The following is a 185,965-nucleotide window of genomic DNA, read 5'->3' on the forward strand; positions in this document are numbered from 1 at the left end:
TGAACCGGATATTCACCGGACTGCTGGCCGGCGCGGTCGCGGGTATCGCGCTGCTGGTGGCGCTGTTCGGCCGCGATGTCGTGGTGCTCACCGACCGCGCGATCTACCGGCGCACCCCGTGGGCCGAATCGCGGCTGGAGTGGGATCGCGTGGTGGCCGGCCGGTTCGCCCTCGACGAGCGGGCCCGCTGGTCGCTCGCGCTGGATCTGACCGGCGGCGACGAACCGCACGACGAGCTGGTCCTGCTGAGCATTCCGCCGGTGCGGCATCCGGTGTCCAACGCCTACGAGCATCGCAAGCGCGAACAGGTCGCCGAGATTCGCCGGATCCTGCGCGAGCAGCGGGTACAGGTCACCGTGCTGCCCGAGATCGCCTCGGCCCTGCACGAACACTGGAAGCTCGCGCCCGCCGCCCGGTGAGCTCCGCACCCGCCCGTACCGACCGTATCGTGAAGGCTCCCTTTATGATTCGCACCGCCGCACTCGCGCACATCCGCGATCGCCGTCTGCTGCAGGCACGTTCCACCGGCAAAGAGGTGTTCTACATGGCGGGCGGGAAGATCGACCCCGGCGAATCACCGGTGCAGGCGCTGTACCGCGAGGTGCGCGAGGAACTGGGTGTCGACGTGGCGGCCCACGACGAGCTCGGCGTCTTCGAATGCGAGGCGTACGGGCACACTCCCGGTACCGCGCTGCACATGACCTGCTTCACCGCCGACCTCACCGGCGAACCGACGCCGACGAGTGAGATCGCCGAATTGCGCTATTTCACGGTGGGCGAGTACGCGGCCATGCCGCATGTCGCGCCCGGATCGATGCTGGTCTTCCGGCGCCTGCACGAACTCGGCCTGATCGACTGACCGCTGGATTCGCTACGTCGCCTCGCCGCGTTCGACCGGCTCGGCGCCCTCGTCATCGATGATCGGACGCGACTCCTCCGGCAGCTCGGCGGCCCGGTCGCGGGCCACCGGACCGGGCGGTTCGGCGTCGGACGGGATGCGCGTGGCCACCACGAAGGCCAGGAGCAGCACGACCGCGACACCGAGCAGCGCCACCCGGGTCGCGTCGGCGAATCCGTTGGCCAGCGCGTCGGTGACCGCGGCCGGCGCGTGCTGGGCCCGCAGTCCGACGATCGCGCCGCCCGCCGAATCGCGGGTGGCCGCCCCCACGGCACCGGCGGCCCGGGTGGTCAGGCCGGGGACGTAGCTCAGCCGATCGGGCAGGAAGTGGCCGAGACCGATCGAGAGGGTACTGCCGAGGACCGCCACACCGAGCGCGGCCCCGGCGGGCCGGGCCGCGGCCGCGGTGATCGATCCCGGATCCGATGCCATGGCCTCCGCGCCGGTGCGCCGAATACTCGCCGTCAACGGGGCGGAGGCCAGCCCGAGACCGATTCCGTAGCAGGCGAGTAGCACGGTCGGCACCCACGCCGGAATGGTCGATGTCAACGCCAGCGCGGTCACCGCCATCGCGAGCAACGCGATCGCCAAGCCGATTCGTATCAGCCACAGCGGAGGTACCGCGCGCAGTGGCCCGGCGGTCAGTACGGCCGAGATCAGAGCGCATCCGGTCAGCACCACGAGGATCGAACCCGTTCGCAGGGTGGACAAGCCGAGGCAGTTCACCAGGTACAGCGGCAGCACGAAGAGCAGTCCGAACTGCGCCGCCGCGATCAACAGGGCCGCGCCGTCACCCCAGTGCCGGGGATCGCGCAGCTGCGAGAAGTCCATCAGCGCGGCATGTTCCACCTTCACCCGATGTCTTTCCCAGAAGACGAACAGCACCAGCAGCAACACCCCCACAGCGAGTACGAACGGGATGGGCGAACTCGCCGATTGCGTCGACCAGGTCACACCGAACACGCTGAACTGCCGCCGCGGCCGCAACCAGCCGTAACGCTGCCCCTCGATGAGGGCGAAGATCACCAGCGCGAACCCGGCCGTACTGAGCAGCCATCCGTCCACATCCGGTCCGGTCGCCGCGGCGCCGATGCGGGTTTCGGGCACGAGAACGGCGCCGAGCAGGACGACCACCGCGATCGGCACGTTGATCAGGAAGATCCACGGCCAGGTGAAGGAATCGATGAACCACCCGCCCAGCGCCGCGCCGACGACCGCCGCGCCGGCCGGGGCGACCACCCACGCGGTGAACGCGATCACGCGCGCCCGGCCGTGGAACATCGCCGCTACCGTGCCCAGAGAGCCGGCCACGACCGCCGCACCGCCGATCCCCTGCACGATCCGGCCCCAGATGAGCGGGCTCGCCGAATCCGCGGAGGCGGACAACAGGCTGCCGCCGACGAAGATCAGCACCCCGAGCGCGAAGATCACGCGCCGGCCGAATCGGTCGGCGATCCGGCCGACGGCGATCAGCAGAACCGCGAGCACGACCGAGTACACGCAGAAGACCCACTGCGCCTGGGTGAAATCGAGTCCCAGGTCACCGATGATCGTCGGCAGCGACACGCCGACGACCGTGCCGTCCAGCGTCACCATCGCAAGGCCCAGCGCGAGGACCGCGAGTGCCCACCACCGTCTGGCACCGGTGGGTGGCGAACCGAGTTCAGCGTCTGTTCGAACGTGATCAGCCATGCGCCGCTCCCGTCGTCGACCGGTGTCGCTGGGAAGTAACTCGTATCGGTCGAGTCTACGAGCCGAACCGGGCGAATCTCGGCAATAGGGACCCGGCGATACCGGACCGTGTGGTGAACGCGAGCATTCGGCTATCCGGCACCGGACCGGTCGGCGGCTGATCGGTGGCTCGGGGCCGCGGTGTCACTCGGAGATCCGGCCCGCCTCCGGGAAGGTGGCGTCGCGGATGATCCGCAGGCCGCTGATCAGGGCCTCGCACTGCTCCGGGGTGAGCTGCCCGTAGAACCAGGTGTCGAGGATCTTCAGATATTCCGGCAGGACCTTGGCCAGCCGGGTCGCGCCGGCGGCGGTGAGGGCGGCATAGGAGCTGCGGCGGTCGTTGGGATCGGGCTGGCGACGGGCGAATCCGTTGCGCTCGAGCCGATCCACCAGGCGGGTGACACCGCTGGTCGACAGCTGTGCCTGATCGGCCAGATCGGTCATCCGCAGCCGGCGGCCGGGCGAGCGGCTCAGGCGCATGAGGGCGGTGAAGTCCAGCACCGACAGGCCGTTCGCCGACCAGGTCGGCTCGAGTTTGCGGCGGATCCCGCTCGTCGCCTCGAACAGCATTCCGATATCGGAGAGGCGCGGGTCGTCGAAGACGTCGGCGTCGTGCGTGTGCTCCATGCGGCCAGCCTAACCCACAGTTGTCACGCGGATAGTTGACACGAGGAATACTTTCCATATCATTGCCATGAGGATATTCCTCGCAGCAACTAAATGGAGATGTCATGACCAGCACCTGGCTCGCCGGATTCCGCTCCGCGATCATCAGCCCCTACGAGCAGTTCCAGTTGACCGAACCCCGGGGGTTCACCGATCGAACCGTGCGCCAGGTGCTGCACATGGCCGGCGGCGGTCGGCAGATTCGGGTGCGATTGAGCAATCGGTACGGCCGCGACGCTCTGGAGATCGGTGCGGCCCGAATCGCCCTGCGCAAGAACGGTTTCGCGACGATCGCCGAAACCGACACCGTGCTGCGCTTCGACGGGGCGGACACCGTGCGTATCCCGGCCGGAGGCGAAATGGTCAGCGACACCGTCGATCTCGCGGTGAACGGCGGTGACGATCTACTGCTGAGCCTGTACCTGCCCGGGTCGACCGGGCTCGCCACCTTTTCGCATCAGCCGATGGAGATCACCGCCGTGGTCGCCGGTGATCACACCGCCGATCCGGACCTCTCCGAGGTGGAAGAGGTCGCCTCGCGCTTCTACGTCACCGGCGTCGACGTGCTCGGTGACGCGGACACCCCGGTCGTGGTGGCGTTCGGTGACTCCTGGTTCGACGGCGCCGGAACCACGCCCGGCGCGAATCGCCGCTCCGTCGACGCGCTGAATTCGCTACTGACCCGCGGCTGGGTGGTCAACCAGGGCATCGGGGGCAACCAGTTGCTCACCGACGAGGTCGGGGAACACGCCCTGGCACGGTTCGACCGCGATGTGCTCGCCGTACCGGGCGTCACCCATGTGGTCGTCAATTTCGGCATCAACGATATCGGGCTGGGCGAGGTGGCCGCGGCCGGCGATCTGATCGCCGGCTACACCGAACTCGCCGCGCGGGCACACGCCGCCGGACTGCCGATCTACGCCAACACGATCGGGCCCTTCGCCGGGGTGATCTATCCGGAGGTGAATGTGGCTCCCGCCCTGCCGGTGCGCGTCGTCGTCAACGAATGGCTGCGGACCACAACAGTTTTCGACGCAGTCTTCGATGTGGCGGCCGCCGTGGCGGATCCGGAGCGGCCCGACTTCATCCGCCCGGATCTCGACAGCGGCGACGGCTTGCACCTCAACGACGAGGGCGCCCGCGTCATGGCGGAGACGATGCGGATTCCCGGGCTGCGCTGACGGCCGGCTCTGCCGCAACGGTGCCGAGGCCGGCCTCGGGGTAGTCCCGGCGATAGGCCTCGGGCGTGGTGGCGAAGCGGCGGACGAAGGCGCGGTGCAGAGTCTCGCCGTGGCGGTAGCCGACCACGCGGGCGATGGCGGTGACGGTGAGTTCGCTGGACTCCAGCAGGCGCCGGGCCGCTTCCAGGCGCAGTTCCGCGACGAAAGCGGCTGGGGTACTTCCGGTTTCGGCTCGAAAGGCGCGGGCGAAATGACGTTCGCTCATGCCCGCGCGCCGCGCCAGGGCGGACACCGCCAGATCGTCGCCGAGATGGTCGGGCAGCCATTGCTGGACGGCGCGGATCGCGGGCGTACGAGCCGGCTGCGTGCGCAATTGGGCGCTGAATTGCGTTTGGCCACCGGAGCGCCGGGTGAAGACGACGAAAGCGCGAGCGACCTGCTGAGCCATCTCACGGCCGTGGTCGTCCTCCACGAGGGCCAGCGCGAGGTCGATGCCGGCGGAGACACCCGCCGAGGTCCAGCGGTTGCGATCGTGGACGTAGATGCGGTCGGGTTCGACGACGACGCGAGGGTACGAGCGGGCCAGGAGATCGGCCGCACCCCAGTGGGTGGTGGCGCGGTAGCCGTCGAGCAGGCCGGCCGCGGCGAGCAGCAGCGCTCCGGAGCACACCGAGGTGACCCGGCGGGACTTCCGGGCGAGCGAGGGCAATTCGCGGACCACCTCCGCGGAAACCGGCCCGGAAATCCAGCCGCCGACGACCACCAGGGTGTCGATCTCCGTGGCGGAGCAGGCGAGGTCGTGCAGCGAATGCCGGACCCCGAGGGTCAGACCGCCGTCGGCCTCGATCGACCGGCCGTCCGGCGAGGCCGTGAGGAGTCGGTAGGCGGTGTCCGCGCCCATCGTGTTGACGGCTCCGAAAACATCCATCGGCCCGGCCAATTCGACCAGCTGCATGCCCTCGTAGACGACGAAGACGACGGTGCGCGGCGCGGGCATTTCGCCATCATCGCAGCCGGGACGAGCGGCCGCCACGGTCGACGGCCAACCGTGGCGGGGCACGCCCGGCGTCCCCGCGCATCCGGCAGGCCCGAACCGGGGTACGCACATCACCCGGCGCGCCGGACCTCGGTGCTCCCGTCCGGCGCCGCACACTGTCCGAGGAAGGAAATGATCGCTGCCGCAACATCATCCGGCGATTGTGCGTGCGGATAATGTCCCCCGTTCTCGATCATGACGACGCGGCCCGCACCGTGGGGCAGCGCGGCTACGATCGCATTCGCCTCGGCCTCGGGATCGGCGAAATCCGGATCGGCCGAACCCATGATCACCAGTGCGGGACAGCGGACGTCCCCCAATCGCGCATGGGCGTCGGCGGGAGTGGTCTGTCCGGTCTTCATGAATTCCGCCCACCGGCCGGGCCGCCGCAGCGTGCTCTCCACATCGGCGAGGTAGTGGTCGTAGTCGGCGGGCCTGGCCGGATACGCGACGTCCAGATAGCGCCGCCACCAGGGCAGCGATTTCAGCGACATGGTGAGGGCGAGGCGAACCATGCCGCGGCGGTATCGGCGGCTGCCGAGCAGAGCGCCGACGTGTAGCCGCTGTGTCCGGGTGAAGGGGCCGATCTCGACGATCCCGCGCACCAGCTCCGGAGCCTGGGCCGCGGCGATCGTCGCCGAACCGCCCGACAGCGAGTGCCCGACGATCACCGCCGGGCCGCCGAAGTGCCGGATCACTCCCAGCAGGTCCTCCGCCACATCGGTGCGGCTGATGGCGGCCTTGCCGGTCACCGAGGGCCACTCCGTACTGGATTCGCCGTGCCCTCGCATGTCGACGTTGACCACCCGATACCCCGCCGCGGCCAACGGCCCGAGCAGGAAGCGGAAGTCTTGGCGCAGGGTGCCCATGCCGTGCGACAGCACCACCAGCGGTCCGTCCCCGGCCACATCGCAGGCGAGCCGTCCGTGTTCGAGCGTCACGTACTCGGTCATCATCGTTCCTTCCAGCGGGAGCATCCGGTCGCACATGCGACCTGCTGAAATGGAACGCCGGAAACTCGGGGTGGTCGATGCCGACGGCCGGAAGGGTCAGGGGCGCGGCCGACATCGTCAGATTCCGGCGAATCTCCCGGAGGAGTTCAGCGCGGTTTCACCTCGGCCAGCAGTTCGGGCCCGCGGGCTTCGACGCGGCGGGTGACCACCTGTGCGCCGAGCAGTGCGGCGCCGACACCCAGGACGATTCCGACCGGCAGCGCCGACCATTGCACGAGCGCGTTGTGGAGATAGGCGCCCAGCGCGAGCAGGCCGAGCACCGGCAGGTTCACCACGAGCTGACCGAAGCCGACCGCCAGCTGGACCAGCGCCCGTGCGCACCCGGGATTCCCGGAATTGCCGGCGAAGGGGTTACCGCGTTGCTGCGGAAGCGGATACGCGGCGTAGACCGACAGGAACATCGACGCCGCCACGCCGACGCCCATGACAACCGGCAGCGTCGATACCGCCCACGGATACATCTGCGGGCGCCCGACCGCACCCGGAAGGACGAGCGTGAGGGCCACGGCGAGAGGGCCGACGACCAGGAGCCAGGCGATCATGCGGCCGCGGACGTCGGCGCGCACGGCACCCGGAATCACCAGGGTGTGCCAGAGCGCGGTGCCGTCGAAGGCGTACATGTTCGCGCCGGCCATCGCGGCCAGCCACACCACGAACACGCCCGCGAAAGGCACACTGGCGCCGCCGTTCTGCACGCCGAGGAAGATCGGCAGCACCACACCGATGAGCAGCAGCGGCAGCAGGGCCGCGCGCCGCCGGCCGTCGCGCCACCACGTGCGCAACTCCTTCAGTACCACCGCGCCGACGGGAGTCGGGCGGATCATCCGCTCCAGCCGGCCCGAACCCGCCTGTGCGCGAACCGGTCCGGCCGGAGCGGCGGTGGTGGTGAGGCGGCGGCGCAGCAGCACCGCCCATGCCTGCCACAGCAGCACCGACAGCGCGGCGAGTCCCGCCAGCGCCCCGACACCGAACCACCAATGACCTTCCTCGGCTGCCTGAACCGCATAGGGCGCCCATCCCGAGGGCAGGATCCGCAATGTCGCGCCCAGGCCGGGCGACACGTGCTCGAGGCGCGGCCCGAGATAGGACACCAGCAGTTGCAGCGGGTAGTAGGCGAGACCGGTCAGGCCCGCCAGCACGACCCCGAGATCGCGACCGCGGCGCGACCGCATCGCGGCGCCGATCCACGCGAGTACCGCGCGGGACAGCAGCACCACGAAGATCAGTTGCAGGCACATCCCGGCCACCGCGAACAGGGTCGGCACCACCCCCCATTGGGCTGCGAGCGCGACCAGTCCTGCGAAGGCGATCAGATTGACCGCACCGGCCGGCCCGGTGAACGCGACCGCCGCGAGACCGATCGCCAGTTGGCGATAGCTCAGCGGCAGCAGCCGGAAATGTTCGGGCTGCAGTGTTTCGTCGCTGCTGCCGGTGATGATCGGGCCGGCCAGCCAGCCGAGCGTCCACACCGCGTACAGCGTCGCCGCCACATTGATCGCCGCGCGGGTATCCCAGGCGTGGCCGGCCGATGCCGTCACCACCGCGGTGGTGACGGCGGCGAGTATCCCGAAGATCAGGCCGATCCAGAAGCCGACCGCCGCCCGTCCGTTGTTCATCGCGCGGACGGTCAGCCGCCAGCGCATCCGGATCAGGACGCCAACCACGACAGGCCCTCGTCTCCCCCGATGCGCCCACCCACCAGCCGGACGAACGCCTCCTCGAGGCTGCCCTCACCCCGCACCTGCGCGACCGAACCGGCGGCGACCACCCTCCCCTTGTCGATGACGGCGAGGTGATCGCACAGGTTTTCCACCAACGCCATCACATGACTCGACAGCACGACGGAGCCCCCGGCGGTGACGAACCGCTGCAGAATCGTGCGAATAGTGCTGGCGGACACCGGATCCACCGCCTCGAACGGTTCGTCGAGCACCAACAGCTTGGGTCCGTGCAACAGTGCGGTGGCGAGCCCGATCTTCTTGCGCATACCGGCCGAATAGTCCACGACCAGAGTGTTTTCCGCCTCGATCAGCTCCAGTACCGCGAGCAATTCCTGAGCGCGCTCGGCCACCGTGCCCGGCGGCAGACCGCGCAAAAGCCCGGTGTAGGTGAGCAATTCACGTCCGGTGAGCCGCTCCGGGAGCGCGAGACCGTCCGGCAGCACGCCGACGATCGTCTTGGCGCGCACCGGATCTACCCACACGTCGGCCCCGAAGATCCGCGCCTGCCCGGCATCGGGCCGCAACAATCCGACGGCCATCGACAACGTGGTCGTCTTCCCGGCGCCGTTGGGCCCCACCAGCCCGAAGAACGACCCCGGCGGCACCGCCAGGCTCACCCCGTCGACCACCCACGGCCCACCGAACCGCTTGTACAGCCCGCTCAACTCCAGCGCGGGCGTGACATCGGCTTCCATATCCCCTCCTCCGCGGGTGACGCACCCGCATCAATGTGCCGGAACCTCGGCAGCACGGCGGGATCAGGTACGTGAGAGGCCACGGAAATCACCTCCGCTCCTTCGGACCGGGCCGACGCTTCCTGGGATCGCCCGCGAGTCTATCGGGAGACGACGCCGAAAGCCGGTGCCGGAGAGCAGCCGCACCCCGTTCGGGCAGCCGCACTCCGTGCACCGGCCTCGTTCATTCCGCCTCGATCACTCGCACTTCGCCGTCGGCGGCGTCGGTCGCCACACCCGGCACGGTGAACCAGTGGCTGACCTCCCCCTCGGCCAGGTCACCCGCGATGTCACCGGTGGGCAGAACCGAGAGTGCGCCCGCGGTCGCGGAGGTCAGGAATTCCGCGAGCGCTGCCGGGCCCGCCGTCGCCGTGGTGTACGTGGTCGACTCGTAGTCGATCTCGTGTTCGGCGCGCAGGGTGCCGGCGTGCTCGAGGGCCTGCTCCTGGGTCAGGGTGCGCAGGATGCCGTCGGCCGCCCGCACCACGAAGGCCGGATGGTCGTCCTGCAGTGGCCGGACGCGGTCGGCGTAGGACACCGGATGCGCCTGTGCCGCATCGATTTCCGCGCGCACCTTCGGATCGGTCGGGACCAGCCAGCGCACCGACTTGGCCGCCGGCTCCAGGGCGATACCCCAGCCGGCGCCCGCGGCGACGATCTCCCCGAAGGACAGGCCGTCGGCGAACAGCGCCGCCGCGCCGGCCTTCTGGATCGCCCACAGCGCCACCACGGCATCCACCGAACGCGGCAGTGCGACCGCGACGATGTCACCCGGGCCGACACCGCGTCCGATCAGCACCCGGGCCAGCTTCGACGACCGCGAATCCACCTCGTGATAGGCGATTTCGGCGTCACCGGACAGCAGCGCCGGAGCCTGCGGATCTTCCTCGACCACATCACCGAGCGCCTTGGCGACCGTGCGGCTGCCGACCCGGCCGGGTTCGGCGACCGGTTCGGCGGTCACCGCCGCGCCGGCCAGGATCCGGGCCCGCTCGTCGGCGTCGAGGATGTCGATATCGCCTACCGCGGCCGCCGGATCGCCGGTCAGCGCGTCCAGCACGCGGTCCAGCCGCTCGGCCAGCGTGTGCACCTCCTCGGCGGTGAAGCGACTGGTCAGGTACTTCCAGGTCACCTCGATCGTCGATTCGGCGGTCACCAGCAGGGTCAGCGGGTAGTGGGTCGCGTCGTTGGTGCCGACACCGGTCACCGACATGCCGTCGATCGAACTCGCCGCGGCGATCGCGTCGGTATCCATGGGATACGACTCGAACACCAGCAGGGTGTCGAATTGTGCTCCGGCACCGGCGATCCGCTGGATATCGGTGAGGCCCACGTAGTGATGGTCGAGCAGATCGGCCTGATCGCGCTGCAGGCGCTGCAGCAGCTCCCCGACCGACGAGCGGTCGTCCACGCCGACCCGCACGGACAGCGTGTTGATGAACAGGCCGACCATGGATTCGACCCCGGTCAGCTCCGGCGGGCGGCCGGAGACCGTCGCACCGAACACCACGTCGTCGCGGCCGGTGAGCCGGCCGAGCAGAATGCCCCACGCGGCCTGCACCAGCGTATTCACCGTGACCCCGACCTCGGCGGCGTACTTGGTGATCCGGCGCGTGCGGGCCTCGTCGACCTCGGCGACGAATTTCTCGATCTCGTAGTGCTCGGGTCCGCGCGCCGCGGGCGCGAGCTGGGTCGGCTCGTCCGCACCGGCCAGTGCCCGTGCCCAGGTGCGCAGCGATTCCTCGCGGTCGCGCCCGGCCAGCCAGCTCAGGAAGTTCCGGTACGACGACACCCGCGGCAGCGCGGCGGTATCACCGCGCACCGCGTAGAGCACCAGCAGATCGCGCATCAGCAGCGGCATCGACCAGCCGTCCACCAGGATGTGGTGGGTCGTGATCGCCAGATGGAACGTCTGGGAATCGGTCCGGTAGAGCGTGAACCGCAGCAGCGGCGCCCGCGACATGTCGAAGTGCGTGGCCCGATCCTGTTCGAGCAGGCGCTTCAACTCCGGAAGCCGCTGCTGCTGCGGCAGATCCGTCAGATCGACGGTATGCCACGGCACCTCGACCCGATCCGAGATCAGCTGGACCGCCCGGCCGCCGGCATCGGTGACGAAGGCGGCGCGCAGGTTCGGGTAGCGGTCCAGGATGCCCTGGCCGGCCGCGCGCAGCCGGTCCTCGTCGACCGCGCCGCCGAGATCCACCACGGCCTGCATGGTGTAGACGTCCACGGTCTGCTGGGTCATCATCGCGTGGAACAGCAGACCCGACTGCAGCGGCGAGAGCGGCCAGACGTCCGAGAGCCCCGGATACTGCCGTTCCCACTCGTCGATCTCGGACTGCGCGACGTCGACCAGCGGTAGATCGGACGGCGTCAGGCCGCCCGCCTCCGGCTGCCGGACATGGTCGGCGAGCGCGGTCAGCGCAGCCACCCACAGATCCGCGAACTCCTGCACGCGCTGCTTGCCGAACAGCCCGGCCGGGAAGGCGAAGGACGCGGACAGCTGCGCACCCTCGGGCCCGTCGGTGACGATCGCGTTGATGTCGATCGCGGCGTTGGCGGGCATATCCGGATCCATGTCGGCATCCAGCTGCCCCAGGTCCGCCACCGGCGCCCAGTCGAAACCGACCGGCCCCGAGGAGGTTTCGCTCGTCTCGGCGCCCGCACCGGTATCCGCGCGTCCCAGGTAGTTGAAGCTGATCTGCGGCGCGGTACCGGCCGCCAGCTCCGCCCCGGTCTCCGGATTCAGGTAACGCAGCAGGCCGTATCCGATGCCCTTGTCCGGCACCGCGAGCAGCTGCTCCTTCACCGATTTCACGATGTCGCCCAGCGCTTTTCCGCCACGCAGGGCCGCCGCCACATCGGCGTGGCCCAGATCCAGCCGCACCGGATAGGCATTGGTGAACCAGCCCACCGTCCGCGACAGATCGGCGCCCGCGACGACACTCTCCTCGCGGCCGTGGCCCTCGAGCTTCACCAGCGCGGCGCCGCCCGCGGCCGCACCGCGCCACATGTTCACCGCCAGCGCGAGCGCCGACAGCAGGCCGTCGTCGACACCGGCCCGGTACTTGTCCGGCACACCGGTCAGCACCGCATCGGTCACCTCGGCCGGCAGCAGCACCTCGACCCGATCGACGGTGTCGAAGGTGTCGACCGCCGGGTCGAACGCCCGCTCGCCCAGCACCGGATCCTCGGCCGTCGCGACCTGCCGCCAGAACGGTAGTTCCGCGGCTCGCGCGCCCGCGGCGTCGACGAGGGCGTGGGCCCAGCGGCGCATGGAGGTGCCGTTCGCCGGCAGCGCCACGGCCTGATCGGCCTTCAGCTGCGACCAGGCCACCGCGAGGTCCGGGATGAGGATGCGCCACGACACACCGTCGACCACGAAGTGGTGGGCGACGATCACGAGCACATCGCGACGCCGCGGCGCGGAGTCGTCCTCGGCGCCGGTGAAGGCGAACCACAGGAACTGCGTCATCACGGCATTCGCCGGATCGAGGCGGCCCAGTGCGGCGTCGTATTCGGCGCTCGCCCGGCGCGACAGTTCCGCATCCGAGATGTCGCCGGGCAACTCGACCCGATGCACCAGGGCATCGACATCGATCGCGCCCTGCTCCAGCGCCTCGAACGTCCACCCGTCCGGGCTGTCCACGGCAGCGGATTCGTTGCGCCGCAATCGGGTTCGCAGCACATCGTGGTGATCGACGACCGCGGCGACGGTCGCGACCAGCATCTCCCGGTCGGTGTCGTGGGGCAGTCGCAGCGCCATGGCCTGCGAGAACCGCTGATACGACGAACCGGTGCCGAGGATCGAGGCCATGATCGGCGTCAGCGGGATCTCGCCGACACCGCCACCGGGCAGTTCGGCGAGCACCTGCTGCTCGGACTCACCCGCACGGGTGGCGATCTCCGCCAGCGCGGCGACGCTGCGCCGCTCGAAGACCTGGCGCGGCGTGAACAGCACACCGCGCGCCTTGGCCCGCGAGACCAGCTGGATCGACAGGATCGAGTCACCGCCGAGCGCGAAGAACGAATCGTCGAGTCCGACCTGATCGACGCCCAGCACCTCGGCGAACACCTCGGCGATGGTCGCCTCGAGCGCACTGGTCGGCGCCCGGAATTCGCGCGGCGCGAGCTGAGGTTCCGGCAGCGCCTTGCGGTCGAGTTTGCCGACCGGGGTCAGCGGGATCTCGTCGAGGACCACGATCGCCGAGGGCACCATATGCGGCGGAAGCACCGCGGCCACATGGTCGGTGACCGCCGCGGGGTCGACCGCTCGTCCCGGAACACCCAGCACGTAGGACACCAGAATCGTTGCACCGGCAGCGGTTTCGCGGCCGATGGTGATCGCGAATTCGACATCCGGGTGCCGGCCGAGCACCGCGTCGATCTCACCGAGTTCGATGCGGAAACCGCGGATCTTCACCTGGAAGTCGGTGCGACCGACGTAATCGAGCTCCCACGGCACCTCCGGGCGGGCGATATTGCCACCGCGCACATCCGGTTCGGCATACCACCGCACCACGTCACCGGTGCGGTACATCCGGGTTCCGGGCGCACCCCACGGGTTGGCGACGAACCGCTCCGCGGTCAGCCCCGGACGATGCTGGTAGCCGCGGGCCACCGCGCCACCGGAGAGGAACAGCTCACCGGCCACACCCGGCGGCACCGGGTTCATCCGGGCGTCGAGGACCAGCGCCGACATACCGTGCACCGGGGTGCCGATGGTGATGTGGTTACCCGGGAACAACCGCGCGTACGAGGAGATGATCGTCGTCTCGGTCGGACCGTAGGCGTTGAAGTACTTGCGCCCCGGCTGCCACTTCGCCAGCAGTTCCGGCGTGGTCACATCGCCACCGACCGAGGTCACCAGCAACTGCTCCTGGCCGGCCGGATCCATCGTGCCCAGCACCGCGGGCGTGATGATGGTGTGGGTGACCTGCTCGGTGCGCAGCAGTTCCGCCAGCTCCGGGCCGCCGATGATCTGCGGCGGCGTGATCACCAGCGTGGCGCCGATGTAGAACGCGCACACCCACTCCAGCACCGACGGGTCGAAGCTGGGCGAGCAGATGTGCAGGAACCGGTGCTGCGGCTCCAGGCCGTACAGGCTCGTTGCCACATCCGCCAGGCCGCCGAGACCGGCATGGGTCACGGTCACGCCCTTGGGCTTACCGGTCGAGCCCGAGGTGTAGATGACGTACGCGGGGTGCGCCATCTGCAGCGGGGCACGCCGGTCGGCATCGGTCACCGGCGCCGCCGACTGCGCGGCGCACAGCTCGTCGGTCGCGGGATCGTCGAGGACCAGCCATTCCACGTCGCCGGGCAGGTCGCCGACATACGCCGAACCGGTGATACCCAGCAGCGCGCCGGAATCGGTGAGCATATGCCGCACTCGATCCTCGGGGTAGTTCGGATCCACCGGCACGTGCGCGCCACCGGCCTTGGTGACGGCCAGCACGGCCAGCACCATCTCGTAGGACCGCGGGAAGGAGACCGCGACCAGCTGCTCGGGTCCGACACCGCGTTCGATCAGCACCCGCGCCAAGCGCGAGGACCGGTCGTCGAGTTCGCCGTAGGTGATCGATTCACCGTTGTAGCGCACCGCGATTCGATCGCGGCCGAGCCGGACGCCGTGGGTCATCAGATCCGGCAGCAGTCCGGTCGCCATCACCTCGTCGCCGTGGACGTGGGTGAGCAGCTCGTATTCCTCGGCGGCCAGCAGCGGCAGATCACCGACCGGGGTCTGCGGCTGCGCGACGATCGCCTCGAGCAGACGGGTGAACCGCTGCGCGAACACCTCCACCGTGGCCTCGTCGAAAAGGTCACGCGCATAGGAGAATTCGGCGTACATGCCGTTGCGGCCGTCGTCGGATTCGCGAACCGTCAGCGACAGGTCGAATTTCGCGGTGTCGACGTCGAAATCGAGTGCCGAGACGTGCAATCCGGGCAGTTCGAACGTGCTCTCGGGCAGGTTCTCGAACGACAGCGCCACCTGGAACAACGGATGCCGCGCGGTGGAGCGCTCCGGATTGAGCAGTTCCACCAGCCGCTCGAACGGGATGTCCGCGTGGGCGAAGGCCTGCAGGTCCGCGTCCTTGGCGTGGCTCAGCAGCTCACCGAAGGTCAGCTCGCCCCGCACGTGGGTGCGCAGCACCAGCGTGTTGACGAACATGCCGATCAGATCGTCGAGTTCGGCCTCGCCGCGGCCCGCGATCGGGGTGCCGATCGCGATGTCGTCGGTACCCGACATCCGCGCCAGGAACAGCGCGAGTGCGGTGTGCACGACCATGAACAGCGTCGCGTTCTGCTCGCGCGCGGTGCGCTGCAGGCTGTCGTACAGCTCGGTGCCGATCGGGAACAGCACCCGGCCGCCCTGGAACGACTGCACGGTCGGGCGCGGCCGGTCCGCGGGCAGGTTGAGCTCGTCCGGAATGCCGGCCAGCGCCTGCCGCCAGTAGTCGGCCTGGGCGCTGAGCAGGCTCTCCGGATCGTCCTCGGAGCCGAGCAGGTTGCGCTGCCAGATGCTGAAGTCGGCGTACTGCACCGGCATCGGCGCCCACGCCGGTGCCGCACCCTCGGCGCGCGAGGCATAGGCCACCATCAGATCCCGGGTCAGCGGGCCCATCGACCAGCCGTCGGCCGCGATGTGGTGCGCGACGAAGACCAGCACGAAGTCGGTGTCGGTGACCTGGAACAGACGGATGTGGAACGGAATCTGGGCGGTCACGTCGAAGCCGGTCGTCACCGCGGCGGTGACGGCCTCGACCACACCGGACTCCTCGATCCGCACCGGCTCGAGATCGATCGCGACCTCCGCCGGCGAGAGCACTCGCTGCACCGGACCGGTATCGGTCTCGGGGTAGACGGTGCGCAGGATCTCGTGGCGTGCGATCAGGTCGGCGACCGCCTCGCGCAGCGCGGACACGTCCAGCGCGCCGGAGAGCCGGATCGCCACCGGGATGTTGTCCACCGACGAGGTGGTGTCGAACTGGTTGAGGAACCACATGCGGTTCTGCGCCAGCGACAGCGGAATGTGCTCGGGGCGCGGTCCGGCCGTCAGCGGCGGGCGACCGCCGGCACCGGCCTGCTGTTCGACCTTGGCGGCCAGCCCGGCCACCGTCGAGGCTTCGAACAGTGCTCGCACCGGCACCCGGGTGTCGAGCAGCGCACCGAGGCGCGCGGCGACCTGAGTGGCCAGCAGCGAGTTACCGCCGAGGGCGAAGAAGTCGTCGTCGGCGCCGACCCGCTCGGCCGAGAGCACATCGGCGTACACCGAGGCGACCGCCTCTTCGATCGGTGTCGAGGGCGCCCGGAAGGCGGTGGTCTCGAATTCCGGCTCGGGCAGCGCGCGCCGGTCGAGTTTGCCGTTGATGTTCAGCGGCAACGCGTCCAGTTCGACGAACGCCGAGGGCACCATGTACGACGGCAGCGCCGCGTTCAGCGCCGACTTCACCGCGTCGATGTCGAGGCTCTCGCCGGCCGGGACCAGATAGGCGACCAGCCGGTCGCCGATGCGCGTGTCCGACTTCGCGAGCACGGCGACCTGCGCGACCTCGTCCAGGCCGAGCAATGCCGACTCGATCTCGCCGAGTTCGATGCGGAAGCCGCGGATCTTGACCTGGAAGTCGGTACGGCCCTGGTATTCCAGCTCGCCCCGGGCGTTCCAGCTCACCAGGTCACCGGTGCGGTACATCCGGGCACCCGGCTGGAAGGGGTTGGCCACGAACCGGTCCGCGGTCAGATCCGGCCGCGCGAAGTAGCCGCGGGCCAGCTGCGCACCGGCCAGATACAGCTCACCGGCGACGCCGTCGGGAACCGGGTGCAGGCGCGAATCCAGCACGTAGACCCGGCTGTTCCACTCCGGCGCACCGATCGACACCGACTGCTGTTCGTCCCCGGTGACGCGGTGGCTGGTGATCGAGACCGCGGCCTCGGTCGGGCCGTACAGATTGAACAGCTCGGCGGCGTTGTCGCGGCGGAACCGCTGCGCGGTCGCACCCGGCAGCGCCTCACCGATCGCCAGCACGCGACGCAGCGAATTCGGCAGCGTCCCATCGGATTCGGTGAGCAGCGCGTCCAGCATCGAGGGCACCACATGCAACGTGGTGACCGCTTCGCGGGCCATCAGCTCGTTGAGGTAGGCCGGATCGCGGTGGCCGTCCGGCGCCGCGATCACCAGGCGTCCGCCGGAGACGGCCGCGGACCAGAACTCCCAGACCGACAGGTCGAAGGTGGCCGCGGTCTTCAGCAGCACCGAATCCTCGGCGCCGATGCCGAATTCGGCGATCTTCCACAGCAACTGGTTGACCACCGCGGCGTGCGGGACCGCCACGCCCTTCGGCCGTCCGGTGGAACCGGAGGTGAAGATGACGTAGGCGGTGTGCTGCGGCAGCAGCGGCGCGACCCGCTCGGCATCCTCGATCGGCGAATCGTCACCGGCGGTGTCGAGGTCGTCGACGCGGACCACCGGTGCGACATCGGTCTCGAATCCGGCGTCGGCATCGGTGAGCACGCACACCACATCGGCGGTGTCGAGGATGTAGCCGGTGCGTTCGGCCGGCTGATCCGGATCCACCGGCACATAGGCGCCACCGGCGACGGTGACCGCGTACATCGCGAGCACCAGGTCGACCGAGCGGCGCATCGCCAGCGCGACCCGCGACTCCGGTCCGACACCGAGCGAAATCAGATGGCGTGCCAGCAGATTCACCCGGCGGTCGAGTTCGGCGTAGGTCACCCGGGTGCCGTCGGCGCCGACCAGCGCGTCGCGCTCGGCGTAGCTGTCGACCGTCGCGTCCAGCAGCGAGGCCAGCGTCGCCGAGCGGTCCACCGGGTGATCGGTGGCATTGCGGGTGGAGACCAGCGCACCGCGTTCGGCGGCGTCGAGCAGATCGATATCGCCGACCGCGGTATGCGGTGCGGCCACGATCGCGCCCAGCATTCGCACGAAACGATCCACGAAGCCCGCCACCGTGCCGTGGTCGAACAGGTCGGTCGCGTAGGTGAAGAATCCGGTGATGCCCTCGGGCGCACCGGTGTCGCTGTAGCGGTCGGTGGCGATCAGGTGCAGGTCGAACTGCGAGAGCTGGGTGTCGAAGTCCATCCCGCTGACCCGCAGGCCCGGCAGCTCCAGCGTGGCCTGGGCCAGGTTCTGGAACGACAGGCCCACCTGGAACAGCGGATGACGCGCGGTGGAGCGCACCGGGTTCAGCACCTCGACCAGCCGCTCGAACGGCACGTCCGCGTTGGCGAACGCCTGGATGTCGATATCGCGCTGCCGGCCCAGCAGTTCGGTGAAGCCGGCACCGGCGTCGACCTGGGTCCGGAACACCAGCGTGTTGACGAACATGCCGATCAGGTCGTCGAGCACGGCCTCACCGCGACCGGCCATCGGGGTGCCGATGGCGATGTCGTCGGAACCCGACAGCCGCGACAGCAGAACCGCCAGCGCGGTGTGCACGACCATGAACAGCGTCGCGCCCTCGGTGCGGGCCAGGTCGATCAGTGCCCGATGCAGGTCGGCATCGATGCGCATCTCGACCTTGCCGCCGGCGAAGCTCTGCACCGCCGGACGCGGGCGGTCCGACGGCAGATCGAGCTGATCGGGCAGCTCGGCCAGCGCCTGCTTCCAGTACGCGACCTGCTTGGAGGCCAACGAATCCGGATCGTCCTCACTGCCCAGCAGTTCGCGCTGCCAGATGCTGTAGTCGGCGTACTGGACCGCCAGCGGAGCCCAGTTCGGCGCCAGCCCGGCCGCGCGGGCGGCGTACGCGGTCATCAGATCGCGGGTCAGCGGGCCGACCGACGAACCGTCACCGGAGATGTGGTGCACGACCATCGCCAGTACGTATTCGCCCGTGCCGCTCGCGGTTTCGCCCTCGGGGCGAACCTCGAACAGCGCGACCCGCACCGGCACCTCGGTGGTGACGTCGAAGCTGGTGTTGATCAGCCCGACCACCTCGGACTCCACCGCGGCGGCGTCGACCACGCGCAGTTCGAGCTCCGGAATCGCCTGGGCCGCAGGCAGAATCACCTGCACCGGGCCCTGGTCGGTCTGCGGGTACACGGTCCGCAGAATCTCGTGACGCGCCACCAGATCCGCCATCGCGGCACGCAGTGCCGAGACGTCCAGCGCACCGCTGAGCCGCACCGCGATCGGCACGTTGTAGGCGGCCGAGGCGGTGTCGAAACGGTTGAGGAACCACATCCGCTGCTGCGCCAGCGACAGCGGGATCCGCGGCGGACGCGGTGCCGCGGTCAGCGCGCGGCGACCACCGGCGTCGGCGTGGTGCTCCACTCGGGTGGCGAGTGCGGCGACCGTGGAGGCCTCGAACAGCAGGCGCACCGGCACCCGGGTGTTCAGCGCCTCGCCCAGGCGCGCGGCAACCTGCGTGGCGAGCAGCGAGTTGCCGCCCCACGCGAAGAAGTCGTCGTCGCGGCCCATCGTGCCGGATTCCTTGCGCAGCACATCGGCGAAGGTGCTGGCCACGATCTGCTCGATCGGGGTCACCGGCGCGCGGAAGACGGCCTTCTCGAAGACCGGTTCGGGCAGTGCGGCGCGATCCAGTTTGCCGTTGGCGTTCAGCGGCAGCGCGTCCAGCTGCATGAACACCGACGGCACCATGTAGGACGGCAGCTGTTCGGCCAGCGCGGCCTGCAGCGCCTGCTTGTCCAGTTCGGCGGTGCCGACCACGTAGGCGACCAGGCGATCGCCCAGATTCGGATCCGCGTGGGCGACAACGGCGGTCGCGGTGACGACGGGCTGGCGCAGCAGCACCGCCTCGATCTCGCCGAGTTCGATGCGGAAACCGCGAATCTTCACCTGGAAGTCGGTACGGCCCCGGTAGTCCAGTTCACCCCGGTCGGTCCAGGCCACCAGGTCACCGGTGCGGTACATCCGCGTGCCCGGCGCTCCGAACGGATCGGCGACGAACCGGTCCGCGGTCAGATCCGCGCGGCCGAAGTAGCCGCGCGCGAGCTGCGCGCCGGCCAGGTACAGCTCACCCGGCACACCCACCGGAACCGGCCGCAGCCGCGAATCCAGCACGTACACCCGGTTGTTCCACTCCGGCGCGCCGATCGACACCGACTGGCGGTCGGCGGCGGTGACGCGATGGCTGGTGATCGAGACCGCGGCCTCGGTCGGGCCGTACAGGTTGAACAGCTCGGCCTCGGCGGTCTCCAGGAAACGCTGCGCGGTCGCGGCCGGCAGCGCCTCACCGATGGCGAGCACCCGCTTCAGCGACGAGCTGAGCATGCCTTCGCTCTCGGTGAGCAGGGCATCGAGCATCGACGGCACCACATGCAGCGTGGTGACGGCGGTGCCGAGCATCAGCTCGTTCAGGTAGGCCGGATCGCGATGCCCCTCGGGCGCGGCCACCACCAGGCGGCCACCGCAGGCGGCGGCGGTCCAGAACTCCCACACCGACAGGTCGAAGGTCGCCGCCGTCTTCAGCAGCACCGAATCCCCGGACCCGAGGCCGAATTCGGCGATCTCCCAGCGCAACTGGTTGACGATCGCGCCGTGCGAGACCACCACGCCCTTGGGGCGGCCGGTCGAGCCGGAGGTGAAGATCACGTACGCGGCGTTGGCCGCGGTGAGCTCACGCAGCCGCTCCCCCGCCGTGATCGGCGCCGCCGAATAGCCGGTCAGCTCGAGTCCGTCGAGTTCGATCACCGGACGCTGGGGGGTCCATCGCAGCGCGCTCTCCCCGTCCGGGTCGGCGGTGGCCGCGACGGTGGCCGAGGTGGTCAGCACACAGGCGGGGGCCGCCGTCTCCAGGATGTAGTCGATGCGCTCGGCGGGCTGGCCCGGGTCGATCGGCACGTAGGCGGCACCGGTCTTGGCCACCGCGTACATCGCGACGATCAGCTCCACCGAGCGGCCCAGTGCCAGCGCCACCCGGTCCTCGGTGCCGATTCCGCATTCGACGAGGTAGCGCGCCAGGCGGTTCACCCGGGCGTCGAGGTCGCCGTAGGTGAGCACCTGCTGCGCCGTTCCGGTGGCCTCGGTGTCGACCACCAGCGCGACCGCGGTCGGGTCGGCGGCGACCGTCGCATCGAGCAGCGACACCAGCGTCGCCTCGGTGTCGATCGGGTGGGCGGTCTCGTTCCACTGCCGCAGGATTCGATCGTTCTCGGCCGGATCCAGCAGGTCGATATCACCGACCGGGCCGGACGCGTCCGCGATCACCGCGTCGAGGACCCGGACGAACCGGTCCGCGAAGCCCTGCACCGTCGACTCGTCGAAAAGGTCGATGGCGTAACCGAATTCGGTGACGATCTCGGCCGGCGAACCGTCCTCGGCGTAGCGGTCGTAGAGCGTGACGTGCAGATCGGTCTTGGCCAGCTGGGAATCGAAATTCACCGCGCTCACCGAGAGACCGGGCAACTCCAGGGCGGTCTCGGCCAGGTTCTGGAACGACAGGCCCACCTGGAACAGCGGGTTGCGCGCCGTGGACCGCACCGGGTTGAGCACCTCGACCAGCCGCTCGAACGGCACGTCGGCGTTGGTGAACGCCTCGAGGTCGCGTTCGCGCACATCGGCGAGCAGTTCGGCGAAGCTCGCATTGCCGTCGATCCGGGTGCGGAACACCAGCGTGTTGACGAACATGCCGATCAGATCGTCGAGTTCGCGCTCACCACGCCCGGCGATCGGGGTGCCGACGGCGATGTCGTCGGTGCCCGAGAGCCGCGAGAGCAGGACGGCCAGCGCCGCGTGCACGACCATGAACAGCGAGGCGTTGTTCGCGCGCGCCAGCTCGTGCAGGCGGGCGTGGCGCTGCGGGTCGATCTCGAAGCGAATCGCCTTGCCCTGGAACGACTGAGCCGGCGGACGCGGACGGTCGGTCGGCAGCTCCAGCTGATCCGGCAGCCCGCCGAGAGCGGCGGTCCAGTAGGCGACCTGCTGGGCGGCCAGCGACTCCGGATCCTCCTCGGAGCCGAGCACCTCGCGCTGCCACAGCGCGTAATCGGCGTACTGCACCGGCAGCGGCGTCCACTGCGGCGCCTCACCCTGGACGCGTGCGGCGTAGGCCGCCATCAGATCCCGGGCCAGCGGTCCCATCGAGGAGCCGTCGGCCGCGACGTGATGGACGGTGAACGCGAGGACGTGCTCCTCGGCCGATTCGTCCCCACCGGTGATCCGGAACAGCGCGACCTTCAGCGGCACCTCGGCGGTGACGTCGAAGGTGGTCATCGCGAATTCGATGATGCGGTCCAGCAGTTCGTCCTCGGCCACCGCCACCGGCTCCAGCGCGGGCGCGGTATCGGTCGCGGGCAGGATCACCTGGTGCGGGCCGTCCGCCGAACGCGGGTAGGTGGTGCGCAGCACCTCGTGCCGGGCCAGGACGTCACCGAGCGCGCGTTCCATGGCCGCGACGTCGAGCGCGCCCGACAGCCGCACCGCGAGCGGAATGTTGTCCACCGCGGAGGTGGTGGTGTCGAACTGGTTCAGGAACCAGTAACGCTGCTGCGCCGGTGAGAGCGGAATCCGTTGCGGCCGTTGCCCGGCCACCAACTTCGGCCGCGTCCGGCCGGATCCGGCGCCCTGCTCCAGGCGCGCGGCCAGGGCGGCGACGGTCGACGCCTCGAACAGGTCGCGCACCGCCAACTGCGTGTCGAGCGCGGCGCCCAGGCGCGCGGTCACCTGGGTGGCGATCAGCGAGTTGCCGCCCAGCTCGAAGAAGTCGTCGTCGAGACCGACCCGGGGCACACCCAGCACATCGCTGAACGTGCCGGCCACGATCTCCTCGATCGGGGTGGCCGGGGCGCGGAACTGCCGGGCCTCGAACACCGGCGCCGGCAGCGCCTTGCGATCCAGCTTGCCGGAGGCGTTGAGCGGGAAGGCGTCCAGCACCACGAATGCCGAGGGCACCATGTAGCCGGGCAGCGCCTCGCCGAGTTCGGTACGCACGGCGTCGGGGTCGACGGTGGCACCGGTCGCGGGCACGACATAGGCGACCAGCTGATCGCCGAGGCGGTCGTCGGAGCGCACGACCACCACGGCCTGCGCGACGGCGTCGACCGCCACCAGTGCCGATTCGATCTCGCCGAGTTCGATGCGCAGACCGCGCAACTTCACCTGGAAGTCGGTGCGGCCCAGGTATTCCAGTTCACCGGCGGAGTTCCAGCGCACCAGGTCACCGGTGCGGTACATCCGCTCGCCAGCGCCGAAGGGGTTGGCCACGAACCGATCCGACGTCAGATCGGCGCGCGCGACATAGCCGCGGGCCAGCTGGTCACCGGCCAGGTACAGCTCACCCGCGACGCCGGTGGCGACCGGGTGCAACCGCGAATCCAGCACGTAGACACGGGTGTTCCACACCGGGCGGCCGATCGGCACCGCGACCGTGTCGTCCTCGGTCACCTCGTGATAGGTGACGTCGACCGCGGCCTCGGTCGGGCCGTAGAGGTTGTGCAGCCGGGCGCCGGTCAGCTCGATCAGGCGCTGGGCGGTGACCGCCGGCAGCGCCTCACCGGAGGCGAACACCCGGCGCAGCGTGGTGCAGTCGGCGCCGGAGGCGTCCAGCGCGGCGACGAAGACCGACAGCATCGACGGCACGAAGTGCACGGTGGTGATGCGCTCGGCGTCGATCAGTTCCGCAAGGTAGGCCGGATCGCGGTGGCCGTCGGGCTTGGCGACGACCAGGCGCGCGCCGACCTGCAGCGGCCAGAAGAACTCCCACACCGAGACGTCGAAGGTGGCGGGCGTCTTCTGCAGCACGACATCGTCGAGATAGAGGTCGTACTCGTCCTGCATCCAGGCCAGGCGGTTCACGATCGCGGCGTGGCTGACGGCCACACCCTTCGGCCGTCCGGTGGAACCGGAGGTGAAGATCACGTAAGCGGTGTGCGCGGGGCGCAGCGCGGCGATGCGGTCGGCGTCGGCCACCGGATCGTCGGCGTACTCCGACAACTCCAGGCCGTCGATCGCCACGACCGGTACATCCGGCCGCGCCGCGAGCGGGCTGTCCGCAGTGGTCAGCACGCAGACCGGATTCGCGGTCGCCAGCACGTATTCGGTGCGCTCGGCCGGGTGGTCGGGGTCCAGCGGAACGTAGCCACCACCGGCGACCGTCACCGCGTACATGCCGATGACCAGTTCCAGCGAACGCCGCATATGCAGCGCCACCAGCGAATCCGGGCCCACGCCCTGGTCGATCAGGTAGCGGGCGAGCCGGTTCACCCGGGCTGCCAGCTCTCCGTAGGACAGAGTTGTCCCCTCGAACGTCAGCGCCGGTTCGCCGGGATCGCGTTCGACCTGCCTGTCGAACATCGAGGCCAGTGTCAGCGCGACGGTACCGGCAGCCCGGCCGAGGACGACGCGGTCGACGTCGTAGGCGGTGGCGTTCCAGTTGTCGACGATGGTGCGGCGTTCGACGGTGTCGAGCAGGTCGATATCGCCGATCGCGGCGGCGGGATCCGCCGTCACCGCGTCCAGCATCCGGACCAGGCGATCGCCGAAGGCCGCGACGGTCCGAGCATCGAACATGTCGGTGGCGTAAGCCAATTCGGCCGACATGCCCTCGGCGGAACCGTCGGCGGCGAAGCGCTCGGTGAGGTTCAGGTGCAGATCGAATTTCGCGGTCAGCACATCCAGCGGCAGGCCGCCGACCTCGAGATCCGGCAGCGTGAACGAGGCCTCGCCGGTGTTCTGGAACGACAGCATCACCTGGAACAGCGGATGCCGCGCCTGCGAACGCGCCGGATTCAGAATCTCCACCAGCCGCTCGAACGGCAGATCCGCGTGCCCGAATGCCGCGAGGTCGGATTCCTTGGTGCGCGCGAGCAATTCGGTGAACGACATGGCCGGATCGACACTGCTGCGCAGCACCAGCGTGTTGACGAACATGCCGATCGCGTCGTCCAGCGCGGCCTCACCGCGGCCCGCGACCGCGGTGCCGATGGCCAGATCGTCACTGCCGGACAGCCGCGCCAGCAGCGCCGCGAAGGCGGCGTGCGTGACCATGAACAGGCTGGCGCCTTGGGCGCGGGCCAGCGCGTTGAGCCGGCGCACCAGCTCGGCGTCGAGCGAGAACTCGTGCACGCCACCGCGATACGAGGCGACCGCGGGCCGCGGACGGTCCGCGGGCAGATCCAGCTGCTCGGGCAGTCCGACCAGATGCTGCGACCAGTACGACACCTGCTGGGCGATCAGCGATTCCGGATTGTCCTCGGACCCCAGCGTTTCCCGTTGCCACAGGGCGTAATCGGCGTACTGCACCGGCAGCGGCGCCCACCCCGGCGCGGCGCCCTGCGAACGCGCCGCGTAGGCGAGCATCACATCGCGGGCCAGCGGCCGCACCGACCAGCCGTCCCCGGAGATGTGGTGGACGACGAAGACCAGCACGTAGTCCGGCGCCGATTCACCCGCGCCGTTGCCGCTCGCATGCTCGACGCGGAACAGCTTGGCGCGCACCGGAACAGCGGCGGTGACGTCGAAGCCGGTGAGGACCACTTCGCGGACCCGCTCCGGCAGTTGCGCCTCGGCCACCGGTTCGGCGTCGAGTTCCACCGCGTCGCGGTCGGCGGGCAGGATCACCTGCACGCCCTGGCCGTCGGAGGTTTCCGGGTAGACCGTGCGCAGCACCTCGTGGCGTTCGATCACATCCGCGACCGCCTCACGCAGTGCGTCGACGTCGAGCGCTCCGGTGAGCCGGACCGCCATCGGGATGTTGTTGACCGCGCTGGCGGTGTCGAAGCGGTTGAGGAACCACATTCGCTGCTGTGCCAGCGAGAGCGGGATCTCCTCCGGTCGCGGCCCCGCCACGAGGGCGCGGCGGCCACCGGAACCGGCGTGGGTCTCCAGCCGGGCGGCCAGCGCCGCCACGGTCGGCGCCTCGAACAGGGTCCGCACCGGGATGCGGGTGTTCAGCGCCTGGCCCAGGCGGGCGACCACCTGGGTGGCGATCAGCGAGTTGCCGCCCAGTTCGAAGAAGTCGTCGTCGAGACCGACCGGCCGTGCCTCGGTGTCGATGCCCAGCACCTCGGCGACGGTGGCGGCGACGATCTCCTCGACCGGTGTGGCCGGGGCGCGGAACTCGCGCGCCTCGAATTCCGGTGCGGGCAGCGCGCGCCGGTCCAGCTTGCCGTTCGCGCTCAGCGGCAGGGCGTCGAGCACGACGATCGCCGCCGGGACCATATAGGAGGGCAGCCGCGCCGCCAGGTGCGCGCGGACCGCGTCGAGATCGATCTCTCCGGCGCCGGCGGCGGGCACGACGTAGCCGACCAGCTGTTCACCGATCCGCTCGTCGGAGCGCACCACGGCCACCGCCTGGGCGACCGAATCCTGTGCGGTGAGGGCCCCTTCGATCTCGCCGAGCTCGATACGCAGACCGCGCAGCTTCACCTGGAAGTCGGTGCGGCCCAGGTATTCGATGGCCCCGTCGGCGCCGCGGCGCACCAGGTCACCCGTGCGGTACATGCGGGAACCGCTGCCGCCGAAGGGATTCGCGACGAAGCGGTCCGCGGTCAGGTCGGTGCGGCCGAAGTAGCCGCGTGCCAGCTGAGCGCCGGCCAGATACAGCTCACCCGCGACACCGGCCGGAACCGGATGCAGCCGCGCGTCCAGGATGTAGGCCTGCGCGTTCCACACCGGCAGGCCGATCGGCACCGCTCCGGCGATATCCGCGGCGACCGGCATGGCGGTGGCGTGCACGGTGAATTCGGTGGGGCCGTACAGGTTGTGCAGTTCGGCGGTGCCGATGCGGCGGTAGGCCTGCGCGGCGTCGGCGGTGAACGCCTCACCCGCGATGAGCAGGGTGCGCAGCGAGGACACCTCGGCGGCCGTCCCCGCGTACACGCTGTCGGAGAACACCGACAGCATCGACGGCACGAACGAGGTCATCGTGACCTGCTGGGCCGCGATCACCTCGGCGAGGTAGCCGGGATCGCGATGGCCGTCCGGCGCGGCGATCACCAGGCGCGCGCCGGTGGCGGTCGCGCCGAACAGCTCCCACACCGACACGTCGAAGGTCGGCGGCGTCTTGAACAGCACCACCTCACCCGCGCCGATGCCGTATTCGGCGGTGATCCAGCGGATCTGGTTCACCACCGCGGCCTGCGAGACCGCCACACCCTTCGGCCGTCCGGTGGAACCGGAGGTGAAGATCACGTAGGCGAGGTGTTCCGGCCGCAGCGGGGCACGCCGTTCGGTGTCGTCCAGTTCGCCGTCCGCGTAGCCGGACAGGTCCAGCTCGTCGATGCGCACGGCGGTCGCCGCGCCCTCGAGCGCGCGATCGATGTCGGCGCCGTCACGTGCGGTGGTGAGCACGGCGATCGGTGCGGCGGTGTCGACCACGTAGCGAATGCGCTCACCCGGCTGCTCCAGATCCAGCGGCACGTACGCGCCACCGGCCTCCAGCACCGCGTAGGCGGCCACCACGAGGTCGAGCGAACGCCGCATGCCCAGTGCCACCCGCGCATCCGGGCCCACGCCCGCCTCGACCAGATACCGCGCGAGTCGCTGGGCCCGCGCCGCGAATTCGGCGTAGGTCAGCGTGACGCCGGCCTCCGGGTCGATGACGGCGACCGCGTCCGGGATCTGTTCGACCTGGGCGTGGAAGTCGGCCAGCAGGGTGTTCGCGCCTTCGCGGCGCACCGGCAGATGGCGTGCCGTGTTGTTCCAGCCGCGCAGTTCGCGCGCCGCCTCGGCGGGGGCGAGCAGATCGATGTCGCCCACCCGGGCCGCCGGTTCGGCGACCACGGCGGTCAGCACCCGCACCAGGCGATCGGCGAAACCGGCGATCGTCTCGCCGTCGAAAAGATCGGTGGCGTAGACGAATTCGGCGGTGATACCGCCGGCCGCGGTGGCACCGTCGGCCGCCTCGGCGGTCTCCTCGGTGAGCACCAGCTGCAGATCGAACTTCGCGGTATCGATCGGCAGTTCCACACCGCTGACCGTCAGCCCCGGCAGTTCCAGGGCGTTCTGGCCGGTGTTCTGGAACGACAGCATCACCTGGAACAGCGGATGCCGCGCCTGCGAACGCGCCGGATTCAGAATCTCCACCAGCCGCTCGAACGGCAGATCCGCGTGCCCGAAGGCGGCGATGTCGGTACTGCGCACCGACTGCAGCAGATCGGTGAAGCTCGCACCGCCGTCGATCTCGGTCCGCAGCACCAGCGTGTTGACGAACATGCCGATCAGATCGTCGAGCGCGCGCTCACCACGGCCGGCCACCGGGGTGCCGATGGCGATATCGGCCTCCCCGCTCAGCCGCGACAGCACCAGCGCCAGCGCCGCGTGGGTGACCATGAACATGGTCGCGCCGCGGGTGCGAGCCAGTTCCGCCAGCCGGGCGTGCACGTCGGCGTCGATGTGGAAGGTGTGCGTCGCACCGCGGCCGGAGGCGACCGCCGGACGCGGCCGGTCGGCGGGCAGATCCAGCTGTTCGGGCACCCCGCGCAGCGCGTCGCGCCAGTAGTCGATCTGGTCGGCGATCACCGATTCCGGATCGTCCTCGCGGCCGAGCACCTCGCGCTGCCAGAGCGCGAAGTCGGCGTACTGCACCGGCAGCGGCGCCCAGGCCGGTTCGCCGCCCTCGACGCGCGCCCCGTAGGCGGTCATCACGTCGCGGGTCAGCGGGCCCATCGAGAAGCCGTCGGCGGAGATGTGGTGCACCACCAGGGCCAGCACATGTTCCGTCGGGCTCACCTCGAACAGCCGGGCCCGGAACGGCACCTCGACGGTGACATCGAAGCCGGTACCGACCAGCTCCGAAATCCGCTGCGGCAGTTCGGCTTCGGTGACGTCGATCGGCGTGAGATCGGGGATGACCTTCGAGGTCGGCACGATCTCCTGGTACGCGGTCCCGTCCACCTCGGGGTAGCGGGTGCGCAGCGATTCGTGGCGCGCCAGCACATCGGCGACCGCGATCTGCAGCGCCTGCCGGTCCAGCAGACCCGACAGCCGCACCGCGGCCGGGATGTTGTCCACCGCGGATTCGGGATCGAAGCGGTTGAGGAACCACATCCGCTGCTGCGCCAGCGACAGCGGCACCAGCTCGGGCCGATGCTGCGGCACCAGCGCCGCGCGGCCGCCCGCACCGGAGCGGGTTTCGGCCCGCGCCGCCAGCCCGGCGACGGTGGAAGCCTCGAAGATCTCGCGCACACCCAGCTGGGTGTCCAGGGCCGACGACAAGCGTGCGGCGACCTGGGTGGCGATCAGCGAGTTGCCGCCGAGGGCGAAGAAGTCGTCGTCCAGACCGACCCGATCCACGCCGAGGACCTCGGCGAAGGTGCCCGCGACGATCTGCTCCACCGGGGTGACCGGCGCGCGGAACACCGCCGCCTCGAACACCGGGGCGGGCAGCGCCTTGCGGTCCAGCTTGCCGGAGGCGTTGAGCGGGAATTCGTCGAGCACCATCACCAGCGCGGGCACCATGTAGCCGGGCAGCTGCCGGCCCAGTTCCTCGCGCACCGCTTCGGCGTCGACCGGAAGTCCCGGCGTGGCAACGACATACGCCACGAGCTGATCGCCGGTGTGCTGGTCGCCGCGGACCACCACGACCGCCCGGTCGATCTCGTCGAGCGCGGTCAGCGCCGTCTCGATCTCGCCGAGTTCGATACGCAGACCGCGCAACTTCACCTGGAAGTCCGTGCGGCCCAGGTAATCCAGTTCGCCCTGTTCGTTCCAGGCCACCAGGTCACCGGTGCGGTACATCCGCTCGCCCACCGAGAAGGGGTTGGCCACGAACCGGTCCGAACTCAGATCCGGACGGGTCACATAACCGTGCGCGAGCTGGGCGCCCGCCAGATACAGCTCACCCGCGACCCCCACCGGAACCGGTCGCAGGCGCGAATCCAGCACGTAGACACGGGTGTTGAAGACGGGGCGGCCGATCGGCACGGAATCGACATCGGCATCGGTCACCTCGTGATAGGTGACGTCGACCGCGGCCTCGGTCGGGCCGTACAGGTTGTGCAGCGCGGCGCCGGTGAGCTCACGCAGGCGCTGCGCCGACTTCGGGGCCAGCGCCTCACCGGAGGCGAACACCAGGCGCAGCGTGGTGCACTGCGCGGCCGCGGCCTCGGCGACGAAGACCGCCAGCATCGACGGCACGAAGTGCGTGACGGTGACGCCTTCGCCGACGATCACCTCGGCCAGATACGCCGGATCGCGGTGGCCGTCGGGCCGCGCCACCACCAGCCGCGCGCCGATCTGCAAGGGCCAGAAGAACTCCCACACCGACACGTCGAAGGTCGCGGGCGTCTTCTGCAGCACCACATCGGCGGGTGTGAGACCGTATTCGGCCTGCATCCACACCAGCCGGTTGACGATCGCCGCGTGCGGCACCGCGACGCCCTTGGGGCGGCCGGTGGAACCGGAGGTGAAGATCACGTACGCGGTGTTGGCCGGGCGCAGCGGGCTGCGGCGCTCCGCGTCGGCGATCGGCTCGATCGAGTAGCCGGAAAGGTCCAGCAGGTCGATGCGCACCTGCGCGGTGTCGATCTCGAGATCGTCACCGGAGGTCAGCACGCAGATCGGATCCGCGGTGGCGAGGATGTATTCGGTGCGCTCGGCCGGATGATCCGGATCCAGCGGCACATAGGCGCCACCGGCGGCGGCCACCGCGTACATGCCGACCACCAGATCGATCGACCGCCGCATACCGAGTGCCACGAAGGTGTCCGGCCCGACACCGCGCTCGATCAGCCAGCGGGCCAGCCCGTGCACCCGGGCCGCGAAGTCGGCATAGGACAGACCTGTCCCCTCGAAGCTCACCGCGGTGGCGTCGGGGGTGCGCTCCACCTGCTCCTCGAACAGCGAGACCAGGGTGGCGGTGCCGTCGACCTCGTGGTCGGTCGCATTCCATTGCGACACCACGAGTTCGCGTTCGGCGGGCTCGAGCAGTTCGATATCGCCGGCGCCGATCGCGGGCTCGCCCACGATGGTGGTGAGCACCCGCACCAGCCGGTCGGCGATGCGGCGCACCGCGTTCTCGTCGAACAGATCGCGCAGATACCCGGCCCGGATCCGCAGGGTGGAACCCAGCGAGGCGATCAGGCTCAGCGGATAGTGGGTGGCGTCGGTGGCCTCGAGTCCGGCCACCGCCATACCGTCGATATCGGCCGCCTGGCGCTGAATGCCCTCGGCATCCACCGGATAGGACTCGAACACCACCAGGGTGTCGAACAGTCCGCCGATGCCGATCGCGTCCTGGATATCGGCCAGGCCGAGGTAGTGGTGGTCGAGCAGATCCGCCTGCTCGCCCTGCACCCGGGTGAGCAGCTGCTCGGCGGATTCGGCGGCATCCAGGCGCACCCGCACCGGCACGGTGTTGATGAAGAGGCCGACCATGGATTCGACCCCGGCCAGCTCCGGCGGACGGCCGGAGACGGTGGTGCCGAACACCACGTCGTCGCGGCCGGTCATGCGGCCCAGCACGATCCCCCAGGCCGTCTGCAGCACCGTGTTGGCGGTGACGCCGACGCGCGCGGCGAATTCGGTCAGCCGGGCGGTCTGCGCGGTGTCGAGTTCGAAGACGTACTCGTCCGACAGCGCGGTGATCTCGCGACCGGCGTCGGGACGCGCCAGCAGGGTCGGCTCGGAGATTCCGGCCAGGGCATCGGTCCACGCCGCCAGCGAGGCCGAATGATCCTGCTGGGCAATCCATTCCAGGAAGTGCCGGTAGGAGCGCACCGCGGGCAGCGCGCCGGAGTCGGCGTGCGTGGCGTAGAGCACCAGCAGATCCCGCATGAGCAGCGGCATCGACCAGCCGTCGAGCAGGATGTGGTGGTTCGAGACGACCAGCGACCAGCGCTGCTCGGCCACCCGGATCAGGGTGAACCGGATCAGCGGCGGCGCGGCCAGGTCGAAGCGGCGGACCCGGTCGGCCTCGATCAGATCCGCGGCCTCGCCGGTGTCGCGGCGGTCGTGTTCGGCCCAGGTCGCCCGCACGCCGTCCAGCACGACCTGCACCGGATGGCCCTGCGCGTCGGTGACGAAGGCGGTGCGCAGCGTCTCGTACCGATCGATCAGAGCCTGTGCGGCGCTGCGCAACCGGGCCGGATCGACGCGGCCGGTGAGGTCGAGGACGGCCTGACCGGTGTAGACGTCGACCGAGGCGGCGGCCAGTTCGGCGTGGAACAGCAGACCGGCCTGCAGCGAGGACAGCGGCCACACCTGCGAGATCTCGCCGAAGCGCCGTTCCCAGCCGTCGATATCGCTCTGGCCGACGCGCACCAGCGGGAAGTCCGACGGGGTGTGCCCACCCGCACCGGCCGATTCCGCATGCCGCGCAACCGCTTCCAGCGCCCGCGTCCACAGCTCGCCGAATTCGCGCACGGCGTCGGCGTCGAGGAGCGTGGTCGGATAGCCGATCCGCGCGGTGAGCCGGTCGCCGACCACGATGGCGTTGATGTCCAGCGGCGCCATCGCCGGCATATCGGCGTCGTAGTCGCCGGCCAGCTCGCCGAGTTCCGGTGCCGGAATCCAGCCGAAACCGCGCAGCGCCTCGGGCACCGCGTTGTCGGAGACGCGGCCCAGGTAGTTGAAGCTGACCTGGCCCGGCATCTGTTCCGGCAGCCGGTCGGCCGTGCGCGGGTTCAGGTAGCGCAGCATGCCGTAGCCCAGGCCCTTGTCGGGCACGGCGAGCAGCTGCTCCTTGACCGCCTTGACGACCCGGCCCATCGCCGGGCCTCCGGTCAGCGCCGCGTCGATGTCGAGACCCGACAGGTCGAAGCGGACCGGGAAGATCGCGGTGAACCAGCCGACCGTGCGCGACAGATCCGCGCCCGGCACGACATCCTCTTCGCGGCCGTGGCCCTCGAGTCGCACGAGCGCACTGTCGGCCCGGTCGTCCGAACCGGCGCGCGCGGCCCGCCATTTCGCCACGGCGAGCACCAGCGCGGCCAGCAGGCCGTCGTTGATTCCACCGTGGTAGAGCGCCGGCACCGCGGTCAGCAGTGCCTTGGTCACTTCGGGCGAGACCTCGACCTCGACCTTGCCGGCGACCCCGGCCACGTCGACGGTGGGATCGAACGGCCGCTCGGTGAGCAGCGGATCCGGACCGTCGACGACCGCATGCCACCAGTCGAGTTCGTCGTCGCGCTCGGCGGCGGCACGCTCGAGCGCATGCGACCAGGTGCGCATGCTGGTCGGTGGCGCGGCCAGCTCCGGCGTCTGCCCGGCCGAGAGCTGGCCCCAGGCGGTGACGAAGTCGGGCACCAGGATGCGCCAGGACACACCGTCGATGACGAGGTGGTGGGCGACCACGATCAGGCGTCCGGTGCGGTCGGCGGCCGAAGGCTCCAGCCAGGCGAAGCGCACGACCACCCCGGCCTCCGGATCGAGCCGGTCCAGGCTCGCGTCCAGGGCCGCGGTCGCGATCTCGAACAGTTCCGAATCGGTTGCGGCGGCGTCGAATTCGGTGTGATCGAGCAGCGACTCGATATCGACGGTGCCCGGCGCGGCGGTCTCCACGATCCACTCCGCACCCGCGTGCCGGCGCAGCCGCGCGCGCAGCATGTCGTGGCGATCCACGACCGCGGCGACGGTGGCGAGCAATCCGGCCCGGTCGATGCCGATCGGCAGTTCCAGGGCCAGCGCCTGATGGAACCGGCCGAACGAACCCGACCGCTCCACCATGAACCGGGCCACCGGCGTCAGCGGCATGGTGCCGACGCCACCGCCCGGCAGCTCGGCCAGCACCGGCACCGAATCACTCTGTCCCGCAGCGGATTCGGCGACCGCGGCCAGACCGGACACGGTGCGCTGTTCGAAGACGTCGCGCGGGCTGAACACCACGCCGCGCGCCTTGGCGCGCGACACCAGCTGGATGGAGACGATCGAGTCACCGCCCAGCGCGAAGAACGAGTCGTCGATACCGACGCGCTCGATGCCCAGCACCTCGGCGAACACCTCGGCGATGGCCTGCTCCACCGGCGTGCGCGGTGCGCGGAAGGCGGTGTCGGTGGCGAACTCCGGCTCCGGCAACGCCCGGCGATCGAGCTTGCCGGCCGGGGTCAGCGGCACCCGGTCGATGACCATGATCGAGGACGGCACCATGTAGCCGGGCAGGCGCTGCTCCAGATGCGCCGTCACGTCCGCGACGTCGATCGACGCACCCGGGACCGCGACGACATACGACACCAGCGAGGTGGCGCCCGCGCCGCGGGTGTGGCCCACGGTCACCGCGAAATCGACGGCATCGTGCGCGGTGAGCGCGGCGTCGATCTCGCCCAGTTCGATGCGGAATCCGCGCACCTTGACCTGGAAGTCGGAGCGGCCGACGTATTCGACCTCACCGGTGTGGTTCCACCGCACCACGTCACCGGTGCGGTACATCCGCTGTCCGGGCTCGTAGGGGTTGGCCACGAAGCGTTCGGCGGTCAGGCTCGCCCGCGCGTGATAACCGCGGGCCAGCTGCACACCGGACAGATACAGCTCACCCGCGACACCCACCGGAACCGGCCGCAACCGGGCGTCCAGGACGAGCGACTGCATACCGCGGATCGGACCGCCGATGGTGACCGGATCGCCCGCGGCCAGCGGATCGCTGATGTTGGTGGCGATCGTCGCCTCGGTCGGGCCGTAGGCGTTGTGGAACCGGCGCGGCGACCCGTCCGGGGTCACCGACCACTTGGCGACCTGTTCCGCGGTGACGGCCTCACCACCGGCGATGACGACCCGCATCCCGGCCAGATCGGCGGGATCGAGGGTGGCCAGCACCGACGGGGTGATGAGGGCGTGGGTGACGCCCTCGCGGGCGATCAGCTCACCGAGTTCACTGCCGCCGTAGGTGCCCGGCGGCACCACGACCAGCGCACCGCTCGCACCGACGGCGAGCAGGAACTCCAGAATCGAGGCGTCGAAGCTGGGCGAGGCGAAATGCAGTGCGCGCGAATCGGAGTCGAGCCGGTAGCGCTCGTTCTGTTCGGCGCGGAAGTTCGCCAGACCGGCGTGGGTGACCACCACGCCCTTGGGCACACCGGTGGAACCGGAGGTGTAGATGACATACGCCGGATGTTCGACGCGCAGCGGGCGCACCCGGTCGGCGTCGGTGATCGCGGCGGCGTCGTAGCCGTCGAGTTCGATGTCGTCGAGAACCAGCCAGTCCACCGACTCCGGCAGATCGTCGCGCACCGAGGCCACGGTCAGGCCGATGGGTGAACCCGAATCGGTGACCATGTGATCGATGCGGTCGGCCGGGTACGCGGGGTCGATCGGCACGAACGCCGCACCCGACTTGGTCACCGCCCATTCGGCCAGGTAGCTCTCGGCCGAGCGCGGCACGGCCACCGCGACCAGGTCTTCGGTGCCGATACCGCGTTCGATCAGCAAGCGCGCCAAGCGGTTCGACCGCTCGTCGAGTTCGCGATAGGTGAGGGTGCGCCCGTCGGCGATCACCGCGGGAGCCTGCGGGTCGCGGGTCGCGGCCTCGGCCAGCAGCTGCGGCAGGGTCGACGCCGCGACCGCCGGGCCGCCGGTGCGCGCGAGCAGGTCCGCACGCTCGGACGCCTCGAGGATGTCGACCGCGCCGACCGCGATGCCCGGATCGGCGGCGACCGCGCGGAGCACCCGGATCCAGCGATCGGCGATTTCGGAGGCGGTCTGCTCGTCGAACAGATCGGTGGCGTAGACCAGGTTCAGCGCCATGCCGTTGGCGGCCGCACCGTCGGCGTCGCCGACCCGTTCCGACAGCGTGAACTGCAGGTCGAAGCGGGCGATGTTCTCCTCCCGCTCGACCGTGGAGACGGTCAGGCCCGGCAGCTCGAGGCTCGCGCGGTCGAGGTTCTGGAAGGCCAGCATCACCTGGAACAGCGGGTTGCGGGCCTGCGAGCGCTCCGGCGCCAGCAGTTCCACCAGCCGCTCGAACGGCACGTCGGCGTTGCCGAAGGCCTCGAGGTCGGTGTGGCGGACCCGCTCGAGCAGCCCGGTGAACGACTCGTCGGGGTCGATGCCGGTCCGCAGCACCAGGGTGTTGACGAACATGCCGACCAGATCGTCGAGCGCCGCCTCACCGCGACCGGCGATCGGGGTGCCGACGGCGATGTCGTCGGTGCCCGACAGGTGGCCCAGCAATACCGCCAGGGCCGCGTGCATCACCATGAACAGCGACGAACCCTGTTCGCGCGCAACAGCTTCCAGCGCGCCGATGAGTTCCGGGGTCAGGGTGCGATGCAGTTCGGCGCCGCGCAGCGAGGCGATCGCCGGGCGCGGGCGGTCGGCGGGCAGGGTGAGCTCGTCCGGAATTCCGGACAGCGAACGCTGCCAGTAGTCGACCTGGCGCGCCAGCAGCGACTGCGGATCGTCCTCCGAGCCCAGCACCTCGCGCTGCCAGATCGCGAAATCGGCGTACTGCACATCGAGCGGCGCCCAGCCGGGAGCGCTGCCCTGGGTGCGGGCGGTGTAGGCGGTCATCACGTCGCGGGCCAGCGGGGTCATCGAGAACCCGTCCGCGGCGATGTGGTGCACGACCACGACCAGCACGTGTTCGTCGCTGTGCACCTGGAACAGCCGGGCGCGCAGCGGAACCTGTTCGGCGACATCGAATCCCGCGGAGGCGAAATCGGTCACCGCGGTGGTCAGATCGGCATCCGAGACCGGATAGGCGCGCAGATCCAGCACGATCTGCTCGGCCGGCACCACCAGCTGCATCGGCGTGCCGCCGTGCTCCGGGTAACGGGTGCGCAGCGACTCGTGCCGGCGCACCACGTCGAAGACGGCCAATTCCAATGCGGCCGTGTCGAGTTCACCGGACAGCCGGACCACCAGCGGCAGGTTGTAAGCCGCCGAGGAGGTGTCGTACTGGTTCAGGAACCACATGCGCTGCTGCGCGAACGACAGCGGCACCGGTTCCGCGGCGACGCGCGGGCGCGCGATCAGGCGCGGGCGCGCCTCGCCGCCGGTATGCGTTTCCAGCCGTGCGGCCAGCGACTCCACGGTCGAGGCCTCGAACAGCGCGCGCACACCGACCGTCGTGCCCAGCGCCGCCCCGATGCGGGAGACGACACGGGTGGCGATGAGCGAGTTGCCGCCGAGCTCGAAGAAGTCGTCGTCGAGCCCGGCCCGTTCCACGTCGAGCACCTCGGCGAAGACCGCGGCCACGATCTCCTGCACCGGCGTCTCCGCGGCCCGGAAGGCACGCGACTGCACCGCGGGGGCGGGCAGGGCGCGGCGGTCCAGTTTGCCGTTGACGGTCAGCGGGATCCGGTCCAGCACCACGAACGCCGAGGGGACCATGTACGCGGGCAGCCGTTCGGCGGCACCGTCGCGCACGACGTCCAGCGCCGGTTCGGTCAGACCGGCCGGGGGCACCACATAGGCGACGATGCGCTGGTCGCCCGGCTGATCCTCGCGTACGACGACCGCGGCCTGCGCGATCCCCGGCTGCGCCAGCACCGCGGCCTCGATCTCGCCGAGTTCGATGCGGAATCCGCGCACCTTGACCTGATCGTCGGCGCGGCCCAGATATTCGAGCTCCCCGAAGCGGTTCCAGCGCGCCACGTCACCGGAGCGGTACAGCAGCGTTCCGGGCTCACCCAGCGGATCGGCGACGAAGCGGGCCGCGGTCAGATCCGGACGGCCCAGGTAGCCGCGTGCCAATTGCGGTCCCGCGACATACATTTCGCCGGCGACGCCGACCGGAACCGGATGCAGCCGGTCGTCGAGGACGTACACCCGCAGTCCGGCGATGGCCCGGCCGACCACCGAACCCGTTGCCGCCGCGATGGTTCCGGCATCGAGCACCCGGTGCGAGACGTGCACCGTGGTCTCGGTGATGCCGTACATGTTGACCAGTCGAGGCGCGGTGTCGCCGTGGCGGGCCACCCAGTCCGCGAGCCGGCGCAGCTCGAGCGCCTCACCGCCGAAGACCACGTAGCGCAGGGCCAGCGGCTGCCCACCGGCCAGGCGATCGGCCTCGGCCAGCTGATAGAACGCCGACGGGGTCTGATTGAGCACTGTCACCCGCTCGCGACGCAGCAGTTCCAGGAACTGCTCGGGCGAGCGCGAGGTGTAGTAGTCGACCACGACCAGGGTGCCGCCGAACAGCAGCGGGCCCCAGATCTCCCACACCGAGAAGTCGAAGGCGAAGGAGTGGAACATCGTCCACACGTCGTCGGCGCCGAAGCCGAATTCGCGATCGGTATTGGCGAACAGCCGCACGACGTTGCGGTGCGCGACCGCCACACCCTTGGGGCGGCCGGTCGAGCCGGAGGTGTAGATGACGTAGGCGATATTGCTCGCCGACAGGGGTGCGTTGCGATCGGCATCGGTGATCGGGCCCTCGCCCGCGTCCACCAATTCCGGTGTCTCCGCGCCGAATCCGTCCATCAGCACGGTCGGCAGGCCGGCCGGCAGCTCCACCTCGGTGCCGCCGTCCACGATCACCCCGGCCGGACGCGAATCCGCGAGCACGTAGGCGATGCGTTCGGCCGGATAGCTCGGATCGATCGGCACGTAACCCGCGCCGGACTTCACGACCGCCAGCAGGGCCACGACCAGATCCAGCGAGCGCGGCAGCACCACCGCGACCAGTGTCTCCGGGCCCGCGCCGTCGGCGATCAGCCTGCGCGCCAACTGGTTCGCGCGCCGATCCAGTTCCGCGTAGGTCAGCTGATCGGCGCCGAACTTCGCCGCCACCCGGTCGCCGTGCTCGGCGACCGCTGCGTCGAACAGATCCGACAGCGTCACGGCCCGGTCCGCGAACCGTCCGGTGCCACCGTCCGCACCGGCGGAGACCCAGCGCTGCGAGACGTCCAGGCGTTCGCCCTCACCGAGCAGATCGATATCGCCCACCACCGTGGTGGCGTCCTCGGCGACGCTGCCCTCGGTGACGCTGCGCAGGATCCGCAGCAGGCGGTCGGAGAAGGCGGCGACGGTCTCCGGATCGAACAGATCGGTGGCGTAGGTCCACGACAGCGCCAGCCCGGCGCCGTCGGCGGCATCGCCGACGGTCAGCTGGATGTCGAATTTCGCCATTCCCGGATCGGCGTCGACAACCTCGAGATCCAGGCCGGGCAGGGCGGCCGTGGTGGCGTCGCGCTGTCCGGTGGCCTCGAAGGTCAACGCCACCTGGAACAGCGGATGATGCGCCTGGGAACGCACCGGGCTGAGCACGTCCACCAGCCGCTCGAACGGCACGTCGGCGTTGGCGAAGGCCGCCAGGTCGGTCCGGCGCACCTCGGTGAGCAGTTCGGCGAACGTCGCATCCGGGCGCACCGGAGTGCGCAGTACCAGCGTGTTGACGAACATGCCGATCAGATCGTCGAGCGCGCGTTCACCGCGGCCCGCGATCGGCGTGCCGATGGCGATGTCGGTACTACCCGACAACCGCGCCGCCCAGGTGGCCAGGGCCGCGTGCATCAGCATGAACAGCGTCACGCCGTGGGCGCGCGCGTACTCGGTGAGCCGCGCGTGCAGGTCGGCGTCGATCGAGAATTCGTGTGTCGCACCGGCATTGGTGGCGATCTCCGGGCGCGGGCGATCGGCCGGCAGTTCGATCTGCTCGGGCAGATCGCGCAATTGCTCGGTCCAGTAGGCGATCTGGCGGGCGGCGACCGATTCCGGATCGTCCTCGGCGCCGAGCACCTCGCGCTGCCACAGCGCGTAGTCGGCGTACTGCACCGGCAGCGGCGCCCACTGCGGGGACTCCCCGCGCGAGCGCTCGGAGTAGGCGGCCACCACATCGCGCAGCAGCGGGCGCAGCGAGAAGCCGTCCCCGGCGATGTGGTGCATGACCAGCACGAGCACATGCTCGCGCGGACCGAGCTCGAGCAGGGTGGCCCGGAACGGGACCTCGGCGGTCACATCGAAGAAGACGTTGACCAATTCCGCGACGCGCGAGGGCAGTTCGCCGGCGTCCACCGATTCGGTGGCGAGTTCGACACCGGCGGCGTGCGGGGGCAGCACCCGCTGGAAGCCGTCACCGGCCACCTCCGGGTACACGGTGCGCAGCGATTCGTGCCGCGCGACCACGTCGCGCACGGCCGCGGCGAAGGCCTCGCGGTCCAGCGCACCGCTCAGCCGGATCGCGACCGGAATGTTGTTGACCGCGGTGCGGTTGTCGAACCGGTTGAGGAACCACATCCGCTGCTGGGCCGGCGAGAGCGGCACCAGCTGTGCGGTCTCACCGTCGGGCAGCGCGACGGGCTCGGGCCGCGGCTGCGCGGTCAGCGCGAGCCGGCCGCCTTGTCCCACTTGGGTTTCCAGGCGCGCGGCCAGGGCCGCCACCGTGGAGGCCTCGAACAGGGTGCGGACCCCGACCTCGGTGTCGAGCGCCGCGCCCAGCCGGGCCGCGACCTGGGTGGCCAGCAGCGAGTTGCCGCCCAGTTCGAAGAAGTCGTCGTCCAGGCCCACCCGGTCCAGGCCGAGGATCTCGGCGATCACATCGGCGACGGACTGCTCCACCGAGGTGCTGGGCGCGCGGAACACCTTGGCCGCGAACGTCGGCGCCGGCAGCGCCCTACGATCCAGCTTGCCGGAGGCGTTGAGCGGGAAGCTGTGGAGCACCACGAAGGCCGCGGGCACCATGTACGCCGGAAGTTGTTCCGCCAGCGCGGATTTCACGGCGTCCACCGCGATCTCGGCGCCCGGTGCGGCGATCAGGTACGCGACCAGCTGATCGCCGGTGCGATCGTCGGAGCGCACCACCACCACGGCCTGACCCACCGAAGCGACGGCGGTCAGCGCGGATTCGATCTCACCGAGCTCGATGCGCAGGCCGCGCACCTTCACCTGGAAGTCGGTGCGGCCCAGGTATTCGAGCTCACCGGCCTCGGTCCAGACCACCAGGTCGCCTGTGCGGTACATCCGCTCACCGTCGCCGAACGGGTTGGCCACGAAGCGGTCCGCGGACAGGTCCGGCCGGGCCACATATCCGCGGGCCAGCTGGGCGCCCGCCAGATACAGCTCACCCGCGACACCCACCGGAACCGGCTGCAGCCGCGCGTCCAGCACGTAGACCTGGGTGTTGAACACCGGCGCACCGATCGGCACCGACGCCACGTCCGCGTCGACGACCTCGTGATAGGTGACGTCGACCGCGGCCTCGGTCGGTCCGTACAGGTTGTGCAGGCGCGCGCCCGTCAGGCGGCGCAGCTGCTGCGCTGTGGTGCCGGGCAGCGCCTCACCCGAGGCGAAGACGTTGCGCAGACCGGTGCATCGGGCCGCGGCCGGCTCGCCGACGAAGACCGCGAGCATGGACGGCACGAAGTGGGTGACCGTCACCCCCTCGCGCACGATGACCTCGGCCAGATAGGCCGGATCGCGATGACCGTCCGGTCGTGCCACCACCAGGCGCGCGCCGACCTGCAGGGGCCAGAAGAACTCCCACACCGACACGTCGAAGGTGGCCGGGGTCTTCTGCAGCACCACATCGTCGGCGGCCAGGCCGTACTGGGCGTGCATCCACACCAGGCGGTTCACGATCGCGGTGTGCGGAACGGCCACACCCTTCGGGCGGCCGGTGGAACCCGAGGTGAAGATCACGTAGGCGGTGTTGCCCGGACGCAGCGGCGCGGTCCGGTCGGCATCGGTGAGCGGCGCGTCCGAATATCCGGACAGCTCGAGCCGATCGATACGCACCTCGGGCGCGATATCGCTTGCGGTGGAAACGTTTTCACGCAGACCGGCACCGGAGGTCAAGACGCAGACCGGGCGTGCGGTGTCGAGGATGTAGTCGGTGCGCTCGGCCGGATGATCCGGATCCAGCGGCACGTAGGCGCCACCGGCGGCGGCCACGGCGTACATGCCGACCACCAGATCGATCGACCGCCGCATCCCCAGGGCCACCAGCGACTCGGGTCCGACACCCTGGTCGACGAGCCAGCGGGCGAGCCGGCGCACACGGGCGGCGAACTCGGCGTAGGACAGACTCGTCCCCTCGAAGATCACCGCGGTCGCGTCCGGTGTCCGCGCGACCTGGGCCTCGAACAGCGAGACCAGCGTCGCGGCGGCATCGTCGGACACCGTCGGCAGCGCGGCGTCGATGGGGAATTCGGTGTCGTTCCAATGCCGCAGCACCAGAGCGTGTTCGGTGGCGTCGAGAATCGGCAGCGCGCCCACGGCGACCGACGGATCGGCGGCCACGGCCTGCAGCACGCGCAGGAAGCGTCGGGAGAACGATTCGGCGAACACCTCGTCGAACAGATCGGTCGCGAAGACCAGCTCGGCGTCCATCGCGGCGTCCGCACCGGTACCGCCGGCGCCGACCGGCCCCTCGCTCAAGGTCAGCTGCAGGTCGAATTTCGCCGTCTGCGCGTCGATGCCGAGTTCGGCGACGGTCAGTCCGGGCAGTTCCAGGGCAGTGCGGCCGAGATTCTGGAACGACAGCATCACCTGGAACAGCGGGTGCCGCGCCTGCGAGCGGGCCGGGTTGAGCACCTCGACCAGCCGCTCGAACGGCACGTCGGCATGGGCGAATGCCGACAGGTCGCGCTCACGGACCTGGGCCAGCAGTTCGGTGAACCGCGCGCCCGGGTCGACCTGCGCGCGCAGGACCAGGGTGTTGACGAACATGCCGACCAGGTCGTCGAGGGCTCGCTCACCGCGGCCGGCGACCGGAATACCCACGGCGATGTCGTCGGTGCCGCTCAACCGCGCCAGCAGCGCGGCGAAGGCGCCGTGCACCACCATGAACAGCGTGCTCTGCTGTCCCTGGGCGACCCGGCTCAGCCCGTCGACGAGTTCACCCGGCACCCGGAAGCGGTAGGTCCCGGCCTGGTAGGTGGCGACGGCCGGCCGGGGACGGGTCGACAGCCGCAGTTCGTCGGGCAGGCCGTTGAGCGCGTTGTGCCAGTACCCGAGTTGCTCGGAGATGACCGAGCGCGGATCGTCCTCCGAACCCAGCGATTCCCGTTGCCACAGTGCGTAATCCGCGTACTGCACGGGCAGCGGCGCCCAGCCGGGCTCCGATCCCGCGGTGCGGGACAGGTAGGCGGTCATCAGATCGCGTACCAGCGGCGTCATCGAGAATCCGTCGGTGGCGATGTGGTGGACCACCACGACCAGCACATGGTCGGCCTCGCCGAGGCGATACAGCCGCAACCGGGTCGGCGGGACCGCGGTCACATCGAAACCGCGGCCGACGAACTCGGTCAGCGCGTCGAGCAGATCCGCCTCGGTCGTATCGACCACGTCGAGGTCGGGCACGGCCCGCGTCGCGGGCAGGATCTGCTGGTAGGCCCGGCCCTCGTGCGAGGGATAGATGGTGCGCAGCGATTCGTGGCGGGCCACCACGTCCGCGATCGCGGTACGCAGCGCCTCGATATCGAGTTCGCCGGTCAGCCGCACCGCGGCCGGGATGTTGTTGGTCGCCGAATCGGTGTCGAAGCGGTTGAGGAACCACATCCGCTGCTGTGCCAGCGACAGCGGCGGGAACTCCGGTCGCGTGCGGGGCGTCAGCGCCTGGCGCACACCGGATCCCACCTGGGATTCGACCCGCGCGGCCAGTCCGGCCACGGTCGGCGCCTCGAAGACCGTGCGCACGCCGACCTCGGTGTCCAGCGCCGCGCTCAGCCGCGCCACCACCTGGGTGGCGATCAGCGAGTTGCCGCCCAGATCGAAGAAGTCGTCGTCCACACCGACCGGACGCTCGCCGGTGTCCAGGCCGAGTACGTCGGCGAAGGTCGCCGCGACGATCTCCTCGACCGGCGTGGACGGCGCCCGGAATTCGCGGGCCGCGAACACCGGCTCCGGCAGCGCGCGCCGGTCCAGTTTGCCGTTCGGATTCAGCGGCATCGCGTCCAGCGTGACGATCGCGCCCGGAATCATGTACGACGGCAGCAACTGCGCCAGATGTGCGCGCAGCACTTCCGGATCCACCACACCGGCGGCCGGCACCACATAGGCGACGAGCTGATCGCCCAGACGCGCGTCCGAACGCACCACCGCGACCGCCTGGGCCACGGATTCGTGTGCGACGAGGGCGGATTCGATCTCCCCGAGCTCGATGCGCAGACCGCGCACCTTCACCTGGAAGTCGGTGCGGCCCAGGTACACGATCGCGCCGTCGGCGCCGCGGCGCACCAGGTCACCGGTGCGGTACATCCGGGAACCATAGTCGGCGAACGGATTCGCGACGAAGCGGTCGGCGGTCAGGTCGGCCCGGCCGAGATAACCGCGCGCCAGCTGATCGCCGGCGAGATACAGCTCACCCGCGACACCCGGGGGCACCGGATGCAGCCGCGCGTCCAGCACATAGGCCTGCGCGTTCCACACCGGCAGACCGATCGGCACCGCGCCGCGGACGTCGTCGGCCACCGCGGCGTGGGTGGCGTGCACGGTGAATTCGGTGGGGCCGTACAGGTTGTACAGCCGTGCCGTGCCGACCCGGCGGAACGCCTCGACGGCATCGGAGGTGAAGGCCTCACCGGCGACGAACAGCGCCCGCAGCGACGCCAGTGCGGAACTGTCGACCGCACCGGAGAAGACGGTGAGCATCGAGGGCACGAACGAGGTCATGGTGACCTGCTCGGCGGCGATCACATCGGCGAGATAGCGCGGATCGCGATGCCCGTCGGGGGTGGCCACGACCATCCGGCCACCGACCGACAGCGGTGCGAACAATTCCCACACCGAGACGTCGAAAGTGGCGGGCGTCTTGAACAACACCACATCGTCGGCGCCGATGCCGTATTCGCCGGTGATCCAGCGAATCTGGTTCACCACCGCGGAATGCGGGACGGTCACGCCCTTCGGGCGGCCGGTCGACCCGGAGGTGAAGATCGTGTACGCCGGATGCGACGGACGCAGCGGGGCGAGACGATCCGCATCGGTCAGCGGCTCGCCGGAGTAGTTCGCGAGGTCCAGCTCGTCCAGGCACAGGACCGTGCGGTCACCGGCCTCGAGGTCGCCCGCGTTCGCCGAGGTGGTCAGCACGCAGACCGGTTCGGCGGTGCCGAGGACGTAGCCGATGCGGTCGGCGGGCTGATCGAGGTCCAGCGGCACATAGCTGCCACCTGCCTCGAGCACCGCGTACGTGGCGACCACCAGGTCCGTCGAGCGCCGCAGTCCCAGCGCCACCCGCGCCTCGGGGCCCACGCCCGCCTCGACCAGCCGCCGCGCCAACCGGCGCACGCGGGAAGCGAATTCGGCGTAGGTCAGGCTCTCGCCGGCCTCGCGATCCACCACCGCGACCGCATCCGCGTGGGTGCGGGCGGCCTCGGCGAACAGCTCGGGAAGCAGTGTCGCGGAACCGATCTCGCGCGAGGTGTAGTTCCACTCGCGCAGTTCCCGGTCGGCCTCGAGCGCGTCGATCAGCGGGATGTCGCCGATGGGGCGGTCCGGGTCGGCCACCACCGCGGCCAGCACCCGGTCCAGCCGCTTGGCGAATCCGGCGATCGTCGGCTCGTCGAAAAGGTCCAGCGCATAAGAGAATTCGGCGGACATACCCGCCGCCGCGCCCTCGGCGTCCGGCGCCTCCTGCAGAGTCAACTGGAGGTCGAATTTCGCCAGCCGGGCGTCGTAGTCGATGCCGTTGACCGACAGGCCCGGCAGCTCCAGGCTGGCGTGGCGGATGTTCTGGAAGGCCAGCATCACCTGGAACAGCGGATGCCGGGCCTGCGAACGGGCCGGGTTGAGCACCTCGACCAGCCGCTCGAAGGGCACGTCGGCATGCGCGAAGGCCTGCAGATCGGTATTGCGAGCCTGGGCCAGCAGTTCGGCGAAGGTCATGGCGCCGTCGACGTTCGTGCGCAACACCAGCGTGTTGACGAACATGCCGATCAGATCGTCGAGCGCGGCCTCACCGCGACCGGCGACCGGGGTGCCGATCGCGATATCGGAGGTTCCCGACAGCCGCGCCAGCAGGACCGCCAGCGCGCCGTGCACCACCATGAACGGCGAGGCGTTGTATCTGCGGCCGAGGTCGGCCAGTCGCCGCTGGGTCTCGGGCGAGATGACGAACGAATACGTGCCACCGCGATACGTCGCCACCGCCGGACGCGGCCGGTCGGCGGGCAGCACCAGTTCGTCGGGCAGATCGGCGAGTTCGCGGGTCCAGTACCGAATCTGGCTGGAGATCAACGAGTTCGGATCGTCCTCGGAGCCCAGCACCTCGCGCTGCCACAGCGCGTAGTCGGCGTACTGCACCGGGAGTTCGGTCCAGGCCGGCTGCTCCCAGTTGGTGCGCGCGGCGTAGGCGACCATCACGTCGCGGGCCAGCGGGTGCATCGACCAGCCGTCGGCGGAGATGTGGTGCACCACCATGCCGAGCACGTACTCGGTCTCGCTGATCTCGAAGAGCCGGGCGTGCAACGGCACTTCGTTGGTCACGTCGAACGACATGGAGGCCAGTTCGACCAGGTGGTCGATCAGGTTGTGCTCGGTCACCGGCACCGGGGTCAAGTCCGGCACGATCTGCGCGGCGTCGAGCACCACCTGCACCGGCGCACTGCCGGTCTCCGGGAACACCGTGCGCAGCGATTCGTGGCGGTCGATGACGTCGATGACGGCGACCTGCAGGGCGGCCACGTCCAATTCACCCGTCAGCCGCATGGCGACCGGGATGTTGTTGACCGCCGAGGAGGTGTCGTAGCGGTTGAGGAACCACAGCCGCTGCTGTGCGAGCGACAACGGCACCTGTTCGGGGCGTTCCCGAGCGACCAGCGACTTGCGCGCACCGTCGCCCGCATGCGATTCCACTCGCGCGGCCAGTGCGGCCACGGTGCTCGCCTCGAACAGCATGCGCACCGGGACGCGAGTGTCGAGCGCGTTGCCCAGGCGCGAGGCCACCTGGGTGGCGATCAGCGAATTGCCGCCGAGGTCGAAGAAGTCGTCGTCCGCGCCGACCCGGGCCACGCCCAGAACCTCGCCGAAGGTCTGGGCGACGATCTCCTCGATCGGCGTTGCCGGAGTGCGGAATTCGCGCACCTCGAACACCGGCGCGGGCAGCGCTTTGCGGTCCAGCTTGCCGGACGGGTTCAGCGGCAGCGCGTCGAGCACCACGATCGCCGAGGGCACCATGTACGCCGGCAGTCGCCGGTGCAGCGACGCCTTGATGTTGTCGATGTCGACCGGCCCGGCCGGGGTGACCGCGTAGCCGACGAGCTGATCACCGGCGACCGTGTCGAGCACGAGCACCACGGCCTGATTGACGGCCGGATGCTCGGTGAGCGCGGCCTCGATCTCCCCGAGTTCGATGCGCTGACCGCGGAACTTCACCTGGAAGTCGGTGCGGCCGATGTATTCCAGCACGCCCGCGCGGCCGACCTCGGGTGCGGCCGGTTCGGTCCAGCGGACCAGGTCACCGGTGCGGTACAGCCGTGATCCGGGCGGGCCGAACGGGTCGGCGACGAATCGATCGGCGGTCAGGTCGGGGCGGCCGTGATAACCGCGCGCGACCTGCACCCCGCCGAGGTACAGCTCACCGGGCACCCCGACCGGAACGGGAGACAGACCCTGGTCGAGGACGTAGGCACGGGTGTTCCACACCGGGCGGCCGATGGGCACCGTGGCGGGGGCGACGGTGTCCAGGTGCCAGGCGGTCGCGTGCACGGTGAATTCGGTCGGGCCGTACAGGTTGTGCAGCGCGGCGGTGGAGAACTGCCGGAACGCGGTCACCGTCGCCGGCGGCAGCGCCTCACCGGCGACCAGAACGGCACGCAGCGAGGCACATTCGGCCGCAACCGCGGCACCGACGAAGACCGACAGCATCGACGGCACGAACGACGTCATCGTGACGCGATGGCGGCCGATGATCTCCGACAGATACATCGGATCGCGATGCCCGTCCGGCGCCGCGATGAGCATCCGCGCACCGACCGCCAGCGTGCCGAACAACTCCCAGACCGACACGTCGAAGGTCACCGGGGTCTTCTGCAACACCACATCGGCCGGACCCATGCGGTATTGCGCGGTGATCCAGGCGATCTGGTTCACCACAGCGGCATGGGCGACCGCGACACCCTTGGGACGCCCCGTGGACCCGGAGGTGTAGAGCACGTAGGCGGTATTGCTCGGCCGCAGCGGGGCGAGCCGATCGGCATCGCCCACCGGGGCCGGCGAACAGTCGTCCAGATCGACGGTGTCGACCGCGATCACCGGAATGCCACTCGCGCCGACGCCGTCGTCGGTGGTCGTCAGCAGGCAGACCGGGTTCGAGGATGCCAGCACGTATTCCGTGCGTTCGGCCGGATGGTCGGGGTCGAGGGGGACATAGCCACCACCGGCGGTCATCACCGCGTAGATCGCGACGAGCATGTCCACCGAACGCCGGATACCGACGCCGACCAGTGATTCCGGTCCCACGCCGGCGTCGATCAGCTTGCGAGCCAGACGATTGACGCGCGCGTCGAATTCGGCGTAGGTGAGCTCGATCTGCTCCCCGCCGTCCTCGCGCATGCCGCCGTCGAACACCACCGCGAGCTCGTCCGGCCGCTGCCGGACCTGCGCGGCGAACAGATCGAGCACGGTCGGAGCGGAAACGTCGTGCGCGGTCTCGTTCCAGCCCGAGAGCACCGTGACACGTTCGGCCTCGTCGAGCAGCTCGATCTCGCGCACTGCCGTATCCGGCTGCGCGGCAACGGATTTCAGGATCCGCAGATACCGCTCGGTGAATTCGGCGACGGTCGGCGCATCGAACAGGTCGGTGGCGTAGGAGACCTCCGCCACCATCCCGGCGGGCGCACCGGAGCCGGAACGCTCCTCGGTGATGGTCCACTGCAGGTCGAATTTGGCGATGTCGACATCCAGTTCGTCGGCGGTCACCGACAATCCGGGCAGTTCCAGCGTGGCGTGCGACATCTCCTGGAACGACAGCATCACCTGGAACAATGGATGCCGCGCCTGCGAGCGGGTCGGGTTCAGCACCTCGACCAGACGTTCGAACGGCACGTTGACGTGCGCGAAACCGGCGAGGTCGACTTCCCGGGTTTGAGCCAGGAATTCGCTGAACGCCATGCTGCCCTCGACCTCGGAGCGCAGCACCAGCGTGTTGACGAACATGCCGATCAGGTCGTCGAGCGCCTGTTCACCGCGGCCCGCGACCGGCGTGCCGACAGCGATATCGCTGGTACCGGACAACCGGGCCAGGAGCACGGCCAACGAGGCGTGCATGACCATGAAGAGGCTGACACCGTGGGCACGTGCCAGTTCGACCAACTGCGCATGCAAGTCGGCATCGATGGCGAAATCGACCCGGCGGCCGCGGAAGCTCTGCACCGGCGGCCGCGGGCGATCGGCGGGCAATTCCAGCTGATCCGGCAGACCGGCCAGAGCCTGCCGCCAATACCCGATTTCGCGGGCCGCGATGGAATCCGGATCGGACTCCGAACCGAGCAGCTCCCGCTGCCAGAGGCTGTAGTCCTGGTACTGGACCGGCAGCGGTGACCAGGCGGGGGCCGAACCGGCCGCACGCGCCAGATAGGCGGCCGCGACGTCGCGGGCCAGTGGACCGAAGGAGAATCCGTCCGCGGCGATGTGGTGCACGACGAAGGCCACCGCGAAATCGCGCGTGCCATTGCCGCGGTCCCCGGTGATCTCGAAGATCCGCACCCGGATCGGCAGTTCCCGGGACACGTCGAATCCGGCGGACGCGAATGCCGCCAGCGCGTCGTGCAGATCCGCCGCGTCGATCGGCTCCACCGCGATACCCAGGTCGACCTGTTCGGCCGGGATGACGAACTGGTACCCGCCGGCGCCGGACTCGGGGAAGATGGTGCGCAGCGATTCCTGCCGCTCCACCACGTCACGCAGCGCGGTCTGCAGCGCGTCGATGTCGACGGTGCCGCGCAGCCGCACCACGAACGGCAGGTTGTAGGTGGGCGCCGCGGGATCGAACTGGTTGATGAACCACATCCGCTGCTGTGCCAGCGAGAGCGGCACCCGGTCCGGGCGATGCTGCGCTACCAGCGGCGGGCGCGCCGCGAATTCGCCGTCGGCACCGTGTTCGGCCGCGGCCTCGGCCCGGGCCGCGATACCCGCCACGGTGGGCGTCTCGAACAGTGCGCGCACACCCAGCTGCACGCCGAACGCGGCGGAGATCCGCGCGACGACCTGAGTCGCGACCAGCGAGTTACCGCCGAGGTCGAAGAAGTTGTCGTCCACGCCGACCCGGGGCTGGCTCAGTACGTCGGCGAAGACGCCGGCGACGATCTCCTCGGCCTGCGTGCGCGGGGCGCGGTACCCGGTCGCATCTGCGGCGAAGACCGGTTCGGGCAGCGCTTTTCGATCCAGCTTGCCGGAGGTGTTGAGCGGGAACGCGTCCAGCACCATGATCGCGGCGGGCACCATGTAGCTGGGCAGCTTCTCGGCCACGAACCGGGTGAGATCCGCCGAATCGATCGAATACCCCGGCGCCGGAACGACATACGCCACCAGCTGCTGACCGGTCGCGGTGTCGACCACCAGTACGACGGCCTGGCTGACCGCAGGATGGGCGAGCAGATCGGTTTCGATCTCGCCGAGTTCGATGCGCTGGCCGCGGAACTTGACCTGGAAGTCGGTGCGGCCGATGTACTCGAGCACACCGGTCCCGTCGGGGCGACGGCCCCAGCGCACCAGGTCACCGGTGCGGTACATCCGCTCGCCGGTGGTCCCGAACGGGTTGGCGACGAAGCGATCCGAGGTCAGATCGGGCCGGCCGCGGTAGCCGCGCGCCAGCTGCCGCCCACCCAGATACAGCTCACCCGGGGCGCCGATCGCGGCCGGACGCAACCGCGAATCCAGCACGTAGACATCGACGTTCCATTCCGGGATACCGATCGGGACCGTCGTGGTGTCGGCGGCGGTGGCCTTCCAGTAGGTCACCGAGACCGCGGCCTCGGTGGGACCGTAGAGGTTGTGCAGGCCGGCGTCCGGGTTGATCGCCCGGAACATCGCGGCCGTCTCCGGCGGCAGCGCCTCACCGATGACGAAAACCGCACGCAGCGAATCACATTGGCCCGCGGTGGCGTGCGAGGCGAAGACGGTCAGCATCGACGGCACGAAGTCGGTGACGGTCACCGCGTGCCGTTCGATCATCTGCGCGACGTAGACCGGATCACGATGCCCGTCCGGATCGGCGACCACCAGTTTCGCGCCGACCATCAGCGGCAGGAAGTAGCCCCACAGCGAGACGTCGAAGGTGGTGGCGGTCTTCTGCAGATAGACGTCGGCCTCGGTCAGGCCGTATTCGTGCAGCATCCACAGCTGCTGGTTGACGATGGCGTGGTGGGTGACCGCGACGCCCTTGGGCCGTCCGGTCGAACCGGAGGTGTAGATGACGTAGGCGGTGTTGTCCGAGCGCAGCGGCGCGAGCCGGTCGGCGTCGGTGATCGGCGCATCGGACACACCGGTGGTGTCGAGCGTGTCGATCTGCACCCGGCGCACCGAATCCGGCAGGTCCACCTCGTCGGCGGAGCTGGTCAGCACGCACACCGGGCCGGCGCTGTCGAGAATGTAGGCGGTGCGCTCGGCCGGATGATCCGGATCGATCGGCACGTACGCGCCACCGGCCTTCAGCACCGCGTGCATGCCGACGACCAGATCCAGCGACCGCCGCATGCCCAGGGCGACCAGCGATTCCGGGCCGACGCCATCGGCGATGAGCGTCCGCGCCAGGCGGTTGACCCGGGCGCCGAATTCGGCGTAGGTCAGCGTCTGCCCCTGGAAGTCGAGGGCGGTCCGCTCGGGCGTGCGCGCGATCGCGGCGTCCAGCAGGGCCGGCAGCGTGGTGGTCGGCACCTCGTGGGCGGAGCGATTCCAGCCGGTGACGGTGGCGGCCCGTTCGGCGGCCGTGGTGATCGGCAGACCCCACAGCCGCTCCTGCGCCTCCGCCTGCAGGAACCGGTCGAAGAACTCGAGGAAGCGCGAATGATGGTGGCGCGCTTCATCTTCGGTGTAGAGGTTCGGGTTGGTCTCGAAATCGATCCGGGACCGCGCGCCGCCCTCGGTCTGATAGAAGTTGACGCCGAGATCCTCGATGGAACCGGTGGAGAGCACATGCAAGCGGCCCGGCGTGCTGCCGAGTACCAGCTCGTCCTGGAACAACATGATGTTGACCCAGGGACCGAAGAACTCCTTGGTCACCACCCCGTCGCCGCTGCCGGATTCCAGGCTCGCGGCCGCACTGTCGCGGCGGATGTCCTCGTGCCGGTACCGCTGGTGACGCAGCGCACCCGACACCTCCACCTGCACCGACTTCAGCAGTTCGGTGACGGTGGTCTCGTGGCCGACGTGCAGGCGCAGCGGGACGATGTTCGAGGTGGCGCCGCCGGACCGCCGCATCACCGCGGTGGTGCGGGCGGTGACCGGAAGGCTCAGAATGACGTCCTCGGCGTCGGTCCACTGCGCCAGGTAGGCGGCGAAACCCGCGATGAGCAGGGCGGCCGGCGAGGAGTCGTGGCGGCGGACGGCTTCGGCGAGCAGGTCGTTGCGTTCGTCGGACAGAGCGGCGCCGACCACGTCGTTCAGCGGAGCCGGGGGGGCATTGCGGCCGGTGAGGCTCGTGCCCTCCTCCAGACCGGCCACGCGCTCGGCCCAGTACTGCTTATCGCTCTCGAAACGGGTGCTGTCGCGGTAGGCGAATTCGGATTCGACCAGGTCGCGCAGGTCGGAGGCCTTCAGCGCGGCGGGCTCGACACCGTTGCTGTAAGCGGTGTAGCGCTCGGCGATCCGGTTGACCTGGTTCACCGCGCCGAAGCCGTCGAGCACGATGTGATGGGCACGCGAGTACCAGAACCAGCGAGTGTCGGTGAGCTGCAGCGCGGCCGAGCGGACCAGGCGGTCGGTGATGATGTTCAGCGGGCGGCCGTAGTCGGCGCGCATCCACTCGTGCGCGGCGGCTTCCGGATCCGCGGCATCGCGCAGATCGACGTGCTCGACGCCGTCGGTGTCGCCGAGGGTGTGATCGACGTACTGCAGCGGCTCACCGTCACGTTCGACGATGCGCACGAAACCGGAACCCAGCTCGTGGGACGCATCCAGGCTGGCGCGCGAGAGCACCTCGACGTCGACGTCGCCGTCCAGGTCGACGTACTGGGCGATCGTGATCGGCACCTGAGGGTCCAGGTGCTGGGCATACCAGATTCCGAGTTGCGCCGGCGACAGCGGGAACAGGTGATCCCCCGAGACTGCCGCGGGCGTTACCTCGCCGCCAGCTTCGCCGTTTCCGCCGAAATCCAGCCGGTCCAACCCGTAACCTCGCTTCCGGAACGCCACGCAGCGCTCCCCGATGGCACACCGATGCCGACGCTCACCTCATCAGAGCGTGGCGTCCGGCATTCGGGGCTCACTTCGATTGCAATCAGACAAAAATGTTCATAGGACCTATCCGTCCGTCGGGCCGATCTTGTTACATGGGCCCGACCACACCCACCGGCCACGGATCGGCCTCGTTTCGAGATTCGCTGATGAACACCGAACCAATCTACCGCCAGGTACCGACAATGAGCCAAGAAGGGCGATAGCGCTCCGACATCACCACTGCACTGCGTTGTCCCCGCCACCTCGACGTTCGATCCCGCCCTGCGAAACTGCTGTGAATCACAGGTCCCGAGTGACCGAAATCGCGGTGCGAGAGGTGGTCACGCACCGGGCCCGGACGCCGGGTGCCGCTCCCGTCCGGGGTCGTACAGATGCGACTGCGCGCAGTCGAGCGCCGGAGCGAGGGCCCGCCCGACCAGGACCACCGCGGCCTGCCGCAGTCCGGCGGCCTCGACCTGGCCGGCGATATCGGCGAGAGTCCCGCGCAGGATTCGCTGCTGGGGCTGACTGGCCCGGTAGACCACCACGGCCGGACAGTCGGCGCCGTACTCCTGCGCCAGCTCCGCGGCCAGCTCCCGAATCCGCGTGATCGCCAGATGCAGCACCAGACTGGCCCGGGTCCGCGCGAAATTTCCCAGTGCCTCGGACTCGGGCATCGCGGTCGAGCGCGCCTGCGTCCGCGTCAGCACCACCGACTGCACCACCTCCGGCACGGTCAGCTCACTGCCCAGAGCCGCGGCCGCCGCCGCATACGCCGGCACTCCGGGCGTCACATCCCACGAGATGCCCAGCCCATCGAGCCGCCGGGTCTGCTCGGTCAGCGCCGAATAGATCGACGGATCCCCCGAACACAGCCGAGCCACATCCTTCCCGTCGGCGTCGGCCCGCGCACAGTGCGCGACGATCTCGTCCAGATCCAGCCCCTGGGTATCGATCAACTCCGCTTCCGGCGCGCACTGCGCCAGCACCTCGGGATCCAGATACGTCCCGGCATACAGGCACACCGGAGATTCCCGCAACAGCGCCACCGCCCGCAGCGTGAGTAGATCCGCCGCTCCGGGGCCCGCTCCGATGAAATGCACGGTCATGCCCGGAGTCTAGGTGCCCGGCCGATCCCGGAGAGTTCAGCCCGACCGCTCGAGCTCGACGGTGAGCGGGCAGGGCCACGTGGTCCGGAACGTTCCGGTCGCTTCCCCTTCGTCCACGTACCCGAGTTCTTCGGTGAGCCGGAATGACGGAAGCGGAGGATACGTTGCAGCGCAGTGCTTTTCATGCACAGCCGCACTGCCCGGCGGCGGTCCTCAGCAGCCCGGAAACGGCTCCGGCGACCCTCGTCCCGGCTCGGTTCACCGGCTCCGCCCGGTGCCGCGCGGCGTAAAATCATGCCCGGGGTCGTCCACAACTTCGAAGGTGACCACGATGACGAAATTCGTTCAGACCATCGAGTTCAAGACCTCGCAGCTCGACGAGTTCAATCGCACGCTGGACCGGTGGCTGACGGCTACCGAGGGATCGCGTTCGGCGACGCACAGCATGGAGACCAGGGACCGCGACCATCCGGACACCTATCTGCAGATCGTGGAATTCCCCTCCTACGAGCAGGCCATGGCGAATTCCGCGCTGCCCGAGACGACCGGCTTCGCCGAGACCCTCGCCGCGCTGTGCGACGAGCCGGCGGTCTTCCGCAATCTGGACCTGGTGCGTGAGGACGATATGGGGACGCCGGATACGTCCCTGTTGGTGAAGAACTTCGATACGGCCGACGAGACACGGGAATTCGAATCCGGCAGCGGGCGTCTCGAGGTCGTGCACGCACCCTCGGGCGCGGTCGGCCGGGCCGTCTTCGAGCCGGGCTGGCGCTGGTCCACGCACGTCAAACCGATCGCCGGAACCGACAGCTGCCAGGCCTCCCATATCGGCTACTGCATTTCGGGGCGGATGCACATCCGGATGGACGACGGCACCGAGTGCGAGGTCGGCCCGGGAGATTTCATGCAGTGCCCGCCCGGCCACGACGCCTGGACCGTGGGTGAGCAAGCCTGCGTCCTGGTCGACTGGGCCGCGGCCGCCGAGTATGCCCGGCGCCGCTGAGCTCTGCCCGACGGCTAGCCGGTCATATTCAGCCCACCGAGGATCTTGTCCGGGCGTACCCGCACGACCAGCTCGCCGGGGACGGCGTTGCGCTTGCCGAACTCCTCGGCGCGGTCCGGGCCCATGTACCGCGCGGCGATGGCGGTGGCGGTGCGCAGGAGTTCGGCGGGGTCCTCGGAGAGGGTGGCGACGCCCTGCACCTGGAAGTAGGCGTACGGCGGTTCGTCCAGGTCCACGCAGAGCGCGACGCGGGGGTCGCGAGCCAGTGCCTTGCCCTTGGCCGTGGTCTTGCCGGTGTTGAAGACCAGGTCGTCGCCGTCGAGGATGAACCACACCGGATTGACGATCGGGCGCCCGTCGGACGCGACGAGCGCCAATTTGCCGGTACGAGTTCCGGCGGCGAGGAATTCCCGCACTTCGGGATCGGTGATGGAAGCCATGAGCACACCCTAGGAAGAGGCGGGGCGAGCGCGGGCCCCGACACGCGCCGGGGAACGCGGCCGCGACCGACGCCACCGCGATCGGCGAGTTCTGCGCAGGTCAGATGGCCCCGCGCTCGCGGGCCCGGGCCACCGCCGATGTCCGGGATTTCACTCCCAGCTTCGAATAGATGTGCACCAGATGGGATTTCACCGTCGTCTCGCTGAGGAACAGGCGTTTGCCGATGTCCCGGTTGGAATGGCCGTCCGCGACCAGGCGCAGCACCTCGATCTCGCGCGCGCTCAGGGTGGTGTCGGGTTTGCGGACCCGGGTCATCAGCTTGGAGGCGACCGAGGGCGAGAGCACGCTCTCCCCCGCCGCCGCCGCGCGCACGGCCGCGAGAAGTTCGGGTGGCGGGGTGTCCTTGAGGATGTAGCCGCAGGCCCCCGCCTCGATGGCGCCGAGGATATCGGCGTCGGTGTCGTAGTTGGTCACGACCAGGACGTTCGGCGGATCGGGCAGGTCGCGCAGGGCCAGGGTCGCGTCCACCCCGGATCTGCCGGGACCGAAGCGCAGGTCCATCAGCACCAGATCGACGTGGGTCGTGGCGCAGAAGGCCACGGCCTCCTCGGCGGTGGCGGCCTCCCCGGCCACCGTGATGTCCTCGCCGGAATCCAGCAGGGCCCGCAATCCGGCGCGCACGATGGCGTGGTCGTCGGCCAGCAGCAAACGGATCACGGCAGGTCCTCCCGCGAGATGAGCTCGGCGGCAGCCGTTTCCGAGTCGTGCAGCGGAAACGACACGGTCACGGCGGTATGCCCCGGCTCGGATTCGACGTCCATGACACCGCCCTGCTGTTCGACGCGGCTGCGCATGGCATGGAGTCCGAAGGTGCCGCCACCGAAGACCGCCGGATCGATACCGACACCGTCGTCGACCACATCGAGATGGACGGCGTCGTCACCGTAGGTGAGCGTGATCCGCATCCGGTCGGCGCCAGCGTGCCGGACCACGTTCGACACCGCGCCCTGCGCCACCCGCACCAGCGCGGCCTCGACGGGCATCGGCAGCCGCATCGGCGTCCCCTCGACCACGGTGCGGGCGCTCAGCCCGGGGCCCTCGGCGCGCCGGGCGATCCGTTCGAGCGCCTCACTCAGCGACTGCCCCTCGAGCACCGCCGGAGTGAGGTCGCCGATCAACTGCCGGGTCTCGATCAGATTGTCCGCGGCGGTCTCGCGGGCGAGCCGGATCTGTTGTAGCGCGGGATGATCCGGGGCGTCACGTTCGGCGGCATGCAGCAGCATCTGGATGCTCGACAGTCCCTGGGCGACGGTGTCGTGGATCTCCTGTGCGAGCCGTTCCCGTTCGGCGAGTTTGCCGGCGGTGCGTTCCCGTTCGGCGAGAGTGGCTCGGGTGGAGAGCAATTCGTCGATCAACTGCTGACGGTCGGCCGCCTCCCGGAACAGCGCCCGATAGCCCAGGCCGATCGCGATCGCGACGATCGCCCCCAGGACCGGCCCGGCGATTCCGGGGACCGTCCATCCCTCGTGTAATCCCCAGCCGACCACCGAGACGATCGTGGCGGCGACGACCGCGGCCAGCCCCCACAGTCGCGGCAGCAGATGCAGATAGAGGAAGAACAGCCCGAACACCAGGTAGACGGCCTCCGGAACCAGCACGATCAACGCCAGCCACAGCACCGTGAGCCCGCCCAGCCACACCCGCGCCGCGACCGGACGCCCGCGCAGCAGCCCACCCGCGAAATAGAGGAGCAGGAACAGCGCCGCCAGCACGATCACCGCGACGGTGGGCCGGGGGCCGTCATCGCCGGGCACGGCCGCCCGCACCATCACCACGACCACCAGCGCCGTCATCAACACATGCAGTCCGACCTGCAGTGCGGCGAAGACAGGGGTGAGCGGAGAGCGGTGCACGCTGCCAGCTTATGCGCGGTTACCGCGGCGGCATCCATCGAAAGGTGGAATCGGCACCCCACCGTCGGGCGGGCGCGAAGTGTCCGCGCAGGCGATGTCCACCGGCGGATTCACCGCGAAGGTGGAGATATGTTCGTCGCACTGCGAGATCTGCGGGCCGCCCGCGGCCGATTCCTGCTCATCACCCTGGTGGTCACCATGGTGGCCCTGCTCGTGAGTTTTCTGAGCGGACTCACGGCCGGTCTGGCGCATCAGAATATTTCCGCTCTCGAGCGGTTGTCCGGCGGCAGCGTCGTGTTCGCCGATACCGGCGCCGACCCGTCGTTCGATTCCTCGGCGCTGACCGGCGACCAGGTCGGGCGCTGGCAGCGAGCCGGCGGCACCGTCGATCCGGTCGGCATCAGCCGCAGCCAAGCCGTCCGGGAGGGATCCGCACCGGCCCAGGTGGCGATATTCGGCGTCGACGGCATGTCGTTCGGCAACGAGATGGCTACCGTCCCCGGCACCGTTGTGCTGAGCAAGGCCGCGGCCGAGGACCTTTCGGCCGGCGCCGGTGATCGCGTGTCGATCGGCGCCCGCACCTTCACGGTCGCGGCGATCGGCGACGACGACTGGTACGCGCACACCCCGGTGGTCTGGACGACGCTGTCCGATTGGCAGCAGCTCGATCCGCGCGGCGGGGCGGCCACCATTCTGGTCACCTCCGGGGTGCCCGATACCGATGCGGTGAACAGCGCCGCGCACACCCGCACGACGAGCGTCGACGGCGCATTGCAGGCGATCGGGTCGTATCGAGCCGAGAACGGTTCGCTCACGCTGATGACCGTGATGCTGTTCGTGATCTCCGCCCTGGTGATCGGTGCCTTCTTCACCGTCTGGACCATCCAGCGCACACCCGATATCGCGACGCTGAAAGCGCTGGGCGCCACCACGACCGCGCTGGTGCGCGACGCCCTGGGGCAGGCGCTGATCGTGCTTCTTCTGGGCGTCGGGGTCGGTGTCGGGGTGACCGCACTGGCCGGGGCGTTCATCGGCGGGGCCGTGCCGTTCGTGCTCAGCGCGGCCACGACCGTGGTGCCCGCGCTCGCCCTCATCGGGCTCGGTCTGCTCGGCGCGGTGTTCGCCCTGCGCTTCCTCGCCACCACCGACCCGCTCACCGCACTCAACCAGTCTCGTTGATTCGATTACCGCACAGGAGCTTTCGATGACCACCACGCTGACCGTCTCCGACCTCACCCTCACCTTCCCCGACGGCGCCGGCCGCATCACCGCCCTCGACCGGGTGTCGCTGACCGTGCGCGGCGGCGAGATCGCGGCCATCACGGGCCCGTCGGGATCGGGCAAATCGAGTCTGCTGGCGACGGTTTCGACGCTGGTACGCCCGGATTCTGGCCGGATTCTGCTCGACACCGACGACGGCAGCGTCGATCTCGCCCGCGCGTCCCGGCGCGAGGCCACCACCCTGCGCCGGGAACGCATCGGGATCGTCTTCCAGCAGCCCAACCTCATTCCCGCTCTGACCGCGGTCGAGCAACTCGAGGTGATGCGCCACCTCGGTGGCCACGCCGTCGTCTCACCGCGCCTGCGACACCGGACCCGGGACAAGGCCATGGATCTTCTCGAGGCCGTCGGCCTGCGCGGTCACGAGAAGAAGCGCCCGGCACAGCTGTCCGGCGGTCAACGGCAGCGCGTGAACATCGCCCGCGCTCTCATGCACGACCCCGCGCTGCTGGTCGTCGACGAGCCCACCAGCGCCCTCGACCAGGAGCGCGGGGCGGCCGTCATCGACCTGATCCTCGAGGTCGTGCACACCCACGCCGCCGCCACCCTGCTGGTGACCCACGACCGCACCCACCTGCATCGCATGAACGCGGTGTACCGCATGGTCGACGGCCGGTTGTCGGTGGAGGGATCCTCGAGCTTGGCAGCGTGACCACCTCGCGGCTGCTACTTCCGTGCCGCCGGAACCTGCACCGCCGCGTACCAACCCAGCAGGTCCGGGTTGTCGACCGCACTGCGCTCGACGATCCGGTCCACCTCGGCGCCCTGGAACAGCTTCTTGATCGGCACCTCGAGCTTCTTGCCGGTGCGGGTGTGCGGAATGCCCGGGGCGGCGATGATCTCGTCGGGGACGTGGCGCGGCGAGACCTCGGTGCGGATCGTCGCGTTGATCCGCTGTTTCAGCTCGTCGGTCAGTTCGGCGCCCGGGGCGAGGGTGACGAACAGCGGCATCCAGTAACCGCCGTCGGGCTGTTCGGCGCCGATCACCAGGGCCTCGGCGATCTCCGGAAGTTGTTCCACCGCTTGGTAGATATCGGCCGAGCCCATCCGGATGCCGTGCCGGTTCAATGTCGAATCGGAGCGGCCGTGCACGACGATGCTGCCGTGGTCGGTGACGGTGATCCAGTCACCGTGCCGCCAGACACCGGGAAACATCTCGAAATACGCTGCGCGGTACCGGCTTCCATCGGGATCGTTCCAGAACGACACCGGCATCGAGGGCATCGGGGCGGTGATCACCAACTCCCCGACCTCGCCGCGCACCGGCCGGCCCGATTCGTCCCAGGCATCCACCGCGGCGCCGAGGAACGGCACCGACAGCTCGCCCGGCCACACCGGCACCGTGCGCGCCCCGCCGATGAAGGCGGACACCACATCGGTGCCGCCGCTGATCGAGTTCACCTGCACCCGCTCACCGACGTTGTCGCGCAACCACAGTGCCGACGACGGCGGCAGCGACGACCCGGTGATACCGACCGTGCGCAGCGCCGAGAGATCGTGGTCGCGTCGCGGCACCGCACCGGCCTTGATGCAGGCGAGGACGTAACCCGGGCTGGTGCCGAGCACGGTGGTGCCGGTGCGCGCGGCCAGGTCGAACAGCGAATCGGCGTGCGGATAGGTCGGACTGCCGTCGTAACAGACGATCGTCGCACCCACCAGCAGGCCGGCGACCTGGAAGTTCCACATCATCCAGCTGGGGCTGGTGTACCAGAAGAAGACGTCGCCGCGGCCGATATCCGATTGCAGCGCAGCGGCTTTCAGATGTTCGAGCAGGACGCCGCCGTGGCCGTGCACGATCCCCTTCGGCAGCCCCGTGGTACCGGAGGAGAACAGGATCCACAGCGGATGCGCGAAACCGACAGGCTCGGTGGACAATTCGGCGCCTTCGGGCGGGGCGACCGCATTCCAGTCCAGGGCGTCGGGCACCGCGCCGCCGAGACGCGGCACCACGACGGTGGCGCGAACGGTCGGCAGTCCGGCCCGCAGGGTGGCGATATCGTCACGTTTGTCGTGCTGTTTCCCGCCGAAGTAGTAACCGTCGGCGGTGACCAGCACGGACGGCTCCAACTGCCCCAGCCGATCGAGCGCCGCCCTGGCCGAATAGTCCTGCCCGCAGGCACTCCACACCGCGCCGATACTTGCCGCACCGAGGAAGGCGATCACGGCCTCGGGAATATTGGGCAGATAGCCGACGACCCGATCGCCGAGTCCCACTCCGAGTTCGCGCAGCGTCGCCGCGAAGGAGGCGGTGCGGCCCAGCAGTTCCGCCCAGGAGATTTCGGTCAGGCCGCCCTGTTCGCCCGCGTAGACGATCGCGGGCCGGTCGGTGCGGGCATGGCGGACTATCTGATCGACGTAGTTCAGCAGCTGCCCCGGAAACCATTGCGCGCCGGGCATTTCGGCACTCGCCAGCACCGTGGCCGGCGCGTCGCCGAGTTCGAAGTACTCCCACAGCGCGCCCCAGAACCCGGGCAGATCGGTGATCGACCATTCCCACAGCGAGCGATAGTCGTCGAATTCTCGTCCGGTCCGGGCCCCGACGAATCGGGCGAAGTCGGTGACCCGCGCCGTTTCCACGTCCCCGGCATCGGGCTCCCACTGTGGTTGCGTCATGACTCTCCTAGGTCTACCGGGCCCCGGCACGTTGCAGAATGCGCTCGGCGTGCCGGATCACCGGGCCGTCCACCATGCGTCCCTCGAAACTGAACACACCGCGATTGTCGGGCACCTCCGCCAGCAGCCGGCGGGCCCAGTCCACTTCCTCGTCCGCGGGCACGTAGGCGGCCCGGATCACCGGGAGTTGCTTCGGATGGATGGCGACCTTGACGTCGTAGCCGACCGCCACCGCCTCCTCGGATTCCGCGCGCAACCCGTCGAGGTCGGCGATGTCGAGATACACCGAGTCCAGCGCGATCTTGCCGTACGCCTTCGCCGCCAGCAAGGCGGTCGAGCGCAGCTGACGTGCCACATCGCGATAACCACCGTCGGCGCGGCGGCTGGAATTGCCGCCGAGCCCGGCGACCAGATCCTCCGCCCCGGCCATCGAGGCGATCGCATTCGGCGCGGCCATGACCTCTTCGGTACGCAGGGCGCCCAGCGGCGATTCGAACAGCGCGAGCACCTCGTAGTCCGACAGCAGCGAGAGTTGTTGCGCCGATTCACATTTCGGCAGCATGACGCGCCGATAGGAGGTCGAGGCCAGCGCGGTCAGGTCGGCGTCGAAATCGTGCGTGGCGGCCGCGTTGATCCGGACCACCGTGCGCTCCGGATCGAGCGGCGTGGCCATCAGCACCTCGCGCGCGGCCTCCTTGTCCCCGGCCGCGACGCCGTCTTCCAGATCGATGATCACGACATCGGCCGCGGCGGCGGCCTTCTGGTAGCGTTCGCCCCGGTCGGCGGGGCAGAACAGCCAGGCCGGCCCCGGGAGTTCCCAGTCCATCCGCTCTCCTACTCGCCGTCCGGACGCATCCGCATCAGGGTTTTGCGGACCGCGGTGGCCACCACATCGCCGTGCTGGTTGCGCCCGGTGTGCGCGAAGGTCGCGATCCCCTCGCCCGGACGGCTTTTCGACTCACGCTTGGCGGTCACCAGCGTTTCGGCGTAGAGGGTGTCACCGTGGAACATCGGCTTCGGGAAGGCGACCTCCGAGAAGCCCAGATTGCCCACGATGGTGCCCTGCGTCAGTTGCGCCACCGACAAGCCGACCAGCGTCGACAGCGTGAGCATGGAATTGACCAGGCGCTGGTTGAACGGCGGCAGACCGTCGGCGAAGGCCGCGTCCAGATGCAGCGCCTGGGTGTTCATCGTCTGCGTGGTGAACGCGACGTTGTCCGCTTCGGTGATGGTGCGCCCGGGCCGATGTTCGTACAGCACACCGACTTCCAGCTCCTCGAACCACAGCCCGCGCTGCACCACCCGGCGCACCGGCTCCATCGGCTCGCTCACAGTCCCAGCTCCCGTCCGATCAGCATCAACTGCACCTCGGTCGTGCCCTCGCCGATTTCCAGAATCTTGGAATCGCGGTAGTGCCGGGCCACAGCATATTCGTTCATGAAGCCGTAGCCGCCGAAGATCTGGGTGGCATCGCGGGCATTGTCCATCGCGGCCTCGCTGGCGACCAGCTTCGCGATCGCGGCCTGCTTCTTGAACGGCTTGCCCGCCAGCATCAAGGCCGCCGCGTCGTAGTACGCGGTGCGCGCGGCGTGCGCCCGCGCCTCCATCCGCGCGATCTTGAACGCCACCGCCTGATTGCGGCCGATGGTGCGGCCGAACGCCTCGCGCTCACCGGCGTAGCGCACGCTCTCGTCGACACAGCCCTGCGCCGCGCCCACCGACAGCGCGGCGATCGCGATCCGGCCCTCGTCCAGGATCCGCAGGAAGTTGGCATAGCCGCGGCCGAGTTCACCGAGCAGATTCGACTGCGGCACCCGCACGTCGGTGAAGCTCAGCGGATGGGTGTCCGAGGCGTGCCAGCCGACCTTGTTGTAGGCCGGTTCGGCGACGAAGCCCGGCGTGTCGGTGGGCACCAGGATGGTGGAGATCTCCTTCTTTCCCTCCGACTCCCCGGTCACCGCGGTCACGGTCACCAGCCGGGTGATATCGGTGCCCGAGTTGGTGATGAACTGCTTGCTGCCGTTGATGATCCAGTCGTCGCCGTCGCGCACGGCGGTGGTCCGGGTGCCGCCGGCATCGCTGCCCGCACCGGGTTCGGTGAGACCGAAACCCGCGAGCGCACGCCCGGAGGTCAACTGCGGCAACCACTCCTGCTTCTGCTCCTCGTTGCCGAACCGATAGATCGGCATGGCGCCCAGCGACACCCCGGCTTCGAGCGTGATCGCCACACTCTGGTCGATCTTGCCGAGCTCCTCGAGCGCCAGGCACAGCGCGAAGTAGTCGCCGCCCATGCCGCCGTACTCCTCCGGGAACGGCAGCCCGAACAGGCCCATATCCGCCATACCGGAGACGACCTCGTACGGAAAGGTATGGGCCGCATCGTGTTTCGCCGCCACGGGCGCGACGACCTGATTCGCGAAATCGCGGACGGTCAGCGCCAGGTCTCGGTACTCCTCCGGCAGTGTGCCGGTGGACAGGAAATCGCTCATGCCTGTGCCTCTTTCTGCTCGGTGTCCGATTCGTTGATGTCCGCAACGGGCTCGGCGGCGATCCGCGCCAGGACCTGTTCGACCTGCACCTGGTCGCCGGCGGCGACCAGCAGCTCCACCTTTCCGGCGACCGGCGCGGTCAGGGTGTGTTCCATCTTCATCGCCTCGACCACCACCACCGGGGTGCCGGCGGCCACCTCGTCGCCCGGCGCCACGTGCACCGCGATCACCGAACCCGGCATGGGGCTGAGGATTTCGGCATCGGTGAGCTGGTCGTCGCCACCGCGCAGACTCGGTTCGGCCACCTCGCGCACCGCCGCGACACCGTCGGCGCCGGCCACCCAGATCGGGCCGCCCCGTTCGGCGACCCGGTAGCGCAGCCGGATGCCGTCGAGGTCGATCGTCAGCACCGCCTCGTCGAGCGCGGCGGTCAGCGAGCGCGGCTGCCCGGCGTCGACGGCCACCCACGCGTCGGCCGGAGTGCCCGTGATCGCCACGTGCACGACGCGGTCGCCGCCTTCGAGCCGCAGCACCGTGGGCGCCGCGGTGCCGATGCGCCAGCCGTCCGGGATCTCCCACGGACCTCGCGGCGCGGCCGGCCACGCCCGCAGCCAGCGCGCCACCGCCGCCGCGACGAACTGCTCATCGGTGACCGGCGCGGGCCGAAAGTCTCCGGCGCGCCGGTCCAGCAGGCCGGTGTCGAGATCACCGCGCAGCACATCGGGATCGGCCAGCAGGAAGCGCAGGAAGTCGGTATTGGTCCGCACGCCGAGCACCTGGGTGTCGGCCAGTGCCTGATCGAGCCGGGCGATCGCGGTCGCGCGATCGGGGCCGTGCGCGATCACCTTCGACAGCATCGGGTCGTAGTCGCTGCCGATCACACTGCCGGTGCGCAGCCCGGAATCCACCCGCACGCCCGGACCCTGCGGTTCGGCCAGTGCCAGCACGGTTCCGCCGGTGGGCAGGAAATCGCGGCCGGGATCCTCGGCGTAGACGCGAGCCTCGACGGCGTGCCCGGTGAGCTGGATATCGTCCTGCTCGGCGACGATCTTCTGCCCGGCCGCCACGCGTACCTGGCATTCCACCAGATCCACCCCGGTCACCAGTTCGGTCACCGGATGTTCGACCTGCAGCCGGGTGTTCATCTCCATGAAGAAGAACTCGTCCGGCCGGTCGGCGGAGACGATGAATTCGACGGTGCCCGCCCCCACGTAGTCGACGCTGCGCGCGGTGTTGCAGGCGGCGGCGCCGATCCGGGCCCGCGTCTGCGGGTCCAGCAGCGGCGAGGGCGCCTCCTCGATGACCTTCTGATGCCGGCGTTGCAGGCTGCATTCCCGCTCGCCCAGGTGCAACACGTTACCGAACTGGTCGGCGAGGATCTGCACCTCGATATGCCGCGGTGTGGCGACGAAGCGCTCCAGGAACAGGGTGTCGTCGCCGAACGCCGCGGCGGCCTCCCGGCGCGCGCTGACCAACGCCGCGGGCAGATCGGCGGGATCGTCGACCCGGCGCATCCCCTTGCCGCCACCGCCGGCCGACGGCTTGACCAGCACGGGATAGCCGATTTCGGTTGCGGCCGAGATCAATTCGTCATCGGTGAGGCCGGGCCGGGCGATACCGGGCACGACCGGTACCCCGAAATCGGCGACCGCGGTCTTGGCCGCGATCTTGTCACCCATGATCTCGATCGCCCGCACGGGCGGACCGAGGAACACGATGCCGGCCTTCTCCAGCGCCGCGGCGAAGGCCGAATTCTCCGACAGGAAGCCGTAACCCGGATGTACGGCCTGCGCACCGGACCGCACGGCCGCATCGACCACCCGGTCGATGTCGAGGTAGCTCTGCCGCGCCGGGGCCGGGCCCAGCCGCACCGCGACATCCGCCTCGGCCACGTGCCGGGCGGCGACATCGGCGTCGCTGTAGACCGCCACCGAGCGAATGCCCATCGCGCGCAGGGTGCGGATCACGCGCACGGCGATCTCGCCGCGGTTGGCGACCAGAACGGTGTCGAAGGGCACCGGGTGAGATTTGTTCAGCATGGTGATCACATCCGGAATACGCCGTAGGAGACAGGTTCGAGGGGCGCCTGCGCGCAGACCGACAGGGCCAGGCCGAGCACGGTCCTGGTATCGGCGGGATCGATGACCCCGTCGTCCCACAGCCGGGCGGTCGAGTAGTACGGATTGCCCTGGCGCTCGTACTGGTCCCGGATCGGCGCCTTGAACTGTTCCTCCTGCTCGACGCTCCAGGCATCACCGAGCTGATCGCCACGCACGGTGGCCAGCACCGAGGCGGCCTGCTCACCGCCCATCACCGAGATGCGAGCGTTCGGCCACATCCACAGGAAGCGCGGCGAATAGGCCCGCCCGCACATCGAATAGTTACCGGCGCCGTACGAACCGCCGATCACGACCGTCAGCTTCGGCACCCGCGCGCAGGCGACCGCGGTCACCATCTTCGCGCCGTGTTTGGCGATACCGCTCGCCTCGTAGTCGCGCCCGACCATGAATCCGGTGATGTTCTGCAGGAACACCAGCGGAATGACGCGCTTGTCGCACAGTTCGATGAAATGCGCGCCTTTCTGGGCGGATTCACCGAACAGCACGCCGTTGTTGGCGACGATGCCCACCGGGTGGCCGTGGATGCGCGCGAAGCCGGTGATCAGGGTGCGGCCGTATTCGGCCTTGAATTCCTGGAATTCCCCGCCGTCCACGATCCGCTCGATCACCTCGTGCACGTCGTAGGGGGTGCGCAGGTCCACCGGAACCACGTCGTAGAGCTCAGATTGCGGGGCGATCGCGTCGACCGGCGCCGTGATCTCCCACGGACTCGGCGACTTCGGCGCGAAGGTGCCGACGATGCGGCGCACGATGCGCAGCGCGTCCTCGTCGCTGTCGGCCAGATGGTCGGTGACGCCCGATGTGCGCGAATGCAATTCGCCGCCGCCGAGTTCCTCCGCGGTGACCACCTCGCCGGTGGCGGCCTTCACCAGCGGCGGCCCGCCGAGGAAGATCGTGCCCTGATTGCGCACGATCACCGCCTCGTCGCTCATCGCGGGAACATAGGCGCCGCCCGCGGTGCAGGACCCGAGGACCGCCGCGATCTGCGGAATCCCCTTGGCGCTCATGGTCGCCTGGTTGTAGAAGATCCGGCCGAAGTGTTCGCGGTCGGGGAAGACCTCGTCCTGATGCGGCAGATGCGCGCCGCCGGAGTCCACGAGGTAGATGCACGGCAGATGGTTCTGCAGTGCCACCTCCTGGGCGCGCAGATGTTTCTTCACCGTCATCGGGTAATAGGTGCCGCCCTTGACCGTCGCGTCGTTGGCGACGATCACGCATTCCCGGCCGGACACTCGTCCGATACCACCGATCACGCCGGCGCCCGGACATTCGTCGCCGTACATTCCGTCGGCCGCCAGCGGCGACAGTTCCAGGAACGGACTGCCGGGATCCAGCAGCCGGTCCACCCGCTGGCGCGGCAGCAGTTTGCCGCGCGCCAGATGGCGCTCGCGGGCCCGTTCGGGTCCGCCCAGCGCACTGGCCGCCAGCTTCGCGCGCAGCTCGTCGAGCAGCGCCAGATGTGCGGCACGATTGCCGGCCTGCACGTCCTGCGTCAGGGTCATCACGCCATCCTGCCCATTCGGTTAGTGGCCAATAACTGGAAACTAAGATAATCTTCGTTAACTGAAATGTCCAGGCGTGCCGGAAACCGGACCTCCGAACGCCCCCGACCCGCGGAGAGGAGCCCGATGAGCAGTGAGGCCATCGCTCCCACACGCCGGGAGCAACTCAAGGCGCAGCGGCGGCAGCAATTACTGGAGGCCGGGGCGCGGCTCATCGCCGACCGCGGCTTCCCCGGGGTGCGGCTCGACGACCTCGGCGCGGCGGCCGGTATCAGCGGGCCGGCGGTCTACCGGCACTTCCCCAACAAGGAAGCCGTCCTGGTGGAATTGCTGGTCGGCATCAGCACCCGGCTGTTCGAGGGCGGGCAGGCGGTCGCCGAACAGGCCGAGTCCCCGCGCGCGGCACTGTCCGGATTGATCGAGTTCCATCTCGACTTCGCGCTCGGCGAGCCCGAACTCATTCGCATTCAGGACCGGGACCTGGAAAGCCTGCCCGAATCCGCACGGCGGCAGGTGCGCCGCCTGCAGCGCCAGTACGTGGAGACCTGGGTCGGGGTGCTGCGCGCCCTGCACCCGGAGCTGGACGAGACCGCCGCGCGGGTCAAGGCGCATGCCACCTTCGGCCTGATCAACTCGACACCGCACAGCGCCTCCCCCACGCTGGCCGGGCGTGCCCGGCCCATCCTGCGCGAGATGGCCTGGGCGGCGCTGAGCCGAGCCGAAGGACCGGCGGTCTAATCGCGGCGAAGTTCGGCTTCGGCGGTGGAGAGGACCATACTCACGCCCAGGTAGACGGCGGGGATCAGCGCGAGGGTCCACGCGGCGGCGAAAAGCGGTGTGGCGACCTCGAATTGGGAATGCCAGCGCACCCGTGTCCCCTCCGGGTGGTCATCGAAGGTCACGGTTCCGTCCTGGCGGCGCAGCGGCGGAAGCGATTTCAGCACGCGATAACGGAACAGTCGCGGCGGGTCGTAGTCGACGACCTCCTCGGTCAGCCGCAGCAGCGGTGTCACCAGCAGCCGCACCGCCCCGACCCCGTGTTCGGAGACATTGCCCGGACGGACCGGAGTGACCCGCCGGATCGCCGGAACACGCTGGTAGTTGGTGGCGTCGGTGATCCAGTCGAAGACGTCGGCGCGGGGTGCCCGGATGATCCGTTCCAGGTCCAGCGTGCGCATCGAGAGTCCCTTCACTACCGCGGTGTCGGATGAATTCCCGACCGGCGGGGATGCCGGATCGGTGCCGAGTGCCAGCGCAGCGTACGGCGCGGCGGGCACCCGCTGCCAGTGACGAGAGTCGAAACGATGCTATTTCGATACGAGCAAGCGATCTGGTCATTCGCCCAAGCTGCGGCAGCCCCGCGAAAAGATGAATCCGGTCGGTATTTCCTTGGGACATAGAGCTTTTCGCCCCGCCCGGTACACCCCGGTGACCGGCGATCCGGGGGCGATAGGACACAATTGCCGATATCCGATTCGCATCCGGTCTTCGCCATCGCATCGATACCCGGGAGGCCTCCCGGAACCGGCGGTAACACCGGGGAGCCGGAAATCATCCGGTGACTACCATGGCATTCATGAGTGCCGAGGAGTGCCGCCGCACCACAGACAGGCCGGAACCGTGAGCGTAGAGCGTGGCACCGCGAGCCCCGCAGAACAGCCGACAACAAAGCCGCAGGAGCGGGTGATTCGCCGGCGCCCGAAGAACCGGCGCGCCCAGATCGCCGCGACCTCGGCGGCGGCGTTCGGCTCGCTGGGCTACCACGGGGTCAGCATGGAGGATATCGCCTCCCGCCTCGGCATCTCCTCGGCGGCCCTGTACCGGCACTATCCGAGCAAGTACGCGCTGTTCCGGGAGGAACTGCTGCGCCTCGGCGCGCTGACGGTGGAATCGACCACGGTGGCTCCCGAGGCCGCGGACCTTCCGGTGCGGCAGCGGCTGGCGGGCGTGCTCGACGCCATGATCGGAGCGACCATCGCCAATCGCCCGACCGTGACGCTGGCCCGGTGGGAGGGCCGCTATCTCGACGACACCGATCGCGCGACGCTCGACGAACAGTTCAGCACCTCGATCCGCGCCCTCGCCGACCTGCTCGGCGAATTGCGCCCGGAACTGCCCCGGGGCGACCGGCCGGTGCGCGCGGTTGCCCTGCTCAGCATCGTCAGCAGCATCGGCGACCACCATGCCACGCTTCCGGTGAAATCGCTTACCGCCGTGCTCAATTCGGCCGCGTGGGCGATCGCCGACGCCGAACTTCCGGACGCCGAGCCGTCGGTGGGCACGCCGCGGCCGGTGGAGATACCGCAGTCGTTCAAACACGAACTGCTGCTGAAGAAATCGGTCGAGCTGTTTCACCAGCGCGGCTATCCGAATGTGAGCGTGGAGGATATCGCGACGGCCGCGGACCTGTCCGCGGCCTCGGCCGTCTACCGGTACTACCGCAGTAAGAGCGACCTGCTCGCGGCGGCGTTCCGGCGGGCGGCGGATCGGGTGTCGGGCGCGATCGGCCCGGCCACGGCCTCGTCGGCATCTCCCGCCGAGGCACTGTCGAAACTGATCGACCTGTATGTCACCGGGTCGTTCGAAGAACGCGAATTGACCTTCGTCTATTACGCCGAGTTCAGTCACGTTCCGCCCGAGGAACGCACGGTGCTGCGCAATATTCAGCGGTTGATCGTGGCCGAATGGGTGAAATTGCTGGTCGCGGTGCGGCCGGAACTGTCCGAGGCGCAGGCGCGCATTCTGGTGCAGGCCGGGTTCGGGCTGGTGGTCGATCTGGGACGTGTCTTCGGCGACGACGAAAACCTGTGCCCGCCGCGGCGAGTCATGGCCCTGATGGAGGTCGTGCTGTTCGGGGCGCCGCGCCGCGAGTGATCCGTCAGCTGTTCACGCGCGGCCACGGGTAGAGCGCGAGATGGATGAGCAGGATCGCCAGCAGTCCGAGGAGCAGCGCGGCGACGAATCCCGCGCGATGCTCGAGATAGCCGATGGTGCGAAACAGGGTGGGAAACGGCACTTCCCGCGCGAAGAACATCGACAGCACGCTCGGCAGGATCACCCACATCACCGCGATGGTCCCGTACAGCACGTAGGCGCCGGTGAAGGTCGCCGGATCGACCGCGCGGGCTCCCCCGGCGAACGCGACCGCGGCGGCCAGCGCCGCGCACGCCAGCACCAGATAGCCACCCATCCCCTCGGTGCGCACGGCATCCGGGTCGGGGGTGAGCCGGCCGTTGGCCGTGGTCTGCCGGCCCGCGACCACGGCCGGTTCTCGCGGCGGCATCGCCAGCTGCGGTAGCGAGTAGTAGGCGAGCACGACGATCACGAAGACGACCACGAGCCGCACCCACGAATGCCGGTCCTCGAGGTGGCCGATCGTCGCCGAAATCGTGGGCCAGTCGGCGAGAGCGAAAACCGCGGCCAACTCCGGAACCGCGATGACGATGCCCGCGAGCCCCCACATCAGATATCCCCAGAACTCCGCCGAGCGCCCGGCCACCGTCGGCGCGCTCGGGGTTGCGGTAGTGACCTCCGTCATACTCCCGGTGTACCACCGCGCGGGCACGCGGGGGCAACGACGCGGAATCAGCTGGGCCGCAACATCGGCGGGTGCAGCACCTGGGCGGGGCCGGCGCGGTAGAGCTTGGCGGGACGCCCGCCGTCGCGGGTGGTGGTGGCGCCGGTGGCCAGGACGAATCCCGGTGTGGTGGTGACCTTGCGGTGGAAATTGCGCGGATCGATATCGGTGCCCCACATGACCTCGTAGACCCGGCGCAGTTCGGCCACCGTGAATTCGGGAGCACAGAAGGCGGTGGCCAGCGGCGTGTACTCCAGTTTGGCGCGGGCCCGCTCGACGCCGTCGGTGAGAATGCGGCGATGGTCGAAGGCGATGCGCCCGCGCTCGGCGAGCAGTTGCTCCACCGACCAGATGCCGGCCGCCGTAGCCTGCGAACCCGCCTGCGGCGCAGGCAGATTCGGCGCCAGCGCCAGATAGGCGGTGCTGATGACCCGGCCGCGCGGATCACGGCCGGGTTCACCGTAGGTCGCCAGCTGCTCCAGATGCATGCGGTCGCCGCGAATTCCGGTTTCCTCGCGCAACTCCCGCACCGCGGCGGCGGAGAGGCTCTCCTCGGGGCGGACGAACCCGCCCGGCAACGCCCATCGTCCGCGATAGGGGGCGTAGAGGCGCTGGACCAGCAGCGCGCACAGCGTGTCGTTGGCAGTGTGGCGGGCGCCCAGGGTCAGAACCACCAAATCGACCGCGACCGCTGCATTGAGGCGAAAACCACTGCCCATGACGGGCATTGTAATCGTCAGACTGACGATAAAAACTCCGGCGGTGAATTCCTCAGCTCGCGGCGACGAAAGTGAACGGGCCGAATTCACCGACATGTCCGAGGATCCAGTCCCAATGCGAAACCGGGTCGACGACCACACCGGCCTGCAGCAGTAACCGCCAGCCGAGCTCGTCGTGCTCCCAGACGTCACCGTCGGCGTCGACATAGAGACCCCGGGTGACCGGCTCCGGTTCCGTGACGGAATTCTCGCCCGCATCCGCGAAGGCGCCGAGCGTCCCCTCATCCGGGCGGTCCGCGTGAATTCCGCCGCCGACCAGGGCATGATCGGCCAGTTGTGCGACAGCGCGGGCCATGGCCACGAATTGACCTGCCGGCACCGCGATCACCTCGTCGGTCCGCATGAACAGTTCTCCCGCCTGATCGTCGTCGTGAAAGAGGGCCACGATGTCCGGCACGGTGGGCCGGGGACGGATCCTGTTCTGACTCATGATTTCTCCTGCCCTGCGCCACCGAATTCCGTTACCGCTATCCGTGACGTTCGAACCATTCGAAACCTCCCCATCCATCAGGTTTGTGAACGTCAGCCTCGTCCATCCCACTTCTGGTTCACTTCCGGTCGAATCGGGCGGCAAGCAATTGGACCGATATCGAGAGCAATTCCGAAGTTGCGATGAAATGCACGGGCCGATGATGGTCATCCGACCGCGAAAGAGCAGTTCACGGAAAAAGTCACAATTGCATTACAAGCCGCTCACCTCGCCACTCAGGATCGAACCACGTGTGGCGCAACCTGGAGCGGCCGGAACGTGATGCACAACACACGGCCACCGGAACTACCACACGGAATGGATATAACGATTTGGCAACCATGAAGCTAACGACAGACAGCGTCGAAAATTTCTAGTAGAGATTCTGTTTTAAATCAGATGTCCAGCGTAATGGCCGTCCGTCGGCTGATGGACGGGACGGGCCATGGGGAAGGTGTCCGGGATGTCACGGTTGCAGGGGGCATGGCATGGCTGATCGGCGCATCCATGTCCTCGGGCCGATGCACATCGCACTCGACGGAACACCGATCCGCCTCGCGGGCCGGCTCACCCGTGCCCTGCTGGCGCGCTTGGTGATCGCGCAGGGCCGCGCGGTGTCGACCGATCGGCTGGTCGACGAGTTGTGGGATGGGGAGCCTCCGCCGAAGGCGACCTCGGTGCTGCAGGTGCACATCCACAACCTGCGGCGGGTGTTCGAACCCGACCGCCCCGCCCGCGCGCCGGCGACGGTGGTGGTGTCGGAGGGGCTCGGCTACGCGCTGCGGTTGCGCGACACCGAAGTCGACGCCTGGCAGTTCGAATCGCTCCTGCACGAATATCTGCGGGTGAGCAGCGGCGCCCATGCCCCCGAGGCGGCCACCCGCACCCGCATGCTGGACAACGCGCTGGCCTGCTGGAACGGACGTGCGCTGGAGAGCTTCGCCGATTGCGGCTGGGCGGCGGCCGAGGCGGCGCGGCTGACCGATCTCTATCTGACCGCCGGTGAATTGCGCGCGCAGGCCGCGCTGGAACTCGGCCGCACCACCGAGGTGATCAGCGGCTTGCGGCGCACCGTCGAGGACCGCCCCGACCGCGAGGAGAGCGTGCGACTGCTCGCCCTCGCGCAATATCGGCTGGGACAGCAGACCGAAGCGCTGGCCACGCTGCGGCGCACGGCGGAATTCCTCACCCGGGAAATGGGACTGGATCCGGGGCGTCGCATCCAGGAACTGGAGACCGCCATCCTCAACCAGGCGGTGCCGGTGCTCGAGTCCACCCTGCCGACCGCCCCCCTCGCCGTGCGTGCCGACCTGGTGCGCGACATCGCGCACTCGCCGGCCGAGCCCGGCGAGCGGGCCGAGGGTGCGCCGGCACCCGGATACCCGGTGCAGCGCAAGGTCGTCCTCGAGGCGGCCTGCGAGGCGGCCGAACACGGCGCCCGGGTGGTGTGGATCTGCGGCGGCGCGGGATTCGGCAAATCGGCGCTGGCCGAGTCGGTGGCCACCGAACTGCGCCGCCGCGACTGGGTGGTCGCGCCCGGGCGCTGCCCGGAGGTGGACGGGGCGCCGCAAGCGTGGGTCTGGGCCGAGGTCGCCGCGCGATTCGGGGCCGATCTGACCTCGCGGCCGGTTCTCGGTGGGGCGTTCGAGATCTCCCGGGTGATCGCCGACCGCTGCCGCAAGGCCGTCGCCGACGGCCCGGTCGCCCTGGTGCTCGAGGATCTGCACCGCGCCGACGAGGCCACCCTGCAGATCCTGCGCCAGGCCGTGGCCTGGCTACACGACCAGCCGCTGCTGATCATCGCCACTCTGCGGGAGGTGGAGGCACCGCCGCCGGTGCGGGCCGCGGTGGCCGCACTCGCCGATCCGACCGCCGCCCACATCGAGCTCACCGGTGTCGATCTGGACGGGACGTGTGCCATCGCGCGGGCCGCCGGGCTGTCCGGCCTGGATACCGATCTGCTCGCGCTGTTGCACGAGCGCACCGGCGGTAATCCGCTGTTCCTGCGTGAACTCACCGCCGCGATGGCCGTCGGTGGTGACGTCCACGATCTGCCGCCGAGTGTGCGGGGTGTGATCGAACTGCAACTGGCGCGGATGCCGGATGCGGTGCGCGAGGTGCTCGAGTACGCCGCCGTCTGCGGTGAGCGGGTGGAACCGGCGACCCTGGTGGCGCTGACCGGACGGACCGAGGACGAGATCGTGGAACTCGTCGGCGCCGCCGAACTGGCGCGGCTGGTGATCATCGATCCCGCGGGGCGGATCATGTTCGCGCACGCGCTGATCCGCGACACCGTCTACGCCGGGATTCCGCAGCTGCGACGGACTCGGATGCATCAGGGGGTACTGACCCTGCTGGGCGGCTGCCGGCCCGACGACGTCCGGGCGGTCGAGGTGCTGGCCCATCACGCGGTGCGGGCGGCCACCGCGAGTACCGCCGATTCCGCGGTCGACTACATCACGACGGCGGCGCGGCACTGTGTCGAGCGCGGTATGCGCGCGGACGCGGCGCCGCTGTGGCGCACGGTGATCGAACTGCGGCGGCTGGCCGGGCACGAGGATGCCGATGCCTCGCCCGCGGATCGGATCGCCTGCGTGGACGCCTATTGCGAACTGGTCACCGCCTCCGCGTACGCGGGGCGGATCAGCGCGGCCCGCGACGCCCGGGAGCAGGCGCTGCGGCTGGCCACCGAACTGGGCGACGGGGATCTGGTGGTCCGCGCGCTGACCAGCTGGCGCGCCCCGGTGGTGTGGGCGATGCGGGACTGGAGATGGTCCAATCCGCGGCTGCGCCGGGCACTGGCCGTGGCCTCCGCCCGCGACCAGCCGGTCGCGACCCAGGTTCGCCTGCTCATCACCGCGGTCTTCGAATCCAGCCCGGCCGCGCACCGGCTCGCCCACACCCGCGCCTACGCGGCGCTCAAACTGGCGCGCGGTACCGGCGACGCCGAATTGCAGTGCATGGCCCTGAATGCGCTGACTCACCTGGTGCTCGACGGTCATTCGGGTGACGACCTGGGACTCCACGCCGCCGAACTGGAGCGCCTCGCCACGTCGGCGGATCTGCCCCAATACCGCGCTCTCGCACACTACTTGCGCTTCCGCACCGCCTGCCAGAACGTCGACCTGACGGAGGCGGGGCGGCAAGCGGCACTCGCCCTGGAATTCGCGGCCACGGCACAGGTGCGGCCGTTGGCGACCATCCTCGGATACTTCCGCGCGGCCACCGAGATCCTGCGCGGCGACCTCGGCCGGGCGGCGCGCTATTTCGACGAATGCAGCTCGGCGGGAAAGGATTCCGGCTTCCCCGAGGGCGACGAGGCGGCACTGATCGCGCTGTTGCCCCTCGGCTGGGCGCGCCGCGATCTCTCGCTCGCCGTGGACTGCCTCGCCGAAATCGAGGCCGCACTGCCCGGCATGCTCACCCAGATCTACATCGTCGCGCTTCTCGACGCCGGCGAACGTGCCGAAGCCGCGGCCCTGTTCCACCACGGCCCCGAGATCGACGAGCATTTCTATCCGGTCATGATGCGCGCCCACCGCGCCCGCGCGGCGATCGCCCTCGGTTCCATCGCCGACTGCGCCGAACTCTATCGCCGGCTGCTGCCGGCTGCCGGGACGGTCGCGGGCCTCGAAACCGGTTTCACCCCATTGGATCCGGTGGACGAGATCCTCGCCGACTTGGCGACCGCCTGCGGGGACGGGGTCACCGCGGCCAAGCACCGCGCCGCCGCCACGCGCCTGCGCGAACGGATCCGCAGGCAGCTGGCGAAGAACAGCGGACTGTATTGTTAGCGAATCACCCTGCCGCGTAGCCGCTTTCGTGTCCACCCGGCGGAGCCGCGGAGTCTCCCGCGTGCCGCGCGCGCTTGCCGCGGGCGACCTCGGTGGCGAGGGCGTCGAGGGGATTCGCCAGCTGATACAGCGGGTCGAGCAAGGTGGTCAGCCAGGTTCTGGCGATCTCCACACCGTCCGGGTCGAGGCGATAGTACCGGCGGGTGCCTTCGGCGCGGACGGTGACCAATCCGGTGTCGCGCAGGGTTTTCAGGTGTTGCGACACCGCGGGCTGGGAGATCGTCGCGGTGGCGCGGACCGCCTCGACCAGCGCGCCGGCGGAGTGTTCGCCGGCGGCCAGCAGTTCGAGGATGTGGCGGCGCACGGGGTCGCCCAGCGCATCGAAGATGCGGGCGGGTGGAACGGTCATCGAGGTTCCGGGGTGTCCTCTGGTTCGGTGGTGTAGAAGGCGAAGGTCTGTTCGGCGGCGGTTCGTGCCGCGGCGGGGTCGTCGCCGTCGGCGATCGCGGCCTCACCCCACGCCGTGGCGGCGGTGCGGATGAATGTACGGCCTTCCGGGGTGGTGTGCAGCGTGAGCGCCACGGTCGGATCCACCGGCTCGCCGCTGTCCAGATGCATCCCCAGGCCCAGGAGAGCGAGGTCCCAGCCGACTCCGACCGCACCGGGGCCGAACTGCGTCCACATGGCCGGATCGATCGGCGCCTCGTGCTCGAGCTTCAGTTCGGTACCGTCGCCGGCCGGACCGAGGGTGACCTCCAGCCACGAGATCTGCGGGCCCATCTCCCAGGTGACGGCGAAGTGCTTCGGCGCGTCACAGCGTTCGACCACACCGTTGGCGTTGCCCTCGAGCTGATAGCGGCCGCCGACCTCCAGTGATCCGCTGATCGGCAGGAACCAGCGCGGAATGCGTTCGGCATTGGTGAGCGCGTCCCACAGATCGGCCTGATCGGTGGGATAGCTGCGGCGGGCGACGGCGATGCGGGTGGTCGCGCCGTCGCGAGAGCCGGTGCGGACCTCGCGGGTGACGAGACCGGCGAGGGCGGCGGGATCGGAGAGCAAGGGCATGACATACCTCCTTCTATAAGTTGCAACTTATATTAGCAGGCAGTGCGGTCCGACGTAAGGAGTTGCCGAGGCGAGACGGACGTGAACGCCGCGACGTGCCGGTGCAGGGGGTTCGGATGGCACGCCGCGGCGCGACGCATTCAGTTGGCTTGCAGGCGCATGGCCTCGATGAGCGACTTCGGGCGCATATCGGTCCAATGCGATTCGACGTAGTCGAGGCAGAGCTGACGCAGACAAGGGCCGTGAGCGATCGTCCATCCGCTCGGCACGGCCGCGAACACCGGCCACAACGAGTGCTCGCCTTCATCGTTGGTCAGGACGTAGAACTCGGCGTCGTCATCGTCGAACGGGTTGCTCATTGGATTACCTTTCGTGCGGAACTGTGTCCGGCGCGGCGACTGCGCCACCGCACCGGGGGATGGTGCGGGCCCGCGGGATTCGGGCCCGCACCGCGATCAAGCGCCCGGCTTCACCGACACCGCCGATCCGGTGGAGAGCAGGTTCGCGAGGGCGGTGAAGATGCTGCCGAGGCCGGAGCTTCCGGTATCCATCAGTCGATAGTCCTTTCCGGGCGATTCACTTCGGGGTGTAGGCGAGGCTGGAACCGGAGCTGAGGAAGCTCAGGATTTGGGTGAGGATCGCGGTGTAGTCGGTGCCTGTCATACTTTCTTCCTTCTTCCTTTCACGGTCGCGAGCCGCGGACGCCGGACCGGCGCCCGAGGGCCGCACGAAACCTCATCGGTTCCGGGCTGATGAGGCGAAACGTGCTGCGGGTCAGTCTGTTTCGCCGTTGTTCGAGTGTCCGCCCACTACCGCGCCGATGCGTCGCAGCGATTCCGCGGACGTCATGCTCCAGTGGGTGGCGGGCAGCCGGTGGCGCCACACCGTTCCGCTGACCGCCGGTATCCACTGCTCGGCGGCCGGCTCGCTCGAGGCGTCGTGGGCGGCGACGAAGTACGTCAGATCGCCTCGGTAGATCCGGGGCCGATAGGCGGCGGCCAGCTCGACCGATCCCAGCGCCGCGTCGAGAACCGCGGTGATCCGATCCCGACCCAGCGACGCGAACGGTTCGGGCAGCATGTCGAGCAGCGCGGCACGATCGTCCGGCAGGGCGTCGCCGAACTCCTCGATCCGCTCGCCCAGCAGCCCGCCCAGCAGTTCCGGCAGCGCGAGAGGCTCGGACTCGTCGGGATCGGCCTCGCCGAGCCGGCTGTCCATCACGGCCAGCAGCTCGACCCGCTCGCCCTCGTCCTGCAGCCGCACCGCGACGGCGTGGGCGAGCACACCGCCGAGCGACCAGCCCAGCAGATAGTACGGCCCTTCCGGCTGCACCGAGCGGATCGCCTCGACATAACGCCGCGCCCACTGCTCGACGGTGCCGGGGAGGTCCTCCCCGCTCAGCGCCGGCGATTGCAGACCGTAGAGCGGCCGCTCCACCGAGGCGGCCAGGCCGGCGAACGACCAGGCGACACCACCGACGGGGTGCACACAGAACAGCGGCTCGCCGATACCGTTGCGCCGCAACGGAAGCAGCACGTCGAAGGCGGCAGCGGGATCGATGCCGCCTGCGGCCCGGCCCAGTTCGGCCAGCACCGCCGCGGGCGTCGGCGCGGTGAACAGCGTCAGCACCGGAACCTGTTGTCCGAGTGCGGCACTCAGCCGCGCCGCGAGCACGGTCGCCGACAGCGAGGTGCCGCCGAATTCGAAGAAGTTGTCCTCCAGGCCGAACCGCCGCACACCCAGCACCTGCGCGAACGTCTCACACACCAGCGTCTCGGCCGCGGTCCGCGGAGGGCGGAATTCGCGCATCGCGCGCGGCGGCGCCGGCAGCGCACGGCGGTCGAGTTTGCCGGACGCGTTCACCGGAAGGTGGTCGAGCACGACCACGACCGCCGGAACCATATACCCGGGCAGCTGCCGCGCGAGTGCGGCACGCAGCCGATCGGTGTCGACGGTCTGCCCGGCCGCGGCGACCACATAGGCCACCAATTGCTGGTCCATGCCGTCGTCGCCGCGGACCAGGGCGACGGCCTGGGCGACCTCGGGCTGCGCGACCAGCGCCGCCTCGATCTCCCCGGGCTCGATCCGCAATCCGCGTAGCTTCACCTGGAAGTCGGAGCGGCCGCGGAACTCCAGTTCGCCGTCGGCATTCCACAGCACCAGATCACCGGTGCGGTACATGCGCTCGCCCGTCCGGAAGGGGTCGGCCACGAACCGGTCCGCGGTCAGATCGGGACGCGCGAGATATCCGCGCGCCAGCTGGGTTCCGGCCAGATACAGCTCGCCGGTGACACCCGCCGGCACCGGTCGCAGGCGCGAATCCAGCACGTAGACACGGGTATTGAAGACCGGACGGCCGATCGGCACCGTAGCGGTATCGGCATCGGCATCGGTGACCTCGTGGTAGGTCACGTCCACCGCGGCCTCGGTCGGCCCGTAGAGGTTGTGCAACCGGGCGCCGGTCAGCGCCCGCAACCGCTGCGCGACCGCGGGCGGCAGCGCCTCACCGGAGGCGAAGACCCGCCGCAGCGAGGTACCCGCACCGGCCCCCGACGCCGCGACGAACACCGCGAGCATCGACGGCACGAAGTGCACCGTGGTCACCGATTCGGCCGCCACCAGGCGGGCCAGATAGTCGGGATCGCGATGTCCCTGCGGTGCGGCCAGCACCAGCCGGGCGCCGATCTGCAACGGCCAGAACAACTCCCACACCGACACGTCGAAGGTGACGGGCGTCTTCTGCAGCACCACATCGTCGGCGCCGAGCCGGTATTCCGACTGCATCCATACCAACCGGTTCACGATCGCCCGGTGGCTGACCGCCACTCCCTTCGGGCGCCCGGTCGAGCCGGAGGTGAAGAGCACGTAGGCGATGCTGTCCGGCCGCAACGGGCGCACCCGGTCCGTGTCGGTGACGGCGGCGGCGCTGTAGCACGTGAGGTCCAGCCGATCCAGGTCGATCGCGCCGTCGATCGTCGAACCGTCCAGTGCCAGTACACATTCCGGCGCGGCGGTATCGAGAATGTGACCAATGCGCTCGTCCGGCTGGTCCGGATCGATCGGCACGTAGGCGGCGCCGGCCTTGATCACCGCGTAGACGGCGACCAGCAGTTCCACCGAGCGCGGCAGCGCCACCGCCACCCGCTGCTCCGGGCCGATGCCCCGGCCGATCAGGTACCGCGCCAGCCGGTTGCTCCGCGCATCGAATTCCGCATAGGTCAGCACCCGCTGTGCCACCGCGGTTCCCGCGCGGTCCTCGGCCAGCGCCACCGCCTCCGGATGCGTGGTGACCGCGGCCGCGAACCGGGCGGTCAGCGTGTGCGGATGGTCGCTGCCGAAGACCGGCGGCAGATCCCGGGCGGTGTCGTTGTAGCCGACCAGCATGCGGGTGCGCTCGGCGTCGTCCAACAGGTCGATATCGCCGATCGCGCCCTCGGCGTCGGCGGCGACCCGGTCGATCACCCGCAGGAACCGCTGCACGAACCGCCGCACCGTGGCCGCGTCGAACAGGTCGGTGGTGTAGGTGACGGCGGCGGAGATGCCCGCCGGGGCGCCCTGCTCGTCGTAGGTGTCGGTCAGATACCAGTGCAGATCGAATTGCGATGTGCGCGTGTCGATATCGAGTTCACTCACCGTCACGCCGGGTAGCCGCAGCTGTGCGCGATTCAGGTTCTGGAACGACAGGCCCACCTGGAACAGGGGATGGCGTGCCGTCGACCGGTCCGGATCGAGCAGTTCCACCAGCCGTTCGAACGGCACGTCGCTGTTGGCGAAGGCCGCCAGATCCGTCTCGCGCACCTGGTCCAGCAGCTCCGCGAACGATGCCTGCGGCGCGACCCGGGCGCGCAGAACCAGCGTGTTGACGAACATGCCGACCAGGTCGTCGAGTTCCGCCTCACCCCGGCCCGCGATCGGCGCACCGACCGCGACGTCGTCGGTGGCGGCGAGCCGGGCCAGCAGGATCGACAGCGCGGCGCGGACCACCATGAACAGCGAGGCGTGCCGGGTGCGAGCCAATCGATGCAGGGCCGCATGCCGCTCGGCGTCGATCTCGAACGTCAGTGCCCGGCCGCGCAGCGACTGCACCTTCGGGCGCGGCCGGTCCGTGGGCAGGGCCAGTTGTTCGGGCAGGTCCGCGAGGGCGGTCCGCCAGTGCGCGAGCTGACCCGCGACCAGGGAACGCGGACCGTCTTCCGCGCCGAGCACCTCGCGCTGCCACAGTGCGTAATCGGCGTACTGCACCGGCAGCGGGGACCACTGCGGCGCCGCACCGGCCGTGCGCGCGGCATAGGCGCTCAGCAGATCCCGGGCCAGCGGCGCGGCCGAGGCGCCGTCGGCGCAGATGTGGTGCATCGACAGCACCACGATGTGCTCGGACGTCTCCGTCACCCGCAGTAGCGCGGCTCGCACCGGAATGTCACAGGTGACATCGAACGGACGCGAAAGTACCTGCGCGACTTCGGCTTCCACCTCGGCAGCCGTCACCGATCCGATCGTGAACTCGGCGTCGGCGCCGGTCAGGATCTGCTGGAACGGACCGTCGTCGGCCTGCGGATAGACCGTCCGCAGCACCTCGTGTCGTTCGACCACATCGGCGAAGGCGAGCTCGAGCGCGGCGGCGTCCACCGCACCGGTCAGGCGCACCGCGAACGGCACGTTGTAGGCCGCGGAGGCGGGGTCCATGCGGTTGAGCAACCATATCCGCTGCTGTGCCGGCGACAACGGGATCCGTGGCGGCCGGGGCCGTGCGGTGAGCTCGACGCGCGCCGTACCGGCGTGGGCGGCGAGCCGTCCGGCCAGGGCGCGCACCGTCGGCGCCTCGAACACCGTGCGCACCGGGATCCGGGTCGCGGTCCGGGCACCCAGGCGCGCGACCACCTGGGTCGCGATGAGCGAATTGCCGCCGAGTTCGAAGAAGTCGTCGTCGGCGCCGACCCTGGGCACACCGAGCGCCTCGGCCAGAACCGCGGCGACCAGTCGCTGTTGCGGCGTGGCCGGTTCGCGATACGGGCGCGCCTGGAACCGCGGTTCCGGCAAGGCCTTCCGATCCAGCTTGCCCACCGGGGTGAGCGGCACCCGATCCAGGACGACGACCGCGGCCGGCACCATATGCGACGGCAGACTGCGCGCGGCATAGGCGGTCAGCTGCTGCGGATCGACCGAACGACCCTGCACCGCATGCACATACGACACCAGTGCGGTGGCACCGGCCGGAGTCTCGCGGCCCAGGGTGACCGCGAAATCGACATCGTCGTGGCCGGTGAGCACCGCGTCGATCTCCCCGAGTTCGATGCGGAAGCCGCGCACCTTGACCTGGAAGTCGGTGCGGCCCAGATATTCCAGCTCCCACTCGCCCGTGCCGCCGACGATCCAGCGGACCAGGTCGCCGGTGCGATACATCCGGGTGCCCGGCGTGCCCCACGGACAGGCGACGAAACGTTCGGCGCTCAGTCCCGCCCGGGCGTGGTACCCGCGGGCCAGGGCCTCACCCACCACGTACAGCTCACCCGCGACACCGGGCGGCACCGGTTGCATCCGCGCGTCGAGCACGAGCGTCGTCGTGCCCGGCACCGGGGTGCCGATGGTGATCGGCGCGCCCGCGACCAGAACCGCGTAGGCCGAGGAGATGGTGGCCTCGGTCGGGCCGTAACTGTTGACGAAGCGGCGGCCGGGCTGCCACTTGGCCAGCAGTTCCGGCGTGGTCGCGTCGCCGCCGGCGCCGACGACCTCGAGGTCCGGCAGTCCGGAGGGATCGACGGTGGCCAGCATGGCCGGGGTGATCATGGTGTGGGTGACCCGCTCGGCGCGCAGCAGCTCGGCGAGTTCCTGTCCGCCCAGCACCGACGGCGGCGCGATGACCAGTGTGGCTCCGCTGCCGAAGGTCAGCAGCCACTCCTCCAGCGACTGATCGAAACTCGGCGAGCAGACGTGCAGGAAGCGGTGCCGCGGCTGCACCCGGCACAGCCGGGTGGCATGGGCGGCGAGATTCGCGACCCGGCGGTGCGTGACCGTGACACCCTTGGGCAGACCGGTCGAACCCGAGGTGTAGATGGTGTAGGCGGCGTTGTCCGGGCGCAGCGGACGGATGCGGTCGGCATCGGTGATCGGATCGTGTGAGCGACCCGCGCAGGCCGCCGCGGTGGCCTCGTCGTCCAGCGACAGCCAGCTGGTGGCCGCCGGCAGGTCTGCGGCGAATTCCCTTGTGGTGATGCCGATGACGGCGGCGGAGTCGGCCACCATGTGCCGCACCCGATCCGGCGGATAGCTCGGATCGACGGGCACGTACGCGCCGCCGGCCTTCGCGACCGCCCAGACCGCGGCGATCATCTCGTAGGAGCGCGGCAGCGCGATCGCCACCGCCCGCTCCGGCCCGACGCCCGCGTCGATGAGCATCCGGGCCAGCTGCGAGGACTGCCGATCGAGCTCTCCGTAGGTCACCGATCGCCCGTCGATGCGCACCGCGACCCGATCGGCGCCGTGCCGCAGGCCGCGCGTGAAGATCTCCGGCAGCAGGCCGTCCGCGAGCACCGGGCCGCCGTCCATCCGGGTGAACTGCTCGTACTCCGGCGCCGACAGCAGCGGCAGGTCGCCGACGGCCCGCTCGGGGGTGGCGGCCACGGCCGCGAGCAGTCCGGTGAAGCGCCGGGCGAACGATTCGACCGTGGTGTGGTCGAACAGATCCCGCGCGTACGAGAGGTCGGCGAGCAGTCCCTCCCCGGTCTCCTGCACGGTCAGCGACAGATCGAATTGCTCGGCGTCGAAATCGAAATCGACGGCCTCGACCCGCAGGCCGGGCAGTTCGACATCACGCTGGGGCAGGTTCTGGAAGGTCAGCATCACCTGGAACAGCGGATGGCGTGCCGTGGAGCGTTCCGGGTTCACCAGCTCGACCAGTCGCTCGAAGGGCAGATCGGCGTGTCCGAACGCCTGCACATCGGTATCGCGTGCGCTGCGGAGCAATTCGATGAAGGACACGTCGCCCGGTACCCGGGTGCGCAGCACCAGGGTGTTGACGAACATGCCGACCACGTCGTCGAGTTCGGCCTCGCCGCGGCCCGCGATCGGGGTGCCGACGGCGACGTCGTCGGTGCCGGCCATGCGTGCCACGAACAGCGCCCACGCGGCGTGGACCACCATGAACAACGTCGCGTTGTGGGTCCGGCCCAGCTCGGCCAGATCCGCGCGCAGCTGCGCCGAGAGGGGGAACACCACCCGTCCGCCGCGGGCGGACTGCACGGCCGGCCGCGGGCGATCGGCGGGCAGATTCACCTCGTCCGGCAGGCCGGCCAGGCGTTCGCGCCAGTAGCGGGCCTGCGTGGAGATCAGGCTCCGCTCATCGTCTTCCGAGCCCAGCACCTGCCGCTGCCACAGCGCGTAATCCGCGTACTGCACCGGCAGTGGCGTCCAGCGCGGAGCCGCACCGGCGCTGCGGGCGGCGTAGGCCAGCATCACATCGCGCGTCAGGGGCCGCATCGACCAGCCGTCGGTGGCGATGTGATGCACCACGAACACCAGCACATGCTCGTCGGCCGAAATCCGCAGCAGCGCGAGCCGAATCGGCACCTCGGCGCTCACGTCGAACCCGGTCGAGGCCAGTTCGGCGATGCACGCCGCGACCTCCTCCGCGCCGACCGGGCGCGGGGTGAGGTCCGCACCCACCTGCGAGGCGGGCAGGATGTGCTGCACGACGCCGTGAGACGTCTGCGGGTAGACGGTGCGCAACACCTCGTGCCGGTCCAGCACGTCGAGCACCGCCTGCCGCAACGCGTCGACCCGCAGCTCACCGCGCAGTCGCACCGCGGCGGGCACGTTGTAGGCGGCGGATTCGGGTTCGAACTGGTTGAGGAACCACATCCGCTGCTGCGCCAGCGACAGCGGCAGCGCCTCGGGCCGTGGTCCGGCGGTCAGTGCCGTGCGGCCGCCGGAGCCGATGTGGCCGTCCACCCGGACCGCGAGCGCCGCCACGGTCGAGGCCTCGAACAGCAGCCGCACCGGAATCCGGGCGTCCAGGGCCGCGCCGAGGCGGGCGGAGACCTGGGTGGCCAGCAGCGAGTTGCCGCCGAGGGCGAAGAAGTCGTCGTCGGCGCCGACCCGGGGCGCGTCCAGCACGTCGGCGTAGATATCGGCGATCGTCTGTTCCACCGGAGTGGCGGGGGCCCGATAGGCCGTCGCCTCGAAGGCGGGCCGGGGCAGCGCGGCCCGGTCCAGTTTGCCGTTCACCGTCAGCGGCAGCGCGTCGAGGACGACGAACGCCTCGGGCACCATGTACGACGGAAGTGTCTGAGCCAAGGCGTTTTTCACGCCGGCGACATCGAGATCACCGGCGGCCGGGACGAGATAGGCGACCAGCCGATCGGCGGTGCGCGGATCGGATACCGCCAGCACGGCGGCCTGCGCGAGCGCCGGCAGCGCGAGCAGCGCCGCCTCGATCTCCCCGAGTTCGATGCGGAAGCCGCGCACCTTCACCTGGAAATCGGTGCGCCCGCGGTAGTCGAGTTCGCCGGCCGCGTTCCAGGCCACCACGTCGCCGGTGCGATACATGCGCGCTCCGGGTTCGAACGGGTCGGCCACGAACCGCTCCGCGGTCAGATCGGCGCGCCCGTCATAGCCGCGGGCCAGCTGCGCACCGGCCAGATACAGCTCACCGGGCACCCCCACCGGCACCGGCAGCAACCGCGAATCCAGCACGTACACCCGGCTGTTGGTCTCCGGGCGACCGATCGGAACCGCCACCGTATCGGTGTCGTCGACCGCGTGGACGGTGATGGAGACCGCGGCCTCGGTCGGGCCGTAGAGGTTGTACAGGCGGGCGGAACCGGCGCGGCGCACGCGCTGCGCGGTGGTGGCGGGCAAGGCCTCGCCGATGGCGAGGATGCGGCGCAGCGAGGGCGGCAGGCTGCCGGCGGAGGCGGTGAGCAGCGCGTCGAGCATCGACGGGACGACGTGCAGCGTGGTCACTCGCTCGCGCCGCATCAGCTCGTCGAGGTAGGCGGGATCGCGATGGCCGTCCGGGGCGGCGACCACCAGCCGTCCGCCACAGACGGCGGCGGACCAGAACTCCCAGACCGAGAGGTCGAAGGTGGCGGCGGTCTTCAACAACACCGTGTCGTCGGCACCCATACCGAATGTCGCTGTCTTCCAGCGCAATTGGTTGATGATCGCCTGGTGGGTGACGGTGACGCCCTTGGGCCGGCCCGTCGATCCGGAGGTGAAGATGACGTAGGCCGGATGTTGCGGCAGCAGCGGGGCGCGGCGGTCCCGATCGGTCACCGGGGCGGCGGACAGGTCCGGCACGTGGTCGAGGTCCACCACCCGCAACGTCCGGTCCCGCAGGGTCGGTGCGATATCCGAGGAGGTCAGCACACACAGCGGATCGGCGGTCGAGAGGATGTAGTCGACGCGTTCGGCCGGCTGGTCCGGGTCGATCGGCACATACGCGCCACCGGCGACGCCAACCGCGTACATGGCGACGATCAGCTCCCGGGATCGGCGCACGGCCAGTGCCACGCGGGTCTCCGGGCCGACGCCCAGCGCGATGAGATGCCGGGCGAGCCGGTTGACCTGCGCCGACAATTCGGCATAGCTCACCGGTTCACCGGCGCCGTCGCGATCGACGATCAGCGCGGGCGCGGTACCGGCGGCTTCCACCGACGCGTTCCACAGCGCGGGAAGCGTTGTCGCGCAGAGGGGTTCGGCGGTGTCGTTCCAGGTCCGCAGGATCCGCACCCGCTCCTGCGGCGCGAGCAGATCCACCGAGCCGACGGCCCGAGCCGGATCGGCACACACCGCCTCCAGCAGCCGCAGCAGCCGTTCACCGAAGCCCGCCACGGTGGGGGCGTCGAACAGCGCGGTGGCATAGGTGAGGGAGGCGGCCATGCCGAGCGGCGCACCGGATGCGTCGTAGCGGTCGGTGATCACCAGATGCAGGTCGAACTGCGAGACGGCGGTATCCACATCCGCCGCGCTCACCGTCAGGCCGTCCAGCGCGAATTCCGCGGCGGCCTGGTTGTGGAAGGAGAATCCGACCTGGAACAGCGGATGCCGGGCGGTCGACCGGACCGGGTTCAGCACCTCCACCAGCCGCTCGAACGGGATGTCGGCATGGGAGAAGGCGGCCAGATCGCCGTCGCGCACGACCGCGAGCAGTTCGGCGAAGCCGGCGCCCGGATCGACCTCGGTGCGCAGCACCAGGGTGTTGACGAACATGCCGACCAGCTCGTCGAGAGCCCGGTCACCACGGCCGGCGATGGGGGTGCCGATCGCGATATCCGTCGAGGCCGACAGCCGCGACAGCAGCGTCGCGAAGGCGGCGTGCATCACCATGAACAGCGTCGCGCCGTGGGTGCGCCCGATCGCGGCCAGCCGGGTGTGTGTCGCCGCGTCCACGGTGAAATCCACGACGCCACCGGCGGTGGAAACGGTTGCCGGACGCGGCCGGTCGGTCGGCAGCGCCAGCTGGTCGGGCAACCCCGCCAGCGCACGCGTCCAGTACCCGATCTGCCGGGCGGCCGCCGATTCCGGATCGTCCTCGGAGCCGAGCACCTCGCGCTGCCAGAGCGCGAAGTCGGCGTACTGGACCGGCAGCGGCGCCCAGTCCGGCGCGGTCCCGGTGCGGCGGGCGGCGTAGGCGGTCATCACGTCGCGGGCCAGTGGCACCAGCGACGACCCGTCGGCGGCGATGTGGTGGACGGCCACTACCAGCACGTACTCGCTGCCGGGTGCGTCGGTGACGACGAACAGCCGAGCCCGCAACGGCACCGCGGCCGTCACGTCGAACGGCTCGGTGACGAATTCGGAGACAGCGCCGAGCATGTCGGCGCCGCGCAGCGGCACGGGCGCCAATCGCGGCGCGGGGGCGTCGGCGACCGGGAGGATCACCTGCACCGGTCCGGCGTCGGTCTGCGGATACACCGTGCGCAGTACCTCGTGCCGGGCCACCACATCGGCGAACGCGGCAGTCAGCGCGGCCACGTCGAGTTCACCGCTCAACCGCATGGCCAGCGGGATCGTGTACGCGGCCGAGTGCTCGTCCATGCGGTTGAGCAGCCACATACGCTGCTGCGCCAGCGACAGCGGCACCGGCCCGTCGACTGCGCGCGGGGTGAGCGCCACTCGGGCCGGCGCACCCTCCGGCTCCGCCGCGGCGGCCGCCAGGGCGGCGACCGTGGGGTGTTCGAAGACGGCGCGCACCGGCACCGTCGTGTCGAATGCCGATCCCAGCCGCGCCGCCAAACGGGTTGCGGTGAGCGAATTTCCACCGAGTGCGAAGAAGTCGTCGTCGAGGCCGATGCGGCGGGATTCGCCGAGGCCGAGCACCCCGGCCACGATGTCGGCGACCGTGGCTTCGGCGGCCGTGCGCGGGGCGCGGAATTCCGCTACCCGGAAAACCGGCTCCGGCAACGCCTTCCGGTCCAGTTTGCCGGTCGGCGTCAGCGGAATCTCGTCGATGACCATGATCGCGGCCGGAACCATGTACGCGGTGAGGCTGCGCGAGGCGTGGGCCACCAGGTCGTCCACCTCGACGATGTGCCCGGGTGCGGCGACCACGTAGGCCACCAGTGAGGTCTCCCCCGCCGCATCGAGATGGCCGAGGGTGGCGGCGAATTCGACCGACTCGTGCGCGCTCAGCACCGCGTCGATCTCGCCCAGTTCGATGCGCAGGCCGCGCACCTTCACCTGATGGTCGGAGCGGCCCACGTATTCGACGACGTAGTCCTCGCCGCGTGCGACCCAGCGCACCAGATCGCCCGTGCGGTAGAGCCGCTCGCCCGGCGCACCGTGCGGATCGGCGACGAAACGCTCCGACGTCAGCGCCGGCCGCGCGTGGTAACCGCGCGCCAGGCCGGGCCCGCGCAGATACAGCTCACCGGTGACGCCGAGCGGCACCGGGCGCAGCCGCCCGTCGAGTACCACCGCCGACATTCCGGCGATCGGGGCGCCCATATCCAACGGGCCGCCCGGGCGCTTCACCGCGCTCACGGTCGCGAACACGGTGGTTTCGGTCGGGCCGTAGGTGTTGTGGAATTCGCGGTCCGCGGCCCAGCGGGCCATCAGGTCCGGTCCGTAGGCCTCGCCACCGACCGTCAACCGGCGCAGGCGCGGCAGGGCGGCGGGGTCGAGGGTCCGCAGCACGGCGGGCGTGATGAAGGCATGCGAAACCCGCTGCGCTGCCATCAATTCCGTCAGCTCGTCGCCGCCGTAGACGCCGACCGGCGCGATGACGGCGGTCGCCGACCCCGCGAAGGCCATCAGCAGTTCCAGCATCGAGGCGTCGAAGCTCGGGGAGGAGGCGTGTAGCACCCGCGCGCCGGAATCGACCCGGTAGTGCCGGCGATGCGCGGCCACGATCGCGCCGATACCGCCGTGGGTCACCACGACGCCCTTCGGCCTACCGGTCGTGCCGGAGGTGTAGATCATCCACGCCGGATTCTGCAACCGGACGGGGCGCAGCAGTTCGTGCGCCTCGATCGGCTCGGGCGAGGTATTCCGCAGGCGGGCAGCGAGTTCCGGCGCGTCGACGGTGAGCGTGCGCACCGTCGACGGGAGCGCGGCGGCGTCCGCGACGGTGGTGATGCCCACGGCCGCACCGGAATCGGTGAGCATATGGGCGATTCGCTCCGCCGGATAGTCGGGATCGACGGGCAGGAACGCCGCACCCGCCTTCGCCACCGCCCACCAGGCCACCACCCACCGCACGGAGCGCGTGATCGCGATCGCGACGAAATCCTCGGCGCCGACACCGGATTCGATCAGGACGCGCGCCAGCCGGCTCGATTCGGCATCCAATTCCGCGTAGGTCACATCCCGGCCGTCGCCACACAGCGCGATACCGGTGGGGTTGCGGCGGGCCGCCTCGGTGAGGAAATCGGCGAGTGTGCGCGCGGCGACGAACGGTGTGGGCCGAGCGCCGAGCAGGGCCTCGTGTTCGGCCGGAGACAGCAGGTCGATATCGCCGACGGCGCGCCGCGGTTCGGCGACGGCGGCGCCGATCACCCGGCCCAACCGCCGCAGCAGGCCCGCCGCGGTGGCCGGATCGTACAGATCGGTGGCATAGGTGAGTTCGAGCGGCAGATGCCCGTCGGCGTCGAGTTCGTCCGACACGGTGAACTGCAGATCGAATTTGGCCACGGGACTGTCGAATTCGACCGGTTCCAGGATCAGGCCCGGCACCGCGTGGGTCTGCGCACCGAGGTTGAGATAGCTCAGCGACACCGTGAACAGCGGGTTGCGGTCCGCCGTGCGCGCCACGCCCAGGGCGTCGACCACGCGATCGAACGGCAGCGCCGCATGGGCGAACGCGGCCAGATCGGCGGCGCGGGTGTGCTCGAGCACCGCATCGAAACTGTCGGTGGCCCGCGGCTGCGTCCGCAGCGTCAGGGTGTTGACGAACATGCCGATCAGCTCGTCCAGTGCGCTGGCGCCACGTCCGGCGACCGGGGTGCCGATGGCGATGTCGTCACCGCCGGACAGCCGGCCCAGCAGCACGGTCAGGGCGGCGTGCCAGACCATGAACGGGGTCGCGCCGTGCGCCTTGGCGAGGCGGTGGACCGCACCGGCGACGGCGCCGTCGATGCGTCCGCGCACGACCGCACCCCGGCGCGAGGCCACGGGCGGGCGCGGCCGGTCGGTGGGCAGGGCGAGTTCGCCGGGCAGATCCGCCAGCGTCCGGGTCCAGAAGTCCAGATGTTCGGTCTCGGCGGCGGCCAGCGACTGCCGTTGCCACAGTGCGTAATCCGCATACTGCACGGGCAGGTCCGGCCAGCTCGGCGCGGTCCGCGTGCGGCGGGCCAGATAGGCGGCGATCAGATCGCGCAGCAGCGGATTCAGCGAATAGCCGTCCGCGGCGATGTGATGGACGACCACCACGAAGACGTGGCTGGTGTCGGATTCGCGGATGAGCAGGGCCCGCACCGGTGGTGCGGCGGTCACGTCGAAACCGCGTCCGGCGAAGTTCGCGATCGACTCCGCCGCGGCGCCGGCCCGGCTCTCGAACTCGATGTGCGCCTGTTCGGGAGCCAGCACCGCCTGGCAGCCCTCGCCCTCGGCATCGAGCGGATAGTAGGTGCGCAGCGCCTCGTGGCGGGCGACCACATCGGTGAAGGCGCCGTACATGGTCGCCTCGTCGAGATCGCCGAGGATGCGGACCGCGACCGCGATATTGTCGGCCGCCGAATCCGGAGCCAGGCGGTTGAGGAACCACATGCCCTGCTGCACCGGCGCCAGCGGAACCACATCGGGCCGGGCGGTGGCGACGGGACCGGGCAGCTCCGGTGCGGCGCCGTCGATGTCGTCGATCATGGCGGCGGCCAGACCGGCGGCGGTCGGGTGTTCGAACAGCATGCGCACCGGGACCCGACGGCCGTGGCGCTCGCCGAGCCGCGCCAGCACCCGCGTCGCGACGAGCGAATTGCCACCGAGGGCGAAGAAGTCGTCGTCGGCGCCGACCCGTTCGATGCCGAGCACCCCTGCGAAGGTTTCGGCGACCAGCCGCTCAGCGGGTGTGCTCGGCTCGCGGTACTCGCCGGCGCCGAAGACCGCCGCGACCCGCGGATCACCGGCATCGGGCAATGCACTGCGGTCGAGCTTGCCGGAGGCGTTGAGCGGGAACGCGTCCAGGACCACCACGGCCGACGGGACCATGTACCCCGGTAGTTGCGCGACGGCGGCGTCGCGTGCCCGGTCGCCGAGGCCGGATGCGGCGGAGCCGTCGCCGGCCGGGGTGACGAAACCGATGAGGTGGTCGCCTCCCGGAGCCGCCACGATTCGCACGGCCGCCGCGGCGACCCCGGGCACCGCCGCGAGCACCGCCTCGATCTCGCCGAGTTCGATGCGCTGACCGCGGAACTTCACCTGGAAGTCGGTGCGGCCGAGGTAGATCAGCTCGGGTGTTTCGCCACTGACATCCCAGCGCACCAGATCACCGGTGCGGTACATGCGGGAGCCGTGCTCGGGAGTGTTCCCGTCGGAGACAGTGAACGGGTTGGCGACGAACCGGTCGGCGGTCAGGTCGGCGCGGCCGTAGTAGCCGCGCGCCAGCTGGGTGCCGGCCAGATACAGCTCGCCCGCCACACCCGGAGGGGTGGGCCGCAGCCGCGAATCCAGCACGTAGACGCGGCTGTTCCATTCGGGCCGGCCGATCGGCAGGGCCGGGCGGTCGGTCACCCCGGTGACATCCCGGTAGGTGATGGAGACCGCCGCCTCGGTGGGCCCGTACAGGTTGTGCAGCCGCGCCGAGCTGATCGCGCCGAACGCCCGCGCCGTCTCGGCGGGCAGCGCCTCACCGATCACGAACACCTGCCGCAGCGACCGCACCTGCGCCGAACCGACCTGCGCGGCGAACACGCTGAGCATCGAGGGCACGAAATCGGTGACGGTGACGCCGTATTCGGCGATGGTCTCGGCCAGATAGCCCGGATCGCGGTGGCCGTCCGGAGCGGCCAGCACCAGGGTGGCGCCGATCCGCAACGGCAGGAAATAGCCCCACAGCGAGACGTCGAAGGTGGTCGCGGTCTTCTGCAGGTACACATCGGCGGCGGTGAGCCGGTATTCGGCCTGCATCCACGTCATCTGATTGACGATCGCGGCATGGGTGACGGTGACGCCCTTGGGTTTTCCGGTCGAGCCCGAGGTGAAGATCACGTAGGCCGGATGGTCCGCGTACATCGGGCTGTGGCGTTCGTTCACCGCGATCGGGTCGTCGCGGTAGGTGTCGAGGGCGACGGTGTCGACCGCGACGGTCGGGCCCTCGAAGTCCACCTCGGCATCCGCGGTGGTCAGCAGGACCGCGGGCCGGGCCGTCTCCAGGATGTGGGCGATGCGCTGGGCCGGATGGTCGGGATCGATCGGGACGTACGCGCCGCCGGCCTTGAGCACCGCGTACATCGCCACCACCAACGCCGGTGAGCGCCGAATCGACAGCGCGACCGTTGATTCCGGGCCCACCCCGGCGGCGATGAGGTGGCGGGCGAGCCGGTTGCTGCGGCTGTCGAGTTCGCCGTAGGTCAGAACCGTCGGCGCCGACCCGTCGTCGGGGATGTAGCGGATCGCGGGCAGTTGCGGCGCGGTCGCGGCCTGCGCTTCGAATTCGTCGAGCAGCAGTTCCGCGCCGAATCCGAGGTGCGCCGAATCGTTCCACTCGGTGAGGACGCGCTCGCGCTCACCGGCGGCGAACAGGTCGATATCCCCGACGACGCGATGCGGATCGTCGACGACCGACTCGATGACCCGCAGGAACCGCGCGGCCAGACCCTCGATCGTCGCGGCGTCGAAAAGTTCTGTCGCATAGGTGAACCCGATCTCGCGATCGGTGACGGTCACCTGCAGGTCGAACGGATTCACCGCGGTGTCGAGGCGTAGCTCGCCGACGGTCAGCCCACCCAGTTCCACCGTCACCGGATTCAGGTTCTGGTAGAACAGCGCCACCTGGAACAGCGGGTGGTGAGCTTGCGACCGAGGCGGGTCGAGCACCTCGACCAGCCGCTCGAACGGGATGTCGGCATGGGCGAAAGCGGCGAGATCGTCCTCGCGCACCTGCCGCAGCACGGCCGAGAACGGCTGCGCCGCCTGGATATCGGAGCGCAGCACGAGGGTGTTGACGAACATGCCGACGAGGTCGTCGAGCACCGCCGCGCCACGTCCGGCGACCGGTGCGCCGATGGCGATATCCGCGGTACCCGACATCCGGGCGAGCAGTACCGCGAGCGCGGCGTGCACCACCATGAACGGCGTGCTCTCGTAGCGTCCGGCCAGGTCGTCCAGGCCGGCTCGCAGCCGCGCGTCGAGGTCGACGGTGACTGTGGCCGCCGCGTGACCGGCAACCGCCGGGCGCGGCCGGTCGGTGGGCAGTTCCAGCCGGGTCGGGAGTCCGCGCAACCGGTCGCGCCAGAAGTCCAGTTGGCGCGCTGCCGGGGACTCGGGATCGGATTCCGCGCCGAGCACCTCGCGCTGCCACAGCGCGTAGTCGGCGTACTGGATCGCCAGCTCGTGCCACCGCGGGGCGGTCCCGGCACTGCGGGCCGCGTACGCCGTGGCGATATCGCGCGCGAGCGGCGCCATCGAGAAGCCGTCCGCGGCGATGTGGTGGACGACGAGGACCAGAATATGGTCGGGCGCAACGCTTTCCGCGCTCGAGGGCATGAGCGCCACGCGCAGCGGAACCTCGGTGGTCACGTCGAAGGGTTCGGCGATGAAGGCGCCGATGACCGCGGCGATGTCGTCGCCGTGCAGCCGCGACACCACCGGTACGTGGTCGGCGGGCCGAATCTGCTGATAGCCGATGCCGCCGATATCCGGGTACACGGTGCGCAGCGTTTCGTGCCGCGCGACGATATCGGCGAGCGCGGATTCCAGGGCCGCCGTATCCAGCGCACCGGTGAGGCGCAGCGCGACGGGAATGTTGTGCACACTCTGCCCGGGGTCGAATCGGTTGAGGAACCACATGCGCTGCTGCGCCGGCGAGAGCGGGACCAGATCCGGGCGCGGACGCGCGATCAGTGGCACCGCGGCGCCGCGGCCCGCGAATTCGGCCGCGCGAGCGGCCAATTCGCCGACTGTCGGAGCGTCGAAGATCAGGCGCACCGGCAGTTCGGCGTCGAGTTCGGCGCCCAGCCGGGCGGCGACGCGGGTGGCGGTCAGCGAATTGCCGCCGAGGGCGAAGAAATCGTCGTCGAGTCCGACCCGGTCCAGCCCGAGCAGTTCCGCGTAGACCGCGGCGACGGCGAGTTCGGCCCGGGTACCGGGAGCACGGAAGGCGCGCGTCCGGAAACCGGGCTCCGGCAAGGCCTTCCGGTCCAGTTTGCCCGACGCGTTGAGGGGCAGGGCGTCCAGGGTCACGATCATCGCGGGGACCATGTATTCGGGGAGCCGCCGGGCGCAGTCGGCGCGCAGCCGCTCGGCATCGAGGTCACTGCCCGAGGCGGCGACCACGTAGGCGACGATCCGATCGCCGGTGTCGCGGTCGTCGCGCACGACGGCCACGGCCTGCGCGACGCCCTCGGATTCGCGCAGGGCGGCCTCGATTTCACCGAGTTCGATGCGCAGGCCACGCACCTTCACCTGGAAATCGGCGCGGCCCACGTAGTTCAGTTCGCCCGTGGCCTGCCAGCGCACGATATCGCCGGTGCGGTACATGCGTTCGCCGGCGCGGAACGGATCGGCCACGAACCGGTCCGCGGTCAGGTCGGGCCGGGCGATATACCCCTCGGCCAATTGGGCACCGGCCAGGTACAACTCGCCCGCCACGCCGACGGGAACGGGACGCAGTGCCGAATCGAGTACGTAGACACGGGTATTGGCCACCGGGCGGCCGATCGGCACGGTCACGGTGTCCGCCTCGGTCACCTCGTGGAAGGTGACGTCGACCGCAGCCTCGGTCGGGCCGTACAAATTGTGCAGCGGCGCACCACCGAGCCCACGCCAGCGCGCGGCCGTATCCGCGGCCAGCGCCTCACCCGAGGTGAACACCCGGCGCAGGGTCGCGGGAACCATCGCGGCGTCATCGGCCAGTGCGTCGACGAAAACCGACAGCATCGAGGGCACGAAGTGCGCGGTCGTGATCGCCTCTTCGTCCATCACCCGGGCGAGGTAGGCCGGATCGCGGTGCCCATCCGGACGAGCCACCACCAACCGCGCACCCACCTGCAACGGCCAGAAGAACTCCCACACCGACACATCGAACGTCGCCGGAGTCTTCTGCAACACAACATCATCCGAGCTCAACCCGTACTCGGCCTGCATCCACACCAGACGATTCACGATCGCCCCGTGACTCACCGCCACACCCTTGGGACGACCCGTCGAACCCGACGTGAAAATCACATACGCCACATGCTCCGGCCGCAGTTTGCCGAGCCGGTCCACATCCGTCAGCGGCCCGTCGGCATAACCGGACACGTCCAGCCGGTCGATGTCGAGCACCGGTGGCGCCGACTCCGCGCGCACCGGCGTATCCGTCGTGGCCAGTACACAATCCGGCCGCGCGGTGTCGAGCACGTACCGGATGCGTTCGGCGGGATGGCCGGGGTCCAGCGGCACATAGCCGGCTCCCGCGGCGACGGTCGCGTACATGCCGACCACGAGTTCCAGCGAACGGGGCATATGCAGCGCCACCAGCGATCCGGGTCCCACTCCCCGCGCGATCAGGTGACGGGCGAGCCGGTTCACGCGGGCGCCGAATTCGGCATAGGTCAGCGTCGTCTCCGCGTAGGTGAGCGCGGGCGCCTTGGGCGTGCGCGCGGCCTGCACGTCGAACAGGACGGGAAGCGTTGCGGTGCGGTCGATGTCGGCCGCGGTCGCGTTCCAGTTGTCGAGAACCTGCCGCCGTTCGGACGGTTCCAGCAGGTCGATGTCGCGGAGGCGGACGTCGGGGTCCGCGGTCACCGCGGTGAGCACCCGCAGCAGCCGGCGGCCGAGGGCGGTCACCGTCGGCGCGTCGAACAGATCGGTGGCATACCGCAGCACCGCCTGGAGTTCGCGACCCCGCGCACCGTCGACCTCGGCCAGCGACAGTGCGAGATCGAATTGCGCCACGGGGTTGGCGAGCGGGTAATCGCTCACCTCCAGCCCGGGCAGCCGCAGGCCGGTAGCGGAGCGCTGCTCGAACGACAGCAGCACCTGCACGATCGGCGCATAGGCCTGGGAGCGTTCGGGATTCACCTCTTCGACCAGCCGGTCGAACGGCAGGTCGGCATGCGCGAAGGCCCGCACGTCGGCGTCGCGGACCTGGCCGAGCAGCTCACCGAACCGTTCGTGTACGCCGATCCGGGTGCGCAGCACCAACGTGTTGACGAACATGCCGACCAGATCGTCCAGCGCCTGCGCCGAACGGCCCGCGACCGGTGTGCCGACGGCGAGGTCGTCCGTGCCGGACAGCGAGGCGAGCAGGGTGGCGTAGGCCGCGTGCAGCACCATGAAGGTCGATACGCCCGCCCGCCGGGCCAGCGTCTCGACGGCGGCGGTCAGCTCGGCCGGAATGCGGAATTCGATCGCCGCGCCCGCACCCGACGCCACCGCCGGCCGTGGCCGGTCGCCGGGCAGGTCGACGACGGCGGGCAGGCCGGCCAGCTCGGCGCGCCAGAAGTCGATCTGGCGAGCCAGGCGGGATTCGGGATCGTCGGCGCGTCCCAGGACCGCGTGCTGCCAGAGCGCGAAATCCGCGTACTGCACCGGCAACGGCTGCCAGTCGGGAGCCGCCGCGACCTTGCGTGCGGCGTAGGCGGTCATCAGATCGCGGGCCAGCGGCGCGGTGGACACGCCGTCGGCCGCGATGTGGTGCACGACCACCAGCAGAATGTGTTCGTCGGGCGCGACCCGGAAAGCGCTGATACGCAACGGGATGTCGTGCCGCAGATCGAATCCGCGCGCCGCCGCGGCGGCGAGTTCGCCATCCACCTCGCCGGCAGTCACGGTATGGAGCGTGAGCACCGTGGCGGCGCAGTCCTCGACGTCGCGAATGTCCTGGCGCGGGCCCTCGGCGTCCTCGGGGAAGACCGTGCGCAGCGACTCGTGCCGGGCCAGCACATCGGTGACCGCCTCGGAGAGGGCGAATTCGTCCAGATCGCCGCGCAGGCGCAGCGCGAACGGGATGTTGTACATCGCCGAATCCGGCTCGATGCGGTTCAGCAGCCAGATGCGGGTCTGCGCGAGCGACAACGGAATTCGGTCCGGACGCGGCCCGGCGGTCAGCGGCGGGATGGTCGCGCCGGGTGCGTCGTCGACGAGGCGGGCGAGCAGAGCGGCGGTGGGTGCGCCGAAGATCTCGGCGACGTTGAGATCGCAGCCGAGCGCGGCGTTGACCCGGGCGACCACACGCATGGCGAGCAGGGAGTTACCGCCCGCGGCGAAGAAGTCGTCGTCGGCACCGAAGCGGTCGGCGCCGGCCGGGTCGAGGCCCAGCAGTTCGGCCATCACGGCGGCGACCACGGCCTCGGCGCCTTCGGCCGGGGCGCGGTAGACGGACTTCTCCCCCGGATCCACGGCCGGCAGTGCGGCGCGGTCGAGCTTTCCGGAGCTGTTCACCGGAAGCTGCGCCAGCACCGTGACACCGGACGGGACCATATAGGCGGGCAGCGCGCGGCCCGCGGCGGCCAGGACGGCGGCGGAATCGACGGACGCGTCCGCCGCCGGCACCACATAGGCGTGCAGCCGGGCCCGCTCGCCCGCTCCGGCCACCACCACGGCCGCCTGGGCGACGCCGGCCCGGCCGGTCAGGGCGGCCTCGATCTCGCCGAGTTCGATGCGCAGTCCGCGCAGCTTCACCTGGAAGTCGTTGCGGCCCAGATATTCCAGTTCACCGGCCCGGTTCCAGCGCACCAGATCGCCGGTGCGGTACATCCGGGCTCCGGCCGGGGCACGACCGGCGGGCCCGGAGGCGGTAGCGGAGCGTGACCCCGCAGGGCCCTCGGGAGTGCCCCTGTCGGACACAGCGAACGGGTCCGCGACGAAGCGGTCGGAGGTCGATTCGGGACGGCCGACGTACCCGCGCGCGAGCTGATCGCCCGCCAGATAGAGCTCACCGGTGACCCCGACGGGCACCGGGCGTAGCGTCGAATCGAGTACGTAGACACGGGTATTGGCCACCGGGCGGCCGATCGGCACGGTCACGGTGTCCGCCTCGGTCACCTCGTGGAAGGTGACGTCGACCGCGGCCTCGGTCGGGCCGTACAAATTGTGCAGCGGCGCACCACCGAGCTCGCGCCAGCGCGCGGCCGTATCCGCCGTCAACGCCTCACCCGAGGTGAACACGCGACGCAACGACTCCGGTGCCGCCGCGACCGAGCCGACGAAGACGGCCAGCATCGACGGGACGAAGTGCGCCGTGGTCACCGCCTCTTCGTCCATCACCCGGGCGAGGTAGGCCGGATCGCGGTGCCCATCCGGACGAGCCACCACCAACCGCGCACCCACCTGCAACGGCCAGAAGAACTCCCACACCGACACATCGAACGTCGCCGGAGTCTTCTGCAACACAACATCATCCGAGCTCAACCCGTACTCGGCCTGCATCCACACCAGACGATTCACGATCGCCCCGTGACTCACCGCCACACCCTTGGGACGACCCGTCGAACCCGACGTGAAAATCACATACGCCACATGCTCCGGCCGCAGCGGCGACACCCGGTCGGCGTCGGTCACCGCGTCGTCGGCATAACCCGACAGCTCCAGCCGGTCCAGCCGCACCGCGTCCACACCGGCCGGTAATCCGGGCACGTCGGTCGTGGTCAGCACGCAGTCGGGCCGCGCGGTGTCGAGCACGTAGCGCACCCGGTCGGCGGGATGGTCGGGATCCAGCGGGACATACGCGGCCCCGGCCGCGACGATCGCGTGGATGGCGACCACCAGCTCCAGCGACCGCGGAACGCTCACGGCCACAGCGGTATCCGGCCCCACGCCACGGCCGATCAGATAGCGCGCGAGCCGGTGCACGCGCCGGTCGAATTCGCGATAGGACAGACTGGTGCCCTCGAAGGTCACCGCCTGCGCGGCCGGACGCTGCGGCCGGGCCGCGAGAAGTTCGGGCAGGGTGCGCGGGCCGACCGGGTAGCCGGTGGCATTGTGCCCGCCGATCAGCCGGTCGCGTTCGGCCGGCGACATCAGCTCGACGTCGGCGACCCGGATGTTCCCGTCGGCCGTCATCGCCGCCACGATGCGTTCGAAGCCGTCGAGCAGCGCCGCGACGGTCTCCGGCTCGAACAGGTCGGCGGCGTAGTGCACATGCAGGTCGATGCCCGCCGCCGTGCCGTCCGCGGCGTAGGTCTCGTTCGCGGTCCAGTGCTGGTCCACCTGGATCGGCGCCGCCGCCGGTTCGACCGCGGCGATCTCCAGCCCGTCGAGCCGCAGCTGCGCGCGGGTCTGGTTCTGCAGCGTCAACGACACCTGATACAGCGGCGAATACGCCCGGGAGCGAGCCGGATTGAGGACTTCGACGAGCTGTTCGAACGGCACGGCGGCATGATCGAAGGCCGCGAGGTCGACGGCCCGCACATGGTTCAGATGTTCGGCGAGACTGTCCTCGCCGTGCACCGGTGTGCGCAGCACCAGGGTGTTGACGAACATGCCGACCAGATCGTCGAGCGCCTGATCACCGCGCCCGGCGACCGGGGCGCCGATCACGATGTCGTCGCTGCCGCCGAAGCGGGCCAGCAGCACCGACAGCGCGGCGTGTAGCACCATGAACGGTGTCACCCGATGGGCGGCAGCCAGGTCGTGAATGCGCTGGTGCAACGCGGCGCTCAGCCGCGCGGTGCGCGCGCCGCCGCGCTGGGAGGCGATCGCCGGGCGCGGGCGGTCGGTCGGCAGCGCCGACAGCTCCGGCGCCCCGGACAATTGCGTACGCCAGAATTCCAGCTGCCGAGCGGATTCCGAATGGGGATCGGCGGCCGATCCGAGTGTGCGTTGCTGCCACAGGGCGTAATCGGCGTACTGGATCGGCAGCGGCGACCACTGCGGCGCCGCACCCTCGGTACGGGCCTGGTACGCGACGGCGAGGTCCTTGGTCAGGGGGGCGAAGGACCAGCCGTCGGCCGCGATGTGATGGACGACGAACAGCAGAACGTGGGTCTGGGCGGCGCGATCGGCGTCGGGGGCGCGGCGCACCCGCAACAGCCGGATCCGCACCGGAACCTCGTCCGCCACGTCGAAACGACTGTGCGCCACGGTTTCCGCCATGGCGGCGACCTCGGCGGCGTCGACATCGGTGACCGCGAGATCCGGTACGGCGGCGGGGAGGACGAATTGGGTCGCCGCCCCGTCGCGTTCGGGGTAGCGGGTGCGCAGGGTTTCGTGCCGCTCGATCACATCGGCGATCGCGGCGCGCAGCGCGGCGACGTGCAGATTTCCGGTGAGCCGCAGCGCGAACGCGATGTTGTAGCTGCCGCCGCCGGTGTCCAGGCGGTTGAGCATCCACATGCGCTGCTGCGCGATCGACAGCGGGACGATCTCGGGACGCGGGACCACCGCCGTCGGACCGGCATCGCGTGAACCGTTGTCCGACAGCGTGATCCGGGTCGCCAGCGCCCGTACGGTCGGCGCGTCGAAGACCGCGCGCACCGGCACCGTGCCGCCGGTGGCCTTGTTCAGGCGTGCCGCGAGCTGGGTGGCGATGAGCGAGTTGCCGCCCAGGGCGAAGAAGTCGTCGTCCGCACCCACCTGCTCGACGCCGAGCAGGGCCGCGAAGGTGTTCGCGACCAGCACCTCGGCGGCGCCGACCGGCGCCCGGAACCGCGCGGGCGCCAGCACCGGTTCGGGGAGCGCCTTGCGGTCCAGCTTGCCCACCGGGGTCAGCGGAATCTTGTCCAGGACGACCAGTGCGGCGGGCACCATGTGCGAGGGCAACCGGCGGGCCGCGAAATCGGTGAGATCGACGGGGTCGATCGCGCGTCCCGGCTTCGGCAGGACGTAGGACACCAGCATGGTGCCGCGGGTGTCGTGGTCGCGGCCCAGGGTGGTCGCGTAATCGACGTCGGGGTGGGCGCCGAGCACCGCGTCGATCTCGCCGAGTTCGACCCGGAAGCCGCGGATCTTCACCTGGAAATCCGAGCGCCCGACGTACTCCAGCTCCCATTCCGGCTGCGTCTGCCGCACGGTCGGCGCGATCGCCCGCCAGCGCACGACGTCGCCGGTGCGATACATCCGGCTGCCCGGCGTACCCCAGGGGTTGGGCACGAATCGCTCGGCGGTGCCTCCCGAGCGGTTCCGATATCCCCGCGCCAGGCCACCGCCCGCCAGGTACAGCTCACCGGCCACCCCGGGCGCCACGGGCCGCAGCCGCGCGTCCAGCACCAGCGCCGACATGCCGTGCACCGGGGTACCGATGGTGACCGGATGCCCGGCGCTCAGCCGCGCGTACGAGGAGATGATGGTGGTTTCGGTGGGACCGTAGCCGTTGAAGTAGCGGCGGCCGGGTTCCCAGGCCGCCAGCAGCTCGTCGGTGGTCACATCGCCGCCGACCGAAAGGACCTGCAGCTGCGGCTGTTCCGCGGCGTCCAGGGTGCCCAGCACGGCGGGGGTGATGATCGCGTGCGTCACCCGTTCCGTGCGCAGCAGCGCACCCAGCTCGGGCCCGCCGATGACGCGCGCCGGCACGATCACCAGTGTCGCGCCGGTGGCGAAGGCGCAGATCCATTCCAGGACCGAGGGGTCGAAGCTCGGCGAGCAGACGTGCAGCATGCGGTGTTCGGGCCGCAACCCGTACCGCTCGATCGCGTACTGGGCCAGTCCGCCCAGGCCCGCGTGCGTCACGGTGACACCCTTGGGCATCCCCGTCGAGCCCGACGTGTAGATCACATACGCCGGATGTGACATCCGCAGCGTGGCGAGCCGCTCGGCGTCGCCGACCGGCCCGGCGGGCAGCGCGGCGAGTTCGGCCTCCGTCGCCGGCGCGTCGAGGACCAGCCAGCGCACGCCCTCGGGCAGGGCGTCGGCGTACGCGGCGACCGTGATGCCGACCCGCGCCGCCGAGTCGGTGACCATGTACCGCACCCGTTCCGCGGGATAGGTCGGGTCGACCGGCACGTGTGCGCCGCCGGCCTTGGCCACCGCCATCGCCGCGGCGACCATCTCGAAGGATCGCGGAAGTGCCACGGCCACCAGCTGTTCCGGGCCGACGCCGGCCGCGATCAAGCGACGGGCCAGCCGGGAGGAGTAGTCGTCGAGGTCGCCGTAGGTGATCGAACGGCCCTCGTAGCGCACCGCGATCCGGTCGCGCCCCAGACCGAGTCCGGCCGTGAGCAGTTCCGGCAGCAGCGCGGTGGCCATCACCTCGTCGGGCCGCACCCGGGTCAACCGGACGTATTCGTCGGCGCTGAGCAGTGACATGTCACCGACCGCGGCCTCGGGGTCGGCGACCAGCTGCCGGAGCAGGCCCAGGAAGCGGTTCGCGAAGCCCTCGATCGTGACGTGGTCGAAAAGGTCTCGGGCATAGGCGAATTCGGCGGACATCCCATCGGCCGTCTCGCGGATGTTCAGGGCCAGATCGAATTTCGCGGTGCCGGCGTCCGGATCGACGGTGCCGACCCGCAGTCCCGGCAGCTCCAGCGCACCGGTGGGCAGATTCTCGAAGGCCAGCGCCACCTGGAACAGCGGATGCCGCGCGGTCGAGCGTTCCGGGTCGAGCAGTTCCACCAGACGCTCGAACGGCAGGTCGGCGTGCGCGAAGGCACGCAGGTCGGCGTCGCGGGTGCGGTCCAGCAGTTCGGTGAAACTCGCGCCGCCGGAGACCGCGGTCCGCAACACCACGGTGTTGACGAACATGCCGATCAGATCATCGAGTTCGCGCTCGCCGCGCCCGGCGATCGGCGAGCCGATCGCCACGTCGTCGGTGCCGGCCATGCGCGCCAGGAAGATCGCCAGCGCGGTGTGCACGGCCATGAAGGTGGTGGCGTGGCGCCGCTGCGCGAGTTCGCGCAGACCGTCGCGAATATCGCCGCCGATCTCGAATCGCACCCGGCCGCCGGCGTGGGAGGGGCGCATCGGACGCGGCCGGTCGGTGGGCAGATTCAGCTCGTCGGCGAGCCCGGCGAGCGCCGCCCGCCAGTAGGCCGCCTGGGCGCCGAGGACGCTGTCCGGATCCGACTCCGAACCCAGCACCGCGTGCTGCCAGATGCTGAAATCCGCGTACTGCACGGGCAGCGGTTCCCACTGCGGTGCGGTCCCGGCCGCGCGGTGAGCGTAGGCGGTCATGAGGTCACGGGTCAGCGGCGCGATCGACCAGCCGTCGGCCGCGATGTGATGCGCGACGAAGACGAGGACGTGCTCGGGCTCGGCGCTCTCCGATCGAGCGGCGCTTCCGTCGTCGAAGAGACTGCGCAGCAACGCGATTCGCAGTGGTGGTGCCGCGGTGACATCGAAGCCCTGCGCCGTGAGCGCGGCGATCCGGCCCGCGATCTGCGACGCCGGGACACCGACCGGTGTCAGGTCCACGCGCACATCGGCGGCGGGCAGCACGTCCTGGGCGGGGCCGTCCTCGTATTCGGGATAGCGCGTGCGCAGCGTCTCGTGGCGTTCCACCACGTCCGCGACGGCGGCGGCCAGCGCCGCGACGTCCAGCGCACCGCTCAGCCGGACCGCGACCGGAATGTTGTGGACGCCCGACTCGGGATCGAACCGGTTGAGGAACCACATCCGCTGCTGCGCCGGTGAGAGCGGAATGCGCTGCGGTCGCCGCTGTTTCACCAGCGCCGGGCGCGCCCGCTCGGCCACGTCACCGCCGACGGCGGCCGCGAACGCGGCGACGGTCGAGGCCTCGAACAGGGTGCGCACCGGCACCCGGGCATCCACGATCCGGCCGACGCGGGCACTGACCTGGGTGGCGTCGAGCGAACTGCCGCCGAGGGCGAAGAAGTCGTCGTCACGGCCGACCCGCTCCAGCCCGAGCACATCGGCGAACACCGCGGCCACCCGCTCCTCCAGCGGAGTGCGCGGGGCGTGGAATTCGGCGGCCGCCAGCACCGGTAGCGGTAGCGCCGCGCGATCCAATTTGCCGCTGCTGTTGAGCGGGAATTCCGTCAGTTCGACGACGGCGGTGGGAATCATGTAGGCGGGCAGCACGGCGCCGAGACCTTCCCGCACGGCCTGCACATCGAGTTCGGCGCCCGGCGTGCGGATCACGTATCCGGCGAGGTAGTCACCACTCTCGCCGGTGATCAGGCGCACCGCGGCCTGGCCGACACCCGGCGCGGCCAGCAGGGCGGTTTCGATCTCGGGCAGTTCGATGCGCTGGCCGCGGAACTTCACCTGGAAGTCGATGCGGCCCAGATAGTCGAGCTCGCCCTCGGGGGTCCAGCGCACCAGATCACCGGTGCGATACATCCGTTCGCCGCCGGCCGGGGCACGACCGGCGGGCCCGGAGGCGGTAGCGGAGCGTGACCCCGCAGGGCCCTCGGGAGTGCCCCTGTTGGACACAGCGAAGGGGTTGGCGACGAACCGGTCCGCGGTCAGATCGGCGCGTCCGCAGTACCCACGCGCGAGCTGGGCACCGGCCAGGTACAACTCCCCCGGCACCCCGATCGGCGCCGGATGCAACCGGGCGTCCAGCACGAAGACCTGCGAATTCCATTCCGGCTCACCGATCGGCACGCTGCGCACGTCGTCGGGGGTGACCTCGTGGCAGGTGATCGAGACCGCCGCCTCGGTCGGGCCGTACAGATTGTGCAGGGCGCCGTCGCACTTCTCGGCGAACAGCGCCGCGGTTTCCGCGGGCAGCGCCTCCCCGACGACGAAGGCAGCCCGCAGGGTGGTCAGTTCGTCCGCCTCGGCGTGGTTGAGGAAGACGGTGAGCATCGACGGCACGAAGTCGGTCAGCGTGACCCGCTGCGCGGCAATGGTTTCGGCGAGGTAGCGGGCGTCGCGGTGGCCGTCGGGGGCGGCCAGGATCAGGGTGGCGCCGGCGCGCAGCGGAAGGAAATAGCCCCACAGCGAGACGTCGAAGGTGGTCGCGGTCTTCTGCAGGTAGATGTCGGCGGCGCGCACCCCGTACTCGGCGTGCATCCACTCGAGCTGATTGGCGATGGCGCGATGGCTGACCGCGACCCCTTTGGGCCGTCCGGTCGAGCCGGAGGTGAACAGCACATAGGCCGGGTGGTCCGGATGCAGCGTGCCGCGGCGCTCCCGGTCGCCGATCGCGGCGGCGGAGTAATCGGCGAGGTCCAGTTCGTCGAGGTGAACCACCGCCGTATCGGAGGCCGTCGGCGGCAGCTCGAAGCCGGCGGCCCGCGTGGTCAGCACCGTATGCGGCCGCGCGGTGGCGAGGATGTGGCCGATGCGCTCGATCGGATGGGACGGGTCGACCGGGACGTAGGCGCCGCCCGCGTGCAGCACCGCGTACATGCCGAGCACCAGTTCGATCGACCTCGGCATGGCCAGCACGACCAGCGTCTCCGGTCCGACACCGGATTCGATCAGCTTGCGGGCGAGGCGGTTCACCCGGTCCGACATCTCACCGTAGGTCAGTTCGGCGCCCTCGAAGACGAGCGCGCGGTTGTTCGGCGTGCGGCGCGACTGCCGGTCGAATCCCTCGTGCAGGAAGTGGTCGAACACCTTGTGGCCGCTGGCATTCCAGCTGGAGGTCACATAGTCCAGTTCGCCGGCGTCGAGCAGTTCCAGATCGCCGACCGGCAGGTGCGGGTGGGCGGTGGCGCCGCCGAGCAGACGCAGGAACTTGGCGGCGAATTCCTCGACCGTGGGGGCGTCGAAAAGGTCGGTGGCATAGGTGAATTCGGCGCGGTATCCGCCGTCGGCGGCGGGCGGTGCGGAGATGGTGAGCTGCAGGTCGAACTTCGCGAAGCCGGGATCGAAATCCACGAGCTCGGTCTCGAGGCCCGGCAGTTCCGGCGCCCCGACTCCGATGTTCTGCATGAACAGGCCGACCTGGAACAGCGGATGCCGCGCCTGCGACCGCGCCGGGTTCAGCACCTCCACCAGGCGTTCGAACGGAATCTCGGCATGGGCGAAGGCGTCGAGGTCGACGGCGCGGGTGCGGCGGACCAGTTCGGCGAAATCGGCGTCGCCCGCCACCCTGGTGCGAAGGACGAGCGTGTTGACGAACATGCCGACCAGATCGTCGAGTGCGCGCTCGCCGCGGCCCGCGACGGGTGTGCCGATCGCGATATCGCTCGTCCCGGACAACCGGGCGAGCAGCAGCGACAGCGTCGCGTGCAGCACCATGAACGGCGTGGCGCGCAGCTGATCGGCCAGTTCGTCGATCGCGGCGCGCAGGCCGGCGTCGATGGCGAACTCGACGGTCGCGCCCCGATACGAGGCGGCGGCCGGGCGCGGCCGATCCGCGGGCAGATCCAATTGCGCGGGCAGATCGGCCAATTCGCGCTGCCAGAAGGCGAGCTGGCGGGCCGCCTCGGAGTCCGGATCGGTGTCGTCGCCGAGCACTCGCCGCTGCCACAGCGTGTAGTCGGCATAGTGCAGCGGCAGCGGCGTCCAGCCGGGAGCGGTGCCGCGGCTGCGCGCGGTGTAGGCCTGGATCAGGTCGCGCAGCAGCGGCCCCATCGATACGCCGTCGGCCGCGATGTGGTGGACCACCAGCACCAGGGTGTGATCGTCGGCGCCCGTACGCAGCAATCGGACCCGCACCGGAATCTCGGCGGCGACGTCGAAACCGGTGGCGGCGGCCTCGCGCACCGCGGCGACCAGATCGGCCTCGGCGACCTCGACCGGCGCCAGCTCCGGCTCGGCGACGGGCCGGACGACCTGCACGGCGCCCGCGGCGGTCTGCGGGTACACCGTGCGCAGCACCTCGTGGCGCGCGGTCACATCGGCGACGGCCGCACGCAATGCCGCGGTGTCGAGCCGGCCCCGCAGGCGCAGGGCGACCGGAATGTTGTCCACCGCGGCCGCGGAGTTCCCGGTGGCGTCGCTGTTGGCCAGGCGGTTCAGGAACCACATGCGGCGCTGCGCCGCCGACAGCGGGACCGTCTCCGGGCGCGGGCCGGCGACCAGGGGCGGCCGCACGCGGGCAGGGGTGGCCAGGGCGGCGAGTCCGGCCGGGGTGGGGCGATCGAAGAAGTCCCGCACATCGACCGCGATGTCGAGAGCGGCCGAGATGCGCGCGATCGCGCGGGTGGCCAGCAGCGAATTGCCACCGCGGGCGAAGAAGTCGTCGTCGGCGCCCACGGTGTCGATGCCGAGCAGGTCGGCGAAGATCTCCGCCACCGCCTGCTCACCCGCCGTCTCCGGCGCGCGGAATTCGCCTGCGGTGCTGCCGAATTCGGGCTCCGGCAGCGCCTTGCGGTCCAACTTGCCGTTGGCGTTGACCGGCATGCGGTCCATGGCGACGAGCAGCGACGGCACCATGTATTCCGGCAGCCGCCCCGCGGCGTCGCCGAGAATCGAGCCGGAATCGAGTTCGCACCCGCCGGCCGCCACGACGTAGCCGATCAGGTGGTCGCCGGCGCTGTGCCGGTACAGCACCACCGCGGCCTGTGCGACGGATTCGTGCGCCAGCAGCGCCGCCTCGACCTCTCCCAGTTCGATCCGCAGACCGCGCAGCTTCACCTGGAAATCGCTGCGGCCCAGATATTCCAGTTCGCGCGGGCCGCCGTCGATGCCGCTGTTCCAGCGCACCAGGTCGCCGGTGCGGTACATCCGATCACCGGGCGCGCCGTGCGGATTGGCGACGAACCTCTCGGCGGTCAGCGCCGCGCGGCCGAGGTAGCCGCGGGCCAGTTGCACACCGGACAGATACAGTTCGCCCACCACACCGTCCGGGACGGGTTGCAGGTTGTCGTCCAGGACGTGCAGATCGGTGTCGTCGGCCGCCGCGCCGATCGGAACCGAGACCGTATCGGCCGCGGTCACCTCGTGGGCGGTCACGTCCACCGCGGCCTCGGTCGGCCCGTACAGATTGTGCAGGCTCGCCCCGCTCACATCGCGGAAGGCGGCACCGGTCGCGGCGGGCAGCGCCTCGCCGGAGGCGAATACCGCACGCAGCGAATCGATATCGCTCATCGCCTGCGCATCCGCCACCGCGGCGGCGAACACCGCCAGCATGGACGGCACGAAATGCGCGATGGTGACGTGCTTGGCGGCGATGGTCCGGATCAGATACGCCGGATCGCGATGGCCGTCCGGCGCCGCGAGCACCAGGCGGGCACCGACCTGCAAGGGCCAGAAGAACTCCCACACCGACACGTCGAAGGTGAACGGCGTCTTCTGCAGCACCACATCCGCGGCGTGCATGCGGTAGCACCGCTGCCGCCAGCGCAGATTCGCCACGATGGCGCGGTGCGAGACCGCGACGCCCTTGGGCCGGCCGGTCGAACCCGAGGTGAAGATGACGTAGGCGATGTTGTCCGGACGAGCCGGCACCACCTCCTCGGCCTCCAGCACCGACGCCGGCTCACCGGTCTCCCAGTCGAATTCGTCCACCCGCAGCACGGGCACACCGTCGAACGACGGACTCGCGGCGTGGGTGAGAACCACGACGGGCGCGGCGATCTCCAGCACGTAGGCGATGCGATCGGCCGGATGCTCCGGGTCGATCGGCACATAGGCGCCGCCGGCCTTGTGGATGGCGTACATGCCGATCACCAGTTCCAGCGAGCGGTGCATGGACACGCCCACCCGCGTATCCGGGCCCACGCCGAGCCGGACGAGCTGCCATGCCAGTGCGTTCGCTCGGGCGTCGAGTTCGGCGTAGGTCAGGGTCCGGCCGTCGAATTCCACCGCGACCAGACCGGGCGTGCGCCGCACCTGCTCGGCGAACAGTGTGGCGAGCGTGTCGGCCGGAGCCAGGCCGGGGTCGAGCACATCCGCGGCCGCGGTGAGCGCGTCGTCGAGCAGATCGGAGACGGCGGCCGCCAGCGCGCCCTCCCCCGATTCCAGCAGTTCCGGCAGCCGGCCCGACACGACCACCTGCACGAGCGCATCGGGGGTCAGCGCATCACCCATCGCCTCGGCCAGCGTGGACAGCTCCGCGCTCAACTCGGCATAGGTGATCGCGGCGTCCTCGTGCCGGACCGCGACGCGCTGCGGTTCCAGCTCGGCGACGACCTCGATCAGATACGGCAGATCCGCGATGCCGTAGGCGCCGCGCAGCGCGGGGTGCTCGGTGGACCGGACGGGTGTAACCGACTCTGCATGCGTCATCAGTGGGTTCCTTCCGTGGTGAGCACGCCCTGTGCGCGCAGCTGCAGGGCCTCGAGCATGGTGGTGAGTCCGCCGGCGCCGACGGCGAGAACGCCCGGCAGCAGTCCGGCCAGCGCCACATTGATCAGCGCGTCGGGAGTGGCGCTCGCGCCCATGGCCCGGCCGACGGTGACCAGCTTGCGGTGTAGTTCCGCGAATCCGATTCCGCGGCCGCCGAATTCGACGGCCAGCGAATCCGGCGCGGTTCCGGCTGCGGCGGCGATGAGATCGACCAGATCGCCGGGCAGCCGGGTGGATGCCGCGCGGCCGGTGCGGCGGTCGCGTTCCTCGGCGGTGCGAATGTCGATCGCGCGCACGGTGATCGACGGATCCGCCGCCACCGCCCGCACGATCAGCTGGAGTCGTTCGGCGAACAATCGCACCGTGCGCTCGTCGAAGATGTCGGTGGGATAGCAGAATTGCATCCGCAGCCGCTGCAGCGCACCGTCCGCGCCGAATTCCTCCAGCGCGGTCAGCTGCAGGTCGAATTTCGCCTCCGGCAGTGCCGGTTCGAGCGTCTCGACCCGCAGACCCGGCAGCGTGACCGCCGTGGCCGGCAGGTTCTGGAAGGTGAACAGCACCTGGAAGATCGGCGTATACGCGCTGGTGCGGGTGCGGCCCAGCGCCTCCACCACCCGTTCGAACGGCACCTCGGTGCGGCCGAGCGCCGCCAGGTCGGCCTCCCGCACACTCCGCAGCAGGTCGGCGAAGCTCGTCCGGGCGTCGATCTCGGTGCGCAACGCCACGGTGTTGACGAACATGCCGACCAGATCGTCGAGTTCCCGCTCCCCACGGCCCGCCACCGGTGCGCCGACGACGATGTCGGACTGTCCGGACAGCTTCGCCAGCAGCACCGCGAAGGCGGCGTGCACCGTGGAGAACAGCGTCGTACCGTGTGCTCGCGCGACCCCGGCCAGCTGTGCGATCAGCGGCTGATCGAAAGCGAAATCTACCGTCGCACCGCGCATCTCGCGACGGGCGGGACGCGGACGGTCGGTGGGCAGCGCCAGCTGCTCGGGCGCGCCGGCCAGCCGCTCGCGCCAGTAGCCGAGCTGTTCGGACAGCACGCTGCCCGGGTCGGTGTCGGCACCCAGGACGGTCCGCATCCATTCGCTGTAGTCGGCGTACTGGACCGGCAGCGGACTCCACTGGGGCGCGGTTCCGGCCAGCCTGCTGGTGTAGGCCGCGATCAGGTCGCGGGTCAGCGGCGCCATCGAATAGCCGTCGGCACTGATGTGGTGGACCACCACGACGAGGACGTGCTCGTCCTCGGCCACCCGCAGCAGACGCACCCGCACCGGCGGGGCGGCCGTGACGTCGAAGCCGACGGCCACGATCTCGGCGATCCGCTCGTCCAGCTCGTCGCGTCGCACCGGCATCGGCTCGAGGTCGACCGGCGCGGCGGGCAGCACCTCCTGCACCGGTTCCGGTTCGGTCGAGGTGGTGCGCATTTCCGGGTACCGGGTGCGCAGAATGTCGTGCCGCTGAACCAGATCCGCGAGCGCGGCCCGCAGGGCGTCGAGTTCGAGCGCCCCGGTCAGGCGCAGAGCGACCGGCACGTGATAGGCCGCCGAATCCGGGGCGAGCCGGTTCAGCACCCACATCCGCTGCTGGGCGAGCGACAGCGGCACCGCCGCGCCGCTGGTCCGGGGCCGCAGTGGCGGGCGGACATCGCGCTCGGCCGCATCGATCCAGGCGGCCAGTGCCGCGACGGTCGGCGCGGTGAAGACCGCGGCGACCGGCACCCGCACACCCGAGGCCGCACCCAGGCGCGCGGCCAGCCGGGCGGCCGCGAGCGAGTTGCCGCCGAGATCGAAGAAGTCGGTGTCGGCGCCGATCCGCGCGTCATCGCCGGCGGCCGGCCCGACGATATCGGCGAATTCCGCCGCCACCAGGCGTTCGGTCTCGGTGTCGGGTGCCCGGAATGCGGCCTCGGACAGCACCGGGGCGGGCAGCCGGTCGCGGTCGACCTTGCCGTTGGCGTTGAGCGGGAGCGCGTCCAGCACCACCACGGCCGCCGGCACCATGTACGTCGGCAGTTCACTGCCGAGCGCGGCGCGCAGCGTGGCCGCGTCGACATCGGCGTCGGGCACCGCCGCATAGGCGATCAGGCGCGGTCCCGCACTGCCGTCGGTGCGGGCCACCGCGACCGCGGCCTCGACGCCGGGCCGGCGCAGCAGGGCCGCCTCCACGTCGCCGAGTTCGATCCGGAAACCGCCGATCTTGACCTGGAAATCGGCCCGCTCCAGATACTCGAGCAGCCCGTCGGCCCGGCGGCGCACGATATCGCCCGTGCGGTACATGCGGCCACCGTGGAACGGATCGGCGACGAAGCGTGCCGCGGTGAGCGCCGGTTGTCGCGCATAGCCGCGGGCCAGCTGATCACCGGCCAGATACAGCTCGCCCGGCACACCGGGCGGGACCGGCCGCAGCCGCCGATCGAGCACATAGGCCCGGCTGTTCCACACCGGCGCGCCGATCGGCACCACCGGCTCCGGATCGGCGCCGACCCGATACGAGGTGATCGAGACGGCCGTTTCGGTGGGGCCGTAGAGATTGAACAGCGTTGCGTCGCTGCAGATTCCGAACTGCCGCGCCGTCGACTGCGGCAGCGCCTCGCCGATCGCGAGGACGGCCCGCAGCGTCGGTGGCAGGGCGGTCTCGTCGGCCAGCAGCATGCCCAGCAGCGAGGGCACGGTGAACAGCATGCTCACCCGGTGCCGATGCATGAGCTCGCGCAGGTGGTCGGGGTCGCGTTCGCTGCCCGGCTCGCTGATCACCAGCGACCCGCCGCTGACCAGCAGCGCCCAGAACTCCCACACCGACAGGTCGAAGGTCGCGGGCGTCTTGAGCAGCGTTCGATCGGCGCTGTCGATACCGAATTCGGCACGCAGCCAGTGCAATTGGTTGACGATCGCACCGTGCGAGACCGCCACGCCCTTGGGGCGTCCGGTGGAGCCGGAGGTGAACACGACGTACGCGGTATTCGACGGCCGCAGCGGCGCGAGCCGATCGGCGGCGGTGATCGGCGTCGCCGGATGGTCCGGCAGTTCCGCACCGGGATCCACCATCGCGATGGCGTCACCCACACCCGGCACCGCACCGCTGCCCAGGACGCACACCGGCCGCGCGGTCTCGACGATCTGCGCGATCCGGTCGGCCGGATGGTCGGGATCGATCGGCACATAGGCGCCGCCGGCCTTGGCCACCGCGAACATGGCGACCACCAGATCGACCGAACGGCGCAGCGCCAGTACCACATTCGTCTCCGGGCGCACGCCGAGTCCGATGAGGTGACGGGCCAGCCGGTTGACCCGGGCGTCGAATTCGCGATAGCTCAGTTGGCTGCCGGCCGTGTCGATCAGCGCCACCGCCGCGGGGTTCGCGGCGACCCGGGCGTCGACCAGATCCACCAGCGTCGCCTCGGGAATCTCCCGCGCGGTCCGGTTGCAGTCCTCGATCACGAACCGGTACTGCTGCGCACCGAGCAGATCCAGATCGCGGATCCGGGTCGCGGGTGCGGCGGCCACCGCGTGCAGGACGCGGTTCACCTGCGCGGCGATTCGCTCGGCGGTCTCCGCGGTGAACAGATCGGTCGCATAGCCGAGCGCCAGCTCGATGCCGGCCGGGGCCCCGGTCTCGGTGTGGTGGTCGACGGCGAACAGGTGCAGATCGAATTGCGCGATCTCGCTGTCGGATTCGACCTCGGTGACGGTCAGGCCCGGTAGTCGCAGGGTGGCGCGATCGTGGTTCTGGAACGACAGGCCCACCTGCACCAGCGGATGCCGGGCGGTCGAGCGGCGCGGATTCAATACCTCGACAAGGCGTTCGAACGGCACATCGGTATGCGAGAGGGCGGCGATATCGGCGGCGCGCACGGTGTCGAGCAGCGTGTCGAAGCGCGCGTCCACGTCGACCGCGGTCCGCAGCACCACGGTATTGACGAACATGCCGATGACCTCGTCCAGCGCGGCGTCGTTGCGCCCGGCGACGGGCGTGCCGACCGCGATGTCGCCGGTGTCGCAGAGCCGGGCCAGCACCGCCGCGAACGCCGCGTGCACGACCATGAACACCGTGGCGCCGGCAGTGCGGCCCACTCCGGCCAGCCGGCGGTGCAATTCGGCGTCGACGGCGAATGCGACGCGGCGGCCGTGCAGGCTCTGGCGGGCCGGCCGGGGCCGGTCGGTCGGCAGGTCGAGCTGATCCGGCAGGCCGGCCAGCGTCTCGCGCCAGAACTCGATCTGCCGGGCGGCCACCGATTCGGCGTCGTCCTCGGCGCCCAGCAGGCGCTTCTGCCACAGTGCGTAGTCGGCGTACTGCACCGGCAGCGGCGACCAGTCGGGCCGGCCGGACCGGACCCGGGTCTCGTAGGCGCGCATCAGATCGGCGACGAACGGCACGATCGAGGATCCGTCGGCGCAGATGTGATGCAGCACGGCCGCCAGCACATGATCGCCCGGGGCGAGTTCGAATACCCGCACCCGCACGGGCACGTCGGCGGTGACGTCGAAGCCGGTGCCGAACAACTCCCGGAACCGTTGCGGCAGTGTGTCTTCGGTGATCGGCTCGGCCGTCGTGTCGAGGTGGACCCGCTCGGCCGGCAGGATCACCTGCGCCGGTTCACCGCCGATCTCGGGGTAGACGGTACGCAGCGATTCGTGCCGTGCCACGACATCGCGCAGTGCCGCGCCGAGGGCCTGCCGGTCCAGATCGCCGGACAGGCGCAGCGCCAGCGGGATGTTGTAGGCGGCCGAGGTGCGGTCGAACCGGTTGAGGAACCACATCCGCTGCTGCGCCGGCGAGAGCGGCAGCCGGGCCGGACGCGCACCCGCGACCAGGGCGGGCCGGTCACCGCCGGACAGCGCCGCCACGGCGAGGTCGGCGACCCGCGGATTCTCGAACAGCGTGCGCACCGGGACGCTCACGCCGAACGCCGCGCCGATGCGGGCGACGGCCTTGGCCGCCGACAGCGAGCTGCCGCCGAGGGCGAAGAAGTCGTCGTCGGCGCCCACCGCGCGCTCGTCGCCGATATCGCCGAGCACCTCGGCGAACACATCGGCCACGATCTGCTCGGCCGCGGTCGCCGGCCGACGATAACCGACCGTCTCGAACACCGGCGCCGGAAGGGCGCGGATGTCGAGTTTGCCGTTGACGGTCAACGGAATTCGGTCCACCGCGACCACGGCGGCGGGAACCATGTGCTCGGGCAACCGCTCGGCGGCCCCGCGGCGCACCGACGGCCCGTCGATGCCGGCTCCGACCACATATCCGACGATCCGGGCTTCGGCTCCGTCGTCCGCGCGGACCACGACCGCGGCCTGTGTCACCGATTCCACGGCCAGGAGCGCGGCCTCGATCTCGCCGAGTTCCACCCGGAAGCCGCGCAGGTTCACCTGGTGGTCGGCGCGCCCCAGATATTCGAGGTCACCGGTCGCCGTCCACCGCGCCAGGTCGCCGGAGCGGTAGGCGAGCGAACCCGCCGTCCCGTAGGGGTCGGCCACGAATCGCCCGGCGGTCAGGCCCGGCCGCCGCAGATATCCGCGGGCGAGCTGTCCACCGGAGACGTAGATCTCACCCGGCACCCCCACCGGCACCGGCCGCAGCCGCGAATCCAGCAGTCGCACAATCAGGCCGGGCAACGCGCCGCCGATCACGCCGGCCGCGCCGGTGCGCGCGTCGATCGGCCGGAACGACACGTGCACCGTGGTCTCGGTGATGCCGTACATGTTGATCAGTCGCGGTGCGTGCGGATACCGCGCGAACCAGTCCCGCAGCCGCGCCGGTTCCAGCGCTTCGCCGCCGAAGATCACACAGCGCAGCCGGTAGTCGGCCGGAGCGTCGGCCAGATCCGCGCTCATCAGCTGGTAGAACGCCGACGGAGTCTGGTTGAGGACCGTCACGCCCTCGTCGATCAGCAGCTCCCGGAACTGCTGTGGCGACCGGGAGGTGAAGTAGTCGACGACGACGATCCGGCCGCCGTGCAGCAGCGCACCCCACAGCTCCCACACCGAGAAGTCGAAGGCATAGGAGTGGAACAGCGTCCATACATCGGAGCGGTCGAAGGCGAATTGCGCGCGGGTATTGTCCAGCAGCCGAATCACATTGGCGTGCGGCACCTGCACGCCCTTGGGCCGGCCGGTGGAACCGGAGGTGTAGATGACGTAGGCGGTGTTGTCCGGGCGCAGCGGCGCTCGGCGCTCGGCATCGGTGATCGGCGCGGTGTCCAGCTCCTGCCAGGACACGGTGTCCAGGTCGATCACCGGGCCGTCGAATCGGTCCCGGGCCGTGCCGTCCGCGCTGGTGATCGCGCACACCGGCCGAGCGTCGGCGAGGACGTACTCGATCCGGTCGGCGGGGTAATCCGGATCGATCGGCAGATAGCCGGCGCCGGATTGCACGACCGCGAGCAGTGCCACGATCAGTTCCGCCGAGCGCGGTAGCGACACGGCCACCAGGGTTTCCGGACCGGCACCGGCCGCGATCAGGCGCCGGGCGAGGCCGTTGGCCCGGTCCTCGAGTTCGCCGTAGGTGAGGGTCGCCTCGCCTGCCCGCACCGCGACCGCCGTCCGATCCGCGCGCGCGGTGGCCGCGAAACGTGCTGCGATGGTGGTCGTTTCGGCACCGTCGGCGCCGCTGACCGACCATTCGTACAGCGCGCGATGTTGTTCCTCGGCGCTGAGCAACTGGATATCGCCGACCACGACGGTGTGATCGTGGCTGACCGCGGCCAGCACCTGTTCGAAGCGCCGGGCCAGCTCCGCGATCGTCTCCGCGTCGAAAAGATCGGCGGCATAGGTGATCTCGACCGACATCCCGCCCGCGCGGCCGTCTTCGTCGATGGACTCGACGAGGGTGAACTGCAGGTCGAACGCGACCGCGGCCGCGTCGACCGCCTCGGGGGTGACGTGCAGCCCCGCCAGCTCGACCTCGGGCAGGGCGAAGTTCTGGAAGGTCAGCGCCACCTGGAACAGGGGATGGCGGCTCGCGGTGCGGGCCGGCGCCAGCATCTCCACCACCTGCTCGAACGGCACGTCGACCTGCGACAGCGCCGAAATGTCCTGGGCGCGAACGGTGTCGAGCACGGTGTGGAAGTGCTCGCGACTGTCGATCTCGGTCCGCAACACGATGGTGTTGACGAACATCCCGACCATCGGGTCCAGCGCGGCCTCGCCGCGACCGGCCACCGGCGTGCCGATCGCGATATCGGAGCTGCCCGACATGCGCGACAGCAGCACCGCCAGCGCCGCATGCACCGTGCTGAACAGCGTGGTCTCGTGTTTGCGCGCGAGTTCGCCCAGTTCGCTGTGCAGATCGGAGTCGATCTGGAAGCGGTGGCTGCCGCCGCGGTACGACGGTGTCGCGGGACGCGGGCGGTCGGTGGGCAGTTCCAGCTGTTCCGGCAGCCCGGCCAGCCGGGTGCGCCAGAATTCGCGCTGGCGGAAGAGTTCGGATTCCGGATCGGCCGGGTCGCCGAGGACTTCCGCCTGCCACAGCGTGTAGTCGCGGTAGCGCACCGGCAGGTCCTGCCAGTCGGGGGCGTGCCCGTCGCGGCGTGCGGCGTACGCGGTCGTCACATCCGCGGCCAAGGGGCCCAGGGAAAGGCCGTCGGCGCAGATGTGGTGCAGGACCAGCAGCAGGACGTGATGATCGCGGGACAGCTCGAAAAGCTCTGCGCGCAAGCCGGTCTCGGCGGTGAGGTCGAATTCGGTGGCGCAGATCCCGGCGATGCGCTCGGCCAGCGTCTGCTCGCTCACCGCGGCCACGCGCAACGCCGGGATATGCGCCGCGGCGGGCTCGACGACCTGCACCGGCCCGTCCGCGGTCTCGGGGTAGCGGGTGCGCAACGTCTCGTGCCGCTCCACGACATCGGCCAGGGCCGCGCGCAGGGCGTCGATATCCAGATCTCCGCGCAACCGCAATGCCAGCGGGATGACGTCGACCGCCGCGGCCGCCCGCTCGTCGGCGCGGTAGCGGTTGAGGAACCAGATCCGCTGCTGCGCCGCCGAGAGCGGCACCTGCTCCGGCAGTGCGCGCGCGGTCAGTGGCGCGCGCGCACCGGTACCGGCCAGCAGCTCGGCGCGCGCCGCCAGCTCGGCCACCGTGGTGGCCTCGAACAGCAGGCGCACCGGCAGCCGGGTGTCCAGGGCGGCGCCGATGCGGGCCAGCACCTGGGTGGCGAGCAGCGAATTGCCGCCGAGATCGAAGAAGTCGTCGTCGCGTCCCACGCGCTCGGCGCCGAGCACCTCCGCGAAGACGTCGGCGACCACGGCTTCGGCCGCCGTCGCCGGCGCGTGGTATTCGCGCGCCTGCCAGACCGGATCGGGCAGGGCGCCACGGTCCAGCTTGCCGGAGCCGTTGAGCGGGAACGCGTCGAGGACAACGTAGGCCGCGGGGAGCATATAGGCCGGTAGTCGCCGCGCCAGTGCGGCTTTCACCGCGTCGACATCGATACCGGCGCCGTCGGCGGGCAGCAGATACGCGACCAGCCGATCACCGGTCTGCGGATCGTGGCGGACGACCACCACGGCCTGCGCGATCTCGGGTACGGCGGCGAGCGCCGCTTCGATCTCACCCAATTCGATGCGCAGGCCGCGCACCTTGACCTGAAAGTCGGTGCGGCCCAGATACTCCAGTTCACCGCGCGCGTTCCACGCGACCAGGTCGCCGGTGCGATAGAGCCGTTCTCCGGTACCGAAGGGATCGGCCACGAAACGTTCGGCGGTGATGCCTGGGCGGCCGACGTACCCTTCCGCCAGCTGCGTGCCCGCCAGATACAGCTCACCGGCGACGCCCACCGGCACCGGCCGCAGCCGCGCGTCCAGCACGTACAGCCGGGTGTTGAACACCGGGCGGCCGATCGGCACGGTCGCGGTGTCGGTGTCGACGACCTCGTGGTGAGTGACATCGACCGCGGCCTCGGTCGGCCCGTAGAGGTTGTGCAGTCGCGCGCCGGTCGCCGCCCGCAGGCGCTGCGCGACCTCGGCCGGCAGCGCCTCACCGGAGGCGAACACCATCCGCAGCGAACCCGCCCGCGCGTCCGCGAGGAACACCGCGAGCATCGAGGGCACGAAATGCGCCACCGAAACATGTTCGGCGCGAATCACTTCGGCGAGGTAGGCGCGGTCGCGATGGCCGTCGGGCCGGGCGACCACCAGCCGGGCGCCGACCTGTAACGGCCAGAAGAACTCCCACACCGACACGTCGAAGGTCGCCGGAGTCTTCTGCAGGACGACATCGCAGGCGGTCAGTTCGTATTCCGACTGCATCCACACCAGCCGGTTCACGATCGCCCGGTGACTGACCGCCACGCCCTTGGGCCGGCCCGTCGAGCCCGAGGTGAACAGGACATAGGCGGGATGGCCCGGACGCAGCGGTCGCAGCCGGTCGGCGTCGGTGAGCGGCGCGGACGAGTAGTCACCGGTGTCGAACAGGTCGACATCCAATACCGCGCAGTGACCGACCAGGCCGCTCGTCTCGAGATCGAGTCCGTCGGTGGAGCGGGTCAGGACGCACACCGGCCGCGCGGTGCGCAGGACGTCACCGATGCGCCGTGCGGGATGGTCGGGATCGAGCGGTACGTAGGCAGCGCCCGCGGCCACCACCGCGTACATGGCGACCACCAGGTCGTCGCTGCGGCGGATGCCCAGGGCCACCGTGCGCCCGGGGCCGACGCCGATCGAGACCAGCAGCCGCGCCAGTCGATTCACCCGCGCCGAAATGGCGGCATAGGTCCATTCGGCACCCTCGAAGCGCAGGGCGACGGCATGCGGGCTGCGGCGCGCCTGCTCGGCGAACAGGTCGGCCAGCGTGGTCGCCGGCACTTCGTGAGCGGTGTCGTTCCATGCCACGAGGATCTGTTCGCGTTCGGCGGCCGACATCGGTTCGATATCGCCGATCGGCCGCTCCGGCTGTGCGACGAGGGCCTCCAGTACCAGGCGGAACCGGTGCGCGAATCCCGCGACGGTCGGCTCGTCGAACAGGTCCGTCGCATATTCGAAGAACGCCGCCAGGCTGCCGTCGGCCTGTTCCTCGGCAGTCAGGTGCAGGTCGAATTTGGCGGTGCCGGAATCGAGTTCGAGTGTGGTGGCACGCAGACCCGGCAGCCGCGGTTCACCGGCGGCGGGCTGGCGCAGATCCAGCATCACCTGGAACAGCGGGTGCCGGGCCGCCGAGCGGATCGGATTCAGCACCTCGACCAGGCGCTCGAACGGAACGTCGCGATGGGCGAAGGCGCGCAGGTCGCCCTCGCGCACGGCGTCGAGCAGGGCGGTGAACGAGGACTCGGGCGCGACGTCGGCGCGCAGCACCAGCGTATTGACGAACATGCCGACCAGATCGTCGAGCGCGGCCTCACCCCGGCCGGCGATCGGCGTGCCGATCGCGATATCGCGCTGTCCGGACAGTTTCGCCAGCACCACCGCGAAGGCGGCGTGCAGCGCCATGAAGAAGGTGGCGCCGGTCCGCTCGGCATGGACGCGCAGCGCGGAGACGGTCTCGGCGGGCAGCGCGAAGCGGTACCGGGCGCCGCGGCCCGTCGCTGTCGCCGGCCGCGGTCGATCGCCCGGCAGGGCCAGCACATCCGGCAGCCCCGCCAGTTCGCCTGCCCAGAACCGGATCTGTTCGGCGACGGGCGAATTCGGATCGTCCTCGGAGCCGAGCACGGCCCGCTGCCAGAGCGCGTAGTCGGCGTATTGCACCGGCAGCGGCAGCCACTGCGGCGCCCGGCCGGCCGTGCGCGCGGCGTACGCCTGCATCAGGTCCCGCGTCAGCGGCGCGATCGACCAGCCATCCGCGGCGATGTGGTGGATCGAGACGACGAGCACGTGCACATCGGCGGCGCGGCGCAGCAGCGCCGTCCGGATCGGTGCCTGCTCGCGCACCGCGAAGGCGACGGCCGCCTCGGCCCGCAGGCGCTGCGGCAACTCGTCCTCGCGCACCGGCTGCGGCGCCAGGTCGACAACCACGTCCGCCGGATCGAGTACCTGCTGGAAGGGCACTCCGTCGACGGCGGGATAGCGGGTGCGCAGGGCCTCGTGCCGCGCCAGCACATCGCGCACCGCCGCGTCGAGGGCGGCGATGTCCAGCGCCCCGCGCAGCCGGATGGCGGTGGTCAGATTGTCGACCGCCGATTCGGTGTCGAACTGGTTACGGAACCACATCCGCTGCTGCGCATAGGACAGCGGCAGTCGTTCCGGCCGCGGCCCGGCGGTCAGCGCGCGGTGGCGGCGGGGAGCCGAATCCCGCAGTCGCCGGGCAAGATTCGCGACGGCGGGGTTCTCGAACAGCAGGCGCACCGGGACCTCGCGGTCCAGCGCCTCGGCCAGCCGTGCCGCAACCTGCGTAGCCACCAGCGAATTGCCGCCGAGAGCGAAGAAGTCGTCGTCGAGCCCGACCTGTTCGACACCCAGCACTCCGGCGAAAACCGCGGCCACGGCCTTCTCTTCGGCGCTCTGCGGCGCACGGAACCGTTCGGCGGCCAGCACCGGATCGGGGAGGGCGGCGCGGTCGAGTTTGCCGGAGGCGGTCAGCGGCATGGCCGCCAGCGCGACGTAGGCGCTCGGCACCATATACGACGGCAGCCGATCCCGCAGCCGGCTCTCGGCGAGGGTCCGCGGATCGCCGTCGCACACCACATAGGCCACCAGCAGATCGCCGGCCCGATGCCGGTACACCCGCACCGCCGCGGCGTCGATGCCCGGCGTGGCCAGCAAGGCCGCCTCGATCTCGCCCAGTTCGATGCGCTGGCCCCGCACCTTCACCTGGAAGTCGCTGCGCCCCAGATATTCCAGATCCCCGTTGCGGAGACGGCGCACGAGGTCACCGGTGCGGTACATGCGGGCACCCGCAGGCCCGAACGGATCGGCCACGAACCGCTGCGCGGTCGCGCCGGTCCGGCGCTGGTAACCCCGGGCGACCTGCGCGCCGGACAGGTACAGCTCGCCGACCACCAGATCGGGGACCGGCCGCAGCTGCCGGTCGAGCACCAGAACGCGACTGTCGCGCACCGGCTTACCGATCGGCGCGGGTCCGGTGCGGTCCGGCGCAACCGGTGCGTGGGTGGCGTGCACGGTGAATTCCGTGGGCCCGTACAGATTGTGCACGGCGGCATCGCTCACCGCGGCGAACGCGCGCGCCGCCTCCCCGTTGAGGGCCTCGCCGGCGACGAGAACACAACGCAGCGTCCGGATAGCGTCCGGCGCCACGGTATTCGCGAACATCGCGAGCAGCGACGGGACGAACGAGGTCATGGTCACGGCGTGGCGGGCGATGGTCGCGGCCAGATACGCGGTGTCGCGATGCCCGTCGGGTGTGGCGACCACCAGCCGCGCTCCGCTGCTCAGCGGCGCGAACAGCTCCCACACCGACACGTCGAAGGTGGCCGGGGTCTTGAACAGCACCACGTCCCGCTCACCGATCTCGTACTCGCCGGCGATCCAGGCGATCTGGTTGGCGAGCGAACCGCGTTGGACGGCAACACCTTTGGGCGTCCCAGTGGAGCCCGAGGTGAAGATGACATAGGCGCTGTTGGCCGACCGCAGCGGGGCGAGCCGGTCGGCGTCGGTGAGCGGGGCGCCGGACAGGCCGTCTAGTTCGAGCGCATCGATCGCGATCCGCGCGACGTCCAGGTCGGGTGCGTCCCCGGCGGTCAGCATGCACACCGGCGCGGCGGTCTCGGCCATCTGCCGCAGCCGGGCCGTCGGCTGATCCGGGTCGACCGGCACGTAGGCACCGCCGGCGGCCAGCACGGCGTAGGCGGCGATCACCAGCTCCGCGGACCGCCGCATCCCCAGTACGACCAGCGATTCCGGGCCGACGCCCGCGCCCACGAGATGGCGGGCCAGTCGATTGATCCGGGCCGACAGCTCGGCATAGGTGTAGTGCCGCTCGCCGTCGACCACGGCCACCGCATCGGGCCGCAGGAGTGCCTGCCGTTCGAATGCGGCGAGGACATCGGGAGCCGCTCCCTCGGCGCCGCGGCGGCCGGACTCGATCGTGCGCCGCAGCTCGGCCGCATCGAGCAGCGGCAACCGACCCACCGCACGAGTGGGCTCGGCGACCACATGGACGAGCAGTTGCCGCCACCACCGCGCATAGCTCGCGATGGTGTCCGGCTCGAAAAGATCTGTGGCGTAGGTGAACTCCGCCGTGATCCCCGCCGGTGCCGGACCTTCCCCGGGACCGGCACCGGCGAAGCTTTCGGTGACCGTCAGTTGAAGGTCGAACTTGGTCACCGCCGTGTCCAGGGTACTCGTCCGCACGGACAATTCCGGTAACTCGACGGTGATGTCCCGAGTGTCGGCCGCCCCCAGCATCACCTGGAACAGCGGGTGCCGGGCCTGCGATCGGACCGGGTTCAGCGCCTCCACCAACTGTTCGAAGGGCAGATCGGCGTGGGCGAAGGCGCCCAGGTCGACCGCCCGGACCCGTTGCAGCAGAGCGGTGAACGGTTCGTCGGCCGCCACTTGGGTGCGCAACACCAGCGTGTTGACGAACATGCCGATCAGATCGTCGAGCTCGCGGTGGCCGCGACCGGCGACCGGCGTGCCGATCACGATATCGTCGCCACCCGAGATCCGCGCGAGCAGCGCGGCCAGCGCGCCGTGCAACACCATGAAGGTCGAAACCCCTTGGGCACGGGCGAGTTCGGAAATCGCCGCGTGCAGGTCCGCCGGTAGGTCGAAGCGATAGCCGGCGCCCCGGCCGGTGGCCACCGCGGGCCGCGGCCGGTCGGCGGGCAGGTCGAGCTGGTCGGGAATTCCCGCCAGCGTGTGCGACCAGTAGCCGAGCTGCTGGGCGGCCAGGGAATCGGGGTCCTCGGCGACACCGAGCCGATCCCGTTGCCACAGCGCGTAATCGGCGTACTGCACCGCCAGTGGGGCCTCGGCGGCGCCGGTGCCCGTCCGGCGCCGGGTGTAGGCCGCGGCCACATCCCGCGCGAGCACCGGCAGCGACAGTCCGTCCGCGGCGATGTGGTGCAGCACGATCGCCAGCGCGACATCGTCGGCCGCCAATTCGAAAATCAGTGCCCGGAAGGGTATTTCGGCGGTCAGATCGAAGCCGCGGGCCGCCAGCCGAGTCAACTCGGCGTCGAGGCCCTCCGCGGCAACGGTTTCCACCGCGAAGGACTCCGGCCCCACCTGCTCGGCGGGAAGAATACGCTGTCGCGCCACGAGGTCGTCGTCGGCCGGGAAGACGGTGCGCAGCACCTCGTGCCGGGCCACCACATCGGCGAGGGCCGAGCGCAGGGCCTCGGTGTCGACCACGCCGGTCATCCGGACCACGAACGGCATGTTGTAGCCGGCGCTGTCCTCCTCGAACCGGTTGAGGAACCAGATGCGCTGCTGGGCGGGCGAGAGCGGCAACGCCCGCGGGCGCGGCCCGGCGACCGGACCCGCGCTCTCGTCCATGTCCTCGGTTTCGAAGGCACGGTCGATCAGCTCGGCCAGCGCCTCGACCGTGGTGGCCTCGAACAGTTCGCGCACGGTCAGCGCGCAGCCGAGGTCGGCGTTCAATCGCGCCGCCACCTGCGTCGCGACCAGCGAATTGCCGCCCAGCGCGAAGAAGTCGTCGTCGAGTCCGATGCGCTCACGGCCCAGCACCTCACCGAACACCGCGGCAACCGCCCGCTCCGAGACCGACTGGGGCCAGCGATACTGTCCGGCGGTCCGCTCGGGCGCGGGAAGCGCGCCCCGATCGAGTTTGCCGGAGGCGTTGACCGGCAGCGACGCGAGCATCACATACGCCGCCGGCACCATATAACCGGGCAACTCCCGCGCGGCCGCGCCGCGCACCCGCGCCACATCGACCGCGCCGGCGGTGGTTTCGACCAGATAGGCGACCAGCTGGGCACCCGCGCCGGCATCGTCGCGCACCACGACCACCGCGCGCGCGACCCCGGGCACCGCGCCGAGCACCGCTTCGATCTCGCCGAGCTCGATCCGCAGGCCACGCAGTTTCACCTGGAAATCGGTGCGGCCCAGATACTCGAGCTCGCCGTCGGCGGTCCAGCGGACCAGATCCCCGGTGCGATACATCCGCGCCCCGGGGCCGGCCTCCGACTCACTGTCCGCGAACGGATCGGCGACGAACCGTTCGGCGGTCAGCTCCGGCCTCCCGACGTAGCCCCGGGCGAGCTGAACCCCCGACAGATACAGCTCACCCGGAACGCCGACGGGCACCGGCCGCAATCGTGCGTCGAGCACGTACAGCCGGGTGTTGAAGACCGGTGCGCCGATCGGCACACCGGTGGTATCGAGCGGACCCACCTGATGCGCGGTGACATCGACCGCCGCCTCGGTGGGACCGTACAGATTGTGCAGCTGCGCGCGCGGCGCGGCGGCGAGCAGTCGCTGCGCCAGCGGTCCCGGCAACGCCTCACCGGACGCGAACACCGCACGCAGCGAACTCGTTTCGGAGCCGTCGAGCACGCCACCGAGGAAGGCGGCCAGCATCGAGGGCACGAAATGCGCGATGGTGACGCCGAATTCGGCGATCACGGCGCGCAGGTAAGCCGGGTCGCGATGCCCGTCGGGCGTGGCCAGCACCAGGCTCGCGCCGACCTGCAGGGGCCAGAAGAACTCCCATACCGAGACGTCGAACGTGGCGGGGGTCTTCTGCAGGACGACGTCGGCGGCGGTGAGGTGGTAGGCGCTCTGCATCCAGACCAGCCGGTTGACGATCGCGGCATGGGTGACCGCGACTCCCTTGGGCCGCCCGGTGGACCCCGAGGTGAAGATCACGTACGCGGGATGCTGCGGCCGCAGCGGCGATATCCGCTCGGCATCGGTCACCGGCCGATCGGACAGTGCCGACAGGTCCAGCTCGTCGATATCGATCCACCGGCTGTCACCCTCGCCGTGATCGCAGGCGGTGGTCAGCACGCAGATCGGCTTCGCGGTCTCGAGCACGTAACCGATGCGCTCGGCGGGGTGGTCGGGGTCCAGCGGCACATAGGCGGCACCGGTCGCCAGCACCGCGTACATCGCGACCACGAGCTCCGGTGAACGCCGAATATGCAGTGCCACCGTGGTTTCCGGTCCGGCGCCGCGCGCGATCAGAGCGCGCGCGAGCCGGTTGACCTCGGCCGCGAACTCGGCGTAGCCGAGCGTCCGCGAGCCGCGCAGCGCGACGGCCTCCGGGGTTCGCGCGGCCTGGCGCTCGAACATCGACACCAGCGTCGCGTCCGCACCCGCCAGTGCGGCGATATCCACCTCGGTCGCATTCCAGATCCGGAGGCTGACCTCGCGCTCCAGATCGGTGGTGACCGCCACCGACGACAGCGGCCGGTCGGGATCGAGGTCGACCAACCGCTCCAGGAACCGCACGAAGCGGGCGTGATGGCGGGCGATGTCGTCGGCGCGGTACAGGTTCGGGTTGGCCTCGATGTCGACGTGCACCCGGTCGCTGTCGCCGTAGTAGACGTTGAGGCTCATATCCTCGACCGGCCCGGTCGAGAGCACGTGGTAGCGGCCGACGGTATCGCCGAGGGTGAGATCGCTGCGGAACAGCATGATGTTGGCCAGCGGCCCGAACAGCGCGCGTCGGGTGGCCAGTCCTTCCATGCCGGCGTCGCGGCGAATGTCCTCGTGCCGGTAGCGCTGATGCCGCAGGGCCCCGGCGACCTCGACCCGGGTCTGCCGCAACAGCTGCGCCCAGGTGGCCTGCCCTGCCTGCAACCGCAGCGGGACGATATTGGAGAGCATGCCGGCCGAGCGTCGCATCACGGCCGTCGTGCGGGCGGTGACCGGCAGGCTCAGCACCGCCTCGTCACGTCCGGTCAGCCGCGCCAGATAGGCCGCGAAGGCGGCGAGCAACACCACGGCTGCACTCGAATCATGTGCTGTCGCAATGTCGTTCATCCGGTTGACGATCTTGTCCGGCAGCCGGCGGCCGTAGACCAGGTTCCCGGCCGAGCGAGGTGCGCTGCGGCCGTTGAGTGTGGTCGCGCCGTCCAGATCGCGGACGCGCTCGCCCCAGTACCCTCGATCGGCGGCGAATCGGGTGCTGTCGCGGTAGCCCCGCTCCCCGTCCACCAGTGATTCGAGGCTGCCCGCCTTGGCCGGTTCGGGGTCGATGCCGCGCAGCTCGGCGGTGTAACGCTCGGCGACGCGCATGGTGTTGGTCAGGGCGCCGAACCCGTCGAGAACGATGTGGTGGGCGCGCAGATACCAGAACCAGCGCCGGTCACCGACCCGCAGCACGGCGCCGGCGAACAGCCGATCCGCCAGCAGATCCACCGGTCGCGTGTAGTCCGCGCGCATCCAGTCGTGGGCGGCCGCGACCGGATCGGCAGCATCGCGCAGATCGACCGGCACGATGTCGACGGGAAGCCGCGGGTCCACGCACTGATACGGCTCGCCGTCGATTTCGCCGAGCCGCACCACCGTGGACCCGAACTCCCGGGCCGCGTCGACCGAGACCCGTTGCAGCACTTCGACATCGAGGTCGCCGTGCACGTCGACGTACTGGGCGATATTGATCGGAGTCTGCGGATCGAGCAGCTGGGCGTACCAGACACCCAGCTGCGCCGGTGTCAACGGGAACGGCGACGGATCCGACGTGATCTCGGCGCCGTGGCCTTCACCCGGACCGAACCCGCTCAACTCCGAACCCTGCACCAGAGCCTCCTCGATTGACGAAATACCCAGCGACCGAACGCTTTTCGGGCAGCACGAAATAAGCCCCGGGCACCGCGCGACGACGCGGACCCTGGCTTTGCCACGGATGGTTCGGCGAATACACCTCACGCGATCGCGAAGGTGTGAAAGAGCGAAATGGTTTGTGTCTCAGTAATTTCGGTGAACCGGTGCGGTCACCAACTCATCCTCGAACTCGACTTCCTCCAACATCGCGGCCCCGAGCTCCCGCGGCCTCATCTCCTGCATCGGCCGGTGGCGACTCGCGCCACCGTTCATGCAGCGAACACTAGGCCGAAGACCAATAAAAAGGAACGAGATCCTTCAAAAAAACTCGGACTAGCGTCCAATTGGGTCGATATCGGGGCAGAGATGTGCCCGAAACCACACTGTGACCTGTTTGTGTGAGTCAGGACACTTTCAGACGCGGAGCCTACGAGCCGAAACGTTGCATCTGCGTTGCATCGGCGCCCATCCTCCGGTCGAGCACCCGGATTTTGGCCTCGATCTGGGCATACAGGGCGGAATCGCGATCGGCGGTGGCTCGATAGGCCACCCATGCGGCGGCATCGTCACGTCCCTCGGCACCCGAGGTCCACCGGCTCAGCACGGCCGCGTCACCGGAACGTAACACCGCGGTCCGCAGCCGCACCCGCAATTCATCGCGGATGTCTATAACTCCGGGAGCGGTCGAACGGGGCAGTACCGGTCCGGTGTAATGGCGGACCGCACTGTGCACGTCGCCCGAATCCAGCGCCGCGCGCAGAGCCTCCACATCCGTGGACACCGGCACCCGCAACCGATACGGCCGCGAGCCGAAGACGTCCGGGCCGACCACCGAGCGCAGCCGCGACATGGCGGCCCGGATGGTGGCGTTGTCGAGGTCGGTGTCGTCGAGCAGCAGTGCCAGGTGATCGGCGGACAGACCTTCGGCGTGTTCGGCCAGCAACAGCAGGATCTCGGCATGCCGCTGCGACAACGCGATGCGCTCGCCGTCGACCGACAACTGTGGCTGGCCCAGACCCAGTACCTCCAGCGCCAGCCGGCCGGCGGTCCGCGGTGGCGCCGAATGCCCCACGGGCGCACGACGATCCGCGCCGCGCTGTTCGGTGCGCACGGCCGCCAGCACCAAGTCCATTTCCGCCGCGGTCGCGGCGGCCTTGACCAGCGCGAGTATCTCCGGGCGCGCGACGCGCACGCCGCCGGCGATCATCAGCACGCCGACCAACCGGCCGTCCGGATCGTGGACGGGCGCGGCCGCCCCGGTGAGCTGATGCATCCGATGCAGGAAGTGTTCCGGTCCGTGGATCCAGGTGGCGCGGCCGGTGCGGACCACCAGTCCTACCGCGTTGGTGCCGATGCGGCGTTCGGACAGATCGTCGCCCTCACGCAGGCCGACCTCGGCGGCGGCCTCGACCCGGTCGGGATTGCCGTGCACCGACAGCACCCGGCCGAACTGGTCGGCGACGACCACGATCAGCCCGATGCCGGTGGCATCCTGCAGCAGCAGCTTGTCGACCAGTGGCATCACCGTGGCAATCGGATGGTTGTCGCGGTAGCGCTGCAGATCGGCGCCGCGCAGACCGCGGCCGTCGAGTACGTCCATGGGATCGACCCCGCCGCGCACACTGCGCAGCCAGGACTCCAGAACCAGCGGACGCAGCAATCCGGGCAGCTGATTGAGCTGATCGCCCCCGACGCTGAGGTAACCGTGGGCCTGAGCGGCATAGGCTTCCAGCGCACCGAGCTGTGTCCCGGGCTCGACCCTGCCCTCGGGACGGTTATCGCCTGTGAGATTGCTGACCATTTGCCTTTCTTTCCCGTCCCACACTGTACCGGCGGGTCAGGAAGGGCATGGTCGAAGCATACGGTTTGTCCGACAGGTCACACCGGCGCCGGATCGCGGCGAAGTGTGAGGTAGACGGCATATCGGGGTCACATGTGACCCCGGCCATCAATGCCGCGGAACCGCCGGGCGCAGCGCGGCCACGTTGCGGGCACGCAGCGCGCCCGACCAGAGACCGGTCCCGTAGGCGAGGTCGTCGAGCCGCTTGCACATCAGATACCGCACCGGATCCAGGCCGCCGGCATCGCGGTGGGTGAACCAGTCGGCCAGTCCGTCGGCGATCGCCAGGGTGACCGCCAGCCGGCGGATGCGCCGGGAGGCGATCATCGCCAGCACGGTCACCGGCCAGTAGTGCCGGCACAGCGCCGAGACGATCCGCCACACCCCGGCGGAGAAGCCGCGGGCCAGATGAATGGCCGCCACCCGCGTCGGATTGTCGAGTTCGGCGAACACCCGCCGCAGCCGGAGCAGCGCGGCGAGCAGCGTCGCGAGCCCGCCCAGGATTCCGGCCCGCGACGCGGTGGCCAGCAGCGCGGTGGCGGCGACGGTCCAGAACGGCACCGACAGCGGGGCGACCATCCCGGCGTGGCGCCGGGCCAGCGGCGCCGCCGCGGCGCCGTGAGAGACCTTGCGGCCGAACCACTTACCGAACGAGGCCGGCTGATCGCAGGCGACGTGCGCGGCGGGCTCGTAACGCAACCGCCAGCCGGCGCGCTCGAGTCGCCAGCACAGATCGATATCGGCGGCCGAGCGCATCTGCTCGTCGAATCCCCCCTCGGCCAGCAGTGCGTGCCGCCGCACCAGCAGGGCCGCGCCCGGCGCGTACGACACCGAGCCGCGCGAACTGACCGCGGTTTCCCGGCGGCCGAAATCCAGGGACGACCGCGCGCTCTCGTAGCGGCCCAGCACACTGGCATCCGGCTCGCGCGCCACGATGCGCGGTGCGACCAAGGCGACCTCGGGATCGCTGAAGTGCCCGAGCATGACCTCCAGCCAGCCCGCGCGGGGAACCACATCGGAATCCAGGAACGCGACGAATTCCGTTGTCGCCGCCCGCAGTCCGGCATTGCGCGCGGCGACCACGCCCTGGCGGGAATCGTGGCGCAGCACGGTGACGCGGCATCGGCCACCGGTACGCGGGATCCGGACCGGCCGGTCGGAACCGTCGTCCACGACCACCACGCTGTGCCCGCGCAGGGCCGAGAGCAGCCGCTGCAATCCGGCGGCGTCGTTGCAGTGCGGCACCACGACCGTGACTTCCTCGGGCGAGGGCAGCAGGCGCGGACGCGGGTTCGCCACCCCGGAGTCGAGCAGCCGTCTGGCAACCACCGCGGACTGGGGATCCGTCACTTCGAGATACCCGTCACCGATCAGGGCGGCCGCTTCCGGAGCAAGTTTCAGCAACCTCGTCGGCGAGCCGCCGACCAAGAGCCGTCCACCGGAATAGGTGCGCACCCGAGGATCGATTCGCACCCCGAACCCGTTGGGCAGTCGATCATGGCGCATTCCAAGAATGCTATGCGCTAACCGCCCGCCGGGCATCCCGTGTCGAAAAAAACGGATCGAATTCGATACGAATCCGGCGGCAAGCCACCGGCTCCGGCGGCACGCAGGTGTCAATGACCATCGACGCTATCCAGCTATCACACGGCAACATTCACTTCATGATCAACGAGATTCCGCCTGGGAAGCGGTAGTTCATCTCCGGCTACTACCGCGCGAGATGCGGCGCCGCCGCCTGCGCCGATCTCGTCCACGTACCGGGCCGCGACCACGAACGCGCACTCTAGACTGCGGAAGGCAAGCACGTTGAACAGCAGATGACGGGTGGCCGTCGGGCGGGCTGCGCAGGTCTAGAGGTGGCATGGGAGTCGGACGGATGCAGACGAGCGGGGGCGGCAACACACTCTCGGAAGCCGAGATAGTCGAGGCCGCATTGCGTGTAGTGCGCGCCGACGGCGTGGAGAAGCTGTCGATGCGCCGGCTCTCCCGCGAACTCGGCGTCTCGCCGATGGCGCCCTACTACTACGTCGCCGACAAGCGCGAACTGCTCGATCTGGTGGCCAGCGCCGCCCTCACCGGAGTGCGGACCCCACCGCCGGAATTCGGCACCTGGCAGCAGCGCCTGCGCGCGCTCATCGATCAGATCGACGAGAAGCTGCGCAAACATCCGGGCCTCGGCGATGTGCTGATCGAACAGACGCTGGGCAAACAGCTCGACCTGATCGCGGCTGTGATGGAAATCCTGTCCGATGCGGGGTTCGACGATCGCAATGTGCTCGCCGCCTATGCCACGATTCATACGTATCTGTTCGGCCGCGCCCGGGTCAATCCACGGGACCGATCGGCGCTGGTCGACATGCCGCTCCCCGAAGCCGTCGAGCGGGCCGTCAAGCACATGGGCGATCTGCGCGGCAAATACTCCTACGACTTCGGCATGGATGTGCTGATCGCGGGGCTCGAGGCCCAGCTTGTCCGGCAGCGGGACGGCCACGTATCATAAATTAGAACACGTTCTAGTTTGCCTGCTCCAGTGCCCGGCCCCGAGAGGACACCATGACCACCGCCGATCCCGTCGTACCGCACAGCTCACGATCGGCCGTGCTGCGGGTCGCCGCTGTCGTCAACGAGACGGCCGACGCCTGTTCGCTGGTCTTCGACGTGCCCGAAGAACTGCGCGAGCGCTTCGCCTACCAGCCCGGCCAGTTCCTGACGTTGCGCATCCCGAGCGAGCGCACCGGTTCGGTCGCGCGCTGCTATTCGCTGGCCAGCTCACCGCACACCGATGTACAGCCGAAGGTCACCGTGAAGCGCACGGTCGACGGATACGCGTCGAACTGGGTGTGCGACAACGTCAAAGCCGGCGACGAGATCGAGGTGCTGCCGCCCTCCGGCGTCTTCACGCCGAAGGATCTGGACGAGGATCTGCTGCTGTTCGCCGCCGGCAGCGGTGTCACCCCGGTGATGTCGATCCTGAAATCGGCACTCGCCCGCGGCAACGGCAGGATCGTGCTGGTCTACGCCAACCGCGATCCGGAATCGGTCATCTTCGCCGACGAACTGCGCGAACTCACCGACAAGAATCCGCAGCGGCTCGTGGTCGTGCACTGGCTGGAGACGCTGCAGGGCCTGCCCACCGCCGACGGGCTGGCCGCGCTGTGCACGCCGTACACCGCTTTCCGCGCCTTCATGTGCGGGCCGAAGGCGTTCATGGACCGGGTGCACGACGCCCTGGCCCAGCTGGAGGTGCCGCGCAACCGCACCCACGCCGAGGTCTTCAATTCGCTGTCCGGCGACCCGTTCGCCGCCGGCGCCCCGGTCGAGGTCAGCGAGGAGGACGCCGCCGACGCGGCCACCGTCGAGGTCGAACTCGACGGCGAGACCCATTCCATGCAGTGGCCGCGCCGTCAGACCCTGGTCGACATCATGCTCGCCAAGGGCCTGGACGTGCCGTACTCCTGCCAGGAGGGCGAATGCGGATCCTGCGCCTGCACGGTGCTGGAAGGCAAAGTGGAGATGGACAATTCGGAGATTCTCGATCCGGAGGACATCGAAGCCGGGTACATCCTCGGATGCCAGGCGCATCCGGTCACCGATCATCTGAAGATCCAGTTCTGAGTGCCGCCGCTGCCCTGGCGGGCCGACAGGCCTTGCGCGGCCGGTGAATCCGCAATCGTCCGCCGCGGTGACGCCGTATCGGCACCGCGGCGGGCGAGCCGGCCTACGACGCCTGTCGTTGCGCCCGATACGCCGCGCGCGCCTCGGGTTCCAGATGTTCGGTGGCGTAACTCAGCGCCGTGCGGCCCATATCGTGGGCACGGCGGTCCAGGAATTCGATGAGCAGAGCGCGATCCACCCGTTTGCCGACTTCCCGCAGCATCCAGCCGACCGCCTTCTGAATCAGGTCGCGCCGATCGTCGAGCAACTGTTCGCACAGTGCGAACGTGGTCGAGGCGTCGCCGGCCTTGATGAAGGCGAAGGTCGTCAGCAGCGCGACCCGGCGTTCCCACAGCGAATCCGACCGGGCCAGTTCGTCGAGCAGATCGCGCGGCCGTTCCAGTAACCACGGGCCCAGGATGTTCTCGGCCGACACATCGACCAGATCCCAATTGTTCACGCGCCCACCGCGCACCGCCGCCAGATACATGTCGACGATTTTCTGTTGCGCGGCAACGTCGTACGTGCGCCGTTTCCCCGCCTTCGCCATGGCATTGTTCGCGATCACCAACGCCGCGAGCCGATGTTCGTGCACGGGACTCCGCAAAAGTTCAGCTATCTCCGAAATGGGCAGTGCGGAAAATCGTTTCGCGACCTTGCGGGTCTGCGGCACGGGGACTCCGATGAAGACATCGCCCTCGCCGTACTCCCCCGGCCCGGTTTTGAAGAACCGCCGCAACTCGAGGGCCCGCGCGGGATCGCCCAGCTCGTCCATGGCGCGCGCGACATCGGCGGCAACCGGCGCGGACGTCACGCCCGCACTCCGCCGACACGGCCCGACGCCGGGTGCTGCTGCTCCGGAAAAGACACCACGCTCATGTACGGCAGTATCACTCACACTTCACCCGATTCCCGGCGACAACGCGTCCGGCCGGGGCCGGACACGTGCCGTCACGGTCCTAATTGGCGAAGCTGCGCTCCGCTCGCGCCGGAGCGTGCGCGGACACCGCTCCCGCGGGGATGACGATGCGCCAGCTCGGTTGCTTCCGCACCGGGAAGGGCGGGAGTTCGGCGGTGCTCGGCGCGGGCTCGTGCCGCTCGGCGGTGATATCCGCGAATTCGACCACGGGAGCCGGGGGTGTTGCCGATGCGGCCGGCGCCGGGTGGGGTGCGGCCGGCGCAACGTGAGGTGCGGTCGGCGCCGCGTGAGGTGCGGTCGGCGCCGCGTGAGGTGCGGTCGCTGCCGACAGCGGTGCGGTCGCTGCGGTCGGCGCCGGTTGCGATGTTGCCGGCACCAGCCGCGGCGCGGTCGGTGCCGACGGGTGTGCGGCTTCGGCCGATATCGTCGTCGGCCGGGCAGCGGTGCGGGCAATGGGATTGTCGCGCAGATGATTCGTCAGCACACATGCCGCGGCGCCGAAGGCGGTGATTCCGGCCAGCATCGCGGCGAAGTCGAGGTGGGCGCCCGCCAGTTGATGGGCGGCGTGCGCCCCGCCGAAGAGACCGCGGAGGACGCCGGAGAGGCTGCTGTCGTCGGCGACCGCCGCGCGCATCTCGGATTCCTTGTTGTCGAGGTACAACACCTCCGCGAGCACGAACAGCGCCATGCCGGTGCTCGCCACCGCGGCCGCGGTGGCGAAGATCGCCACGCGGGTTCGCAGATACGCCGCCGCGGCGAAGATCGTCGCGAGCACCGCGACACAGGTCAGCACCGCCCACGTGCCGCTGATATCGGTGGTGCGCAGACCGGCCCCTTCCCAGTCCTGCTGGGTTTCGGTAGTGCCGGTCAGCCTGCCGAAGGCATCGGACCGGATCGCGCCGCCGGGTCCGGAGGCCGACAACCAGGGCTGGAACAACAGCACGAGAGTCGTGGCGCTCAACGCGGCACCGCACAGGTATCCCCGGATCGGACGGCGACCACCCGGTGGCGTCGGTAGTGAGCCGTACGACGATTCGGGGTCGCCGGTTCCGGGATGAACATCGCTCCAAGGCGTTCGGGTAGCCATAACTCCGGGTCTGTCTGTTACCGATGCGCCGGCCTCGTGGCGGCCGGGCCCGGCAGGGGTGGGTGCGGAAATGCGTCGACGACCGCGCTGTACGTCTGCGAGAAATCACCGTAGAACCGCGCCCGGTCACGGGCCACCGAACCTCCCACGGGTGGCTGGGGCGCAGGTCACAGCCCCTTTTTCGAGGTTACGAAGGGGGTGCCGAAAGAAGTTGCACCGGAACGGGTTTCGAACGCCGGCACCGACTCCGATACTGCGCGGGCGGCGGGAAGCGAGGACGCGACCGTGACCGGTTCAACACCGCCTACGCCCAGTGCCCGCGAATTACGCGGTGGGGCAGGCAGTGTCGACCGCCCCGAGTACCCGGCCCGATTCGAATGCCGCCGCACTCGCGGGCAGTTCACCGGCGCGGCCGCTGTTGTACACCGTCACCGTGCCGGCGCCGGCGGTCGGCCGGCCCAGGGCGTCGATGCGCCGAAGGGTCTGGCCCGCAACGGCTTCCGCGCTGTCGAACAGCCGCACGCCCGAGGGCAGCGCGGCCACGATGGAATCGAGGACCAAGGGGTAGTGGGTGCAGCCGAGTACGACCGCCTCGGTGCCGGCGGGAGTCTGCTCGGCGGCGCGGGCGATGGCGTGCTCGACGGCCGGGAGATCCCCGCGGTCGATGGCGTCGGCGAGGCCGTGGCACGCCACACCGGTCACATCGGCGTCACCGCCGAAGCGGGCGATCAGGTCGGCCTGGTAACGGCTCGCGGTCGTGGCCGCGGTCGCCCACACCGCGACCGAGGCACAGGCGGCGGCGGCCGGTTTGATCGCCGGGACGGTGCCGATCACCGGCACCTCGGGCCCGACCTCGGCCCGCACCTGTTCGAGTGCGGTGACGCTGGCGGTATTGCACGGCAGCACAATGGCCTCAGCGCCGAGCCGCAACGATCGGCGGGCCGCATCCAGCACCCGATCGATCACCCACTGCTCGGGTTTCGGCCCCCACGGCGCACCGTCGGGATCCAGTTGCAGCAGCAGATCGAGGTCGGGACGCAACTTGCGCAGCCACGCCCCCGTCGGCAACAACCCCAGTCCCGAATCGATGAGCGCAACGATCACCCGGCCACTGTATTAGCGTCGCCACGAACCCTCGCGCCCGACCGGGGTATCGGCCGGACATGTGTCGCATGTCGATGGCGGACCGCCCGCACCGGGAGCGACGACCGAGCCGAGCGAGCGCCGGACGGCCCGCCGACGTGGGCGTTCAGCTCAGCGGGGCGGCAGACCGGGCGTTGGCGGCGAGTTCGGCGCGCATCTTCATCACCTGCGCGGTGCGCCCGCCGCCGACCACGGCGGTCAGGACGCCGCCGTCGAAGTAGTGCGCCAGGAATTTGCGGCCGTCGTCCTCGATGATCCGGATCTCGTCGGCGCCCGCCGGGGTGCCGAGAACCTGGATCTTCAGGTCGTACTGGTCACTCCACACGTACGGCACCCGGGCGGCCGCGGGAACGTCGCCGCCGAGCAGCGCGGTCGTCAGCAGCCGGGCCTGCTCACCGGCGTTGGTCCAGTGCTCGACACGCTTGTGCCGGCCGTTGTCGTGGCGCCAGGCGGCGACATCGCCGACCGCCCACACCCCCTCGACCGAGGTGCGGCCCACCTCGTCGGCGAGGACGCCTCCGCCCGCCTGCGGTTCCGCCAACGGGATGCCGGATCCGGCCAGCCATTCGGTGATCGGCGCGGAGCCGACACCGATGACCACCAGGTCCGCGGCGACCGTACTGCCGTCGGCGAGCGTGGCCCCGGTGACCGCGCCGTCGTCGACCTGCAGCGAGCTCAGGCCGACGCCGCAGCGCAGGTCCACCCCCTCGTCCCGGTGCATCCGCCCGACCAGGCGGCCGACCGCCTCGCCCAGCGCGGCGGCCAGCGGGGTGGGCTGCGGTTCCACCAGCACGACGTCGACACCGCGGGAACGGAAACTCGCCGCCAGCTCGCAGCCGATGAATCCCGCGCCGACCACCAGCGCCCGCCGCGCGGTGGCCAATGCGTCGCGCAGTGCGGCCGCATCCTCGTGCCGGCGCAGGACGTGGACGCCGGCAGCCTCGGGCAGGCCCGGAATTCGCTTGGGGCGCAAGCCCGTTGCGATGATCAACTGTCCGTACTCGAGCACGGAACCGTCGTCGAAGGTCACCGTGCGCGCCGCGGTGTCGACTCCGGTCGCGGCCAGTCCCAATCGCAGCTCGATGTTCTTCTCGGCGAAGAATTCGGCGGGGCGCAGCGTCGTATCCTCGGTCTCGCCGCGCACGAACTGCTTGGACAGTGGCGGCCGATCGTAGGGCAGGCGCTGTTCGTCACCGACGAGGATCAGTCCGCCCTCGTATCCGGCGCGGCGCAATTCCTCCGCGGTGCGCAGGCCGGCCAGACCGGCGCCGACGATCACGATCGGGCCTGTCATCGCTGCGCTCCCGGCTCGGTTCCCACTGCTGGCACGTATTGCTGCACCAAACCACCATAAACTAGAACACGTTCTAGACTACCGTGACGGGCGCCATATCCGACATTGGTGCAGGAATTTTCCGGGCCACGTATTGATCGGGCGGTCAATCAGAGTTATACCGAGATCAGAACACAATCCGCCCCCGAGGAGGCTCCCATGCTCACCGAAAACCGCACGCTGAGTTTCGTGGCCGTGGCACTGGGCGTCTACACCGCCCTGTCGCCCATCTGGACCGACCACAGCAACCGCGCCATGTGGACCCTGATCGTGCTCGGCGTGCTGATCGCCCTGACCGGCCTACTCCAGTTCACCCGCCCGGGAATCGCCACCACCGATTACGCCATGGGCCTGTTCGGTGTCCTGCTGTTCATCTCCCCCTGGGTGATGAACTACAGCTCCTTCAGCGCGGCGTCGTGGACCGCGTGGATCGTCGGCGTACTGACCGTCGCGGTCGCCCTGGCCGCGCTCCCGCAGGTATCGGCACGGATGCATACTGCTCACTGATGCAGATGCCCACACCCCATCGAGCCGGGCGTCGCCGTAGCAGGAAGGTCGACGGCGACGCCCGCGCCCTGATTCTGGATGCCGCCGAAAGCCTGTTCGCGGCACACGGATTCGACGCGACCGCGACGGCTGCCATAGCCGCCGCGGCCGGCGTTCCGAAGGGGCTGGTCTTCTACTACTTCCCCACCAAGGACTCCATCCTCTCGGCGCTGATGGCCGAGCGAGTTCCCGCCCATCCGATCGACGACATCGCCACGGTGGTCAGCCCCGGGGATCCGGCGACCAGCCTGGTGAACCTCGACGCGGCGCTGAATCTGCGCGACCACCACTCCTCGGTGCTGCGCGTGATCATGTGGCGCGAGGCCGATACGCACCCGGATGTGCGAAAACAGGTGCGCCGCATGCGCGATCAGCTGCTCGACATCACGGCCCGGGTCCTGCAGGCGAGTGCACCCGGGCAGGTGCAGCCCGGGACCCTGCGTGCCTGCGCGGCCGCCTGGGTGTCGGCCATGCTCACCATCGCGAGCACCGATCGGTTGCACGCACTCGACGGATTGACACTCGCGGGCGCCGAGGAGATCACGAATCTGTCCCGGGTCGTCGCGGCCGGCATGACCAGCCTGGGCTGAGCCGCCGCCGGTTCAGCGGGCCCGCAGCAGACCGTCGACCAGCGCGCGTAACCCCTGCTCATAGGTGTCGGCCGCGGTGAGCGCGCCCCACCGGTCGGCCACGGCCGCCAGGCGCGGCAGCTCGCCGGCATCGATATCGGCGAAGACGCGCTCCCGGAACACGGGCCGGTCGTCGTCGCGGCGCCGGCGAGCCGCGGCGCGAATCAGAATTTCCCCGGCGGTGTAGTACCAGACGGTCCGGTAGGCGTGCACCGCCCGCTCGGCATCCAGGCCGGCCTCCATCGCCGCGTCCAGAATCGTTTCGGGATACCAGAGTGCGGCCGGCGAGAGCAGGTCGTCGGCGGTGAGCACCTCGGTGATCCACGGAACCGGGGCCAGGATGTCGTGCATCGCGCGAGCCGCGACGATCAGGCGTTCCCGCGGGTCGTCCGGCAGATGCGGGCGCACCGCACCCGTCGCCACATCGTCGAGCAGGAGCAGCAGCAGCGCGTCCTTGTCCGGTACGTGGTGATAGAGCGCCATCGGCGTCGCCCCGAGTTCGGTGGCCAGGCGCCGCATCGTCAGTGCCTGCACGCCGTGGGTCTCGATCAACTCGCGCGCGACGGCCACGATCTGCGCACGCGACAACCGCGGCGGACGTCCGGTTCGAGTGCTCACCCGGCCATCTTGACATGAGCTCTCGACAGCGAGCATGACGGTCGGTTACTTTTTATACATGTATAGAAAGTATTCGCCGCGCGTCGCTCTGGCGGCGATCGCGGTGGCGCAGTTGATGATCGCGCTGGATATGGCGGTGGTGAACGTGGCCCTGCCCGCCGTTCGCCGCGATCTGGGCTTCACACCGATCGATCTGTCGTGGGTGGTGCACGTGTATGCGCTGACCTTCGGCGGATTTCTGCTGCTGGGCGGAAGGGCCGGCGATCTGTTCGGCCGACGGCGGCTGTTCGTGCTCGGGCTGTTCGGATTCGCCCTCGCCTCACTCGCCGGTGGGCTGGCCCAGCAACCGTGGCAACTGATCGCCGCGCGCGCTGTCCAAGGTGTGGCGGCCGCGACCGTCGCACCGGCCACCCTGGCGATGCTGACCGTCCTGTTTCCGCACGGCCCGGCGCGCGTGCGTGCCTTCGGACTGTGGAGTGCGGCGAACGGAGCCGGTGGCGCGCTGGGCGTGCTGCTGGGCGGCGTGCTCACCGAGTACGCCGGATGGCGGTGGGTGATGCTGATCAATCTGCCGATCGCCGCGTTGGCGCTGGGACTCGGTCTCTTCGGCATCCCGGCCGATCGCCGCGACGGGATGCGCCCGCCGCTCGACATCGCCGGGGCCCTCACCGCGACCGGCGGCGCCGGATTGCTCGTTCTCGCCGTCGTCCGCACCGATCGCTACGGCTGGCTCTCGCCGGTGACCGGGGGGACGGTACTGGCCGCGCTGCTGCTCCTGGCGGCCTTCGTGTGGTTCGAACGACGAGCCGCGGTGCCACTGGTGCGCCTGTCGCTGCTGCGCAACCGGTGGGTCGCCGGGGCGGATCTCGTCATCGCTCTGGCCGCGGCGGGACAGTTCTCGGCCTTCTACTTCGTCTCGCTCTATATGCAACAGTCGCTCGGAATGTCCGCCGCGGCAACGGGACTGGCTTTCGTTCCATTCTCCGCCGGGGTCGTCGCCGGTACCGTGATCGCGACTCGATTCGGGGACGGACGCTCGCCACGAGCACTGCTGATCCCGGGATCGCTACTGGCCGCCGCCGGACTCGGGTGGTTCGCGTTGCTGGACGCGGGCGGCGGCTTCGCCGCCGACGTCCTGGGGCCCTCGCTGGTCACCAGCATCGGATTCGGACTGTGCCTCGCGCCGCTCGCGGCCGCCGCCACCACCGGCGTCGCCCCGACGGAGGCCGGCATGGCATCCGGGCTGATGAACAGCGCCCGCCAGGTCGGCGGAGCGATCGGATTGGCCGCCCTCGCCACGATCGCCGCCCAGCGCACCGGATCGGCCGAAACGCCGCAAGCCGTCACCGCGGGCTATGCGACCGGACTGGCGATCGGGGCGGCCCTGCTCCTCGGCGCCGCGGTCGTCGCGGCGGTGGTCCTGCCGCGCCGGGCCGCGATCGAATCCACACGGCTGCCCGCACCGGCTCCGGTCGCGGCCGAATGAAGGGAAAAACCATGCAACTCGCACCTGTCGACCTGTTCGCACGCGGCATCCGGATGCTGCCGGACGGCCGGGTTTTCGATGAACAACGCCGCATGTCCGGAGATATGGCGGGGTGGACGCTGGCGACCTTCCGGGTGGCCACCGACGCCGACGTCCACGGTGACCACTGGGAAATGCATCCGAGCGGAGAGGAGTTGGTGGCGGTGCTCTCGGGCGGAATCCGGATGTATCTGCGCGAGGCCGGCGACGGGGCGGACCCCGTATCACTGCGCGCCGGACAGGCGTTCATCGTGCCGCGGGGACGATGGCATCGAATCGAGGTGGACGAGCCGAGCGAACTGATGTCACTCACACTGCGACGCGGCACCGAACTCGAGAAACGGACGGATTGATCTGCGGCGCAACGGCGGCGGGAGCCGTCGCGCACCCCCGCGAACTCGCACCCCGAAAGGGGAGCGATAAGAATGGAGTGTATGACGGATCCCGCCAATGCCCGTTTCGGAGAACCCCATCCTGCACGAGAGGGGCACCGACTGACCCGCTCCGAGGAGGAGCCGGCTCAGCAGACGGGTAGCGGCGGTCCCGCGCACGGCGGTGCCGAGAAGTTCGGGCTGCGCTGGGACAGCGCCGAATTCGGTGACTCCGGATCGGGGGAGAGCGTCTTCGGCACGCCCCCGGTCGCCTCGCCCACCGATGTCCCGTCCTATTCACCCGACTACCTCACCGGCACCGCGGTTCCGGCCCCTCCTGCCGCACCGCCACTGCCGGTCCGCGACACCTCGGCCCGCACCAGCATCCCGCCGCTCGCCACCCGAGAACCAGCGCAGCGCAGCATGTTCGCGTCCCCGTTCGATGCGGATTACGAGCAGGGTGCGGGGCAGCCGCAGCCGCATCCCACGTCGGCCGACGACGAGTCCGCTCCCACCTCCAGCTTCGCGGTCAGCGCGGCGGAGACGCCTCCCGTCGATCCGAGATCGGGGGTCCTGGGAGCGCCCACGGCTCCCGCCGAGACCGAGACGCCGGAAAAGGCGGGCTGGGCAACCGAACTCGACGCCGAATCCCAGGATCCGGAGGACACCGTCCGCCGCATCGCGGAGAGCCTGGGCATCGACCCCGGGCGGCAGAGCCGCTCCCGTGCCGTCGAGACCGAGCCCGCCGAACCCCGGCCAGCCGAGGCGTCTCCTGCCGAGCCGGCGGAGCCGCCTCGGGCCGATTCCGCCGAATCGGATGCCTCGTCCGCCGCATCCGTCCCGGCCCCGCCGAAACTTCCGATGCGGCTGCCCACCCCCGCCCACGGCATCGCCCGGACCGAACCGGCCGGTACCGGAACGGAATCCGCGGCGGCGGCGAGCACGGAGACCCGCCCGGAGCCCACCCGCCGCCCCATCCCCCGGGCGGCCCGGCGGGCACGCGACAAGGAGCAGCCCGCAGCGAGTACCGCCACGTCCCGGCTGTCCGCTGACATCACCGCAACCCCGGCAGCAGAAGCCCCGAGCGAGGGGCAGCACGGCACCGCGGGCACCGAGCCGGCCGCCGCCACCACCACGGCGTCGGCCAACGACGCCGAGACCCATCGGATTACGGCGGGCACCGACGAATCGGCGACCGGACGCGCGGCAACAACCGATGCCGATCCCGCGCCGTCTGCGGCGACACCGCCGACCAGGCAGTCGGGCGACCACGCCCGTCGATCCACCACGGCTACCGCACCATCGGCCGACGGCGACCACAGCACCCGCGCCGCCTCGGTCACCGACAATGCGCGGATCGCCGCCGAACATACTGTCGCCGAAGCGAATACGACGGACACCACGACCGAGGAGGGCGAAACGTCGTCCCCCGCGGCACGGCTTGCGCATCGGCATTCGAACGAACCGGCCTCTTCCGACCACGCGGAAACAACCGGCCCGGCTCACTCCGGCGCGGCAGACGGTACGGACCGAGCCGACTCCGCAGACTCGCAATCCTGGCAGAACACCGACACGCTTCCTGCCATCCGCAGCCGTGCGGAGAGCGCCGACGCCACTTCCCGGCCGTTCCCCACCCGCAACGGGGTGACGGTAGGGCTGCGTTCCGCCCCGACGAGCACCCTCGTCGAACAGTCCGATACCGACGTCCTTCGACGACGTGCAGCGGAAGCCCCTGCGGCGGAATACGTTCCGACCAGCCGGCACCGGTCGCCCATCGACGACACCAGAGTCGACGACCACGCGGCGACGGAATCGGCGGAAACGTTCGGCCTATCGCACGATTCGGTATTCGACACCGCACCCGACGAATCGCCGGCGGGGGCCGTAGGTACCGGTGGCCGCCGAAATCGCCGCGCCACAAGCGATCACCACTTCGGCGACACCCCGACCGACATCGCGTCCCGCACCGGCTTGCCCTCGACCTCGCGGCGCGCGGCCCGCCGTCGCGCCGAAACCACCGGCGAACCCCCCGCCATCGACGTCGGCCTGGTGATGCAGCTACTGCTGGCCAGCCACACCCTGGAAAATGTGGCCCGCAATGCCGAAGCCGGCGACGTCGACCTCAACGGCCTCATCACCGCCGCCCACCGAACCCGCACGGCCGCAGTCGAACTCGTCACCACCTGGTTCGGCGGCGCCGACCAGATGCGCGAATTCGCCGAAGCCCTCCTGGCCGCCACCGAGAACTGAGAAGTCGGAGGCACCAACGCGAAAAGGGCCGCTCCCCAAGGGGAACGGCCCTTTTCATGCTGTCACATGTCGTGACGGCGTTGTCTCACAAAGTCACTTGATGACCTTGGTGACGCGGCCGGCGCCGACGGTGCGGCCACCCTCGCGGATCGCGAAGCGCAGGCCCTCTTCCATGGCGACCGGCTGGATCAGCTTGACGCTCATCTCGGTGTTGTCGCCCGGCATGACCATCTCGGTGCCCTCGGGGAGGGTCACGACGCCGGTCACGTCGGTGGTGCGGAAGTAGAACTGCGGGCGGTAGTTGTTGAAGAACGGGGTGTGGCGGCCACCCTCGTCCTTCGACAGGATGTACGCCTGGCCCTCGAACTCCGTGTGCGGAGTGGTGGTGCCCGGCTTGATGACGACCTGACCACGCTCGACGTCGTCACGCTTCAGACCACGAACCAGCAGACCGACGTTGTCGCCCGCCTGGCCCTGGTCCAGCAGCTTGCGGAACATCTCGATGCCGGTGATGGTGGTCTTCTGGGTCTTCTCGCGGATACCCACGATCTCGACCTCTTCGTTGACGTTGATCACGCCACGCTCGACACGACCGGTGACCACGGTGCCACGACCGGTGATGGTGAAAACATCCTCGATCGGCATCAGGAACGGCTTGTCGGTCTCACGAACCGGGTCCGGGATGGACTCGTCGACAGCGTTCATCAGCTCGACGACCGACTCGACCCACTTCTCGTCACCCTCGAGGGCCTTCAGGCCGGAGACGCGGACGACGGGGGCGTCCTCGTCGAACTCCTGGGCGGCCAGCAGCTCGCGGACCTCCATCTCGACGAGCTCGAGGATTTCCTCGTCGTCGACCATGTCCGACTTGTTCAGCGCGACCAGGATGTAGGGCACGCCGACCTGACGGGCGAGCAGCACGTGCTCACGGGTCTGCGGCATCGGGCCGTCGGTGGCGGCCACGACCAGGATGGCGCCGTCCATCTGGGCCGCACCGGTGATCATGTTCTTGATGTAGTCGGCGTGGCCGGGGGCGTCGACGTGCGCGTAGTGACGCTTCTCGGTCTGGTACTCGACGTGGGAGATGTTGATCGTGATACCACGAGCCTTCTCCTCCGGAGCCTTGTCGATCTGGTCGAACGCAAAGCTCTGGTTCAGGTCCGGGTACTTGTCAGCCAGCACCTTGGTGATCGCCGCGGTCAGCGTGGTCTTGCCGTGGTCGACGTGACCGATGGTGCCGATGTTGACGTGGGGCTTCGTCCGCTCGAACTTCGCCTTCGCCACTGTTGTCCTCCTGGACTAGTTAGTGCGTGCTTTTGTGCAGCAGTGCGGTTTGTACTTACAGGGGGTCGTGCGCGACCGATACGGGGCGGATTCTCGCAAACCCGCCCCGACTGCGATTACTCGCCGGTCGCCTTGGCGATGATCTCCTTCGCCACGTTGGCCGGAACCTCCGCGTACGAATCGAACACCATGGAGTAGTTCGCCCGGCCCTGGGTCTTCGACCGCAGGTCACCGATGTAGCCGAACATCTCCGAGAGCGGAACCAGCGCCTTGACGACACGGGCACCACTGCGTTCCTCCATGGCCTGGATCTGGCCACGGCGGGAGTTCAGGTCGCCGATCACATCGCCCATGTAGTCCTCGGGCGTGATGACCTCGACGGCCATGAGCGGCTCGAGGATCACCGGACCGGCCTTACGGGCCGCTTCCTTCAGGGCCATCGCACCCGCGATCTTGAACGCCATTTCCGAGGAGTCGACCTCGTGGTAGGCGCCGTCGAGCAGGGTGGCCTTCAGGTTGACCAGCGGGTAACCGGCGAGGACACCGTACTGCATGGCGTCCTGGATGCCGGCGTCCACCGACGGGATGTACTCGCGCGGAACGCGGCCACCGGTGACCTTGTTCTCGAACTCGTAGGTCGCGCCGTCCTCGCCGGTGAAGGGCTCCAGGCCGATGATGACGCGGGCGAACTGGCCCGAACCACCGGTCTGCTTCTTGTGCGTGTACTCGAGCTTCTCGACCGGCTTGGTGATCGTCTCGCGGTACGCGACCTGCGGCTTACCGACGTTCGCCTCGACCTTGAACTCGCGCTTCATCCGGTCGACGAGGATGTCGAGGTGAAGCTCGCCCATACCGCCGATGACGGTCTGGCCGGTTTCGGCATCCAGCTTCACGGAGAAGGTCGGGTCCTCTTCGGCCAGCTTCTGGATCGCGGTGCCCAGCTTCTCCTGGTCGGACTTGGTCTTGGGCTCGATCGAGACCTCGATGACCGGGTCCGGGAAGGTCATGGACTCCAGCACGATCTGGTTCTGCGGATCGCACAGGGTGTCACCCGTGGTGGTGTCCTTCAGGCCGATGACCGCGTAGATGTGGCCGGCGGAAACCTGCGGGACCGGGTTCTCCTTGTTGGAGTGCATCTGGAACAGCTTGCCCAGACGCTCCTTCTTGCCCTTGGTCGCGTTGATGACCTGGGCGCCGGAGTCGACCTTGCCCGAGTAGACGCGGACGTAGGTCAGCTTGCCGAAGAACGGGTGCACGGCGATCTTGAACGCCAGCGCGGCGAACGGCTCGTCGGCGCTCGGCTTACGAGTGATGATCTCGTCTTCCTTGCCGGGCACGTGACCCTGCACGTTCTCGACGTCCAGCGGCGAGGGCAGGTAGTCCACGACGGCGTCGAGCATGGGCTGCACGCCCTTGTTCTTGAACGCCGAACCACACAGCACGGGGTACAGCTCCGAGGCGACGGTCAGCTTCCGGATGGCGCCCTTGATCTCGTCGATCGTGAGCTCCTCGCCGCCGAAGAACTTCTCCAGCAGCGCCTCGTCCGACTCGGCGACGGTCTCGAGCAGCTCCTGGCGGTACTGCTCTGCCTTCTCCTTCAGGTCGGCCGGGATCTCGGTGACCTCGTACTTCTCACCGAGCTTGGTCTCGCCGGTCCACACCTTGGCGTTCATCTCGACCAGGTCGACGATGCCCTCGAAGGTGTCCTCCGCGCCGATCGGCAGCTGGATGACCAGCGGCTTCGCACCGAGACGGTCCTTGATGGTCTGGACGGTGAAGTAGAAGTCCGCGCCCAGCTTGTCCATCTTGTTGACGAAGCAGATACGCGGCACGTCGTACTTGTCGGCCTGACGCCACACCTGCTCGGACTGCGGCTCGACGCCCTCTTTACCGTCGAACACCGCGACGGCGCCGTCGAGCACACGCAGCGAACGCTCCACCTCGACGGTGAAGTCGACGTGGCCGGGGGTGTCGATGATGTTGATCTGGTTCTGGTTCCAGAAGCACGTCACCGCCGCCGAGGTGATGGTGATGCCGCGTTCCTGTTCCTGCTCCATCCAGTCGGTGGTCGACGCACCGTCGTGGGTCTCACCGATCTTGTAGTTCACACCGGTGTAGAACAGGATTCGTTCGGTAGTGGTCGTCTTGCCGGCATCGATGTGCGCCATGATGCCGATATTGCGGACCTTGTTGAGGTCGGTGAGCACGTCCTGTGCCACGGAAATCTTCCCCGCTCTGCTCTGTTAGCGATCAGCTAGTCGGTATTTTCGGGAACGGCCCGGGCGGTTCCGCCGCGATGCGGGCCCCTGGCCTTCACTATGTCAACGTCGGGTGCGGCTGATAAGTGCCCTGCTGAGAGCACGTGCCGCACCCGACTGTGACTCGCCTCCCGGCGCCGTTCCTTCACCGGCGGACCGGGTGACCAATCACCAGCGGTAGTGCGCGAACGCCCGGTTGGACTCGGCCATCTTGTGGGTGTCCTCGCGACGCTTCACCGAAGCGCCCAGACCGTTGCTCGCATCCAGCAGCTCGTTGGCCAGACGCTCGATCATGGTCTTCTCACGACGCGCGCGCGAGTAGTTGACCAGCCAGCGCAGCGCCAGGGTGTTGGCGCGACCCGGACGAACCTCGACCGGGACCTGGTAGGTGGCGCCACCGACACGACGCGGCTTCACCTCGAGGGCGGGCTTCACGTTGTCGAGCGCACGCTTGAGGGTCACGACCGGATCGGTACCGGTCTTCTCGCGCGCCTGCTCGAGGGCACCGTAGACGATGCGCTCGGCGGTCGACTTCTTGCCGTCCAGCAGGATCTTGTTGACCAGCTGAGTGACCAGCGGCGATCCGTAGACCGGATCGTTGATCAGCGGACGCTTGGGTGCGGGGCCCTTGCGTGGCATATCAGCTCTTCTCCTTCTTGGCGCCGTAGCGGCTGCGGGCCTGCTTGCGGTTCTTCACACCCTGGGTGTCGAGCGAGCCGCGGATGATCTTGTAGCGCACACCGGGGAGGTCCTTCACACGACCACCGCGAACGAGCACCATCGAGTGCTCCTGCAGGTTGTGACCCTCGCCCGGGATGTAAGCCGTGACCTCGACCGCGCTGGTCAGGCGAACACGCGCGACCTTACGCAGCGCGGAGTTCGGCTTCTTCGGGGTCGTGGTGTACACGCGGGTGCACACGCCACGACGCTGCGGGCTCCCCTTCAGGGCCGCAGTCTTGGTCTTGGCGACCTTGTCGCGACGACCCTTGCGGACCAGCTGGTTGATGGTTGGCATATACCGGCTTTCCTTATTCAGTAACCAGGTGTCTGGAACTCTTCGATGTCTGTTTGTCGGCGGCGCTCCTCCGATTCCCCGGAGTTCACGCCGCCGTCATAGAGCTGTCACCACTTGCCCGAGTCGCGTTTCCACGCGCCCCGAGGTCGGGCGTGTCGCGCGCAGTACATGCCTACGTTTCCGGGCACGCTGAAACGGTCGGCCGCTCTCGCTGGCTTACGTTCTACGCACAAACCTGCCCGCACGCTTCCGGGCACAGCGATCCACGATACCCGTCGGCGCGGCGGGGAGCAAAAGTGGGGTCCGCAGGCCCCGGCCCACCACCGACTATGCGATTTCACTATCTCTCGAGGTCCGCCGACCGGCGCATCCGGGGTGGCGCTCGCCTCAGCGAGCCAGATTCAGAGTCAACTCGGCCAGTTTCTTGGCCCCGGCGCACGGATCCGGATGCCCACCCGGCCGGTAGTTCACCCACCAGCCGATGATCCCGGTGTCCGCGGCCGGCGCCATCACGCCGCACGAATCCGGATCGCCCGGCCGCTGGACCTGCAGCGAGCGCCGGCCCTGCACATTCACATCCGTGGTGGTGTAGCCGAGCCGATCGTTGTTGGCCTTCTCGGTCGGCAGCGACCCCATCTCGTACCAGTTCAGCGTGGCCATACCGTTGCCGCCGGACGTCCCCGACAGATCCCACATGCACACCGCGCCGTTGAACGACCCCTGCGCGTCCTGAGCGCCGGTCGCCTTGGCGATGTCCTCCTGCTTGACGACCTCGCATTCGCGCAGCAACTTGTCGAAGTTCATGTTCACTCCGCCGCCGCTACCCGCCGGCAACGCGGTCCCCGAGACCGTGCGGCCGCAGCCGCCGACCGTCACCCCGACCGCGAGTGCGAGGACGGCGATCCCGCCCGCCCGCACACCGCGCCGGACGCGGCCCCGATCACGCATGCCGTTGCTCATTTCAGCCGCCCTCACTTCAGACGCTGTACGGTCAGTTCGGCCAGTTTGCGGTTCTTGTCGCACGGAGTCGCCGAGGGCGGCCCGAACGCGCCCGCCGAGGTCGACCATTCGAAGAAGTCGTCGCCCAGCTGCACCGCGAAGTCACAGATGGTGCCGTCCGGGCTCGCGTCCTGGAAGCCCTGATGCCCGCCGACCTCGATCGTCTCCGGATTGCGGCCCTGCGCGGTCACCCAGGCCTTCTCCCGCCCGAGCGGACTGCCGCGATACGACGCGAACGTCACGCTCGGCCCGCCGATTCCACCGGCCTGCCAATTGCAGCCGACCGAATTCTTGAACACCTGCGAGATCTGGCCGAGCCCGCCCAGATTCCGGACCTCGTCGTCGGTGACATGCCCGCACTCCCCCACGAACGGGCCCAGCGCCGCGACCTTGGCGGGCGGGCGAACCGACGGAGAATCGCTGCCCGAACCATCCCCCGACCCACAGCCCGCCAGCAGCGCCGCGAGAGCCGTCCCGGTGACAATCGCCGCCGTCAATCGCATGAAAGGCACTCTATGTTATCGGCGGCGCGGGTGCTGTCCGCTGCGCCGACCCCACTACTCGGCAGTCGGGTCGGCCAGGCCGTGGCGGTAGCCGTAGCGGACCGCGTCGGCGCGGTTGCGGGCGCCGATCTCGGCGAAGGCGTTGGTGATGTGCGTTTTCACCGTGGCCGGCGAGACGAACAGATGGGCGGCTAAGCCGGTCACAGATTTCCGCGCGCGTGCTGTTCCCTCTCGATCGCCTGGAACAGGGCCTTGAAGTTGCCTTTCCCGAAGCCCAGCGAGCCGTGCCGCTCGATCAATTCGAAGAACACGGTGGGGCGGTCGGTGAGGGGTTTGCAGAAGATCTGCAGCAGATAGCCGTCCTCGTCGCGGTCGACCAGGATGCCGCGCGATCGCAAGTGCCGCACCGGAACGCGGACGTGGCCGATGCGGGCGCGCAATTCGGGATCGTCGTAATAGGTGTCCGGGGTGTCGAGGAATTCGATGCCCTCTCGGCGCAGGGCGTCGACGGCGCTCAGGATGTCGCCGGTGGCCAGCGCGATGTGCTGGACGCCGGGGCCGCCGTAGAACTCCAGATATTCGTCGATCTGTGAGCGTTTGCGCCCGGCCGCCGGTTCGTTCAGCGGGAATTTCACCCGGTGGTTGCCGTTGGCCACGACCTTGCTCATCAGCGCCGAGTATTCGGTGGCGATATCGTCGCCGACGAATTCGGCCATATCGGTGAAGCCCATGACGCGCCGATAGAACTCCACCCACTCGTCCATCCGCCCGAGCTCCACATTGCCCACGACATGGTCCACGGCCTGGAACAGTCGATGCGGCACTCGCGGCTGGTAATTCGAACGGCGCGCGACATAGCCCGGCAGATACGGACCGTGATAGCGCGACCGGTCGACGAGGGTGTGGCGGGTGTCGCCGTAGGTGGCCAGGGCGGCCGTGCGGACCGTGCCGAATTCGTCGGATTCGTCGTGCGGTGCGGCCAGGATTCGCGCGCCGTGGCGCCGGGCGTGGGCGATGCAGCGGTCCACATCGGGCACCTCGAGCGCGATGTCGACGATGCCGTCGCCGTGCCGCTCGTGGTGGGCGACCAGCGAACTGGCCGGATCCACCGCCCCGCAGACCACGAATCGCGCACTGCCGCTGCGCAATACGTAGGACTTGTGATCGCGATTGCCGGTCTCCGGACCGGAATATGCCTCCAGCACCATCCCGAAGGCCTGCAGATAGTGCGCGAACTGGGTCGCGTTGCCGACCACCCACACCAGCGCGTCCCATCCGAGAACGGGAAACGGATCGGCACCGGGATCGTGGTCGACCAGACCGACCAGACGGCGCAGCTCCGCATCACTCGCCACCGCGGGCCGGGTCTCGCGGGAGATGTCCTCGATCGTCATGCCTTCAGATAATCTCCGAGACCTGGTTCTGGGCAATATCGCGAATTTCGGATAGACACCCTGGCGCAATTGGTCACCAAATGCTGCCGGGTGCTGGACAATTTGAATAGCTGCACCCGGCCTAGCCCGATGGCGCGGCGCCGGACCGGATACAGGAGACGACGATGACGCGCACCCCCGCCAAACTGGACGAACTGGATCTGGCGATCCTCACCGCGATGCACGAGTACCAGAAGGCGGGCGTCCTCGAGCTGTCGCGACGCACCCGGGTGGCGCGCGCGACCGTGCAGTCGCGCATCGCGCGCATGGAGGAGGCCGGGGTCATCGCCTCCTACGATCCGCGGGTCGACGTCACCGCCGCCGGATTCGACGTGCAGGCCTTCGTGAGTCTGGAGATCGCCCAGGGCGCACTGGACGCGGTGACCGGTGATCTGGAGGCCATCCCCGGCGTGCTCGAGGCCTACGCGACCACCGGTTCCAGCGATGTGCTGTGCCGCATCGGCGCCGATTCGCATTCGGGCCTGCAGGCGGTGCTGCTGAGTATCGACCGCAGTGCCGCGGTGGTGCGATCGCACAGCGTGATCGTGCTGTCCACGGTGGTCGCGCATCGCACGCTACCGCTGCTGCGCACGCTCACTCCGGCGGGGACGAGCAAGGCTCCGGCATACCGGAATTCGACGCCGTGAGCGCGCACCGGCGCCGCGACGCTACTTTCCGGTTGTGAGATTCGCTCCCGGCGAGAGGATGTCGACTTCCGGTCGCAGGCTCGGTTCCAGAAAGCCCAGCAGATTCCGGGCCTCCGCTTCGACCTCGGCCGCTTCCCGCGCCGACCATTCCCGGCTCGGGGCGATGCGCAACCGCGCCGCCGACTTGTCGGCGAAGACTTTGTAGATGCCGGCCAGAAATCCGTCGATGAGCACAGGACACACCTGAGCGGCCATATGCTGCAGCGGCAGCGGGGCATTCCCCGGAATGATCCGGCTGCGATCCCGGTGCGACAGCAGCACATTGTCGTACCAGCCCAGCAGCCGGACGGGTGCGGGCAGATCGGGATCGGCGAGTTCGGCGTCGGCGGCGTCGTAGAGAACGCGGCCGCGCTCGTCGGTGTAGGTGCGCACGCGGTCGCCCAGCCCGTCCAGTATTTCCTTGATACCGAGCAGCCGCGACCAGGTCTGCACATCCGTCGTTGTCGCCGGGCCGAAGGCGCGCAGATAGCGAATGACCAACTCCTGCACCGGATATGCGTCATCGAGCGGCGCGCCCAGCCAGGATTCGATGCGCGACCACACCGGTCGGCTGTTGTTCCGCCACAAGCCGCGCGGCGGGGTCTGCAGCACCGGGAGCTGGTAGAGCCAGGTCTGGGTGACGGCCGTGGTGTCGCGATCGGGATAGTTCTCGACGGCACGGGCCCGCAGGTCCGCCGACGACATCGGCTGCGCCCCCATCACCTTCTCGCCCCGGGCGCGTACCTCTTCCGGATCCAGCCCGACCATCGCGCCGTAGAAGAAGCCCTTGCGGAACGGGATCTTCTCCAGTTCCGGCTGAATGTGCGGCGCGATGCGCACCGCATCCGCCGCCGTCACCAGGTGAATAGTGGCGCGCATCAAGGTGATTCGCACCAGCGAACGGTTCTCGAGTCCGGCCGAGACCGCCGCCGGGTCGAAATCACTGATCCGGCTCCACAATCCGACGTACGGCGGCGTCACATCCTGAGCCTGGAGCCCGACCAGATGTTCACACAGCTGCGGGACCGGCACCGACGACCGCCGCAGCAGGTGCTGCCGGGCCAGCAGGGTGCGATTCAGAATCCGGTCGGACAGTTTCATGATGCGCTCACCCTACGGCCCGGCACCGACATCCAGCGCGTGCCGGACGAGGCCCCGCTCAGCGGACGGTGACGACGACTTTGCCCTTCGCCGAACGGTTGTCGAGCGCGGCCACCGCGGCCGCCGTCTCCGTCAGCGGGTACAGCACGGGCTGCGGCGCCGCGATCCTGCCCGATTCCAGCAGCGGCGCCACCTCGTCCCACTGCTCCTGCAGATAGCCCGGATGGGTCATCACCCATTCGCCCCAGGCGGCGCCGACCACCTCGACGTTCTTGAGCAGCAGGCGATTCACCTTCACGGTGGGGATTTCGCCGGCGGTGAAGCCGACCACGAGCAACCGCCCGGCCGGAGCCAGCGCGCGAATACTGTCGGTGAACCGGTCGCCGCCGACCGGATCCAGCACGATGTCGACGCCACGCCCGCCGGTCAATTCCTTCACCGCGGCCAGCCAGCCGTCGGTGAGCACCACATCGGATGCGCCGTTGGCCCGCGCGACCTCGGCCTTCTCCTCGGTACTCACCACGGCGATCACCCGGCTCGCGCCCAGCGCCTTCGCCATGCGCAGAGTGGAGGTGCCGATGCCACCGGCCGCACCGTGCACGAGCACGGTCTCGCCCTCGGCCAGCCGGCCCCGGTTGCGCAGGCAGAAATGCACGGTCAGATCGTTGAAGAGAATTCCCGCACCCGCTTCGAGGGGAATGTTGTCCGGCAGCCGGAACACCATCTCCTTGGCGGTCACCGCCGTTTCGGCGACGGCATTGCCCAGCATGGTCAGCGCCACCACCCGGTCGCCCGGCCGGACCCGCGCGTCCTCGGGCGCCGAGCGCACGATCCCGGCCACCTCGCCGCCGACCACGAACGGCAGTTCGGGTTTCATCTGGTAGAGCCCCCGGGTCATCAGCACATCCGGGAACGCCACCCCCGCGGCATGGACGTCGATCACCACTCCACCGGGGAATTCCGCCGGTTCGGGGATGTCCACGACCTCGATGGATTCGGGCCCCTCGAGCTTGCTCACCTGGGCTGCGCGCATGAAACGACCTCTCTGTCCGCGGCTGCTTTCCAACAAGTTAACCGGTCTTCGCACCCCCCTGTCCACAGGTCCCCGATTTGCTACGCTTGGGCCCGCTGAACTGAGCGAAGAGGGGGATTTCTCATGGCCGGTCCCAACGATCCACCCGCGAACGCGATGAAGATCGATCCCGCGGCCCTGCAAAGTTTCGCGAAGACCCTGCGCGACGAGTCCGACGCCATCGGCAAACTCGACTCCGGACTGGCCGGCGCCGCCGGTGCGCTCCCGGGCACCGGCTGGGACGCTGCCTGCAACGGCGCCAAGGATTCGGTCGAGAACGCGTTGAAGCGAATCGGTTCGCGCGTAACGCATATCGCCGACACCGTCGAGCAGGCCGGCAAGGTCATCATCGATACCGACCAGCAGTTGCGCGACGATTTGAACAAGATCGGCATCCGCGCATGACCGGTCCTGGTGTGGCGCTGACGATTCCGGATGTCGAACAGTGGGATCCGGACAAACTGGGAACCGCGGCCACTGCGGTCGGCAAACTGTCGGGCGATCTGGATCAAGCTGTACTCGGCGCCGTGAACAGCACCCAGAGTCTCGGGCACGACCAGAAGTGGGGCGGCGGGGCAGCCCAAGCTGCCGAGGGGCGAATGCAGTTGGAGAAGGGGCGAGCCTCTGCCGTCAGTCAAGCGATTCTCGGGTTGCAGACAGCACTGAACCAACAGGTGGAGAATCTGAAGCACGCCAAGGATGCTGTTCTCCAGATGCGTAACCAGGCGACGTACGTCCCCGCGCCGAGTCTCGCGCCACCATTCGAGGTGAATCCGGATGGCACGGTCAACCCGCAGAAACGCCTGGATTGGCTGAGCGAGCATCGCGACAAACTCAACGACATCGAGTACACCAACCAGACCGCCGAAATCCATACCGAAGCCACCACACACGAGCAAGCGATACTTCGCGCCCTGCAACAAGCAGAATTGGTCGCGGAGGCGGCTGTCGCCGCTGTCAACGGCGCCAAGATTCCGATCGATGCCGCGTTCGCCGGACTCGGCGATCCGGTCACCGGCGCCGGCGCCGCGCCACCGGCGCCACCTGCTCCGACCGCACCGGCTGCGGCCGCACCGCCCGCCACACCGCACGCCACCCCGGTTTCGAGCCATTCGGGCACCCCGGCGTCCTCCAGCCTGATGGGCAACTCCCATCACGGCGGCGGCACCAGTTCCTACAGCGGCGGCAGCTACGGCGGCGGTGGATCCAACGGCCCGACCAGCGGTCCGCCGCCGACCGCACATCCCTCCGGTGATGTGCAACAGTGGATCGCCCAGGCCAAGCAGATCCTCATCGAGATGGGCTATCCCCCGGAGTCGATCGACGAGAACGCCATCGCGCTCATCATCGAGCACGAATCCGGCGGCGACCCCAACGCGATCAACAACTGGGACAGCAATGCGGCGGCCGGTCACCCGTCGAAGGGCCTGATGCAGTGCATCGACAGCACCTTCAACGCCCACGCGGCGCCGGGCCACACCGACATCTGGAACCCGGTCGACAACATCGTGGCCGCCACGCGCTACTCGATCGATCGCTACGGCTCGCTCGACAATGTGCCGGGAGTGTCCGCGGTCTCCGGTGGTGGCGGCTACGTCGGCTACTGACTCACACGTGAAGAATCCATCGGCGCCGAGATCCGATGACTGCTATCGCGGCAACTTGGCCGCTATCCCGGCGAGGACACGCTCAGCAGCAGTACATGCGCCGGTGCCGGAGGTGTGGTCGACCCGTGCGGTCACCAGGTCGGCTCGGTTTTCGTCGATCACCCGATACTGGTACGTACGAAGACAGTACTGTTCGGAATCCGACGTAGTTCCTGCGTACGCAACCATGCCGTTTTCCAGGTCTATCCGGCGAGCGTTCGGCCCGTCGGCTCGGGCGCCACGCCCGCTCGAAACATCCAGCGAAAGGGTGTTGTCGCCCCAGCGGCACGTATGCGGAGTCAGTGTTGTTCCCGTCCCGGTCGCACCTATGGCATTCGTGAGTAGATCAGTACTGACCAGGCTGCAGGGGTCAGCCACCACGAGATAGTCGTCGGAACGCGCCAACCGCGGTGGCTCAGTACGTAATTGGCCGATGATCGAAGTCAGCATCTGCTGAACGACCGGACACCCACCGCCGTTGTCGATGCTGACAACAATCCCGCTTTGCGGCATCAGTGCGGTCGGTTGAATCGCCATCGCACAGCTGAGATCCGACGGAGCCGCCGTGTCGAGGAGCGGCATACCTTCCGCAGTCCTATCGGTGCGATGAAATCGGCTGGTCTCAGCGAAGCGAACTGTGACGGTGTGCTCGCTGTTTTTCCCCGTGCATCCCGAGACCTCCGCTGTTTCAGTCAAAACACCGATCGAAGCAGGCGCCACGGCGCCGAGAAGCGCACACGTGTCGACCGTCCGCATATCCACCAAGGACATATGCGCAAGCGGGTCGGTGACGCCCTCGCCGGCAGATGGCCGATGCAATACGAAAAGAACAACCAACGCCACGACGACGCCGGCTATGAGTAGAGCAGGCAAGACCCGACGCCTGCTGCTCGGCGGTCCGGCGTCGCCCGTGTCAGTCGGTGGAGCCACCGACGCAACGACGGGTTCTTGCCTAATTCGCGTAGCGTCGGGATCCGTCAGCAGGTCACGCAGATTGCGTTCCTGCACGACGATCGCCTCGTGAATCTGCGGCGGCCAGGGCAGCGCACGGGGTCTCATCCGGGATAGGTGAGCGAGTATCTGCGCCGGAGTCGGCCTTGCGGCGGGGTCAGGATGCAGACATGGGCCGACCAACTGTCGCATCTCCGGAGAAAGCAGGGACAAATCCGGCTCGGTATGCACGATCTTGTAGAGAGTGAGCGGCATGGACGTACTTGCAAACGGGCTGCGCCCAGTCATGGACATCACCAGGACAGCCCCCAGCGCGAAAACATCGCTCGCCGGCGTAAGGGGCATCGATTGAGCCTGCTCAGGCGACATATATGCGGGCGATCCGATGACCGACCCGGTGTGTGTCAGTGCGGATCGCCCTTCAGCCGCTCGCGCGATACCGAAGTCGATGACCCGGGGCCCGTCCGCTGAAAGAATCACATTCGCGGGCTTGAGATCACGATGAATCAAGCCGACCTGGTGGATCGTTATCAACGCCGAGGCCAATCCTGCTGCCAGCGAACACACCGAATCGTCGGGCAATGGCCCGTATGAGTTGACAGCCTCTTCCAGCGGCAGCCCCGTGACGAAAACCGAAGCCAGCCACGGCGTTTCACACTCGACATCGGCGTCTATGACGGCTGCGGTATAAGCGCCGGACACCAGGGACGATGCGTGCACCTCACGACGAAATCGAGCACGAAAGTCGTTGTCGGCGAGAAGATGTGAGTGGATCTGCTTGATGGCGACCGCCCGCCCATCCGGCCCGACGGCCAGAAGTACCCGCCCCATCCCGCCCGACCCCAGAACACCCAGTACCTTGTAGCGACCGATGACTGGCGACTCATCGATCGAAAGCGATTCAAGCTTCATGATCCCTTTACCCTCGCCGCGGCAGCAAGAAGTACGGCAGCTGCACGATCACATGCAACCTGGTAATCGATGGTGGACGACCCGGCCAGCACACCCACGACCAACGTCTCGTAACGGTTGGGCGCTTTCTGGCTGAGCGGTAGATACAGCAGACAGCCAATCCCCGGATTGCCACCCTGGTATGCGGTGTAGTCGCCGATCCGGACCGGCGCGAAAATGTCGGATGACCCCGTCTCGTCGGCTTCGATGCTGAGCCCGGTTCCGGATTCGCCGGACCATAGGCAGCTGTGCGGATTCGTGAGGGATTTGCTCACCGGTTTGCCGATCGCAGTAACGACCTCGTTGTCCTTGACCACCCCACATGGATCCACGCCGAGCACAGAATTCGGTGTAACGCTTCGCAGAGGCGGGTTGACGGCCAGCCGGAACACGATCGACCTCAGTACCGAGGCAGCCACACCGCAACTGTCACCAAATTTCCGTACCTTCACCGTGATGCCTAGTTGCGCTGAGTCCGGCAATACCGCCGTAATGGCGCAGTTGTCACTTCCGCTGCTACCGCCGCCGAAAACGCGCATACCTCCCATCGAGTTCCCGTTGTCCTGACCTGCCAGCACAAGGGAGGATGCCGATCCACCCACAGTTACGTCGACCGTCGAGTACGTGCTGCCGGATGTGTCGATCGAAATGGAACATTCGTTGGACTGAGTGATGCTCGGATTCGGCTGGCCCCTTCGTTTTCCGACGGGCCCGATGATGCGTTCATCGAGAAGGGCGCACGCATCTACCAATCGCAGTTGTTCGGAAGACAGAGACAGCGGAGGATCGGAGACTTTCGTAGCTGTGCCCGAGATCGACGTCCGAGGTAGCAGAACCCCCATTCCAACGCCTGAAGCTGCCGCGATCACAAACGCCACAACGGCTGCGGCGCTGCGGCGCGGTACCCGCGATCGCCGCTGGTGTGTCCCACCCTCGTCCGGGCGCGAAGCCCAGTACGCCACTTCCCGGGTCTTATGATCGATCTGCCGCTGGACAGCGGCCGGCCATAAGGGTTCCGCTCGGATAGAACCGGCGAAATCCAACAGTTCGTCGACGCTGGGACGGTCGCCCGGATTTTTCTGCAAACACGCACCGACGATGGATTGCAGAACCGGATCGACACGACTGAGATCGGCGACAGAATGCACTACGTTATACAAGGTCTGCGGTGTCGACGCCCCAAGGAAAGGGCTCACCCCGGTCGAAGCCATGAAGACGACAGCTCCGACGGAGAACACATCGCTCGCCGCCGTGAGATTTCGGCCCTCCGCCTGCTCGGGCGACATGAAAGAGGGCGACCCTATGACGGCCCCCGCGCTCGTCAACTGAAATTCGCCATCGACGGCGCGAGCGATGCCGAAGTCGATCACTCGGGGCCCGTCCTGCGCGAGTAGTACGTTGCTCGGCTTGAGATCGCGATGCACCATGCCGGCCCGGTGGATCTCCGACAATGCGGCCGCCAAGCCGCCGATCAGCAGCCGCAGGCCACCCATATTGAGTGGACCTGCCCCCGTGATCGCTTCTTCCAGAGTCGGTCCGGTCACGAACACCGATGACAACCACGGCACCGGGCCTTGGGGATCCGCGTCGACGATTGCCGCAGTGTAAGCACCTGTAACCCGCCGTGACGCCTCCACTTCACGAGCGAACCTTGCTCTGAATTCCTGGTCGTGTGCGAAGTGCCGATGAACCTGTTTGATCGCGACCAGTCGCCCGTCGGGTGCACGCCCCAGCAACACCCGCCCCATCGCACCCTGTCCGATAACAGCGAGAATCTTGTTTCCACCCACCAGCTCCGGGTCGGTTCGACCGAGAGGCTCCACTGTGCTCCCCCTTCTTCCAAGGCGGGGAGTCTACCGATGATCGTTTGTGCTTGTGCCACGCCGACGACGCCGTTCTGGCTGGCGAGGCAAGTACTGGACATTTGCTACGTGTGAGTAGAGCCATCTCGGCGTAACAGTGTGACCTGCGCCCCGTAAAGTCATGTCACAAGAAGCACCGCATGAAGTACGCGGCACACCGTGCAGCGCGAGGAGCACCAGTGTCACTCGATCAGCCACTCGCCCCGCTTCCCCAGGAGGGCATGGGCTTCGCCTCGGCGTGGCCCATCCGGGCTGGCGATGTAGATCCCTACAGCCGGCTGCGGCTCGATGCCGTGGCTCGATATTTGCAAGACATCGCGTGGGAAGAGTTGCACAGCACGTTCTTCCACCGCACCGACCCGGCGTGGATCGTGCGCCGCACCGTCATCGACGTGGTGCGTCCGATCGTCTGGCCGGATCGTGTGCAGTTGCGGCGCTGGTGTTCGGCGATGTCGACGCGGTGGACCAATATGCGGGTGCGGATCACCAGCGACAGCGGCGGCCTGATCGAGACCGAGGGCTTCTGGATCAATATCAACGAGTCGACGAATATGCCGACCCGCATCAGCGACCAGGGATTGGCGCATCTGGCCCGGACCACCGACGAACATCGGCTGCGCTGGCGGCCGTGGCTGACCGACGCCGTGCCGCCGGAATCGGATACCGATCTGACGTTCCCGGTGCGCGCGACCGATATCGACCAGTTCAACCACGTCAACAACGCCATGTACTGGCAGGCGGTGGAGCACTTCCTGGTGGATTACCCGAAGCTGGTGGCCGGACCGCACCGCGCGGTGATCGAATATGTCGCGCCGGTGCTGGCCCGTCAGCACATCAGCGTGCGCAGCCGCTACGAGCCCGGCGACCGCAACGGCCAGCCGGTGCTGCGGCTGTGGTTCATGGTCGGCGGCACCATCACCACCACCGTGCGGATCGGCGCGTTACCGACCTGAGCGCGGATAACGGAGAGTTCGCGAAGGACCCCCGGCGACTTCCGGACCCTCCCGAGCGGGACGGTCCGGAAGTACCGGCGATCAGCCGCGTGCGGCTTTGAGCAGATCCTCGATGGTGGTGAATTTGACCCGCGGACGTCCGCCGGACTTGCCGGCGTTCTTCTCCGCGGCGTCGATGGCCTTCCAGCCCTCGCGGCCGACCGCGTCGGGCTGACGCTGTGCGAGCAGGGCTTCGAGCGCGGCCCGATCTCCTTGCGGCGCAGCCAGTTTGCCGGAGGTGAAATCCTCGAGCAGCTGTTCCACGGTTTCGGTGGCATCGACCCGGTTGGAACCGATCACGCCCCGCGGACCACGCTTGATCCACCCCGAAACGTAGACCCCGGTGACGTGCGCGCCGTCGGCGACCACGCGACCGTGCTCGTTGGGCACGATCCCGGCCCGCTCGTCGAACGGCAGATCCGCGATCGGAACACCGCGATAGCCGATGGACCGCAATACCATCGACGCCGGCAGCGTCTCGCGGCGATCCGAGGCCCGCGCCACCACGCGCCCGTTCTCGGAGACCAGTTCGTTGTGCACGAACTCGAGCTCCTCGACGTGACCCTCACCGCGGATCTCGGTCGGCGAGGCCAGGTAGCGGAACACGATGCGCTTGTTGTCCGGATTCGGGGCCTTGGCCGCGTACTCCTGGGCGAGTTCGTACTTCAGGCGCAGCGAGGGCTCGATTTCGGGGTCGTCGAGCAGCGCCTGGCCGGCCGGATCGAGTTCCAGCTCGGCCGGGTCGATGATCACATCGACGCCCTTCAGATGTCCCAGCGCCAGGAATTCCGCCGAGGTGTAGGCGGCTTGGAGCGGGCCACGCCGGCCCAGCACCACGACCTCACGGATAGTGCTCGACCGCAGCGCGTCCAGGGCGTGGTCGGCGATATCGGTCTTGGCCAGCTCGTCGGGCGACAGCGTCAGCACGCGGGCGACATCGAGGGCGACGTTGCCGTTACCCACGATCACCACGCGCTCACCGGACAGGTCGAAGCTGCGCTCGGCATAGTCGGGGTGGCCGTTGTACCAGGCCACGAACTCGGTCGCCGAGTGACTGCCCGGCAGATCCTCACCCGGCACGTCGAGGCGGCGGTCGGCGGAGGCGCCCACGGCGTAGATCACCGCGTGGTGATGGGCCAGCAGTTCCTCGTGCGAAATGTGTTTACCCACCTCGACATTCAGGCGGTACTGCAGAGTGTCGCGACGGAACGCGCTCTCGAACATGCTCGACACCGACTTGGTCCCCGGATGATCCGGAGCCACACCGGCGCGCACCAGACCCCACGGGGTGGGCAGCCGGTCGAACATCTCCACCTCGACATCGGCGCGGCGCAACAACTCGTCGGCGGCGTAGCAGGCCGCCGGCCCGGCGCCCACGATCGCCACCCGCAGCGTGCCCAGCTCCTTCGGCGGGCGCGCCGGGGTCACCAGCGGGTCGAAATTCGACTCCAGCGGATGGCGCTGGAAGTAGGCGGCGTTGATATCGCGGAAACGAGCCAGCGACGCCGTCAGATCGTCCTCGGAGAAGATGGCCTCCACCGGGCAGGCATCCACACACGCACCACAGTCGATACAGGTGTCGGGGTCGATGTACAGCTGCTCGGTCGTCGCGAACTCTGGTTGCTCCGGAGTGGGACGAATGCAATCGACCGGGCACTCGGGAACGCAGCTGGCGTCGTTGCAACAACGCTGCGTGATCACGTAGGCCATATCTCGCAGATCCTCGAAACATCATGGGACGTCCCCACCCGGGTTTGGACAGGGCGTGCGTCGCACCGGTTGCCGGTCGGCCCCCGCTGTGACACTACCTTCAGTGTGCCTCGAGAGTGAGTTACATCTCTCATCAGGTAGCGATTTAGATAACACCGTTTACTTTCTACGGCGCTACGGTATTGCTCATGGCGCGGACGCTGATCCTGATGCGACACGGTAAATCCGCATATCCGCCGGGTGTCGACGACCACGATCGGCCGCTGGCGCCCCGGGGCCGGCGCGAGGCGGCGCTGGCCGGCACCTGGTTGCGCGAGACTCAACCGGCGATCGACGCGGTGTGCTGTTCGGACGCGGTCCGGACCCGCGAAACGCTGGCCGCGACGGGCATCGACGCGCCGGTCGTCTACGACCATTCGATCTACGAGGCCACGCCGCACACCCTGATCGAATTGATCCAGCTGACCGGCGACGAGGTGGAGACGCTGCTGCTGATCGGCCATTCGCCGGGTATGCCGTGGACGGCGTGGGAACTGGCGGCCAATCGCGCCTCGCTGCCGGCCGAAGAGCTCAGCCGCAAATTCCCGACCTCCGCACTGGCGGTGCTGGAATTCGACCGGCCGTGGTCACGCGCGGACCCCGGCACCGGTGAATTGGTCCGGTTCCACGTCCCACGCTGACGCGCTGTTCGCGAAAAGGCTTGTCAGCGTAGGAATTTGCCGCGCACGACGACGACCGCGCCGAGCAGCACGAGCACCAGCAATGCGACGAACCAGTTCGTCAGCGCCCAGACGACGCCCAGTACGACGATCACCGGAACCGCCGCGACGACGGCGATGAACGGGCTTTCCTTGACCGTCTCCAGCGCCGACCGCGCCCGGACCCGATCGATTTCCTTGGCCATGTACTCAGAGTAGGTGCTCGGCGCGGGTTGCGCCCGAATTGTCCGGCAACCCGAATTGTCGGTGGTCGGTGGGATGCTCCTCACATGGATTGGAAAATCGAACTCGTCGCCATCCCGGTCACCGACGTCGACCGGGCGAAGGACTTCTACACGAGCATCGGATTCAACGCCGATCACGACGCCAGCCCGACCGAGGACATCCGGTTCGTGCAGCTGACGCCGCCGGGTTCGGGTTGTTCGATCTGTATCGGCAAGGGCATCACCGACGCCGCGCCGGGCAGTGTGGTCGGCATGCAGATGGTGGTATCCAGCGCCGAGCAGGCGTATCGACAGCTGGTGGCCGCCGGCGTGGAGGCCACCCCGGTCAAGGACGAGGGCTGGGGCCTGTTCACCCATTTTGCCGATCCGGACGGCAACAGGTGGGCCGTGCAGGAACTGCCACAGCGGGGTTGAGCGACACCGGGTCGAGCCCGAGCGGTGCGCACGATGCGTGCTCGGGCTTGCATGGAGTGCACTCCAGGTGGGTAGTGTCGAGGCGCGGATCCGGCGTAGGCAGTGCGGGTCGGGAAGCGGTTCAGGAAGGTGAGTGGGGATGACGGCAACCACGGCGAATCCGCTCGAGCACACCGAGGATTACGAGCGCCCCAAGTACTCGATCGGCGATGTCGCGGAGAGGTCCGGCCTCACCCGCGACACGCTGCGCTGGTACGAGCGAATCGGCCTGATGGACTACATCGGCCGCGATTCCAGCGGCAAGCGCCGCTTCAGCGATCGGGATCTGAGCTGGCTGCACCTGATCGGCTGTCTGCGCACCACCGGAATGTCGGTCGCCGATATGGTCCACTACGCCGAACTCGTGCGAGCCGGCGACGACACGACCCCGGAGCGGCTGGAGATGTTCCGGAAAACCCGCGAAGGCGTGCTCGCCCAGATCGAGGACCTGCACAACACACTCGCCGTCCTCGACCGCAAGATCGGCCTCTACGAGGGCAGAGTGGCTGCCATGCAACACATCTGAACCCGCGTGACGTCGCATACATCGCGCGCATGGTGACGCAGCGCACGGTTAGGATGCCTCCGCTATGCAAACCCCCGCCGCCGATGCCCGCATCTGGATCGACAAACAGAGTCCCGAGCCCTTCCGTGCGCTCAGCAACGTCGCACTGGCCGTCCGCACCGCGGCCGCGGCCGCCGGTCTCGACCGCTCACTGGTCGAGCTGGTCAACGTGCGCGTCTCGCAGATCAACGGCTGCGCGTACTGCCTGGATCTGCACTCCCAGGCAGCGCTGAAGGCCGGCGTGACCCGACAGCAACTCGACGTGTTGCCGGCCTGGCGGCGTACCGAGTTGTTCACCCCGTCCGAATGCGCCGCCCTCGCACTCGCCGAGACGACCACGACGTTGCCCGATGAGGACACCCTGCAACGCGTGTACGCCCATGCGCGGAAACAGCTGTCGGACGAACAGGTTTCGGTGATCGTCTGGGTCGCGACGACCATCGGCGCGTTCAATCGCGTGTCGATCATGAGCAGGCATCCGGTGCGGGAACGGAAGGAGTAACCCGATGATCGATCAGGCCGCGACCGCAGCAGTCGTCCGCAACGACGCGCAGCACCGGTACGAGGTGTGGTACGGCGACAAACTCGCCGGCTTCGCCGAATATCGCGACAACGGCGAGGACACCACCTTCATCCACACCGAGGTGGATTCGGAGTTCAGCGGCAAGGGCCTGGCCGGCACGCTGGCGCAGCACGCGATCGTGGACGCTATCGACCGCGGCCGTGCGATCGTGCCCCGCTGTTCGTTCATCAAGAGCTGGCTCGACAAGCACCCCGACTACGATGCTCACGTAGTGGGCAAAGGCATTCAGCGGTAACCGCGCCCGGTATCAGCGGTGACCCCGGACCGGAGGTGGCCGATGAGCGATCTCGAGGCGAATCCCGCCGAGGCGCTGTGCGAATCGTCGCCGGCGCCCGGCCCGCGGGCGGATTTCTATCCGGCGCGGGAGGTGCCGCTGGGCGGCGTGCGCGGCGTGACCGTGATGCGGGTACTGCCCCAGCGTGACCTGCCGACGGTCGGTGCCTGGTGTTTCCTCGACCACTTCGGTTCGACCGAGACCTCGCATCGGCTGCCGCCGGATATCGATCCTCATCCACATATCGGATTGCAGACGGTGACCTGGCCGTTCGATGGCCGGATCCGTCATCGCGACAGCGTCGGATCCGATGTGGAGATCGAGCCCGGCCAGCTGAATCTGATGACCTCCGGGCGCGGTATCGCGCATTCGGAGTACACGGTGCCCGGCGCGCCCGCCGGGCAGGGGCTGCAGTTCTGGATCGCCCTGCCGGACGCGCACCGCGATATCGCACCGCATTTCGAGCAGCATCGCGAGCTGCCGGTGCTGGCCCGGCCGGGACTGCGCGCGACCGTGCTCATCGGCTCGCTAGGGGAGGTGCGCTCACCGGCGATCAGCTACTCCCCGATCGTCGGCGCGGACATCACCGTCGGCCCGGGTGCGGAGGCACATCTGCCGCTGGCGCCCGAATTCGAGCATGCGGTGCTGGTGATGTCGGGTGAGGTGCGCATCGACGACGTGCTCGCCGAACCCGGCCCGCTGCTGTATCTGGGCAGCGACCGCACCGAACTGCGGCTGCGCAGCGAATCCGGTGCACGGGTGGTGCTGATCGGCGGCGAGCCCTTCGGCGAGGATCTGGTGATGTGGTGGAATTTCGTCGGCCGCAGCCACGACGAGATCGACGCCGCCCGCACCGCGTGGGAGAAGCACGACACCGAGCGCTTCGGCGATGTGGCGGGACATACTCCGCAGCAACGCATTCCGGCGCCGCCGCTGCCGAACCTGCGGCTGCGTCCGCGCACCCGCCGAGCGTTCCCGCCCCGCTGATCAGCTCCGGTCGAAAACCGTACTGCCCGAATCGGTGTCGTCGGTCATGGACTGGGTTCCGATGACGCGCAACAGTTCCAGCCGCTCCTTGGCGTCGGTGCCGGGACGCGGATAGTAGACCAGCAGATGCTGGGCCGCATTCGGCGTGACCAGCGTTTCGCAGACCAGGTCGAGTAGCCCGACCTGCGGGTGCCGGATCCGCTTGGCATCGCTGATCCGGACCGCGACCTCGTGCGCGGACCACAGCCGTTCGAATTCGGGACTGACCGCGCGCAGCTTCGTCACCAGTTCGGTGACGTCGGCGTCGCCCGCCCGCCGCGCCGCGGTGGCGCGCAGATCGGCGACGTGCCGGCGGGTCAGCCGGTCCCAGTCGGCGTCGGGAAACGTCCTCCGGCCGATCGGATCGGTGAACCAGCGCCACAGCAGGTAGCGGTCCATGCCGGTGAAGCGAGTGTGGTCACCCACCATGTTGATGTGCATGCGGTTCTGCGCGAGGATCTCGCCGAGATCCGACACCACGCAGGCGGGCGTGTCCTCCAGCTTGTCCAGGAGGTAGAGCAGCCCGGGTCCGACATGCCGGTCGCCGCCGCCGCGATGCGGCGCCGCGTGCCCGCACAGGTGGTAGAGATGGTCGCGCTCGTCGTCGCTGAGCCGCAGCGCGCGGGCGAGCGCGCCGAGAACCTGCACGGAGGGCCGCGGGCCCCGCGACTGTTCGAGGCGGGTGTAGTAATCGGTGGACATCCCGGCGAGCAGGGCGACCTCGTCGCGACGCAGGCCGGGAGTCCGGCGGCGGGTGCCGGGCAGCAGGCCCACATCGGCGGGCTGGAGTTGCTCGCGCCGCCGCCGCAGGAAATCGGCCAGTTCCTCGCGATTCATCACTCCACTGTGCCCCGCGCGAGCTGCCGCAGCCAGGGATCGCCGATCCCCCGATAAACGATCTCTGCCGCGGGCAGCGGATCGAGGCGCAGGATTCGACCATGGCTATCGAGCAGACACAACTGGGCAAGACGGGCCCGAAGGTCGGACGCATCGGTCTCGGCGCGATGGGTATGTCGGGCGCCTACGGGAAATCCGACGAGACCGAATCCATCGCCACCATCCACGCCGCCCTCGATTCCGGCGCCACCCTCATCGACACCGGCGATTTCTACGGCGCCGGTCACAACGAAATGCTGATCCATCGGGCCCTCGCCCAGCGTCCGCGCGAGGACTACCAGCTGAGCGTGAAGTTCGGTGCGCTGCGCGGTCCGGACGGCAGCTTCGGCGGCGTCGACACCCGCCCCGAGGCGATGCGCAACTTCCTGCACTATTCGCTGCAGCGGCTGGGAGTGGACTACGTCGACATCTACCGTCCCGCACGGCTGGATCCGGCGGTGCCGATCGAGGACACCGTGGGTGCGATCGCGGAGATGGTGCAGGCCGGCTATGTGCGCCACATCGGACTGTCCGAGGTCGGCGCGCAGACCCTGCGGCGAGCCGCGGCAGTGGCGCCGATCGTCGATCTGCAGATCGAGTACGCCCTCATCACCCGCGGCATCGAACGCGAAATCCTGCCCACGGCACGGGAACTCGGCATCGGGATCACCGCCTACGGCGTGCTCTCGCGCGGCTTGCTCAGCGACTCCCTGCGCGCGAACCAAACCTTCGCCCCCGACGATTTCCGCGCCCACAGCCCGCGCTTCCAGGGCGAGAACCTCACCGCCAATGTCCGGCTGGTGTCGGCGCTGGCGGAGATCGCCGACCGGCACGGCGTGAGTGTGGCACAGCTGGCGATCGCGTGGGTGCTGACCCGTGGTGCCGATATCGTGCCGCTGATCGGCGCGCGCCGGGTGGACCGCTGGACCGAAGCCGTTGCCGCACTCGATATTCGGCTCTCCGAGCCGGAACCGGCCGCGATCGAGGCGGCGGCGCCGGCCGAGGCGGTCGCCGGTGATCGCTACGCCGCCCCGCAGATGGCCATGCTGGACAGCGAGCGCTGAATACCGTTCGCCGCCCGCCTATGTGCGGCGCGGCCGGATCACCGCGGTGAACGTGGCCGCGGCGACCGATTTGCCGGTGCTGTCGGTGATGTCGACCGGCATCGCCAGTTCCACGGGCTGCTGCGCGGCGATATCGGCGCGGGCCTGTTCCAGTTCCGCCTCGGTCAATTCCGAGGTGGCGCGGAACGGGCCCGCCTCCCCCTTGGCCCGGGCCAGATATTCGATCCGGCCGTCGCGCGCGACGATGAACGTCTCGCCCATCAGGTCGACGATGCCGGAGATGGAGGCGCCCATCGCGGCCGTCTCCGCGAGGCCGAACAGGATCGCGGCATGCACGTCGCCGTTGTGATTGAGGTGTTCCGGCTTCGGCGCCATGCTCACCACGTTGCGGCCGGGCAGATATTCCACCCCTTCCACCCCCGCGAACTGGATGAATCCCAGCTTCTGAAATCCGGCCATCACCAGTTCGCCCATGGCAGCGTGGTCCATTGCGTCTCCCGTCGCACACAGAATTGAAACGTGTTCTACTTTCTTACTCTGTACGAGGAAACCTGTCCACAGCACGCCGCCACACCCCCTCGGCAGGAGTGTCCGAAAAATCCGAAAAGAAGGTTGTTCAGATTTGCCGGATTTTGGTTAAGCTTCATTCCACTGCGCTGAGCACGGCAGGACAACCAACCGGGTCCGCGGACCCATGATGCACGAGGAAGCAGTTCATGAACGCCTTTATCGCCCTGATCGACTCCAACTCCGCCGGCACAGTGAACTCGAACAGCGTCTTCACCAACATCATGAACCTGTTCGTGACGGGGTCGGCCGGGTCCGCCACCCAGGGCGGCGGCATCTTCCACTGAGCCGCGCTCCGCACCCGACGGCCCGCCCCCGACCCCATGCACGGAGGCGGGCCGTCGGCATTGCGGCGGACAGCCGGGATATTCAGGCGCGCAGCTGACCCGGGGTGGCGTCGAAACGGCGGCGGAATGCCTTGGTGAAACTGCTGGCCGAACCGAATCCCAGACCCGCGCCGATATCGGCGACGCTGCGCTGCCGGTAGGCCGGATTGCGCAGGCGGTCGCGGGCGATCTGCAGCCGCTGCTCCCGGATGACCTCGCTCGGCGTGGTGCCGGCCTGTCTGAAAGCGAGTTGCAGCTGACGCAGCGACCAGCCGAGGGCCGCCGCGACGCGCGCGCCGGTGAGCTCCGGATCGCTCGCATGCGTGCGGATGTAGCGCCGGGCACTCGCCTCCACCTGCGCCAGCTGGGCGGGCGCACTCGGCGGCTCGCCGAGAATCTGCATACACAGCAGATCCACCAATTGTTCTGCGACGGTGTCGAATTGGTGGTCGGTGAGCGCGGCGCGCTCGGTGTACAGGGTGCCGGCCACCGCTCCGGCGACGCCGCCGATTCCGGTGCTGAAATTCAGCGGCAGCGGTGGCGGCTCCCGGCGGTTGAGGCGATGCCGGATGTCCTCGCGCGCGATGGTGACGATGAGCCCGTGCGAACCCTCGCACATCGACAGCTCGAACGGTTCGTCGGTCGAGACCAGGCACGCGCTGCCGGGCGGCAGGGAACCGGTGTCGTCACCGTGGCGGAAGGCCAGGCTCCCGATGATCGGCACGAGCAGCCGATAGTCGGGGTCGGGGTCGGCGCGGATGAGCCGCGGACTCCGGAAATAGGTGACGGCATCGGATTCCCAGCCGACGAGTTGATACGAGTCGGTGCGCCGCAGCGAGGTCCGTCCGTGGAAATCCACGGAAGTCGGAAACCGGTAGCCCAGGGTGCACTGGTACGAGCTGATCAGATGAGCCCAATAATCGACCCGCTCATGCGGCTCGATCGCACTCGTCGTCTCCGATTCGGCAGTGGTCATCGCGGATATCATCGTCGGTTTTCAATTTCTGCGCACCTGAACAATGTCCGTGCGTTTCAGGACATGTGGGCATGCCCCGGCGCTCGCTACCGTGCCGGAGAGCCGGTATCCGGAAACGGGCTGTACAACGGCGGAATACGAGTCCGGATCGGCGCGAATCGGATGAGGATCAGGAGGTTTCCATGCGCAGGATCGTGGTCGGGGACGACGGCGCCGGACAGGGCAGCGTACTTTCCGACGAGAACGTCGAGCCGCTGACGCTGGCGCTGCTGCCGGGAGCGCAACTTCATCGAATGTGGGAAGTCGACGAATTGCCCACGCTTCCCGTCGACCGGATGCCCGCCGACGTCGACACCAGCTACTTCCCCGGCCCCGGCGGCGTGCGCTTCGGATTCATCTCCGTCCCGCCGGGACTGAGTTACGAGCCCCCCGCCGAGCTGTCCGAGGCGGAAATGGCGGCGGTGGCGGCCGAGGCGGAGCAGAAGCTCCCGGGCATGATGGCGGCTTTCGACCCGGCTCGTCCCGGTGTGCACGCCACCGAGAGCGTCGACTTCGTGGTGGTGCTCAGCGGAGAGGGCCGCCTGCGGATCGGCGACGGCGAGGATGTGGCACTGCGGCCGGGCGATTGCGTGGTGCAGCACGGCGCCCCGCACGCATGGTTCAACGACGGCACCGAACCATTCGTGTTCTGCTACACGCTCTGCGGCGTCGAGCGGAATACGCCGGTCGAACCGTGAGGCGAGCGCGGCGATGAGAATTTTCGGAAGTCGTTGGCGCAGCTTCGAATACACGCCCGTCGATGCCGGTCCGTGCGCGGTCGAACTGCCGTCCGCCGCCGTGGGCGTACCGCGGCGATTCTTCGATTGCCTGCTGGTGCGGATCGTCGTCGAACCCGGCGACTGCCCCATCAGTGCCGACGCGGTGCGCGCGGTCCGGCGACTGTGCACCGACAGCGACGCATCCTTCGTCGTACTCGCGGGCAGTCCGCTCTGCGTGGCGGGCGGCAGCCCTTCCACCCTCGCCTCCGATCGGGCCGACGTGCTGACCCACCTCGCCGACACCCTGGACGTACTGGCCGAGTTCACCGATCGCCTGGAAGAACACGGCGAACGCGCCCATGCGATTCCGTTCGGCTGGAACGTCGCGTGCCGGATGGAGATGCCGGCGCGGCCGTGGACGTCGACGCTGACGCTGCGCGCACCGGCCCCGCCGGCGCGCTTCGACGGATTCGCACCTCCACCCCGCGCCCGGCCGCATTGTCCGCACGCACTCGTGTCGGCGCATTCGCGCACCTTTCACCGATGAGGCCGAGCCACCGCTGGTGATCTTCGGCGCTCTTGACCTTCAGGTCGGCTGAAGCTTCATGATGGGGCGGTGGCGGAATCCGGAATGGTGACGATCGGAGCGTTCGCGCGGGCCAGCGGGCTCACCGCGAGCGCCCTGCGGTTCTACGCCGACTCCGGACTGCTACCGCCCGCGATCGTGGATCCGCTGTCGGGATATCGGTACTACGCCGACGACCAACTGGAACGGGCGGTGGCGATTCGCGGACTGCGCGAGATCGGCATGCCGCTGGACACGATCGCGGCGGTGCTGGCGGCCGAGGGCGAGAGCGCGGGACAGCTCATCGACGAGCACGTCGCCGGGCTGGAACAGCACGTGCGGCGGGCTCGGGAGCGGGCGGCCGAGATCAAGGCGGCGCTCGGCACCGGGCGCGGGTGGGCGGTCGCGACGGTCAGCGGTCCCGTCTTCGCGACGGCGGTCGAGCAGATACTCGCCGCGACCGTGCACGAACCGGAGCATCCCGTCCTGAGCGGCGTCCACGTCGAGGTCTCGACCGAGGCGCTGACGCTGACAGCCACCGACCGCTACCGGCTCGCCACCCGCACCCTCGTGCCCGAACGGCCGAGTTCGACCGAGTGGGCCGCGACCGTCGACGGTGACGATCTGCGGCTGGCCGTGCCGCGGATCCGCCGCCACCACACGGTCCGCCTGGATGCCGGAGCGCATTCGGTCCGATTCCGGGCCGGTGAGTCCGCGGCCGGGACGTGCCGCATCCTGCCGGGGCCGTTTCCCGACCACCGCATGCTGCTCGGTTCCCTCGACACCGCCCGCACGCGCGTCGTGACGCCGAGGGACGCACTCCTCCGGGCGGTGGAAACGCTGCGCACACGCCATATCCGGGTGTGCGTCCGCGCCGGGGCGGTCGAGCTCGCCGGGACCCGACACGCTGCGAGCGAACGGGTTTCGGCCACGGTCACCGGACCGGATGCCGAGCTCACCTTCGACATCACCACCCTCTACCCGGCGATCGGCGCGGCCATCGGACCGGACGTGATGATCGACATCGCCGGTCCGAACCAACCCGTCGTCATCCGATCCGCGGACGACGGCGACCTCACCACCGTGGCGATGCCCGTCGCCCCTGCCCACTTCGAGGAATCATGACCGACACCGTCGCCCACGACCCCACCATGGCGGCCGTCGCCGCGGCCGTGGAACGCGGCCGCCACGGCGAAACCGACTCGGCCCGAACGCAACTCGCCGAACTGTGGAAGACGATCGGACCGGTGGGTGATCCGCTGCACCGATGCACCCTCGCCCACTACCTGGCCGATCTCCACACCGATCCGGCCCAGGCATTGGTGTGGGACGTCCGGGCGCTCGACGCGGCCGACGCCCTCACCGAGGCGCGGGTGCAGAGCCATCACGCGAGTCTGCACATCGCCGGGTTCTATCCCTCACTGCATCTGAACCTCGCGGACAACTACCGGCTGCTCGGATCGTTCGCGGCCGCCGCCGAGCACATCGAGGCCGCGCGGCGGCATATCGGCGCACTCGCCGACGATGGTTACGGACGGCTCATCCGACGGGCGATCGAAGAGGTCGCCGCGGCGATCGACGGCCGATCGACCCGGCGGCGGGACTCGGCACCCGGTACGTCCGGGGCGTGATCGGGCACTCTCGCACGCCGGACGGTTCAGCGCGACGCGATGAGCGGGACGAACTGTTCGTCGGCGGTCCGGGCACCGTGATGGCCGAGCATCGCCGATTCCAGCGGTTCGCGGGCGGGGCAGACCAGCACGGCGTGATCCTCCGCCACCGCGATGACGTCTCCGATCCGCGCGCTGACGACCGGGTCGGGTGGCGTCGGGCCGAACCAGTGCTCGTCCACGGCCTGTTCGCGAGTGAGAACCGTTGCGGCCGTGGACAATTCCTCGGTCCAGGCGGCGAACACATCGGACCGCGCCGACGCGTTCTCGAGATAGATGTGGCGCACCCGGGCCTCGCCGGCGATCGTCCGCACGCCGCGATGCAGAGGCGGGCGGGCGTCGAGGTCGACGACGGTATCGGCGCGGATCATGCCGTGATCGCCGGTGACCAGCAGGGTGCATTCGGCCGGGAGGTCGGTCAGCAGATCCGCCACCGCGCTGTCGATTTCGGCCAGTACCCGCAGCCATTCCGGAGATTCCGGGCCGTGCAGGTGGCCGGCGACGTCCAGGTCGGCGAAGTAGGCGTACGCGAAGCGCCGGCCGGTGCCGGAATGGTCTGCGACGGCACGGATTCCGGCCCGCACCTGATCGAGATCGGCGGCCGGATGCACCGTGCCCGCGGCCCGGAAGGCCGCACGGGTCAGTCCCGAATCGCGCTGATAGCCGGGGATCACGTAGTGCACATCGACACCGTGGGCGGCGAGGTCCTGGATCCGGCTCCTTCTGCGCTGCAAGTCTTCCGGTGGTAATTCGGTGAGAGCGTCGGGTCCGGTCGCGGAGTCGAGCCGCCAGCGCAGCGCGTTGAAAACCCGCGACGTCCCGGCGTGCGGTACGGCGAAGCTGTAGCCGATGATTCCGTGCGTCGCGCAGGGGGCGCCGAGGGCCAGGCTGGTGATGCTGACCGCGGTCGTGGCCGGGAAACCGGCGTCGAGCGTGGTGGTGACGTGCGCGGACAGTGTCGGTGCGATATCTCGATGCCGGGCCAGCAGTTCGGCGCCCAGCCCGTCGATCAGCAGCACCACGACATCGCGGTTCGGCCTCAGCCCCAGCGGATTGTGCACATCCATCCCCAGGGCGGCGGCCACCGAGGGCAGGACGTCGGCCAGTGAGTAGCGCATGATCGACCATGCTGCCGCATCGATTTCGCTGCGACGAGCCCATTTCCGAGACGTGGCGTCCGTGACCCGGGTTTCCCGCTCAGATGAGAGGTTCGCGTAGTTCCCGGACGACGATGGCGTTGCCACCCCGTTGTTTCGCCCGATACATGGCGGTGTCCGCGAAACCGAGTAGCAGTTCGGGCGAGAGACGGTCATCGGCTTCGTCGCTGTCGTCGAAGACCGCCACGCCGATGCTGGCGGTCACCAGAGCGCCGTTGCCCGAACTCTCGATCGCACGCCGGAGCCGCTCGGCCAGTGCCCGAGCGGCTCCGGCGTCCAGACGTCCGACGATCGTGAACTCCTCCCCGCCGGTGCGCGCGATGGTGGCGGCGGGGTCGGTGGTGTCGCGCAGCCGTGCCGCGGTTCTGGCCAACACCCTGTCGCCCTCCTGATGACCGAAGGTGTCGTTGACCTCTTTGAATCGATCCAGGTCGATGATCATCGCGCAGATCGGCGCACCGGGGGCGAACAATCTGGGTAGGTGGTAGTCGAGTCCGCGCCGATTCAACAGGGTGGTCAGTGGATCCGACATCGCGTTCGTGCGCAGCACCCAATAGAAGAACTGCAGCGTGGGCAGTACGAGGACGACGGCGAGCACCATGATCAGCGTCGTGGCGATCGCGAGCGGGACGTCGCGATCGGAGTCGGAGGTGCCCAGTCGTACCGTGACCAGCAGCACGGAGAACAGCGACCATCCCGCGTGCGCGGCGAGCGCCTTGGCGCTGTGGAAGAGCGCCAGATAGCCGCCGGTCAGGATGAGGGCGGTGTTGTTGATCATCGCCACGCGGCTCGAGACCAGCAGACCGTTGATCGTGATGCCGAGGTCTGCGAGCGCGATGAACGCCAGTGATGCCGAGGCACTCGGCCACGGCAGCAGGTACCAGCGCAGGCCCACCAACAAAGCCAGGACGGCGAACAGCCCGATCACCGCCCGGCCGGCCGCGTTCTGCGGGCCTTCGGACGACAGCAGGAGCATGAGGACGACGAAACTCAGGCCCAAGGCGGATGTGCCGATCGAGAATTTCAGCAGGCCGAGTGCCGCCTGGTTGCGCAGCGTGCTCAGCAGCCAGCGATAGTCGGCGGGTTCTCGCCACCACATCCGCACGGCAGCCAGCCCGCCGTAGCTCAGCGCATCGGCGACACGTGCCCGTGCGAACAGGCCCCTGCCGCGGCGATGCTGGGCGCCGGCCGGCTCGGGTGCAGCCATCCGACAACGCTAGGACAACGTCCGGCGATCTGTGAAGTGCCCCGGTTCTGCCGCGTCCGCCGGGCAGTTCCGCCGAGCCCTCCCAGGGTGATCCGCCGGTCCTCGCCGGGCGGTGTCCTCCTCCGATACCGTGGATATCCAGCGTCGCGGATGTCGATGAAGGTGGTGAGATCGCAATGTTCGACCCGTTGGCCGATATCGACCGGGCCCTCGCCGACCGGGCCGGATGGACGTGGTTCGACGACCACCTGCTGTACACCTGCGGGGTGCTCGATCTGCTGCGCCGCGAGGAGTTGGCGCGGATGCCCGTCAAGTCGACCCGGATCCGGATCGATCCGGGCGAGGTCTGTATCGCGGAGGGCCCGGCGACCTGGTCGTTCTGGCGTGCGCCCGGGGACGGCAGGTGGACCCGCAACAACGTCTACGTCGCGGGCAGCGCCTCCTTCGTCGCGGCGGCGCAACTGGGGAACGCGCTGGTGAATCAGGCCCGGCGCCAGCGGGCGGAGGCCGCGTCCCAACCGCGCTGGATCGCCGAACGCCCGGGTTCGGTGATGATCTCCGACCGCCGCATCCACCTCACCAACCCCGACTACTCCTTCCGGATCCGCTGGGCGTCACTGGAGACGATCGACCTGACGGCCGCCGATCACGTGGTCGCGCGCTACGTCGACCGCAACCACACCTTCCATCAATGGCAGGTCCGAACGCCATGGGCCGTACTGATATTCGCCGTCGCCGCCCATCTGCACTTCCCGAATCACCCGCTGCTGCTGTCCGGGAATTGGCTACCCGCCGGTTTCGAGGACAAATGCCATCTCGCGGGAAAGAAATGCCCACCGGTCCGAGAGCGCTGACCTCGCCTGTGGCAACCCTCGTCCCGCCCGTGGTGGGGATTGCTGGGCAATGTCGGCCCCGCGTGGGACCATCGCGTTGTGAGCAGCACATCTGCCCCCGACCCGCGCCTGCGCGATCTCGCGCGGCTGCGCAGAGTCCGCGACCGCATCGACCGGGAATATGCGAAGCCCCTGGATGTGGAGGCCCTCGCGCGCGATGTGCACATGTCCGCGGGGCATCTGAGCCGGCAGTTCCGCCTCGCCTACGGGGAGTCGCCGTACGGCTACCTCATGACGCGCCGAATCGAACGCGCGATGGCGCTGCTGCGCCGGGGCGATCTCAGCGTGACGGAGGTGTGCTTCGAGGTCGGCTGCCAATCGCTGGGCACGTTCAGTACCCGCTTCACCGAACTGGTCGGAGTGCCGCCGAGTGTGTACCGGCGCGAGGCCGCCGACGCCACCCTGGGCATGCCGTCGTGTGTCGCGAAACAGGTGACCAGACCGATCAGGAATCGAGAAGCGCAGGTTACCGAGTAGGAATTAGCGTGAGCGACATGGACATCACCATTCACGACACCTTCCTCCCGCAAGACGATCCGGAGGCCGCGCTGGCCTTCTACCGCGACACCCTCGGCTTCGAGGTGCGCAACGACGTCGGCTTCAAGGGCATGCACTGGATCACGGTCGGTCCCGCCGGACAGCCGGACATCTCGATCGTGCTCTACCCGCCGAACGCCACCCCCGGCGTCACCGAAGAAGAGCAGCGCACCATCTCCGAGATGATGGCCAAGGGCACCTTCGCCAGCCTCAACCTCGCCGCCAAGAACGTCGACGAGGTGTTCGAGCGGCTGCAGGCCAAGGGGGCCGAGGTCGTGCAGGAGCCGACCGATCAGCCCTACGGACTGCGCGACTGCGCGTTCCGCGACCCCTCGGGCAATCTGCTGCGGATTCAACAGGCCTCCTGAGCCTTTCCCGACAACCGAGCCGGCCGGCGGACCAGGCCGCCCATCCGAAATTGGAGAAACCATGAGCAAGGCCCCGACGCCGGACCGGCACGTTGCCGACACCCACGACCTGATCCGCGTACACGGTGCGCGGGTCAACAACCTCAAGGACATCAGTGTCGAAATCCCCAAGCGTCGCCTGACCGTCTTCACCGGCGTCTCGGGATCGGGGAAGAGTTCGCTGGTCTTCGGCACCATCGCCGCGGAATCGCAGCGGATGATCAACGAGACCTACAGCGCCTTCGTCCAGGGCTTCATGCCGACGCTGTCGCGGCCCGAGGTCGACTTCCTGGACGGCCTCACCACCGCGATCTCGGTCGACCAGGAGCGGATGGGCGCCAACCCCCGCTCCACGGTCGGCACCGCCACCGACGCCAACGCGATGTTGCGCATCCTGTTCAGCCGCCTCGCCCGGCCGCAGATCGGCTCGCCGAACGCGTATTCGTTCAATGTGCCCTCGGTGACCGCCAGCGGTGCGATCACGGTCGAGCGCGGCGGCAAGACCAAGGCCGAGAAGGCGACCTTCCACCGCCTCGGCGGTATGTGCCCGCGCTGTGAGGGCATGGGCTCGGTCACCGATTTCGACCTGACCGCCCTCTACGACGACAGCCTGTCGCTCAACCAAGGTGCGCTCACCATCCCCGGGTACAGCATGGACGGCTGGTTCGGCCGCATCTACCGCGGCTGCGGGCTGTTCGACCCGGACAAGCCGATCCGCAAGTACAACAAGCGCGAACTGCACGATCTGCTCTACAAGGAGCCGACCAAGATCAAGGTCGAGGGCATCAACCTCACCTACGAGGGTCTGGTCCCGAAGATCCAGAAGTCGATGTTGTCCAAGGATGTCGATTCGCTGCAGCCGCATATCCGCGCGTTCGTCGAGCGCGCGGTGACCTTCACGACCTGCCCGGAATGTGAGGGCACCCGGCTCAGCGCCGAAGCCCGGTCCTCGAAGATCGGCGACAAGAGCATCGCCGACGTCTGCCGGATGCAGATCAGCGACCTCGCCGAATGGGTGCGCGAACTCGACGAGCCGTCGGTCGCGCCGCTGCTGAAGGGGCTGCAGCATCTGCTCGACTCGTTCACCGAGATCGGCCTCGGCTATCTGTCGCTGGATCGGCCGGCGGGCACGCTCTCGGGCGGTGAAGCGCAGCGCACCAAGATGATTCGCCACCTCGGCTCGTCGCTGACCGATGTCACCTACGTCTTCGACGAACCCACCATCGGCCTGCATCCGCACGACATCGAGCGGATGAACAATCTGCTGTTGCAGTTGCGCGACAAGGGCAACACGGTGCTGGTGGTGGAACACAAACCGGAAGCGATCGCGATCGCCGACCACATCGTCGATCTGGGTCCTGGCGCCGGAAGTCAGGGCGGCACAGTCTGTTTCGAGGGCGATATCGAGGGGCTGCGAGCCAGTGACACGATCACCGGCCGCCATCTCGACGATCGGGCGAAACTCAAGGACGCACCCCGGAAGTCGTCCGGCGCGTTGGAGATTCGCGGCGCCTCCACCCACAACCTGAAGGATGTGGACGTCGACATCCCGCTCGGGGTGCTGTGTGTGATCACCGGCGTGGCCGGATCCGGTAAGAGTTCGCTCATCCACGGGTCGGTCGCCGACCGCGACGACGTCGTGGTGGTCGATCAGGGCGCGATCCGCGGCTCCCGACGCAGTAATCCGGCCACCTACACCGGACTGCTCGAACCGATCCGCAAGGCGTTCGCCAAGGCCAACGGCGTGAAGCCGGCGCTGTTCAGCGCCAACTCCGAAGGCGCGTGCCCCACCTGCAACGGCGCCGGCGTGATCTACACCGATCTGGCGATGATGGCCGGCGTCGCGACCACCTGCGAGGAATGCGACGGGAAACGCTTCCAGGCGGCGGTCCTGGACTACCACCTCGGCGGCCGCAACATCAGCGAGGTGCTGGAGATGTCGGTGGCCGAAGCCGAGGAGTTCTTCGGCGCGGGTGAGGCGAAACTTCCGGCGGCACACAAGATCCTGCAGCGCCTCGGCGATGTCGGGCTCGGCTACCTGAAACTGGGCCAACCCCTCACCACGCTGTCGGGCGGTGAACGCCAGCGCATCAAACTCGCCACCCACATGGGCGAGAAGGGCGGGATCTACGTCCTCGACGAGCCGACGACGGGCCTGCATCTCGCCGATGTGGAGAACCTGCTCGGCCTGCTCGACCGCCTCGTGGACTCGGGCAAGTCGGTGATCGTCATCGAGCACCACCAGGCGGTCATGGCGCATGCCGACTGGATCATCGACCTCGGGCCCGGCGCCGGCCACGACGGCGGGCGCATCGTTTTCGAGGGAACGCCGGCCGATCTGGTCGCCGACAGTTCGACGCTCACGGGCGAACACCTCGCCGCGTACATCGGCGGATAGTCCGCGATCCCCTGCGGCGGCCGGCGAGCAGTCCGGTTCGCCGAGCGCCTGCCGGTTCCGGTCGACCGGAACCGGCAGGCCGGGTGCGTCGGCGCGGGCGGCTCAATGCTGCGCCGACGCGGTCTGTGGCCGCTACGGCACGGTCGGATCGGCGAGGCCGCGTTCGTAGGCGGCACGGGCGGTGGAACCGCGGGTCGCGGCGACCTGGTCCGGAACCATGCGCCGGAAGGTCAGGTCGCGCAGGCGCTGCGGAAGCAGTTCGGCGAGCCGGACGAGCGGTCCGATGTACCGCGGCACGGTGACCTCGAACCGAGGATGTTCGATCGTCCGCAGCACCGCTCGCGCCACATCGGCGGGCTCCAGCAGTGTCGCGGCGCCGGTGTCGGTACCCGCGGCCAGTTCGGTCGCGACGACCCCCGGCATGATCACCGAGATCCGCACGCCGCTGCCGCGCAGTTCCTCGCGCACGCCGGTCAGGTAGCCGAGCACCCCGTGTTTGGTTGCGGCGTAGGTCGATTCGCCGGGCGGGGACAACCGGGCGGCGGCCGAGGCGATGGTGACGATGTGGCCCTTCCCGCGCGCCCGCATGCCCGGTGCGATCAGCCGCACGCCCCGAATCACGCCGTGCAGATTGACCTCCAGCATGCGCGTGGTCGCCACCTCCGGCTCGGCGGCGAACGGACCCACCCACATCACACCGGCGTTGTTGACCAGCACGTCGATCGGCCCCCACAACGATTCCACCGCGGCGAGGAAGCCGCGGAAGGAGTCCGTGTCGGTCACGTCGAGCGCGAAACCGCGGACGGCACCGGATAATTCGGCCGCGGTGGCGACCGCGGCCGGCTCGTCCCGGTCGCCGATGGCCACCCGGGCACCGGCCTCGGCGAGCACACGCGCGATCTCCCGGCCTATGCCCCGTGCTCCGCCTGTCACGGCGACGACACGACCGGCAATCGGTGAGGACATGGACGGTTCTCCATTCTGACATGCCTGCGTGTCAGCAACGATGCTCTAGTGTGCCATAGGCCGGGAGGTAAGGACAGGGGCATGCCAGGACGGAAGTATCAGGGACTGATGCCGGACGAGCGCCGCCTGCAGCGGCGCGCGGCGATCCTGGACGCCGCACTGGAGGTTTTCGGCACCAGCGGTTATGCGGGCAGTTCGGTCAAACAGATCTGCCGCGTCGCGCGCCTCACCGAACGCTATTTCTACGAGTCCTTCACCGACCGCGAAAGTTGCCTGGCCGCCCTGTATTCCGAGATCGTGGACCGGGTGCGCGCCGCGACCATGGCCGCGATGATGTCGGCGGGCGACGACATCGACGACCGCACCCGTGCCGGAATCCGGACGTTCATCGACTATCTGACCGAGGATCGGCGGCTTGCCAGGGTGGCCCTGATCGAGGCCGTCGGCGTGTCCTCCGCCATGGAGGAACGCCGCCACCAGGTACTGCGCGAATTCGCGGAGATCGTCACCACCACCTGGGCCGCCGCCCGCTCCGAACCCCTGTCGGCCAAACAACATTCGGCCGCGGTCGCCCTCGTCGGCGGCGTCAACCACCTGCTGGTCGACTGGCTGATGAGCGGCACTCCCCAGACCCCCGCCGCGCTCACCGACGTCTGCACCACCCTGTTCATCTCCGCCCGCCACACCCTCGAAGCGGAGGCCCCGACCACGGAGACACCATGGCCGACGATCCCCTGATCGACTTCACCCGTGAATCGTTCACTCACGCGGGCATCAGCCACCCGATCTTCCGGTCCGGAACGGGTCCGGCGGTCATCGTGATGACCGAGGTCCCCGGTATCACGCCGAAGGTGGCCGAATTCGCCCGGCGCGTCCGCGATCTCGGCCTGACCGCGGTACTACCGGATATGTTCGGCACGGCCGGGCGCGACCCCGGGCCCGCCGGTCACGGCCTGTTGCGCAGCGCGACCTACCAGGTCGGCACCATCGCCCGGCTCTGCATCGGGCAGGAGTTCAGCATGCTGGCAGGCCCGCGTAACTCACCCATCACCACCTGGTTGCGCGCACTGGGCGCCGCCGAACACCGGCGCTGCGGCGGACCGGGCATCGGTGCCGTCGGAATGTGTCTGACCGGCGGATTCGCTCTCGCCATGGCCGCCGACGACCGTCTGCTCGCGCCGGTGCTGTCGCAGCCGGCCACGCCGGTGCCGCTGACCCGCCGTCACCGCCGCGGAATCGGCATCGAGACAGCGGATCTCGCGCGCATCCGACAGCGATGCGCGCAGGGCCTCGGCGTCGTCGGCCTCCGCTTTCGCGGCGACCGACTGGTCCCGGAAGAGCGATTCGCCTCCCTGCGCAGACAACTGGGCCCAGCCTTCGTGGCAGTGGAGCTGGACCCCGAGTCCGCGAATCCGGACGCGCCGATGCGGCCGCATTCGGTACTGACCGAACACCTCGTCGACACGCCCGGACATCCCACGCGGCAGGCGCTCGACCTGGTTCTCGAGCACCTTCGAACCCGACTGCTCGATCCCCACGCCGACCGGCCCGCACTCCACGAGTCCTAGGGCACCCCTTACCCGATCGATACGACAACGCCCCGCCTCGGATGACCGAGGCGGGGCGAAGTGCCTTACTACGCGGTGTTACCGGTAGTCGCTGAAACCGTAGTCGTCCAGCGGGACCGCGGCACCGGTGGTGGTGCCGAAGCCCTCCGGGCTGTAGTAGGTGTCGTCGTAGGACGGCACCGCGTACGCCGCGGCACGGGCCTCTTCGGTCGGCTGCACCTGGATGTTGCGGTAGCGGTTGATACCGGTACCGGCCGGGATCAGCTTACCGATGATCACGTTCTCCTTCAGGCCGATCAGCTTGTCGGAGCGGCAGTTGATCGCCGCGTCCGTCAAGACACGAGTCGTCTCCTGGAAGGAGGCCGCCGACAGCCACGAATCGGTGGCCAGCGACGCCTTGGTGATACCCATCAGCACCGGGCGACCCGAGGCGGGCTCGCCACCCTCGGCGACGACGCGGCGGTTGGCCGCCTCGAACTCCGAGCGCTCCACCAGCGAACCGGGCAGGAACTCCGTCGCACCCGAGTCGATGATGGTGACGCGGCGCAGCATCTGGCGGACGATGACCTCGATGTGCTTGTCGTGGATGGACACACCCTGCGACCGGTACACCTCCTGGACCTCGTGGACCAGGTGGACCTGCACCTGACGCGGACCCATCACGCGCAGCACCTCGTGCGGATCGGCCGAGCCCTCCAGCAGCTGCTGGCCGACCTCGACGTGGTCGCCGTCGGCGAGCAGGCGCTCGGAGCCGTCGTCGTGCTTGAACACCCGCAGCCGCTGACGCTTCGACAGCTTGTCGTAGACCACCTCGTCCGAACCGTCGTCCGGAATGATCGTGATCTTGTAGAAGCGGTCGTCGTCCTCGAGCCGCACCCGGCCCGAGACCTCCGCGATCGGCGCCTTGCCCTTGGGCACACGAGCCTCGAACAGCTCCTGCACGCGGGGCAGACCGCCGGTGATGTCGTCACCCGCGACACCACCCTGGTGGAAGGTACGCATGGTCAGCTGGGTACCGGGCTCACCGATGGACTGGGCGGCGACGATACCGACGGCCTCACCGATGTCGACCAGCTTGCCGGTCGCCATCGAGCGGCCGTAGCAGGTCGCACACACGCCGGTGCCGGTGGTGCAGGTGAGCACCGAGCGGACCTTGACGTCGGTGATGCCGGCCTCGAGCAGCGCCTCGATGGCCGGGTCGCCGAGGTCGTGACCCTTCTCCACGATGACGTTGCCGTTGGCGTCGACCGCGTCGGCGGCCAGCGTCCGGGCGTAGGTGCTGGTCTCCACGTGCGGATCGCGGATGAGCAGTCCGTCGGGCTGCTTCTCGGCGATCGCGACGGTGATGCCGCGCTCGGTGCCACAGTCGGTCTCGCGCACGATGACGTCCTGCGACACGTCCACCAGACGACGGGTCAGGTAACCCGAGTCGGCGGTACGAAGCGCGGTGTCGGCCAGACCCTTTCGCGCACCGTGGGTGTTGATGAAGTACTCCAGCACGGTCAGGCCCTCACGGAAGGAGGACTTGATCGGTCGCGGAATGAACTCACCCTTCGGGTTGGTCACCAGACCCTTCATGCCCGCGAGGGTACGAGTCTGGGTGAAGTTACCCGTGGCGCCCGAATCGACGATCGTGATGATCGGGTTGTCGGCCGGGTAGTGCGCGCGCAGCGCCTTACCGACCTCTTCGGTCGCTTCCTGCCAGATCTTGACCAGGGCGTTGTTGCGCTCCTGGTGGTCGAGAGCACCACGCTGGTACTTCTTCTCGATCTGGTCGGACTGCGCCTCGTAGCGCTCCATGATCTCGGCCTTCTCCGGCGGAACGAGAACGTCCGACATGGAGACGGTGACACCCGAACGCGTGGCCCAGTAGAAGCCGGCGTCCTTGAGCTTGTCGACGGTCTGCGCGACCACGATCATCGGGTAACGCTCGGCGAGATCGTTGATGATCGTCGCCTGCCGCTTCTTCGGCATCTGCTCGTTGATGAACGCGTAGTCCGCGGGCAGCAGCTCGTTGAAGATGACGCGGCCCAGGGTGGTCTCACACAGCCACGCGTCGCCGCGCTGCCAGCCCTCGGGGAACAGCTCCGCCTCGACGTCCTTCGGCGGGCGCTGATCGGTCAGGCGCACCTTGATCAGCGAGCGAACCGTCAGCTCGCCGCGGTCGACGGCCATCTGAGCCTCGGCCGGCGACGCGTAGACGCCCTGCTCGGGAGCATCCGCGGTGGCGGGCCGGTACTCACCCTTGGCGCCCTCTTCCAGGCGGGTCAGGTAGTACAGGCCGGTCACCATGTCCAGACGCGGCATGGCCAGCGGGCGGCCGGACGCCGGGGACAGGATGTTGTTCGACGACAGCATCAGGATGCGGGCCTCGGCCTGCGCCTCCGCCGACAGCGGCAGGTGCACGGCCATCTGGTCACCGTCGAAGTCGGCGTTGAAGGCCTCACAGACCAGCGGGTGCAGCTGGATGGCCTTACCTTCGACCAGCAGCGGCTCGAAGGCCTGGATACCCAGGCGGTGCAGCGTGGGCGCACGGTTCAGCATGACCGGGTGCTCGGCGATGACCTCTTCGAGGACGTCCCACACCTGGGCACGCTGCCGCTCGACCATCCGCTTGGCGGACTTGATGTTCTGCGCGTGGTTCAGGTCGACCAGACGCTTCATCACGAACGGCTTGAACAGCTCCAGCGCCATCAGCTTGGGCAGACCACACTGGTGCAGCTTCAGCTGCGGACCGACGACGATGACCGAACGGCCCGAGTAGTCGACGCGCTTACCGAGCAGGTTCTGCCGGAAACGACCCTGCTTGCCCTTGAGCAGATCGCTCAGGGACTTCAGCGGGCGGTTACCGGGGCCGGTCACCGGGCGACCGCGACGGCCGTTGTCGAACAGCGCGTCGACGGACTCCTGCAGCATCCGCTTCTCGTTGTTGACGATGATCTCGGGGGCACCGAGGTCGATCAGTCGCTTGAGGCGGTTGTTGCGGTTGATCACGCGGCGGTACAGGTCGTTCAGGTCCGAGGTGGCGAAGCGGCCACCGTCGAGCTGAACCATCGGGCGCAGCTCCGGCGGGATCACCGGAACGGCGTCGAGGACCATGCCCATCGGCGAGTTGCCGTTGGCCTGGAAGGCCGCGACGACCTTCAGCCGCTTGAGCGCGCGCAGCTTCTTCTGGCCCTTACCGGTGCGAATGGTTTCGCGCAGGTTCTCGGCCTCGGCGTCGATGTCGAAGTTCTCCATCAGCTTCTGGATGGCTTCGGCACCCATCGCGCCGGTGAAGTACTCGCCGTAGCGGTCCTGCAGCTCGCGGTAGAGGACCTCGTCCACGATCAGCTGCTTGGGAGCCAGCTTGGTGAAGGTGGTCCAGATCTCGTCGAGCCGGTCCAGCTCACGCTGGGCACGGTCGCGCAGCTGGCGCATCTCGCGCTCGCCGCCGTCCTTGACCTTGCGGCGGACGTCGGACTTGGCACCCTCGGCCTCGAGCTCGGCCAGGTCGGCCTCGAGCTTCTGGGCGCGAGCCTCCAGGTCGGCATCGCGCTGGTCGGCGATCGCCTTCTTCTCGACCTCCATCTCCGCCTCGAGCGTGGACAGCTCGTTGTGGCGCAGATCCTCGTCGACGGTGGTGATGACGTAGGCGGCGAAGTAGATGATCTTTTCGAGATCCTTCGGCGCCAGGTCCAGCAGGTAACCGAGGCGGCTCGGCACACCCTTGAAGTACCAGATGTGGGTGACGGGCGCGGCCAGCTCGATGTGGCCCATCCGCTCACGACGCACCTTGGCGCGAGTCACCTCGACACCACAGCGCTCACAGATGATGCCCTTGAAGCGGACACGCTTGTACTTGCCGCAGTAGCACTCCCAGTCCCGGGTGGGACCGAAGATCTTCTCGCAGAACAAGCCGTCCTTCTCCGGCTTGAGCGTGCGGTAGTTGATGGTCTCCGGCTTCTTGACCTCACCGAAAGACCAGTTGCGAATGTCTTCGGCGGTAGCCAGGCCGATCCGGAGTTCATCGAAGAAGTTGACGTCTAGCACGTAACTTCCTTTCCCCTGTTCGGGTTCAGTATCGAGCAAAGTTCGCTAGTTCGTCCGCCGTGGCGGACCACTTCCGCGGAGCGGGAAACTATGCCCCGGCGCCCAATGCGGGCGCCGGGACCGATCGGCTACTGCGCGAGGTCGTCGACCGTCGCAGCCTCGTTGCGGGACAGGTTGATGCCGAGGTTCGCCGCGGCACGCTCGAGGTCCTCGTCGTCGCCGTCGCGCATCTCGATCGCGGCGCCGTCGGAGGACAGC

General features: G+C 69.2%; 92 protein-coding genes (1 of these 92 running past the window's edge). 38 read left to right on the top strand and 54 right to left on the bottom strand.

Annotation, left to right across the window (positions count from 1 at the left end; genetic code table 11):
• Together NA3_RS18610 and NA3_RS18615 are read left to right on the top strand one after the other, a co-directional pair.
• Positions 1-419 carry the 3' portion of a hypothetical protein gene (locus NA3_RS18610; protein ID WP_227995570.1) on the top strand. 172 nt of this gene lie to the left of the window's left edge, so only the last 419 of its 591 coding nucleotides appear in the window; its start codon lies beyond the left edge, outside the window; the stop codon is at positions 417-419.
• A gap of 44 nt (positions 420-463) precedes the next feature.
• On the top strand, positions 464-859 hold the full coding sequence (locus tag NA3_RS18615; protein ID WP_062964879.1) for an NUDIX hydrolase: 396 nt from the start codon (positions 464-466) through the stop codon (positions 857-859).
• Positions 860-871: 12 nt separating this feature from the next.
• Here NA3_RS18615 and NA3_RS18620 read toward each other — a convergent pair whose 3' ends face one another.
• Positions 872-2,590 (bottom strand): MFS transporter, encoded by a 1,719-nt coding sequence (locus NA3_RS18620; protein WP_062964880.1) that lies wholly within the window; start codon positions 2,588-2,590, stop codon positions 872-874.
• Between the two features lie 183 nt (positions 2,591-2,773).
• Entirely contained in the window at positions 2,774-3,256 is a 483-nt protein-coding gene (locus NA3_RS18625) for a MarR family winged helix-turn-helix transcriptional regulator (protein WP_062964881.1), read from the bottom strand.
• Between the two features lie 104 nt (positions 3,257-3,360).
• On the opposite strand from NA3_RS18625, the gene NA3_RS18630 reads away from it, so the two are divergent.
• Positions 3,361-4,476, top strand: a complete 1,116-nt coding sequence (locus NA3_RS18630) for a GDSL-type esterase/lipase family protein (protein WP_062964882.1) — start codon at positions 3,361-3,363, stop codon at positions 4,474-4,476.
• On the opposite strand, the gene NA3_RS18635 is transcribed toward NA3_RS18630, so the two are convergent.
• The 6 genes from NA3_RS18635 to cobM form a co-directional block, all read right to left on the bottom strand.
• The gene (locus NA3_RS18635; protein WP_084491664.1) at positions 4,439-5,473 is read right to left on the bottom strand and encodes a GlxA family transcriptional regulator; all 1,035 of its coding nucleotides are present in this window, start codon (positions 5,471-5,473) and stop codon (positions 4,439-4,441) included. The genes NA3_RS18630 and NA3_RS18635 overlap by 38 nt on opposite strands.
• 110 nt (positions 5,474-5,583) lie before the next feature.
• The gene (locus NA3_RS18640; protein ID WP_218021846.1) at positions 5,584-6,468 is read right to left on the bottom strand and encodes an alpha/beta fold hydrolase; all 885 of its coding nucleotides are present in this window, start codon (positions 6,466-6,468) and stop codon (positions 5,584-5,586) included.
• Between the two features lie 143 nt (positions 6,469-6,611).
• A complete protein-coding gene (locus NA3_RS18645; RefSeq protein WP_062964883.1) occupies positions 6,612-8,189 on the bottom strand; it encodes a hypothetical protein in 1,578 nt (525 codons plus the stop codon).
• Complete coding sequence (locus NA3_RS18650) at positions 8,174-8,941, bottom strand: ABC transporter ATP-binding protein (protein WP_062964884.1); 768 nt, start codon at positions 8,939-8,941, stop codon at positions 8,174-8,176. The genes NA3_RS18645 and NA3_RS18650 overlap by 16 nt, the downstream gene beginning before the upstream one ends.
• Positions 8,942-9,164: 223 nt before the next feature.
• The gene (locus NA3_RS18655) at positions 9,165-53,033 is read right to left on the bottom strand and encodes a non-ribosomal peptide synthetase (RefSeq protein ID WP_062964994.1); all 43,869 of its coding nucleotides are present in this window, start codon (positions 53,031-53,033) and stop codon (positions 9,165-9,167) included.
• Positions 53,034-53,425: 392 nt separating this feature from the next.
• A complete protein-coding gene (gene cobM, locus NA3_RS18660; protein WP_062964885.1) occupies positions 53,426-54,193 on the bottom strand; it encodes a precorrin-4 C(11)-methyltransferase in 768 nt (255 codons plus the stop codon).
• Positions 54,194-54,524: 331 nt separating this feature from the next.
• Here cobM and NA3_RS38680 point away from each other — a divergent pair, with 331 nt between their 5' ends.
• The gene (locus NA3_RS38680; protein WP_227995572.1) at positions 54,525-55,196 is read left to right on the top strand and encodes a cupin domain-containing protein; all 672 of its coding nucleotides are present in this window, start codon (positions 54,525-54,527) and stop codon (positions 55,194-55,196) included.
• 14 nt (positions 55,197-55,210) lie between these two features.
• Here NA3_RS38680 and NA3_RS18670 read toward each other — a convergent pair whose 3' ends face one another.
• The 3 genes from NA3_RS18670 to NA3_RS18680 all read right to left on the bottom strand — a co-directional run bounded on the left by NA3_RS18670 (position 55,211) and on the right by NA3_RS18680 (position 57,550).
• On the bottom strand, positions 55,211-55,636 hold the full coding sequence (locus tag NA3_RS18670; RefSeq protein ID WP_062964996.1) for a PPOX class F420-dependent oxidoreductase: 426 nt from the start codon (positions 55,634-55,636) through the stop codon (positions 55,211-55,213).
• A gap of 100 nt (positions 55,637-55,736) precedes the next feature.
• Entirely contained in the window at positions 55,737-56,354 is a 618-nt protein-coding gene (locus NA3_RS18675; RefSeq protein WP_062964886.1) for a response regulator transcription factor, read from the bottom strand.
• Complete coding sequence (locus tag NA3_RS18680; protein WP_062964887.1) at positions 56,351-57,550, bottom strand: sensor histidine kinase; 1,200 nt, start codon at positions 57,548-57,550, stop codon at positions 56,351-56,353. The genes NA3_RS18675 and NA3_RS18680 overlap by 4 nt, the downstream gene beginning before the upstream one ends.
• Before the next feature lie 129 nt (positions 57,551-57,679).
• Between NA3_RS18680 and NA3_RS18685 the strand changes: the two genes are divergently transcribed.
• Both NA3_RS18685 and NA3_RS18690 read left to right on the top strand, forming a co-directional pair.
• Entirely contained in the window at positions 57,680-58,729 is a 1,050-nt protein-coding gene (locus NA3_RS18685; RefSeq protein ID WP_062964888.1) for an ABC transporter permease, read from the top strand.
• A 25-nt stretch (positions 58,730-58,754) separates the two neighbouring features.
• Positions 58,755-59,483, top strand: coding sequence for an ABC transporter ATP-binding protein (locus NA3_RS18690; protein WP_062964889.1), 729 nt, complete (start codon positions 58,755-58,757; stop codon positions 59,481-59,483).
• Positions 59,484-59,497: 14 nt separating this feature from the next.
• Here NA3_RS18690 and NA3_RS18695 read toward each other — a convergent pair whose 3' ends face one another.
• The 6 genes from NA3_RS18695 to NA3_RS18720 are packed head-to-tail and all read right to left on the bottom strand — an operon-like array spanning position 59,498 to position 67,555.
• Entirely contained in the window at positions 59,498-61,444 is a 1,947-nt protein-coding gene (locus tag NA3_RS18695; RefSeq protein ID WP_062964890.1) for an acetoacetate--CoA ligase, read from the bottom strand.
• A 13-nt stretch (positions 61,445-61,457) separates the two neighbouring features.
• Positions 61,458-62,270 carry an HpcH/HpaI aldolase/citrate lyase family protein gene (locus NA3_RS18700; protein ID WP_062964891.1) on the bottom strand — a complete coding sequence of 271 codons (813 nt, stop codon included), beginning with the start codon at positions 62,268-62,270 and terminating at the stop codon, positions 61,458-61,460.
• Positions 62,271-62,278: 8 nt separating this feature from the next.
• Entirely contained in the window at positions 62,279-62,764 is a 486-nt protein-coding gene (locus NA3_RS18705) for a MaoC family dehydratase (protein WP_062964998.1), read from the bottom strand.
• 8 nt (positions 62,765-62,772) lie between these two features.
• Positions 62,773-63,933: an acyl-CoA dehydrogenase family protein gene (locus NA3_RS18710; protein ID WP_062964892.1), complete on the bottom strand. Its 1,161-nt coding sequence runs from the start codon at positions 63,931-63,933 to the stop codon at positions 62,773-62,775.
• The gene (locus NA3_RS18715; protein WP_062964997.1) at positions 63,930-65,972 is read right to left on the bottom strand and encodes an acetyl-CoA carboxylase biotin carboxylase subunit; all 2,043 of its coding nucleotides are present in this window, start codon (positions 65,970-65,972) and stop codon (positions 63,930-63,932) included. Before NA3_RS18715 ends, NA3_RS18710 begins: the two co-directional genes overlap by 4 nt.
• A gap of 5 nt (positions 65,973-65,977) precedes the next feature.
• Positions 65,978-67,555, bottom strand: coding sequence for a carboxyl transferase domain-containing protein (locus NA3_RS18720; protein WP_062964893.1), 1,578 nt, complete (start codon positions 67,553-67,555; stop codon positions 65,978-65,980).
• A gap of 126 nt (positions 67,556-67,681) precedes the next feature.
• Here NA3_RS18720 and NA3_RS18725 point away from each other — a divergent pair, with 126 nt between their 5' ends.
• The gene (locus tag NA3_RS18725; protein ID WP_062964894.1) at positions 67,682-68,293 is read left to right on the top strand and encodes an SACE_7040 family transcriptional regulator; all 612 of its coding nucleotides are present in this window, start codon (positions 67,682-67,684) and stop codon (positions 68,291-68,293) included.
• Here NA3_RS18725 and NA3_RS18730 read toward each other — a convergent pair.
• Positions 68,290-68,733, bottom strand: coding sequence for an SRPBCC family protein (locus NA3_RS18730; RefSeq protein WP_039780979.1), 444 nt, complete (start codon positions 68,731-68,733; stop codon positions 68,290-68,292). The two genes, NA3_RS18725 and NA3_RS18730, sit on opposite strands and share 4 nt — an antisense overlap.
• Before the next feature lie 442 nt (positions 68,734-69,175).
• Between NA3_RS18730 and NA3_RS18735 the strand changes: the two genes are divergently transcribed.
• Positions 69,176-70,429 (top strand): TetR/AcrR family transcriptional regulator, encoded by a 1,254-nt coding sequence (locus NA3_RS18735; protein WP_062964999.1) that lies wholly within the window; start codon positions 69,176-69,178, stop codon positions 70,427-70,429.
• Between the two features lie 4 nt (positions 70,430-70,433).
• On the opposite strand, the gene NA3_RS18740 is transcribed toward NA3_RS18735, so the two are convergent.
• Genes NA3_RS18740 through NA3_RS18750 form a run of 3 tightly spaced genes read right to left on the bottom strand, consistent with a single transcriptional unit; the run spans position 70,434 to position 72,341 of the window.
• On the bottom strand, positions 70,434-71,093 hold the full coding sequence (locus NA3_RS18740) for a hypothetical protein (protein ID WP_128145590.1): 660 nt from the start codon (positions 71,091-71,093) through the stop codon (positions 70,434-70,436).
• Between the two features lie 47 nt (positions 71,094-71,140).
• Complete coding sequence (locus tag NA3_RS18745) at positions 71,141-71,851, bottom strand: NUDIX hydrolase (protein ID WP_062965000.1); 711 nt, start codon at positions 71,849-71,851, stop codon at positions 71,141-71,143.
• A 52-nt stretch (positions 71,852-71,903) separates the two neighbouring features.
• Positions 71,904-72,341: a hypothetical protein gene (locus NA3_RS18750; protein ID WP_062964896.1), complete on the bottom strand. Its 438-nt coding sequence runs from the start codon at positions 72,339-72,341 to the stop codon at positions 71,904-71,906.
• A 527-nt stretch (positions 72,342-72,868) separates the two neighbouring features.
• On the opposite strand from NA3_RS18750, the gene NA3_RS18755 reads away from it, so the two are divergent.
• The gene (locus tag NA3_RS18755) at positions 72,869-76,174 is read left to right on the top strand and encodes an ATP-binding protein (protein WP_063917574.1); all 3,306 of its coding nucleotides are present in this window, start codon (positions 72,869-72,871) and stop codon (positions 76,172-76,174) included.
• 4 nt (positions 76,175-76,178) lie between these two features.
• Here NA3_RS18755 and NA3_RS18760 read toward each other — a convergent pair whose 3' ends face one another.
• The 7 genes from NA3_RS18760 to mftF form a co-directional block, all read right to left on the bottom strand.
• Positions 76,179-76,583, bottom strand: coding sequence for an ArsR/SmtB family transcription factor (locus NA3_RS18760; protein WP_062964898.1), 405 nt, complete (start codon positions 76,581-76,583; stop codon positions 76,179-76,181).
• Positions 76,580-77,239: an SRPBCC family protein gene (locus NA3_RS18765; RefSeq protein ID WP_062964899.1), complete on the bottom strand. Its 660-nt coding sequence runs from the start codon at positions 77,237-77,239 to the stop codon at positions 76,580-76,582. The genes NA3_RS18760 and NA3_RS18765 overlap by 4 nt, the downstream gene beginning before the upstream one ends.
• Before the next feature lie 140 nt (positions 77,240-77,379).
• A complete protein-coding gene (locus NA3_RS18770; protein ID WP_030517136.1) occupies positions 77,380-77,598 on the bottom strand; it encodes an MbtH family protein in 219 nt (72 codons plus the stop codon).
• A 415-nt stretch (positions 77,599-78,013) separates the two neighbouring features.
• On the bottom strand, positions 78,014-109,834 hold the full coding sequence (locus NA3_RS18775; RefSeq protein ID WP_062964900.1) for a non-ribosomal peptide synthetase: 31,821 nt from the start codon (positions 109,832-109,834) through the stop codon (positions 78,014-78,016).
• Complete coding sequence (locus tag NA3_RS18780) at positions 109,834-127,491, bottom strand: non-ribosomal peptide synthetase (RefSeq protein ID WP_062964901.1); 17,658 nt, start codon at positions 127,489-127,491, stop codon at positions 109,834-109,836. Before NA3_RS18780 ends, NA3_RS18775 begins: the two co-directional genes overlap by 1 nt.
• Before the next feature lie 451 nt (positions 127,492-127,942).
• Positions 127,943-129,316, bottom strand: coding sequence for a GAF domain-containing protein (locus NA3_RS18785; RefSeq protein ID WP_062964902.1), 1,374 nt, complete (start codon positions 129,314-129,316; stop codon positions 127,943-127,945).
• Between the two features lie 147 nt (positions 129,317-129,463).
• The gene (gene mftF / locus NA3_RS18790; protein WP_062964903.1) at positions 129,464-130,861 is read right to left on the bottom strand and encodes a mycofactocin biosynthesis glycosyltransferase MftF; all 1,398 of its coding nucleotides are present in this window, start codon (positions 130,859-130,861) and stop codon (positions 129,464-129,466) included.
• Between the two features lie 373 nt (positions 130,862-131,234).
• Between mftF and mftR2 the strand changes: the two genes are divergently transcribed.
• A complete protein-coding gene (gene mftR2, locus NA3_RS18795; RefSeq protein WP_062964904.1) occupies positions 131,235-131,858 on the top strand; it encodes a mycofactocin system transcriptional regulator MftR2 in 624 nt (207 codons plus the stop codon).
• Positions 131,859-131,911: 53 nt separating this feature from the next.
• Positions 131,912-132,973 carry a ferredoxin--NADP reductase gene (locus NA3_RS18800; RefSeq protein WP_062964905.1) on the top strand — a complete coding sequence of 354 codons (1,062 nt, stop codon included), beginning with the start codon at positions 131,912-131,914 and terminating at the stop codon, positions 132,971-132,973.
• 103 nt (positions 132,974-133,076) lie between these two features.
• Here the strand turns inward: NA3_RS18800 and NA3_RS18805 are convergent, their stop codons facing one another.
• From NA3_RS18805 to NA3_RS18820, 4 genes are all read right to left on the bottom strand, one after another.
• Complete coding sequence (locus tag NA3_RS18805; RefSeq protein ID WP_084491677.1) at positions 133,077-133,787, bottom strand: DNA alkylation repair protein; 711 nt, start codon at positions 133,785-133,787, stop codon at positions 133,077-133,079.
• A gap of 184 nt (positions 133,788-133,971) precedes the next feature.
• Positions 133,972-134,892 carry a hypothetical protein gene (locus tag NA3_RS18810; RefSeq protein WP_062964907.1) on the bottom strand — a complete coding sequence of 307 codons (921 nt, stop codon included), beginning with the start codon at positions 134,890-134,892 and terminating at the stop codon, positions 133,972-133,974.
• A gap of 450 nt (positions 134,893-135,342) precedes the next feature.
• On the bottom strand, positions 135,343-136,122 hold the full coding sequence (locus tag NA3_RS18815) for a glutamate racemase (protein ID WP_062964908.1): 780 nt from the start codon (positions 136,120-136,122) through the stop codon (positions 135,343-135,345).
• 145 nt (positions 136,123-136,267) lie between these two features.
• On the bottom strand, positions 136,268-137,455 hold the full coding sequence (locus NA3_RS18820; RefSeq protein ID WP_062964909.1) for an NAD(P)/FAD-dependent oxidoreductase: 1,188 nt from the start codon (positions 137,453-137,455) through the stop codon (positions 136,268-136,270).
• A 198-nt stretch (positions 137,456-137,653) separates the two neighbouring features.
• Between NA3_RS18820 and NA3_RS18825 the strand changes: the two genes are divergently transcribed.
• On the top strand, positions 137,654-138,001 hold the full coding sequence (locus NA3_RS18825; RefSeq protein WP_062964910.1) for an SPW repeat protein: 348 nt from the start codon (positions 137,654-137,656) through the stop codon (positions 137,999-138,001).
• A gap of 5 nt (positions 138,002-138,006) precedes the next feature.
• Positions 138,007-138,630, top strand: coding sequence for a TetR/AcrR family transcriptional regulator (locus NA3_RS18830; protein WP_062965001.1), 624 nt, complete (start codon positions 138,007-138,009; stop codon positions 138,628-138,630).
• Between the two features lie 12 nt (positions 138,631-138,642).
• On the opposite strand, the gene NA3_RS18835 is transcribed toward NA3_RS18830, so the two are convergent.
• Positions 138,643-139,287, bottom strand: coding sequence for a TetR/AcrR family transcriptional regulator (locus tag NA3_RS18835; RefSeq protein WP_227995574.1), 645 nt, complete (start codon positions 139,285-139,287; stop codon positions 138,643-138,645).
• Positions 139,288-139,345: 58 nt separating this feature from the next.
• On the opposite strand from NA3_RS18835, the gene NA3_RS18840 reads away from it, so the two are divergent.
• The 3 genes from NA3_RS18840 (at position 139,346) to NA3_RS18850 (ending at position 143,433) form a co-directional block, all read left to right on the top strand.
• A complete protein-coding gene (locus NA3_RS18840; protein ID WP_062964912.1) occupies positions 139,346-140,773 on the top strand; it encodes an MFS transporter in 1,428 nt (475 codons plus the stop codon).
• A gap of 11 nt (positions 140,774-140,784) precedes the next feature.
• A complete protein-coding gene (locus NA3_RS18845) occupies positions 140,785-141,165 on the top strand; it encodes a cupin domain-containing protein (RefSeq protein ID WP_062965002.1) in 381 nt (126 codons plus the stop codon).
• An 81-nt stretch (positions 141,166-141,246) separates the two neighbouring features.
• Positions 141,247-143,433 (top strand): hypothetical protein, encoded by a 2,187-nt coding sequence (locus tag NA3_RS18850; RefSeq protein ID WP_062964913.1) that lies wholly within the window; start codon positions 141,247-141,249, stop codon positions 143,431-143,433.
• A gap of 93 nt (positions 143,434-143,526) precedes the next feature.
• Here NA3_RS18850 and tuf read toward each other — a convergent pair whose 3' ends face one another.
• The 8 genes from tuf to hppD form a co-directional block, all read right to left on the bottom strand.
• Positions 143,527-144,717, bottom strand: a complete 1,191-nt coding sequence (gene tuf, locus NA3_RS18855) for an elongation factor Tu (protein ID WP_062964914.1) — start codon at positions 144,715-144,717, stop codon at positions 143,527-143,529.
• Positions 144,718-144,833: 116 nt separating this feature from the next.
• On the bottom strand, positions 144,834-146,936 hold the full coding sequence (gene fusA / locus NA3_RS18860; protein WP_062964915.1) for an elongation factor G: 2,103 nt from the start codon (positions 146,934-146,936) through the stop codon (positions 144,834-144,836).
• 207 nt (positions 146,937-147,143) lie between these two features.
• Positions 147,144-147,614, bottom strand: a complete 471-nt coding sequence (gene rpsG / locus NA3_RS18865; RefSeq protein ID WP_030517120.1) for a 30S ribosomal protein S7 — start codon at positions 147,612-147,614, stop codon at positions 147,144-147,146.
• Between the two features lies 1 nt (position 147,615).
• Positions 147,616-147,990, bottom strand: a complete 375-nt coding sequence (gene rpsL, locus NA3_RS18870) for a 30S ribosomal protein S12 (protein ID WP_014353064.1) — start codon at positions 147,988-147,990, stop codon at positions 147,616-147,618.
• A gap of 387 nt (positions 147,991-148,377) precedes the next feature.
• On the bottom strand, positions 148,378-148,938 hold the full coding sequence (locus NA3_RS18875) for a DUF3558 domain-containing protein (RefSeq protein WP_062965003.1): 561 nt from the start codon (positions 148,936-148,938) through the stop codon (positions 148,378-148,380).
• Between the two features lie 23 nt (positions 148,939-148,961).
• Positions 148,962-149,492 (bottom strand): DUF3558 domain-containing protein, encoded by a 531-nt coding sequence (locus tag NA3_RS18880; protein WP_062964916.1) that lies wholly within the window; start codon positions 149,490-149,492, stop codon positions 148,962-148,964.
• A 54-nt stretch (positions 149,493-149,546) separates the two neighbouring features.
• On the bottom strand, positions 149,547-149,696 hold the full coding sequence (locus NA3_RS38210; protein ID WP_218021847.1) for a response regulator transcription factor: 150 nt from the start codon (positions 149,694-149,696) through the stop codon (positions 149,547-149,549).
• Positions 149,693-150,886, bottom strand: coding sequence for a 4-hydroxyphenylpyruvate dioxygenase (gene hppD, locus NA3_RS18885; protein WP_062964917.1), 1,194 nt, complete (start codon positions 150,884-150,886; stop codon positions 149,693-149,695). Before hppD ends, NA3_RS38210 begins: the two co-directional genes overlap by 4 nt.
• Before the next feature lie 164 nt (positions 150,887-151,050).
• On the opposite strand from hppD, the gene NA3_RS18890 reads away from it, so the two are divergent.
• On the top strand, positions 151,051-151,572 hold the full coding sequence (locus NA3_RS18890; RefSeq protein ID WP_062964918.1) for an Lrp/AsnC family transcriptional regulator: 522 nt from the start codon (positions 151,051-151,053) through the stop codon (positions 151,570-151,572).
• A 21-nt stretch (positions 151,573-151,593) separates the two neighbouring features.
• On the opposite strand, the gene NA3_RS18895 is transcribed toward NA3_RS18890, so the two are convergent.
• Both NA3_RS18895 and NA3_RS18900 read right to left on the bottom strand, forming a co-directional pair.
• On the bottom strand, positions 151,594-152,712 hold the full coding sequence (locus NA3_RS18895; RefSeq protein WP_062964919.1) for a winged helix DNA-binding domain-containing protein: 1,119 nt from the start codon (positions 152,710-152,712) through the stop codon (positions 151,594-151,596).
• A gap of 58 nt (positions 152,713-152,770) precedes the next feature.
• A complete protein-coding gene (locus NA3_RS18900; RefSeq protein ID WP_062964920.1) occupies positions 152,771-153,745 on the bottom strand; it encodes an NADPH:quinone oxidoreductase family protein in 975 nt (324 codons plus the stop codon).
• A gap of 123 nt (positions 153,746-153,868) precedes the next feature.
• Between NA3_RS18900 and NA3_RS18905 the strand changes: the two genes are divergently transcribed.
• The gene (locus tag NA3_RS18905) at positions 153,869-154,189 is read left to right on the top strand and encodes a WXG100 family type VII secretion target (RefSeq protein ID WP_051025181.1); all 321 of its coding nucleotides are present in this window, start codon (positions 153,869-153,871) and stop codon (positions 154,187-154,189) included.
• Complete coding sequence (locus NA3_RS18910) at positions 154,186-155,391, top strand: lytic transglycosylase domain-containing protein (RefSeq protein ID WP_084491666.1); 1,206 nt, start codon at positions 154,186-154,188, stop codon at positions 155,389-155,391. Before NA3_RS18905 ends, NA3_RS18910 begins: the two co-directional genes overlap by 4 nt.
• A 42-nt stretch (positions 155,392-155,433) precedes the next feature.
• Here the strand turns inward: NA3_RS18910 and NA3_RS18915 are convergent, their stop codons facing one another.
• Positions 155,434-157,293: a serine/threonine-protein kinase gene (locus tag NA3_RS18915; RefSeq protein WP_062964922.1), complete on the bottom strand. Its 1,860-nt coding sequence runs from the start codon at positions 157,291-157,293 to the stop codon at positions 155,434-155,436.
• Complete coding sequence (locus NA3_RS36090) at positions 157,290-159,122, bottom strand: serine/threonine-protein kinase (protein WP_218021848.1); 1,833 nt, start codon at positions 159,120-159,122, stop codon at positions 157,290-157,292. The genes NA3_RS18915 and NA3_RS36090 overlap by 4 nt, the downstream gene beginning before the upstream one ends.
• Positions 159,123-159,373: 251 nt before the next feature.
• On the opposite strand from NA3_RS36090, the gene NA3_RS18925 reads away from it, so the two are divergent.
• Positions 159,374-160,147 carry an acyl-[acyl-carrier-protein] thioesterase gene (locus NA3_RS18925; protein WP_181064150.1) on the top strand — a complete coding sequence of 258 codons (774 nt, stop codon included), beginning with the start codon at positions 159,374-159,376 and terminating at the stop codon, positions 160,145-160,147.
• An 81-nt stretch (positions 160,148-160,228) separates the two neighbouring features.
• Here the strand turns inward: NA3_RS18925 and NA3_RS18930 are convergent, their stop codons facing one another.
• Positions 160,229-161,896 (bottom strand): FAD-dependent oxidoreductase, encoded by a 1,668-nt coding sequence (locus NA3_RS18930; RefSeq protein WP_062964925.1) that lies wholly within the window; start codon positions 161,894-161,896, stop codon positions 160,229-160,231.
• 188 nt (positions 161,897-162,084) lie between these two features.
• Here NA3_RS18930 and NA3_RS18935 point away from each other — a divergent pair, with 188 nt between their 5' ends.
• Complete coding sequence (locus tag NA3_RS18935; protein WP_062964926.1) at positions 162,085-162,576, top strand: SixA phosphatase family protein; 492 nt, start codon at positions 162,085-162,087, stop codon at positions 162,574-162,576.
• A 23-nt stretch (positions 162,577-162,599) separates the two neighbouring features.
• On the opposite strand, the gene NA3_RS18940 is transcribed toward NA3_RS18935, so the two are convergent.
• Entirely contained in the window at positions 162,600-162,800 is a 201-nt protein-coding gene (locus NA3_RS18940) for a hypothetical protein (protein ID WP_062964927.1), read from the bottom strand.
• Between the two features lie 84 nt (positions 162,801-162,884).
• Between NA3_RS18940 and NA3_RS18945 the strand changes: the two genes are divergently transcribed.
• From NA3_RS18945 to NA3_RS18965, 5 genes are all read left to right on the top strand, one after another.
• Positions 162,885-163,253 carry a VOC family protein gene (locus NA3_RS18945; protein WP_062964928.1) on the top strand — a complete coding sequence of 123 codons (369 nt, stop codon included), beginning with the start codon at positions 162,885-162,887 and terminating at the stop codon, positions 163,251-163,253.
• Between the two features lie 139 nt (positions 163,254-163,392).
• Positions 163,393-163,818 (top strand): MerR family transcriptional regulator, encoded by a 426-nt coding sequence (locus NA3_RS18950; protein ID WP_062964929.1) that lies wholly within the window; start codon positions 163,393-163,395, stop codon positions 163,816-163,818.
• A gap of 64 nt (positions 163,819-163,882) precedes the next feature.
• On the top strand, positions 163,883-164,359 hold the full coding sequence (locus tag NA3_RS18955; protein ID WP_062964930.1) for a carboxymuconolactone decarboxylase family protein: 477 nt from the start codon (positions 163,883-163,885) through the stop codon (positions 164,357-164,359).
• Positions 164,360-164,363: 4 nt separating this feature from the next.
• A complete protein-coding gene (locus tag NA3_RS18960; protein WP_062964931.1) occupies positions 164,364-164,675 on the top strand; it encodes a GNAT family N-acetyltransferase in 312 nt (103 codons plus the stop codon).
• A gap of 42 nt (positions 164,676-164,717) precedes the next feature.
• On the top strand, positions 164,718-165,701 hold the full coding sequence (locus NA3_RS18965) for a pirin family protein (RefSeq protein WP_062964932.1): 984 nt from the start codon (positions 164,718-164,720) through the stop codon (positions 165,699-165,701).
• On the opposite strand, the gene NA3_RS18970 is transcribed toward NA3_RS18965, so the two are convergent.
• Positions 165,702-166,577, bottom strand: a complete 876-nt coding sequence (locus tag NA3_RS18970) for a helix-turn-helix transcriptional regulator (RefSeq protein ID WP_062964933.1) — start codon at positions 166,575-166,577, stop codon at positions 165,702-165,704.
• Positions 166,578-166,678: 101 nt separating this feature from the next.
• Here NA3_RS18970 and NA3_RS18975 point away from each other — a divergent pair, with 101 nt between their 5' ends.
• Complete coding sequence (locus NA3_RS18975; RefSeq protein WP_062964934.1) at positions 166,679-167,680, top strand: aldo/keto reductase; 1,002 nt, start codon at positions 166,679-166,681, stop codon at positions 167,678-167,680.
• An 18-nt stretch (positions 167,681-167,698) separates the two neighbouring features.
• On the opposite strand, the gene NA3_RS18980 is transcribed toward NA3_RS18975, so the two are convergent.
• On the bottom strand, positions 167,699-168,169 hold the full coding sequence (locus NA3_RS18980; RefSeq protein ID WP_062964935.1) for a PaaI family thioesterase: 471 nt from the start codon (positions 168,167-168,169) through the stop codon (positions 167,699-167,701).
• Positions 168,170-168,396: 227 nt separating this feature from the next.
• Between NA3_RS18980 and NA3_RS36980 the strand changes: the two genes are divergently transcribed.
• A complete protein-coding gene (locus NA3_RS36980) occupies positions 168,397-168,534 on the top strand; it encodes a hypothetical protein (protein WP_157110960.1) in 138 nt (45 codons plus the stop codon).
• Positions 168,535-168,616: 82 nt separating this feature from the next.
• Here the strand turns inward: NA3_RS36980 and NA3_RS18990 are convergent, their stop codons facing one another.
• A complete protein-coding gene (locus NA3_RS18990) occupies positions 168,617-169,549 on the bottom strand; it encodes an AraC family transcriptional regulator (protein WP_167355010.1) in 933 nt (310 codons plus the stop codon).
• Positions 169,550-169,731: 182 nt separating this feature from the next.
• Here NA3_RS18990 and NA3_RS18995 point away from each other — a divergent pair, with 182 nt between their 5' ends.
• From NA3_RS18995 to NA3_RS19010, 4 genes are all read left to right on the top strand, one after another.
• Positions 169,732-170,286 carry a cupin domain-containing protein gene (locus tag NA3_RS18995; RefSeq protein WP_062964938.1) on the top strand — a complete coding sequence of 185 codons (555 nt, stop codon included), beginning with the start codon at positions 169,732-169,734 and terminating at the stop codon, positions 170,284-170,286.
• Positions 170,287-170,299: 13 nt separating this feature from the next.
• Complete coding sequence (locus NA3_RS19000; RefSeq protein WP_062964939.1) at positions 170,300-170,854, top strand: hypothetical protein; 555 nt, start codon at positions 170,300-170,302, stop codon at positions 170,852-170,854.
• A gap of 69 nt (positions 170,855-170,923) precedes the next feature.
• On the top strand, positions 170,924-171,997 hold the full coding sequence (locus tag NA3_RS19005; protein ID WP_128145598.1) for a DNA polymerase III subunit beta family protein: 1,074 nt from the start codon (positions 170,924-170,926) through the stop codon (positions 171,995-171,997).
• A complete protein-coding gene (locus tag NA3_RS19010) occupies positions 171,994-172,503 on the top strand; it encodes a hypothetical protein (protein ID WP_062964940.1) in 510 nt (169 codons plus the stop codon). The genes NA3_RS19005 and NA3_RS19010 overlap by 4 nt, the downstream gene beginning before the upstream one ends.
• A gap of 26 nt (positions 172,504-172,529) precedes the next feature.
• On the opposite strand, the gene NA3_RS19015 is transcribed toward NA3_RS19010, so the two are convergent.
• On the bottom strand, positions 172,530-173,660 hold the full coding sequence (locus tag NA3_RS19015; protein ID WP_062964941.1) for an alkaline phosphatase family protein: 1,131 nt from the start codon (positions 173,658-173,660) through the stop codon (positions 172,530-172,532).
• A 79-nt stretch (positions 173,661-173,739) separates the two neighbouring features.
• On the bottom strand, positions 173,740-174,906 hold the full coding sequence (locus NA3_RS19020) for a GGDEF domain-containing protein (protein WP_062964942.1): 1,167 nt from the start codon (positions 174,904-174,906) through the stop codon (positions 173,740-173,742).
• A gap of 176 nt (positions 174,907-175,082) precedes the next feature.
• Here NA3_RS19020 and NA3_RS19025 point away from each other — a divergent pair, with 176 nt between their 5' ends.
• The 4 genes from NA3_RS19025 to NA3_RS19040 all read left to right on the top strand — a co-directional run bounded on the left by NA3_RS19025 (position 175,083) and on the right by NA3_RS19040 (position 179,141).
• Complete coding sequence (locus NA3_RS19025) at positions 175,083-175,760, top strand: hypothetical protein (RefSeq protein WP_062964943.1); 678 nt, start codon at positions 175,083-175,085, stop codon at positions 175,758-175,760.
• A 78-nt stretch (positions 175,761-175,838) separates the two neighbouring features.
• Complete coding sequence (locus NA3_RS19030; RefSeq protein WP_062964944.1) at positions 175,839-176,276, top strand: helix-turn-helix transcriptional regulator; 438 nt, start codon at positions 175,839-175,841, stop codon at positions 176,274-176,276.
• Between the two features lie 17 nt (positions 176,277-176,293).
• Entirely contained in the window at positions 176,294-176,704 is a 411-nt protein-coding gene (locus NA3_RS19035; protein ID WP_062964945.1) for a VOC family protein, read from the top strand.
• A 61-nt stretch (positions 176,705-176,765) separates the two neighbouring features.
• Complete coding sequence (locus NA3_RS19040; protein ID WP_062964946.1) at positions 176,766-179,141, top strand: ATP-binding cassette domain-containing protein; 2,376 nt, start codon at positions 176,766-176,768, stop codon at positions 179,139-179,141.
• 132 nt (positions 179,142-179,273) lie between these two features.
• On the opposite strand, the gene NA3_RS19045 is transcribed toward NA3_RS19040, so the two are convergent.
• Positions 179,274-180,107: an SDR family oxidoreductase gene (locus NA3_RS19045; RefSeq protein ID WP_062964947.1), complete on the bottom strand. Its 834-nt coding sequence runs from the start codon at positions 180,105-180,107 to the stop codon at positions 179,274-179,276.
• Between the two features lie 81 nt (positions 180,108-180,188).
• Here NA3_RS19045 and NA3_RS19050 point away from each other — a divergent pair, with 81 nt between their 5' ends.
• Both NA3_RS19050 and NA3_RS19055 read left to right on the top strand, forming a co-directional pair.
• On the top strand, positions 180,189-180,845 hold the full coding sequence (locus NA3_RS19050; protein ID WP_062964948.1) for a TetR/AcrR family transcriptional regulator: 657 nt from the start codon (positions 180,189-180,191) through the stop codon (positions 180,843-180,845).
• The gene (locus NA3_RS19055) at positions 180,827-181,675 is read left to right on the top strand and encodes a dienelactone hydrolase family protein (RefSeq protein ID WP_062964949.1); all 849 of its coding nucleotides are present in this window, start codon (positions 180,827-180,829) and stop codon (positions 181,673-181,675) included. The genes NA3_RS19050 and NA3_RS19055 overlap by 19 nt, the downstream gene beginning before the upstream one ends.
• 78 nt (positions 181,676-181,753) lie before the next feature.
• Here NA3_RS19055 and NA3_RS19060 read toward each other — a convergent pair whose 3' ends face one another.
• Entirely contained in the window at positions 181,754-185,707 is a 3,954-nt protein-coding gene (locus NA3_RS19060; protein ID WP_062964950.1) for a DNA-directed RNA polymerase subunit beta', read from the bottom strand.
• Between the last annotated feature and the right edge of the window lie 258 nt (positions 185,708-185,965).

Origin of the sequence: Nocardia africana NBRC 100379, assembly GCF_001612635.1 — a bacterium.
Lineage (GTDB): Bacteria > Actinomycetota > Actinomycetes > Mycobacteriales > Mycobacteriaceae > Nocardia > Nocardia africana.

Coding starts and splice junctions, on each gene's coding strand:
- NA3_RS18875 (WP_062965003.1), bottom strand. CDS start 148,938: ATGCGTGATCGGGGCCGCGTCCGGCGCGGTGTGCGGGCGGGCGGGATC.
- hppD (WP_062964917.1), bottom strand. CDS start 150,886: ATGACGATCGAGGACATCTCCCGCGAGACCCGGCCCGCGGTGGCGAGT.
- NA3_RS18755 (WP_063917574.1), top strand. CDS start 72,869: ATGGCTGATCGGCGCATCCATGTCCTCGGGCCGATGCACATCGCACTC.
- NA3_RS18910 (WP_084491666.1), top strand. CDS start 154,186: ATGACCGGTCCTGGTGTGGCGCTGACGATTCCGGATGTCGAACAGTGG.
- NA3_RS18825 (WP_062964910.1), top strand. CDS start 137,654: ATGCTCACCGAAAACCGCACGCTGAGTTTCGTGGCCGTGGCACTGGGC.
- NA3_RS19055 (WP_062964949.1), top strand. CDS start 180,827: ATGGCCGACGATCCCCTGATCGACTTCACCCGTGAATCGTTCACTCAC.
- NA3_RS18990 (WP_167355010.1), bottom strand. CDS start 169,549: ATGACCACTGCCGAATCGGAGACGACGAGTGCGATCGAGCCGCATGAG.
- NA3_RS19025 (WP_062964943.1), top strand. CDS start 175,083: ATGTTCGACCCGTTGGCCGATATCGACCGGGCCCTCGCCGACCGGGCC.
- NA3_RS19010 (WP_062964940.1), top strand. CDS start 171,994: ATGACCGACACCGTCGCCCACGACCCCACCATGGCGGCCGTCGCCGCG.
- mftF (WP_062964903.1), bottom strand. CDS start 130,861: ATGCGCCATGATCGACTGCCCAACGGGTTCGGGGTGCGAATCGATCCT.
- NA3_RS18915 (WP_062964922.1), bottom strand. CDS start 157,293: ATGAAGCTTGAATCGCTTTCGATCGATGAGTCGCCAGTCATCGGTCGC.
- rpsL (WP_014353064.1), bottom strand. CDS start 147,990: ATGCCAACCATCAACCAGCTGGTCCGCAAGGGTCGTCGCGACAAGGTC.
- NA3_RS18630 (WP_062964882.1), top strand. CDS start 3,361: ATGACCAGCACCTGGCTCGCCGGATTCCGCTCCGCGATCATCAGCCCC.
- NA3_RS18765 (WP_062964899.1), bottom strand. CDS start 77,239: ATGCCCTTGCTCTCCGATCCCGCCGCCCTCGCCGGTCTCGTCACCCGC.
- NA3_RS18830 (WP_062965001.1), top strand. CDS start 138,007: ATGCCCACACCCCATCGAGCCGGGCGTCGCCGTAGCAGGAAGGTCGAC.
- NA3_RS18800 (WP_062964905.1), top strand. CDS start 131,912: ATGACCACCGCCGATCCCGTCGTACCGCACAGCTCACGATCGGCCGTG.
- NA3_RS18900 (WP_062964920.1), bottom strand. CDS start 153,745: ATGCGCGCAGCCCAGGTGAGCAAGCTCGAGGGGCCCGAATCCATCGAG.
- NA3_RS18895 (WP_062964919.1), bottom strand. CDS start 152,712: ATGAAACTGTCCGACCGGATTCTGAATCGCACCCTGCTGGCCCGGCAG.
- NA3_RS18625 (WP_062964881.1), bottom strand. CDS start 3,256: ATGGAGCACACGCACGACGCCGACGTCTTCGACGACCCGCGCCTCTCC.
- NA3_RS18880 (WP_062964916.1), bottom strand. CDS start 149,492: ATGCGATTGACGGCGGCGATTGTCACCGGGACGGCTCTCGCGGCGCTG.
- NA3_RS18845 (WP_062965002.1), top strand. CDS start 140,785: ATGCAACTCGCACCTGTCGACCTGTTCGCACGCGGCATCCGGATGCTG.
- NA3_RS18615 (WP_062964879.1), top strand. CDS start 464: ATGATTCGCACCGCCGCACTCGCGCACATCCGCGATCGCCGTCTGCTG.
- NA3_RS18890 (WP_062964918.1), top strand. CDS start 151,051: ATGACGCGCACCCCCGCCAAACTGGACGAACTGGATCTGGCGATCCTC.
- NA3_RS18650 (WP_062964884.1), bottom strand. CDS start 8,941: ATGGAAGCCGATGTCACGCCCGCGCTGGAGTTGAGCGGGCTGTACAAG.
- NA3_RS18720 (WP_062964893.1), bottom strand. CDS start 67,555: ATGACCCTGACGCAGGACGTGCAGGCCGGCAATCGTGCCGCACATCTG.
- NA3_RS18970 (WP_062964933.1), bottom strand. CDS start 166,577: ATGAATCGCGAGGAACTGGCCGATTTCCTGCGGCGGCGGCGCGAGCAA.
- NA3_RS18695 (WP_062964890.1), bottom strand. CDS start 61,444: ATGACGCAACCACAGTGGGAGCCCGATGCCGGGGACGTGGAAACGGCG.
- NA3_RS18840 (WP_062964912.1), top strand. CDS start 139,346: ATGTATAGAAAGTATTCGCCGCGCGTCGCTCTGGCGGCGATCGCGGTG.
- NA3_RS18965 (WP_062964932.1), top strand. CDS start 164,718: ATGAGCGATCTCGAGGCGAATCCCGCCGAGGCGCTGTGCGAATCGTCG.
- cobM (WP_062964885.1), bottom strand. CDS start 54,193: ATGACCGTGCATTTCATCGGAGCGGGCCCCGGAGCGGCGGATCTACTC.
- NA3_RS18805 (WP_084491677.1), bottom strand. CDS start 133,787: ATGGACGAGCTGGGCGATCCCGCGCGGGCCCTCGAGTTGCGGCGGTTC.
- NA3_RS18705 (WP_062964998.1), bottom strand. CDS start 62,764: ATGGAGCCGGTGCGCCGGGTGGTGCAGCGCGGGCTGTGGTTCGAGGAG.
- NA3_RS18670 (WP_062964996.1), bottom strand. CDS start 55,636: ATGGCTTCCATCACCGATCCCGAAGTGCGGGAATTCCTCGCCGCCGGA.
- NA3_RS19035 (WP_062964945.1), top strand. CDS start 176,294: ATGGACATCACCATTCACGACACCTTCCTCCCGCAAGACGATCCGGAG.
- NA3_RS18995 (WP_062964938.1), top strand. CDS start 169,732: ATGCGCAGGATCGTGGTCGGGGACGACGGCGCCGGACAGGGCAGCGTA.
- NA3_RS18745 (WP_062965000.1), bottom strand. CDS start 71,851: ATGGGCAGTGGTTTTCGCCTCAATGCAGCGGTCGCGGTCGATTTGGTG.
- NA3_RS18760 (WP_062964898.1), bottom strand. CDS start 76,583: ATGACCGTTCCACCCGCCCGCATCTTCGATGCGCTGGGCGACCCCGTG.
- NA3_RS18785 (WP_062964902.1), bottom strand. CDS start 129,316: ATGGTCAGCAATCTCACAGGCGATAACCGTCCCGAGGGCAGGGTCGAG.
- NA3_RS18955 (WP_062964930.1), top strand. CDS start 163,883: ATGCAAACCCCCGCCGCCGATGCCCGCATCTGGATCGACAAACAGAGT.
- rpsG (WP_030517120.1), bottom strand. CDS start 147,614: ATGCCACGCAAGGGCCCCGCACCCAAGCGTCCGCTGATCAACGATCCG.
- NA3_RS18775 (WP_062964900.1), bottom strand. CDS start 109,834: ATGACGCATGCAGAGTCGGTTACACCCGTCCGGTCCACCGAGCACCCC.
- NA3_RS18740 (WP_128145590.1), bottom strand. CDS start 71,093: ATGACGGAGGTCACTACCGCAACCCCGAGCGCGCCGACGGTGGCCGGG.
- NA3_RS18690 (WP_062964889.1), top strand. CDS start 58,755: ATGACCACCACGCTGACCGTCTCCGACCTCACCCTCACCTTCCCCGAC.
- NA3_RS18820 (WP_062964909.1), bottom strand. CDS start 137,455: ATGACAGGCCCGATCGTGATCGTCGGCGCCGGTCTGGCCGGCCTGCGC.
- NA3_RS19040 (WP_062964946.1), top strand. CDS start 176,766: ATGAGCAAGGCCCCGACGCCGGACCGGCACGTTGCCGACACCCACGAC.
- NA3_RS18850 (WP_062964913.1), top strand. CDS start 141,247: ATGACGGATCCCGCCAATGCCCGTTTCGGAGAACCCCATCCTGCACGA.
- NA3_RS18960 (WP_062964931.1), top strand. CDS start 164,364: ATGATCGATCAGGCCGCGACCGCAGCAGTCGTCCGCAACGACGCGCAG.
- NA3_RS18750 (WP_062964896.1), bottom strand. CDS start 72,341: ATGAGTCAGAACAGGATCCGTCCCCGGCCCACCGTGCCGGACATCGTG.
- NA3_RS18685 (WP_062964888.1), top strand. CDS start 57,680: ATGTTCGTCGCACTGCGAGATCTGCGGGCCGCCCGCGGCCGATTCCTG.
- mftR2 (WP_062964904.1), top strand. CDS start 131,235: ATGCAGACGAGCGGGGGCGGCAACACACTCTCGGAAGCCGAGATAGTC.
- NA3_RS18930 (WP_062964925.1), bottom strand. CDS start 161,896: ATGGCCTACGTGATCACGCAGCGTTGTTGCAACGACGCCAGCTGCGTT.
- NA3_RS18980 (WP_062964935.1), bottom strand. CDS start 168,169: ATGGACCACGCTGCCATGGGCGAACTGGTGATGGCCGGATTTCAGAAG.
- NA3_RS19020 (WP_062964942.1), bottom strand. CDS start 174,906: ATGGCTGCACCCGAGCCGGCCGGCGCCCAGCATCGCCGCGGCAGGGGC.
- NA3_RS19050 (WP_062964948.1), top strand. CDS start 180,189: ATGCCAGGACGGAAGTATCAGGGACTGATGCCGGACGAGCGCCGCCTG.
- NA3_RS19045 (WP_062964947.1), bottom strand. CDS start 180,107: ATGTCCTCACCGATTGCCGGTCGTGTCGTCGCCGTGACAGGCGGAGCA.
- NA3_RS18905 (WP_051025181.1), top strand. CDS start 153,869: ATGGCCGGTCCCAACGATCCACCCGCGAACGCGATGAAGATCGATCCC.
- NA3_RS18975 (WP_062964934.1), top strand. CDS start 166,679: ATGGCTATCGAGCAGACACAACTGGGCAAGACGGGCCCGAAGGTCGGA.
- NA3_RS36980 (WP_157110960.1), top strand. CDS start 168,397: ATGAACGCCTTTATCGCCCTGATCGACTCCAACTCCGCCGGCACAGTG.
- NA3_RS19015 (WP_062964941.1), bottom strand. CDS start 173,660: ATGCGCTACTCACTGGCCGACGTCCTGCCCTCGGTGGCCGCCGCCCTG.
- NA3_RS18945 (WP_062964928.1), top strand. CDS start 162,885: ATGGATTGGAAAATCGAACTCGTCGCCATCCCGGTCACCGACGTCGAC.
- NA3_RS19000 (WP_062964939.1), top strand. CDS start 170,300: ATGAGAATTTTCGGAAGTCGTTGGCGCAGCTTCGAATACACGCCCGTC.
- NA3_RS18935 (WP_062964926.1), top strand. CDS start 162,085: ATGGCGCGGACGCTGATCCTGATGCGACACGGTAAATCCGCATATCCG.
- NA3_RS18715 (WP_062964997.1), bottom strand. CDS start 65,972: ATGCTGAACAAATCTCACCCGGTGCCCTTCGACACCGTTCTGGTCGCC.
- NA3_RS38680 (WP_227995572.1), top strand. CDS start 54,525: ATGACGAAATTCGTTCAGACCATCGAGTTCAAGACCTCGCAGCTCGAC.
- NA3_RS18950 (WP_062964929.1), top strand. CDS start 163,393: ATGACGGCAACCACGGCGAATCCGCTCGAGCACACCGAGGATTACGAG.
- NA3_RS18940 (WP_062964927.1), bottom strand. CDS start 162,800: ATGGCCAAGGAAATCGATCGGGTCCGGGCGCGGTCGGCGCTGGAGACG.
- NA3_RS18710 (WP_062964892.1), bottom strand. CDS start 63,933: ATGAGCGATTTCCTGTCCACCGGCACACTGCCGGAGGAGTACCGAGAC.
- NA3_RS18640 (WP_218021846.1), bottom strand. CDS start 6,468: ATGATGACCGAGTACGTGACGCTCGAACACGGACGGCTCGCCTGCGAT.
- NA3_RS18620 (WP_062964880.1), bottom strand. CDS start 2,590: ATGGCTGATCACGTTCGAACAGACGCTGAACTCGGTTCGCCACCCACC.
- NA3_RS18770 (WP_030517136.1), bottom strand. CDS start 77,598: ATGAGCAACCCGTTCGACGATGACGACGCCGAGTTCTACGTCCTGACC.
- NA3_RS18730 (WP_039780979.1), bottom strand. CDS start 68,733: ATGCGCACGCTGGACCTGGAACGGATCATCCGGGCACCCCGCGCCGAC.
- NA3_RS18635 (WP_084491664.1), bottom strand. CDS start 5,473: ATGCCCGCGCCGCGCACCGTCGTCTTCGTCGTCTACGAGGGCATGCAG.
- NA3_RS18700 (WP_062964891.1), bottom strand. CDS start 62,270: ATGGACTGGGAACTCCCGGGGCCGGCCTGGCTGTTCTGCCCCGCCGAC.
- NA3_RS18725 (WP_062964894.1), top strand. CDS start 67,682: ATGAGCAGTGAGGCCATCGCTCCCACACGCCGGGAGCAACTCAAGGCG.